161 protein-coding genes, 2 tRNA genes and 2 pseudogenes (1 of these 165 running past the window's edge) are annotated in these 230,686 nt (G+C 74.8%); 85 read left to right on the forward strand and 80 right to left on the reverse strand.

Annotation, left to right across the window (positions count from 1 at the left end):
• The first annotated feature begins 94 nt into the window (after positions 1-94).
• Entirely contained in the window at positions 95-1,819 is a 1,725-nt protein-coding gene (locus HWY08_RS11960; protein WP_176065403.1) for a hypothetical protein, read from the forward strand.
• Here HWY08_RS11960 and larC read toward each other — a convergent pair whose 3' ends face one another.
• From larC to HWY08_RS12055, 19 genes are all read right to left on the reverse strand, one after another.
• Positions 1,820-3,031, reverse strand: coding sequence for a nickel pincer cofactor biosynthesis protein LarC (gene larC, locus HWY08_RS11965; protein ID WP_176065405.1), 1,212 nt, complete (start codon positions 3,029-3,031; stop codon positions 1,820-1,822). It abuts the gene before it with no gap.
• 2 nt (positions 3,032-3,033) lie between these two features.
• Positions 3,034-3,777 carry a nickel pincer cofactor biosynthesis protein LarB gene (gene larB / locus HWY08_RS11970; RefSeq protein ID WP_176065408.1) on the reverse strand — a complete coding sequence of 248 codons (744 nt, stop codon included), beginning with the start codon at positions 3,775-3,777 and terminating at the stop codon, positions 3,034-3,036.
• A 12-nt stretch (positions 3,778-3,789) separates the two neighbouring features.
• Positions 3,790-4,401 carry a chemotaxis protein CheC gene (locus tag HWY08_RS11975; RefSeq protein WP_176065411.1) on the reverse strand — a complete coding sequence of 204 codons (612 nt, stop codon included), beginning with the start codon at positions 4,399-4,401 and terminating at the stop codon, positions 3,790-3,792.
• Positions 4,398-6,380, reverse strand: coding sequence for a chemotaxis protein CheA (locus tag HWY08_RS11980; RefSeq protein WP_176065413.1), 1,983 nt, complete (start codon positions 6,378-6,380; stop codon positions 4,398-4,400). Before HWY08_RS11980 ends, HWY08_RS11975 begins: the two co-directional genes overlap by 4 nt.
• A 32-nt stretch (positions 6,381-6,412) precedes the next feature.
• Complete coding sequence (locus HWY08_RS11985) at positions 6,413-6,781, reverse strand: response regulator (RefSeq protein WP_176065416.1); 369 nt, start codon at positions 6,779-6,781, stop codon at positions 6,413-6,415.
• A 59-nt stretch (positions 6,782-6,840) separates the two neighbouring features.
• Entirely contained in the window at positions 6,841-7,323 is a 483-nt protein-coding gene (locus tag HWY08_RS11990; protein WP_176065418.1) for a chemotaxis protein CheW, read from the reverse strand.
• Between the two features lie 3 nt (positions 7,324-7,326).
• On the reverse strand, positions 7,327-8,727 hold the full coding sequence (locus HWY08_RS11995; RefSeq protein ID WP_176065420.1) for a methyl-accepting chemotaxis protein: 1,401 nt from the start codon (positions 8,725-8,727) through the stop codon (positions 7,327-7,329).
• A gap of 124 nt (positions 8,728-8,851) precedes the next feature.
• A complete protein-coding gene (thiL, locus tag HWY08_RS12000) occupies positions 8,852-9,793 on the reverse strand; it encodes a thiamine-phosphate kinase (protein ID WP_176065423.1) in 942 nt (313 codons plus the stop codon).
• A gap of 22 nt (positions 9,794-9,815) precedes the next feature.
• On the reverse strand, positions 9,816-11,192 hold the full coding sequence (locus HWY08_RS12005; RefSeq protein WP_176065425.1) for an ATP-binding protein: 1,377 nt from the start codon (positions 11,190-11,192) through the stop codon (positions 9,816-9,818).
• A complete protein-coding gene (locus tag HWY08_RS12010) occupies positions 11,189-11,878 on the reverse strand; it encodes a GTP-binding protein (RefSeq protein WP_176065427.1) in 690 nt (229 codons plus the stop codon). Before HWY08_RS12010 ends, HWY08_RS12005 begins: the two co-directional genes overlap by 4 nt.
• Positions 11,879-11,959: 81 nt before the next feature.
• Positions 11,960-13,999: an ATP-dependent DNA helicase gene (locus HWY08_RS12015; RefSeq protein WP_503826543.1), complete on the reverse strand. Its 2,040-nt coding sequence runs from the start codon at positions 13,997-13,999 to the stop codon at positions 11,960-11,962.
• Positions 13,996-14,355, reverse strand: coding sequence for a hypothetical protein (locus HWY08_RS12020; protein WP_176065429.1), 360 nt, complete (start codon positions 14,353-14,355; stop codon positions 13,996-13,998). The genes HWY08_RS12015 and HWY08_RS12020 overlap by 4 nt, the downstream gene beginning before the upstream one ends.
• A 249-nt stretch (positions 14,356-14,604) precedes the next feature.
• Entirely contained in the window at positions 14,605-15,579 is a 975-nt protein-coding gene (locus tag HWY08_RS12025; protein ID WP_176065432.1) for a site-2 protease family protein, read from the reverse strand.
• A 38-nt stretch (positions 15,580-15,617) separates the two neighbouring features.
• The gene (locus tag HWY08_RS12030; RefSeq protein WP_176065434.1) at positions 15,618-17,654 is read right to left on the reverse strand and encodes a penicillin-binding protein activator; all 2,037 of its coding nucleotides are present in this window, start codon (positions 17,652-17,654) and stop codon (positions 15,618-15,620) included.
• A gap of 135 nt (positions 17,655-17,789) precedes the next feature.
• Entirely contained in the window at positions 17,790-18,914 is a 1,125-nt protein-coding gene (gene dnaJ, locus HWY08_RS12035; RefSeq protein WP_176065436.1) for a molecular chaperone DnaJ, read from the reverse strand.
• Positions 18,915-19,027: 113 nt separating this feature from the next.
• Positions 19,028-20,848: a molecular chaperone DnaK gene (dnaK, locus tag HWY08_RS12040; protein ID WP_176065438.1), complete on the reverse strand. Its 1,821-nt coding sequence runs from the start codon at positions 20,846-20,848 to the stop codon at positions 19,028-19,030.
• Positions 20,849-20,861: 13 nt separating this feature from the next.
• Positions 20,862-21,554, reverse strand: coding sequence for a nucleotide exchange factor GrpE (locus HWY08_RS12045; protein WP_176065440.1), 693 nt, complete (start codon positions 21,552-21,554; stop codon positions 20,862-20,864).
• 123 nt (positions 21,555-21,677) lie between these two features.
• Complete coding sequence (gene hrcA / locus HWY08_RS12050; protein ID WP_176065442.1) at positions 21,678-22,733, reverse strand: heat-inducible transcriptional repressor HrcA; 1,056 nt, start codon at positions 22,731-22,733, stop codon at positions 21,678-21,680.
• Positions 22,734-22,740: 7 nt separating this feature from the next.
• Entirely contained in the window at positions 22,741-23,430 is a 690-nt protein-coding gene (locus HWY08_RS12055) for a tetratricopeptide repeat protein (RefSeq protein ID WP_176065444.1), read from the reverse strand.
• Positions 23,431-23,823: 393 nt separating this feature from the next.
• Here HWY08_RS12055 and HWY08_RS12060 point away from each other — a divergent pair, with 393 nt between their 5' ends.
• The 5 genes from HWY08_RS12060 (at position 23,824) to pdxA (ending at position 32,109) form a co-directional block, all read left to right on the forward strand.
• Positions 23,824-27,633 carry a transcription-repair coupling factor gene (locus HWY08_RS12060; RefSeq protein ID WP_235969593.1) on the forward strand — a complete coding sequence of 1,270 codons (3,810 nt, stop codon included), beginning with the start codon at positions 23,824-23,826 and terminating at the stop codon, positions 27,631-27,633.
• A 185-nt stretch (positions 27,634-27,818) separates the two neighbouring features.
• Complete coding sequence (locus HWY08_RS12065) at positions 27,819-28,871, forward strand: peptidyl-prolyl cis-trans isomerase (protein WP_176065449.1); 1,053 nt, start codon at positions 27,819-27,821, stop codon at positions 28,869-28,871.
• Positions 28,872-28,895: 24 nt separating this feature from the next.
• Positions 28,896-29,846: a peptidylprolyl isomerase gene (locus tag HWY08_RS12070; protein ID WP_176065450.1), complete on the forward strand. Its 951-nt coding sequence runs from the start codon at positions 28,896-28,898 to the stop codon at positions 29,844-29,846.
• A 53-nt stretch (positions 29,847-29,899) separates the two neighbouring features.
• The gene (locus HWY08_RS12075) at positions 29,900-30,910 is read left to right on the forward strand and encodes a peptidylprolyl isomerase (RefSeq protein ID WP_176065452.1); all 1,011 of its coding nucleotides are present in this window, start codon (positions 29,900-29,902) and stop codon (positions 30,908-30,910) included.
• A 152-nt stretch (positions 30,911-31,062) separates the two neighbouring features.
• Positions 31,063-32,109, forward strand: coding sequence for a 4-hydroxythreonine-4-phosphate dehydrogenase PdxA (gene pdxA / locus HWY08_RS12080; RefSeq protein WP_176065454.1), 1,047 nt, complete (start codon positions 31,063-31,065; stop codon positions 32,107-32,109).
• Between the two features lie 7 nt (positions 32,110-32,116).
• On the opposite strand, the gene ychF is transcribed toward pdxA, so the two are convergent.
• The 15 genes from ychF to atpH all read right to left on the reverse strand — a co-directional run bounded on the left by ychF (position 32,117) and on the right by atpH (position 46,895).
• On the reverse strand, positions 32,117-33,229 hold the full coding sequence (gene ychF, locus HWY08_RS12085) for a redox-regulated ATPase YchF (RefSeq protein ID WP_176065456.1): 1,113 nt from the start codon (positions 33,227-33,229) through the stop codon (positions 32,117-32,119).
• A 124-nt stretch (positions 33,230-33,353) separates the two neighbouring features.
• Positions 33,354-33,881: a F0F1 ATP synthase subunit B gene (gene atpF, locus HWY08_RS12090; protein WP_176065458.1), complete on the reverse strand. Its 528-nt coding sequence runs from the start codon at positions 33,879-33,881 to the stop codon at positions 33,354-33,356.
• 47 nt (positions 33,882-33,928) lie between these two features.
• Positions 33,929-34,159, reverse strand: coding sequence for an ATP synthase F0 subunit C (atpE, locus tag HWY08_RS12095; RefSeq protein ID WP_176065460.1), 231 nt, complete (start codon positions 34,157-34,159; stop codon positions 33,929-33,931).
• A 74-nt stretch (positions 34,160-34,233) separates the two neighbouring features.
• Positions 34,234-35,361, reverse strand: a complete 1,128-nt coding sequence (gene atpB, locus HWY08_RS12100; RefSeq protein ID WP_176065462.1) for a F0F1 ATP synthase subunit A — start codon at positions 35,359-35,361, stop codon at positions 34,234-34,236.
• Entirely contained in the window at positions 35,358-35,732 is a 375-nt protein-coding gene (locus HWY08_RS12105; protein WP_176065464.1) for a hypothetical protein, read from the reverse strand. Before HWY08_RS12105 ends, atpB begins: the two co-directional genes overlap by 4 nt.
• A complete protein-coding gene (locus tag HWY08_RS12110) occupies positions 35,729-35,995 on the reverse strand; it encodes an AtpZ/AtpI family protein (protein ID WP_176065466.1) in 267 nt (88 codons plus the stop codon). The genes HWY08_RS12105 and HWY08_RS12110 overlap by 4 nt, the downstream gene beginning before the upstream one ends.
• A gap of 143 nt (positions 35,996-36,138) precedes the next feature.
• Positions 36,139-37,431: a glutamate-1-semialdehyde 2,1-aminomutase gene (gene hemL, locus HWY08_RS12115; protein ID WP_176065468.1), complete on the reverse strand. Its 1,293-nt coding sequence runs from the start codon at positions 37,429-37,431 to the stop codon at positions 36,139-36,141.
• A gap of 57 nt (positions 37,432-37,488) precedes the next feature.
• Positions 37,489-38,337 carry a tetratricopeptide repeat protein gene (locus HWY08_RS12120; protein WP_235969594.1) on the reverse strand — a complete coding sequence of 283 codons (849 nt, stop codon included), beginning with the start codon at positions 38,335-38,337 and terminating at the stop codon, positions 37,489-37,491.
• Positions 38,334-41,042 (reverse strand): DNA gyrase subunit A, encoded by a 2,709-nt coding sequence (gyrA, locus tag HWY08_RS12125; protein WP_176065470.1) that lies wholly within the window; start codon positions 41,040-41,042, stop codon positions 38,334-38,336. The genes HWY08_RS12120 and gyrA overlap by 4 nt, the downstream gene beginning before the upstream one ends.
• An 84-nt stretch (positions 41,043-41,126) precedes the next feature.
• A complete protein-coding gene (locus HWY08_RS12130) occupies positions 41,127-41,927 on the reverse strand; it encodes a hypothetical protein (RefSeq protein WP_176065472.1) in 801 nt (266 codons plus the stop codon).
• Between the two features lie 64 nt (positions 41,928-41,991).
• Positions 41,992-42,390 carry a F0F1 ATP synthase subunit epsilon gene (locus HWY08_RS12135; RefSeq protein ID WP_176065474.1) on the reverse strand — a complete coding sequence of 133 codons (399 nt, stop codon included), beginning with the start codon at positions 42,388-42,390 and terminating at the stop codon, positions 41,992-41,994.
• Between the two features lie 2 nt (positions 42,391-42,392).
• Complete coding sequence (atpD, locus tag HWY08_RS12140) at positions 42,393-43,841, reverse strand: F0F1 ATP synthase subunit beta (protein ID WP_176065476.1); 1,449 nt, start codon at positions 43,839-43,841, stop codon at positions 42,393-42,395.
• Between the two features lie 38 nt (positions 43,842-43,879).
• Complete coding sequence (atpG, locus tag HWY08_RS12145) at positions 43,880-44,752, reverse strand: ATP synthase F1 subunit gamma (RefSeq protein ID WP_176065478.1); 873 nt, start codon at positions 44,750-44,752, stop codon at positions 43,880-43,882.
• A gap of 21 nt (positions 44,753-44,773) precedes the next feature.
• Positions 44,774-46,309, reverse strand: coding sequence for a F0F1 ATP synthase subunit alpha (gene atpA / locus HWY08_RS12150; protein ID WP_176065480.1), 1,536 nt, complete (start codon positions 46,307-46,309; stop codon positions 44,774-44,776).
• Positions 46,310-46,355: 46 nt separating this feature from the next.
• Positions 46,356-46,895 carry an ATP synthase F1 subunit delta gene (atpH, locus tag HWY08_RS12155; protein ID WP_176065482.1) on the reverse strand — a complete coding sequence of 180 codons (540 nt, stop codon included), beginning with the start codon at positions 46,893-46,895 and terminating at the stop codon, positions 46,356-46,358.
• Positions 46,896-47,075: 180 nt separating this feature from the next.
• Here atpH and HWY08_RS12160 point away from each other — a divergent pair, with 180 nt between their 5' ends.
• Positions 47,076-47,513 (forward strand): Hsp20/alpha crystallin family protein, encoded by a 438-nt coding sequence (locus HWY08_RS12160; RefSeq protein WP_176065484.1) that lies wholly within the window; start codon positions 47,076-47,078, stop codon positions 47,511-47,513.
• A gap of 152 nt (positions 47,514-47,665) precedes the next feature.
• Here HWY08_RS12160 and HWY08_RS12165 read toward each other — a convergent pair whose 3' ends face one another.
• The 3 genes from HWY08_RS12165 to HWY08_RS12175 form a co-directional block, all read right to left on the reverse strand.
• The gene (locus HWY08_RS12165; protein ID WP_176065487.1) at positions 47,666-48,082 is read right to left on the reverse strand and encodes a bactofilin family protein; all 417 of its coding nucleotides are present in this window, start codon (positions 48,080-48,082) and stop codon (positions 47,666-47,668) included.
• Positions 48,083-48,249: 167 nt separating this feature from the next.
• On the reverse strand, positions 48,250-49,140 hold the full coding sequence (locus HWY08_RS12170) for a ParB/RepB/Spo0J family partition protein (protein ID WP_176065489.1): 891 nt from the start codon (positions 49,138-49,140) through the stop codon (positions 48,250-48,252).
• 2 nt (positions 49,141-49,142) lie between these two features.
• Positions 49,143-49,922: a ParA family protein gene (locus HWY08_RS12175; protein WP_176065491.1), complete on the reverse strand. Its 780-nt coding sequence runs from the start codon at positions 49,920-49,922 to the stop codon at positions 49,143-49,145.
• Positions 49,923-53,300: 3,378 nt separating this feature from the next.
• Between HWY08_RS12175 and HWY08_RS12180 the strand changes: the two genes are divergently transcribed.
• Entirely contained in the window at positions 53,301-53,729 is a 429-nt protein-coding gene (locus tag HWY08_RS12180; RefSeq protein WP_176065493.1) for a bactofilin family protein, read from the forward strand.
• Between the two features lie 9 nt (positions 53,730-53,738).
• Here the strand turns inward: HWY08_RS12180 and rsmG are convergent, their stop codons facing one another.
• Genes rsmG through rpmH form a run of 7 tightly spaced genes read right to left on the reverse strand, consistent with a single transcriptional unit; the run spans position 53,739 to position 57,524 of the window.
• Positions 53,739-54,395, reverse strand: coding sequence for a 16S rRNA (guanine(527)-N(7))-methyltransferase RsmG (rsmG, locus tag HWY08_RS12185; RefSeq protein WP_176065495.1), 657 nt, complete (start codon positions 54,393-54,395; stop codon positions 53,739-53,741).
• Between the two features lie 11 nt (positions 54,396-54,406).
• A complete protein-coding gene (locus HWY08_RS12190) occupies positions 54,407-54,628 on the reverse strand; it encodes a hypothetical protein (protein ID WP_176065497.1) in 222 nt (73 codons plus the stop codon).
• An 8-nt stretch (positions 54,629-54,636) separates the two neighbouring features.
• Positions 54,637-55,146: a Jag family protein gene (locus HWY08_RS12195; RefSeq protein WP_235969595.1), complete on the reverse strand. Its 510-nt coding sequence runs from the start codon at positions 55,144-55,146 to the stop codon at positions 54,637-54,639.
• Between the two features lie 23 nt (positions 55,147-55,169).
• Positions 55,170-56,798 carry a membrane protein insertase YidC gene (gene yidC / locus HWY08_RS12200; protein WP_176065500.1) on the reverse strand — a complete coding sequence of 543 codons (1,629 nt, stop codon included), beginning with the start codon at positions 56,796-56,798 and terminating at the stop codon, positions 55,170-55,172.
• 20 nt (positions 56,799-56,818) lie between these two features.
• Entirely contained in the window at positions 56,819-57,031 is a 213-nt protein-coding gene (yidD, locus tag HWY08_RS12205) for a membrane protein insertion efficiency factor YidD (protein WP_176065502.1), read from the reverse strand.
• Complete coding sequence (gene rnpA / locus HWY08_RS12210; protein WP_176065504.1) at positions 57,028-57,360, reverse strand: ribonuclease P protein component; 333 nt, start codon at positions 57,358-57,360, stop codon at positions 57,028-57,030. The genes yidD and rnpA overlap by 4 nt, the downstream gene beginning before the upstream one ends.
• Before the next feature lie 14 nt (positions 57,361-57,374).
• Positions 57,375-57,524 carry a 50S ribosomal protein L34 gene (rpmH, locus tag HWY08_RS12215; protein WP_176065506.1) on the reverse strand — a complete coding sequence of 50 codons (150 nt, stop codon included), beginning with the start codon at positions 57,522-57,524 and terminating at the stop codon, positions 57,375-57,377.
• A 339-nt stretch (positions 57,525-57,863) separates the two neighbouring features.
• On the opposite strand from rpmH, the gene dnaA reads away from it, so the two are divergent.
• From dnaA to HWY08_RS12255, 8 genes and pseudogenes are all read left to right on the forward strand, one after another.
• Positions 57,864-59,216 (forward strand): chromosomal replication initiator protein DnaA, encoded by a 1,353-nt coding sequence (dnaA, locus tag HWY08_RS12220; RefSeq protein WP_235969597.1) that lies wholly within the window; start codon positions 57,864-57,866, stop codon positions 59,214-59,216.
• A 351-nt stretch (positions 59,217-59,567) separates the two neighbouring features.
• Positions 59,568-60,698 (forward strand): DNA polymerase III subunit beta, encoded by a 1,131-nt coding sequence (dnaN, locus tag HWY08_RS12225; protein ID WP_176065510.1) that lies wholly within the window; start codon positions 59,568-59,570, stop codon positions 60,696-60,698.
• A 10-nt stretch (positions 60,699-60,708) separates the two neighbouring features.
• Positions 60,709-61,812: pseudogene (recF, locus tag HWY08_RS12230) on the forward strand (DNA replication/repair protein RecF); the annotation flags it as partial.
• Positions 61,813-61,965: 153 nt separating this feature from the next.
• Positions 61,966-64,401 carry a DNA topoisomerase (ATP-hydrolyzing) subunit B gene (gene gyrB, locus HWY08_RS12235; protein WP_176065808.1) on the forward strand — a complete coding sequence of 812 codons (2,436 nt, stop codon included), beginning with the start codon at positions 61,966-61,968 and terminating at the stop codon, positions 64,399-64,401.
• Positions 64,402-64,608: 207 nt separating this feature from the next.
• Positions 64,609-64,682, forward strand: a tRNA-Gln gene (locus tag HWY08_RS12240).
• 53 nt (positions 64,683-64,735) lie between these two features.
• Positions 64,736-65,266 (forward strand): archaemetzincin, encoded by a 531-nt coding sequence (locus tag HWY08_RS12245; RefSeq protein ID WP_176065513.1) that lies wholly within the window; start codon positions 64,736-64,738, stop codon positions 65,264-65,266.
• A 52-nt stretch (positions 65,267-65,318) separates the two neighbouring features.
• Positions 65,319-66,158, forward strand: a complete 840-nt coding sequence (locus tag HWY08_RS12250; protein ID WP_176065515.1) for a hypothetical protein — start codon at positions 65,319-65,321, stop codon at positions 66,156-66,158.
• 15 nt (positions 66,159-66,173) lie between these two features.
• On the forward strand, positions 66,174-66,641 hold the full coding sequence (locus tag HWY08_RS12255) for a cyclic nucleotide-binding domain-containing protein (RefSeq protein ID WP_176065517.1): 468 nt from the start codon (positions 66,174-66,176) through the stop codon (positions 66,639-66,641).
• Positions 66,642-66,668: 27 nt separating this feature from the next.
• Here HWY08_RS12255 and HWY08_RS12260 read toward each other — a convergent pair whose 3' ends face one another.
• Positions 66,669-68,759 (reverse strand): (Fe-S)-binding protein, encoded by a 2,091-nt coding sequence (locus HWY08_RS12260; RefSeq protein ID WP_176065519.1) that lies wholly within the window; start codon positions 68,757-68,759, stop codon positions 66,669-66,671.
• Positions 68,760-69,013: 254 nt separating this feature from the next.
• On the opposite strand from HWY08_RS12260, the gene HWY08_RS12265 reads away from it, so the two are divergent.
• Positions 69,014-71,971 carry a hypothetical protein gene (locus HWY08_RS12265; RefSeq protein WP_176065521.1) on the forward strand — a complete coding sequence of 986 codons (2,958 nt, stop codon included), beginning with the start codon at positions 69,014-69,016 and terminating at the stop codon, positions 71,969-71,971.
• Between the two features lie 12 nt (positions 71,972-71,983).
• Positions 71,984-73,231 carry an OmpP1/FadL family transporter gene (locus HWY08_RS12270; protein WP_176065523.1) on the forward strand — a complete coding sequence of 416 codons (1,248 nt, stop codon included), beginning with the start codon at positions 71,984-71,986 and terminating at the stop codon, positions 73,229-73,231.
• A 60-nt stretch (positions 73,232-73,291) separates the two neighbouring features.
• On the opposite strand, the gene HWY08_RS12275 is transcribed toward HWY08_RS12270, so the two are convergent.
• The 3 genes from HWY08_RS12275 to HWY08_RS12285 form a co-directional block, all read right to left on the reverse strand.
• Positions 73,292-74,359, reverse strand: a complete 1,068-nt coding sequence (locus HWY08_RS12275) for a hypothetical protein (RefSeq protein WP_176065104.1) — start codon at positions 74,357-74,359, stop codon at positions 73,292-73,294.
• 84 nt (positions 74,360-74,443) lie between these two features.
• On the reverse strand, positions 74,444-75,112 hold the full coding sequence (locus HWY08_RS12280; RefSeq protein WP_176065525.1) for a DsbA family oxidoreductase: 669 nt from the start codon (positions 75,110-75,112) through the stop codon (positions 74,444-74,446).
• An 80-nt stretch (positions 75,113-75,192) separates the two neighbouring features.
• Positions 75,193-76,188, reverse strand: coding sequence for a RimK family alpha-L-glutamate ligase (locus tag HWY08_RS12285; RefSeq protein WP_176065526.1), 996 nt, complete (start codon positions 76,186-76,188; stop codon positions 75,193-75,195).
• A 169-nt stretch (positions 76,189-76,357) separates the two neighbouring features.
• Between HWY08_RS12285 and HWY08_RS12290 the strand changes: the two genes are divergently transcribed.
• The 6 genes from HWY08_RS12290 (at position 76,358) to HWY08_RS12315 (ending at position 82,445) form a co-directional block, all read left to right on the forward strand.
• Positions 76,358-79,150, forward strand: coding sequence for an isoleucine--tRNA ligase (locus tag HWY08_RS12290; protein WP_371869335.1), 2,793 nt, complete (start codon positions 76,358-76,360; stop codon positions 79,148-79,150).
• Complete coding sequence (lspA, locus tag HWY08_RS12295; protein ID WP_176065530.1) at positions 79,147-79,776, forward strand: signal peptidase II; 630 nt, start codon at positions 79,147-79,149, stop codon at positions 79,774-79,776. The genes HWY08_RS12290 and lspA overlap by 4 nt, the downstream gene beginning before the upstream one ends.
• Positions 79,777-79,782: 6 nt before the next feature.
• Positions 79,783-80,871, forward strand: a complete 1,089-nt coding sequence (gene lgt / locus HWY08_RS12300; protein ID WP_176065532.1) for a prolipoprotein diacylglyceryl transferase — start codon at positions 79,783-79,785, stop codon at positions 80,869-80,871.
• Between the two features lie 58 nt (positions 80,872-80,929).
• Positions 80,930-81,664 (forward strand): MXAN_5187 C-terminal domain-containing protein, encoded by a 735-nt coding sequence (locus HWY08_RS12305; protein ID WP_176065535.1) that lies wholly within the window; start codon positions 80,930-80,932, stop codon positions 81,662-81,664.
• 226 nt (positions 81,665-81,890) lie between these two features.
• Complete coding sequence (locus tag HWY08_RS12310; protein ID WP_176065537.1) at positions 81,891-82,283, forward strand: hypothetical protein; 393 nt, start codon at positions 81,891-81,893, stop codon at positions 82,281-82,283.
• Positions 82,284-82,369: 86 nt separating this feature from the next.
• Positions 82,370-82,445, forward strand: a tRNA-Phe gene (locus HWY08_RS12315).
• Between the two features lie 165 nt (positions 82,446-82,610).
• Here HWY08_RS12315 and HWY08_RS12320 read toward each other — a convergent pair.
• Entirely contained in the window at positions 82,611-82,964 is a 354-nt protein-coding gene (locus HWY08_RS12320; RefSeq protein ID WP_209005148.1) for a ferritin-like domain-containing protein, read from the reverse strand.
• 359 nt (positions 82,965-83,323) lie between these two features.
• Between HWY08_RS12320 and HWY08_RS12325 the strand changes: the two genes are divergently transcribed.
• From HWY08_RS12325 to HWY08_RS12340, 4 genes are all read left to right on the forward strand, one after another.
• Positions 83,324-84,892 (forward strand): pyrroloquinoline quinone-dependent dehydrogenase, encoded by a 1,569-nt coding sequence (locus HWY08_RS12325; protein ID WP_176065539.1) that lies wholly within the window; start codon positions 83,324-83,326, stop codon positions 84,890-84,892.
• A gap of 126 nt (positions 84,893-85,018) precedes the next feature.
• Positions 85,019-87,112, forward strand: a complete 2,094-nt coding sequence (locus tag HWY08_RS12330; RefSeq protein WP_235969599.1) for a TonB-dependent receptor — start codon at positions 85,019-85,021, stop codon at positions 87,110-87,112.
• 46 nt (positions 87,113-87,158) lie between these two features.
• Entirely contained in the window at positions 87,159-88,847 is a 1,689-nt protein-coding gene (locus HWY08_RS12335; RefSeq protein ID WP_176065541.1) for an outer membrane protein assembly factor BamB family protein, read from the forward strand.
• 4 nt (positions 88,848-88,851) lie between these two features.
• A complete protein-coding gene (locus HWY08_RS12340; protein ID WP_176065543.1) occupies positions 88,852-91,068 on the forward strand; it encodes a TonB-dependent receptor in 2,217 nt (738 codons plus the stop codon).
• A gap of 105 nt (positions 91,069-91,173) precedes the next feature.
• Here the strand turns inward: HWY08_RS12340 and HWY08_RS12345 are convergent, their stop codons facing one another.
• Positions 91,174-92,823, reverse strand: coding sequence for a glycosyl hydrolase family 79 N-terminal domain-containing protein (locus HWY08_RS12345; RefSeq protein WP_209005149.1), 1,650 nt, complete (start codon positions 92,821-92,823; stop codon positions 91,174-91,176).
• Positions 92,824-93,215: 392 nt separating this feature from the next.
• On the opposite strand from HWY08_RS12345, the gene HWY08_RS12350 reads away from it, so the two are divergent.
• Positions 93,216-94,193: a hypothetical protein gene (locus tag HWY08_RS12350; RefSeq protein WP_176065546.1), complete on the forward strand. Its 978-nt coding sequence runs from the start codon at positions 93,216-93,218 to the stop codon at positions 94,191-94,193.
• 157 nt (positions 94,194-94,350) lie between these two features.
• Here HWY08_RS12350 and HWY08_RS12355 read toward each other — a convergent pair whose 3' ends face one another.
• The 4 genes from HWY08_RS12355 to HWY08_RS12370 are packed head-to-tail and all read right to left on the reverse strand — an operon-like array spanning position 94,351 to position 101,906.
• On the reverse strand, positions 94,351-95,202 hold the full coding sequence (locus tag HWY08_RS12355) for a glycoside hydrolase family protein (RefSeq protein ID WP_176065548.1): 852 nt from the start codon (positions 95,200-95,202) through the stop codon (positions 94,351-94,353).
• 5 nt (positions 95,203-95,207) lie between these two features.
• Positions 95,208-96,257, reverse strand: a complete 1,050-nt coding sequence (locus HWY08_RS12360; RefSeq protein ID WP_176065550.1) for a beta-1,3-glucanase family protein — start codon at positions 96,255-96,257, stop codon at positions 95,208-95,210.
• Positions 96,258-96,289: 32 nt separating this feature from the next.
• Positions 96,290-97,549 carry a DUF2403 domain-containing lipoprotein gene (locus HWY08_RS12365; RefSeq protein ID WP_371869336.1) on the reverse strand — a complete coding sequence of 420 codons (1,260 nt, stop codon included), beginning with the start codon at positions 97,547-97,549 and terminating at the stop codon, positions 96,290-96,292.
• A 34-nt stretch (positions 97,550-97,583) separates the two neighbouring features.
• Complete coding sequence (locus tag HWY08_RS12370) at positions 97,584-101,906, reverse strand: discoidin domain-containing protein (protein ID WP_176065814.1); 4,323 nt, start codon at positions 101,904-101,906, stop codon at positions 97,584-97,586.
• Between the two features lie 678 nt (positions 101,907-102,584).
• On the opposite strand from HWY08_RS12370, the gene fusA reads away from it, so the two are divergent.
• From fusA to HWY08_RS12385, 3 genes are read left to right on the forward strand one after another with little or no spacing between them, the layout of a single operon-like run.
• Positions 102,585-104,675, forward strand: a complete 2,091-nt coding sequence (fusA, locus tag HWY08_RS12375; RefSeq protein WP_176065554.1) for an elongation factor G — start codon at positions 102,585-102,587, stop codon at positions 104,673-104,675.
• 13 nt (positions 104,676-104,688) lie between these two features.
• The gene (locus HWY08_RS12380) at positions 104,689-105,963 is read left to right on the forward strand and encodes an AAA family ATPase (RefSeq protein WP_176065556.1); all 1,275 of its coding nucleotides are present in this window, start codon (positions 104,689-104,691) and stop codon (positions 105,961-105,963) included.
• Positions 105,964-106,010: 47 nt separating this feature from the next.
• The gene (locus HWY08_RS12385) at positions 106,011-106,157 is read left to right on the forward strand and encodes a HAMP domain-containing protein (protein ID WP_176065558.1); all 147 of its coding nucleotides are present in this window, start codon (positions 106,011-106,013) and stop codon (positions 106,155-106,157) included.
• A 51-nt stretch (positions 106,158-106,208) separates the two neighbouring features.
• Here HWY08_RS12385 and HWY08_RS12390 read toward each other — a convergent pair whose 3' ends face one another.
• The 3 genes from HWY08_RS12390 to HWY08_RS12400 all read right to left on the reverse strand — a co-directional run bounded on the left by HWY08_RS12390 (position 106,209) and on the right by HWY08_RS12400 (position 108,018).
• Positions 106,209-106,688 carry a VOC family protein gene (locus HWY08_RS12390; protein ID WP_176065560.1) on the reverse strand — a complete coding sequence of 160 codons (480 nt, stop codon included), beginning with the start codon at positions 106,686-106,688 and terminating at the stop codon, positions 106,209-106,211.
• 115 nt (positions 106,689-106,803) lie between these two features.
• A complete protein-coding gene (locus HWY08_RS12395; RefSeq protein ID WP_255499658.1) occupies positions 106,804-107,301 on the reverse strand; it encodes a Fur family transcriptional regulator in 498 nt (165 codons plus the stop codon).
• A gap of 72 nt (positions 107,302-107,373) precedes the next feature.
• Positions 107,374-108,018 (reverse strand): TetR/AcrR family transcriptional regulator, encoded by a 645-nt coding sequence (locus tag HWY08_RS12400; protein ID WP_176065564.1) that lies wholly within the window; start codon positions 108,016-108,018, stop codon positions 107,374-107,376.
• 81 nt (positions 108,019-108,099) lie between these two features.
• Between HWY08_RS12400 and HWY08_RS12405 the strand changes: the two genes are divergently transcribed.
• The 11 genes from HWY08_RS12405 to HWY08_RS12455 all read left to right on the forward strand — a co-directional run bounded on the left by HWY08_RS12405 (position 108,100) and on the right by HWY08_RS12455 (position 121,272).
• A complete protein-coding gene (locus tag HWY08_RS12405; protein ID WP_176065566.1) occupies positions 108,100-108,372 on the forward strand; it encodes a DUF4242 domain-containing protein in 273 nt (90 codons plus the stop codon).
• Positions 108,373-108,515: 143 nt separating this feature from the next.
• A complete protein-coding gene (locus HWY08_RS12410) occupies positions 108,516-109,904 on the forward strand; it encodes an FAD-binding oxidoreductase (RefSeq protein WP_176065568.1) in 1,389 nt (462 codons plus the stop codon).
• Positions 109,905-110,342: 438 nt separating this feature from the next.
• Complete coding sequence (locus HWY08_RS12415; protein ID WP_235969600.1) at positions 110,343-110,945, forward strand: RNA polymerase sigma factor; 603 nt, start codon at positions 110,343-110,345, stop codon at positions 110,943-110,945.
• Between the two features lie 2 nt (positions 110,946-110,947).
• Complete coding sequence (locus HWY08_RS12420) at positions 110,948-111,424, forward strand: anti-sigma factor family protein (protein WP_235969614.1); 477 nt, start codon at positions 110,948-110,950, stop codon at positions 111,422-111,424.
• Complete coding sequence (locus HWY08_RS12425) at positions 111,421-112,026, forward strand: periplasmic heavy metal sensor (RefSeq protein ID WP_176065575.1); 606 nt, start codon at positions 111,421-111,423, stop codon at positions 112,024-112,026. Before HWY08_RS12420 ends, HWY08_RS12425 begins: the two co-directional genes overlap by 4 nt.
• Positions 112,027-112,631: 605 nt before the next feature.
• The gene (locus tag HWY08_RS12430) at positions 112,632-112,943 is read left to right on the forward strand and encodes a hypothetical protein (RefSeq protein ID WP_176065576.1); all 312 of its coding nucleotides are present in this window, start codon (positions 112,632-112,634) and stop codon (positions 112,941-112,943) included.
• A gap of 57 nt (positions 112,944-113,000) precedes the next feature.
• Entirely contained in the window at positions 113,001-115,562 is a 2,562-nt protein-coding gene (locus HWY08_RS12435) for an InlB B-repeat-containing protein (protein ID WP_176065578.1), read from the forward strand.
• A gap of 181 nt (positions 115,563-115,743) precedes the next feature.
• Positions 115,744-117,063: a sigma 54-interacting transcriptional regulator gene (locus HWY08_RS12440; protein WP_176065581.1), complete on the forward strand. Its 1,320-nt coding sequence runs from the start codon at positions 115,744-115,746 to the stop codon at positions 117,061-117,063.
• A 170-nt stretch (positions 117,064-117,233) separates the two neighbouring features.
• Entirely contained in the window at positions 117,234-119,414 is a 2,181-nt protein-coding gene (locus HWY08_RS12445) for a cation:proton antiporter domain-containing protein (protein ID WP_176065583.1), read from the forward strand.
• Between the two features lie 125 nt (positions 119,415-119,539).
• Entirely contained in the window at positions 119,540-119,878 is a 339-nt protein-coding gene (gene yedF / locus HWY08_RS12450; RefSeq protein WP_176065585.1) for a sulfurtransferase-like selenium metabolism protein YedF, read from the forward strand.
• Between the two features lie 197 nt (positions 119,879-120,075).
• Positions 120,076-121,272, forward strand: a complete 1,197-nt coding sequence (locus tag HWY08_RS12455; protein ID WP_176065587.1) for an NnrS family protein — start codon at positions 120,076-120,078, stop codon at positions 121,270-121,272.
• A 31-nt stretch (positions 121,273-121,303) separates the two neighbouring features.
• Here HWY08_RS12455 and HWY08_RS12460 read toward each other — a convergent pair whose 3' ends face one another.
• A complete protein-coding gene (locus HWY08_RS12460) occupies positions 121,304-121,789 on the reverse strand; it encodes a hypothetical protein (protein ID WP_176065588.1) in 486 nt (161 codons plus the stop codon).
• Positions 121,790-122,039: 250 nt separating this feature from the next.
• On the opposite strand from HWY08_RS12460, the gene HWY08_RS12465 reads away from it, so the two are divergent.
• Together HWY08_RS12465 and HWY08_RS12470 are read left to right on the forward strand one after the other, a co-directional pair.
• Positions 122,040-122,465, forward strand: coding sequence for a VOC family protein (locus HWY08_RS12465; protein ID WP_176065590.1), 426 nt, complete (start codon positions 122,040-122,042; stop codon positions 122,463-122,465).
• A 163-nt stretch (positions 122,466-122,628) separates the two neighbouring features.
• On the forward strand, positions 122,629-123,168 hold the full coding sequence (locus tag HWY08_RS12470; RefSeq protein ID WP_176065592.1) for a YgjV family protein: 540 nt from the start codon (positions 122,629-122,631) through the stop codon (positions 123,166-123,168).
• Here HWY08_RS12470 and HWY08_RS12475 read toward each other — a convergent pair.
• From HWY08_RS12475 to HWY08_RS12485, 3 genes are all read right to left on the reverse strand, one after another.
• On the reverse strand, positions 123,140-124,057 hold the full coding sequence (locus HWY08_RS12475) for a GNAT family N-acetyltransferase (protein WP_176065594.1): 918 nt from the start codon (positions 124,055-124,057) through the stop codon (positions 123,140-123,142). The genes HWY08_RS12470 and HWY08_RS12475 overlap by 29 nt on opposite strands.
• A gap of 112 nt (positions 124,058-124,169) precedes the next feature.
• Positions 124,170-124,538, reverse strand: a complete 369-nt coding sequence (locus HWY08_RS12480; protein WP_176065596.1) for a response regulator — start codon at positions 124,536-124,538, stop codon at positions 124,170-124,172.
• Positions 124,539-124,670: 132 nt separating this feature from the next.
• Positions 124,671-125,822 (reverse strand): vitamin K epoxide reductase/DsbA family protein, encoded by a 1,152-nt coding sequence (locus tag HWY08_RS12485; protein WP_176065598.1) that lies wholly within the window; start codon positions 125,820-125,822, stop codon positions 124,671-124,673.
• A gap of 345 nt (positions 125,823-126,167) precedes the next feature.
• Between HWY08_RS12485 and HWY08_RS12490 the strand changes: the two genes are divergently transcribed.
• The 5 genes from HWY08_RS12490 (at position 126,168) to HWY08_RS12510 (ending at position 133,254) form a co-directional block, all read left to right on the forward strand.
• A complete protein-coding gene (locus HWY08_RS12490; RefSeq protein ID WP_235969601.1) occupies positions 126,168-126,593 on the forward strand; it encodes a cupredoxin domain-containing protein in 426 nt (141 codons plus the stop codon).
• Between the two features lie 101 nt (positions 126,594-126,694).
• The gene (locus HWY08_RS12495) at positions 126,695-128,095 is read left to right on the forward strand and encodes a TolC family protein (RefSeq protein ID WP_176065600.1); all 1,401 of its coding nucleotides are present in this window, start codon (positions 126,695-126,697) and stop codon (positions 128,093-128,095) included.
• Positions 128,096-128,108: 13 nt separating this feature from the next.
• On the forward strand, positions 128,109-129,560 hold the full coding sequence (locus tag HWY08_RS12500) for an efflux RND transporter periplasmic adaptor subunit (protein WP_176065602.1): 1,452 nt from the start codon (positions 128,109-128,111) through the stop codon (positions 129,558-129,560).
• A 2-nt stretch (positions 129,561-129,562) separates the two neighbouring features.
• Positions 129,563-132,868: an efflux RND transporter permease subunit gene (locus HWY08_RS12505; RefSeq protein WP_176065604.1), complete on the forward strand. Its 3,306-nt coding sequence runs from the start codon at positions 129,563-129,565 to the stop codon at positions 132,866-132,868.
• 221 nt (positions 132,869-133,089) lie between these two features.
• Complete coding sequence (locus HWY08_RS12510; RefSeq protein WP_176065606.1) at positions 133,090-133,254, forward strand: hypothetical protein; 165 nt, start codon at positions 133,090-133,092, stop codon at positions 133,252-133,254.
• Positions 133,255-133,331: 77 nt separating this feature from the next.
• Here the strand turns inward: HWY08_RS12510 and HWY08_RS12515 are convergent, their stop codons facing one another.
• Positions 133,332-134,021: a hypothetical protein gene (locus HWY08_RS12515; protein ID WP_176065608.1), complete on the reverse strand. Its 690-nt coding sequence runs from the start codon at positions 134,019-134,021 to the stop codon at positions 133,332-133,334.
• A 286-nt stretch (positions 134,022-134,307) separates the two neighbouring features.
• Between HWY08_RS12515 and HWY08_RS12520 the strand changes: the two genes are divergently transcribed.
• Positions 134,308-134,670 (forward strand): hypothetical protein, encoded by a 363-nt coding sequence (locus HWY08_RS12520; RefSeq protein WP_176065610.1) that lies wholly within the window; start codon positions 134,308-134,310, stop codon positions 134,668-134,670.
• A 75-nt stretch (positions 134,671-134,745) separates the two neighbouring features.
• Positions 134,746-135,186, forward strand: a complete 441-nt coding sequence (locus HWY08_RS12525) for a PAS domain-containing protein (protein WP_176065612.1) — start codon at positions 134,746-134,748, stop codon at positions 135,184-135,186.
• A gap of 25 nt (positions 135,187-135,211) precedes the next feature.
• Here the strand turns inward: HWY08_RS12525 and HWY08_RS12530 are convergent, their stop codons facing one another.
• The 4 genes from HWY08_RS12530 to HWY08_RS12545 form a co-directional block, all read right to left on the reverse strand.
• The gene (locus tag HWY08_RS12530) at positions 135,212-135,580 is read right to left on the reverse strand and encodes a DUF488 domain-containing protein (protein ID WP_176065614.1); all 369 of its coding nucleotides are present in this window, start codon (positions 135,578-135,580) and stop codon (positions 135,212-135,214) included.
• A gap of 205 nt (positions 135,581-135,785) precedes the next feature.
• The gene (locus tag HWY08_RS12535; protein WP_176065616.1) at positions 135,786-136,211 is read right to left on the reverse strand and encodes a hypothetical protein; all 426 of its coding nucleotides are present in this window, start codon (positions 136,209-136,211) and stop codon (positions 135,786-135,788) included.
• 67 nt (positions 136,212-136,278) lie between these two features.
• Positions 136,279-136,809, reverse strand: a complete 531-nt coding sequence (locus HWY08_RS12540) for a hypothetical protein (RefSeq protein WP_176065618.1) — start codon at positions 136,807-136,809, stop codon at positions 136,279-136,281.
• A gap of 76 nt (positions 136,810-136,885) precedes the next feature.
• A complete protein-coding gene (locus HWY08_RS12545) occupies positions 136,886-137,308 on the reverse strand; it encodes a hypothetical protein (protein ID WP_176065620.1) in 423 nt (140 codons plus the stop codon).
• 299 nt (positions 137,309-137,607) lie between these two features.
• On the opposite strand from HWY08_RS12545, the gene HWY08_RS12550 reads away from it, so the two are divergent.
• Positions 137,608-138,600, forward strand: coding sequence for a M4 family metallopeptidase (locus HWY08_RS12550; protein WP_176065622.1), 993 nt, complete (start codon positions 137,608-137,610; stop codon positions 138,598-138,600).
• Here the strand turns inward: HWY08_RS12550 and HWY08_RS12555 are convergent.
• The 3 genes from HWY08_RS12555 to HWY08_RS12565 form a co-directional block, all read right to left on the reverse strand.
• On the reverse strand, positions 138,597-141,926 hold the full coding sequence (locus HWY08_RS12555; RefSeq protein WP_176065624.1) for an FG-GAP-like repeat-containing protein: 3,330 nt from the start codon (positions 141,924-141,926) through the stop codon (positions 138,597-138,599). The genes HWY08_RS12550 and HWY08_RS12555 overlap by 4 nt on opposite strands.
• A 78-nt stretch (positions 141,927-142,004) precedes the next feature.
• Positions 142,005-143,801, reverse strand: coding sequence for an acyl-CoA dehydrogenase (locus HWY08_RS12560; RefSeq protein ID WP_176065626.1), 1,797 nt, complete (start codon positions 143,799-143,801; stop codon positions 142,005-142,007).
• 58 nt (positions 143,802-143,859) lie between these two features.
• Complete coding sequence (locus HWY08_RS12565; RefSeq protein WP_176065628.1) at positions 143,860-144,711, reverse strand: 3-hydroxybutyryl-CoA dehydrogenase; 852 nt, start codon at positions 144,709-144,711, stop codon at positions 143,860-143,862.
• A gap of 184 nt (positions 144,712-144,895) precedes the next feature.
• Between HWY08_RS12565 and HWY08_RS12570 the strand changes: the two genes are divergently transcribed.
• From HWY08_RS12570 to HWY08_RS12660, 19 genes and pseudogenes are all read left to right on the forward strand, one after another.
• A complete protein-coding gene (locus HWY08_RS12570) occupies positions 144,896-145,906 on the forward strand; it encodes an AraC family transcriptional regulator (protein ID WP_176065630.1) in 1,011 nt (336 codons plus the stop codon).
• 178 nt (positions 145,907-146,084) lie between these two features.
• On the forward strand, positions 146,085-146,567 hold the full coding sequence (locus HWY08_RS12575; RefSeq protein WP_176065633.1) for a CoA-binding protein: 483 nt from the start codon (positions 146,085-146,087) through the stop codon (positions 146,565-146,567).
• Between the two features lie 61 nt (positions 146,568-146,628).
• Complete coding sequence (locus HWY08_RS12580; RefSeq protein WP_176065635.1) at positions 146,629-148,299, forward strand: DEAD/DEAH box helicase; 1,671 nt, start codon at positions 146,629-146,631, stop codon at positions 148,297-148,299.
• A 389-nt stretch (positions 148,300-148,688) separates the two neighbouring features.
• Positions 148,689-152,015: a non-ribosomal peptide synthetase gene (locus tag HWY08_RS12585; protein WP_255499659.1), complete on the forward strand. Its 3,327-nt coding sequence runs from the start codon at positions 148,689-148,691 to the stop codon at positions 152,013-152,015.
• Between the two features lie 5 nt (positions 152,016-152,020).
• Positions 152,021-159,904, forward strand: a complete 7,884-nt coding sequence (locus HWY08_RS12590; protein ID WP_176065639.1) for a non-ribosomal peptide synthetase — start codon at positions 152,021-152,023, stop codon at positions 159,902-159,904.
• The gene (locus HWY08_RS12595) at positions 159,901-166,329 is read left to right on the forward strand and encodes a non-ribosomal peptide synthetase (RefSeq protein WP_176065641.1); all 6,429 of its coding nucleotides are present in this window, start codon (positions 159,901-159,903) and stop codon (positions 166,327-166,329) included. The genes HWY08_RS12590 and HWY08_RS12595 overlap by 4 nt, the downstream gene beginning before the upstream one ends.
• Positions 166,326-174,284: a non-ribosomal peptide synthetase gene (locus HWY08_RS12600; RefSeq protein ID WP_176065643.1), complete on the forward strand. Its 7,959-nt coding sequence runs from the start codon at positions 166,326-166,328 to the stop codon at positions 174,282-174,284. The genes HWY08_RS12595 and HWY08_RS12600 overlap by 4 nt, the downstream gene beginning before the upstream one ends.
• A pseudogene (locus HWY08_RS12605) lies at positions 174,281-182,046 on the forward strand (condensation domain-containing protein); the annotation flags it as partial. The gene HWY08_RS12600 and the pseudogene HWY08_RS12605, both read left to right, overlap by 4 nt.
• A gap of 132 nt (positions 182,047-182,178) precedes the next feature.
• The gene (locus tag HWY08_RS12610; protein ID WP_443092839.1) at positions 182,179-188,565 is read left to right on the forward strand and encodes a non-ribosomal peptide synthetase; all 6,387 of its coding nucleotides are present in this window, start codon (positions 182,179-182,181) and stop codon (positions 188,563-188,565) included.
• A 4-nt stretch (positions 188,566-188,569) separates the two neighbouring features.
• Positions 188,570-192,499, forward strand: coding sequence for a non-ribosomal peptide synthetase (locus tag HWY08_RS12615; protein WP_176065649.1), 3,930 nt, complete (start codon positions 188,570-188,572; stop codon positions 192,497-192,499).
• Positions 192,489-193,823, forward strand: coding sequence for an MFS transporter (locus tag HWY08_RS12620; protein ID WP_176065651.1), 1,335 nt, complete (start codon positions 192,489-192,491; stop codon positions 193,821-193,823). Before HWY08_RS12615 ends, HWY08_RS12620 begins: the two co-directional genes overlap by 11 nt.
• A complete protein-coding gene (locus HWY08_RS12625; RefSeq protein ID WP_176065653.1) occupies positions 193,820-194,611 on the forward strand; it encodes a thioesterase II family protein in 792 nt (263 codons plus the stop codon). Before HWY08_RS12620 ends, HWY08_RS12625 begins: the two co-directional genes overlap by 4 nt.
• On the forward strand, positions 194,608-195,381 hold the full coding sequence (locus HWY08_RS12630) for a 4'-phosphopantetheinyl transferase family protein (protein ID WP_176065655.1): 774 nt from the start codon (positions 194,608-194,610) through the stop codon (positions 195,379-195,381). The genes HWY08_RS12625 and HWY08_RS12630 overlap by 4 nt, the downstream gene beginning before the upstream one ends.
• Entirely contained in the window at positions 195,378-196,244 is an 867-nt protein-coding gene (locus HWY08_RS12635; RefSeq protein WP_176065657.1) for a hypothetical protein, read from the forward strand. Before HWY08_RS12630 ends, HWY08_RS12635 begins: the two co-directional genes overlap by 4 nt.
• A 31-nt stretch (positions 196,245-196,275) precedes the next feature.
• The gene (locus HWY08_RS12640) at positions 196,276-196,989 is read left to right on the forward strand and encodes an ABC transporter ATP-binding protein (protein ID WP_176065659.1); all 714 of its coding nucleotides are present in this window, start codon (positions 196,276-196,278) and stop codon (positions 196,987-196,989) included.
• A complete protein-coding gene (locus HWY08_RS12645) occupies positions 196,986-199,082 on the forward strand; it encodes an FtsX-like permease family protein (protein ID WP_176065661.1) in 2,097 nt (698 codons plus the stop codon). The genes HWY08_RS12640 and HWY08_RS12645 overlap by 4 nt, the downstream gene beginning before the upstream one ends.
• 1 nt (position 199,083) lies before the next feature.
• The gene (locus HWY08_RS12650) at positions 199,084-200,385 is read left to right on the forward strand and encodes an ABC transporter permease (RefSeq protein WP_176065663.1); all 1,302 of its coding nucleotides are present in this window, start codon (positions 199,084-199,086) and stop codon (positions 200,383-200,385) included.
• A 3-nt stretch (positions 200,386-200,388) separates the two neighbouring features.
• Entirely contained in the window at positions 200,389-201,162 is a 774-nt protein-coding gene (locus tag HWY08_RS12655; RefSeq protein ID WP_176065666.1) for an outer membrane lipoprotein-sorting protein, read from the forward strand.
• Positions 201,159-202,733: a hypothetical protein gene (locus HWY08_RS12660; protein WP_176065668.1), complete on the forward strand. Its 1,575-nt coding sequence runs from the start codon at positions 201,159-201,161 to the stop codon at positions 202,731-202,733. Before HWY08_RS12655 ends, HWY08_RS12660 begins: the two co-directional genes overlap by 4 nt.
• A 3-nt stretch (positions 202,734-202,736) precedes the next feature.
• On the opposite strand, the gene HWY08_RS12665 is transcribed toward HWY08_RS12660, so the two are convergent.
• Entirely contained in the window at positions 202,737-202,907 is a 171-nt protein-coding gene (locus HWY08_RS12665) for a hypothetical protein (RefSeq protein WP_176065670.1), read from the reverse strand.
• 63 nt (positions 202,908-202,970) lie between these two features.
• Here HWY08_RS12665 and HWY08_RS12670 point away from each other — a divergent pair, with 63 nt between their 5' ends.
• A complete protein-coding gene (locus HWY08_RS12670) occupies positions 202,971-204,254 on the forward strand; it encodes a lactate racemase domain-containing protein (protein ID WP_176065672.1) in 1,284 nt (427 codons plus the stop codon).
• 93 nt (positions 204,255-204,347) lie between these two features.
• Here HWY08_RS12670 and HWY08_RS12675 read toward each other — a convergent pair whose 3' ends face one another.
• Genes HWY08_RS12675 through HWY08_RS12690 form a run of 4 tightly spaced genes read right to left on the reverse strand, consistent with a single transcriptional unit; the run spans position 204,348 to position 208,379 of the window.
• On the reverse strand, positions 204,348-205,100 hold the full coding sequence (locus HWY08_RS12675) for an amino acid ABC transporter ATP-binding protein (protein WP_308469072.1): 753 nt from the start codon (positions 205,098-205,100) through the stop codon (positions 204,348-204,350).
• Positions 205,097-206,185 (reverse strand): amino acid ABC transporter permease, encoded by a 1,089-nt coding sequence (locus HWY08_RS12680; RefSeq protein ID WP_209005151.1) that lies wholly within the window; start codon positions 206,183-206,185, stop codon positions 205,097-205,099. The genes HWY08_RS12675 and HWY08_RS12680 overlap by 4 nt, the downstream gene beginning before the upstream one ends.
• Positions 206,182-207,342, reverse strand: coding sequence for an amino acid ABC transporter permease (locus HWY08_RS12685; protein WP_209005152.1), 1,161 nt, complete (start codon positions 207,340-207,342; stop codon positions 206,182-206,184). The genes HWY08_RS12680 and HWY08_RS12685 overlap by 4 nt, the downstream gene beginning before the upstream one ends.
• A gap of 5 nt (positions 207,343-207,347) precedes the next feature.
• The gene (locus HWY08_RS12690; RefSeq protein ID WP_176065675.1) at positions 207,348-208,379 is read right to left on the reverse strand and encodes an amino acid ABC transporter substrate-binding protein; all 1,032 of its coding nucleotides are present in this window, start codon (positions 208,377-208,379) and stop codon (positions 207,348-207,350) included.
• Positions 208,380-208,541: 162 nt separating this feature from the next.
• On the opposite strand from HWY08_RS12690, the gene HWY08_RS12695 reads away from it, so the two are divergent.
• The 5 genes from HWY08_RS12695 (at position 208,542) to HWY08_RS12715 (ending at position 216,648) form a co-directional block, all read left to right on the forward strand.
• The gene (locus tag HWY08_RS12695; protein WP_176065677.1) at positions 208,542-209,384 is read left to right on the forward strand and encodes an ATP-binding protein; all 843 of its coding nucleotides are present in this window, start codon (positions 208,542-208,544) and stop codon (positions 209,382-209,384) included.
• Between the two features lie 81 nt (positions 209,385-209,465).
• Positions 209,466-212,873, forward strand: a complete 3,408-nt coding sequence (locus HWY08_RS12700) for a glycosyl hydrolase family 8 (RefSeq protein WP_255499660.1) — start codon at positions 209,466-209,468, stop codon at positions 212,871-212,873.
• Between the two features lie 11 nt (positions 212,874-212,884).
• Positions 212,885-215,068 carry a tetratricopeptide repeat protein gene (locus HWY08_RS12705; RefSeq protein ID WP_176065679.1) on the forward strand — a complete coding sequence of 728 codons (2,184 nt, stop codon included), beginning with the start codon at positions 212,885-212,887 and terminating at the stop codon, positions 215,066-215,068.
• A 63-nt stretch (positions 215,069-215,131) separates the two neighbouring features.
• Entirely contained in the window at positions 215,132-215,632 is a 501-nt protein-coding gene (locus tag HWY08_RS12710) for a phosphate-starvation-inducible PsiE family protein (RefSeq protein WP_235969603.1), read from the forward strand.
• Between the two features lie 125 nt (positions 215,633-215,757).
• Entirely contained in the window at positions 215,758-216,648 is an 891-nt protein-coding gene (locus HWY08_RS12715) for an alpha/beta fold hydrolase (RefSeq protein WP_176065681.1), read from the forward strand.
• Between the two features lie 29 nt (positions 216,649-216,677).
• On the opposite strand, the gene HWY08_RS12720 is transcribed toward HWY08_RS12715, so the two are convergent.
• Positions 216,678-217,979: a serine/threonine-protein kinase gene (locus tag HWY08_RS12720; protein ID WP_176065683.1), complete on the reverse strand. Its 1,302-nt coding sequence runs from the start codon at positions 217,977-217,979 to the stop codon at positions 216,678-216,680.
• Between the two features lie 465 nt (positions 217,980-218,444).
• Between HWY08_RS12720 and HWY08_RS12725 the strand changes: the two genes are divergently transcribed.
• The gene (locus HWY08_RS12725; protein WP_176065685.1) at positions 218,445-218,927 is read left to right on the forward strand and encodes a hypothetical protein; all 483 of its coding nucleotides are present in this window, start codon (positions 218,445-218,447) and stop codon (positions 218,925-218,927) included.
• 49 nt (positions 218,928-218,976) lie between these two features.
• On the opposite strand, the gene HWY08_RS12730 is transcribed toward HWY08_RS12725, so the two are convergent.
• The 5 genes from HWY08_RS12730 to HWY08_RS12750 form a co-directional block, all read right to left on the reverse strand.
• Positions 218,977-220,614, reverse strand: a complete 1,638-nt coding sequence (locus tag HWY08_RS12730; protein ID WP_176065687.1) for an ABC-F family ATP-binding cassette domain-containing protein — start codon at positions 220,612-220,614, stop codon at positions 218,977-218,979.
• 115 nt (positions 220,615-220,729) lie between these two features.
• The gene (locus HWY08_RS12735) at positions 220,730-221,941 is read right to left on the reverse strand and encodes a GDSL-type esterase/lipase family protein (RefSeq protein WP_235969604.1); all 1,212 of its coding nucleotides are present in this window, start codon (positions 221,939-221,941) and stop codon (positions 220,730-220,732) included.
• A gap of 4 nt (positions 221,942-221,945) precedes the next feature.
• The gene (locus tag HWY08_RS12740) at positions 221,946-223,739 is read right to left on the reverse strand and encodes a cytochrome c biogenesis protein (protein WP_176065689.1); all 1,794 of its coding nucleotides are present in this window, start codon (positions 223,737-223,739) and stop codon (positions 221,946-221,948) included.
• Between the two features lies 1 nt (position 223,740).
• A complete protein-coding gene (locus HWY08_RS12745; protein WP_235969605.1) occupies positions 223,741-224,922 on the reverse strand; it encodes a cytochrome c biogenesis ResB family protein in 1,182 nt (393 codons plus the stop codon).
• Positions 224,906-225,523 (reverse strand): hypothetical protein, encoded by a 618-nt coding sequence (locus HWY08_RS12750; protein ID WP_176065691.1) that lies wholly within the window; start codon positions 225,521-225,523, stop codon positions 224,906-224,908. Before HWY08_RS12750 ends, HWY08_RS12745 begins: the two co-directional genes overlap by 17 nt.
• A 225-nt stretch (positions 225,524-225,748) precedes the next feature.
• On the opposite strand from HWY08_RS12750, the gene HWY08_RS12755 reads away from it, so the two are divergent.
• The 6 genes from HWY08_RS12755 to buk form a co-directional block, all read left to right on the forward strand.
• A complete protein-coding gene (locus HWY08_RS12755) occupies positions 225,749-226,693 on the forward strand; it encodes a DMT family transporter (RefSeq protein ID WP_176065693.1) in 945 nt (314 codons plus the stop codon).
• A 53-nt stretch (positions 226,694-226,746) separates the two neighbouring features.
• Positions 226,747-226,905 carry a hypothetical protein gene (locus HWY08_RS12760; protein ID WP_176065695.1) on the forward strand — a complete coding sequence of 53 codons (159 nt, stop codon included), beginning with the start codon at positions 226,747-226,749 and terminating at the stop codon, positions 226,903-226,905.
• A 300-nt stretch (positions 226,906-227,205) separates the two neighbouring features.
• Positions 227,206-228,822, forward strand: coding sequence for a ferredoxin family protein (locus tag HWY08_RS12765; protein ID WP_176065697.1), 1,617 nt, complete (start codon positions 227,206-227,208; stop codon positions 228,820-228,822).
• Positions 228,823-228,827: 5 nt separating this feature from the next.
• Positions 228,828-229,436, forward strand: a complete 609-nt coding sequence (locus tag HWY08_RS12770) for a 2-oxoacid:acceptor oxidoreductase family protein (RefSeq protein ID WP_235969616.1) — start codon at positions 228,828-228,830, stop codon at positions 229,434-229,436.
• A 49-nt stretch (positions 229,437-229,485) separates the two neighbouring features.
• A complete protein-coding gene (locus tag HWY08_RS12775; RefSeq protein ID WP_235969606.1) occupies positions 229,486-230,385 on the forward strand; it encodes a phosphate acyltransferase in 900 nt (299 codons plus the stop codon).
• Positions 230,382-230,686: the 5' portion of a butyrate kinase gene (gene buk, locus HWY08_RS12780; protein ID WP_176065701.1), read on the forward strand. The gene runs 778 nt beyond the window's last position; the window shows 305 of its 1,083 coding nt (coding positions 1-305); it begins with the start codon at positions 230,382-230,384; the stop codon falls past the right edge of the window. The genes HWY08_RS12775 and buk overlap by 4 nt, the downstream gene beginning before the upstream one ends.

The following is a 230,686-nucleotide window of genomic DNA, read 5'->3' on the forward strand; positions in this document are numbered from 1 at the left end:
GCGCGGCCCCGCACAGGATGGTTCTCACGGAGGACCCGGGTCGCAATTGCCCAAGGGGCGAGCGGCGTTGTACCGTGCGTCGCTCCCCGCCTCCATGGCCGTCCAGACCGCCTTCGCTCCCTACCGGCTCCCCGCGGGTGTCCTACCGCAGGAGGCCGCCCGGACCGCGCTCGCCGCCGCGGCCGAGCCCCTCGTGGTGCGCCTCGACGAGCCGCTGCCGGGCGGCATGGTCGCGCAGGCGCTCGCCGACGTCGCCGCCGGCCACGCCTTCGCGCCCGACGAGGCGTGTCGCGCCGCCGACGGCAGCCCCTCGGGGGCGCCCGGCCACCCGCGCGCCTGCCTCGTCTCCCCGCGCCACCGCGCCCGCGTCGAGCAGGCGGTGACCGCGGCCCTGGCGGCCGGCTTCGCGGGGGTGTGCCTCGACCGGCCCGACGCCCCCATGGCGCAGGGCATCCTCGGCTCGGGGTTCTGCCCGGACTGCCAGCGCGCCTTCTCGAAGGACCTGGCGCGCGAGTACGGCGACCACTTCATGCCGCTCGACTACCTGGCGATGGCGCGCGAGGCGCTCGCCAACGCCTCGGGCGCGGTCGGCCACGCGGCCCTCCCGTTCGGCCGCGAGTTCTGGCGCTTCCGCTCCGCCGCGCTCGACCGGGCGGTGCAGGCCTACGCGCGCGCCGCACGCGACGCGGCCCGGGCCGCCGGGCGCCCGTTCCAGGTGGTGGCCCAGCTCGCGGCGGTGGGGCCGGCGCAGCTCCTCGCCGCGCGCCACCTCGACGCCGCCATCTTCCCGGTGAAGGGCGACACCCAGACCACCGGCGCCGGGCTGTTCCGGCTCCTGCAGGCGGCCATGGGCCGGCGGCCGTGCGCGGCGGCGGTGCAGGGCGAGGCGCCGGCGGCGCTCGTGCTGCGGCTCGCCGGCGTGGCGGCGGCGTGCGGGGTGGAGCTCGTCACCCCCGCGGCGGCCGGCGCCGCCTCCCACGCGCGCGACGGTGCCGCGGGCGCGGCCACGCCGGCGCGGGAGCTCGAGGCGCTCGCCGCGCTGCGCCGCTTCGCGCGGCAGGTCGGCGCCGAGCGGCACGCGCCGGGCGCGGTGGAGCCGGTGGCCGAGTGCGCGCTCCTCTACTCGCCGGAGGCCGACCTCTGGACCGGCGGCGACCACCGGGCGCAGGTGGAGCGCGCCGGCGATGCCCTGGCCGCGCTCCACGTGCAGGCGCCGGTGGTGATGCGCCTCGCCGACGCGCCGCCCGGGGCGGCGCTGGTGCTGGCCGGCGCGGGGGCGCTGCCGGCGGCGGACGTCCAGGAGGTGAAGCGGCGCCTCGAGGCGGGCGGGAGCGCCCTCCTCCTCGGCGAGCTCGCGCCGGTGGACGGCGACGGCCGCCCGGGCGGCCCGTCCCTGCCGCCGGGGAAGGCGGCCGGCGCGAAGGTGGGGAAGGGCACGCTGGTGGCGCTCCCGGCGCTGCCCGCGCCGCGGGCGGGCGCGCTGCTCGAGCCAGCCCAGCTCGAGCCGCTGGCGCGCGCCCTCTCGGTGCTGCTGGGGAAGGGGCGCCGCGCCGCGAGCGTGGCCGGGCGCACCCCGCTCTTCGTGGCGCTCGCGCGCAACGCGGAGCGGCTCGACGCGCACCTCGTCTCGCTCGGACCGGCGCCGGCGCAGGGGGTGACGCTCTTCCTCGGCGCGCACGTGGCCGGCCCGGCGCGCCGCGCCCGCTTCCAGGCCGCGGACGGCCGCGACGAGCGGATCACGATGAACCCGTCCGGCTACTCGATCTCCACCGTGCTGCCGGCGTTCCAGGGGTACGCGACGCTGTCGATCGGGGGCTAGCTAGCTCCCGCGCGCCGCCCGCCAGGCGGCCAGCGCGTCCGCCATCACTTCCTTCACCGCCACCCCGTGCTCGCGGGCGCGCGCGGCGCAGTCCTCGTACTCCGGGTGCGCGCCCATGAGCTCGCCCCCGAGCCGGCCCACCTTGACCCGCACCGCGCCGTAGCGGGTCGCCACCTCGACGAGCTCCCGCGCGAGCTCGATCCGCTCCACCGGCCAGGAGCGCAGCCCGAGGCTGGTGGTCTCGGCGAGGAGCGCCCGCGCCACCGCCTCGCGCGCGGCGGCGGGGGCGAGCGCGCCCAGGACCAGACCGGGCCGGCCCTTCTTCATGGTGCAGGGCGCCGCCCAGACGTCGAGCGCGCCGGCGGCGAGCGCCGCCTCCAGGGCGCGCGCCACGAGCTGGCCGGGGCAGTCGTCGAGGTTGAGCTCGAGCTGGTAGATCGCGTCGCCGGGCGGCGGGGGATGAGCCCCCGCCCTACCGCCCTCGGCCGTGGTCAACGCGCCCAGCGTCAACCTGAGCACGTTCGGCCGATCCGGCCAGCGCTTCCGCCCGAGCCCGTAGCCGACGCGGGCGGGGGTGAAGGGCGGCGGGGCGACGCCCACCTCGCACAGGCCGGCGAGGAGGGCGGCGCCGGTGGGGGTGACCGCCTCGCCCACCGGGCCGCCGGGCTGGACGGGCACGCCGCGCAGGAGCTCCAGCACCGCGGGCGGCGGCACCGGCAAGAGCCCGTGCGCGGTCTTCACGAACCCCTGCCCCAGCTCCGGGGCGCGCGCCACCGCGCGCGGCCAGCCGAGCAGGTCCATCACCACCGCCGCGCCGCACACGTCCACGATCGAGTCGACCGCGCCCACCTCGTGGAAGTGGACCTGCTCGAGCGCGACGCCGTGCACCTTCGCCTCGGCGCGCCCGATCCGCTCGAAGAGCCCGAGCGCCGCCTCGCGCGCCCGCGGCGAGAGCCCGCTCGCGCGCACCAGCGCCTGGATGTCCGAGAGCGCGCGGTGGTGCGGCTGCGGGCCCTCCACCACCACCTCGACGTGCGCGCCGGCGATGCCGCTCGCCTCGGCGCGCGTCACCTCCAGCCGGAAGCCCGGCACGCCGAGCGTGGCGAGCGCCGCCTCGAGCGCCGCGCGCGGCACGCCCAGGTCGAGCGCGGCGGCGAGGAACATGTCCCCCGCGGCGCCGCCGACCGGCTCCACGTAGAGCAGCTCCGCCACGGTCACCCCCTGGCGATGAGGCCGGCCACGAACCCGGCCCCGAAGCCGTTGTCGATGTTCACCACCGTGACGTTGGGCGAGCAGGAGTTCAGCATGGCGAGCAGCGGCGTCAGCCCGGAGAAGGAGGCGCCGTAGCCGACGCTGGTGGGGAGGCCGATGACCGGCCGGCCGACGAGCCCGCCCACCACCGAGGGCAGCGCCCCCTCCATCCCGGCGGCCACGATCACGGCGCGGCAGCGGTCGAGGTCGCCGCGGCGCGCCAGCACCCGGTGGATGCCCGCCACGCCCACGTCGTAGACCTTCACCGCCTCGACGCCCATGACCTCCAGCGTGACCGCCGCCTCCTCGCACGCCGGGACGTCGCTCGTCCCGGCGCAGCACACCGCCACCGGGCCGCGGGTGGGCAGGGCCATCCGCCCCTTGCGCAGCGTGCGCGAGACCGGGTCGTAGATCGCGCCCTTCACCGCGCGGCGCGCCGGGGCGGCCTTGTCCGGGTCGAGCCGCGTCACGAGCAGCGGGCCGTGCCCGTCGAGCTTGCGGGCGATGGCCGCCACCTGGGCGGCCGTCTTGCCCTGGGCGAAGATCACCTCCGGCATGCCCACCCGCAGCGCGCGGTGGGTGTCCACGGTGGCGAACCCGCCCACCGCCTCGAAGGGCGCGCCCTTGAGCCGCGCCACCGCGTGCTCGACGGGCGCCTCGCCATCCCGCACGCGCGCGAGCAGCGCGCGCAGCTCCCTCTCGTCCATGGCGGTTGTCTACTACGCGCCGCGCAGCGACGCGAGCAGCGCCGGCAGCTGGGCCGGCTCGGGCATCACCAGGATGAGGCCCTCCAGCCCGGCCGGGCCGTCGGTGGTGAAGCGCGTCGCCAGCGCGACCCGCCCCGCCTCCCGGTCCACCAGCTGGTCGAGGCACGCCCTCCCGGCGCCGCGGGCGAGGACGGGCGGGCTCAGGAGGAGCCGCCCGCGCACCATCCGCGCGATGGCGGAGACGAAGGCGCTCCCCACGATGTTGCCCGACTCCATGAGCGCGCTCTCGGAGAGCGCGTCCCAGGCGCCGGACCGCGGCGTGGGCGACCCGAGCGCGGCGGCCAGCCGCTCGGCGTCGCGCTCGGGCAGCGCCAGCACCAGGTGCCCCGCCAGGAGCCCCTCCAGCCGGACCCCCACCGCCACCAGCTCCTGGCCCAGGTGGCCGAGGAAGTCGGCGATGGCGCCCGGGCGCTGGCCCACCCACGCCTCCGGCACGTCCATCTCGACGCGGCGCCGCAGGAGCGCGCCGAGCGCGGTCACCGCCTGGCCGCAGCCGATGGTCGCGATCTCCTGCAGGAGGTCGAGGTCGGGCGCGCCGAGCGCCGCCGGAGCGCCGGCGCTCACGCCGCCCCCAGCCGTGCCAGGTCGAGCACGAACACCGGGCGCCCGCTCGCGAGCACCGTCACCGCGGAGAGCCCGGGCACGCGGTCGAAGGGACGGGCGAGCGGCTTCAGCACCGCCTCCTGCTGCCCGAGGAGCTGGTCCACCGCCAGGCCCACCGGGCCGGCCTCGCCGTCCGCCACCACCACCGCGCAGGGCGCGGGCCGCGCGCCGCCGAAGCCGAGCAGCGCGCCGAGGTCGAGCACCGGCACCAGCGCGCCGTCGTACGGCAGCACCGGGGCGCCGCGGCTCTGGTCGAGCGCGGAGAGGGCCACCTCCGCCGCCCCATGGACCTTGGCGATGGGGAGCGCCAGCACCTCCTCCGCCACCCGCACCAGCAGCACCTGCTGCACCGCCACCGTGAGCGGCAGCCGGAGCACGAAGCGCGTCCCGCGGCCGCGCGCGCTGTCGATCTCGAGCGCGCCGCCCACCGCCTCCACGCTGCGCTTCACCGCGTCGAGCCCCACCCCGCGGCCGGAGAGATCGGTCACCTCGGCGGCGGTGGAGAGGCCCGGCAGGCAGGCGAGCTGCAGCGCGTCCTTGTCCGACAGCCGCTCGGCGGCGGCCGCGGGCAGCGCGCCCTTCGCCACCGCCGCCGCGCGCAGCCGCTCCGGGTCCATGCCCCGGCCGTCGTCGGCGAGCTCGAGCAGCACGCGGTCGCGCTCGCGGCGGGCGCTGACCGTCACGTGCCCGGTGGCGCCCTTCCCGGCCCGGAGCCGCTCGGGGGGCGACTCGAGCCCATGGTCCACCGCGTTGCGAAGCAGGTGCGTGAGCGGGTCGGCCAGCTCGTCCAGGAGCGCGCGGTCGATCTCGATCTCCGCCCCGCGGACCTCCACCTCGACCTGCTTGCCGAGGCGGCGCGCCAGGTCGCGCGCGGCGCGCGGCAGCCGCTCGGTGAGGAGCGAGAGGGGCGTCATGCGGACCGCCATGACCTTGTCGTGCAGGTCCTTCACCGTCGCGTGCAGCCGGTCCACGCCGTCCTCGAGCGGCGGGCGGTGCTCCTCCGGGACGGCGCGCCCGAGCGCGCGCAGCCGCGAGGTGGCGAGGATGAGCTCGCCCACGGCGTCGAGGAAGGAGTCGAGCAGCTCCACCCTCACCCGGACGGTGCGCTCGGCGCCCTCCGCCGGGGCCGCGGGCGCGGCGGCCAGGCGCGGCGCGGCGGCGGGCGCGGCGGGGGCGGGCCGGGCCTCGGCCTCCGCCACCGCCACGCGCGCGAGATCGGAGATCTGGGACAGCGCGCGCTCCACCTCGCCGAGCGGCGCGGGGGTCTCGAGGGTGGCGGTGAGGCGGTGGCCGGGGAGCCGGCCGGCGCGGAGGTCCTCCTCGGCCGGCGCGGTGCGCACCACCTGCCCGAGCCGGGCGAGCTTCTTCACCACCAGGAAGGCGCGGACGGCGGGGACGGGGCACGCCCCGGCCACCTCGACCTCGACCTCGACCCGGCGGTGGAGCGCCGCGGCGGGCGGCGGGGCGGGAGGCGCCACCCCGGGCGACTGCGGCTCGGCGAGCGGGGGCGCCGGGGCCTCGCGCTCGGGGGCCGCCTCTCCGCGCGCCCTCGCCGCCGCGGCCTCGACGCGCTCCAGGAGCGCCCGGTCCGCCTCCGGCTTCTCGCCCTGCGCGGCGCGCGCCACCAGCGCGCCGAGCCCGTCCACCGCCGCCAGCAGCACGTCCACGCTCTCGGCGTCCGGCGCCACCCCGCGGCGGCGGAACGGGTCCACCAGGTCCTCCGCCCGGTGCGCCAGGGCGGCGATGCCGTCGAGCTCCATCGAGGCCGACATGCCCTTCACGCTGTGCGCGTGGCGGAAGAGCCCGTCCACGAGCTCGCTCACCGCCGCGCCGTCGCGGCCAGCGGCCTCGAGGCGCACCAGCTCCGCCCCGAGCTGCGCCAGGTGCTCGCCCGCCTCGGACACGAACAGGCCGAGGTATTTGGAGATGTCGAGCGCCACGGTCCGCGCGGGTCCCCGGAGCCGGCCCGCCGTCAGGCGCCGCCGAGGACCTTCTTCACCACCGACAGCACGTCCTCGGCCTTGAAGGGCTTCACGATGAAGTCGCTCGCGCCCGCCTCGATCGCCTCCATGACGAGCGACTCCTGCCCGAGCGCGCTGCACATCACGATGACCGCCTTCGGGTCGCCCTTCACGATCTCGCGCGTGGCCTCGATGCCGCTCTTGAACGGCATGACGATGTCCATGGTGGTGAGGTCGGGCGTGAGCTCGCGGTAGCGCTCGACCGCCTCCAGGCCGTTGGCGGCCTCGCCCACGATCTCGAACCCGCCCCCGGCGAAGATGTCCTTGATCATGTTCCGCATGAAGATGGCGTCGTCGACGATGAGGACCCGCTTCGCCATGGCTCGCCGTCCTTCCCAAGGCGCGGCGCGGCGGCCGGCCCCACATCGAGTGTACTGCGTCAGGCGGACCTGAAGAGCGCGGCGGCGCGCGCCTCCAGCACGTCCGCGTCGAGCACCGTCACCGCCGCTCCGCGCACCTCGGCCACCCCGCGGTCGAGCCGGCCCGGCTCGAAGGCGCCCTCGCGCGGCGGCGCGAGCGGCTCCACCCCCAGCACCGAGGCCACCCACACGCCCAGCCCGCGCCGGTCGCGGTCGAGCACGAGCAGGTGACCCTGGCCCGGCCCGAGCGCGTCGGGCGGCAGCCCGACGAGCGGCGCCAGCTCCACCACCGCCACCACGCGCCCGCGCAGGTTCATGGCGCCCCGCACCGCCGCGGGCGCCCGCGGCACGCGCGCGTAGGGCGGCTGCGGCACCACCACCTCGCGCACCGCCTCGAGCGGCAGCGCGAAGCGCTCGCCGCCGGCGCGGAACACGACGTGCCGGGCGGCGGCGGGCGCCGCGCCCGGGGCGCGCTCGGCGGGGCCGGAGGCCGGCTCGGCCACGCCTCAGGCCTTCCCCAGCCGGAAGCGCGAGACGACGCTCTGCAGCTCGAGCGAGAGGTTCGACAGCTCCTGCGCCGCGCTCGCCATCTGCGCCACCGCGGCGGTCTGCTCGGCGGTGACCTTGCGCACCTGCTCGGTGGACTTCTGGTTCGAGGTGGCGACGTCCGAGATGTGGTCCATCGCCTGGACCATGTCGGCCGAGCCCTTGAGCTGGTCGCGCGCCGCCTGGCTGATGACGCCCACCTTGTCGGCGCCGCTGGCGGCGATCTGCGAGATGTCCTCCAGCCCCCGGATGATGGCGTTCAGGTCCTCGCGCCCCTCGCCCAGCACCGACACCGACTCCTTCATGGTGCTCACCACGGCGGTGGCGCGGCCGGAGATGTCGGCCGCGAGCGACGAGATCTGCTCGGCGGAGCGGCCGGCGCTCTCGGCCAGCTTCCGCACCTCGTCCGCGACCACCGCGAAGCCGCGCCCGTACTCGCCGGCGCGGGCGGCCTCGATGGTGGCGTTCAGGGCGAGCAGGTTCGTCTGCTGCGCGACCGAGGTGATGGCCTCCACGATCTTGGAGATGGCCTTGGTGCGCTCGCCGAAGGCGAACACCTGCTCGCTGGCCGCCTCGATGCGGGCGAACACCCGCTTCACCTTCTCGCCCGCCAGCCGGGCGGCCTCGCCGCCCGAGGCGGCGCCGCTGCTCGTCTCGGCCGAGGCGCGGGCGGCCTCCTCGGCGCTGCGGGCGGTGCGCTCGATGGAGGCGGCGATGTCGCCGATCACCTTGGAGGCGAGCTCGACCAGCGAGCTCTGCTCCTCGGCGCCGCTCGCGATCTTCTCCATCGAGCGCGCCACCTCGTCGGTGGAGGCGTTCACGTCCTCGGCCGAGGAGGAGAGCTCGTTGGCGCTCTCCGCCACCGACTGGGCGGTGCGCTGGATGCGCGAGACCAGGTCGCGCAGGTTCTCCTGCATGGTGCTGATGGAGAGGGTGAGGTCGTCGATCTCGTCGCGGACGTGCGGGCTGGCGTCGCTGGCGAGCGGCTTCGAGAGGTCGCCGCGGCTGATCTCGACCGCCGACTCCTTGAGCCGGGCGAGGCGGGTGACGCGGGCGAGCGCGGTGGTGAGCCCGAAGCCGATGGCGAGCGTCAGCGCCACGATGATCGTGCCGCCGAGCAGCCGGTTGGGCACGTGCTCGAACACGAGCGGCACGGCGAAGAGCAGCACCGCGCCCACCACGAGGTAGGAGAGCAGGATCTTCACCTGCAGCGAGACGGTGAGGCCGGCGGCCGGCGGGGCGGCGCGCTCGCCGCCCTCGGCGGCCCGGCCGCGCAGCGCCACCAGGTGCGGGGCGGCGTCGGTCCACCGCGCCGAGGGGCGCGTCGAGGCCGGCCGTTCTTCGCGTACGCTTCGCGCCACGTTCGCCTCTTCGCTCGGAGGAGTGTGCGCCGGGGCAGGCGCCCGCCGCGGCGAGCGCTCGAGCACCTCCGCGCAGCGCGAATCCTACGCGCCACCCGGAGCGAAGTCCAAGCGCCGGCGGGCGTCAGCGCAGGTGGTCGTGGCCGCGCGCGCGGGCGGTGTGGGTGCGCCCGCGCGCATCGAGCAGGCGCACCCCTCCACCGCCCACCAGGGCGCCGATGTGGGTCACGGCCACGCCCGCGCGCGCGGCCGCCGCGGCCACCGCGCCCGCGCGCCGGGGCGGCGCCGAGAAGAGGAGCTCGTAGTCCTCGCCGCCGCCGCAGGCGAGCGCGAGGGGGTCCTGGCCGGCGCGGGCGGCGGCGCGCGCGGGCGGCCCGGGCAGGCGCGCGAGCTCCACCCGCGCCCCCACGCCGGAGGCGGCGCAGAGGTGACCGAGGTCCTGCAGGAGGCCGTCCGACACGTCCAGGCAGGCGGTCGCGAGCCCGCGCAGCGCGAGCCCGAGCGCGAGGCGCGGCGCCGGCCGGCGCTGCCGGGCGCGGGCGGCGGCCGGCGCCTGGGGGGCGAGGCCGAGCGCCGCCTCCCCGAGCCGGCCGGAGACGAAGAGCAGGTCGCCCGGCCGCCCGCCGGCGCGGGTGAGGGCGGCGCCGCGCGGCACCGCCCCCGCCACGGTGACGGTGAGCGAGAGCTCGCGGGCGCGGGAGACGTTCCCCCCCACCAGCGCGACGCCGTGGGCGCGCGCGCAGGCGGCGAGGCCCCGCCCCACCCCCGCCAGGCGCGCCGGGCGCTCACCGCGGCGGGTCGTCAGCGCGCAGAGCGCCCACAGCGGGCGGGCGCCCATGGCCGCCAGGTCGGAGAGGTTCACCGCCAGCGCCTTCCACCCCACGTCGGCCGGGGCGAAGCGGGCGTCGAAGTGGACCCCCTCCACCACCGCGTCCACGGTGACCACCAGGTCCTCGCCGCGCGGCGGCCGCAGCACGGCCGCGTCGTCGCCGATGCCGAGCACGACCCCTTCCCCGGCGCGCGGCGCGGGGCGGGTGAAGCGGTCGATGAGCTCGAACTCGGTCACGGCGAGGGCGGTCGCCGGGAGTCTACCCCGCGTTCCGCACCGGCACCCGGGCGGCGCTGGCGGCGCGCTCGGGGAAGACGAGGGTGAAGGTGGAGCCGCGGCCGGGGGCCGAGACCGCCTGCACCTCGCCGCCGTGCGCCTCGACGAAGCTCTTCACGATGGCGAGGCCCAGGCCGGCGCCGCCGTACTCGCGGGTGGAGGACCCGTCCACCTGGTAGAAGACGTCCCACACCCGCGCCAGGTGCTCGGACGGGATGCCGATGCCGGTGTCCTGGACGTAGAGCGCCACCCGGTCGCCGCCGAGCGGGCGCGCGCCGACCGTGACCGTGCCGCCGGGCGGGGTGAACTTGACCGCGTTCGAGACCAGGTTGATGAGGCACTGCCGGACCTTCTCGCGGTCGCAGTGCACCTTGGGCAGGTTCGCGGCCGGCTCGGCGCAGAGCGTGAGGCCGCGCTTGCGCGCCTGGGGCGCGACGGTGGAGAGCGCGTCGCGGATGATCTGCCCGAGCTCGACGTCGCCCAGCACCAGCCGCACCCGCCCGGCCTCGATCTTGGTGATGTCGAGGATGGAGGTGATGAGCTGGAGCAGGTTCTCGCCCTTCTCCATGATGATGCCGACGTACTCGCGCTGCTCCTTGGTGAGCTCGCCGCCGAGCCCCTCCAGCATCATCTCCGAGTAGCCGATGACGCTGGTGAGCGGCGTGCGCAGCTCGTGGCTCATGGTGGCGATGAAGTTCGACTTGAGCCGGTCGAGCTCCTTGAGCTTGCCGAAGCTCTCCTCGAGCTGCCGGTTCTTCTCCTGCAGCTCGCGGTAGCTCTCCTGCACCGCCTCGATGTGGAGGCGGGCGGTGAGCAGGTTCTTGTGCCCGGTGAAGACGAGCACGTCGAGCAGCTCGGCGAAGTGCTTCAGGATCTTCTCGGCGGTGGCCTGCGGCACGCGCCGGATCTTCTGGAGGTAGGCGGTGGCGGCGCCGGCGTCGAAGTCGGGCGCGATGCCGGTCAGGGTGGAGGGCAGCTCCACCAGGTCGTCGGGCACGAACGGGCCGAAGACGATGCGGCCGAGGACGTCGCCCTCGTAGACCACCGGCTGCACCACGTAGCGGCAGCCGGAGAAGCAGTCGAAGGCGGTGGGCGTCGCCTCCTCCGCCACCGGCGCGCCCTTCACCTGCTGCACGGTGGCGATGCAGGCGGCCCGCCCGTCCGGCTGCTGCCAGATGTAGCCGCAGAAGTCGGCGTTGCCGACCTTGACGTCGACGAGCTTCTTGCCCTCGGCGTCGAAGACCTTGAGGCCCACCTTGTAGAGCGCGGCGAAGGAGTGGCAGACCTCGGTGAAGGACTTCACGTCGAGCAGATCGCCGAGGGCGGCGGGCTGCTGCAGCACGGAGGGCGGCAGGGTCACGGCGTGCCCCCCGCCGAGAGGCGCGTGCCGCGCAGGTCGACGTGGGAGAAGATCCGCGACAGGAACTCCTCCTCGCTGATGCGGGCGGTGCGCGCGAGCCCGATGCGCTCGTCGAGCGAGCGGTAGGTGAGCTCGAGCAGCGTGTGCAGCGTCTCGACCACGCCCTCGCCGCGGATGGCGACCGCCGGCACCACCACCGGCTTCACCACCTGCGAGAGGTCGCCGACCTCGTCCTCGCTCCGCACGTCCGGCAGGTCGCGCTTGTTGAGCTGGAGCACGATGGGCAGCTGGCGGGGATCGAGCCCGTTCGCCTCCAGGTTCTTCAGCATGTTGTTCCAGTAGGCGAGCGTGGCCGGCGCCTCGGAGCGGCGCGCGTCGGCGACGAAGGCGATGGCGTCCGTCCCCTGGAGCACGATGCGCCGGGTCGACTCGTGCATCACCTGTCCGGGGACGGTGTACAGCTTGACCTTGATCTTCATCCCGGACGAGGTCCGGAAGAAGACCGGCAGCATGTCGAAGAACAGGGTGCGATCGTCCTTGGTGTCGAGCGTCATGAGGCGCCCGCGCAGCTTGGGGTCGATCTTGTTGTGCAGCGCGTGGAGGTTGGTCGTCTTCCCGGACAGCGCGGGTCCGTAGTAGACGACCTTCAGCGCCACCTCGCGCGCCTGATTGTTGAAAGCGACCACCCGGCCTCCTGCGCGCGAGTCTAGCCCGCGGCCGTGGGGGTGATCCAGCGGGGGCGGGCCAGGCGGGCGAGCGCGCTGATGTCAGGCGCCCGCCCACCAGCGGCGGGCGGCCTCGACGCTGCGTAGCAGCGGCGCGGGCGGCAGGGTGGCCAGGAAGGCGCGGCCGTACCCTTTCGTGGTGAGCCGCCGATCCAGCACGGCCACCAGCCCCCGATCCCGCCGGGTGCGGATCAGGCGACCGAACCCCTGCTTGAGCGCCAGGGCGGCGGCCGGGACGGAGAGCTCGGAGAAGGCGTCGCGCCCCTCGGCGGCGAGCGCCTGGCCGCGCGCCGCCAGCACCGGGTCGGTCGGCGGGGCGAAGGGGAGCTTGTCGATCACCACCAGCGAGAGCGCCTCGCCCGGCACGTCCACGCCTTCCCAGAAGCTCTGGGTGGCGAAGAGCACTGACGGCTCCTCTCGGAAGGCGTCGAGCAGCTTCGCCTTGGGTCGCTCGCCCTGGAGGAGGAGCTGGTAGGGCAGGTCGGCCAGCGCCTCGCGCAGCGCGTTCATCCCGCGCATGCTGGTGGAGAGGACGAACGCGCGGCCGCCGGTCACGGCCACGAGCTCGCGCACCGCCGCCGCCGCGGCCGCGGTGAAGGCGGGGCTCGCCGGCTCGGGGAGACCGTCCGGCACCACCAGCGCCGCCTGCCGCGCGTAGTCGAAGGGCCCGGGGAAGATGGCCTCGTCCACGTCGAACTCGGGGGCGAGGCCCACCTCGCGCCGGAAGTAGTCGAGCCGGCCGCCGGCGGCGAGCGTCGCGCTCGTGAAGACGGCGGTGTCGACGCGGCGGTAGAGCCGCTCCACCAGCTCCTCCGCCACGTCGACCGGCACCGCGCGCAGGAACACCCCGCGGCCGCGCGCCTCGGCGAAGTGGACGCGCGAGGGCTCGGCGAGCGTGGTCACCGCGCGCAGCTCGACGCGCAGCTCGGCCGCGCGCCGCCCGATGGCGGCGAGCGCGGTCGCCTCCGCGTCGGCGAAGACCTCGCGCACGTCCTCCAGCGCGCCGTCGAGCCGCGCCTGGTCGGGCTCGAGCGGGCCGAGCAGGTCGTCGGAGAGCGCCACCTTGAGGTCGCCGCGGGCGGCGGGTCCCGCCCCCCTCGCCCCGCGCCACGGGGCGAGCGCAGGGGCAGCCGGAGGAGGCTGCCCCGGAGCGAGCGGGGAGTATGAGGGGGCGCGCCCCCTCATCTTGGATGAAGGGCTCGAGCCCATCCGCGCCGCCACCCCGGCGAAGAAGCGCTCGCCGGCCTTCTCGAGCTCGCCGGTGCGGTCCTTCACCAGCCGCATGAGGTCGGGGCGGTCCGCGACCGCCCGCACCGCGTCGCGGGCGAGGTCGTCCACCCGGTACGAGGAGACCGACAGGCCGAAGTAGTCGGTCGCCACCTCGGAGAGCGCGTGCGCCTCGTCGAAGATGACGGCGTCGTAGGGCGGCAGCACCTCCACCCCGGCGCGCGAGGTGCGCAGGACCAGGTCGGCGAAGAAGAGGTGGTGGTTCACGAGCACCACGTCGGCCTGGGCGGCGCGCGCCCGCGCCAGGGTGACGAAGCACTCGTCGTGGCGCTGGCACTCCTTGCCGAGGCAGGTCTCGCCCGAGGCGGAGAGCTCGCGCCAGGCGCCGTACTGGTCCGGCAGGTCGATCTCGCTCCGGTCGCCGGTGAGCGTCGCGCGCGCCCACTCCTGGATGCGCGGCCAGAGCGCCGCCTCGCCGCGGCTCTCGAAGGTGGGGCGCTCGGCGAACTTGGCCCCGCGCTCGAGGCAGTAGTAGTTGGCGCGGCCCTTGAGGTAGGCGGCCTCGACCTCCAGCCCCGCCCTCTCGGCGAGGAGCGGCAGGTCGCGCTGCCAGATCTGCTCCTGGAGCGTCTTGGTCGCGGTGGAGATGATCACCTTGCGGCCGGAGAGCGCGGCCGGGACGAGGTAGGCGAGCGTCTTGCCGGTGCCGGTGCCCGCCTCGGCCACGAGGTAGCGACGCTCGCCGAGCGCCCGCTCGACCGCGCGCGCCAGCTCGAGCTGGTCGTGCCGGTGCTCGTAGCCGGGGAGGCCCCGGGCGAGCGCGCCGGCGGGGCCGAGCACGTCCTCGAGCGTCACGGCGCTCCACCGGCGGCGCGGCTGAGGCGGAGGAAGGCCCAGGCGACCGCGGCGACGGTGCCGCTCGCCAGCGCGAGCATGAGCAGCCGGCGCAGGCCGGGCGAGACGCGGCGGGGCGGCTTCGTGCGCGGCAGCTGCGAGAGCGCGACCACTGTGGCGCGCCGCACGATCTCGTCGCGCCAGCGCGCGGCGACCGGGTCCGCCGGCGCCGCGTCGAGGGCCGCCTTGTAGCGCCGGCCCGCCTCGGCGAGGCCCTCGAGGTCCGGGTGCCGGTCGAGGAACGCCCGGTGCGCCGCCTCGTCCTCCCAGCGCGCGCGCACCTCCGCCCAGGCGGCGTCGACCTCCGTCGTGTCCATGGCAGCGGAGAGTCTAAGCGCAACGCCCGTTCAGAGCGAAACGGGTCTTCGTACGCAGCCCGGCTCCGAGCGGGGCGGCGGGGTGGCCCTCCGGCGGTGCTCGGCAAACGACCTGCCGGTGCAGCGCACCGTTCGTTGGGCGCGGCCTCCCGCAGGTCGGGCCTGCGCTCCGGCGAAGGGCCACCCCGCCACCCCCTGGCGATCGCGGCTGTCCGCGCGGACGTGCTGCATGCGTACGCAGCGTGACCGCTACAACGACACGGGTACCGGGATGAAGGTGCCCAGGAACAGGAGGATGGAGGCGACCGCGACGAGCTTCCGGCCCGGCGTGAGCGGCTCCTCGACCAGCGCGGGCGGGTGGTCGTAGCCGACGAAGAAGCGCGTCACCCCCCACCACAGGAACCAGTTCCAGGAGACGAGCAGGCCGGCGAGGAGGAGGCCGAAGGAGACGGCGCGAGAGAAGCGGCGCGCGCCCCGGCGGCCGAGGAGCGCGTAGGTGACGTGGCCGCCGTCGAGCTGGCCGAGGGGGATGAGGTTCAAGGTGGTGATGAAGAGGCCGATCCAGGCGGCGAAGGCGACCGGGTGCAGGAAGACGTCGTGGCCGGGCGGCAGCTTGCCCCAGACGAGCCGCTGCACGCCCCAGGTGATGAAGCTGTCGCCGTAGTGCTGCACGCCGGACGTCAGGAGCGCCTCGCCCTTCAGGTAGCCGGCGAGGAGCTGGACGAGCCCCATGCGCTGCCCCTCCAGCACCACGTCGCCGACCGGCTGGACCACCGAGTGCGCGAGGCCCCAGAAGAGGAGCGGCAGCGCCACCGCGAAGCCGGCGAGCGGCCCGGCCGCGCCGATGTCGAGCGTCGCCGTCCGGCTCGGCAGCGCCGAGCGGATCCGGATCACCGCGCCGAAGGTGCCGACCGGCCCGACCGGCACGGGGATGAAGAAGGGCAGGGTCGAGTCGACGCGCCAGGCGCGCGCGAGCAGGTAGTGCCCCATCTCGTGGCAGAAGAGGATGCCGATGAGCGCGGCGGCGAAGGGGAGGCCGGCCACCGCCACCGCGGCCGCCTGCGCGGCGGCCGTCGCGAGCCAGCCGCCGCCCGCCTCCGGCAGCCGCAGCGCCGTCCACTGGGCGCCGGCGAGCAGCGTCGTCACCACCGTGGCGGCGAAGAGCGCGAGGTTGAGGACGGGGACGCGGGCTTTGGCGCGCGCGGGCGCCAGGGCTTCGTGCATGTCGGCCGCGATCTAACGCCGGGGGCGGCGGCGGGCCGTCAGAACCCGCCCGAGCCGGGCGCGGCCAGCTCGGAGGGGGTGAGCTCGCGCACGGCGCCCTTGTCCACGGTGAGGAAGAAGAGCGGCTTCTCCACCTCGCGCCGGGCGTCGAAGGCGAGGTCGCCGGTCGCGCCCGGGTAGGCCTTCACCGCCGCCAGGGCGTCGCGCACCGCCTCGCGGTTCGCCGCCCCGCCCTCCACCGCCCGGCGCACGAGGCCCGCGGCGTCGAACGCGCTCGCCTCCAGGATCGAGGGCGGGTGGCCGTACTTCTGCTGGAAGGCGGTCACGAACGCCTTGGTGGCCGGCCGCTCCGAGGCGGCGAAGAAGCCGTCCACGAAGATGGCGCACTCGACGTACTTCCCCGCCCGCTCGACGAGCGACGGGTCGTCCCAGCCGTTCGCGCCCAGGAGCTGCACCGGCTTCAGGTCCTCGCGCCCGGTGGTCTTGCGGATGCGCTCCACCTCGCGCGGGTCGCAGGTCTGGGTGACGACGTCCTCCACCGCCAGCGCCGGCGCCACCAGCGCCACGTTCTTCGCGAAGTCCGGGATGAAGACCGCGTCGAAGTCGGTGATGGGCGGGAGCCGCTCGCGCAGCTTCTCGAGCGCCTTGCGCCGGCGGAACGGGTCCTTCTCCTGCTCGAGGAGCGCCTTCACCTGCTCCAGGTAGTCCTGGCGCTCGTCGAGCCAGAGCTTCCCCACCATCCCCTTCACGATGGGGGCGAAGGTGGTGCGGTCGTGCTCGTAGCTCTCCGCCGCCCGGACCTCGCCGCCGCGCGCGTCGACGTCGTCCCAGAACGCCTGGGCGAGCTCCTGGCCGTAGGCGATCTGCGGCCAGAGCAGGGCGAAGCGCCGCATCCCGCGCCGGCCCATGGCGAGGTCGGTGAGCGCCTTCGCCTGCGCCTCGGCGGTGAGCATGTTGCGGAAGACGTAGGGCCCGGCCTGGGTGACGCTCTCGGCGCGCGACAGCGACAGGAACGGAAGGCCCTCCTCCTGCGCCGCCTGCGCGGCCCGCGGCGCCTCGGCGCCGACCACGCCCCCCAGCGCCGCCACCGCGCCCTCCTGCGCCAGCTCGGCCACCGCCTGCTGCGCGCCGTCCGGCTCGCCGCGGGTGTCCTTCACCAGGATCTTGAACTGGTCGCCGAGCGCGAGCGAGACGCCTTGCAGCACCGCCTCGCCCCAGCCCTTCTGCTTGCCGGAGAGCGGCACCGCCACCCCCACCGTGCGCGGGTCGGCGTGGCCGCGCCGGGCGAGCCGGTCGACGAGCGCGCGCGCCTCGGCGGCGTAGGGCGAGCCGGGGTACCCCTGCGCCAGCTCCTGGGCCGCCCGCTGCGCCGCGGCGTCGTCGTGCAGGTGCAGCGCCACCTTGGCGAGCTTCATCTTCACCGCGGGCGCGAGCGGCGCGTCGCGCGGCAGCTCCGCGTCGAGCGCGCGCAGGTCCTCGAGCGGCAGCGCGTCGAGGTGGTCCACCGCGCGGGCGAGCGCCCGCGACCCCTCCTCGCCGGCGGTGACGCGCGCCACCTCGCCCCACCAGCGGGCCGCCTCCCGCGGGCTCCTCGCCGCCTCGGCGGCGCGGGCCGCCTCGCGCGCGGCGGCGGGCCGCTCGGCCTGCGGCAGGCGGTCGTAGAGCGAGGCGAGCGAGGTGAGGGCGTCCTTGGGCCGGCCGCCTTCCGCCTCCGCCAGCGCGAGCTGGTACTTGGCCTGGTCGGAGCGGGGCGAGAGCGGGAAGCGGGTGAGGAGCTGGCCCAGCGCCGCCTGGGCGCGGTCCGGCCGCTTCGCGGCGCGCCAGCGGACGCCGGCGTCGTAGAGCGCCTCCGCCGAGGCGGGGACCTCGCCGTAGCGGGCGGCGAGCGCCTCGAGCTTCTCGGCGGTGGCCGCCTGCGGCTCGTTGGGCGCGCCCGCCTCCACCCGCGCGAGCTCCGCCCGCGCCTGCGCCTCGGCGTCGGCGGCGCTCAGCTCCTGCCCGTTCACCACGACGCGCTTCGGGCAGGCGCAGAGTACGAAGAACGCGGTGAGGAGGAGCCGGGGCAGCGGGCGCATGGGGGAAGGTTCTACTGCGATGCGGAGCGGGGGGACAGCGCGCGGTGTCGGCCGCCTGCTCTCCCCGGCCCTGCCGGGTGGGTATCCCGCTCGCGCGGGGCGAGGGGCTGAGACTCACGGTCCGCGACGCGGGCCCTACGCCTTCCCGATGAGGTCCCCGACCTTGGCCCAGAAGCTGCGGGACTGCGGGTGCGTCTTCTCGCCGGAGAGCGCGGCGAACTGCTCCAGGAGCTCCTTCTGCTCCTTGGTGAGGTGCGTCGGCGTCTCGAGCACCACGCGCACGTGCTGGTCGCCGCGGGGGCCGCCGCCGAGGGTGGGGATGCCCTTGCCGCGCAGCCGGAAGACCTTCCCCGACTGCGTCCCGGCCGGGATCTTCATCGCCACCGGCCCGTCGAGCGTCGGCACCTGCACCTGCGCCCCCAGCGCCGCCTGCGCGAAGCTGATGGGCATCTCGCAGACGACCTCGGTCTCCTCGCGCCGGAAGATGGCGTGCTCGCGGACCTGCACCACCACGTAGAGGTCGCCCGGCGCGGCGCCCGGCTGCGGCGCCGGCTCGCCCTCGCCGCCGAGCTTGAGGCGCGTGCCGGTGTCCACGCCGGCCGGCACCTTCACCTCGACCTCGGCCTCCTCGCGCGTCATGCCGGCGCCGCCGCACCCCTCGCACTTCTCCACCAGGATGCGCCCGGCGCCGCTGCAGTGCGGGCAGGTGCGGGCGATGGCGAAGAAGCCCTGCTGCAGCCGCACCTCCCCGGCGCCGCCGCAGGTGGGGCAGGTGCGGGGCTGGGTGCCCGGCTTCGCGCCCGAGCCCTTGCAGACCTCGCAGCGGCGCGGGCGCGGGATGCGGATGCGGGAGGTGGTGCCGAAGGCCGCCTCCTCGAAGCCGATCTCGAGGTGGTAGCGCAGGTCGGCGCCGCGCGGGCGGCCACGGGCGCGGCGGCCGCCGGCCCCGAACATCTCGCCGAAGATGTCCCCGAAGATGTCGTTGATGCTCGCCCCGGCCGCCCCGCCGAAGGGGAAGCCGCCCTCGAACGGGTTCTGGCCGTTGGCGTGGCCGAAGCGGTCGTAGCGGGCGCGCTTCTCGACGTCGGAGAGGACCTCGTACGCCTCCGAGGCCTCCTTGAACCGGTCCTCGGCCTGCTTGTCGCCCGGGTTCTTGTCCGGATGGAACTGGTGGGCGAGCTTGCGGTAGGCGGTCTTCAGCTCCTGCTCGCTCGCCTCGCGGCCGACGCCGAGGACCTCGTAATAATCGCGCTTTTCCACGTCGTTCCGGTAGGTTGGAGGGCCGGGCGCGCTGGCGCCGGCCGCAATGTAACGCACGGGCGGACGCTGGCAATCCGCCCGGGCGCCCGCGCCCGCGGGAGCGCCCCCGGCCGCTAGCCCTGGCTCGACGCCGCGTAGATGGCGTCGGCGATGCGGTAGGCGGAGCCCTCCAGCCGGACGAGCGCGTCCTTGATGGCGACGGGATCGCTCGACGGGAGCGTCTGCTTGAGCGCCTCCAGGTCGGCCCGGATCTCCTCCAGGTCTTCCTTCTTCAGCGCGCTCGCGTACTCCTCGAGGCTCTTCTCGGTGGTGTAGATGAGCCCCTCGGCGTTGTTCTTGAGCTCCGCCAGATCCTTCTTCTTCTTGTCGTCGGTCTTGTTCGAGTCCGCGTCCTTGATCATCCGCTGGATCTCGGCCTCGTTGAGGCCGGAGCTGGCGGTGATGCGGATCTGCTGGCTCTTGCCGGTGCCGAGGTCCTTGGCCGAGACGTGGGCGATGCCGTTCGCGTCGATGTCGAAGGTGACCTCGATCTGCGGCACGCCGCGCGGCGCCGGGGGGATGCCCACCAGCTCGAAGCGGCCCAGCGTCTTGTCGTCGGCCGCCATGTCGCGCTCGCCCTGCAGCACGTGGACGGAGACGAGCGGCTGGTTGTCGACCGCGGTCGAGAAGACCTGCGACTTCTTGCAGGGGACGGTGGTGTTCTTCTCGATGATCTTGGTGAACACGCCGCCGGCGGTCTCGACGCCGAGCGAGAGCGGGGTCACGTCGAGGAGGAGGACGTCCTTCACCTCGCCCTTGAGGACGCCGCCCTGGATGGCCGCCCCGACCGCCACCACCTCGTCGGGGTTCACGCCCTTGTGCGGCTCCTTGCCGAAGAAGCGCTTCACCACCTCCTGCACCTTCGGCATGCGCGTCATGCCGCCGACCAGGATGACGGTGTCGAGCTGCTGGGCGGTGAGGCCGGCGTCGCGCAGCGCGATCTTGCACGGCTCGACCGTCTTCTCGATGAGGTCGCCGACGAGCTGCTCCAGCGTCTGCCGGTCGATGGTCTCGGCGAGGTGCTTCGGGCCGGTCGCGTCGGCGGTGATGAAGGGCAGGTTCACCTCCGTCTCGGTCGCGCTGGAGAGCTCGTGCTTGGCGCGCTCGGCCGCCTCCTTGAGGCGCTGCAGCGCCATCCGGTCCTTCTTGAGGTCGACCCCGGTCGCCTCCAGGAACCGCTTCGACAGCCAGTCGATGAGCCGCTGGTCGAAGTCCTCGCCGCCGAGGAAGGTGTCGCCGTTGGTGGCCTTCACCTCGAACACGCCCTGGTTGAGCTCGAGGATGGTGATGTCGAAGGTGCCGCCGCCGAGGTCGTAGACGGCCAGCTTCTCGGAGGCCTCCTGGCCCTTGTCCACGCCGTATGCCAGCGCGGCGGCGGTCGGCTCGTTGATGATGCGCAGCACCTCGAGCCCGGCGATGCGGCCGGCGTCCTTGGTGGCCTGGCGCTGGGCGTCGTTGAAGTAGGCGGGGCAGGTGACGATCGCCTCGGTCACCGGCTCGCCCAGGTAGTCCTCCGCCGTCTGCTTCATCTTGGCGAGGACCATGGCCGAGACCTCGGCCGGCGAGTACCGCTTCGCGCCCACCTCGACCCAGCCGTCGCCGTTCTCGTTCGGCACCACGCGGAACGGGACGAGCGAGGCGGTCCGCTTCACCTCGGCGTCCTCGAACTTCCGGCCGATGAGGCGCTTCACGACGTAGACGGTCGACTCGGGGTTGGTGATGGCCTGCCGCTTCGCGATCTGGCCGACCAGCCGCTCGCCGCCCTCGGTGAGCGCCACCATGGAGGGCGTGGTGCGCGAGCCCTCGGAGTTGGGGATGACCACCGCCTCGCCGCCCTCCATGACGGCGACGCAGGAGTTGGTCGTCCCGAGATCGATCCCGATCACCTTGCCCATGTGTTCCCCACGCTCAGGTCCCCTCGGAGGGTGACCCACGCGCCCCCGCGGGCGCCTCGGCCGCGCTCGCCCCGGCCGAGACGACCACCGCCGCCGGCCGGATGAGCCGGTCGTGCATCGTGTACCCGCGCTGCTGCTCCTCGATCACCTGCCCCGGCGCGACGTCCGCGGTCGCGACGGTCATGAGCGCCTCGTGCAGCCGCGGGTCGAACCGCTCGCCCTTGGCCGAGAAGCCCTTCACCCCGAAGCGCGACAGCGCGTCCTCGAACAGCCGCCGCGTCATCCCGACCCCGCTCGCCACCGGGTCGCCCTCGGGCGCGGCGGAGAGCGCGCGCTCCAGCGCGTCGAGCACCGGGAGGAGCTCCTTCACCAGCCGCTCGTTCCCGTAGCGCTGGACGTCGTCCTTCTCGCGCGCCGCCCGCTTCTTGTAGTTCTCCAGGTCGGCCGCGGTGCGCAGGAGCCGGTCGTGCTCGTCCTTGAGCTGCTCGAACACCTTGCGCGCGCGCTCCTGGGAGAGCTCCAGCTCGGCTCGGAGCCGCTCCACCTCGCCCGGCGCGGCGGCCGGCGCCGCCGCGGGCTCCACCTCCACCTCCAGCTCCGGCGCGAGGGCCGGCGCCGCGCGCCGCTCGACCGCCGCCAGCGCCTCCGCGACGGCATCCGCGGGGATGTCGGCCGAGAAGGCGCCTTGTTCCTTGCGATCGGGCATGGAGTACCGAGGACGGGTGGCCCGCGCGGGCGGGACGGCGTCCTCATTGTGACATACGCTCCGAGCGGGGAACAAGCCGCGCAACCCGGCGTCACCGCTCCGGATCCGCTCCGGCGGGGAGGGTCAGGGCTCCTCGCCCCCGGAGAGCGCCCGGGAGATCTCGCGCGCGGTGAGCGCGACGAGCGGGATCACGCGCTCGTACTTCATGCGGGTGGGGCCGATCACCGCCAGCGTCCCGAGCACCTGGTCGCCGCGGCCGTAGGGCGCCGCCACCACCGAGACGTCCGGCACGCTCGCGAGCTCGCTCTCGGCCCCGATGAAGATCTGCACCTCGCGGGCGCGGAGCACCTTGTCGAGCACGCGCAGGATGCGGTCCTTCTCGGCGAAGGCGCGGAGCAGCGCGCGCGCCTTCTGCACGTCGGCGAACTCGGGCGCGTCGAGGAAGCTCTCCTCGCCGTCCACCAGCACCTCGCCGCCGGCCAGCGAGGCCGCCCCGAAGCTCCGCTCGGCCAGCGCGAGCGCCTTGGCGACGAGGCCCTGCAGGGCGCCCTGGTCCTCGCGCATGTCGGCCAGGATGCGGTCGCGCAGGGTCGCGAGCGGCCCGTCGCGCAGCTTCTCGTTGAGGTAGTTCGCGGCGCGCTCGAGCTCGCCCGCCGCCGCCGGCGCGTCGAGCTGCATGAGCTTGTTCGTGACGAGGCCCGCCTCCGACACGAACACCACCAGCACCCGGCTCTCGCGCAGCCGCACGAACTCGACCTGCCGGATCGGGTCGTCCACCGGCCGCGGGGTCGTCACCACGCCGGCGTGGTGGGTGAGCGAGTGGAGCACCCGCGCCGTCGACTCGAGCAGCGTGTCCACCGCCGCGGGGTCGTGCGCCACCTTCTCGATCTGCTCGCGCTCGGCGAGCGGCGGCGGGCGGATCTTGAGCAGCGCGTCGACGTAGAGCCGGTAGCCGGCCTGGGTGGGGATGCGGCCGGAGGAGGCGTGGGGCTTGGTGAGGAAGCCGAGCGCCTCGAGGTCGGCCATCACGTTGCGCACCGTGGCCGGGGAGCAGTCGAGCTCGTGCCGCGCGAGGAGCGGCTGGCTCGCCACCGGCTCGCCGGTGTGGATGTAGTCCTGCACCAGGACGCGCAGGATCTCGCGCGCTCGCTGGGAGAGGCTCGACGTCTCCGAGGCCATCGGCGACCTAGGGCCCCTCGAGGTGCCGCGCCGCCGCCTGGGCGAGCGAGGTGAAGCGGCCGCGGGCGAGCTCGCGCCAGCGCGCCTGGGCGAGCGCCGCGTCGCCCGACGCCTCGGCCACGAGCGCGTCGAGGTGCTGGCGCGCCTCGGGGTAGAGGAAGACGAGCTCGCGGCGCGCGGCGCCGGAGCGGTCGGCGTCGAGCGCCGCCTGCAGCGCGGCCGCGGCGGCGATCCGGTCGCCGCGGGCGTCGGCGAGCAGCGCCAGCGCGTAGTGCGGCTCGGGGCGCGCCGGGTCGACGGCCCGCGCCGAGTCGAGGTGCGCCTGCGCCGCCGGCAGGTAGCCGTCGAGCGCGTAGAGCTCGGCCAGGTTCACGAGCGAGGCCTGCTGCTCGCGGGCTCCGCCGCGGGCGAGCGCCTCCTCGAACAGCTGCCGGGCGGCGTCGAACCGCTCCTGGGCGGCGTAGGTGACGGCGAGGTCGTTGAGCGCGCCGGGCGCCTCCGGGTCGCGCGCCAGCGAGGCCTCGAGCGCAGCCCGCGCCTCCTGCAGCCGGCCGCTCCGCAGCGCGGCGGAGGCGGAGGGGACCGCCACCGCCGCGGCGAGCGGCGTGCCCGCCGACGGGGGCGCGGGCGCGTCGAGCGCTCCGCCGCAGGCGGCCAAGACGAGGCCCAGGGCCGGGATGAGGCGCGCGGCGCGCATGCGGGGGGAGGCTGCTCCTCTCGCGGGCCCGGCCCGTCCGAGCCAGGCGCCGCCTTGCGTTGAGTCTAGCGACCGCTCTCCAGCCGATCAAGAAAGGGGGATGTCCGCGCACCACCGGGGCGGTGCTGCGGCGCGGTGCGGAATCCCCCGCCGGGTCGCCCGCGGTGCGACGGCACCGCCTGGCCCCACCCGGGACGGCGCCGGGGAGGGGGCGGGCGCGCTCCGCGCCCGGGCGTTAGAATGTGAGAGGCACCCGGACGCGGCGTGGATCGGCGCGGGCGCATCCTCGAAGTCCCACCGGACCTCGGCGACGCGGGCGCGGCGAAGGACGGCTCGCGACCGGGTGCTTTTTCGCGGCCGCCCGCCGGAACCTCACCTAAGATGCCGCCCCCCGTGGCCTTTCCCCAGAGCGACGCCGAGCGCGGCCCCGCCGCCGCGACGCCGAAGGACCTCCTCGAAGCGCTCGCCAGCCGCCGCGCGGCCGATGTGACCGGCCTCTCCGCCGCCGCGCGCGGCTGGGTGGCGAAGGAGCTCCTCGGCCGCTCGCGGGGCGCCGGCGCGAAGCTCCTCCTGGCGGTGACGCCCGGCGAGGACGAGGCGGACGAGCTGGCCCGGGACCTCGGCTTCTTCCTCGGGGGCGCGGCCGGCGATCCGCCGGCGGTGCTGCGCCTCCCGGCGGATCCGGTGCTGCCCTACGACGACCTGTCGCCGGACCGCGCCCTGGAGATGGACCGGCTGGCGGCGCTGGGGCGGCTCTTCCTCGCGCCCTCGTCGGTCAAGGCGGTGGTGGTCTCGGCGCGGGCGCTGGCGCGCCGGATGGTGCCGCGGGCGGTCTTCGAGCGCTACACCGAGCTCCTGGGGAAGGGCGTCAGCGTCGACCGCGAGGCGCTGGCCGCGAAGCTCGTCAGCATCGGGTACACGCGGGTGCCGCTGGTGGAGGACCCGGGCACCTTCGCCGTCCGCGGCGGCATCATCGACCTGTGGAGCCCGCTCGAGGAGAAGCCGGTCCGGCTCGAGCTGTTCGGCGACGAGATCGAGAGCGTCCGCGCCTTCGAGGCGGAGGGCCAGCGGACGCTGGGCGAGGTGGCCGAGGTCACGGTCGGCCCGGCGCGCGAGGCGCTCTTCACCGACGAGGCGCGCGAGGCCGCCAAGGCGGCGGTGCGCGAGGCGGCCGAGCAGGTGGACCGCCCCACCTCCCGCGTGCGCGAGGTGCTCGAGGCCATCGACGCCGGCACCCCCTTCTTCGGCCTGGAGGCGCTCCTCCCCGGCTTCCACCCCGGCGGCCTCGCCACCCTCTTCGACTACCTGCCGGCCGAGGTCGTGTGCTGGGTGGACGGCGCCGAGGCGGTGTCGGGCGCGCTCTCGGAGCTCGAGGCCGAGCTCGCCCGCGAGCACCAGGCGACGCTTGGGCGCGACGACCTCGCCCTGCCGCCGCGGGCGCACTTCCTGGCCGCGGCGGAGGCGGAGGCGGCGCTCGCCGCCCGGCCGGTGGTGCGGCGGCACGGCGTCTGGCTCGGCGCCGGGGAGCCGCTCCGCTTCGACTTCGGCGACACCGCCTCGCTGCGCGGCGAGATCCAGGGGGCGCACGGCGACGAGGGCGCGCTGGCGCCGCTCTCCCGCCGCCTCGAGGACTGGCGCAAGCGCGGCCTCGCCGCGGTGGTCGCCTGCTCCTCGCGCTCCGCCGCCGACCGGCTGAAGCGCCTGCTCGAGGACCGGCGCATGGCGGCGCGCTGGCACGACGGGCCGCTCGGCGACCCGGCCGCGCTCTACGACCCCGGCGTGCACGCGCACCTCCTCCTGGGCGAGGTGTCCGGCGGGTTCGTGGACCCGCCGGCGCGGCTGGCGCTCCTCTCCGACGAGGAGATCTTCGGCCGGCGGGTGAAGAAGCGCGCCCGCGCCACCAAGCTCGAGAACACCTTCGCCGCCGCCTTCCGCGAGCTCAACGAGGGCGACCTGGTCGTCCACGTCGAGCACGGCATCGCCCGCTACCAGGGCCTCACCAAGATGCAGATCCGCGGGGTGGAGGGCGACTTCCTCGTCCTCGCCTACGAGGGCGCCGACCGGCTCTACCTGCCGGTCTCGAAGCTGCGGCAGGTCCAGAAGTTCACCGGCGCCTCGCCCGAGGCGATGCGGCTCGACCGGCTGGGCGGCAGCTCCTTCGCGCTGCGCAAGGCGCGGGTGAAGGAGCAGCTCCTCAAGATGGCGGCCGAGCTGCTCGACCTGTACGCCGCCCGCTCCGCCCACCCCGGCTTCGGCTTCAAGGAGCCGGACGAGATCTACCGCGAGTTCGAGGCCGAGTTCCCGTACGAGCCCACCCCCGACCAGGCGAAGGCCATCGAGGACGTGCTGGCCGACATGACCGGCCGGCGAGCGCAGGGGCAGGCGGAGAAGCCTGGCCAGGAGCGAGCGGGGGGTCCGGGGGGGCTTCATCCCCCCGGTACGAAGCCTCCCATGGACCGCCTGGTCTGCGGCGACGTCGGCTACGGCAAGACCGAGGTGGCGATGCGCGCCGCCATGCTGGCGGTGCTCTCGAAGAAGCAGGTGGCGATCCTCGTCCCCACCACCGTCCTCGCCGCGCAGCACGAGCGCAACTTCCGCGAGCGCTTCAAGGGCTATCCGGTGCGCATCGAGGCGCTCTCCCGCATGAAGGAGGGGGACGAGATCCGCGCCGTGCTGAAGGACGTCGCGGCGGGCAAGGTGGACGTCGTCGTCGGCACGCACCGGCTGCTCGCCGCCGACGTCTCCTTCAAGGACCTCGGGCTCATCGTGGTGGACGAGGAGCAGCGCTTCGGCGTCGCGCACAAGGAGCGCCTCAAGAAGCTGCGCAAGCTCGTCGACGTGCTCACCCTCACCGCGACGCCCATCCCGCGCACCCTGCACATGAGCCTGGCCGGCGCGCGCGACCTCTCCATCATCGCCACCCCGCCGGAGGACCGGCGCGCCATCCGCACCTTCGTGATGAAGTTCGATCCGCTGGCGGTGAAGGAGGCGATCGAGCAGGAGCTGCGGCGCGGCGGGCAGGTCTACTTCGTCCACAACCGCGTCCGGTCGATCGCGGCCATGGAGAAGTTCCTGCACGACCTCGTGCCCAAGGCGCGCGTCGGGGTCGCGCACGGGCAGATGGGCCAGCACAAGCTCGAGCAGGTGATGGGCCGGTTCGTGGAGCGGGAGCTCGACGTGCTGCTCGCCACCTCGATCATCGAGAGCGGCCTCGACATCCCGGCGGCGAACACCATCATCGTGAACCGCGCCGACCACTTCGGCCTGGCGCAGCTCTACCAGATCCGCGGCCGCGTCGGCCGCAGCCGCGAGCGCGCCTACGCCTACCTGCTCGTGCCGGCGCGCCGGCCGGTGACGAAGGACGCGCAGAAGCGGCTCGAGGTGCTGCAGCGCTTCAGCGAGCTCGGGGCCGGGTTCAAGATCGCGAGCCACGACCTCGAGATCCGCGGCGCCGGCAACCTGCTCGGCAAGGATCAGTCCGGCCACATCGAGGCCATCGGCTTCGACCTCTACGCGCAGATGCTGGAGGAGGCGGTGCGGGAGCTCAAGGGCGAGGCGCCGCGGGAGGACATCGACCCCGACGTCCAGCTGCCGCTCCCCGCCTTCATCCCCGACCCCTACATGCCGGACGTGCACCAGCGCCTCTACTTCTACAAGCGCTTCGCACAGGCCGGCACCGACGAGGAGCTGGACGAGATCCGGGCCGAGATCGTGGACCGCTACGGCGACCCGCCGGACGAGGTGGACGCGCTGCAGGCGGTGATGCAGGTGAAGGTGCGGCTGCGCGCGCTGCGCATCCGGGGGCTCGAGGCGGGGCCGGGCCGGATCGTGTTCACGCTCGGCGACGCGGCCGCGCTCGACGCCTTCCAGCTCGCGAAGCGGGTCCAGGCGAGCCAGGGCGCGCTCCGGCTCACCCCGGACATGAAGCTCGTCGCCCACGTCGCGCCGGACGGCAAGCTCCGGGCGCCGGCGGCCGCGAAGGCGCCCGCCGCGACCACCGCGCCGCGCCCGACCGCGGCCGCCGCCAAGGCGGCGCGCGCCCAGGCGGTGCAGGCCGCCATGCAGAAGGCGATCGCGCAGGCGCGCCCGGCCCCAGCCGCCGCGCCGGCCGGCCTCACCCCGGCGCAGGAGGCGGCGCAGGGGCGTGAGCTCCTCCTCGGCGTGCGGACCGTCCTCGCCGAGCTGGCGAAGGTGGCGAGCTGACGCCGGGCCGGGGCGCGGAGCGCGGGCTCATGCCCGCCGCGGCCGCGCGCTTAGTTGATCCCTTGACCGGACTGTGCTTTTTGTTGCCGGCCCCGCCCCACCCGGGCCGGCCGCCGGAACAAGCCGGCCGGACCGCGCGTTTCAGGGGGTCGCCACTTCCTCACCCACCACAGGAGCATCGACCCATGTTCCGTAGAGCCTCTCTCGTCCTCGCGCTCGCGGCTGCGCTGGCCTGCTCGAAGGGCCCCGCCAAGAAGGGCCCGGTCGTCGCCTCGGGCGGCGGCGTCACCATCACCGCCGACGAGCTCAAGGCCCGCCTCGACGAGCAGTCGCCGATGATCCGCGCCAGCTTCCAGAGCGCCGACCGGAAGAAGCAGTTCCTCGACAACATGATCCGGTTCGAGCTGCTGGCGAAGGCGGCCGAGAAGGAGGGCCTCGCGAACGACCCGGACGTCCAGTTCACGCTGAAGAAGGTGATGGTGTCGAAGTACTACCAGCGCTTCTTCCAGCAGGACCCGGGCGCCGCCAAGGGCGTGCCCGACGCCGAGGTGCAGAAGTACTACGACGAGCACCCCGACGAGTATCACCGCCCGGCGCGCGTCCACCTGGCGCACGTGTTCTTCAAGGCCGAGCCGGGCAGCCCGGAGCGCGCCAAGAAGGCGGCCGAGGCGAAGAAGCTCCTCGCCAAGGTCCTCGTCGACGAGAAGAAGAACCCGACGGCGCTCTCGACCGCCGCGCGCGAGGCCTCCGAGGACGAGGCGACGAAGCAGGTGGGCGGCGACCTCGCCCTCAAGACCGAGGCCGAGCTCACGCAGGCCTACGGCAAGGCGTTCGCCGACGCGGCGCTCAAGCTGAAGGACAACGAGACCTCGCCGGTGGTGGTGGAGGGCGCGCACGGCCTGCACCTCGTCCGCGCGCTGGGCCGCCAGCCGGAGATGAACCGCACCTTCGAGGAGGTGAAGCCCCAGATCGCGGCCCGCCTCTCGAGCCAGAAGAAGACCAAGGACTTCGACGAGTTCGTGAAGAAGCTGCGCGAGGACGCCCACATCCAGGTGAACGACCAGGAGCTCGAGAAGGTCGCCGTCGCGGCCGCCCCCGCGGGCGGCGCCATGGGCGGGATGATGGGCGGCGCGATGATGGGCGGCCCCATGGGCGGCGCGCCGCACGGCGCGATGCCCCAGCGCCCGGGCGCGGCCACCGCGACCCCGGCGCCCGCCGCGCCGGCGCCGGCCCGGTAGGCGCGCGACGCCCGGAGGAGCGCGTTGCGCCCCGCAGCCCTCACCCTCGCCGCCCTCGCCGCAGCCGGCCTCGCCGCCGGCTGCGGACGCGGGGGCGACCGCTCCGCCGCCGCCGGTCCGAAGCCGGTGGCGACGGTGGACGGCGAGCCCATCTCGGCCGAGGCGCTGCGCCGGGAGCTCGACCACGCCCGCGCCCAGGGCGGCGAGGGCGGCTCGCCCGACGGCGTGCTGCGCCGGCGGCTGCTCGACGACGCGATCGACCGCGCGCTCCTCCTGCAGGAGGCGAAGGCGCGCTCGATCGCGATCGGACAGGACCAGGTCGAGCGGGCGCTCCTGCGCGTGCGCAGCGAGTACACCGGCTCGCACTTCGACGACCTGCTCGCCGAGGAGCGCACGAGCGAGGCCGAGCTCAAGGCGAAGCTGCGCGACCAGCTCACGGTGGAGCGGCTCTTCGCCGAGCAGGTCTTCCCGAAGGCGCAGGTGGACCCGGCGGAGGTCGCCCGCTACTACGCCGAGCACCCGCAGGAGTTCGAGCAGCCGCAGCAGGTGCGCGCCTCGCAGATCGTCGTCCGCACCCGCGAGGAGGCGCAGAAGCTCCGGGACGAGGTGCGCCGGCGCCCGCAGAGCTTCGCCGAGGTGGCGCGCCGCGCCTCGATGGGCCCGGAGGCGAAGGAGGGCGGCGACCTGGGCTGGTTCGGCAAGGCCTCGGGCATGCCCGAGGTCTTCGACACCTGCTTCGCCCTGCCGCTGCAGGCGGTCTCGCAGGTGACGCCGTCGCCGTACGGCTTCCACCTGTTCAAGGTCACCGCGCGCCGCCCGGCGCAGCGGCGCCCGCTCGACGAGGTGCGGCCGGCCATCCAGGAGCGGCTGGTGCGCGAGAAGCGCGCCCGCGCCCAGGAGGAGTACCTGGCCGCGCTGCGCGCCCGGGCGAAGATCCACGTCGACGAGCAGGCGCTGGGCGCGGTCGCGCCCTGAGCCGCCGACCTGCGCGCTGACGGCGCGGGCCCGCTCCGCGTACAATGCGCCTCATGATCCTCGCCCTCCTCCTCGCCGCGGCGGCGCCCGCGCCGGCCGCCGCCCCGCCGCCCGCGGCCGCGCCCGCGGCGCCGGCCGCGCCCGGCGTCGTCCTCGACCGCGTGGCCGCGGTGGTGAACGGCGACGTCATCACGCTGGGCGAGCTGGAGGAGCGGGCGGGCGCAGACCTGCGCCGCGCCGACGCCGAGCCGGCCGGCCCGGCCCGCGAGCGCGCCCGGGCGCGCGTCCTGCAGCAGGCCTTCGACAACCTGCTGGCCGAGAAGCTCTTCGGGGCCCAGGTGGCCGCGCTGGGCGTCGAGGTCAGCGAGGCCGAGGTGGATCAGGTCATCGACGACGTGAAGAAGCGCAACCACCTCGACGACGCCCGCCTGGAGGAGGCGCTCGCCACCCAGGGGATGGACCGCGCCGCCTACCGCAAGGCGGTGAAGCGCGACCTCGAGTCGATGCGGATCATCCAGCTCAAGATCAAGAACAAGGTGAAGGTCTCGGACGAGGACGTGCAGAACTACTGGCAGACGCACCCCCAGGAGTTCCGCTCCGACGAGGAGGTCCGCGTCCGCCACATCTTCCTCGCCCTGCCCGAGGGCGCCGGGCCGGCCGAGGTGGCGCGGGTGCGCGAGCGGGCGGAGAAGCTCGTGGCGCGGCTGCGGCGCGGCGAGGAGTTCGGGCTCCTGGCGCGGCAGGCCTCCGAGGGGCCGAGCGCGAGCGAGGGCGGCGAGCTCGGCTGGCTGCGCCGCGGCACGGTCCAGCCGGAGGTGGAGAAGGCCGCCTTCGGGATGCAGCAGGGCCAGATCTCCGACCCGGTGCGGACGCGCAGCGGCTACCAGATCCTCCAGGTCGAGGAGCGGCGCGGCGGCGGCCCGCGGCCGCTGGCCGAGGTGAAGGAGGAGATCCGGGACCGGCTCATGAACGAGCAGGCCGATCGCTACCGGAGCCAGTTCATCGCCGAGCTCAAGAAGGACGCGGTGCTCGACATCAAGCTGCCGGAGCTGAAGGCGGATTGATCGATCGGGGGCTGCGCCCCCGCCCCGCCGGCAAAGCCGTCGGGGCCCCACCCCAGCTCGGCGGGGCCCTTCGCGCTTCGCGCCGGCCTCCGCCGGCTCGCGAAGCGCCTCCCGCCGCGCGGCCCGACGGGCGCGTGCTACGCTCCGCCGCCATGGCCATCCGCATCGCGATCAGCATGGGCGATCCCTCCGGCATCGGCGCGGAGGTGACCGCGCGCGCGCTGGCGCGCCTGCGCGGCGCGCTCGTGCCGTACGTCTACGGCGACGCCGCCGTGTTCGCGGCGGCGGCCCGGCGCGCCCGGCTGGCGCTGCCCACCGTGGCGCTGGGCGAGGCGCTCCCGGCCGGCGGCGCGCTCGTCGAGGTGACCCGGCTCGCCCGCGCCGCGGCGCTCCCCGGGAAGCCGGCCCGCGCCGGCGGCCCGGCCCAGCTCGCCTACTTCGAGGCCGCCTACCAGGCGGTGGCGAGCGGCGCGGCCGACGCGCTCTGCACCGCGCCGGTCTCGAAGGCGCAGGTCCAGCTCGCCGACCGCCACTTCGTCGGCCACACCGAGTGGCTCGAGGCGCGCACCGGCGCCCCGCGCTCGGTGATGATGCTGGCCGGGCGCCGGCTGCGCGTGGCGCTCGTCACGAACCACCTGCAGCTCGCCCGGGTGCCGCGCGCGGTGAGCGCGGGGGGCCTCCTGCAGACGCTCACCGTGACCGCGGCGGCCATGCGCGGCGACTTCGGGATCGCGAAGCCGCGCCTCGCCGTCTGCGCCATGAACCCGCACGCCGGCGAGGGCGGGGCCTTCGGGGACGAGGAGCGGCGGCTGGTGGCGCCGGCGCTCGCCCGCGCCCGGCGCCTCGGCCTCGACGCGAGCGGCCCGTACCCCGCCGACAGCGTCTTCGGGCGGGCGGCGGCGGGCGAGTTCGACGCGGTGATCGCGCTCTACCACGACCAGGGGCTCATCCCGGTGAAGCTGCTCGACGCCGTGCTCTCGGACGCGGCGGTGAACGTGACGCTCGGGCTCCCCATCGTCCGCACCAGCCCGGATCACGGCGTCGCCTACGACCTCGCCGGGAAGTGGAAGGCGAGCGAGAAGAGCATGATGGCCGCGCTGGCGCTGGCGGCCCAGCTCGCGGCGCGGCGGCGGCGGGCGAGGCGGCACGCCGCCGCGACGGCACGCGCGGGAGGGTCAGCGGCGGGGCGGGGCCGGTAGCCCCCGTTCAGACATTGAACCTGAAGTGCATCACGTCGCCGTCCTGGACGACGTACTCCTTGCCCTCGACGCGCATGAGGCCCTTCTCGCGGACCGCGTGCTCGCTGCCGAGCGTGAGCAGGTCCTCCACCCGCATCACCTCGGCCTTGATGAAGCCGCGCTCGAAATCGGTGTGGATGACGCCGGCCGCCTGCGGGGCGCGGGCGCCCTCCTTCACGGTCCAGGCGCGGCACTCGTCCTCGCCGGCGGTGAGGAAGGTGATGAGGCCGAGCTCGCGGTAGCCGGCGTGCACCAGGAGGTTCAGCCCTGGAGAGGTGAGGCCCAGCTCGCGGAGGAACTCGATCCGCTCCGCCTCGGGCAGCTCGGCGATCTCGGCCTCGACCTTGCCGCACAGCACCACCGCCTCGTAGCCCTCCTCGGCCGCGAGCGCCTTCACCGCCTGCACCCGCGGGTCCTCGCCGGCGCGGGCGAGCTGCGCCTCGTCCACGTTGGCCACGTAGATGACCGGCTTGCTGGTGAGGAGGAACAGGTCGGCGATGGCGGCCCGGTCGTCCTCGGAGAGCTTCTGGGCGCGGACCGGCTTCCCCTGCTCCAGGCCCGCCTTGACCCGCTCCAGCGCCGCCAGCTCCGCCTTGGCGAGCTCGCCCGGCTTCCCGGGCGCCTTGGCGTTCTTCTGTGCCCGCTCGCGCCGCTTCTCGACCGACTCGAGGTCCTTCAGCATGAGCTCGGTCTCGACCACGTCGCGGTCGCCGCGCGGGTCGACCTTGCCCGCCACGTGCACCACGTCCGGATCGTCGAAGCAGCGCAGCACGTGGGCCACCGCGTCCACCTGCCGGATGTGCGACAGGAACTGGTTCCCGAGCCCCTCGCCCTTCGAGGCGCCGGCGACGAGGCCGGCGATGTCCACGAACTCGAGGGTGGTGGGGGTGGTCTTCTTCGGCTGGAAGAGCCGGGCCAGCTTCGCGAGCCGCTCGTCCGGCACCGGCACGACCCCGACGTTCGGGTCGATGGTGCAGAACGGGTAGTTGGCGGCCTGCGCCTTGGCCGAGCCGGAGAGCGCGTTGAAGAGGGTCGACTTCCCGACGTTGGGGAGGCCGACGATGCCGATGCCGAGCGCCATGGTGCGTTCCTTCTAACGAAAAAGGCCCCGGCGGGCGGGGCCTGCGTGCGAGCGCAGGGCTGGCCGGAGGAGGCCAGCCCGGAGCGAGCGGGGGGTATGGGGGGCCGGAACGGCCCCCCCATCTCTACGCCGCGCGCTCGGGGAGCTGCGCGATGTACTCCTCGACGAGCTTCCGCTGCGACTTCTCGTCGAGCGACGACTGGATGAGGCGGCGCGCGGCGTCGATGGCGAGGTCGGCCACCTGGCCGCGCAGCTCGGCCACCGCCTTGGCCTTCTCGTCCTGGATCTGCTGGCGCGCCTGGGCGACGAGGTCGTCCGCCTCCTTGCGGGCGCGGGCGGTGAGCTCCGTGCGGAGCGCCTCCACCTCGGCCTTCGAGCGCTGGGCCATGGCCTGCGCCTCACGCTGCGCCCCGGCCAGCGAGGCCTTCTGCTCGGCGAGCATCTTCTCCGCCTCGGCCCGCTCCTTCTTCGCCTGCTCGATGGCGTCGCGGATGGTCCGCTCGCGCTCATCCAGCATCTTGACGATGGGGCCCCAGGCGAACTTCCCCAGCACGACGATCAGGACCAGGAAGGTGATGGCGGTCCAGAGCGTGAGCCCCGGGTTCAGGTCCAAGATCCCCGCGGCGAGGACCGGCGTGATGACGGTGTTCATCTGAGAGCTCCGTGAGAGGTGCGGGTCGAGGCGGTGCGGGCGGCCGGCTACTTGTTGATGGCGAGGAGCAGGCAGACCACGATGGCGAACAGCGTGGCGCCTTCGATGAGGGCGGCCGCGATGATCATCGAGGTGCGGATGTCGGCGGCGGCGGTCGGCTGGCGGGCCGAGCCCTCCAGGGCGGCGGCGGCGAGCTTGCCGATGCCGAGGCCGACGCCGATGACGGACATGCCGGCGCCGAGGCCGGCGGCGAGGTAACCGAGTGCGAGGCTGGTCATTTCACTGACTCCGTGAGGCGTGGGGCGGGTTCTTGGACGGGCCGCCGTGGTCCCGTGGCGCGTACCGCGCTCGACTACCCGTGGGCGGGAGCCTTCCCGTCCGCGTGAGAAGCGTGATCCTGCGAGCCCATGCCGGGGCCCGCGTGGCCGTGCTCGCCGGCCTCGCCGTGCTCCTCGTTCCCGTGGTGCACGAGCCCGGCGCCGATGAAGAGCGCCGACAGCATGGTGAAGATGTAGGCCTGCACGAAGGCGACGAAGAGCTCGAGCATGAAGATGGCGAGCGCGAGCGCCACCGAGGCCGGGGCGACGAAGATCGAGATGGAGAAGATGAGGCCGAGCAGCGCCAGGATGACGAAGTGGCCCGCCACCATGTTGGCGAAGAGACGGACGGTGAGGGCGAAGGGCTTCGTGAAGAGCCCCAGGAACTCGACCGGGATCATGATGGGCCACAGCCAGGCGAGCGACTTCGGCACGCCGCCGGTGAGGTGGGCGAGGTAGCCGCCCACGCCCTGGGCGCGGATCGCCGCGTACTGGGTGACGAAGAAGGTGAAGAGCGCGAGGCCCACCGTCACCGAGACGTTGGCGGTGGCGGTCGCCAGGAACGGCACCAGGCCGAGCAGGTTCAGGACCAGGATGAAGAAGAAGGCCGAGCAGAGGTAGGGCACGAACCGGTCGGCGTCGCGCTTGCCGATGTTCGAGACGGCGATGTCGCGGACGAACTGCACCAGCAGCTCGAGGAAGTTGTAGAAGCCGCGCGGCACCAGCGCGCGCCGCCGCCCGGCGGTGCCGAAGACGAGCAGGAGCACGATCGCCCCCACCCACAGCATGACCACGTGCTTCGAGGGGGTCATGTCGACGGTGAGCCCGCCGAGGTGGAGCAGCCAGCCGCCGCCGGTGAGCTCGCGCAGGTTCACCTCGCAGTTCCACCGGAACTCGCCCTCGCAGACGCCGGGCAGCTCGAGCACCTCGCCGTTCGCGACGTGGTGCATCATCACCTCGGGCAGCGAGTGGCCGCCCTCGTGGCCGCCGGCGGCCGCGTGCTCGCCCGCGGCGCCGTGCTCGCCGGCGGGGGCGCCGTGCTCGGGCGCGGCCACCGTGCCGTGCTCGGCCGGCTCGCCCGGGCGGTCGGCGTGCGCGGCCGGCTCGGGCGCGGCCTGCGCGAGCGCCAGGGCGAGGGCGAAGGGGGCGAAGAGGCTCGTCATGCGGGGGTCCCGGAGCCGCGGCCGAGGCTGGCGACGTACCAGGCCTCGACGGCGGCGAAGAAGAAGTACGGCACGAAGAAGGCGACCACGAAGGCGACCACGCTGCCGCCGGTGCGGACCACGAGCACCGTGCCGAGCGCGACCACCAGGATGCGGAACAGGAAGGCGATCACCATGACGGCCAGCGCGGCCTTCACCGGGCTCCGCCCGCCGGCGAAGCGGCCCATGGCGAGGAGCGAGCCGAGCGCGGTGGCGCTGGCCGACGCGGCGCCGACCAGCGCGGCGCGGCGCGCGGCGTCCCCGCCGGCGACGGCGCAGAGCGCGAGGGCGAGACCGGCCGCGGCGGCCGCGACGGCGAGCTGGCGCGTCAAGGGTCCTTCTTCCCCAGCACGGTCTTGAAGAAGCTCACGAATCCCACCAGCATCCCGACGCCCGCGCCGACGAGCAGGAGCCACGGCGTCGTGTGGCCCAGCTTCTTGTCACCCCACCAGCCGAGCGCGGTCATGAGCCCCACCGACGCGACCAGCTGCGTCGAGGCGCCCATGTACGGCGCCGCCTTGCGGTAGGCGTCGGCGAGGTTCGACAGCCCCTCGTCTGGCGGACCCCGGCGATCCTTGTCGTCGCTGTCGGGCACGCTTCGCCTCCGATGGCCCGCCGCAGCTCCGCGGCGGGCCGCGCCCCCGGGCTCCCGCGTGCGGCCGGGGCCCGAATCCCTTGTGTTTCCGCGCTCCGGGAGGGCAGAGCCGTATAGCAGGCGCGACAAAACGCGTCAATGGCTCAGGCGCCCCGCACCGCCTCCTGGAAGGCCTCGCGCGCCGCCGCGATCGTGGTCCGGATGTCCTCCGGCGAGTGGGCCGCCGAGACGAAGGCCGCCTCGAACTGCGACGGCGGCAGGTAGACCCCGCGCTCCAGCATGGCGTGGAAGAAGCGGCCGAAGCGCTTCGCGTCGCACTTGCGGGCGCTCGCCGCGTCGAAGACCGGCTCGCCGGAGAAGAAGACCGTCAGCATCGACCCGACGCGGTTCACCTGCACCGCGGCGCCCGCCGCGGCGGCCGCCTCCGCCAGGCCCGCGGCCAGGTCGGCCGAGAGCTGCTCCAGCTTGCGGTAGGTCGCCTCGGAGAGCTCGGAGAGGGTGGCGGTCCCGGCCGCCATGGCGAGCGGGTTCCCGGAGAGCGTGCCCGCCTGGTAGACCGGGCCGGCCGGCGCGATCTTCTCCATCACGTCGGCGCGCCCGCCGAAGGCGCCCACCGGCAGGCCGCCGCCGATCACCTTCCCGAAGGTGACGAGGTCGGGCCGGAGGCCGTAGAGCCCGCAGGCGCCGCCCATCGCGAGCCTGAACCCGGTCATCACCTCGTCCACGATGAACAGCGCGCCGTGCGCCTTGCAGATCCGGGCCAGCCCCTCGAGGAAGCCGGGCTTCGGGACGAGCACGCCCATGTTGCCCACCACCGGCTCGGTGATGACGGCGGCGATGGTCTTCCCGGTCTTCTCGAAGAGCCGCTCCACCGCGGCGAGGTCGTTCCAGGGCAAGGTGAGCGTGTGCTTCGCGAGGTCCGCCGGCACGCCGGGCGAGTCGGGGAGGCCGAGCGTCTCGACGCCCGAGCCCGCCTTCACGAGCAGCGGGTCGCCCGCGCCGTGGTAGCAGCCGTCGAACTTGAGGAGGTCGTCGCGCCCGGTGAAGCCGCGCGCCAGCCGGATGGCGGCGGTGGTGGCCTCGGTGCCGGAGGAGCAGAAGCGCATCCGCTCGAGCCAAGGCATGCGCTGCCGCACCAGCTCGCCGAGCCGGATCTCGCGCGGGCTGGGGGCGCCGAAGCTCGAGCCCTCCTTCAGCGCGTCCTGCACCGCCTGCATCACGTCGGAGTGGCAGTGACCGAGGATGAGCGGCCCCCAGGAGCCGACGTAGTCGAGGTAGGCGTTCCCGTCCACGTCCCACATCCGCGAGCCGCGACCCTTGGCGATGAAGCGGGGCGTCCCGCCCACGCCCTTGAACGCGCGGACGGGGCTGTTGACGCCGCCGGGGAAGAGGTCCTTGGCCTTCGCGAACAGCTTGTCGCTGTAGTCGGTCTTCACGGTGGGTCCTTTCGCACTGGGGCTGCGCTCGCCGGGCTCGCGGGCCCGGGGAAGAGGTCACTCATGGCCAAAGGCGCTGGCGCGGTCGCCGGGGGCGGAGGTGCGCGAGCGCTCGCGCCGCGCCTTCACCTTGGCGAGCGCGAGCCGGAGGGTGTCGGGGCGGGGGTGGCCGTCGAGCGCCTGCTCGTAGAGCGCCAGCGCGCGGTCGAGCTTGCCGGCGTCGGCGGCGAGCCCGGCCTGCCCCTCCAGCGCGCGGGCCCGGAGCTCCGGACGCGGCCGGCGCTCGAGCAGCGCCTGGAAGGCGCGCTGCGCCTCGTCGCTGCGCTTCTCGAGCGCCCACGCCTGGGCGGTGAGGAGCTGCGCCTCGTCGGCGACGTCGGAGTCGGGCCAGCGCTCGCGCAGCAGCCGCGCCTCGGTGCGCGCTTGCTCGTAGTTGCGCAGGTCGAGGTAGGCGGTCGCCACCTTGAGCTGGTAGGCGGACGCCTCGGGGGCGTCGCCCTGGGCGATGTCGGCCCACTGGGCGATGGCGCCCATCGCGTCGCCGAAGCGCTGCAGGTAGATGTCGCCCGTCATGGCGCGCGCCTTCCAGGCCTCCTCGGTGCCGGGGTAGAGCGCCACCACACGGCGGTAGTACGAGACCGCCTGGGTGAAGTCGCCGAGCTCGAGGTAGGCCACGTCGCCCGCGCCGCGCAGCGCCTTGAGCCGGAGCGCCGCGTCGCCCTCCGGCAGCCGCCCCTCGCCCAGCTCGGCGAGCACCTCCTGGTAGCCGGCCAGCGCCTCGGCCGGCTTCCCGGCGCGCCGCGCCGCGTTCGCGCCGTCGAGCCGCCGCGCCGCCCCGCCGCAGGCGAGGAGCGCGGCCGCGAGCGCGACCAGGGCGCGCGCCCGGCTCGGCGGAGGCGCGATCACGCCCCGTCCCCGTCCCCGCCCTCGGGCTCGCCGCCGTCCGCGCCGCCGTCGGGCTCGCCCGGCTCCTCGCCGGCGGCCTCGCTCGCCGGGGCGCCGTCGGCGGGCGCCGCGCCCTCGACCTCGGGCTCGCCCTCCGCCACCCGCGCCACGCCCGCCACCTGCTCCTCGCGCGACTCGACGGTGATGAGCCGGACGCCCTGGGTGTTGCGGCCGATGAGGCTGATGCCGCGCGCCGGCATGCGGATGAGCATGCCCTTGTTCGTGATGAGCATCACCTCCTCGGTCTCGAGGACCGAGGTCGCCGCCACCACCGGACCGTTCCGCTCGGTGGTCTTGATGGTGATGATGCCCTTCCCGCCGCGCGTCTGGAGGCGGTACTCGCCGAGCTCGGTGCGCTTGCCGTAGCCGTTGGCGGTCACGGTGAGGATGGTGGGCGCGAGCTCGCCCTCGCGGGCGGGGGCCACCACCTCGGCCGACACCACCTCGTCGCCGTCGGCCAGGGTGATGCCCTTCACGCCGTAGGCGCCGCGCCCGGTGGCGCGCACGTCGGTCTCCTCGAAGCGGATGGCCATGCCCTGCGCGGTGGAGAGCAGGACGTGCGAGCGGCCGTCGGTGAGGCGAGCCGAGATGAGCGCGTCGCCCTCCTCGATGCCGACCGCGATGATGCCGGCCGTGCGCGGGCGGCTGAAGGCGTCGAGGCGCGTCTTCTTGATGCTGCCCTTCCTCGTGGCGAGGAAGACGAACTCCTGCTCGGCCGCCACCGCCTCCTTCTCGGCCGCCTCGGTGGCCGCCGCCACCTCCTGGTCCAGCACCTCGTCGGCGCCGGCCGGCGGCGCCGGGAGCTGGCGCACCGGCAGGATGGCGGCCACCTTCTCGCCGGGGGCGAGCTGGACCAGGTTCACGATGGGCTTGCCGCGCGCGGCGCGCGAGGCCTGCGGGATCTCGTGGACCTTGAGCCAGTAAACCTTCCCCTTGTCGGAGAAGACGAACAGGTAGCTGTGCGTCGAGGCGACGAAGAGGCTCTCGAGGAAGTCCTCCTCGCGCGCGCCGGCGCCGGTCTTGCCCCGGCCGCCGCGGTGCTGGGCGCGGTAGAGCGAGACCGGGTTCCGCTTCACGTACCCGAGGTGCGAGACGGTGACGACCATCTCCTCCTCGGCGATGAGGTCCTCGAGGTCGAGGTCGCCCGGGTCGCCCTGGATCTCGGTGCGGCGCTCGTCGGCGAAGAGCTGGCGCACCTCCTTGAGCTCGTCGACGATGACCTGGAGCAGCACCTTCTCCGAGGCCAGGATCTCCTTCAGGCGCGCGATGAGCTTCTGCACCTCGGCCAGCTCGTCGAGGATCTTCTGCCGCTCGAGGCCGGTGAGGCGCTGCAGCTGCAGCTCGAGGATGGCCTTGGCCTGGAGCTCGGAGAGCCCGAAGCGCGCCATCATCTGGTCGCGCGCCGCCTCGCGGTCGGCCGCCTTCTTGATGAGCTCGATGATCTCGTCGAGGTGGTCGAGCGCGATCTGGTAGCCGAGCAGGATGTGCTCGCGGGCGCGCGCCTGCTTCAGCTCGTAGCGGGTGCGGCGCGTGACGACGTCGCGCCGGTGCGCCACGAACCGCTCCAGCATCTCCTTCAGGTTGAGGATGCGCGGCTGCCCGCCGTCGATGGACAGCAGCGTCACCCCGAAGCCGGTCTGGAGCGCGGTGTGGGCGTAGAGGTTGTTGAGCACGACCTGCGCCACCGCGTCGCGCTTCAGCTCGATGACGACGCGCATGCCCTCGCGGGAGGACTCGTCGCGCAGGTCGCTGATGCCCTCGAGCTTCTTGTCGCGGACGAGGTCGGCGATGTGCTCGACGAGCTTCGCCTTGTTCACCTGGTACGGGATCTCGGTGACGACGATCGCCTCGCGCTCGGTCTTGGGGTGGACCTCGATCGCGGCGCGGGCGCGGACGGTGATGTTGCCGCGGCCGGTCTCGTACGCCTTCCGGATGCCGTCGCGGCCGAGGATGATGCCGGCGGTGGGGAAGTCGGGCCCGGGCACGAACCGCATGAGCTCGGGGATGGTCGCCTTCGGGTTCTGGACCAGGTGGATGGCCGCGTCCACCACCTCGCCCATGTTGTGGGGCGGGATGGAGGTGGCCATGCCGACCGCGATGCCGGAGCTGCCGTTGACGAGCAGGTTCGGGAAGCGCGCCGGCAGGACGAGCGGCTCCTGGGTGGAGTCGTCGAAGTTCGGGCCCCAGCCGACCGTGTCCTTGTCGATGTCGGCGAGGAGGAAGTCGGCCAGCTTCTCGAGGCGGCACTCGGTGTAGCGGTAGGCGGCGGCGGGGTCGCCGTCGACCGAGCCGAAGTTGCCCTGCCCGTCGACGAGCGGGTACCGCATGTTCCAGTCCTGCACGAGGCGGACGAGCGCGTCGTACACGGAGCTGTCGCCGTGCGGGTGGTACTTCTTCAGCACCTCGCCCACCACGCCGGCGCACTTGGAGTAGCGCTTGTTGTGGTGCAGCCCCTCGGTGTGCATCGCGTACAGGATGCGCCGGTGCACGGGCTTGAGGCCGTCGCGCACGTCGGGCAGGGCGCGCCCGATGATGACCGACATCGAGTAGTCGAGATACGACTTGCGCATCTCGTCTTCGATGTTGACCTGCGTGCGGTGCCCGTCGCCCGGCGGCGGCGCCGAGGCCGCGGGAGGCGGTGCGGGGGGGAGGGTCTCGTCGGGCATCGTGGGGGTCTTCGAGGCGTCCGGGCGGAGGCGATCCGGGGCGCGGCGGGGGAGGGCCTTTTATAGCCCTTGAGCCGCGGACTTTCAAGGGTTTTCGGGTTCGGATGGGGCCGCCAGCGCCCCCTGCCGCGCGCCGAACGGCAGGCCCGCCAGCGCGGCGTCCACGAGCCCCGCCACGGCGCCCGCGTCGCGCGGATCCACCCCGCCGCGGAGCGTGCGGTGCCACCGCACCGCGCCCGTCGCCGGGTCGACCAGCTCGGCCTGGAGCTCCACCTCGTCCCCGTCGAACCAGCCGCGCGAGGCGAGCCACGCCTCGGCCGGCGGGAGCCCGGCGTAGGGCGGCGGCGGGCCCGCCGGCACGGCCACGTTCAGCCCGACGAAGAAGCCGAACCCGACCGGCGCCGGGACGTAGGGCCGCGGGGCGAAGTAGACCGGCCGGGCGCCGGGGGCGAACGCCGGCGCCGGGCCGACCCCGCGCGCCCCGCCGCCCCGCGGCGAGCGCGAGCCGGAGCGGGAGAGCAGCACCGCCGACACGACGATCGCCACGACGACGAAGACGATCCCCACCGCCGACCAGAGCTGCGCGTCCTTGCGCTCGCCGGTGCGGGCGATCGCGCGCGCCCGAACCACCAGCAGCGCCTCCGGCGCGGTGGCGTCGAGCCCGCGGCCTTCGAGCGCGGCGGCGAGCGCGGTCCGGCTCTGCGCCAGCGCGCGCGCCTCCTCGCCGGGGTCGATGGCGTGGGTGCCCTCCATCCACAGCTCGAGCTCGGGCGCGGCGAGGGCCACGCGCGCCGGGAACGCCGGCGGCGCGTCCGAGCCTGACACCTGCTGGCGCGCGGTGGCGCACGCGAAGGCGAGGCAGGTGAGGAGGGCGACCAGGCGCATGCGGCCCCAGGGTTGTAGGGCGGCGGGCGCGCCGCCGCCCGGTCCGGCGCGCCGGCCGGGGGCGCTACCGCCCGGCGACGCCGAGGCGCGAGGTGGCGCGGCGGACGCGGGCCGACTCGAGGGCGTGGTTCTGGTCCTGCTCGGTCATGGTGCGGAGCCGCTCGGTGGCCTCGTGGAAGGCGCGCTCGGCACGCTCCACGTCGATCTCGTCGCGCCGCTCGGCCGAGTCGGCGAGCACCAGCACGCGATCCTGGTCCACCTGCAGGAAGCCGCCGCCGACCGCGAAGTGCTCCTCGCGGCCGCCGCTCACCACGGTGAGCCGGCCCGGCTCGAGGCCGGACATGAAGCTGGCGTGCCCCGGCCGGATGCCGAAGCCGCCCTGCGTGCCCGGCGCGCGGACCTCGTCGCAGGTGAGCTGAGCGACCCGGCGCTCGGGCGTGACGATCTCGAGGGAGAGCGGCATGGTTACCCCTGGACCAGCTTCTTCGCCTTCTCGACCGCCTCCTCGATGGTGCCGACCATGTAGAAGGCCTGCTCGGGGAGGTCGTCGTGCTTGCCCTCGACGATCTCCTTGAAGCCGCGGATCGTGTCGGCGAGCTTCACGTACTTGCCGGGGTTGCCGGTGAACTGCTCGGCGACGTGGAACGGCTGCGAGAGGAAGCGCTGGATCTTGCGGGCGCGCGCCACCGTCAGCTTGTCCTGCTCGGAGAGCTCGTCCATGCCGAGGATGGCGATGATGTCCTGGAGCTCCTTGTACGTCTGGAGCGTCTCCTGGACGTTGCGCGCCGTCTGGTAGTGCTCCTGGCCGAGCACGAGCGGATCGAGGATGCGGGAGGTCGAGTCGAGCGGGTCGACGGCCGGGTAGATGCCGATCTCGGTCAGCTTGCGGGAGAGCACCGTCGTCGCGTCGAGGTGGGCGAAGGCGGTGGCCGGGGCCGGGTCGGTGAGGTCGTCGGCCGGCACGTAGATGGCCTGCACCGAGGTGATGGCGCCCTTCTGCGTGGAGGTGATGCGCTCCTGCAGCTCGCCCATCTCGGTGGAGAGCGTCGGCTGGTAACCGACGGCGGAGGGGATGCGGCCGAGGAGCGCCGAGACCTCCGAGCCCGCCTGCGTGAAGCGGAAGATGTTGTCGATGAAGAGGAGCATGTCCCGGTTCTCCTCGTCGCGGAAGTACTCCGCGATGGCGAGGGCCGAGAGCGCGACGCGGGCGCGGGCGCCCGGCGGCTCGTTCATCTGGCCGTACACGAGGACGCACTGGCTCTTGGAGAGGTCGTCCTCCTTGATGACGCCCGACTCCATCATCTCGTGGTAGAGGTCGTTGCCCTCGCGGGTGCGCTCGCCGACGCCGGCGAACACCGAGAAGCCGCCGCGCGCCTTGGCCACGTTGTTGACGAGCTCCATGAGGAGCACCGTCTTGCCGACGCCGGCGCCGCCGAACAGGCCGATCTTGCCGCCGCGCAGGTACGGGGCGAGGAGGTCGATGACCTTGATGCCGGTCTCGAAGGCCTCCACCTTCACGTTCTGCTCGACCAGCGTCGGGGGCGCGCGGTGGATCGGCAGCCGCTTCTTCGCGTTGACCGGGCCGAGCTCGTCGACCGGCTCGCCGACGACGTTGAGGATGCGGCCCAGCACCGCGTCGCCGACCGGCATGGTGATGGGGGCGCCGGTGTTCTTCACCGGCATCCCGCGCACCAGGCCCTCGGTCGAGTCCATGGCGATGCAGCGGGCGGTGTTCTCGCCCAGGTGCTGCGCCACCTCGATGACGAGGTTGTCCTGGCGCTCGTCCACGCCGGGGTTCGTCACCGCCAGCGCGGTGTAGATCTCGGGCAGCGCGCCGGGCGGGAACTCCACGTCGACGACGGGGCCGATGACCTGGGTGATCTTGCCGTTCATGAGGTGCATCTCGGTGGCCATGTGATTCCTCGGAGCTCGGTGGGCGGGACGGGCCCGCGTTACTTCAAAGCCTCGGCGCCGCTCACGATCTCCATCAGCTCCTTCGTGACGTAAGCCTGGCGGGCGCGGTTGTACTGGAGCGTGAGCGCCGCGATCATGTCCTCGGCGTTCGTGGTGGCGGACTCCATCGCGGTCATGCGGGCGCCGTGCTCGCTGGCGGCGGAGTCGAGCAGCGCGCGCCACACCTGGATGGCGAGGTGCTTCGGGACGAGGTCCGCGAGCAGCTCGTTCCGCGACGGCTCGTACAGGAAATCGTAGCCCTGCGGCGCGGCGGCGGCGCCGGGGGTGACGATGGGGAGGAGCTGCTTCACCACCACCGTCTGCGCGATGGCGCTCTTGAACTCGTTGTAGCAGAGGAAGACCGCGTCGACCTCGCCGGAGAGGAAGCGCTGCGACAGCTCGGTGGCCAGCTCGGACGCCTTGGCGTAGGTGGCGAGCTGGTGCACGCCGCCGTAGTCCTTGCGGACGGGCATGTGGCGCGCGCGGAAGAAGTCGCGCGCCTTGCGGCCGAGGATCGCCACGTCGACGTGCTCGTACTGGTCGCTCGTCTCGGTGAGGAAGCGCTGGGCGCGCCGCACCACGTTCGAGTTGAACGCGCCCGCCAGGCCGCGGTCGCTCGTGAGGAGCACGAGCTCGGCGCGCTTCACCGGCCGCGCGGCCAGGAGCGGGTGCGACGGCTTCTCCTCGGCCGCGGCCCGCGACGCGATGCGCGCGAGGGCCTGCTCGAGCAGGGTGGCGTAGGGCCGGGCGCGGGTGATGGCGTCCTGGGCCCGGCGCAGCTTGGCCGCCGAGACCATCTTCATGGCCTTGGTGATCTGCCGGGTGTTCTTGACGGACCCGATGCGGGTCCGGATGTCGCGCAGGGAGGGCACGGGGCCTTCGCTCCTTCCGGCCTACGCCGCCTCGGCCTGGAAGACGCCGCGGAAGTCGGCCAGCGCCTTGTTGATCGAGGCCTTGATGCCGTCGTCGAGGGCCTTCTTCTCGGCGATGGTCTTCGCGATCTCCGGGTGCCGGGTGTCGAGGAACTCCATGAGCTCCTTCATGTACCGGCCGACCTGCTCCACCGGGACGTTGCGGATCCACCCCACCCCGGCCTCGTCGCGGTTGGTGGCGGCGTAGATCTGCAGCACCTGCTTCTCGACCGGCATCGGCTGGTACTGGCCCTGCTTCAGCACCTCGACCAGGCGCTCGCCGCGGGCCAGCGTCTCCTGGGTGGCCTTGTCGAGGTCGGAGCCGAACTGGGCGAAGGCGGCCAGCTCGCGGTACTGCGCGAGCTCGAGCTTGAGCGAGCCCGCCACCTGCTTCATGGCCTTGATCTGCGCCGAGCCGCCGACGCGCGACACCGAGATGCCGACGTTGATGGCCGGCCGGACGCCCTGGTTGAAGAGGTCGGTCTCGAGGAAGATCTGCCCGTCGGTGATGGAGATGACGTTGGTCGGGATGTAGGCCGAGACGTCGCCGGCCTGCGTCTCGATGATGGGGAGCGCGGTGATGGACCCGCCGCCCTCCTTGTCGGAGAGCTTGGCGGCGCGCTCGAGCAGGCGGCTGTGGAGGTAGAACACGTCGCCCGGGTACGCCTCGCGGCCCGGCGGGCGGCGGAGGAGCAGCGAGAGCTGGCGGTAGGCGACCGCGTGCTTCGAGAGGTCGTCGTACACGATGAGCGCGTGGCGCCCGGAGTCGCGGAAGTACTCGCCCATGGTCACGCCGGTGTACGGCGCGAGGTACTGGAGCGGGGCGGGGTCGGAGGCGTTGGCGGCGACGACGATGGTGTAGTCCATCGCGCCCGCCTGGCGCAGCCGGTCGACCACCCGCGCCACCGTCGACTGCTTCTGGCCGATGGCGACGTAGATGCAGACGAGGTTGTTGCCCTTGTTGTTGATGATGGTGTCGATCGCGACCGCGGTCTTGCCGGTCTGGCGGTCGCCCAGGATGAGCTCGCGCTGCCCGCGGCCGATCGGCACCAGCGCGTCGATCGCCTTGAGGCCGGTCTGCATCGGCTCGTGCACGCTCTTGCGCTTCACGATGCCGGGGGCCTTCACCTCGATCTTGCGCGACTGCTTCGCCGCGATGGCGCCGCGGCCGTCGATGGGCTGGCCGAGGCCGTCCACCACGCGCCCGAGCAGCTCCTCGCCCACCGGCACCTCGGCGATGCGGCCGGTCCGCTTGACGGGGTCGCCCTCGCGGATGTGCTCGTAGGGGCCCATGACCGCGGCGCCGACGTTGTCCTCCTCGAGGTTGAGGACGAGGCCGCGGACGCCGTGCGGGAACTCGAGCAGCTCGCCGGCGGCGGCGCCGCCGAGGCCGTAGATGCGGGCCACGCCGTCGGCCTGCGACAGCACGGTCCCGGTCTCGCTGACCTCGACCTTCTTCCCGTAGTCCTTGATCTGCTCGCGGATGATGCGGCTGATCTCGTCGGCGCGGATTTCCATGGCTTCGTTCGGCTCCGGTGCTGGGCGTTGAAGAGGAGAGGCGTCGCTACTGCTTCAGGGCGCGGCGCAGCTCCTCGAGCTGCGCGCGGACCGACCCGTCGTAAGTGAAGCTGCCCACCTGGGCGACGACGCCGCCGAGGAGGGCGGGGTCGACCGCGCGGTCGAGGATCACCTGGGCGCGGGTGGCGTGGGCGAGCTTGTCGGCGATCGCCTGGGCGGCGGTGGTCTCGAGCGGCACCGCCGACACCACCCGGGCGCGCAGGCGCCCGAGCTGCCGATCGGCGAGCTCGCGGAAGACGTCGACCACCGCGCCGAGGTAGGCGAGGCGGTTGCGGTCGCCCAGGAGGAAGAGGAGGTGCGAGGGCTCGGGGTCGAGGCGCAGGGCCGCCGCCAGCTTCCCGCCGACCGCACGCCGCTGCTCGCGCGTGTAGATCGGGTTCACGAGCACGTCGTTCAGCTCCGGAGACGCGCCGACAGCCTCCTGGAGGGCGGCCAGGCTCTGGGACCAGGCCTCGACCTTGCCCTGCTCGACCGCCAGGTCGAAGAGGGCCTTCGCGTATCGCCGCGCGATGGATCCAACGATCATAAGGGGCGGCCCAAGTAGCACGCCGGGACGGGTCGGTCAAGGGCGGCCTGCCGTTCATTCTCCTTGGACTCTCGGCAGTTACGGGGCCGGCGCGGCGGACTGTCGCGCCGTTTGACAGGGGTCAGGACCGCTTTACGTTGGCGTCACCCGGAGACGGGGAGAGAAAACGGAGGAAAGATCATGACGATGCTCACGAGGTGGGATCCCTGGAGGGATCTGCAGAGGCTGCAGGAGGAGATGAGCCGCGGGTTCGACGACCGGCTGCTGGCGCGGGGGGGCGAGTCGGTGGGCTGGACGCCCAAGGTGGACATCTTCGAGGACGAGGAGGGCGTCGCGCTCCGCTTCGAGCTGGCCGGCGTCGAGCCGAAGGACGTCGACATCCGCTTCGAGAACGGGGTGCTGACGCTGCGCGGCGAGCGGAAGATGGAGCAGGAGGAGAAGAAGGAGAACTACCACCGCGTGGAGCTCTCCTACGGCACCTTCACCCGCTCCTTCTCGCTGCCGGGCACCATCGACGCCGAGAAGATCCGCGCCGAGTCGAAGAACGGCGTGCTGACCGTGCACCTTCCGAAGAAGCCGGAGGCGAAGCCGAAGTCGATCCAGGTGAAGATCAACTGACCGCGCCTGGCGCTCGCCCCACCCCCTCACGCCGCCGATGGGCGGCAGCCGCCTCGCGGGCGGCACCCCGGGTGGACGGCGGACGCGGAAAGGGGCCCCGCGCGCGAGCGCCGGGCCCCTTTCTTCGGCGGACCGTAGTTACTGTAGGTGAATTAGCCCTTGACCGCGGCGATCGGCGTCGCCGCCGGCTTCCGGTCGGCCGAGAGGTTCTCCATCTTGGTCTGGCCCTCGAAGATGACGCCCTTCTCGACCATGAGCGAGGGGGTCTCGACGTTGCCGCGCATCTTGGCCGGGTGGTGCAGCTCCACCGCGTTCTTGGCGCGGACGTTCCCCGTCACCTCGCCGTGGATGATGATGGTCCCGCAGCTGATCTCGGCGGAGATCTTGGCGCCCTCACCGACGACGAGCACGTCGCCCGTGACGATGGTCCCGGTGAACTTCCCGTCGATGCGGACCGTCCCCTCGAAGGTCAGCTTGCCCTCGAACTCGGACCCGCGCCCCAGCAGGGCGTTGAGGTCGCTCGAGGCGGCGGGGGTGGAGGTGACGTCTTCACGCTTCAGCATGGCCATGGGCTGCGGCTCCTCGCGGTGTGGAGAGAGGGTGACGGGCTCGGCGCGCTCGGCGGGGCCGTGCGCGGGCGAGGGGCCGTCCTCTCGTGGCTTGTTCCAGAAAGGCATGTCGCCTCGGGTGCTTCGCTTCGCCGCAGGGCCGCGAGGCCCGGACGGCACGGACTTCATTACGCGCCAATCTTGCCGAGTATTCCGTCCAGCTCGTCGAGCGAGGTGTAGTCGAGCTCGAGCCGACCTGTCGAATCGGACTTGGGGACCACCCGACAGCGGCACCCCAGGCGGCGCTGCAGGCGCGCGATCACCGCGCGCACGGCCGCCGAGTCGCCGGTCGCGCCGGCGGTGGGACGCTTCTTCCCTCCGCCCGCCAGCTCGCGGACGAGCGCCTCGGTCGCTCGCACGGAGAGCTGCTCGCGGAGCACGCGCTGCGCCGCCCGGCGGATGGCCTCGGCCGCCTCCAGCCCGAGCAGCGCGCGCGCGTGGCCCATCTCCAGGCGGCCCTCGCGCACGGCGTCGCGGACGTCGCCGGGGAGCCGCAGCAGGCGGAGCGCGTTCGCCACCGTGGAGCGCTCCTTGCCCACCTTGTCGGCCACCTGCTCCTGGGTGAGCCCGTGCTCGTCCACCAGCGCCTGGTAGGCCTCGGCCTCCTCGATGGCGTTGAGGTCGGCGCGCTGGACGTTCTCGACCAGCGCGATCTGGAACGCCTGCGCGGGCGTCGCCTCGCGCACGATGGCGGGGATCTCCTTCAGCCCCGCGCGCTGCGCGGCGCGCCAGCGGCGCTCGCCGGCGACGATGCGGTACCGGGCGCCGTGGCGGCGGACCAGGATCGGCTCCACCACCCCGTGCTCGCGGATCGAGGCGGCGAGCTCCTCCAGCCGGTCCTCCTCGAAGCGCTTGCGCGGCTGCTCCGGGCTGCGCTCGATGGCCTCGACCGGCAGCGCGAGCAGCGCCTTGCCGGCGGCGGCGGCCGCGGCGCTGGTGGGCGCGGGGGCGGGGGCGTTCGAGAGGAGCGCGGCCATCCCGCGCCCGAGCGCGGGGCGCCGCTTGTCGGCGAGGCTCATCGTCAGGCCGCCTTCCCTAGCCGGTCGGCGCGCTTCACCACCTCGCGCGCCAGCTCGAGGTAGCTCTGGCACCCCTTCGACGCCACGTCGTAGAGCAGGATGGGCTTGCCGTGCGAGGGGCTCTCGGAGAGCCGCACGTTGCGCGGGATGACGGTCTTGAAGACCTCGCGCCGGAAGTGCTTGCGGATCTCGTCCTCCACCTGCTGCGCCAGGTTGTTCGCGGCGTGCATGGTGAGGACGATGCCGTCCACCAGCAGGCCGGGGTTCGCCTGCTCCTTCACGAGGTCGATGGTGCGGAGCACGTCGGCGAGGCCCTCGAGCGCGAAGTACTCGCACTGGAGCGGGATGATGACGCCCTGGGCGGCCACGAGGCCGTTCAGCGTCAGCAGGCCGAGCGAGGGCGGACAGTCGATGAGGACGTACTCGTACTCGGACGCGATGGCGGCCACGGCGTCGGCGAGCCGCCGCTCCCGGCCGGACACGTCGGCGAGCTCCAGCTCGGCGCCGACGAGGTGCCGGCTGGCGGGGGCGAGGTCCAGGAACTTGAGCTCGGTCTTGCGCACGACGTCGGCGAGGGGCACCCCGTCGAGGAGCGCCTCGTAGACGCTCGCCTCGACCTCGTCGCGGGCGATGCCCAGCGCCGACCCGGCGTTGCCCTGGGGGTCGACGTCGATGAGGAGCGTCCGCCGCTCGGCGGCCGCCAGCGACGCCGCCAGGTTGACGGCGGTGGTGGTCTTGCCGACGCCGCCCTTCTGGTTCGCGATGGTGATGATGCGCGGCATGAGCTCCTCTCGGCGGGCAGCCCTACCGCGCGGCGCGGGGCGGCGCAAGGACGCGACCGCGGCGGCGGGGAAGAGGGGGGTGGAGGCGGGGCTCGGCTGGGGGATCACGGGGCGGACCTCCGGGGACGGGGACGGCATTCTCGATCGCGGCCCTGACAGCGCCCGGAAGATCGCGGTGTTCCACGTGGAACAGGAACCGGGCCGCGGGCGGGGTTGTTCCACGTGGAACGGCACCGGCCTGTGGGTGGCGGCTCCTCTCCCTGCGGCGCGGGGAGTGTCGGGGAGAGGGGCCTCTCGAAGCCGCTCGCCGGGCCGACGGAGCTCGCCACCCGGAGCGGTCCGCACGCTTCGGGGCGACTGCCCCGCGAAGGCTCCACGGTGGGACGCTGCGGTCGCGGCGCGCGGCGCCGGCTGCGGGGTGGCCGCGGCCGCGGGGCTCCGGCCGCAGCTGGCTGTGCGCGCGTCGCGCGCACCTGCGGGGCGCTCGGCGCCGGCGCCATGCGGCGTGAGGCGGGGTCGCGCAGGATCGCAGGTGGTGCAGGCGCCGCCCGCGCGCCGGCGCACCACGGCGCCGGGGTCGCGCGGCCTCGTGACCCGCCAGGCGGCCTCCGCCAAGCGCGGCCGCGGCTCCCCCTCCGCCGGCACCTCTGGGATCGAGCCGCGGAACGCGGGCGCCCGGGACTGCCGCTCTGGCTCCAGGGATCCTGAACCCACGGCGCCCCGCGCGGCTCTGGAGCCTGGTCGCGCCAACGGCGACCCTCGTCCCGTTCCACGTGGAACAACCCGGGCGCCGACGCGGGGGCGTCGCCCACCCGGCGCTCGGGCCGCTCGCCGGCGCGCCCCGGACCTCCTCGATATGGTGGGCGCTGCGGGAGGTCCCCCAGCTGCGACGGCACCCACTTCCCCTCGCGCGCCGCCGGCTGCGGGGTAGCCGCGGCCGCGGGGCTCCGGCCGCAGCTGGCTGTGCGCGCGTCGCGCGCACCAGCGGGGCACGCGGCGCCGGCGCCATGCGGCGTGAGGCGGAGCCGCGCAGGATCGCAGGCGGTGCAGGCGCCGCCCGCGCGCCGGCGCACCACGGCGCCTGGGTCGCGCGGCCTCGTGGCCCGCCAGGCGCGGCCGCGGCTCCCCCTCCGCCGGCACCTCTGGGATCGAGCCGCGGAACATCGGCCCCGATCCTGTCGGTGGGTCCCGAGGTCGCGGCCCTCCACCGGCGCCCGGTGCGGCTCGCGCGCTCGGGCGCTCCGAGATGACCCTCGCCCGTTCCACGTGGAACACCCCGGGCGACGGCTGCGCGGGAACCGCGGCCGCACCCGAGCTGGCGCGGTACCCAGGGGCGCCGCCGGTCCGCGCCCGCCACGCGGGCGCGGCACCCCTTCGCCCCCCAACACCTGGGCGAGCTGGCGCCTCCGCCGCAATGTCCGCCCCTCGGAGTCACCTCCGGGCCGGTGGACCGGCGCCGCGACTCACTCCGGCTCGGTCGCGCTGCAGCGCTCCGCGGGCTCCGGGTCGGGCGGCGCGCGTGCGCCGAGGTGACCCGCCTGCGCTCCGCAAGCGAGCCATCGAGCAGGTGCAGGCGCTCTCATCATGTTCCACGTGGAACAGCGGGCCGCGGCCGGCGGGTCTCGCGCAGTGCCCTCCAGGAGCGGAGGCGGGGGCGGAGCCGGCGGTGAGCACGATCCCGCTGCGACCGGCAGCCTCCCTCCGGCTCACCGACGTCCCCGCGCCAGCGCCCTTCCTCGGCGCGGCGGCGCCTCCCGGACCCGGCGGCGGCTCGGCGGGTTCCGCCCAGCGTTGTGGCTCCACGTGGAGCCACCCCTTGCACGCGCCGACTCCCCGCCGGGCGCGAATCCGGCTCGAGACGCGGGCTGCGGAGCCGCCTCCCATCGCCACCGCGGGCAGCGCGGCGGTGGCGCGCCCCGCGCAACCCAGGCCACCCGCGGAAGAAGCCGTGAGCGGCCGGGGCGAGGGCCATCAGACCGGGCACGCCCGCCCGACATCGGCGGTTCTCCCTCGCGATGCGACATCCACCAGACCGGGCACATGGGTCACAGGCCGCCGGCCGGCGACCCTCCGCGGCGGCGAGACGCGGAGCCGGCGCTGGCGAGGCAGGAACGCGGTGGACGGGGGGCGGAGCCCGGTCGCGACGTTGCATCGTCGCGCCGCTGCACGGAGATCCGTCGCCGAGACGGAGGGCGCACGCGTCCTCCACGTTCCACGTGGAACGCACCTGCGCCGCCGCACTCCGGCGCCCCTCGGTCGTGGCGGCGGAGGGGGAGCCGCGCCCTCGCTTGGCGAAGGCCGCCTCGAGGCCCACGCGGCCGCGCGACGCCGGCGCCCAGGTGCGCCGGCGCGCGGGCGGCGTCTGCCGCGCCCGCGATCCCGCGCGGCTTCGCCTCACGCCGCATCGCGCCGGCGCCGCGCGCGCCACCGGTACGCGCGACGCACGGACACCCCCGACGCGGCCGGAGCCCCGCGGCCAGGGCTACCCCGCAGCCGGCGCGGCCCAGCGCATCCCGGTCGAGCGGGCGCCCGCCGATCCTCCGACTCGGCAAGCGGGTCTCGGCGCGGCCCTCCCTGGCCCTCCCGGCGGGGGAGCGGGTTCGTGAGCGAGGGCGACCCCCACATCGCGAGCACCGCGTTCCATTCCACGTGGAACCCGATGATGTGCAACTCGGCCCAGCCGCACACCTCGCGTCCCTCTGTACAGCGCCGCCGGCACGGCGCGCGCGCCTGCTCCTCGTGTGGAGCCGCTGCGGGTGGCCACCTCTCCTCGGGATCGCGCTGGCGGTGGCAGAGATGTGCGGCGCGCCCCACGAGCACGTCCTTCGCGCTGAGCGGGCTACGTAGGGCAGCTCGGTCGTGGCGGCGGAGGGGGAGCCGCGGCCGCGCTTGGCGAAGGCCGCCTCGAGGCCCACGCGGCCGCGCGACGCCGGCGCCCAGGTGCGCCGGCGCGCGGGCGGCGTCTGCCGCGCCCGCGATCCCGCGCGGCTTCGCCTCACGCCGCATTGCGCCGGCGCCGCGCGCGCCACCGGTACGCGCGAGGCACGGACACCCTCGACGCGGCCGGAGCCCCGCGGCCGCGGCTACCCCGCAGCCGGCGCGGCCCAGCGCATCCTGATCGAGCGGGCGCCCGCCGATCCTCCGACTCGGCAAGAAGGTCTCGCGGTGCGGCCCCCTCTCCCTGCCGTCTCCCCCGGCGGGGGAGAGGGTCTTTGACTGGCAGGCCACCCGCGCGCCCGAGCGCCACCAAGACTGACAGCCCTGCCGCCCCTTCTGGCGACCCCGAGCGAGCCGGTTGTCCCCGGGTCGTGGGTCGACAGCAGGGGCCCGAGTCCTTACCTCCTCGGTGACTCCCCCCATCCCGACCACGAGGACCCCATGGCCATGGCCAACCTGAAGCGCGACGAGCTGCCCCCCGCCCTCGGCGGGACGAGCGACCTCCTGCTCGGCGCCGGCGCCGAGTTCGAGGGGAAGCTCACCTTCAAGGGGACGGTGCGGATCGACGCCGTCTTCAAGGGGTCGATCATCACCGACGACGTGCTGGTGGTCGGCGAGCACGCCCGCATCGAGGCCGAGATCACCTGCGGCACGATCATCGTGCACGGTTCGGTGAAGGGGAACATCCGGGCCAAGAGCGCGGTCGAGCTGCACCACCCGGCCCAGGTCCGCGGAGACGTGCACACCCCCTCGCTCGCCGTGGAGAAGGGCGTCCTCCTCCACGGGATGGTGCACATGGAGAACCTCGACCGAGCGGCCCCGCCGCGCCCCGCCGCACCGCCGCCCGCGGCCCCCGCGGCCACCCCCTGAGCGGCGGGCTCAGCGCGCCCGGAAGCGCGCCACCGCCCGGGCGTGCCCGGAGCGGGGCAGCGTGAAGCGGTCGAGCGCCTCGAGCGCGAGCCCGTGCTCCGCGCCCAGCGCCGCCAGCTCCGCCTCGCCCCCCGCCTCGCGGCCCAGCATGGCGAAGAGCCGGCCCCCCGGCGCCAGGTAGCGGGCGCCGAGCGGCAGCCAGCGCGCCGGATCGGTGAAGGCGCGGCTCACCACCGCCTCGCAGCGCGGCAGCCCCTCCGCCTCCGGGTCGCCCGCCGCGCGCACCGCGCGGGCGCGCACCGGCAGGTCGAGCTCGGCGGTGACGGCCTTCAGGAAGGCGACCTTCTTCTGCACCACGTCGCAGCAGGTCACCTCGAGCCCCGGGCGCGCGCAGGCGAGCGCCACCCCGGGCAGCCCGGCGCCGCTCCCGACGTCGAGCAGGGTGGCGGCGCCGCCGAGGGTGCGCAGCAGGGCCAGGCTGTCCACGAGGTGCAGCTCCGCCACCTCGGCCGGGCCGGTGATGGCGGTGAGGTTCACCTTGCGGTTCCAGGCGAGGAGCCGCTCCGCGAAGGCGGCCAGCCGCGCGCGCGCGGCGGCGTCCACCTCGAGCCCCAGGGCGGCCAGGCCGCCCGCCAGCGCGTCGTCGAAGGCGGGTCCGAGCGGCACGGCGCGCGGCCTCAGCCCGCCTTCGGTCCGCGGCCGAGCGCGGCCTCGACCTCGCGGCCGTGCGCCGCGAGGTAGGCGTCGACCTCGCTCGCCTCGAGCCCCAGGTCGCGCAGCACGCCCTCGTACACGAAGCGGAACTGCGCGCGGTGCTCGTCGCCGCGCAGCTCGAAGGAGCGCCGCAGCACCGCCGCCGAGAAGAGCTTGTCCTCCTTCGTCTTCGGGCGCGGCGCCACGGTGCTCGCTACTCCCGCCCGCCCGCCCGCTCGGGGACGACGAGCAGGGTGCGGAACAGCCCCTCGCCCTCGCTGCGGGTCGAGACGCCCTCGGCGTCGACGAGCGCCAGGTGGATCTGGCGCCGCTCGCGCGCGGTGATGGGCGCGATGGCGATCACCTTCCCGGTGCGGCGCGCGGTGGCGGCGAGCCGCGCCGCCATCGCCTTCACCACCGGGTCCTCCGCGTCGCTGAACCCGCCCACGTCGAGGTTCACCCACTTGCGCCCCTCGGCGCGCGGGTTCACGACGCGGTTCACGAGGTACTGCAGCGCCTCCACCAGCGCCGAGCCGAGCTCGATGGCGTTGCCCGGCTGCGGGCGCAGCGCCACCGCGATCGCCTCCGGCGACTCCTTCACCTCGACCGTCACCGCCGCGCCCATGCGGGCGAGGAGGCCCTCGCAGAACTCGCGGGCGGCCGCCACCTTCTCGGGCGCCTCGGCGGGGGGCGGGGACTCCGGGCGCTCTCGCTCTTCGGACACGGCGGTGCTCCTTTCCTGGTTCGTCACGCCTTCGCCGGGGCGGGGGCGGGCTGCTGCCGCTTCATGAGCCACTGCTGCTGGGCGATGGAGAGGACGTTGTTCACGAGGATGTACAGGGTGAGCCCCGACGGCAGCCGCAGCATGATGAAGGTGAAGAAGATGGGCATGAAGTACAGCAGCATCTTCGCCTGCGCGTTGTCGGCCGGCTGCGGCGAGAGCCGCTGCATGAGGAAGCTCGAGACCCCCATCGCGAGCGGCAGCACGTAGAACGGGTCGAACTGGGTCAGGTCCTTGAGCCAGAGGAACGGCTCCCGGTAGAGCTCGACCGAGGTCTGCAGCGTGGCGTAGAGCGCGAACCAGATCGGCATCTGGATGAGCATGGGGAGGCAGCCGCCGAGCGGGTTCACCTTGTGCTGCTGGTACAGCTGCATCACCGCCTGGTTGAGCTTCTCCTTGTCCTCGCCGTGCTTCGCCTTGAGCTTCTCGATCTCGGGCTGCAGCCGCCGCATCTCGTTCATCGACTGCATCGACTTGGCGGTGAGCGGGTAGAGGAGCGCCTTCACCAGCACGGTGAGGAGGATGATGGCGACGCCCCAGTTGCCGACGAACCGCTCCAGGGTGCGCATCACGTAGAGGAGGATGCGGGCGAAGAAGGCGAACAGGTTCGTCACCGCGCCGTAGTCGACCGCCGTCTCGAGGTCGCGCCCGTAGACGCGGAGCAGGTCGAGCTGCTTGGGCCCGGTGTAGAGCGCGAACTTGACGTGGAGCTGGCCGTCCACCGGCAGCCGCAGCGCGGTGCCGCTCGCCCCGGCGGCCGGGCCGCGGAAGAAGACGCACTCGCCCATCTCCGGGGTGGGGACGAGCACCGAGACGAAGTAGTGCTGGTCGAGGCCCGCCCAGGCCACCGCGCCCGGCACCGCCTCCCGCGCCTCCTTGCCGCCGAAGCGGGCGGTCTTGCCGGCCGCGCGGCAGAGCGGCGTCAGGGTCTCGGCCACCTGCCCGCCCGAGAAGAAGCCCGGCTTGGGCGCGTCGGGCGACACGTACGCAGGGTAGAGGAGGGCCAAGTCGCCCTTCCGGTCGCTCTGGGCCGAGAGCTCGAGGCCCAGCTCGTAGGCCCGCTCGCCCACGAAGAAGCGCTTGCGCACCTGCGCCGCGCCGACGGTCCCCTCGAAGGTGACGCTGCGGGCGTCCTTCTCGACGAGCCGCATGCTGGCGCGCGCGGCCGGGTCGTCGGCCAGGCTGCCGGTGCCGCCCAGCTCCGGCGACGCCACCATCGCCAGCGGCCAGGGCTGGCCGGCGGTGACGTGCACGAGGTCCACCGGCGCGGGGTTGTCCTTCTGCTGGCGGCGGAACTTCTCGCCCTTGAGCTCGAGGCTCTTGAGGGCGCCGCCCAGCGTGCTGAAGGTGGCCTTGAGCTCCGGGGTCTCGAGGACCGCGGTCTCCTCCGGGGCGGCCGGCACCGGCGCGACCGCCGGGGCGGGGGCCGGCGCGGCCGGGGCCGGCTGCGCGGGCGAGGCCGCCGCGGGCGCGCCGGCGTCGGCGCCCGCGGGGGCGCGGCGCGCGCCGGTCTTGGTCTGGAACGCCATGAAGCCGAACAGGATGGCCGCCGACAGGGCGGTCGCGAGCAGGATGCGGCGGTTCTCGGAACCCACGGGTTCTCCTTGACTGCGAGTCACGGCACCGGATCGATGCCGCCCTCGCACAGCGGGTGGCAGCGCGCCAGCCGCTTCACGGTGAGATAGGTGCCACGGAGCGCGCCGTGCCGGCGCACCGCCTCCGCCGCGTAGGCGGAGCAGGTCGGGTAGAAGCGGCAGGCCGGCGGCAGGAGCGGCGAGAGGAGCCGCCGGTACAGGCCGATGAGGCCGAGCAGGAGCGCGCGCATCACCGGGTGGCCCCGCCGGCGAGCGCGGCGAGCGCGCGCCGCGCCGCCTCCAGCCCGGCGCCCGGGGCGCTCGAGCGGGCGATCACCACCAGGTCGACGGGGGGCAGCCGCGCCGCGGTGGCGCGGAACGCCTCGCGCACCCAGCGCTTCACCCGGTTGCGCGTGACCGCGTCGCCGACGCGCGACGACACCGTCACGCCCAGCCTCGGCTGGCCGCGATCGTTGTCGAGGGTGAGGAGGAGGTACGCGCCGGCGGGATGCTTCCTGCCGCGCTCCTGCACCGCGAGGAACTCGCGGCGCAGGCGGAGGCGTGCCGCCTTGCCGAGCCGCACGCCCGGGCAGCCGCCTACTTCTTGGGAGCGCTGGGCGTGAGGCGCGCGCGCCCCTTCGCCCGGCGGCGCTTCAGGACGTTCCGGCCGCCCGGGGTCCGCGATCGCTTCAGGAAGCCGTGCGTGCGGTTCCGCTTGGCCTTCTTCGGTTGGTAGGTCCTCTTCATGGCGCGGCAACCTCCCCGATCGGCCGCAGGCTGTCAAGGATCGGCACGCGATCGGGGCTCCGATCGCGCCCGCTCCCATCCACCGCCCTCGGGCCGTGCGCAAAACGTCGGTCATTCTCGCGGGCTCGGCGACGCCTCTTGATCCCCTCCGCCGGCCGGCGCTAAGTTCCGCGCCCGCTGCCCACGCCGCCGGATCCGGGCTCTTCGAGAGAGCCCGTCCTTTGTAACAACGAGCCTCATCTGCCGCTGGATCGAACGATCCATCGGCCGAGGCCGAATTGCGTCGATCGTACGTTGGGGGGACCTCGCATGCCCGCCGCGAGCCCGAGGGGAACACCGATGGCTGCCGAGGAGCACTGGTCGCGGATCGAGGCGCACCTGCGCTCGCGCCTGCGCCCCGATCTCTTCGAGCGCTGGTTCGCGCCGCTGCGGCCCGGGCGGCTGGAGGGCGATCGGCTGGAGGTCTCGGCGCCGGACAAGTTCCACCGCGACTTCGTGGACGACAACTACCGCTCCTTCTTCGAGGAGTTCGTGCCGGACCTCGTCGGCCGGCGCGTGGTCATCACCTTCGTGGTGGACGACGCCCCCGCCCGCCGGGCCGAGGGCGCCGCGCCCACCCCCGCCCCGCGGCCGGCGCTGACGCCGGCGCCCGGGGACGGCCCGCGCGACGGCCGCCCGAACCCGCGCTACACCTTCGACACCTTCGTGGTGGGCGAGTCGAACCGCTTCGCCTTCGCCGCCGCCCAGGCGGTCGCCGCCAAGCCCGGCCAGAACTACAACCCGCTCTTCTTCCACGGCGACTCCGGCCTCGGGAAGACGCACCTGCTCCACGCCATCGCGCACGACATCCTGCGCTCGAAGCCGGGCGCGCGGGTCGCCATCGTCTCCTCGGAGCGGTACACGAACGAGTTCGTCGAGGCGCTCTCGCGCGGCGCCGGCGCCATGACCGACTTCCGCCGGAAGTACCGCGAGTGCGGCGCGCTGCTCGTGGACGACGTCCAGTTCCTGGCCGGCCGCGACAAGACCGCCGAGGAGTTCTTCCACACCTTCAACGCGCTCCACGATCACGAGGTGCAGATCGTCCTCTCGAGCGACCGCAGCCCCAAGGAGCTGAAGGGCCTGGAGGAGCGGCTCTGCTCCCGCTTCGAGTGGGGCATGCGGGTCCAGATCGACGTCCCCGAGTTCGAGACCCGCGCCGCCATCCTCCGCAAGAAGGCGGAGGTGGAGCGCATCGAGCTCTCCGAGCCGGTGGCCTCGCTGCTCGCCACCCACATCAAGTCCAACGTGCGCGAGCTCGAGGGGGCGCTCATGCGCGTGGCGGCCTTCGCCTCGCTCAAGAGCGAGCCCATCAGCGAGAGCCTGGCCCGCGACGTGCTCGGCGACGTCATCCCCCCGCCGGGCTACAAGCCGTCCATCGAGCGCATCCAGGAGGAGGTCGCGAAGTTCTACGACCTCACCGTGGCCAAGCTCACCAGCCCGAACCGCGAGCAGAAGATCGCCCTGCCGCGCCAGGTGGCGATGTACCTCTGCCGGACCCTGGCGGGCGAGACGCTCCAGCAGATCGCCGACAAGTTCAACAAGAAGGACCACACCACGGTCATGGCCGCCGAGAAGCGCATCCGCGAGCTGCTCGAGGCGGACGGCAAGGTCAAGGCCGAGGTGGAGACGCTCGCGGCCCGCCTGGCGCCCTGAGCCCCTCCCAGCCCCGCCTCACCACCTCCGTCCGGCCTCGCCGGCGACGAGGGCCGCGGCGCGTCCGGGGGCTGCCGGGCCCGGGCCGGCCGCCGCGCAAGGCCTGCGCTCGCTTCACCATGAGCGTACGTGAGCGAGTGCGTGGACAGCGGCCGGGAGAGCGTGCGGACTCGCTGTCGTGGCTTTGTTGACGGGCCGGTCGGCAGCGCGCTACACAACTTGTTCCGATCGGGATCCCACAGGCCGTCCCGATCGCTTTCCTTCGTGGTCGCGCGGCCTCAGGCTCGTTCTCCACATCTTCGCGTCGCCTACGTCTACGACGAAGAGAAGAAGAAAAGAGGATCTCTTCTCATGGAACTGAAGATCGGCGTCCAGGAGCTCTCCCGCGCGCTCTCCCGCTCGCAGGGCATCGTCGAGAAGAAGAGCACGATGCCCATCCTCTCGCACGTGCTGCTCGAGGCGACGAAGGGCGGCCAGCTCTCGGTCTCGGCCACCGACCTCGACATCTCGGTCTCGTCCGAGCACGCCTGCGAGGTCCTGAAGGAGGGCCGCGCCTGCGTGCCGGCCAAGCAGCTCTACGAGATCGTGAAGGCGCTCCCGGAGAAGGACGTCCTCCTCAAGCGCGCCGCCAACAACTGGCTCGAGGTGAAGAGCGGCTCGGCCGAGTTCCGCATCGTCGGGCTCGCGGCCGAGGACTTCCCGGCGCTACCCCGCTTCGAGAAGGTCCAGCTCGTCACGGTGCAGCCGCGGCAGCTGCTCGAGCTCATCGAGCTCACCTCCTTCGCCGCCTCCTCCGACGAGACCCGCTACAACCTGAACGGCGTCTTCTTCGAGCCGGCCGACGGGTCGCTGCGGGCGGTCGCCACCGACGGCCACCGCCTGTCTCTCGCCGAGCGGCCGCTACCGGGCGACTTCCACGTCAAGAAGGGCGTCATCCTGCCGCGCAAGGGCCTCACCGAGATGAAGAAGCTCCTCCTCGACACGGTCGAGGGCGAGACCAAGCTCGGCTTCATCGAGAGCTCGGCGGTGCTGCGCCGGCCCGGGGTGAGCCTCGCCATGCGCCTCATCGACGGCGCCTTCCCCGACTACCGCCAGGTCATCCCCAAGGCGGGAGAGAAGCGCTTCACGGTGGGCCGGGAGCGGTTCCTCGACACCCTGCGCCGCATCTCGCTGCTCTCCTCGGACAAGGCGCACGCGGTCAAGCTCGAGCTCGAGGCAGGCCGCCTGCGGGTCCTCTCCCAGAACCCCGACCTGGGCGAGGGGCGCGAGGAGGTGCCGGTCGAGTACCAGGGCGAGCCGCTCAAGATCGGCTTCAACGCCCGCTACCTCATGGACGTCCTCGGCGCGATGGTGAACCTCGAGCCGGTGGCGGTGCAGGACGTGGCGATGGAGCTCGCGGACGACCTCTCCCCCGGCGTGGTGAAGCCGGCCGGCGAGAGCGCCACCGCCTTCACCGCCGTCGTCATGCCCATGCGCATCTGAGGGCGGTACGCGGCTCCTCACCGTCGAGGTCCAGGACTTCCGGAACGTCGCGGAGGCGCGGCTCGCGCCGTCGCCGCGGGCGACCGTGCTCCTGGGCGAGAACGGGCAGGGGAAGACGAACCTCCTCGAGGCCGTCTACTTCGCCTGCACGCTGAAGCCGCTGCGCGCCGCACGCCTGGCCGAGCTGGTGCGCTTCGGCGCCGAGCGCGCGCTCGTGGCGGCCGACGTGGAGGGGCCCGGCGGGGCGCGCCGGGTGGCGGTCGAGGTCGCGGCCGGCGTCCGCACCGCCTCCCTGGACGGGAAGCCCCAGGAGCGGCTCGACGCCTACTTCGAGGGCCTGGCGGCGGTCTGCTTCGCCCCGGACGACCTCCTGCTCGTGAAGGGCGGCCCCGACGCGCGGCGGCGCTTCCTCGACCGCGCCGCCTTCAACCGCTGGCCGGCGGTGCTGGCCGAGGCGCGCGACTACGTCCGGGCGCTCCGGGCCCGCAACGCCGCCCTCCGCGCCTCGGCGCCGGAGGTCGAGGTGAGCTTCCGCGGGCCGCTCGTCCGCACCGGCGCGCGGCTCCTCCGCCGCCGGCTCGAGCTCCTCGGCGAGCTCGCCCCCCGCGTCGCGGGCGCCTACGCCGAGATCTCGGGCCCAGGTGCGCCCTCCGCCCACCTCGGCTACCGCGCCGCCGCCGGCGTGGACGCGCAGGGCGACGAGGCGGCGCTCGCGGAGCAGCTCGCCGCCGCCCTGGAGGCGCGCGCCGGACGCGATCGCGAGCGGGGCTACACCTCGGCCGGCCCGCACATGGACGACCTCACCCTGGCCCTCGACGCGCGCGGCGCCCGCGCCTTCGCCAGCCAGGGCCAGCAGCGCGCGCTCGTGCTCGCCCTCAAGGTGGCCGAGATCGAGAACTTGCGGGCGGTGCTGGGGCGGCCGCCCTTGCTCCTCCTCGACGACGTCTCCTCCGAGCTCGATCCGCAGAAGAACCGCTTCCTGCTCGACTACCTGGGGCGCCTCCCGGGGCAGGCGTTCCTCACCACCACCGACCGCCGTCTCCTCGAGCCGGCGGCGGGTCCGGACACCGCCTTCTACCGGGTGGTGGCGGGCGCCTTCACGCGCGAGGATTGAGCTGTCATTCCGGGCTGTTGCAGCCTGGGCCGGCGAGGGCTTCCGCCTTGCTGGAGCACCGCCGCTCTGCTATAAATAACCGCTCCTAAGCCCCCACAAAAGCTCAGGAAACGCGAGGATCCCCTGGATACCGCCGAGAATACCGCAACCCCGCTGCCGAACGGCGCCGGGGCCGACGCCTACGGCACCGGCGACATCAAGGTGCTGGAGGGGCTCGAGGCCGTCCGCAAGCGGCCGCACATGTACATCGGCGACGTCGGCGAGCGCGGCCTGCACCACCTCGTCTACGAGGTAGTCGACAACTCCGTCGACGAGGCGATGGCGGGGCGCGCCGACCGCATCGACGTCGTCATCCACTCGAACAACTCCGTCACCGTGGTCGACAACGGCTCCGGCATCCCGGTCGGCCCGCACCCGACGGTGAAGGGGATGGACACGCTCGACGTGGTGATGACGAAGCTCCACGCCGGCGGCAAGTTCGAGTCGAACGCCTACAAGGTCTCGGGCGGCCTGCACGGCGTGGGCGTCACCTGCGTCAACGCGCTCTCCGAGTGGATGAAGGTGGAGGTCTACCGCGAGGGCAAGGTGTGGGCGCAGCGGTACGAGAAGGGCAACCCCACCGGCAAGGTCACCGCCGTCGGCGAGACCGAGCGCCACGGCACCAAGGTCACCTTCCGGCCCGACTTCGGGATCTTCGAGGCGAAGGAGTACAGCTTCGAGACCCTCTCCGGCCGCCTGCGCGAGCTCGCCTTCCTGAACGCCGGCCTCTTCATCAGCGTCGAGGACGAGCGCAGCGGCAAGAAGCACGAGTTCCACTTCAAGGACGGCATCCGCGAGTTCGCCCGCTACCTCAACAAGAGCCGCGAGGTGCTGTTCGATCCGCCCATCCACCTGCGCCAGGAGGTGGAGACGGAGCGCGGCGCCGCCACGGTCGAGATCGCGCTGCAGTGGAACGACGGCTACGACGAGAAGGTCTTCGCCTTCGCGAACAACATCCACAACCACGAGGGCGGCACCCACCTCATCGGCTTCAAGACCGCGCTCACCCGCACCATCAACACCTACGGGACGAAGAACAACCTCTTCAAGGATCTGAAGGAGGAGGTCCCGTCGGGCGACGACATGCGCGAGGGGCTCGCCGCCGTCATCGCGCTGCGCCTGCCGGGCGCGAGCTTCGAGGGGCAGACCAAGACCAAGCTCTCGAACTCGGAAGCGAAGACGATGGTCGAGACGATGCTGAACGACCGGCTCGGCGCCTGGCTGGAGGAGAACCCGCAGCTCGCGAAGCGCATTTGCGCCAAGGTGGCCGAGGCGGCCCGCGCCCGCATCGCCGCCCGCAAGGCGCGCGAGACGGTGCGCCGCAAGGGCGCGCTCGACGGCGCCTCCCTGCCGGGCAAGCTCGCCGACTGCCAGTCGCGCGATCCCTCCGAGAGCGAGATCTACATCGTGGAGGGCGACTCCGCCGGCGGCTCCGCCAAGCAGGGCCGCGACCGGCGCACGCAGGCCATCCTCCCCCTGCGCGGCAAGATCCTGAACGTCGAGAAGGCGCGCTTCGACAAGATGCTCGGCTCGGCCGAGATCGCGACCATGATCACGGCGCTCGGCACCGGCATCGGGCCGGAGGAGTTCGACGTCGAGAAGATCCGCTACCACAAGATCGTGATCATGACGGACGCCGACGTGGACGGGTCGCACATCCGGACCCTGCTCCTCACCTTCTTCTTCCGGCAGATGCCGTCGGTGGTGGAGAAGGGCTACCTCTACATCGCGCAGCCGCCGCTCTACCGGATCCAGAAGGGCAAGAAGGAGCAGTACCTGAAGGACGAAGCGGCCATGGACGAGTGGCTGCTCGCCCACGGCACCGAGAAGGCGAAGCTCGTCTCGGGCGAGACGGTGCTCGCCGGCGAGGACCTGAAGCGGCTCGCGCTCGACGCGCTCGCCTACCGCGCGCTCCTCGAGCGCGCCGACAAGCGGCGCGACAAGCGCATCATCGACGCCGCCATCCAGGTGGGCGACCTCGACCTCGCGCTCCTCAAGGACCACGCGCGCCTGAAGGAGCAGCCGGAGAAGATCTTCCAGCGGGCGCAGAAGCTCCACCCCGAGCTGGACGTGAAGTCGGCGCGCATCGAGCGCGACGTCGAGCACGACTGCGACGCGCTGGTGTTCGACACGCACGTGGCCGGCGCGCCGCGCCAGACGCGGCTCGACTTCGACTACCTGTCGGGCGCGGAGTGGGCGGAGCTCACCGAGCACCACGCCAACCTGGCCCAGATCGGCCCCGGCCCCTACAAGCTCGAGCTGGAGTCGGGCGAGGAGGAGGTGGGCGACGCCTTCCAGGCGGTGGAGGCGCTGAAGCGCGCCGCCAGCGCCGGCCAGACCATCCAGCGCTACAAGGGCCTCGGCGAGATGAACCCGGAGCAGCTCTGGGAGACCACCATGGACCCGGAGAAGCGCACCTTCCTCCAGGTGCGGGTGGACGACACCGTGGCCGCGGACGAGATCTTCAGCGTGCTCATGGGCGACGCGGTGGAGCAGCGGCGCGAGTTCATCGAGAAGAACGCGCTGGACGCTCAGAACCTGGACATCTGAGCGGGGCCCCGCCCGACACCGGGCGTGACCTTGGCGATCCGCAGGCGCGCTGCTACGCTCCGGAGTTAAGGCAGGCCTGACGGCCGCGAGGCCGGTGCGGGTGCCCGCGGCGGGCGCCCGGGAGCGGAGCACGAGCGTGTCTCGCAAAGAGGGTGAGCCGCCGTCGGCCAGCCAGGGCGCGCGCGCCCCGCACGGTCCAACTCTTGATGAGGCGTCGTCTAACGGCAGGACCGCGGACTTTGGATCCGCTCATGAAGGTTCGAATCCTTCCGCCTCAGCCAAGCCCGCGTCGGCCCGCCCCACCAACCAGCGCGCCGAGCTGCGCCCGCTGACCATGCCGGCGCGGGTGACGGTGCTGGCGGTCGGCAGCGTCCAGCGCCCGCTGCTGGCCGAGGTCGGGGCCACGCTCACCCACACCTTCGGCCCGGCCAGCCACCTCGGTCCGTCGCAGGCGACGCCGGTCTACGCCTTCAACAAGGACCGGCAGCAGTACCACTCGACGGCGGTGCTGCGACGGCTGGCGCAGCTCTCCCAGGCGGCGCTCGGGCCGGTGGTGGCGGTCACCGACGTCGACCTGTTCGTGCCGGACGCGCCGTTCGTCTTCGGCGAGGCGGACCGCGACGCGCGCACCGCCATCGTCTCGCTGTTCCGGCTCGGCCACGGCCCCGACGGCCGGCCCGCCGAGCCGGAGCGGCTCCGCCGCCGGCTGCAGGCCGAGTCGATCCACGAGCTCGGGCACCTGCTCGGCCTGTCGCACTGCCAGGACGCGCGCTGCGCCATGTTCCTCTCCCACAAGCCGTCCGACTCGGACCGCAAGCAGGCCGGCCTGTGCGCCGCGTGCCGGTCCGCGCTCGGGATGGGGTGAGGCGCGCGATGGCCTCCGTAGGGCGGGGGCTCGTCCCCCACCGCGGCTCGACATGAACCCGCTCTGCCAGCGCGGCCAGGCGAGCTGCGGCGCCTGCTGCGGGCTGTACAACCGCGCCGACCTCTCGCGCGAGGCCGCCGCCGCGCTGCTCGACCGGCGCACCGAGGCGCTCGCCGGGGTGCCGCGCACCGTCGAGGCCTTCCGCGCCGCCGCGGCGCGCCTCGGCGAGGACGAGGAGGCGCCGCTCTTCCCCTCCGTCCGCGTCTGCCCGCTCCTCGGCTGGCTCGACGCCGCGCGGACGCGCGCCGGCTGCCTCGCCCACCCGCTCGCCACCGGCGGCGCCGACCTGCGCGACTGCGGGGTCTACGACGCGCGCATCTGCGACAGCTTCCTCTGCCCCTCGCACAGCTGGCTCTCGGAGGAGGAGGCGGAGCTCGCCGCGGAGGCGTGCGCCGGCGATCCCTACCTCTACGGGCTCGTGGTGACCGACGTGCCGTTCCTGCGCGCCGCGCTCGAGGGGGTGGCCGCGCTCGCCGGCGCCCGGGTCGAGCGCCGCCACCTGCAGGACCCGCGCTTCCTCGCCGCGCTGCGGGCGCTGTTCGCGCTGAAGGAGGAGCTGGCGCCCGGGTCGGAGGGGCTCTTCGGCGCGTTCCGGGCCGGGCCGGACGGCGAGCCCTTGCCGCGCGCCATCGACTACGCCGCGCTCGGCCGGCCGGCGCCCTCGCCGCACGACGCCCTCCTCACCTGCGTCGGCGCCGATCCCCGCTCGGGGAACGACCTCGACGCGCTGGAGGGCGAGGTGCGGGCGCGGCTCGAGGCGTGCGCGGCGGCACTCGAGGCGGCGGGCGCTCGGGACCGGAGGCCCGCCCTACAAATCCGGACCGATCCGTGATTCCATCCCCGGCCCATGGCGGCAGACGACGTCAAGGCCCGGGCCGAGCTGCTCGACGCCACGCGCTGGGCGAACGAGTTCGCCTGGGCGGAGATCGAGAGCCTGGCGGTGCACCTGCGCGTCGAGCGGCGCCGCAAGGGCGAGGTGGTGTGCCGCGAGGGCGCCGCCGAGCCGTCGCTCTTCGTCATCGCCACCGGGTCGGTGTCGATCCTGAAGCAGGACACCGGGGAGCAGCCGAAGTTGCTGGCGCGCCTCGGGCCCGGGCAGACCATCGGCGAGATGGCGCTCCTCGACGGCCAGCCGCGCTCGGCCACCGTCGCCGCCGCCGAGGACCTGGTGCTGCTCGTGCTCGACCGGGCGGCCCTGGAGCGGCTCGTGGACGAGAAGCCGCGGCTGGGCGTGAAGCTGCTCTGGAAGCTGGCCCGCTTCCTGTCGCAGCGGCTGCGCCAGACGAGCGGCAACCTGGCCGACAAGCTGAAGTAGGGCGGGGGCTCGTCCCCCGCCGCGGGGTCACTCCCGCTCGGGCGCCGCCTGCGCCGCGGGCGCCGTGGCGCCGCCGCCGGCGGGCCTGCCGAGCTGCACCAGCCCCGACGCCACGATCTCCGCCACGTCGAGCACCTGGAGCTTCTCCTCGCGCCCGGTCTCGTTCACGCCGTCGCGGAGCATGGTCATGCAGAACGGGCACCCGACGGCGACCACGCCGCCCGAGTCGCCCAGGGTGGCCGCGGCCTCGTCCACCCGGTGCTGGTTCACGCGGGTGCCGAGCTTCTCCTCCAGCCACATCCGCCCGCCGCCGGCCCCGCAGCAGAAGCCCTGCCGCCGGTTGCGCGGCATCTCCTGCACCGCGACGCCCACGCTCTCGAGCGCCGCGCGGGGCGCCTCGTACACGCCGTTGTGGCGCGCCAGGTAGCACGGGTCGTGGAAGGTGACCGGCTGGCCGGCGAGCCCCGGGGCGCGGCCGGGCGCGAGCCGCCCGTCGGCGACGAGGCGCGCGATGAGCTCGGTGTGGTGCACCACCTCGAAGCGCCCCCCGAACTGCGGGAACTCGTTCTTGAGGGTGTTGAGGCAGTGCGGGCACTGCACCAGGATCTTCTTCACCCCGTAGCCGTTCAGGAGGTCGACGTTGGCCTGCGCCTGCATCTGGAACAGGTACTCGTTCCCGAGCCGGCGGGCCGCCTCGCCGTTGCAGGTCTCCTCCTCGCCCAGGATGGCGAACGACACCTTCGCCTCGCGCAGGATCTGGACGATGGCGCGGGAGACCTTCTTCTGGCGGTCGTCGAAGGCGCCGGCGCAGCCGACGAAGAACAGGTACTCGAACTCCTTCGTCTCGCTGGCGCGCGGCAGCGCCAGGTCCTCGCACCACTCGGTGCGCCGGTTCGAGCCGATGCCCCAGGGGTTCCCCTGGGTCTCGATGTTCTTGAAGACGCGCGCCGCCTCCTCCGGGAAGTCGGAGTCGACGAGCACCTTCTGGCGCCGCAGGTCGACGAGGCGCGGGATGTTCTCGATGAAGACCGGGCAGGCCGTCTCGCACCAGCCACAGGTGGTGCAGGCCCAGAAGGTGGCGGGCGGCACCACCTCGGAGAGGGGCGGGAGCGCGGCGGCGGCGGCCTCCTTCGCCGCCGGGTCCTTCGCGCGCCACAGCGCCGCCAGCTCGGGCGCCTTCTCGATGAGGTGGTGCTTCACGGCCCGGTTCACCTCCTTGTGGCTGAGGGGCTTCCCGGTGACGTAGGTCGGGCAGTGGGTCTGGCACCGGCCGCACTCGGTGCAGCTGTAGACGTCGAGCCCCTCCTTCCAGGAGAGGTCCTTCACGGTGGCGGCGCCGAAGGAGGCGTCCTCGCGCTCGAGGTCGAGCTTGCGCAGCGCCGAGGAGGCGGGCGGCAGCGCGCGCAGGTAGACGTTCGGGAGGCCGGTGATGATGTGGAAGTGCTTCCCGTACGGGAGGAAGTTGCCGAAGGTGAGGATGATGGCGAGGTGCAGCCAGAAGCCCGCCAGGCCGACCGCGCGCACCGCCCCCGCCGAGAGGCCGAGGCCGCGGTAGAGCTCGGCCGCGAGCGAGCCCGCCGGAGCCCAGAAGCTCGCCGCCTCGCCGGTCGCGATCATTCCGGCGCCGTCGAACATCATGTCGGTGACCATGAGCCCGGCGATGAAGCCGAGGATGAGGTTCCCCTCCCAGGAGAGCGTGATGCGGTCGGGCTTCGTGACGAGCCGCCGCCACAGGAACCCGAGCGCGGCCACGAGCGCCAGGAGCACCATCACGTCCTTCACGAACGCGTAGCCGCGGCCGAAGGGCGAGTCGGGGGCGAGGAGCGGCAGGTGGAAGCCCTCGGAGAACCCCATCCCGAAGAGCGTCACGGTCCGGAGGGCCAGCACCAGGAAGGCCGCGAAGATGACGACGTGCATGGCCCCCGGGCGGAACTCCTCCGGGTCGACCATGCGCCGCTGCCCGAAGCCGAAGCGCAGCAGCCCCTCGAGGCGCTCGCCGGCCCGATCGAGGCGGTCGACGCGCCTGAGCGCGAGGAGCGGCACGACGCGCCGCACCATCGTCCAGACGAAGAAGCTGCCTCCGGCGAGGAGCAGCAGGGTGGTGAGGAGCGGGCTCATGGCGGCGACGGTAGCCCTGCGGAAAGCGGTGCCGCAAGGGTTTAGGCGGGCCCCTGACGCGGTGCGCTGTGAGCTGGGACGCCGGGGGGGCCTCCGCGGATGACGCGCCGCGTGGTTTGCCATGCGTAAACCCCCGGTTGAATCCGACACATCTGGGGAGTCGATTCGGATATCAACAAGCGGCTAAACGGTTGCTCTCACCTTCGTCTGCCGTCCGCCGACACGCATCCGCTCCAACGTCGAGGAGACACCCCATGCATCGTCGCCGCCTCCTGACCGTGGCGTCCGCCGCGGCCGCCCTCGCGGCCTGCGCGCCGTCGATCGACAAGCACACCAACCCGGCGAGCACGGACTACGTGCTCTTCGACCCCTCGGTCTCGGAGATCCCGCTCCCGAACGACCTGGCGCTGCAGCCCACCTCGATCGCGGCCACCACCGGCGCGCAGCAGGAGCTGCTCCAGTCGTTCGCGGCGCAAGGCGGGTTCCCGAACGACCAGGAGGCGCCGATCACGATCGACGTGCAGCGCGACACGTACAGCGGGAACACCATCACGAAGGGCCCGCCGCCCGACGGGGTGGACCTCGCGACGGTGAAGCTCGTCGGGGCGGTGCCCTCGGGCGCGAACGTGGCCCTGTTCGAGAAGAAGGCGGGGGCGACGACGCCCGCGCCGGTGCCGCCCAACACCTACGCGGTGACCTACGTCCAGTCGGCCGACCGCGGGACGATCACCATCCGCAACAACCTGCACGACGTCACGCTCAGCCCCGGCGAGACGATCAAGAGCCAGCGCTGGAACGCGGGCTCGCAGTACATCGTCCTCGTCCGCGGCGGCGCGAGCGGCGTGAAGCTGAAGGGCGGCGGCGAGCTGGTGGCCCAGCCGACGATGTACCTCCTCACGCGCGGCGTGGACCTCTCGCTCGCCGAGAACGAGTACCTCCTGCCCGGCAGCGGCCGGGTGGGACGCGCCGCCACCGGCGCGCAGCTCGAGGCGCTCCGCCAGCAGTACCTGCCGCTCTTCGGCCTCGCCGAGCAGGCGTTCGGCGCCGGCGCCTCGAAGGACCTGGTCTCGGTGCAGACCTTCCAGATCGCGCCCGCCAAGGCGGGCGCGGCGGTGGTCACCGACGCCAGCGCCGGGGTGGTGCCGCTGCCCTCCGACCTGCTCCTCGACCCGGCCACCGGGGGCAAGACCATCGTCAACAACCCGGCCTTCGGCGCGCTGGCGAGCGGGATCGCGACGCTCGACGGGTTCAGCACGACGGCGATGGAGCTCACCCAGACGAGCGCGCCGGTGGTGGCCTCGACCGTCAGCGCGAGCAGCGTGTTCCTCTACGACCTCTCGAACCCGGCCGCGCCCGTGCGCCTGAAGGAGGTCAAGGAGACGATCTCGGCGGGCGGGGCGGGAGCGGCCTTCGTGGCCGAGCCGTACCAGATGACGGTGAAGCCGACCGGCGCGACCACCACGGCCGCCTGCGGGCCGACGGACGACCCCGCGGGCTGCTTCTCGCCGGCGATCGGGCTGCAGCCGGCGGTGCCGGTGCCGCTGGGGGCGACGGGTCCGTACCTGGCGCTGCCGCCGCTCAAGGAGGGCACCGAGTACGCGGTGCTCATCACGGATGGCGTGCTGAGCGCCCCCGCGACCGTCGGCGGGGCGAAGCCGCCCCTGCAGGGCTCGACGCTCTCGCGCATCCTCCTCTTCGACAGCCCGCTCGTCGACAAGGACGGCAAGTCGCAGGTGCCGGGGCAGAGCGACGCCACCGCGGCCGGGCTGGAGCAGATCCGGCAGGGCGTGGGCGCGGCGGCGAAGGCGCTCCAGGCCGAGAAGGGGATCGCGAAGTCGCACGTCGTGCTCGGGTACACCTTCCGCACGCAGACCATCACCGACGCCTCGCTGAGGCTCGCGGCCTACCCGTACTCGGCGGCCTCGAAGTTCGTGCCTGGGGCGAAGGTGGACGTCACGGCCACCTTGAAGGGCGCGGCGACCGCCAAGGGCATCCCGACCACCGGCGTCCAGGCGTTCTGGACGGTGCCCTTCTTCACCAAGAACCCCATCGACGTCGCCACCGGCGCGCTCAACCCCGACAACAGCAAGTGGACCGACGCCTCGCTCACGGCGCTGGTGGTGGTGCCGAACGGGCCGAAGCAGGGCGCCCCGCTGGTCGTCTTCCAGCACGGCCTCACGGGCGACAAGGGGAACGTGCTCGCCATCGCCAGCACGCTCGCCTCGGCCGGGTTCGTGACGGCCGCCATCGACGCGCCGCTGCACGGTGATCGGGCCTACTGCAAGGCGGACGCCGAGTGCGTGTGCGCCGCCGGCGGGACCGGCTGCAACCCGAAGTGCAACCTCTTCCCGGCCGGCGCGCAGGGCGACACGGCCTCCGGCGTGTGCTCGGCCGGCGCCGTGCCTTGCAGCGGCACCCTGGTCTCGGCGGGCGCGTGCACCACCTCGGTCTCCGGCAACTTCTTCGTCAGCGGGAACCTCTTCCGCACCCGCGACGCGCTGCGCGAGTCGATCCTCGACACCTCCGCGCTCGTCCTGGCGCTCGCTCCGCCGAGCACGCCGAGCGGCACCTTCGCCACGGACCTCGCGGCGGCCGGCGTCACCATCGACCCGAGCAAGGTCTACTGGGTCGGCCAGTCGCTCGGCGGCATCCTCGGCACGCTCAACACCGCCGCCAACCCGCGCATCAGCAAGGCGGTCCTGAACGTGCCCGGCGGGACGCTGACCGACGTCTTCACCCAGTCGCCGACCTTCGCCCCGCAGCTCACCCCGATCCTGACCTCGCTCGGCATCACGGTCGGCACGCCGCAGTACCTGCAGTTCCTCCAGGTCGCGAAGCTCGCGCTGGACGGCGGCGACCCGGTGAACTTCGGGGGCCACCTCACGGGAGACACCGCGCACCCCACCCTGAAGGACCTCCTCGCCTCGAAGCCCAACCAGTCGGCGAAGAGCGTCTTCGGCCAGGTCGCGACGGGTGACACGGTGATCCCGAACCCGTTCAACTACGAGCTCCTCGGGAACGTGTTCACCTCACCGCAGCCCGACCTGACGAAGAGCGCGAGCAACGTCTCGACCTACTCGAGCGGTGGCGGCGCGGCGACGCACGGCTTCCTGCTCGACTTCACGAACCCGACGCTGACGCTCACCGCCCAGGGCGACGCGGCCGCCTTCCTCACCGCCGGCACCCTCCCTCCCGCCGCTCAGAACAAGTAGAGGACGACACCCATGCGCACCTACGCACTCGCTGCCGCCCTCCTCCTCGCCCCGGCCGTCGCCCTCGCCGGCGGCTACGCCGTCCCCAACGTCAGCCCGCGCGACCTCTCCATGGCGGGCTCGCTCCACGCCGCCCAGGTGGACGCCGGCGCGGCCTTCGTGAACCCGGCCGCGCTGGCCAACCTCGACGGCCTGTCGCTGTCGCTCGGGGCCGGGCTCATCGACAACCGCAGCACCTGGACCGGCGTCGGCCCGGAGGCCGGCAAGAGCGCGAGCCAGTACGTGAAGCCGGCCTTCCCGCCCGCGGTCTACGCGGCGTATGGCCTGCCGCTCTCCGGCGACATGCGGCTCGGCGTCGGCGTGGGCATGACGGTGCCCTTCGGCGGCAACGTCAACTGGCCGGCCGGCTGGCCGGGCCGCTTCGACATCCTCACCGTCAACCGGCGCATCTACGGCACCTACTTCACGGCGGGCCTCCAGCTCGCGAAGTGGGTGCGCGTCGGCGGCGGGCTCATCTGGTACCGCGGGACGGAGAAGCTCACCCAGAACGTGAACTTCTACCCGGAGACCGAGGCGCAGCTGTCGGCCTCGGGCAACAAGCTCTCCTACGACGTCTCGCTCGAGCTGCAGCCCATCGAGCCGCTCAAGCTCGCCTTCGACTACAAGCACAAGGCGGACATGTCGCTCACCGGCGACGCCACGTTCGGCGGGGCGCCGGCGCAGTTCGCCTCCCGCGCGCTCGATCAGGGCGTCACCCACGACCTGACCATGCCGAACTACCTGGCGTTCGCGGCCGCGTACCAGGTGATGCCGGAGCTGCTCGTGACCGGCGCCTTCACCTGGGACCGCTTCATCGTCTACGACAAGGACGCGTTCATCGGCACCGCCGGCGCGGCGATCGTCGTGCCCCGCCACTACCACAACGGCTACACCTTCCGGCTCGGGGCCGAGCTCGCGCCCATGGAGAAGCTCAAGGTCCGCGCGGGCGTGCTGCGCGACATCACGCCGACGCCGGCGGAGTGGCTGTCGCCCACCATCCCCGACTCGGACGTGTGGGGCGCCTCGATCGGCGTCGGCTACACGGTCTCGCCCGGCCTCGACGTGAACCTGGCCTACTTCCACGCCTGGTTCGACGCGGTCACCACGCCGCCGGGGGCCGGCGGTCAGTACAACGTGCTCCCGGGCCGGTACACGCCCTTCGCGAACATCGCCAGCGTGGGCGTGAGCTGGGCGCCCGAGAAGACGTTCGGGAAGCTCTAGGTACCGCTCGCGGTGAAACGGGACCTCGCCCGCCTCGGCGCGGGCGAGGTCCTCTGCTGTTCAGCGGTCGTCGCGGGCGCGCTTGGCCGCGTCGCGGATTTCGTGCTTCTCGCCCGGCTCCTTCGAGCGGCCGCCGCCGTTGTCCTTCTTGGCCTGGCCGGGCGGCGTGCCGCCGTGGCCCGGCGGCGTGGCCGGCTGGCCCGCGGGCGCGAGGCTGCGGCCCGGGCCGGCGACGGTCTGCGCCGGGGGGGCGTAGGTCTGGCCGGGAGGCGTTCCACCGCGGCCCGGGGGCGTGAAGGCCTGGCCCGGCGGTGTGCCGCCGTGGCCGGGCGGCGTGAAGGCCTGCCCCGGCGGCGTCCCACCCTGCCCGGGCGGCGTCCCGCCCTGGCCCGGCGGTGGGTTGGGGCGGACGGTGGCGCCCCAACCGTTCGGCTGCGCCGGCCGCGGGGGGTAGGCGGGCTGCGGCTGCGCGTAGGGCTGCGGCGCCGGGCGCGGCGCGTAGGCCGGCGCGGGGGCCGGCGCGGGGGCCGGAGCCGGAGCCGGGGCGTAAGCGGGCGCCGGCGCCGGGCGGGGGGCGTAGCCAGGGGCCGGAGCCGGCGCGCGGTAGGCGGGCGCCGGCGCGGGCGCCTGGCGCGGGTCGTAGAAGCGCGCCGGCGCGGGCCGCACCCAGTAGCTGCGCGGCGGCTGCTGCGCGGCGCTGTACGGGCCGCGGTAGAGGTAGCCGCGGCCGGGGTGGAACGCCCAGTACGCGTCGCGCGGCGGCGCGTAGTCGTGGACGTGGGGGCCGCTGAGGTAGCACCACCCGCCGCCCGGGAGCGGGTGGCCGGCGTAGTAGGTCACCGCGACCGGCGCGCGCCAGGCGTAGTAGCCGTTCTCGACCACGAAGAGGTCGGCGCGCTCCGGGTAGTAGTCGTGCTCGTGCGGGCCGTCGAGGTAGCACCAGCCGCCGCCCGGGATGGCGTGCTCGCCGTAGTAGGCGACGCGCAGCGGCGGGGCCGGCGCCGGCGCGGGCTCCGCGTACACCGGCATGGGCTCGGGGGGCGGCCCGGCCGGCACGGTCGTGACCGTGCGGACGACGCAGCCGCCGAGGAGGGACGCGAAGACGGGGAGGAGCAGGAGACGGCGCATGGGCACCCTCGCTGGTGGACGACCCGTTCTAGGACGTTCGCGGTCGAGCGTCCATTCACGGGCCCCGCCGCGCGATGTGCGCGCTCAGTGCACGGTGTGCTCGACGGTGGTCCCGGCGCGCTTCGCCAGGTACCGCTTCAGCACGGTGCGGTACTCGCGCAGGGAGCGCACCCCGGCCACCAGCCAGTCCTCGCCCACCACCAGCGAGGGGCCGAGCTCGACCCCGCGATCGCACGCGTCCTCGATGGAGGCGCGCACCGCGCGATCGGTGCCGGGCGCCTGGAACGCCGGGACGAAGCGGGCCATGTCGAGGCCGCAGCGGGAGGCGAGCTCCAGCACCACGTCGCTGCGCGACACGTCGAGCCCGCAGACCAGCGCGGCGGTGCGGAGCGCCTCGCGCAGGCTGGCGGCGGCGGCGGGGCCCTGCATGCGCGCGGCGGCCACCGCGAGGAGCGGCGGTGCCGAGGTGTGCGGGCCGCGCCCGTCCTCCCACAGCTCGGTGGAGAAGGGCGGCGCGTCGGCCTCGCGCGCGGCGCGCTCGAGCTCGCGCACGCGCTGGCGGCGCTCGGCCGCGGTGGGCGCGCGCGGGTCCCACCGCCGCGGCCAGGGCGCGCTGGCGAGCGGCGCGAAGCGGCCGTGCAGCTCGTCGGCGGCGGTGGTGATCCGCTGCTCGGCGAGCCAGGCCCAGGGGTCGAGCAGGTCGCCGTGGAGGACGAGGGAGATGAGGCCGGAGGTCGAGGTGCGGGGAGCCACGCGCGGGCACTATCCGACGAGTGGGGCCCGTGGAGAAGAGCCGGGCGAGCGAGCCGAGCTGACCCACCCCCTCCGCCGGACTAGATCAACCGGGCCTTCGACCAGCCGGCCGCGTGGGCGCGGGCGAGCTCCACCGCGTGCTCGACGTAGAGGCCCGCGATGTCCTGGCCGGTGACCTGCTCCAGCCCCTCGAAGCCGGGCGAGCTGTTCACCTCCATGATCTTCGGCCCCTCCTTCGACTCCAGCATGTCGACGCCCGCCACCTCCAGGCCGATGACCCGCGCCGCCTTCACCGCCGCCTCGGCGTAGGCGGGCGGCAGCTCGATCGCCTGCCCCTCGCCGCCCCGGTGGATGTTGGAGCGGAACTCGCCCTCGCGCGCGGTGCGGCGCATGGCCGCCACCACCCGGTCGCCGATGACGAGCGCCCGCACGTCCTTGCCGCGCGACTCGGCGATGAGCTCCTGGATGAGGATCTCCTGGCCGAGGTGCCAGAGCGTGTCGAGCATCCCCTCGACCTCGGTCATGGTGCTCGCGAGGAGCACGCCCACCCCCTGCGTGCCCTGGATGAGCTTCATGATGCAGGGCAGCCCGCCCACCTGCTCCACCGCGAGCGGCACCTCCTCGCGGTAGCGGCACATCACCGTGCGCGGGATGTCGATGCCGAAGCGCGAGAGGAGCTGCAGCGCGCGGAGCTTGTCGCGCGAGCGGGCGATGGGCACCGAGTTGTTGAGGGTGGGGACCCCCATCATGTCGAACTGGTTCACCACCGAGAGCCCGTACCCGGTGATGGAGGCGCCGATGCGCGGGATGACCACGTCGATCCGCCCCACCTCCGCCCCGCGGTAGAAGACGCGCGGCGCGTCGCGGGCGAGCACGAGCTGGCAGCGCAGGGTGTCGAGCACCTTCACCGCGTGGCCGCGCTGCTTCGCCGCCTCGACCAGGCGCCGGGTCGAGTAGAGCTTCTTGTTGCGGGAGAGGACGGCGAGCCGCAGCCGCCCGTCGGCGCGGCGCCGGGACGGGCCGCGCGCCGGCTTCACGCGGGGTGCGCCTCGGGGGTCGGGGGCTCGGGCCGGCATCGAAGGCGGGGAGCTTAGGCCCCGCGGCGCCGGTCCCGCAACCGCCGTCCCGCGGCGCCGCGTTCGTTGCTCCCCCCTCGCGCCGCTGCTACAAAACGTGTTTTCCACGAGGGTCCACTTGGCTGCCGACTACAAGGACACGGTCCACCTCCCGAAGACGGACTTCCCGATGAAGGCCAACCTGCCCCAGCGGGAGCCGGAGATCCTGCGGGCCTGGGAGGAGGAGGGCGTCTTCGAGAAGCTCGTCGCGCGCGCCGCGGCGCGGCCGGGCGCGCGCCGCTTCGTGCTCCACGACGGCCCGCCCTACGCCAACGGCGACATCCACATCGGCCACGCCCTCAACAAGATCCTGAAGGACGTGATCGTGAAGTACCACGCCATGCTGGGCGAGGTGGCGGACTACGTGCCGGGCTGGGACTGCCACGGGCTGCCCATCGAGCTCAAGGTGGACAAGGAGCTCGGGCCGAAGAAGCGCGAGATGGGGCGGGCGGACGTCATCCTGGCCTGCCGCCGCTACGCGCTCAAGTGGATCGAGAAGCAGCGCGACGCCTTCAAGCGGCTCGGCGTCTTCGGCCGCTGGGGCGAGCCGTACCTCACCATGGCGCGCGGCTACGAGGCGGACACCGTCCGCGTGCTGGCGCGCGCCGCCGAGCAGGGCTTCCTCTACCGGGGCAAGAAGCCGGTCTACTGGTGCATCACCGACCGCACCGCCCTGGCCGAGGCCGAGGTCGAGTACGCCGACCACGCCTCGCCCTCCATCCACGTCGCCTTCGACCTCGTCTCGCCGCTGCCCGGCGGGAAGCTCGCCGGCCGGAAGGCGCGGCTCGTCATCTGGACCACCACGCCCTGGACGCTCCCCGCCAACCTGGCGGTGGCCGCGCACCCCGAGCTCGTCTACGTGGCGTACGACCTCGCCGGCACGGTGGTGGTGGTGGCGAAGGACCTCCTCGCGAGCTTCCTCGCCGCGGTCGCGCCGGGCGAGCTCGTCCCGACCGCGCCCCCCGCGCACGCGCCCCAGGCGCACGAGGCGATGACGAGCGGCGGCGGCACTGGCGCGGCGCTCGCCCACCCCGAGCGCGTCCTCGCCACCTTCCAGGGCAAGGAGCTCGAGGGGCTCGTCTACCGGCACCCCTTCATGGACCGCGAGGGCACGGTCATCCTGGGCGAGCACGTGACGCTCGAGGCCGGCACCGGCCTCGTCCACACCGCGCCCGGCCACGGCCAGGAGGACTACCAGGTGGGGCAGCAGTACGGCCTCGCCATCCTGAACCCGGTGGACGGGGCGGGCCGCTTCACCGCCGAGGCGGGCCCGTACGCCGGCCAGAAGATCTTCGAGGCGAACCCGAAGATCGTGGCCGACCTGGCCGCCTCGGGGCACCTCCTCTCCGATCCCAAGGCGCAGCTCCGGCACAGCTACCCGCACTGCTGGCGCTGCCACAACCCGGTCGTCTTCCGGGCCACCGACCAGTGGTTCCTCTCCATGGAGCACGCCGAGCTCCGGAAGCGCACGCTGGAGGAGATCCGGCGGGTGCAGTGGATCCCGAGCTGGGGCGAGGAGCGCATCTCGAACATGATCGAGAACCGCCCGGACTGGTGCCTGTCGCGCCAGCGCACCTGGGGCGTGCCCATCCCGGTCTTCTACTGCGAGCAGTGCGACGAGCCGCTCGTCTCGCCCGCGGTGATGCGGCGGGTGGCGGACGCCTTCGAGGAGGAGGGCATCGAGGCCTGGTACACGCGCGACGCCGCGCAGCTCGCCGGCGACGCGAAGTGCGGGAAGTGCGGCGGTCAGGCCTGGCGCCGCGAGCAGGACATCCTCGACGTGTGGTGGGACTCGGGCAGCTCCTGGGCGGCGGTGGCCGAGCGGCGCGGGATGGGCGTGCCGGTGGACCTGTACCTCGAGGGCTCCGACCAGCACCGCGGCTGGTTCCACAGCTCGCTCCTCACCTCGATGGCGGTGCGCGGGAGCGCGCCCTACAAGGCGGTCCTCACCCACGGCTTCGTCCTCGACGCGCAGGGCAAGGCCATGTCGAAGAGCGTCGGCAACACGGTGGCGCCGGAGGAGGTGCTGAAGAAGTACGGCGCCGACGTGCTCCGGCTGTGGGTGGCCTCCACCGACTACCGCGAGGACGTGCGGCTCGGCGACGAGATCCTGGCCGGCCTGGCCGAGGGGTACCGCAAGATCCGCAACACCGTGCGCTGGGCGCTCGGGAACCTCGACGGCTTCGACCCGGCCACCCAGAGCGTGCCGGTGGAGGAGCTGGAGGACATCGACCGCTGGGCGGTGTCTCGGCTCGTGGAGTGGGAGGCGAAGGTGAAGCAGGCCTACGCCGACTACGAGTTCCACCTCGCCTACCACGCGACCGTGCAGCTCTGCGCGGTGGAGCTCTCGGCGCAGTACTTCGACATCATCAAGGACCGGCTCTACACGGCGAAGAAGGACGGGAAGGCGCGGCGGAGCGCCCAGACCGCGCTCCACCTCATCGCCGGCGACCTCCTGCGGCTGCTCGCCCCCATCCTCTCCTTCACCGCCGAGGAGGCGTGGGGCTTCCTCCCCGAGCCGCCGGCGGAGGACTCGGTGTTCTACGCCGGGTTCCCGGAGCGGACACGGCCGGCCGATGCGGCCGCGCTGGAGGCGCGCTACGGGCGGCTCTTCGCCGTGCGCGCGGTGGTGCAGAAGGCGCTCGAGGAGGCGCGGCGCGCGAAGCTCATCGGCTCCGGCCTGGAGGCGCAGGTCACGGTCCGCGCCGAGGGCGAGGAGCTGGCGCTGCTCGAGGCTTACCGGGCCGAGCTGCCGGTGCTCTTCATCGTCTCGAAGGTGCTGCTCGAGAAGGGCCCGCTCGCGGCCGAGGTGGCCAAGGCGCCCGGCGCGAAGTGCCCGCGCTGCTGGGGCGTCCACGAGGACATCGGCCAGGACGCGCGGCACCCCGAGCTGTGCGGCAAGTGCGCGGCGGCGCTCGCGTGAGCGCCCGCGGCCCGGACAAGTGGAAGCTCCTCGCCGCGCTGGCGGCGCTGGGGATCGCGCTCGACCAGTGGACGAAGTACCTGGCGGTGGAGCGGCTCACCAGCGCCTTCGCGCGGGTCGGCGCGCACGGGCTCGAGGCGCGGCTGGCGGCCTTCTTCCGGCTGCGCTACCTCGAGCCGCTCGCCACCGAGCCGTACTACGTGTTCAGGCCCTTCTGGCGCATGAACTACGTGGAGAACCCGGCCGCGGCGTTCAGCATGTTCTCGTTCGTGCCGCCCGACCTGCGCTACCGGCTGTTCCTGCTGGTGTCGGTGGCGGCGATCGGGTTCGTCTTCTACTACTACCGCCGCCTCGCGACCTCGCAGCGCTTCCTGCAGGTGGCGCTCGCCTTCGTGCTGGCGGGCACGGTGGGGAACCTCGTCGACCGGCTCGCCCGCCGGTACGTCATCGACTTCGTCGAGTGGTACTGGTGGAACCGGCCCGACCTGCGCTGGCCCACCTTCAACGTGGCCGACTCGCTGCTCGTGGTGGGGATCGCCATGCTGCTCGTGCACCCCGCCCCGAAGGCGGCGCCGGGCAGCCTCGACCTCGGGCCCGGGAACAAGCGGACCGCCTCGCGGGTCTAGTCTCCCGTGCTCCCCATCCTCTTCACCCTGACCGTCCCGGCGGGGCTGGCGCTGCCGCTGGCCGCGCTCGCCGTGGCCGTCACCGCCGCGCTGCGGGCGTGGGCGCTCCGCCGCCGGCTCGCGGCCGAGGGCGAGGCGCTCGGCTGGGGTGCGGCGCTGTGGGACGACCGCGGCACGATCGGCCTGCTCCTCGCCGCGCTCGCCGCCGCCGGCTGGCTCGGGCTCCTCGACGGCCCGGTCGCCCTGCCGCTCCACACCTACGGGCTCATGATCGCCGCCGGCTTCGTGGCGGGCGTCGCGCTCGCGCAGCGCGAGGCGAAGCGGCGAGGGCTCGACGGCGAGCGGGTGGGCGACCTCGCCTTCTACGTGCTGCTCGCCGCGCTCGTCGGGAGCCGGCTCTACTTCATCGGCGTGAACTGGCGCGACTACGTGGGCGAGAGCGCCTTCATGTCCTTCCACGGCCTGCGCCTGCCGCGCGCGCTCGCGCTGTGGGAGGGCGGGCTCGTCTTCTACGGCGGCTTCATCGCCGCCGCGCTCGCCGCCTGGGCGTACCTGCGGCGCCACCGGATGGCGTTCTTGCCGTACGCCGACGCGCTCATCCCGTCGCTCGCGCTCGGCCACTTCTTCGGGCGGCTGGGGTGCTTCTCCGCCGGCTGCTGCTGGGGGAGCGTGTCGCACGCGCACCTGCCCTGGCTGGTGCGCTTCCCCCCCGAGTCGCTCGCCTACCAGACCTTCGCCGGCCGCGCGGACGGCGCCGCGCTGCTGGCGGCCGACCGGCTGACCACGCTGCCGGTGCACCCCACCCAGCTCTACGAGGCCTTCGGCGAGCTCGGGCTCTTCGCCTGGCTCGCGCTGTGGGTCGGGCCGCGGCGGCGCTTCGACGGCCAGGTGCTGGCCGCCTGGCTCATGGCCTACGCGGTGCTGCGGACGGTGGTGGAGGTGTTCCGCGGGGACGTCGAGCGCGGGGTGGTGGCCGGGCTCGGGGTCGGCCAGTGGACGTCGCTCGTGATCTTCGCCCTCGGCGCCGGCGTGTGGGCGATCGGGCGCCGCCTGCGCACCCGCGCGGCGGCGGCGGGCCCGGCGCTGGCGGCCTAGGCGACCCCCGGGCGCGCGCCCTTCATCGGCCGCCGCGTTCCCGCTAGAGTGACGGCGCGTGGCGCGACCGCCCCAGAAGCCGGCGCTCGGCAACAAGCTCTCCGCTCAGGCGTCGCAGGATCCGCGCGCCCAGGAGGAGTCGGCGCGGCAGGACCGGCACCGGACCGACGACCTCGCCGAGACCTGCGGGCGGATCGAGGAGGACCTCGAGGCGCTGAAGGCGCGCTACGAGATGTACTTCCTCGGCATCGAGCGGCGCGAGCCCGCGCGCGAGCGCGACGAGATGAAGCGCCGCGTGGCACGCCTCCAGGGCGAGTTCATCCGCAACACCGGCCTGCGCTTCCGGGTGCAGACGCTGCACGCGCGCTTCCTGTCGTACGAGCGGATGTGGATGCGGAGCACGCGCGAGCGGGAGGAGGGCACCTACCAGCGCGACCTCAAGAAGCTGCGCCGCCGGGGGCCCGCCGAACCGGCCGCCGCCCAGCTCGCGGCGCCGGGTGCGCCAGCCGCGCCCACGCCCGCCGTGCCAGGACCCGCCGTCAAGCCGGCCGCGCCGCCTCCGCCGCCGGTCCCCGGGGCCTCCGAGGCGAAGCTGCGCGCCCTCTACGCGGAGTACCTCGCCGCGAAGCGGCAGTGCGGCGAGGACGTGTCGCGCTTTACCTACGAGGCGCTCGCCCGCACGGTCGCGAAGCAGGTGCCCGAGCTGATCCAGAAGTACAAGGCGAAGACGGTCGACTTCCGCGTCGAGGTGAAGGGCGGCCGCGCCGTGCTGAAGGTGCTGCCGCGGGTGTGATGGCCCCACCCCGCGGTCTCGATCCGTAGGGCGGGGGCTCGTCCCCCGCCGCGGCGCACCTGGTTCGACCCCCAGCAAAAGCCAGCGACAGCCCAGGAAGGGAGCGCTCGACCCTCGGTCGGGGGAAGAGGCGCCCCATCGGCCCGCGCCGCGCTGACCCCTGCCAGGCCGCGTTGCTCTCCGCGGGGCGGTGACGGTGGGTAGGGGTGTGGCTACCGTTCCGGTCGTGACCCTGGTCGGCCTGCGGAAGGGGGCGCGCGTGAGCCACACCGGAGTCGTCGTCGCCGCCGTCATGCTCCTCGCGGGGTGCCGCGCCGCCTGCGGCGAGCCGCGCGCCCTGGTGGAGGCGCGGGCCCGCTGGAACGCCGAGCGCCGCGCCCTGGACGAGCGGCTCGACGCGCTCGAGGAGCGGCTGCTCGCGGATCAGGCGCGGGTGCGCTTCTGGGGCGAGATGCGGGAGCGGCACGGGAACGTGGCGGCGGTCGCCTGCAGCAGCCTGGCCCACCACGCCGAGAGCGTCGCCGCCTACGAGGAGCAGCAGCGGGCCAAGATGAGCGAGCTCACCCGCCGCAGCCGCGTGGCCGCCCGCTTCGTCCCCGCCGCCGACGCGATCCGCTAGCGCCCACCTTTTCGATTTGCCTTCTCCCGCCGCCGATCGTAAAAAAGGCGCCCCGCGCGGCCGCCTCGGCGATCGCGCGACAGGACGCCTGGGTAGCTCAGTCGGTAGAGCAGGGGACTGAAAATCCCCGTGTCGCTGGTTCGATTCCGGCCCCAGGCACCACACCTTCCGAGCACGAACATCTTGGTCCGGCAAGCGCGAACCGCTTGCTGGACCTTCTGCTTTTGCCGCGTGCCGCATCAGCGGGATCGCCAGCCCGATGCCCAGGTGCGGGGTTGCGCCAGGACGCCGTTACCCCGCCACCACCCCAGGCATCGTCGAAGTACGTCATATCCAGATCAGGAGGCGACGATGCCGTGGGCTGAAGAACGCTGGCCGGGAGACCTCGGTGAAGATGTCGGCGCTGTCCTGATCCTCCGCGCCGGAGGCGGCGGCGATCGCCTGGCGGACCATCTTGCCGAAGGCGGCGAGGGCGTCCGCGACCGCGGGGACGTGCTGCGCGGCGTTGCCGGACCCGGAGTACTCGTCGAGCTCGCTCCGCTCGGCGACCTGGCGCGCCGTCCCGTCGGCGGTCCCGCCGAGCTGGACGGCGCGCTCGGCGATGAGGTCCACGTATTCGTCCACGCTGGCCGCCACGTCGTCGAAGAGCTTGTGCAGCGCGATGAACTCGGGGCCCTTCACGTTCCAGTGGGCACCTTCACCTGGGTCCTGAGGTCGATGGCATCCGCCAACCGGGCGTTGAGGAGCTTCACCATCTTCATCCGTACGTCCTGTGGCAGGTCGTTGCGGGTCTGCGCCCGAGGTCACCCCAGATCCTCGACGTGGGATCCCGCGTGATCGCGCGCGAGAGCACCTGAGGGCACGACGCGACTCCGGGCGATCGCACAGGTACCCGCGCCTGAGGGGCCCCATGTGTCCACCTCGACACCTGAGTCGTAGAACGCCGCGCTCGGTAGCCTCTGCGGGCCTGACACTGTGGCCAGGTCGAAGGGGGAGCCATGACGAGGTCATCGCAACGAGCCACCGCTACCGCCTGGTGGGTGGCCCTCGCGCTCGCAGCCGTGGTCTGGGGACCCGCCGCCGCGGAGGCGCAGACGCAGCAGGAGCTGGACGCTGCGGCCTCGTCCGACGACGACTGGTTGCTCACGAACAAGGACTACGCCGGCCGACGCTTCACCAATCTCCGCCAGATCGACAGGCGCAACGTGGCCAAGTTGAAGCCCGTCTGCACCTGGCAATCGAACGTCGAGGCGCCCTCGCAGACGAGCCCGATCGTCTACAAGGGGATCATGTACGTGACGGTTGGCTACCTGACGGCCGCCGTCGACGGCGCGAGCTGCAAGGAGCTCTGGCGGCATGTCTGGACGCCCACGGCCAAGGAGCTCTCCAACCCGAACCGCGGTGCGGCCCTGAAGGACGGCAAGCTGCTCCGCGGGACTCCGGACGGCAACCTCATCGCCCTCGACACCGCGACCGGCAAGGTCCTCTGGAGCAAGCAGATCGCCAGCCCCAAGGACAACCACTACCTGAGCCAGCAGCCGGTCGTCGTGGACGACCTCGTGATCATCGGCACCGCCGGCGCCGACTTCGGCTCGAGGGGGTGGCTGGGCGCGTTCAAGCTCGAGAACGGCGACGAGGTCTGGAAGTTCTACGTGGTCCCGCAGGCCGGCGAGCCCGGCGCCGAGACCTGGTCGGATCCGAAGGTCCTGCCGCACGGGGGCGGGAGCTTCTGGACCCCGCTGTCGCTGGACCGGGAGAAGGGAGTCCTGTACGCGCCGGCCGGCAACCCGGCGCCCGACTTCTACGGCGAGGTTCGCGAGGGTCCCAACCTCTACACGAACGCGGCCGTGGCGCTCGACGTCAAGACCGGAAAGGTGCTCTGGCGGCAGCAGTTCGTGCCGCACGACGTGCACGACTGGGACCTCACGCAGGTCAGCCCCCTCCTGACCGTCGAGGCGAAGGGCAAGAAGCGGGACATCGTGATCGTCAGCGGCAAGGACGCCCTGCTGCGCGGCGTCGACCGCGACACGCACGAGCAGCTGTACGAGGTGGCGATCTCCACCCGGAAGAACACGGCGACGCCGCTCACGGTGAAGGGCGTCCACGTCTGCCCGGGGCTGCTCGGGGGCCAGGAGTGGAGCACCGCCGGCTACAGCCCGGCACTCGGCCTGATCTTCACGCCCTCGGTCGAGTGGTGCGGCAGGGCCGCGAAGCTGGAGAAGCCGCCGGCGTACCAGGTGGGAGAGCACTACCGCGGCGGCTCGTTCACCCAGGATCCTCCCGCGAAGGCCAAGGGCTGGTTGACGGCCATCGATCCTGCCAGCGGCAAGGTCCGCTGGAAGTACAACTCCAAGTCGCCGATGCTCGCCAACGTCACCGCCACCGCAGGCGACCTCGTGCTCACCGGGACGATGCGCGGGGAGTTCGTGGCGCTCGACGCCAGGTCTGGGAAGCTGCTCTACCGCCACCCGGTGGGCGGCGCCGCCACCGGCGGTGTCGTGACCTATGCCGTCAAGGGGAAGCAATACGTCGCGGTGGAGGCTGGCAGGGTCTCCGTCTTCTTCGGCGGAGCCGGCCCGGCCACCTTCACCGTGTTCGCGTTGCCCTAGCCGGGACGCGGTGGAGTGTCCTCGGGCAGGCTCGACGATCGCCCCGCGCCCGCCTGCCAGGCGGTGAGCGCGCGGTCGCGACGTGGCTGGGGATCGCGGCCGAGCGCCGCGGGCTGGGCGCTGCGCGTGGCCTTGTCCCTGCTCGCCCAGGCCGCCGTGCCGCGGATGGCGCTGGCCGACACCGCGCCGCCTCCCGCCGATCGGGCGGAGCGCGGCGCCGCGCCGCCGGAACGTCCCCCGGAGCCCATCTACGAGACCGTGGTGTCCGGACTGCGCCTCCCGCGGCCGCAGCCCGACACGCCGCCCGTCACCACGGTCATCGCGAGAGAGGAGATCGCGCAGAGCCCGGCCACCACCGCCGACGAGCTGGTCCGCGCCGTCCCGTCGGTCGCGGTGTTCCGGAGGAGCGCGAGCCTCGTCGCCGACCCCAGCTCGCAGACCCTCAACCTGCGCGGCGTCGCCCCGACCGGCGTCTCGCGCGCGCTGGTGCTGCAGGACGGGGTGCCGCTCAACGATCCTTTCGGCGGGTGGATCTCCTGGCGCGCCCTGCCGCTGCTCGGGATCGGGCGCGTCGAGATCGTGCCGAGCGGAGCCTCGGCGCTCTACGGCAATTTGGCGCTGGGAGGTGTGGCGCAGGTCTTTTCGCGCCCCATCGGGGGCACCGGGGTGGAGACCCAGCTCGCGGGGGGCTCCTTCCGCACGGGCGAGGCCTCGCTCCGCCTGACCGGCGCCTCCAGCGCCGCCGGCGGAGAGCTGCTCGCCGACGTCCTCACGAGCGACGGCTACTCGCCCATCGCCCCGGCCCAGCGCGGACCGATCGACGGTCCTGCGCCGAGCACCGACTACAACGTGAGCGCTCGGGTCGAGGCGCGGGCCGGCCCTTCGCTCAGCTTGCGGGGGTTCGGCCGCTTCTTCCACGAGACGCTCGAGGCCGGCACGCTCTTCACCTCGGCTGCGGCCCGGGCCGCGACCTACGGAGTCGGGGCGAGGCTGGAGCTGGGCGGCAGCGGCACCCTCGATGCGGTCATCTTCGCGGGCAACCGACGCTTCGAGCAGCAGCGGGCCCGCGTCTCGCCGGACCGCAGCTCGGCCAGCCCCGCCTTCACCCAGCACGTCCCGTCCGACAACCAGGGCGCCTCGGTCACCTGGACGCTCCCGCGCCACCAGCTCGGCGTCGAGCACGTCCTCCTTTTCGGGATCGACGCGCAGCGCGTCGCCGGGACGTCGACCGAGGACCAGGCCAGCTCGAACCCAACCGCGGCGTCGATCGCCAGCCGGTCCGCGGGCGGCGAGCAGCAGTTCGCCGGCGTCTTCGCGCAGGACGCCGTGCGCGTCGGGCGGGTCGAGGCGAGCGCGGCCGTCCGCCTCGACGGTTACCGCGATCTGTCCGGCGCGACGACGACCCGCCACGTGGGAGGGGCGGTCGAGCGCGTCCCGCACCCCGACCGGTCGAACTTGCAGGTCAGCCCGCGCCTGGGCGTGCTCGTCCACGTCACCGACGTCCTGGCGCTGCGGGGCTCGGTGTACCGGGCCTTCCGGGCCCCCACGCTCGACGAGCTCTACCGTCCGTTCCAGGTCGGGACCATCCTCACCGACGGCAACGCGGCGCTCGAGCCCGAGACGCTGTGGGGCGGAGAGGCCGGCGCGGAAGCGATCGCGGGTGGACTGACGGCGCGCGCCACCGGATTCTGGAACCAGCTCCAGCACCCGATCAACAACGTGACCCTCGCCACGCCGGCGCCGGACGGCGCGACCCGGCAGCGGCAGAACCTGGGCGAGGCGCGCATCCGGGGCGTGGAGCTCGAGGTGGGCTGGCGCCCGACCCGGCGCTGGAAGGCCCTCGCCGCATATACGTTCGTCGACCCCGTCACCACCTCGGCGCCCGGCCACCCGGAGCTCGTGGGCAAGCAGTTCCCGCAGGACCCGCGGCACCGCGCGTCCTTCGCCCTGACCTTCGACGCGCGGGAGCTCGCCACGCTCACCGGGGAGGTGCGCGCGGTGGCCGCGCAGTACGAGGACGACCGGAACACCCTGCCCATGGGCGCGTACGCCGTGGTGAACCTCGCGGCGGCCCGCGAGCTCGCGCGCGGCGTGGCGCTCTTCGCCACGGCGGCCAACGTCTTCGACGCGAGCTACCTGGTCGGGCGCGCCGGGGTGGACACCGTCGGCCAGCCGCGGACGCTCCTGGTCGGGATGCGCTTCGCCTCGGGGGGCGAGTGAGCTTCTTCACGGGATGCCCGCAATCTCGCGGGATGGGAGGTGGCACATGAAGCGTGAACCACGGCGCTGGCGAACTGGCAGGCACTCCGTCGAGCTTCTCGGCCTCGCGCTCCTGCTCCTGAGCGCCTGCGCGACCACCTCCGGCCGGGGACCTGCACCGGCCGGGGCGAAGGCCGTGGCCGCCGGGGGTGACTGGCCGACCTACAACGGCTCGTACGCCGGCGATCGGTTCTCTCCGCTCGCCGAGATCACTTCCGCGAACGTCTCCGGCCTGAAGCCGATCTGCACCTTCGACACCGGGGACAAGGGAGCCTTCCAGGTCGGCCCGGTCGTCGTCGGCGGCGTGATGTACCTGACCACCGACACGGAGACCTTCGCGATCGACGCGGCGACCTGCGCGCAGCGCTGGAAGCACGTGCACGAGTATCAGCCGCGCTCCTGGCTCGGCAACAACCACGGCGTCGCGTACCTCGACGGCCGCCTGTTCCGTGGCTCGGGCGACGGCCACTTCTACGCCCTCGACGCGGCGACGGGCCGTGCGCTGTGGGAGGTGGTCGTCGCCGACACGAAGGCCGGCGAGTCCCTCCCCATGGCGCCCATCGCGTGGAACGGGATGGTCTTCGTCGGAAACGCCGGCGGAGACAACTTCGGGGTGACCGGGCACGTGAACGCGCTCAGCGTGGAGGACGGCCACACCCTGTGGCGGATGAACGTCGTCCCCGAGGCGGGGCCGGTGCGCGCCACCTGGACCAAGGAGTCGCCCACCAACCCGCCCACGGGCGGTGGGACCTGGACGTCCTACTCGCTCGACACCGCGGCCGGGCTCCTCTACGTCCCCACCGGCAACGTGGCGCCCGATTTCGTCGGCGCGCTGCACCCCGGTCCGAGCCTCTACGCGACCTCGGTCCTCGCCGTCGACGCGCGCACGGGGTTCGTCGCCGGGTACGTCCAGCCGGTCAAGAGCGACTCGCACGACCACGACGTCGCCTCGCCTCCGGCCCTGGTGACCACCCGGGGCGGCAAGCAGATGGCGCTGACCGCCGCCAAGGACGGCCTCCTCTACGGCATCGAGCGCAGCGGGGTCCGGCGCGAGGACGCAGTGGCCACCGACGCCGCCATCGCCCCCGAGACCCTGGTCGTGCGCTACCGCTCGCCGACCACCACCCGTGACAACCTGGACGAGCCGCTCACGACCGACCGCTACGTGCGCTTCTGCCCGGGGTCGCAGGGGGGGACCGAGTGGAACGGGCCGGCGTTCGACCCCGGGAGCAACACCGTCCTCGTGGCCGCGACCGACTGGTGCACGAGCGTGAAGCTGTCCGATCCGGCGACCTTGGTGGGGAAGACCGGGGGGGCTTGGACCGGCGTGACCGACCAGAAGGAGGCGTTCGGCAAGCAGGATGCGCAGTGGGGGGGCGGGTGGCTCAGCGCCTTCGACGCCGACACCGGCGAGCTGCGCTGGAAGTACCACGCCTCCGCCCCGATCCTGGCCGCGGTGACCGTGACGGCCGGCGGGCTCGTCTTGACGGGCGACCTCGACGGCAACTCCATCGCCTTCGAGGCTGCCACCGGGAAGGAGCTGTGGAAGGGAACGGTCGGCCAGCCCGCCGCGGCCGGCGTCGTGTCCTACTCGGCGGGCGGGCGCCAGCTCATCGCTGTGGGCGGCGGGGCCGCCTCTCCGCTCTGGCCCCTGAAGAGCGACACCTCGCGGATCGTCGTCTTCGGCCTGCGCTAGCGCGATGACCTGGGGGCCGGGGGCGGTGGTGGCGCTCGTGCTGGCCGGGGGCGCCGCCCCGGAGCTCGCCACCCGAGCGGACGAGGGCGCTCCCCAGCCCGTCGCTCCGGCCCCCGAGGATGGCGGCGCGACGCCCGCACCGAACCCGGCCTACGAGGCGGTGGTGCGGGCCCCCGACCGGCTCCTCGACCCGTGGTCCGTGCCCGCCGACGCGACCGTGGTCGTGCTCGACGCCCCCGCGCTGGCCGCCTCGGGCGCCCGCACGCTGCAGGACGCGCTCGCGCGCCTACCGGGGGCGGGGCTCTCGGACGAGCAGGGCAACGCCCTCCAGCAGAGCCTCTCGCTGCGGGGGTTCAGCGCGGGGCCCGTGACCGGCTCGACCCAAGGGCTGAGCGTCTTCCTGGACGGGGTCCGGATCAACGAGCCAGCCGTGGAGGAGGTCAACTTCGAGCTCATCCCGCTGGAGGACGTGGAGCGGGTGGAGGTCGTGCACGGGCCGACCGCGGTCTTCGGGCGCAACACGCTCGGGGGGGCGATCCACGTCGTCACGCGACGCGGCGGGCCGGGCGCCGCGGGCGGCGCCTCGGCGGAGGCTGGGTCGTTCGAGTACCAGCGCCTCCGCGCCTGGGTGCAGGGCGGCGCGGGCGCGCTCGACGGGTACCTCTCGGCCCAGGAGACGACGGAGCGCGGCTGGCGCGCCGGCGGCGCCACCCGCAGCGCCCGCCTGTTCGGGAAGCTGGGGCTGCGCGCGCGCGGCACCGATCTCAGCCTCTCCTATCAGCTCCAGGGCGATCGCGCGCAGGAGCCCGGCTCGCTGCCGCCGGCGATGCTCGCGGCCGACCCGCGCCAGAACTACACCCGGGGCGACTTCTTCCAGCCCACCCTCCACCTCGTCACCTTCAACGGTCGGCAGGAGCTGACCCCGGGCCTGGCGCTGGCCGTGAACGGGTTCCTCCGGCTCCTGCACGCCGGGCAGTTCAACGCGAACTGGCTCGGGCCGGACACCCGGCTCCTCGACGAGACGACCAGCGTCGGCGGGGCGGTGCAGCTGACCCACGCGCTGCGGGCCGGCGTCCTCCGGGGCCACGGCTCGCTGGGCTTGGAGGTCACCCGCAGCGCGGTGCACGTCCCCGTCCACCGGGAGCCGAACGCGCGCTTCCTGGTAGACGAGGGCGGCGCGGCCCTCCCGCGGCTCGCCTCGGACGTCTCCGACGCGCAGCTCGCCGCCGGCGCGTTCGGCCAGGCGCAGGTCGCCATCGCGAGCGGACCGCTGCGCGGGCTCGGCGCGACGGCGGCGCTCCGAGCGGACACCCTGTCGCACGACATCGTCGATCGCTCTCCGGATGATCCCGGGAAGGCCTCGGGGCGGGCCACCTACACCCGACTGGTGCCCTCCGTCGGGTTGCACTGGGTCTTCGGACCGGCGCTCACGGCCTGGGCCTCTTACAGCGAGGGCTTTCGCGCACCGGCCTTCCTGGAGCTGACCTGCGCGGACCCCGCTGCACCCTGCGTTGGCCTCCAGTCCGGCGTCGCCCCCGACACCAGCTTCCGGCGGCTCGCGCCGGTCCGAGCGCGCACGCTCGAGGTCACGGCGCGGGTCGCGCCCGCCCCCTGGTGCAGCGCGACGGTGGGCGCCTACCGCACCGACCTCCGCGACGACATCTACTCGGTGACGGCGCCCGGGGCGACCAGCGTCTTCTTCCAGAACGTGGGCGACACGCGCCGGCAGGGCGTGGAGCTCGGGGCGCACGCCGAGCGGGGCGCCGTGGAGGTCGACCTCACCTATGGTTACCAGCGCGCCACCTTCGAGGACGAGCTCGCGCTCGCGTCGCCGCGCACGCCGGGGGGGACCGAGCAGGTGCGGCGCGGAGCTCGCATCCCGCTCGTCCCTGACCACCGGCTCAGCCTGGACGTCCGCGTCCGCCCGGCGGAGTGGCTGGTGCTGGCGGCCGGCTCGAGCTGGACAAGCACGCAGTACCTCCGCGGCGACGAGGCCAACGCGGAGCGGCCGCTCCCGTCCTACGTGCTCGTCCACGCCGGCGCGGAGCTCCGCCTCGGCCGGTGGACGGCGACGCTCAGGGGCACGAACCTCCTCGACGCGCGCCACGAGACGTCCGGGAGCTTCGCGCCCGACGGCAGAGCGCCGGGCCAGCCGGTCGTGCGGTTCCTGACGCCGGGCCCTCCCCTGCGGCTCGTGGCCGGGCTGGGATTGGAACTCTGAGCGCCGCGCGACGGTGGCAGGTTTCGGGAGTCCACGCGTAAGCGAGGAAATCAGAGGACCTCCCCATCTGATCTCTGCTCCAGCGCTCGCCAAACCGCGATACGGTCACCGGCAGGCGTCGTTGCCAGCATCTGGAACGGCCAGGAAGGTGATGCTCGCTGCCGGCAGCGTGAGGAGCCCGGCGGGTGTCGCGATGCCGTCCAGGTGCGGAACGTCGCCTGCGGCGCTCACCCTCAGCTCTTCGCCATCGAGTCGCACCGCTGCGTCGAGGAGGTCGGTGGCCGTGAGCGCCCAACGGCTGGACGGCACCGAGACAGCGACATCGTGCGCCGCGCCGCGATCGAGGTTGATCGCGAGGATCGCCACGCCGCCGCGATGACCTCGCAGGCAGTGCGAATAGAGGTGGACGCTCGCGTGTGGCGACGGGCCGGGGGCCAGGACCGTCGAGCCCATGAGCTTCGCCCACAGGAGGGCCGCCCAGAAGTTGGGACGCGGCGCCAGCGTCCCGGGATCGAGCAGGCCGTAGTCGCTCGAGGCGAGCGTGTTGTGGGTGATGACCTGGACGCCCCGCTGCGCGAGCCGCCCGTGCGAGTCGAGGTAACGGAACGTGTCGAGGAAGGTCGACGCCCATGGATTCCCGCCGCACGCCGAATCGGCCGTCTCGGTGATCCAGAGCGGCTTCCCGGGCTCGAAGCGATCCCGCAGCGCCGCGTAGAAGGAGGTGATCGCGTCAGCGCGGGAGAGCCAATCCTCGGACAGCGCGGCGTCGGCGGTCGTCTGCATCGCCGGCCCCGTGCTGGCGCAGCGCTTCGAGACCGCGCCGTAGAGGTGATAGGAGAAGGCGTCGAAGGCGGGCCCGGTGGCCGCGAGCAGGTCCGGCGTCTTCAGCACGCCCGGGCCCATCGCCATGGACGACGGCCCGCCCTCGCCCACCGAGCCGGGGCCGAGAAACACCAGGTCCGGCAGCGCTTCCTTGATGAACCGGCGGAACCGGCCGATGTCGCGCCCGAACATCGCCGCGTCGTAGCCCTTGGGCGCGCCTCCCATCGCCGCGTAGGTCGGCTCATTCATGAGTTCGGCAGCCGCGATCGCGCCGCCGATCGACTTCGTGTACCCGACCAACCGCTTCGCCTGCCCGGGCGTCCAGACGCCGGCGGCATCACGGGTTCCGGGGCTCGTCGCGAACGACGTGACGATCTTCGCTTCGACCGCGCGGGAGAAATCCACGACGCCCCTCCACTGCTGCCGCGTCAGCACGCCACCGAAGCCCGCGGGCGGCTCGGGCGGCGCGGGCTCGTCGCTGTCGTGGAAGAAGACGGAGTTCGCCCAGGTGCCGCTGACGCGCACGTAGGCTGGGCCCAGGGCCGCGGCCAGCTTCCGCAGGCGAGGGTTTGCGAGGTCGATGGGCGGGCGCCACTCGTAGAGCCTCGGGTCCATTCCGGCGGGGATCGCGCCGCCCCCCGCCGGTCCGGTGTGCCTTGCGTCCGAGGCGCTCTGACCGTACGGCTTCCAGAACCAGCCGCCGATCACCTCGACCATCTCGACGTTGTATGACTGGAAACGCTCGTCGACGGCGCCGACGCGACGCAAGCTCGACGGAGCGATGGCCGACGGCGTGTGCTGGGTCGGAGCGGGTGCCGCTCCGGCGCACGCGAGCATCGTCACCCACGCCAGCCGCGCCGGCGCCGGCGCGAGCTTGGCGAGGCTACCGGCGAGCGCCAGCAGCGCGGCTTTCTTCGTCGTCCCATGTGCCATTCGCGAGCTTCTCGTCGGTGGGAAGGTCCGCTCGGCTACTCTTGATGGACGGGCGGCTACTGCAGGTTATCGAGCGGGCCGTGGCGATAGACCCGGCCGGCCTTCATGACGAAGTCCACTGTTCCGGTCACGGCGATATCCTTGAAAGGGTCCCCTTTCATGGCCACCACGTCGGCCTGCTTGCCTGGCCGTTGGCCGGCTTTCAGGAGCGCCTAGTCCTCTCGCTCGCCGCCTCAATCGGAATCGCACTCGGACGCGGGTTCGAGTCCGCAGGTCCGCTCATTCTCGTCGGCGGTCCGAATCGGCTTATCCGCAGAACCTAGCCGTTCCGCGCGGGATCACTTACTGCGCGCCTGATAGGCTGTCGCGATGTACGGCTTCACCGCGGCCGCGTGGCGGCTGTCACGGCGCATCGTCCTGGTGATCGTCTCCGCGTCCACGGTGCTGGTGGCGTGCGCGTCCATCAGGCGCCTGCCGATCGACGACCAGCGCGACTACGCGCGCAGCTCGGGGCCCGCATCGAGGTGGAGTTAGTCCGGAGCTGGGAACACTCGGACGGGTCGAGCGGCCTCGCCGGCGCGCTCGCGGCGCTGGTCGCGCTCGACGACGCGGCCGACGTCGACCGTGTCGTCGGGTTCGTCTCGTCCATGCCGACCCTGCCGGCGGTCCTGGAGCAGCTCGGGATCGCGCTCGCACCGGGCCGGCACCTCATCGTGAGAGGCTCTGAATCCGCGGAAGAGGCGGTGCAGCTCCGGCGGGTGCTGCACCTCCTCCCGGACGACGAGATCGAAGCACTCCTGCGCGAACGCCGGGTTCACCGCGAGACCCTGCTGCTCTTGCACGAATGGGCGCACACGATGGGGGCTTCGCACGATCCGGCTGAAGGCTTCATCCTCTCGCCGCGGTACGACCTGGGCTGCGCCGGCTTCTCGGACGCATCGCGGGCCTTGCTGCGCGCGGCGCTCGCGGCGGGGGATCCCGGCGCCGCGCCTCGCGTGGTGCCCGCTTCCACGCCGGCCCGCGAGCCCCCCGCTCGCCCGGTCGAGCCGGTGACGCCCGCGAAGCCGCCCTCGCGCGAGAGGACGGTCGCGGCGAACCTGAACGACGTCGTGCGGCTCTTCGAGCGGACCGGTGACGCCGAGCGCGCGTGGGCGCTGCTCGCGCCGCTCGCCGCGCGCGAGCCCACCGATGCGCGGGTCCAGCACTGGTCGTGCTATCTCGCGTTCGTGAGGGCGCAGAGCGCGACGGCGACGCAGACCGCGTGCGAGGCGGCCGCGCATCTGCCGGGCGCCTTGCCCGAGGTCCACCTCATGCTCGGAGACCTGGCTGCAGCACCGGCAGCCCCGCCGCGCCCTGGAGGCGCTCCGTGAAGGCGAGGCGTTGCTGGTCCGGATGCCCGACGAGGCGTCATGGGCCTACCTGGCGCGTCTCGCGGCGGACCGGTGCGCGGGCGGGAGGTGATCGGGGCTAGCGAGCGCGTCAAGCTCGAGGGGAACGCAGGCAAGGCGAGCACCGCATGGACCGTCCTCACCGTGCCGCGCCGGCCGCGGCGTACGTCCTGCCGAGGGCAGTCAAGGCTCCGTCCGCGGTGAGGGCCACGTTCGGCACGGCGCGCCCGTCGGCGAACCAGGCGTACCGGAAGACGCGGGGGTCCGCCTCGAGCGCGGCGACCGCGGCGGTCATGTACGCCTCCTGGCCGGCGAGCGACGTCTGCTGGGCGTCCCCGTCCCCGCAGGCGAACTCGGTGAGCCAGATCGGCTTCCCGAACGCCGCCGCCTGGTCGAGGTACCAGGCGAGCGCGCTGGAGTCGCAGGCGTACCAGTGAACCGCGACGTGATCCACGCGGCAGCCCGGGCAGGCGGCGAAGAAGTCCCGCAGGTACTGGAAGGGGTCGGTCCCGTTGCAGGCGCTGCTCGGCCCGCAGTAGTTGACGGCGGGTGACACGATCGCGAGGCCGCGGGCGTCCGCGATCTGCTCGATCGCGGGCCACAGCGCGGCCGCCTGCGCGGCGGTGAGGTTCGCCTGCGACTTGAAGTTCGGCTCGTTGAAGGCGAGGAGGTACTTCGCGCCCTGCGGGATGTCCCGGATGACCTGGTCGACGTCGAACTGCCCGCCCCACACCATCGGGACGAACTCGGCGTCGGCGTCGCCCGCCATGGGCGCGTCGGGGTGGGTGGACCAGTCGTACCACCAGGTCACCTGCGGGGTGAGCGCGCGGAGCTCGGCGGGCGACTGGAAGCCGTACGCGACGCCGCGCTTCGTGCCCGGCGCCGGGCGCGGGAGCTGGGCGCCGTCGCCCGCGCCGCCGCAGGCCAGGGACGCGGCGGCGGCCAGCAGGGCGACGGCGCGTAGGGCGGGGTGCGCGATGCGATGGGCCATGGCGCTCACCAGCCGATCGCGACGAGCAGGTACTGCGGATGGTCGCACGACAGGTACGTCGAGTAGCCCCCGACGTCGTCGTACGGGAAGCCGTACGCCCTCCCCCCCAGCGCGTTGTCGTGCCAGAACCTGGCGTAGTAGTCCGCCGGCGCTTGCGCGTAGAAGGTCGTCGGGTCGCTCCACAGCTTCGCGTCGAGCAGCTTGCCGCTCGCGTCGAACGTGCCCGGGGCGGCGCCCACGTGGCGGTAGATCGCCGCCGACAGGTCGGGGTAGCTGCCCAGCCCGTCGCCGTTCGGGCCGGGTCGCGGGACCGTGAGGCCGTTCGCGGTCCACAGCGCGTCGACGAACGCGTCGTAGTAGTGCTGGTAGGGCCCGCCAGCGTTGAACCCGCCGGCACCGGGCTCCACGATCCGGTAGGGCGCGCCGGCGGGGTTGGCGCGCACGAGGCCCTGGAACTCGACCGGGACCGCGCCCAGGTATCGCTGGAAGGTCGCGGAGCGATCCTCCTGGAACATGGCGTAGCTCTCGCCCACCGCCTGGTCGAGCCCGGGGCACACGAGCCGCATCGCGATCTTGAGCCCGAACGCGTCCACCCGCGTCGTGTTGCCGTGGAAGGCGTACGGGTTCGACCCGATGGTGAACTCGATGAAGTCGAAGTAGCCGCTCTTCTCCGGGGCGCTGGCGCAGCCGCCGTCGTAGCCGTTCTCCTTCCCGCACAGGAAGAAGTACATGCGCTCGGAGGGATACGCGGGCATGTCGAACGTCGGGCGCTCGGCGATCGCGTGGAGCACCTTCTGGCCCTCGTGCTCGAACCGCCAGTAGATCTCGCGATCCTCGAACTTCCCCTGGGTGCGGTTCAGGAACACGAAGGTCAGCGCGTTCGCAGCCTGCGGGATGCTCGCCGCGTCCCAGAAGCCCGCCGGCGCGCTCGGATCGGACACCGGCGGCGGCGCGGGCCAGCTGGCGGTCGGCGCCGACGACGACGAGCAGCCTGCGGCGCACAGCACCGCGGTGGGAAGGAGGGCCAGGAGGCGGCCGCGAGAAGGCAGGGGCATGGGGGATCCTCGACGAGGGCTGGGCCGTGGACTCACTGCGGCAAGCGGAGGTTCAGGAGATCCTGCAGGGCGGCGTGCGGGACCGTGGCCGGCAGGGCCGGAAGGATCCCTGCAGCGGCGGCCGGGACGGCGTTCGGGTGAACCACCCCGAGCTGGACCGTCCGCGAGTCGACGTCCAGCAGGATGAGGAAGTAGCGGTAGCCGCGGTCCGGCCGGCGGAACGCCGCGCCCGGGCCCTGCGTCGGGCTGGCGAGGGCGCCGTGCGCTGCGCCGGTGTCGGTGGCCTTGGCGATCAGGTCGACGTCGGGCGGGAGCTTGGACACGTCGCACTGCGGCCCGCACGGCCCTTCCCCGACGTAGCCCGCGTAGTCGACGAGGTCGGTGCTGAGGACGCCCAGGTTCCGGTACGCGTTGTTGTCGTTCACCACCTCGAACGCGTTGAACTGGCCGCAGCCGTCCGCCTTGGCGCCGTAGTTGCTCGTGTCCTTCGCGTAGCACTGGCAGGGGGAGAACGATCCCGCGCGCACGAGCTCCGCGGCGCTGAGCCCGATCCACGGAGCGTCGTACCAGCCGCCGGCCGTCCCCGTGGAGCAAGCCTGCCCGGGCCCCGCCGCGCCGGCGTGCGGCATCTCGGCGAGGAGCACGAACAGCTTCGAGCCGCTCCAGCCCCGGCGCTGCGAGCCGGAGGAGGCGGGGCAGTACGGCGCGCTGCCCGCGCCGCACGCGAACGCGAGGTCGGTCGCGACGTTCACCAGGCACTCGGTGCCGATGGCGCCGGTGAAGCCGGCGGTCTCCGTGCCGTTCCCCGCGAACGCGAGCCCCTGCGGGCCGGCCGGGGCGCGGCTGTCCCACGCCGACACGAGCCGCCACCCGACCACGCCGGCCGGGTCCGGCTGGTAGACGGCGAGCTGCTTCACGAGCATCGGCCCGCGCAGCGTCAGGATGAGCTCCTCGTCCCAGGGCGTGAGCCGGTCGCCGGGCACGGTGTGCGTGTTCCGGCAGCACGCGCTCGTGCTCGTGACGTCGCAGGGGCCGACGGCGGGGTCGGCCACCCTCGGATACCAGCCGGCGGCGCCGATCTGCTGGAAGGTGATGGTGCCGCCGAGCGACGCCGCGTCGAGCTCGCCACCGGCGAAGCGCGCCGGGCCGATACCCTCTGCCAGCCCACCGGGCGGCAGCCCGGGGTCGGTCGGCTCGCTCGGCGCGTGCGGCGCGCGGCGGCTGCAGCCCGCGCCGGCGGCGAGGACCGCGAGCGCGACGAGCGAGGCGCGGCGGGCCGAGTCGGTGAACATCCGGAGGACTCCCCTCATGACATCGGCGGCCGCCCTACGGGCCGCTGACGCACAGCGCCCAGCCCGGGGCGTTCACGGCGATCTGCGACGAGGACACGCCGGCGGACGACACGAAGTAGGCGCGCCCGTCCTCGCCCGGGACGGGCGTCGTGGTCCAGGTGGTCCACGGGAATGGGAAGGCGCAGGACGCGTAGTTGCTTCCCGCGATCGCGAGGGCCTCCGCCTGCGACGGCAGCCGCATCCCGAGCGAAGCGCAGTACTGCTCGGCGATGGGCTGCGTGAACTGCGCGCCCTGCTGCGGGAAGGTGGTGACGTACTGCTGCCAGGTGAGCCGGGTGACGTTGTCCACGACGGTCGGGACGAACGGGCCCGAGGGCAGCCCGGGGATGGTCGACGGGTACGTGCCTGGCGCCGCGGCCCGGGTGGTGTACCGCTCGGTCGCGCCACCGCAGCGCGGCACGGCGTAGACCTCGAGATCGTAGAGGGAGTAGCCGTAGGCGGTGGCGCGCTGGGTGCCGACCAGGCGCAAGTAGCGCGCGGTGGCGCTGGCGAAGTCCAGCGTCTCCGCGCCGCCGTGGCCGGCGGCCTGCGTGAACACCGGCGCCCAGCCCGCGCCGTCGCTCGAGATCTGGAGCTGGTACGCCGAGCCGTAGGCGTTCTCCCACCGCAGCACGACGCGGTCGAACGTCTGCGGCGAGCCCAGGTCGACCGTGAGCCAGGACGGGTCCACGCCCGCCTTCGAGGACCAGCGGGTCGTCCGGTCGCCGTCGCACGCGAAGCGCGCCGCGAGCCCGGCGTCCTGCTCGGTGCTCGCGGAGCAGGCCTTGCCGAGGGCCAGGTTCGGGCCGTTGCTGCCGCTCACCGTGAGCACGGCCGGGCCGCTCGTCACGCTCCCGGCGGCGTTCGAGACCGTCACCGTGTACGTCCCCGCGTCGCCGTCCTGGGCGGAGCCGATCAGGTAGCTGTCGGTGTCACCGCCGATCGGCGTTCCGTCCAGGGCCCACTGGTAGTGCATGGGCGCGGACCCGGTGGCGACCACCGTGAGCGCCACGGTCTGGCCGGCCGCGACCGAGAGGCTCCTCGGCGGCGCGACGATGCTCGGCACGGTCGCCGCCGCGACCGTCAGCCGCACGTCCACCGAGGTGGCCCGACCGGCGCTGTTGGCGACGATGACCCGGAACGTGCTGCCGTCGTCGCCGTTCGCGAGGGCCGGCGTGTTGTAGACGGGCGCGGTGGCGCCCGCGATGTCCCGGCCGTTTCTCTGCCACTGGTAGCTGAGGAGGGGCGAGCCCGAGGCGACCACGCGGAAGCGCGCCTGCTGCCCTGCGACCGCGGTCTGGGCGAGCGGCGGGTTCACGATGGCCGGGGCGGACGCCGCGACCACCGTGAGCGTGGCCGCCTTCGAGGTCACGCTGGCGGCGCCGTTCGAGACGGTCACGCCGTAGGTGGAGCCGTCGTCGGCCGGGGTGGTCGGGCCAGTCGTATAGCTGCTCCCGGTCGCGCCGGGGATGGCCACGCCGTTCCTCGTCCACTGGAACGAGAGCGGGCCCGCGCCGGCGGTGAGGACGCTGAAGGTGGCGCCGTAGCCGGCCGTCGCCGTCTGGCTCACGGGCGACGCGACGATGGCGAGCGCGTCGGCGGCTCGTGCCGGGATGGCGAGCGACGCGCCCTGCATGCCGGGCCCGCTCGTCGGCCGGACCTCGAACGTGGCGCTCCCGGCGCGCAGCCCCGGAGCCGTGGCCGTGACGGTGACCGTGCCGGGCGTGAACTGGGTGCGCACCGCGATCTTGGCGAGGCCGCCCTCGGCCGAGAGGCTGGGGTCGCGCGGCGCGTGGTAGCCCTGCGGCTGCCCGGGCGTGACGCCGTGGTCCGCGCCGCCGCGGTAGGTGCCGGGACCGCTCACCGCGAAGGTGATGACGGGGGCGGCGTCGGGCACGAGGTGGCCGTCGGCGTCGACCACGGCGGCCTGGACGAACGCGGCGTCGGTGCCGTTGGCGGTGATCTGGAACGACGTGCCGTCCGGGCGCGCCAGGGGCGGCTCGACGGTGAGCTGGAGGTGGTCGGCCGCGCCGGCCGTCACGAGCTGATCGGCGACGGCGTGGCCCTGCCCGTCCACCACCGCCTGGCCGCTCCCGTCCAGGCAGAGCGCGGTCAAGGTGCCGGCGGCCCAGGCGACCTTCCAGTGTGCCTGGCCCGGCAGGAGCGTCGTGGTCTGGTTCAGGTCGGCGCTGGGATCGCTGGTCGGCGGGTTCGGGATCTGATCGGCCCCCTGCGGCTGGCCGTCGAGGAGCAGCCGCACCGCGGGGCAATTGCTGAAGGCGTTGACGGTGACGTCGCCGGCGCGGTTCCAGTGATGGGCCAGCTTCACGACCGGCCGGATCGCGTACGGCGTCCAGACGGACTGGTAGGCGTAGTACAGCAGCCGCGGGATGCGATTGGCGTCCATCATCGAGGCGCCGTTGCCGCGGACGAGCTCGGGCGCAGTCCCGTCCGTCTGCGTGTTGATCTCCCCCGGCGTGTCCGCCAGGTACCAGTGCGCGATCCCGAACGACTTCCCGCGCACGCTGGCCGACCAGTTCTTCAGGTACGGCGCGGCGAAGGCGAGCTCGTGGTCGTAGAGCGCGCGGCCGACGCCGTCGCCCCAGTACTCGGAGCCCCAGGCGGGCGAGTTCGGGTAGGTGCGCTTCACCCCGATGTCGCAGCCGTCGCCGCTGCAGCCGAGGAGGTCGCCGTTGGCCGGGTCGGGTGTGCGGTCGGCCTGCGCGCGCGTGAGCACCGGGTCCCAGATCCGGGACAGCGCCTGGAGGCTCCGCGCGAACGCCGTGTCGGTGCTGCCGTTGTCGGCTTCCCACGCCAGGACCGAGGGGTGGTTCCGGTCGTGGACGATCATGTCCCGGTGGGTCTCCTTCTTCAGCTCCACGTCGTTGGTGGACGCGTTGCAGCCGTTGCGGTCGGTGCCCGGGCAGAGGGTCGCGAACCCGTTCTCCCCGTCGCCGCTGGGCTGCACCACCATGACGCCGTAGGCGTCGGCCGCCGCGAGGAACTCGGGGCCCTGGCTCGAGTGGCCGGGTCGGTAGAGGCTGCCGCCGGCGGCCGCGAGGAGGCCGAGGTCGCGCCACTGCTGCTCCTCCGGCACCGCCGAGCCGAGGGCGGGGTAGTCGTAGCGGCCGGAGGCGCCCCAGAGGTAGTGCGGGTGGCCGTTGATGATCGGGAAGTTCTGGTCCCAGGCGATGGTCCGGACGCCGAGCGGCGTCTGGGTCGCGTCCACCACCGCGCCGTCGACGCTCACCGTGTGGATCACCGTGTACAGGTACGGGCGACCGTGAACGCTGTCGTTCGGATACCAGAGCGTCGGCTTGTCCACCGTGAGCGTCTGGTCGAAGGTGGCCGGCGGCGGCGCGGCGTCGGCGGCGAGCTTGGCCGGCGTCCTCGGCAGGGGCTGCGGCGCCAGGCTCTTCGTCTCCTGCGCTACGGCCACGACGTTCCCGCTCGCGTCGACGATCTGGGTCGACAGCGTGACGGAGCGATCTCCGGCGTACTCGTTTCGGACGTTCGTCTGCACCCGCACCACGGCGGCGTCGTCGCTCGCGCTGAGCGTCGAGACGTAGGTCCCCCACGTGTTCAGCACGGCCCAGGTGTTCTGCGGGATGTAGACGCGGTCCTTCACGTACATCCACACCGGCCGGAACAGCCCGCTCCCGGCCTGGCCGAAGCGGAACGCGCCGGAGAAGTTGGGCGAGTCGAAGAACTTGTCGCCGCGGGCGACCTTGACGGCGAGGACGTTGTCCGAGCCGTCGCACTTCACGTAGGGCGTGAGGTCCACGATGAACGGGACGAACCCGACCACGTGGGTCGCCTGCGGGTTGATGAGGCTGTTGCCCGGGAGGAACGTCCCGTTGACGAAGACCTGGGCGCCCATGTGCGCGCCCTCGAACTCCACGAAGATCTTCCGGTCCCGGTACGACGCGTCGAGCGTGAAGTGCTTCCGGTACCACAGGATGTTGCCCGTCAGCTGGCCCTGACCCCCGCCCGACGGGAGGTTCAGGAAGGTGTCGTCGTCGCTCGGGCTCTGCGGGACCCCCACCGACGACCACGCCTCGCGCGTGTTCGCGGCGGTGTCGTCGTAGTCCGGGTTCATGGCGTCGGCCGGGTCGCGGTCCTTGAGGTAACGCCACGGCGTCTCCCCGAGGTTGATGGCGACCCGGTTCGAAGGCGGCACGGTCGCGGTTCCGAGCGCGCCGTCGGTCGGGACGCTGCCGCCTCTGCCGACGATGCTGCTGCTCGACCCCGGCTGGCGGCCGCAGGCGAGCAGGATCCCCAGGCCGGCCAGGACCAAGGACTTGGCGCTGCAGTGCATCCCCGTCACCGTCACCTCCGCGCGGCGAGCCGCTCCTGCCGCGGGGCACCTCTTGTCACCTCGTCGCGCGACGCGTCAACGCGAATGTCGACGGTGGGTGTAACTGCGCCGTGGTGGTCGCGACGGCGCCATGCGCCCGGTCTCCACGCTGGCGCTCCCCTCCATCCGCCCGTGAGCGCCGGGAACTCGGGGAGAAAACGGCGCCGGCCCTCGAGCGCCCGGAGCCTTCGCGCCCGCCGGTGCTCGCGCGCATTCACCGCAGGCCCGCCGCGCGTTCACGCGCCGCGACACCTCGACGCACGCCGCAAACCGACTTGTCGAGTCAGGCGACGGAGCTGGCCGACCTGATCGCTCTGCTCCAGCTCGACTCCGCGACCGCGTCCGTCGGCCGTGGCGCGACCGGGGCCGGGCGACAGGAACCCGGCCGCATCCAGCGCGGCTGGCACGGATCCGTCACCGTCCTGCCGCGTCCCGTGAACTAGCACCGAGCGGCCATGCAGGCGGGCGCTCGGCGGCGGGGACCGCCCGGGTTGCAATGCGACCCTCGATTGTTCTAGGTTGCGCGCGCGCGACGCGGGGACGGCGTGAACGGCGCGTGATCTTCGCACCGATCGTCCCTCCGCGCATCGGTTCACTCGAGCGTCGTCAGCATCCCGCGCTCCGCGGGTGGAGGCAAGCGTGTACACGGATTTCTCGAAGCTCCGGAACATCGGGATCTCGGCCCACATCGACAGCGGGAAGACCACGCTGACCGAGCGCATCCTGTTCTACACGAACCGGATCCACGCCATCCACGAGGTGAAGGGCAAGGACGGCGTCGGCGCCACGATGGACTCGATGGATCTCGAGCGCGAGCGCGGCATCACCATCGCCTCGGCGGCGACCCACTGCGAGTGGAAGGGCCTCCACCTCAACATCATCGACACCCCCGGACACGTCGACTTCACGATCGAGGTCGAGCGGTCGCTGCGCGTGCTCGACGGGGCGATCCTCGTCCTCTGCTCCGTCGCTGGCGTCCAGAGCCAGTCGCTCACCGTCGACCGGCAGATGCGCCGCTACAAGGTCCCGCGCCTCGCCTTCGTGAACAAGTGCGACCGCTCGGGCGCGAACCCGCTCCGGGTGAAGGACCAGCTGCGCGAGAAGCTGCAGCACAACCCGGTCCTCATGCAGCTCCCGATCGGCCTCGAGGACAAGTTCGAGGGCGTGGTCGACCTCGTCACCATGAAGGCGGTGCGCTTCGGCGGGAGCGACGGCGAGGTCATCACCGAGTCCGAGATCCCGGAGTCGATGAAGGCCGAGGCCGCCAAGGCGCGCGAGGAGATGCTCGACGCCGCCTCGATGTTCTCCGACGAGCTCACCGAGGCGATCCTGGAGGACCGCGTCACCGAGGACCTCGTCAAGGCCGCCATCCGCAAGGGCACCATCGAGCTGAAGCTCACCCCGGTGTTCATGGGCTCCGCCTACAAGAACAAGGCGGTCCAGAAGCTCCTCGACGGCGTCGTCGACTACCTCCCGGATCCCACCGAGGTTGTGAACGAGGCGCACGACCTCACGAAGGACGAGGAGAAGGTCGTGCTGTCGATCGACAACGACAAGCCGACCGTCGCGCTCGCGTTCAAGCTCGAGGACGGCCGGTACGGTCAGCTCACGTACCTGCGCATCTACCAGGGCACGCTCTCGCGCGACATGTTCATCACGAACATGCGCACCAAGAAGGACCACCGCATCGGGCGGCTCGTGCGCATGCACGCCGACCAGATGGAGGACATCGACGCCGCCGGGTCGGGCGACATCGTCGCGATGTTCGGGGTCGAGTGCAACACGGGCGACACCTTCACGGACGGCAAGGTCAAGTTCAACATGACCTCGATGCACGTGCCGGAGCCGGTGATCTCCCTCTCCATCAAGCCGGCCGACTCGAAGAGCGAGGCCAACATGGGGAAGGCGCTCCGGCGCTTCACCCGCGAGGACCCGACCTTCCGCGCCGGCGTGGACGAGGAGAGCGCCGAGACCATCATCCGCGGCATGGGCGAGCTGCACCTCGAGGTCTACATCGAGCGCATGAAGCGCGAGTACAACGCGGTGGTGGTGGCCTCGCCGCCGCAGGTCGCGTACCGCGAGACCGTGAGCCAGCGCGCCGACTTCGCCTACACGCACAAGAAGCAGACCGGCGGGTCGGGCCAGTTCGGCCGGGTCTGTGGTTACATCGAGCCGTGCGAGGCGGTGTTCGAGTTCGTCGACGACGTGGTCGGCGGCGCGATCCCCCGCGAGTTCATCTCGTCGGTCGAGAAGGGGTTCCGCTCGATGCTCGGCAAGGGGCGGCTCCTCGGCTTCCCGGTGGTGAACGCCCGCGTCGTCATCAACGACGGCGCGAGCCACGCGGTCGACTCCTCGGACATCGCCTTCCAGGAGGCCGCCCGCGGCGCCTGGCGCGAGGCGTTCGACCGCGCGAAGCCGCGGCTGCTCGAGCCGATCATGAAGGTCGTCGTCGAGACGCCCTCCGAGTTCTCGGGCGGGGTCCTCGGCGGGCTCATGCAGCGCCGCGCGACCATCATCGGCTCGCAGGAGGACGGGCTCCTCTCGCGGATCGAGGCCGAGGTCCCGCTGGCCGAGATGTTCGGCTACTCGACCAACCTCCGCTCCTCCACGCAGGGGAAGGCCGAGTTCACGATGGAGTTCTCGCGCTACCTGCCGGTCCCGACGGCGATGGCCGAGGAGCTCATGGCCAAGGCCGCCGGCAAGAAGGCGGCCGAGGCCGGGAAGAAGTAGAACTGCCGGTGCCATGCACCGGAAGGAAGTGAACCTCCAGAGCCCGCTCCGGATCCTCGATCGGTGGATCCGCGGCGGGCTCGGGAAGGGCCGCCTCGGCGTCATCGCCGCGCCGCCGGGCGTGGGGAAGTCCGCGTGCCTCGCGCAGCTCGGGCTCGACGCCCTGCTGCGCGACCGGGCGGTGCTGCACGTGTCGCTCGGGCAGTCGGTGGAGCACGTCGCGGCGCGGTACGACGCCCTGTTCGACGAGCTCGCCCGGCGCCTGGACCTCGGCGACCGCGGCGGCGTGCAGGAGTCCATGGCGCGCCGCCGGCTGATCTGGGCGGTCGGGGAGGGCGGCTTCGGCGGCCGCGCGCTCGACGAGGCGCTCGCCGCCTTCCGGCGCCTCCTCGGAGCCTCGCCCGCGGACGTCCTCGTGGACGGCTTCGACTGGGAGTCGCCGGCCGCCGCCGCGGCCGTCGCCGAGCTGAAGGCGAGCGCGGCGCGCGCCGGCGCCGAGCTGTGGATGACCGCGCGCGCCCGCGGCGAGCCGGGCGCGCCCGCGGACGCCGGGGCCCTGCCGGGCGGTGCGCTCGTGGACGTGGGGCTCGTCCTCGCGCCTTGCGCGCGGCACGCGCGGCTCACGCTGGTGAAGGACTTCGACCGGACCCCGGCCCCGGACGCCTCGCTGGTGCTCGAGGCGCGCACGCTGCGGCTCCTCTCCCCGGACGAGGCCGCGGGCTCCGCCGAGCTCGACCCCGGCGACTTCACGCTCGTCGCGACCGGCTCCGCCGGCGTCGAGGAGGAGTTCGGCCGCTGCGCCGAGCGCTGGGGCGTCGCCGAGGTCCACTTCACGTTCGCGGGGAGGGGCGAGCTCGCGCGGACGCGCGGGGTCGTGGTGCTCTCCGAGGACGAGCTCCGGCTGGGCGAGGTGAGCGCCGCCTACGTGAAGGCGCACCTCCACCGCACCTTCCACGACCCGGCGGCCCGCGTGCTCCGGGCGATCTGGCACCAGGCGAACACGGCGGACGAGGTGTTCTCCGTCGGGTCGATCCACGCCGACCAGACCGCCCACGGCGGGACGGGGTGGGCGGTCGAGCTCGCCCGCCACTGGGGCAAGCCCGTCCACGTCTTCGACGAGGAGCGGAACGGCTGGTTCCGCTGGCGCGGAGGGGCGTGGATCCCGGAGGAGCCGCCCGCCATCACGCGGCCGCGCTTCGCGGGCGCGGGCACGCGTACCTTGTCGGACGGCGGGCGCGCCGCGATCCGCGCGCTCTTCGAGCGGAGCTTCGGCGCGCCCCCGGCCTGACGGCTTCGCGCGTAGTGACGAGGCCTTGGCCGGCGCCGTTCCGCGGCATGAGGGACCCCGCGCCCGGGGACGGCCTCGGAGAGCTCGACGAGCCCATCGCCTCGTCCCGCAACGACGAGCTCGGGCAGCTCGCGCGATCCCTGGAGCGGCTGCGGAAGAGCATGAAGGCCGCCCTCCGCCGGCTGACCGGGTAGGGGGCCGGACGCGCCTCGCCGCGGAGCGCGACCACGCGGTCGCGGCGGCGCTCAGCGGCCGCCGCGCACCGCCGCCTCGATCGCGGCCACGTCGATCTTCTGCATCCCCATCATCGCCTCGAAGGCGCGCTTGGCCACGGCGCCGCCCCTGGCCATGGCCTCCGTCAGGACGCGCGGCGTGATCTGCCACGACAGGCCCCACCGGTCCTTGCACCAGCCGCAAGCGCTCGCGGCGCCGCCGTGGCCGACGATGGCGTCCCAGTAGCGATCGGTCTCGGCCTGGTCGTCGGTGGCGATCTGGAAGGAGAACGCCTCGCTGGGCTTGAACGCGTCGCCGCCGTTGAGGCCCAGGCACGGTACGCCGCACACCGTGAACTCGACCGTCAGGACGTCGCCCGCCTTGCCGCCAGGAAAGTCGGACGGCGCCCGGTGCACCGCGCCGACGGCGCTGTCGGGGAAGGTCTGGGCGTAGAAGCGCGCGGCCGCTTCTGCGTCGTGGTCGTACCACAGGCAGATGGTGTTCTTCGCCATGTCGAAGCGCTCCTCCCCACCTGGTTACGGGCGGGAGGGGCCTCCGGCTACGGCAAACAGGGTCTCGCGAGCGAGCGCCTCGAGCCAGCCCACAGGACGGTGGAGGACCCGGGGGTCACCGCGCGGCGTGCGCGCGGCAGCTCGGACACCGGCCGTAGAGCTCCAGCCGGTGAGCGGTCACCTCGAACCCGAGGCTCGACGCGACGCGAGCCTGGATGGCCTCCAGCGCGTCGTCCTCGAACTCGATGACGCGGCCGCAGGCGACGCAGACGGCGTGATCGTGGTGGGGCGTGTCCGCCGGCTCGAAGAGCGTGTGCGCGCCGCCGAAGTCGCGCTCGGCGGCGAAGCCGTGCTCGACGAGGACCTTCAGCGTCCGGTACACGGTCGAGAGCCCGGTCTCCGGTGCGCGCTTGCGAACGCGGTCCAGCAGCGCCTCGACCGACATGTGCTGCGCCGCCGCGAAGAACTCCTCGACCACGATGTCCCTCACCCGGGAGCGTCTGAGGCCGGCGTCCCTGAGGCTCGCCGCCACCGTGGCCGCGCGCTGCCCGGCGTGAGCGCGGGGCGCCGGCGGGGGCGCGACTCGGGTCCTGGGGCGAGAGCGGGGCGGCATCGGTCGAGGGCTCCGTCGCCCCGAGTTCTACCACGGCGCGCGGCCGTTCCGGCGCGTCCGCGCCCGCCCGGCTCAGCCCCTCTGACCGGCGGCGGGGCGGCCCACCCAGAAGCCCGCCAGGAGCCGCTCGATCGTCTCGAGCACGCTCCGGCGCGCGGCGGCCTTGTCGGCGGCGTCGGCGACCACGCGGGCGCCGGTGTTGAGCGCGCCGAGCAGCAGCTGCGCCGCCGTCTCGACCGACCTCGTCTCGAGGAGCCCGGCGTCGCGGGCCTTCCCCAGGAGCCCCTCGAACACGCCCAGGCCGTAGCGCTTGTCGATCTCGCACCACCCGCGCCAGGTGAGGAACGGCGGCGCGTCGAGGACGATGATGCGCTGCACCTCGGGTCGCAGGCAGGCGTCGAGGTACGCCTCGCACGCGGCGCGCAGCTGCTCCCACGGCCCCCCCGGCCCCTCTCCCTGGCGACGGACCTCGTCGGTCAGCTCGCGCTCGACCGCCTCGACGACGGCGCGGAAGAGCTCCCGCTTGTCCTCGAAGTGGTGGTAGAGCGCGCCGCGCGTCACCCGGGTCCCCTCGGTGATGTCGTCGATGGACACGTCCGCGTAGCCGCGCGCCGCGAACAGCGATCGCGCCGTGCTGACGAGCGCCGCGCGCGTCTCCTCGGCCCCCTGCTCGCGCCGGCTCCGACGCCCTCGGTGGGGGCTGCCCTTGACGTCCATACTGACGGTATCTTAGATACCTACTGTCGGTATGTCAAGTTGGGCGCGGGTTGAGGCCGGTCACGAGCAGGAGGCGACCACATGCGTAAGTACCTGATCGAGCGGGAGATCCCCGGTGTGGCTCGAATGTCGCCCGCGGAGCTGCGGGCGGTGGCGCAGAAGTCGAACGGGATCCTGCGGGACCTCGGTCCCAGCATCCAGTGGGTCCAGAGCTTCGTCACCGCGGACAAGTTCTACTGCCTCTACTACGCGGCCACGCCGGAGCTGATCGAGGAGCACGCCCGGTGCACGGGCATCCCCGCAGACCGGATCTCGGAGGTCGTCGGGGTCATCGATCCGACGGACGGCGCGTAGCGGGGCCGCCTCCGTCTCGAGCTGTCGTGCAGCACAGGTAGTGAAACGCGGGCCCTGCGGCCCGCGGAAGGACGGGCCTTGCCGAAGGGCCGTGGAGACCCCTCGCTCGCCCGGGCGCAGTGTCACGTGGGAAGGAGCGCGTCATGACGGTCGGTGTCGAGAAGGCGGTGGTGGATGGCTTCCGGAGCAGCCTGCGCGGCGAGGTGCTCGCGCCCGGAGCGTGCGGTTACGAGGAGGCGCGGCAGCTCTACAACGCCGCGTTCGACAAGCACCCGGCCCTGATCGCGCGCTGCTCGGACGCGGAGGACGTGAGCCAGGCGGTGAAGCTCGGCCGCGCACGAGGCCTCGACATCGCCGTCCGGGGCGGAGGGCACAACGGCGCGGGGCTCGCCAGCGTGGAGGGGGGGCTCGTCATCGACCTCCGGGCCATGAAGGCGATCCGCGTGGACCCGGCCCAGCGCACGGTCACGGTCGAGGGCGGCGCGCTGCTGCGCGACCTCGACCAGGCCACCCACGCGTTCGGGCTCGCGACGCCGGCCGGGATCATCTCGACCACCGGCGTGGGCGGGCTGACGCTCGGCGGCGGGCACGGGTACCTGACCCGCAAGCACGGGCTCACGATCGACAACCTCGTCTCCGCGGACGTCGTGCTGGCGGACGGGAGCTTCGTCACCGCCAGCGAGGACGAGCACGAGGACCTGTTCTGGGCGCTCCGCGGCGGCGGCGGCAACTTCGGCGTGGTGACCTCGTTCACCCTCCGGCTCCACCCGGTCACGACCGTGGTGGGCGGGCCCACGCTGTGGCCGCTCGCCGCGGCCCGGGACGTCCTCGCCTGGTACCGCGAGTTCCTGCCCGCGGCGCCGGAGGACGTGTTCGGCTTCTTCGCGTTCCTGACGGTGCCGCCGGTGGCGCCGTTCCCGGCGGAGCTCCACCTGCAGAAGATGTGCGGGATCGTGTGGTGCTACACCGGACCGAAGGCGGAGGCGGCCGGCGCCCTCGCGCCCGCCCTGCGCGTCGCGAAGCCCGCGCTCCACGGGCCGCACGAGCTGCCCTACCCGGCGCTGCAGGGCGCCTTCGACGGGCTCTATCCGCCGGGAGACCAGTGGTACTGGCGGGGCGACTTCGTGAAGGAGATCCCCGACGAGGCGATCGCGCGCCACGTCGAGTTCGCGGCGCGCCTGCCGACGATGCAGTCGACGATGCACCTCTACCCCATCGACGGCGCCGCGCACCGGGTCGGGAAGGAGGACACGGCGTTCAGCCATCGCGACGCGAACTGGTCGCAGGTGATCGTCGGCGTGGACCACGACCCCGCCCGCGCCGGCGCGGCGCGCTCGTGGGCGGTCGAGTACTGGGAGGCCATCCACCCGTACTCGGCCGGCGGCGCCTACGTGAACTTCATGATGGAGGAGGGGCAGGACCGCATCCGGGCCGCGTACCGCGACAACTACGCGCGGCTCGCCCGTGTCAAGGCCGACTACGACCCCGACAACCTCTTCCACGTGAACCAGAACATCCGCCCGGCGCGGTGAGCTTCTCTCCCAGCAACGGCTCCCGGGCGGCGGTACGGTGATGCCGCCCGCGCCCCCGCGCCCGTCCCGCTGCGGGCCCATCGCGACGGCGGTGGCGAGGCGGCGCGGCCCGCGTTGCTCATCTTCCTCAACGTGCCGTTCGCCGCGACCGGAGGCGTGCTCGCCCTCGCGCGATATACGGTTGGTTCGCGAGGTCGCGTCCGGGAGAAGCCCCTGGCGCCGAAGCAGGGCTGGGGAGCGAGACGGTGAGGCCGGGGTGACCGAGAAGGCCCTCGCTCGGAGCTCGCGGCCAGGCGCGGGGACCCGGGCGAGAACCGGGCGCTGCAGCGGTGGCTCTGACGCGGGGGAGACCCCCCATCGCGGGCTCGACGGGCGCGCGAGCCTTAACCTTCCGGCTCCGCCGGGGTCTCGGATGGCATGGCCCCGGAGGCGCTCGGCGTGGATCGATCCTCGCGCACCGGCGAGCTCGCGGCCGGGCCCTCGGGACCGGCGAGCGACGCGGCGCTGCTGCAGCGGTTCGCGGGCGGCGAGGAGGGCGCGCTCGCCGAGCTGTTCCGGAGGCACGAGCGCCTGGTGCTCGACCTCGTCCGGCGATACGCGCGGACCCCGGACGACGCCCGCGACCTCGCGCAGCGGACGTTCGTGCGCGCGCTGCAGGCCGCCCGCGGCCGGCGGCTCGGCGGACGCGAGTTCCCGTTCCGGCGCTGGCTCGTGCGGGTCGCGGTCAACCTCGCGAAGAACCACGTCCGCGACCGGGCGCGGCTCGCCCGCGCGTCCGTCGCGCTGCTGGCGACGGCGGAGCCGGCGGGCCCCGCGGCGATCGAGGCGCTGGAGCAGGCGGAGCGCGCCCGGGCCGTGCGGGGCGCGGTCCTGCGGCTGCCGCGGCGGCAGCGCGAGGTGCTGACGCTGCGGGTCGACGCGGAGCTCCCGTTCGCGGAGATCGCCGCCGCGCTGGGGATCAGCGAGAACGCGGCCAAGGTCCACTTCCATCACGCGACGCGGGCCCTTCGGGCGTCGGTCGCCCCTCGGGAGGAGCCGTGACGATGACCTGCCGCGAGCTGGAGGCGACCCTCAGCCTGCGCGCCGTGGGGGCGCTCTCCCCGGAGGAGGCGGCGGCCGTCGAGGCGCACCTCGCCCGCTGTCCGGGGTGCCGCGCCGAGGCGGAGGCGGCGACGGAGGTGCTCCAGCTCGCCCGGCTGCCGCCGGCCTCGGCGGCCGAGCTGGGCGCGGTGAGCAGCGCGGGCCAGACCCTCGGCCGCGCGGTGCGCCGCGCCCGCGGACGCAGGCGCGCCGGCCGCTGGGCGGCGGGGATCGCCGTCGCGGCCTCGCTCGCGGCGGCGACGCAGCTCCCGCGCCGCGGCCCGGCGCCGGTCGGAGGCGAGCCGCGGGCGCCCTGGGAGCCGCCTTCGATGGAGGAGCTGTGGAGCGCGAGCGCGGTGCTCGAGCTGAGGGACGAGGAGCCGGTGGTCGAAGTGGACGACGTGCTGGCCGGGATCGATCCCGGCCTGGAGGAACCATGAAGAGGATTCGCGAGGCGGTCGCGGTGCTGGCGGTCATGCTCCCGCTCGGCGCGCTGGCGCAGGGGGGCCCGGGGGGGCCCGGGCCGATGCGCGGCGGCGGCGGGCCCGGTGACGGGACGAGGATCGCGGGGCAGCGGATGCGGATGGCGCGGACGCTGGGGCTTGCCGAGGCGCTCGGGCTCGACGAGGCGCAGGCGCTCGCGCTCCGGCAGCGGACGATGAAGCTCGACGACCGGCGCGCGGCCGCGCTGGACCGGATGCGCGAGGCGCACGCGACGCTGCGCCGGGCGGCGTCGGGCGAGAAGGTCGCGGCCGCCGACGTCGACAAGGCGATCGCCTCCGACCTGGACGCGCGCGCCGAGCTCTCGGCCCTCGACCGCGAGCTGGTCGGCGCCGTCACGAAGGATCTCCCGCCGGAGAAGCGCGCGCGCGCCGCGCTGTTCCTGGCCCGGTTCGACGATCGCTTCGGCCCCGGAGGCGGGGGAGCGCGTGGCATGGGCGGGCGGGGCATGGGGATGCGGGGCGGCATGGGCCCCGCCGCGATGCAGCGCGGCGCAGGCTGCCCGAATCCCGAGTGCCCGATGCGCGGGAGCGACATGTAGCGGGACGGCGCGGGCCTGGCGCGGCCGGGAGCTCCGTCTCGCGGCAGGCCAGGCCCGCCAACCGCTCCATCCCGAGCGCCCCTGCCCGGCGCCGCGGCGCCGACGGTGCTGCCCCAGCCGAGCGCCCGCGCGGTGAACGGCGTGAACGTTCACGGGCGCGGCGCGACGGACCGAGGGTGGACTCACGCAGCGTGAAAGGCGCGCCTGGGCTTCGATGGGGCACTCCACCCCGGGCTGGGCGAAAGCGCGCAGCGGCCCGCTCTCCAGCGTCAAACGGTCTCACCTCGACGGGCGGGTTCCCTCCTCTTCCGGGCGCGCCGGCCCGAAGCTCGCGTTGACTCACGGTGCAAGGCACGCACGGTGCTTCTCTCGTGCACGCCCGGAGCGCGTCGCGTCGCTCGATCCGCGCTCCGGCTGGCGAAGGGGGAAGCACCCAGCGGACGTGAACGGCGTGAACGGCACGCCGTGAACGGTCCGCCGGAACGAGTCAGACGACGCCGCGCCGCGTAGCCGGCGCGGGAGGGGACGACCAAGTGACAGGGAGAGAGACGACGCGCGGGCGAGTGCCGCTGGCACTCCTCCTCGCGGCCGCCGGGGTGGCCTGCATGTCTGCGGCCAGCAAGCAGCCGGCCCCGGCCAACAAGCAGGCCTCGGGCGCGCTCACGACGCACCACACCACCGACGCGACCGGCGCCATCACGCTGCGCGACGAGACGGGCGCCGCGATCCTCGCGGGCTCGACGGTGCCCTACAGCCCGGAGAAGACGTGCGGCGGCTGCCACGACGTGGACGTGATCACGCGCGGCTACCATTTCCAGCAGGGCCGCACCGACGCGACCAACCAGATCGTGGTCTCGGACAGCTTCAACCCCACCAAGCCGTGGCTCCTTTCGAAGGGCATGTACGGCAAGACTTGACCCCCGTCGTCCGACGCGAGCCAGTTGGCCCGCAAGAGCAACACGACCTCCACGGCGATGGACAAGACCTCCTACTTCTTCACCTTCCAGTGCGGCATCTGCCACCCGGGCGGCGGCCCCACGCAGTACGACCGTGACGGCCAGCTGTACTGGAACGGCACGCAGTTCGGGTACGGCGGCGGCGTGGCGGCGCTGCCCGACGCCGCGAAGCTCGACGGCGACTACGGCTTCATCGCCCCGAAGAACGTCATGTCCGCCGACGGCCTCACGGTCGTGACCCCCGCCGGCACGCCCATCCCCGCCGCCGGCTGGAAGAAGAACGGCGTCCTCCAGGCCGACTGCCTGATGTGCCACCTCGCCGGCTACAGCTGGAAGAACCGCGCCGCTACCCTGGCCGGAGGCGCTGGGCTGCCCGGCGTGGCCGCGTTCAAGGTCGCGCCGACCATGGGCGCCGGGTGGGGCACGGTGACCATCGCTGCCGCTCCGGCGTTCCCGCCCACCGCCTCCGCGGTCGGTCCGGTGGACTACGCGCTGGGCGTCACCGGCGGCACGCTGGTGGTCGACGCGCAGAACCAGCTGGTCATCCCGCTCGGCAAGATCGGTCCGACGCCGCAGGCGAACTGCCGCGGCTGCCACGCCATCCCCGACACGAAGAAGTCGGGCCGCACGCTCGCCGCGACCAACGACGTCCACACGGCGGCCGCGATCGGTTGCACCGCCTGCCACCCGAACGCCGCCGGCGTCCCGGGGGGCCGGCTCGAGCACCAGATCGGCAAGGGCGACATCACCATCGGGTCCGTCCGCGACGACCTCGACAACACCGGCCTGAGCTGCGCCGACTGCCACCTGGGCGGCAAGGCGCCGGCGGGGCTCTTCGCGCCGGATCCGACCCGGGCGCACGCGTCGATCGCGCCGCTGCACTTCGCCGCGCTCGCGTGCCAGGCCTGCCACGTCCGCTACATGGAGGACGATCCGTCCACCACCAGCGTGGACGTCCCCGAGCTGGTCTACGAGATGAGCACCACCGGCTCGCAGAAGGTCTCGACCTGGGATCGCTACTTCGCCTCGGTCGGCCCCGCCGGCGCGCCCTTCCGGTGGTACCCGGCGGTCCGCTCGTGGAAGGGCAAGCTCACCACCGTGAAGCCGCTCCTCACGGCGTACTACGGCGACTGGCTGAGCGGGACGGGGGACGGCGCGATCATCCGCCCGCTTCCGCTGCGCCTCGTCCGCAAGGTGCTCACCGGCGCTTACCCGCCCGGTGGCGCGCGCCTCGGCGCGCTGCCGCTGACGGGCGGCGGGCCGGATGCCGCCAACCCCGTCCAGTACCGGCGGTCCGACATCCAGGCGTCGCTCACCGCGCTCGCGGCGGAGGTCGACACGGCCAACGACGACCCGGCCGCGGACAAGACCATCGCGGTGCGGCCCGTGCTGATCCGCGCCGGGAAGGTCTACTACCTGGACGACGCCGGCAAGGTGGAGTTCTTCGACAGCGCGGTGGCGGAGAGCCATGACTTCGCGATCAATCACAACGTGGTCCCGAAGCGGGATCCGGCCGACCCGTCGCTCAAGCCCGGTCCGTACGGCGCGGGCGGCTGCACCGACTGCCACTCCGCCGGCTCGACGTTCTTCTTCGGCAAGCAGCTGATCGAGCCCGCGGAGGACGAGTTCCTCGACGCGGCCGGGACGGTCCCGAACCCCAACGCCGGCCAGCCGAGGTTCATCGCGCGCTGGGAGGCGATGGGCTACTCGGAGTTCAGGGTGGCGTCGCTCACCGGCGAGCGCGTCCCGGTCGCCGTCCGGATGCTGGGCAGCGGCCCGGGCAGCACCGTCACCGGCGGCGGGATCGACTGCCGGTTCGCGGGCGGCCTCTGCACCACCACCGTGGCGCAAGGCAGCGCGCTCGTCCTCACCGCCAACCCCGGCGTCGGGGCCGCGATCTCCTCGTGGGCCGGCTGCACCTCCGTGTCGGCCGACGAGCTCACCTGCACGCTGTCCGTGGCGGGCGGCGCCACCGGCCTCAACACCGGCAAGGTGGTCACGGCGACGTTCGGCGCCCCGGCGCAGACGACCCCGGTGACCGGCTCCGGCCTCAACCTGAGCGTGGTCGGCACTGGCTGGGGCACGGTGAGCGGTGGCGGGTTCAACTGCAACCTCGGCACCCAGGGCGCCTGCAACGGCGCGCTCGCCGACGGCACGCTCGTGACCCTCACCGCGACGCCCGGCCCGAACACGGCGCTGGTGAGCTGGCAGGGCTGCACGCCCTCGGCGGGCGCGCCGGCCCAGTGCACCGTCACGGTCGCCGGGACCACCGCGGTCACCGCCCTGTTCAGCAACGGCTCCGGCGGCGGCCCGTACTCGCCGACGCAGGCGCTGGTGGTGACCGTGGGCTCGCTCGTGGCGCACAACACGATCACCGGCGGCGGCATCGCCTGCGCGAGCGGCACGGGCGGCACCTGCCGCATCGACCCGGCCACCGGCTCCACCATCACCCTGACGGCGGCGCCGGCCGCCGGCTCGGCGTTCCTGCGGTTCGAGGGCTGCACCTCGACGCCCACGCCGACCACCTGCACGGTGACGATGACCCAACCGACGCACGTGACCGGGTACTTCAGCCCGTGACCGGCGCAGCGTAGCGCCGGGGGCTCGCCCGAACGGGGCCCCCCGAGGACGAGAGCCCGGCCAACCCTCCGCGGTGGCCGGGCTCTCCTCGTCCTGGGCAACAGCGGCAATTTGGCGCAGGCCCCGGACGAAACGATGGTCCTGGAATTTGGCTCAAACCGGGCGGGTGAGCGGACCTGGCTTGGCACCTCCCGACATCGCGGCGCTGCCCTTCCTCGGCCTCGGCAGCGAGGGCGCGGTGCGCCAGCTCGCGGATGCGCTGCCGCACGGGCTGTTCACGACCGACGTCACGGGCCGCATCACCTACTGGAACCGCGCCGCCGAGCGCGTCACCGGCTACACGCGCGACGAGGCGGTGGGGGGGTACTGCTCGCTGCTCGCCGGCGACGCGGTCCGGGGCTGCGCCTGCGGGCTCGGGCCGATCAAGTGCGGGATGGTCGAGCAGCAGCGCGTCACGAAGACCTGCACCGTCCGGACGAAGGACGGCCGGCTGCTGCTCATCGTGAAGAGCGCGGTCGCGCTGTTCGCGCCTGGAGGGGAGCCGGTCGGAGCGCTGGAGACCTTCACGCAGGCGGCGGTCGAGCCCCCCGGCCGTCGCGCCGCGGCCGGGGAGGAGCCGAAGGCGCTCCTCGGCGGGGCCTCCGCGATGGAGGAGCTCCACCGGATGGTCGGGCTGGTCGCCGGGTCGGGCGCGACCGTGCTGATCCTCGGCGAGAGCGGCACGGGGAAGGAGCGGGTGGCGGAGGCGATCCACGCCGCCAGCCCCTGGGCCAGCGGTCCGTTCCTGCGGGTGAGCTGCTCGGGGCTCGAGGACGTCGCGGCCGAGGCGGAGCTGATGGCGAACCTGCGCGCCTCGGCCTCGACCGGCGGCGACGATCGCGGGACCTTGCTCCTCGACGAGATCGCCGACCTGTCGCCGCTCGTCCAGCTCCGGCTGCTGCGCGCGCTCGAGGAGCGGGAGCGGAGGAGCGAGGGGGCGCCGGCGGGGCGGCGGCTGCGCCTGCTCTGCACCTCGAACCGCGAGGTCAAGGGGCTGGTCGACGCCGGGCGCTTCCGGGCCGACCTCTACTTCCGGTTGGCCGTCTTCCCGCTGCGCGTGCCGCCGCTCCGGGAGCGCGCCGCCGACCTCCGGCTCATCGGCGAGGCCTTCCTGGAGCGCCGCGTCCCCGCCCCGGAGGGCCGCCACCGGCGGATCCGGCCCGAGGCGCTGGCGGCGCTGGAGGCCTACCCGTGGCCGGGGAACGTGCGGGAGCTGCAGAATGTGCTCGAGTTCGCCGCGCTCCAGGCCGGGCCGGCTGACATCGAGCTCCGCCACCTCCCGGCCGACGTGCGCGCGCTCGCGCCGGCCAGCGCGGGCGGTCCGCGCGCCGCCATGCCCGGGCCGGCGGAGATCCGGACGGCGCTCGCGGCCTGCGGCGGGAACCGCGCGGCCGCGGCGCGACGGCTGGGCATCTCGCGGGTGACGCTCTGGAAGAGGCTCAAGGGCGAGGGGCAGGGCTGACGGCCTCGGACGGAGGCGCGCCGTCGAGCGCCCTGGCCGCCGGGCCCGTGACCTGAGGGCGGCCGCCGCCCCGGCACGGCCCTTCGCGGCCGGCCGTGGCGCCCTCGCGCGCCGCGACGCATGTTGTCCGTGCGCCAGCCGTGGCGGCGCGCTCGAGGCACGCCGACGGCATGCACGGCCTCTCCGACCGCCAGTTCCTCGTCTTCCTCCTACAGTTCACGGTCCTCCTCGCCGCCGCGCGCGCCCTGGGAGGGCTCGCCCGGCGGCTCGGGCAGCCGAGCGTCATGGGCGAGGTCATCGCCGGCGTGGTGCTCGGGCCCACGGTGCTCGGGCACGTCCTGCCGGGCGTGGAGGGGTTCGTCTTCCCGAAGGATCCGCGGCAGGGTGGCCTCCTCGAGCTCCTGAGCTGGATCGGGATGATCCTGCTCATGCTGCGGACCGGCATCGACACCGACGTGTCCCGGTGGCGGACGCTGAAGGGCCCGGCGCTGCTCGCCAGCCTGTGCGGGATCGCCGTGCCGTTCGCGGTGGGCGTCGGCACCGGGCTCGTCGTCCCCCTCGACCTGGTCGGGCGCGGCGGGCGCCCCCTCTTCGCCGCCTTCCTGGCGACCGCGATGTCCATCTCCGCGGTGAAGGTCATCGCCAAGATCCTGCTCGACCTGAACCTCACCCGGCGCGACGTCGGGATCGTGATCATCGGCGCGTCGGTCCTCGACGACACGGTCGGGTGGGTGCTGCTCGCCATCGTCATCCGCGTCGCCAAGACCGGCGCGGTCGCCTTCGGGAGCGTCGCCGGGACGCTCGCGGCGACGGCCGGGTTCGGGGTCTTCGCGCTGCTGGTGATCCGGCCGCTCGCCGGGAGGGCCATCCGGTGGCTCGAGCGTGAGGGCCGCCTCGAGCACGGGACCACGAGCGCCGTCCTCGTGCTGACGCTCGCGTGCGCCTCGCTCACCCAGGCGCTCGGGATCCACGCCATCTTCGGCGCCTTCGTGGCCGGGCTCATCGTCGGCCAGTCGCCGCGCATCAAGGAGGGCACGCTCGGCTCGATCGACAGCATGGTCATGGGCGTGTTCGCGCCGGTGTTCTTCGCGTACTCGGGGCTGAACGTGGAGGTGCTCGCCCTGCCGGCCTGGCCGGTCACGGCGCTGGTCCTCGGCGGCGCCATCGTGGGCAAGATCCTCGGGGCCGGGCTGGGGGCGCGCCTCGGCGGCATGCGGCCGCGGGAGGCGCTGGCGGTGGGCGTGGGGGTCTCGGCGCGCGGCTCGACCGAGCTCGTCGTGGCGCGCATCGGGATGGACCTCGGCGTGCTCGCCGCGCCGATGTACGCGCTCATCGTCCTCGTCCCCATCGTCACGAGCCTCGCGACGCCCATCCTGCTGCGCTGGGCGCTCCGCGGCGTGCCGCTCGGGGCCGACGAGGCGCAGCGCTTCGCGGAAGAGGCCGCCGAGCGCCGGTCGGTCATCCGGCGGCGCGGGACGAAGATCCTCGTGCCCACCTCGGGCGAGCCGCACGCGCTGCAGGCGCTCCGGTTGGCGGCGCCGCTCGGGCTCCAGCCGGGCGCGACCCTGGTGGGACTCGTGGTGACGGGCCCCGGCGGCGCGGCGCCGCGGCGCGGCAGCCCGCCGGCGGAGGAGATCGCGGCCCAGGCGGAGGCGGTCGCGCGCGCGCTCGAGGTGCCCGACTTCCACGCGTCGGTGGTGGCCGCGCCGTCGGTCGACGAGGCGGTCACCGCCGAGGCGGCGCGGGACTACGATCTCGTCTTCCTGGGCCTGAACCGGCGGCGCGCCCTCTCGCACCGCCTCCTGCGCGCGCTGCTCGCCTCGGGCTCCTGCGACGTGGTGGTGGTCCGGGCCGGGGCCACCCCGGAGACGTTTCGCCGGATCGTGCTCCCGGTGACGGGCATCGCCCCCTCCCGCGCCGCCGCGGAGCTGGCGTTCGCCTACGCCCGCCAGACGCGCGCGCGCCTGCACCTGCTCCACGTCGTCGAGGCGGAGGCCTCGTCGGGCGGCCGCGTCCGCACGGAGCTGCGGCTGCTCGGCGCGCGCATGCTCGAGCAGCTCGTCGCCCGCGGGCGTCGGGAGGGCGTGGACGTGCGCTGCCGGCTCGCGTCGTCGCGCTTCCCGGGCCGGGTCATCCTGGACGAGGCGGTCGAGGAGCGCGCCGACCTCATCCTGCTGGGGGCCACCCCGCGCTTCGTGGCCGGGCGCGCCTTCCTGGGGGCGATGACGGACTCCATCCTGGCCCGCGCGCCCTGCGCGGTCGCGATCTACACCGGCGGCGTGCGGCCCGAGGCGCTGCGCGCCACCGCCCCCGAGCCCGAGCCCGAGGGCGATCGCGAGACGGCGAGCTAGCGCCAGGTCGAGGCGCGCGCGGCCGCGCCGGGCCGCTCGCGGCGGCCGGCAGCCGTGTCCCTCGCGGGAACAAGCGCGTGCGCGCCCCGGCGGGTCGTGCTACTCGGACCCGAGGAGGAGACGGCATGGGCGGCACGGTGGTGGTGATGCACGCGGCGGAGCTGGGGCGCGGGGACGAGGTGCTCGGCGCGAAGCTCGCGGGGAGCTTCCTGCGGACGCTCGCCGCGGTGGAGCCGAAGCCCGAGGCGATCGTCTTCTACAACGCAGCCGTGAAGCTCCTCGCGCCGGAGTCGGCCGCCCTCGAGGCGCTGCGCCAGCTCGAGGACGCGGGCGTCGAGCTCCTGGCGTGCGTCACCTGCCTCGAGCACTTCGAGCTCACGGAGCGCCTCGCCCTGGGAGAGGTGTCCAACATGCGCGACATCGTCCAGCGGCTGAACGCCGCCGCGAAGGTCCTGACCGTGTAGCGGTCGCTCGGAGCCGAGGTCGCGCGGCCGGCCTCTTGCAGTCACCTGGCCGGCGCGCGCACCTGTCCGCCGGCGAGCGCGGCGCGCATGATTGGGGCTCCAATGAAACGCTGGTCCAACCAGGATTGGGTGCGCGCGCACCGCGGGGTGGGTGACGCACCGGCATTTGGGTTGCGGCCGAGCTCGAGGAGGGGCCGATGAGCGCGGCGCCCGATCCTCGCGAAGCGGGCGAGCGCACTGCGCTCGTGCAGCCGGACCCGCTCTGGCGCCGTGAGCCCTGGCGCCTGCTCTTCCCGGAGGCGATGCTCGCCGCCCTGGCCGGCGTGGGCGCGTGGCTGACGTACGGCCTCGGCGCGAACGTCGGCTATCCCTCCGACTTCCACGCCGTGGCCCAGATCGAGGGCTTCCTCGCCTGCATCGCGGCCGGCTTCCTCTTCACGTTCCTCCCCCGCCGCGTCGGCGCGCCCCCGGCGACGCCGCTCCAGGTGGCGCTGGCGGTGCTCGCCCCGGCGGTGGCGGTCGTGGCGGCGGCGCTCGGCGCGGAGGTCGCGTCGCAGGCGGCCTGGCTCGTGCTCGTGGGCGTGCTCCTCGCGTTCGCCGCGCCCCGGCTGGCGGCGGCGGGTGCCACGCTGAAGCTGCCGAACGCCATCGTCTGGGTGCCGGCGGGGCTGCTCTTCGGAGCGGCCGGCGCGGTGCTGCGCGTCTGGGCTGGCGCCGCGGAGGACGTGCCGCTCCGCCTCGCGGGCCAGGGCCTCCTCACCCAGGGCATGCTCACCGCGCTCGTCGTGGGCGTGGGCGCGACCCTGCTGCCGGTGCTCACGCGCGGCGTGCCGCACGCCGAGACGGCGGGCACGGCGCGCGACGCGGCCGCGAAGGCGCTGCACCTCGCCGGCGCCGCGGCGCTGGCGGCGAGCTTCTTCGTCGAGGCGGAGGCCTCGCCCCGGCTCGGCTGCGCGGTCCGCGCGGCGGTGGCGCTGGTCACCCTGCTCGCCGCTGCCCGGATCGATCGCCTCCCGACCGTCCCGGGGCTGCACCGGCGGTTGGTCTGGCTCTCCGCCTGGCTCTTGCCGCTCGGCTACGCGCTGGCGGCGGTGACGCCGCGGTACGAGGAGGCGGGGCTGCACGTCGTGTACATCGGCGGGTTCGCCCTGATGGCGCTGTCGGTCGGCCACCACGTCGCGCAGGCGCACGGGGGGACGCCCCGGGTGCTCGCCGGGCGCCCGCGGCGCCTGGTCGCGCTGGCCGCCCTCGTCCTCGGCGCGCTCGTGCTGCGCGGGATCGTCGATCTCGACCGCCCCCATGAGCGCGTGTGGCTCGCCCTCGCGTCCCTCGCGTTCCTCGGCGCGACGGCCTGCTGGGCGTCGCTGGTGCTGCCGAGGCTGCGGGGGGTCTAGCGCGCCTGAGGGGTTCCGTGCGGCCGGACGGTCACTTCCTCGCGATGAACGCCTCGCGATCGGTCGCCCGCCACGTCACGAGATGGTCGCCGAACTGGAGCTCGTAGGCGTGACCGGTCGTCGAATAGCGCAGGATCGTCCCGCGCAGCGGACGGAGGCACATGCGGCCCTGCGCGACAGCCTGCTCGAGCGTTGCTGGGTAGTGGCCCTCCCGCTCCATGTACCGTCGAAGTCCGCCACGGATCGCCTCACCGTGCTCGACGCACTCGTTGTAAGCCCGCGTCCTGCTCCGGCTCCCGACCAGGAACCCGACCCCGGCGACGGCCACCAATGCCAGCGCGGCGAGGAACCGGACGGAGCGGCGCTGCCGCTTCGTGAGCCGCAGCACGGCGCCCGCGGCCAGGGCCGAGTCGAGCGCGATCCACGCCAGGCTGCCCATGGGGTCCGAAACATCCTCGCCGAGGTAGACGGCACCGACCAGCACCCCCGCGAGCACGAGCGCGTTCGAGGCGATCATCTTCGAGGACGGGATACCCGTGCCGAGCTCAGGGCGGATCCGGCTCGAGGACGGCCGAGCACGACGAGCGCCAGGAGGGCGGGGAGGGTCGGCATCCGGGGATGACAACACGTCGCGTGGCGTGCCGTAAACCCTCAGCCCGCCGTCCGGCGCGGAGCGCCAGCCCGCGTGCGGCCCCGGGCCGCGTGCGCATCTTCTCCTCTCACGGGGAGGACGGACCTTCCCGTCGAACGCGCCTCAGGGAGCGACCATGATCGAGCACGTCAGCCTGCGCTGCAGCGATTCGAAGGCGAGCCGGCGCTTCTACGAGCGCGCGCTGAAGCCGCTCGGGTACCGCTGCGACATGAAGTATGGCGACTCGTTCGGGTTCAAGGACGAGGCGGGGCGACACGACTTCTGGGTCACCGCCGGGAAGGTGGGGACGCCGACGCACGTCGCCTTCCTCGCTCCGTCGAAGGCCGCCATCGACGCGTTCCACGCCGCGGCGCTGAAGGAGGGCGGGAAGGACAACGGCGAGCCCGGTCCGCGCGAGGGGTACGCGGCCTACGCGGCGTTCGCCTTCGACCTCGACGGGAACAACGTCGAGGCGGTGCTCTGGGAGAGCGCGCCGGCGGCCTCGGGCCGGAAGCGGCCCGCCGCGGCCGGGAAGCGGAAGAAGAAGGTCGCACGGCGCTGATCCCGCGGCCGAGCGCTCCACCCCGGCGCTCCCTTCACCGCGGCGCGCGGGGCGCGCTTTGCGCCGCTCCCGGCCGAGTGGCAGGATGACCCCGGGTCGGCTGCCGCGGCGCCCGGAGGCGGAGCCCGCGCGCGCCGCTCCCCGGCCCCAGGAGCTTCACGACATGCATCCGTTCTCCCCGGCCCAGGTGGTCGGGTACGTGGCCCTCGCCCTGGGGGTCACCGGGTTCCTCCAGCGCGACGACGGCCGGCTCAAGTTCTTCGTCGCCTTGGAGTCCTTCGTCTACGTCCTCCACTTCGCGCTGCTCGGGCGCCCGCCAGCCGCCTCGAGCGCGGCGGTCTCCGGCGTGCGCACGCTGCTCTCGAGGTGGTTCCGCTCGGCCTGGCTGGCGGCGGCGAGCGTCGCCGTCAACCTCGCCCTGGCCGTGGCGCTCGCGACGCACGGCGCGGGCTGGCTCCCCGTCGCCGCGTCCTGCCTCGGCGCGGTGGCGGTCTTCACGCTGGAGGGGATCCCGATGCGCGTCGCGCTGCTCGGGAGCACCTCGCTCTGGCTCGCGAACAACGTCCTCAGCCGCTCCATCGGCGGCACGGTGCTCGAGTCGCTCATCGCCGTCGCGAGCCTCTCGACCATCGCCCGGATGGCCTTCGCGCAGCGCGCCGCGGAGCGGGAGGCGGTCAGGCCGGCGACACGGGCCGCGACATGACCGTGCTGCCGCCGGGCACGAAGGCGGTGTACTCCTCCGAGGCCTGCAGCGCGGCGGGCACCGCCTCCGGCGCGACCTTCCGGAAGCCGTGGCCGGCGAAGAAGTCCTCGGCCGTGGAGGTGACGACGTAGAGCGTCCGGACGCCGGCCAGCACCGCCTCGAAGAGGAGCCGCTCGTGGAGCCTGCTCCCCAGGCCGGCGTTGCGGCGCGTCCAGTGGACCGCCATCGAGCGGACGAGGCCGTCCTGCCCGGCCACCTGGAGCCCGGCGCAGCCGATGACCCGGCCGCCCTCGCTGGCGGCGAGGAAGCGCTGGTGCGCTCCGCCGACGTCCCGCAGCGGGAGCAGCGAGGCCGCCAGCAGCTGCTGGATGGCGCCGAGATCGCCGCCCGAGGCTGGTCCGATCGCGATGGTGGCGGCCCCGGTCGCGGCGGGCGCCGCCAGCTCCCGCGCGAACACGCGGATGAGCCGGCGCCGCAGCTCGTTGCGGACGGCGCGGTAGCGCGCGAGCTTCTCCTCGCCGGTGCCCCCTCCGTCGGCCGGCTCGGGGAGCGGCCAGTGGACCTTGAGGACGCCGCGGAGCGCGGGCGGGGTCGGGTCTTCCTCCGACAGGACCACGATCGCCTGCACGTCGGCGGTGTCCACCTCGTCGAGCGCCCGCGGGGGCTCGTCGGCGACGCCCACCGAGAGCTCGGCGAGCACGCGCTGCGCGAGGGGATCGACGCGCCCGCGGCCCGGGGCGGCGGAGGAGATGCGGATCTGCCGCGGCGCCAGGGCCCGCGCCATCCCCTGCGCGAGCTGGCCCAGGGCCGAGTGGGTCCGCGACAGGATGAGCGCGTGCCGCGCGCCGCTGGAGTTCAGGAGGTCCGCGTCCGCTTCCCAGCTCGACATGGCCACACCTCGCGTCCGGGCCGAGGCTCCCGCGCGGACCGGCCCCATACCCATAGCACGGGCCGTCGCCGCCGCGCCCCGGCGACGGCGGCTCCGACGGCCGCGAAGCCCTTCAGTGCACCGTCGCGCCGCCGGGGGCGAGGCGCGAGACCACGTCGAGGAGCGCCTGGAGCTCGAACGGCTTCGCGACGCGGCCCTCGGCCCGGACCTCTCCGTCGTCCGACGCGGACATGACCACCACCGGGATGCGAGCCAGCCGCGGATCCTCGAGCTGCTCGGCCCGGAACTGTCGGCCGTCCATCACCGGCATCATGAGGTCCAGCAGGATGAGCGCGGGCTGGATGAGCCCTTGGCGAAGGTGCTGGAGGGCCTCCTGTCCGTTCCGGGCGCCCACGGCGGTGAACCCGCCCGCCCCCAGGATCTCCATCACCAGCTCGCGCACGCACACGTCGTCCTCGACCACCATCACCGTACCCGCCATGCCCGCGCCTCCGTCCCCACTCCCGGTGCAGACGGTAGCGCGCGACTCCGACACGTCGAGATTTCGGCGCGGGCACCCGCACGGGTCGTGAACGTGAACGGACGGTGCGCGGCGGGTGGGACCCGCGCGGGGTCAGCGGGGCGGTCCGAGGACCGCCGCGGGCACCGCCCCCACGTACAGCGCCCGACCCACGACGTACGTCGGGGTCGCGTTGACGCCGGCCCGGAGCCCGGCGGCGATCTCCTCGTCGAGGCGCCGCGCGGTCTCGGGGGCGTCCTGGCAGCGCCGGAGCGCGGCGACGTCGAGGCCCACCTCCGCCGCCAGCTCCTCGACGGGGCGCCCCGCGGTCTGGTTCGCGAACAGCGCGTCGTTGAGCTCCCAGAACCGGCCCTGCTCTCCGGCGCACAGCGCGGCCCGCGCCAGGGCGCAGGCCTTGCGGTGGAAGGGGCGCGTCACCGCCGGGTTGCACGCCTGATCGAGCGGGAAGTTGCGGTGCTCCAGGCGGATCGCCGGCCGGCTCTTCAGGGCGGCGCGGAGCTCGGCGTGCGCGCGGGCGCAGTGGGGGCACTCGTAGTCGCTGAACTCGAAGATCGTGACGCCGGCTGGCCCGGAGCCCGCCTCGGCCGGAGGCGGAGGCGGGGGCGGCGCGCTCGCCGTGGGGGCGGGACGCGCGGCGGCGCTCGCCGCGACCGCGCTGGCGTAAGCCGCGAGCGCGGCGGCGAGCAGCGCGCCCGCGGCGGCGGAGACGGCCAGCGAACGCCAGGGGCGCTGCGCGAGGAGGCGGAGGTCCTGGGCCACGGCCTGGGCTGGGCCTCCGGCCGCGCGCGCGCCCCGCAGCGCCGTCGCGAACAGCGCCCAGTCGATCGCCCACGTCGCCGCGCAGAGCAGGCACAAGCTCCGCAGCAGGAAGGCGCTCGCGAAGGCGAGCGGGACGGTGAGCGCGGCGGCGGCGCCGGCGAGCAGCAGGGAGAGCCCGGCGGGCCAGGACGACGGGCCGCGGCGGCGCAGGCCCGCGAGCGCGAGCAGCAGCATGACCGCGTACGCGAAGGCGCCCCACAGGGCGATCGGGACGCCGAGGACCACGGAGTAGGGGCTCAGCGCGACCCGGTCGCAGTTCACCGTCTCGCCGAGCGAGCAGAAGCTCGGCGCGGCGCCGGCCACGGCTTGCGCGTGGACGCGCGCCAGCAGGAGCGCGAGCGCGAGGCCCGCGGCCGCGAGGCAGGCGTAGAGCAGGCCGCCGGCGCGGCGCGAGGGTCGGGTGGGCGGTGGCTTCGATCGCTTCATCGCGGGGAGACCTACCATGTCGGGTCGCGGGAGTGGTCGCTCCGGGCCCCGTGCTTCTCGAGGAGGCGACGAAGGCCTCGCGCTCCAGCTCGGCGCGCTCGACGGCCTTCGTCGCGGTGCCCCCTCGTACGCAGTGAGCGGGCAAAAATGACGGGGAGCGAGGCCTGCGGGGGCAAGGAGGGGTGTAACAGCAGCCATCACGGTGTAATCGAGCCGTCCGGAAGCTGAGGGCGGGCAGGCAATGGGAAAACCCTGGAAATCTGCGGAGTCCCAGGCCCACGGCCGCGAGCGGTGCTCGGCACGGGACGTGCTCTTCCAGCAGGAAACCCTCACCGGAGACTTCCCTTGAACCTGACCGCTCTGATCCTGGCCCCTGCCGTACTCCTCGGCGCTTCGTCCGCCGCGCCCGCCCGCGCCTGTGACTGCGAGGCCGAGCACGCGAGCCCCGCCGCCGCCACCGCGGCTGGCCACCACCTCGTCGCGGCGGCGACCCCGGCCACCAAGGGCGCCCAGACGGTCGAGCTCGCCGTGACGAGCGAGGGCTTCGTCCCCGCCGAGGTCACCGTGAAGCACGGGAAGCCCGTGAAGCTCGTCGTGACGCGCAAGGTGGAGCGCACCTGCGCCACCGAGATCGTGATGAAGGACTTCGGCGTGAACCAGCCGCTGCCGCTCAACCAGCCCGTGACCGTGACGGTCACGCCGAAGAAGGCGGGCGAATATCGCTTCGCGTGCGGCATGGACATGATCGCGGGTGTGCTCAAGGCGAACTGACCGGGCCTGAGCCTGGCTGCGACGCGGGGGGGCGCCCGCCTGGTCCGGCGGCCGCCCCCCTCGCGCGCGTTGCGCACCCCTCGTTCGAGGAGGTTCCGACGGTGAAGGTCATCAGCTCGCTCATCGCCCTCGCGTGGGCCCTCGCCGCCGCGGCCGAGCCGGCCGCGGTGACGGCCGATCCCGTGCGCGACGCGATCGTCGCCGAGGCGCTGGAGAAGAGCCCGGAGTACGCCCGCGCTCGGTCGACGGTGGAGGCCGACCGCCAGCGCGAGCCGCAGGTCTCGGCGCTCCCGGATCCGACGCTCTCGCTGGGGATCCAGAACGACGGCTTCCAGGCCATCCAGATCGGGACCATGGAGACCTCCTACTGGCAGGTCATGGTGACGCAGCCGTTCCCGTGGCCGGGCAAGCGCGGCGCGCGCGAGCGCGCGGCCCGCGCCCAGACCAGCGTCGTCGAGGCGCAGCTCGACCGCATCCGGCTGTCGGTCACCGCCGAGGTGGAGCGCGCCTACGTCGATCTCCTGCTGGTGCGCGAGCAGCTCGCCCTCCAGCAGCGGCTCGAGGCGCTGTGGAGGGAGGCCGAGGCGATCGCCCGGACGCGCTACGAGGTGGGCGGCGGGGCGCAGTCCGACCTCGTCCGCGCGCAGCTCGAGCGCTCCAGGTTGCAGCAGCGCCGGATCGCGCTCGAGACGAACGAGCGCACGGCGATCCAGGGCCTGAACCGCCTGCGCGTCCACCCGCTGGACGAGCCCATCCCCACGGCGCGCAGGCTCGCCGACCTGGGGGTGCCTCCGCCGATGACCGGCGAGGAGGCCGCGGACGACGCCGAGCGCCGCAGCCCCGACCTCGCCCAGTCGCGGCGCGCCACGGCCGCCGCCGAGCGTCGCGTGGAGGTCGCGCAGCGCGACCGGTGGCCGGATCTCTCCGTCACCGCCGGCGTCATGCCGCGCGGCTCGCTCGATCCGATGTGGCTCGCGAGCGTCGGCATCACCCTCCCCATCTTCTCGGGGAGCAAGCAGTCGCGGGCGGTGGACGAGGCGGCGAGCCGGCGCGCCTCCGAGGCGAGCGGCGAGGAGGCGACCCGGCAGGTGGTCCGCCTGCGCGCGCAGGAGCGGCAGGCGGTGCTCGCGGCGCTGGCGCGCACGAACCAGCTCTACCGCGACGCGGTGCTGGTCCAGTCGGACGCGGCCGTCAGCTCGACCCTGGCGCAGTACAAGGTGGGCAAGGTCACCTTCGCGTCGGTGCTGGAGGTGCTGCGCGGGCTGGTGGCGGACGAGGCGGGATACGTCGAGAGCCTGGCCCAGGCCGAGCGCGTGGCGATCGCCCAGCGCGAGGTCAGCCTCGACGCGCCCCCGGGCCTGGCCGGCGGGGTCTCCTCGGGCGCGGTCCCCGGCGCCGGCTCGATGGGCCGCCGGGGCGGCGGCGCGAAGGGCGCGGCCGCCGGCAGCGAGGAACAGGCTCCGGCCGCGGCCGGCGCCGGTGGAATGTCTTCAGGGATGTAGCTCGGAGATCGACATGGAATACGGCACCCCCCCCGCCTCGACCTCGAAGCGCCGCTTCGGCCCCGGGGCCCTCGCCCTCGTCCTCGTCCTGGGGCTCGCCGCCGGCGGTGGGGCCGCGGTGCTCGCGACGCGCGGGCACGGCGACCACGGCCACGCGACCTCCGCCGGGCCGGCCGAGCAGGGCGCCCAGCCCGCCGAGCAGAAGCCGCTCTACGTCTGCCCGATGCACCCGACGATCACCTCGGATCACCCGGCCGACTGCCCGATCTGCGGCATGAAGCTCGTCAAGACGGCGGCGCAGCCTGGCGGCGTCGCCGCCAAGGGGCCGCGCAAGGTCGCCTTCTACCGCTCGCCGATGGACGCCAGGCAGACCTCCCCGACGCCGCGCAAGGACGAGATGGGGATGGACTACCTGCCCGTCTACGAGGACGAGGCGAAGGGCGGCGCGCCGGTGGAGGGGCTCGCCACGGTGGACATCGACCCCCAGCGGCAGCAGCTCATCGGCCTGCGGACCGCGGCCGTCGAGCGCGGGACGGTGGGCGCGACCTGGCGGACGGTGGGGAAGGTCGCGGTGGACGAGACGCGGGTGCACCACGTCAACATCAAGGTCTCCGGGTTCGCGGAGCAGGTGTTCGCGGACTACGTCGGGAAGCCGGTCCGCCGCGGCGAGCCGCTCTTCACCATCTACAGCCCCGACCTCCTGAGCGTGCAGCAGGAGTACCTGCTCGCGCTCCGCACGCGGAAGGCGCTCGCCGGCAGCGGCCAGGGGGAGGCCTCGGGCGACGAGCTGGTCGAGGCCGCGCGCCAGCGGCTGCGCCTGTGGGACATCCCCGAGGGCGAGATCGCGCGGCTGGAGCGGACCGGGACCCCCACCAAGACGCTCACCATCCTCTCGCCCATGTCCGGCGTGGTGACGAAGAAGGACCTCGTCATGGGCCACCGCCTGAACGAGGGCGACATGCCCTACGAGATCACCGACCTCTCCTCGGTGTGGGTGCTCGCGGACGCCTACGAGTCCGACCTGTCGCGCCTCAAGCTCGGGATGACCGCGACGCTGTCCCTCCAGGCCTTCCCCGACCGCGCGTTCAAGGGGCGGGTCATCTTCATCGACCCCGTCCTCGACGCCAAGAGCCGGACCGCCAAGGTGCGGCTCGAGTTCCCGAACCCGACCGGCGAGCTGCGCCCGGAGATGTTCGGCGAGGTCACGCTGCAGGCGGCGGCGCGCCAGGGCCTGCGCGTGCCGGCCGACGCGGTCATCGACTCCGGCACGAGCAAGGTGGTGTTCGTGGCGCTCGGGGAGGGCAAGTTCCAGCCGCGCGAGGTGAAGCTGGGCGTGGTCTCGGGCGACGCGGTCGAGGTGCTGTCGGGGCTGAAGCAGGGTGAGCAGGTGGTGACGCGCGCCAACTTCCTCATCGACTCGGAGTCGCGGCTGCGCGCCTCCCTCTCGGCCATGGGCGGGAAGTAGCGATGATCAAGCGACTCATCCGGTTCTCCGCGGAGAACAGGTACCTCGTCATCGCGGGGGTGATCGTCGTCCTGGCGCTGTCGGTCTGGACGATGAAGAACATCCCGCTCGACGCGCTGCCCGACCTCTCCGACACGCAGGTCATCGTCTACTCGCGCTGGGACCGGAGCCCCGACATCCTCGAGGACCAGGTCACCTACCCCATCACGACCGCGCTGCTCGGCGCGCCGCGCGTGAAGGCCATCCGCGGGTTCTCGGACTTCGGCTTCAGCTACGTCTACGTGATCTTCGAGGACGGGACGGACCCGTACTGGGCGCGCACGCGCGTGCTCGAGTACCTCTCCAAGATCACGCCGCAGCTGCCGCAGGGCGTGAAGACCGAGCTCGGGCCGGACGCGACCAGCGTCGGATGGACCTTCCAGTACGCGCTGGTGGACCGCTCGGGGAAGCACAGCTCCGACGAGCTGCGCTCGTTCCAGGACTGGTTCCTGCGCTACGCGGTGCAGGCGGTGCCGGGCGTCTCCGAGGTGGCGACGGTCGGAGGACAGGTCCGCCAGTACCAGATCACGGTGAACCCCACCGCGCTCGCCGGCTACAAGCTGCCGCTGCAGTCGGTCATCGACGCGGTCCGGCGCGGCAACAACGACGTCGGCGGGCGGCTGGTCGAGCTCTCCGGCCGCGAGTACATGGTCCGCGGCCGCGGCTACGTGAAGTCGCTCCACGACCTGGAGCAGCTCGTCCTCAAGACCGAGGGCGGGACGCCCATCACCGTGAAGGACGTGGCGCAGGTGACGCTCGGCCCGGAGATGCGCCGCGGCGTGGCCGACCTCGACGGCCAGGGCGACGTGGTGGGCGGCATCGTGGTCATGCGGCAGGGCGAGAACGCGCTCAACGTCATCGAGCGGGTCAAGGCGAAGCTGGCCGAGCTCAGGCCGTCCCTGCCGGCGGGCGTCGAGGTGGTGACGACCTACGACCGCTCCGAGCTCATCGACCGGGCCATCGACACGGTGAAGCACAAGCTGGTGGAGGAGATCATCATCGTCTCCCTCATCATCCTCGTCTTCCTGTGGCACGTGCCGTCCGCCATCGTGCCCATCGTCACCATCCCGGTCTCGGTCGCCATCGCCTTCATCCCCATGTACCTCATGGGCCTGAACGCCAACCTCATGTCGCTGGCCGGCATCGCCATCTCGATCGGCGTGCTGGTGGACGGGGCGATCGTCGAGGTGGAGAACGCCTACAACAAGATCCACCACTGGCAGGAGGGCGGGTCGAAGGGCGACTTCCACCAGGTGCGCCTCGAGGCGCTGCTCGAGGTGGGGCCGAGCGTCTTCTTCTCCCTGCTCGTCATCGCGGTCGCCTTCATGCCGGTGTTCACGCTGGTCGACCAGGAGGGGCGGCTGTTCCGGCCGCTCGCCTACTCGAAGAACCTGGCCATGGCCATCGCCGCCCTGCTGGCGGTCACGCTCGACCCGGCCATGCGGATGCTGTTCGCCCGCATCGAGCCCTTCCGCTTCCGGCCGAAGGCGCTGGCGTGGCTCGCCACGCAGGCCTTCGTCGGCAAGTACTACTCGGAGGAGCGCCACCCCATCAGCCGGCTCCTGCACCGCGTCTACGAGCGGCCGTGCCGCTTCGTGCTGCGCCACGCGCGCGCCACCATCGCGGCGAGCGTGCTGCTCGTGGCGCTGACGGTGCCGCTGTACCTGAAGCTCGGCTCCGAGTTCATGCCGCCCTTGAACGAGGGCACGATCCTCTACATGCCGAGCGCGGTGCAGCCCGGGATGTCGGTGGCGGAGGCGCAGAGCGCGCTGCAGCTGCAGGACAAGATCCTGCGCACCTTCCCCGAGGTCGAGCGTGTCTTCGGCAAGGCGGGGCGGGCCAACACCTCCACCGACCCGGCGCCGTTCTCGATGATGGAGACGACGGTGGTGCTGAAGCCGGAGCTCGCCTGGCGCGAGAAGCCGCGCTGGTACTCGCCCTGGGCGCCGGAGTGGCTGAAGCGCACCCTCCGGCCGTTCTGGAACGACCGCATCACCGAGGACGAGCTCAAGAACGAGATGGACGCGGCGCTGCAGCTGCCGGGCATCTCGAACGCGTGGACCATGCCGATCAAGGGGCGGCTCGACATGCTCTCGACCGGCATCCGCACCCCCATCGGCATCAAGATCTCCGGCGCCAAGCTGGAGGAGATCGAGCGGGTGGCGCTGGCGACCGAGGCGGCCCTGCAGAAGATGCCGGGGACCCGCAGCGCCTACGCCGAGCGCGTGGCCGGCGGCTACTTCCTCGACTTCGTGCTGAAGCGCGACCAGCTCGCGCGCTACGGGCTCACCGTCGAGGACGCCAACTCGGCGGTGATGACCGCCGTCGGCGGCGACGAGCAGGGCACGACCATCGAGGGCCGCGAGCGCTACAGCATCAACGTGCGGTACGCGCGCGACTACCGCGACGACCTGCCGGCGCTCCGGCGGGTGCTCCTGCCGCTGCCCGGCGACGGCCAGATCCCGATGGAGGAGATCGCCGAGGTGAAGCTGGTCCAGGGCCCGTCCATGATCCGCAACGAGAACGGGTTGCTCGCCGGGTACGTGTACGTCGACTTCGACACCTCGAAGATCGACATCGGCTCCTACGTGGACGAGGCGAAGAAGGCGGTGGCGGCGGCGGTGAAGGTGCCGACCGGCTACTCCATGAGCTGGAGCGGGCAGTACGAGAACATGCTGCGGGTCCGGGAGCGGCTCAAGCTCATCCTGCCCATCACGCTCGTGCTCATCTTCGGCCTGCTCTACATGAACACCAAGTCCTCGGTGAAGGCGGGCATCGTCATGCTGGCGGTGCCGTTCTCCGCGGTCGGCGCCGTCTGGCTCATGTGGGCCCTCGGCTACAACGTGTCGATCGCCGCGTGGGTGGGGATGATCGCGCTCATGGGCCTCGACGCCGAGACGGGCGTGTTCATGCTGCTCTTCCTCGACCTGGCGCACGACGAGGCGCGGGGGCGCGGCCTCATGAACACGACCGGCGACCTGCGGGAGGCCATCGTCCACGGCGCGGTGAAGCGGGTGCGGCCGAAGGCCATGACCGTGTTCGCGGCGTTCATGGGCCTCCTGCCCATCATGTGGTCCACCGGCACCGGCGCGGACGTCATGAAGCGCATCGCCGCCCCGATGGTGGGCGGCCTCGTCACCTCGTTCGCGCTCGAGCTGCTCGTCTACCCCGCGGTGTACTTCCTGTGGAAGCGCCGGGAGGTCAGGGACGGGCCGGCGACCGCGCAGCCGGCGCCCGTGCCGGTGGTCCCGCAGGCCGCGCAGGCGTGACGGGAGCGATCACGGTGTGAGGACCGAGGTCACCACGCGACGAGCGGCGGTGACCTCTCCTCTCTCGGTTTCCTGGGATCTCCACCGCCGCCGCCGTGGCACGGCCGATGCTTTTGATGGCCGTCGTACTGCGGGGCGCTGTGAAGCTCCGAGTCCACGGCGCGGGCATGCGGAGTCGGGCTGCCGCTGCGCGCCTCAACCCGAGCCCGAGGAGACACACCATGATGAAGAGGATGATCCTGGCCGGACTGCTGGCGGCGACCGCGCTCCCCGCGCTGGCTTCGGACGCGAGCTACGACAAGGCAGCGGCGGCGCCGGCCGCGGTGGGCGCGAAGGCGGACAGCGCTCCCAGGCCCGCCTGTGGCTGCCAGAAGCACCAGTCCTGACGCCGCGTGGCCGGCGGCGCGGGCGCGGGCCGGGCGGCAGGGTGTCCTGCCGTCCGGCGCCCGGGCCGCGGGGCGGCTCAGCGGGTGAGGGATCCCATCATCCCCCCGTCCGACATGCCGCCGTCCATCATCCCGCCGTCCGACATTCCACCGTCGGTCATTCCTCCATCCATCATCCCGCCGTCCATCAGGTAGCCGCCGTCCGGGCCCTGGAAGCAGGCGCCCATCGAGCCGCCGTCGGGAGCGGTCCAGCCGCCGTCCGAGCCCATCATCGCCCCCGCGTCCATCATGCCCGCGACGCCCATGGCGGAGCCGAGCTGGGCCGCCCGGGCGCGCTGGTGGTCGATGAGCTCGTCCATCGCGTCCGCGTGGTGGCTCGCCTCCGCGCGGTCGACGGCCAGGTCTTGCGAAGCGCAGGCGACCGCGTGGTGGCGCCCGACCTCGGCCTGGAGCGCCTGGAAGCCGCAGGTGACGTCCGCGTCGTCCGGATGGCCCATCCCCTTCATCGCGCCGTCCATCGGGCTGGTGAGCGGGTTCATCTGGTCGAGCATCGACGCCATCTGACCGTGGTAGCTGTCTTCGGCGCCCTGGCAGGCCTGGAGCGTCGAGAGGGTCGACGCGGACGCGCGGTAGGCCTCGACCGCGGTGCTCATGCTCTGCCCGAGCGCGTCGAGCCGCGTCACCTGCGCGGCGGTCGCCGTGCTGGAGGTGCTGCCTCCGCTGCACGCCACGAGGGCCGCCGTCCCGAGAATCGCGAGCCTCTTCATGCCGTCTCCTGTCCGGGAGGGGACTCCCGCCCACGTGAGAGCCTGCGGGGTGCGCCCGCGCTTCGGGCGCATCCGGGGCGGAAGCGAGCCCCCGCGCGCCCGACCGGGCGTCCGCGCCGCGCCCAAGGTAACACCCGGAGCCACGCTGTGTCGGCGCCGGGGGTCACGCTCATGGCGAAGCCCCCGCGGCGGCGCGGAAAGGCGCGGCCCGCGGCGCGGGAGCGCGCGAGCGGGCTGGCACGCGCGATGCTGAACCGGGGGCGAACCCTCACAGGAGAAACCCCCCATGAAGCAGCTCGTCCCTGGCCTCGCCGTGTCCCTCCTCGCCCTCGCCGCGGGGCCCGCGTTCGCGTCGAACGATCGGCCGCCGGACGCGGACGACGCCCAGCCGCGCGCGACCTGGACCTTCGATCAGCTCGCGGAGCAGCCCGTGCCGAACGACGACACGACCTACGCGGTGGCGGCTCACGAGGCGGCGCCCGCGCAGCCGGGCTTCAGCGCCTTCCTGGTCGCGCTCCCGGTCGGCGACGGCGGGCCCGGCGAGGAGCTGCGCGGCGGGGAGGCGCGCGCCGCGGCGCCGGAGCGCCCGGCGCAGGCCGCCGCGCAGGGCCCCGCGACGGGCCCGTCGACGCCCGCGTGCGGCTGCTGAAGACGCGCGGACCGTGAAGTTCCGGATGGGGACCCGGGTTGCTCGTACGCGCCGAGTCACGTACGTCTGGTCGCGATGACCGCCCTTCCCCAGGATCTCCCGCAGCGCCTCCTGGACGGCTCGCCCGACGCGGTCCTGATCTCGGATCCCGCGGGCGTCGTCCGGTACTGGAACGCCGCGGCGGAGCGCATCTTCGGCTTCTCCGTCGGCGAGGCCCTCGGGGCGTCGATGGACTTCATCATCCCCGAGCGGCTCCGCGGCCGGCACTGGGGAGGCTGGGAAGCGGTCATGCAGTCCGGCGTGACGCGCTATGGGCAGGGCCAGCTCCTCGCCGTCCCGGCGCTCCACAAGGACGGCCGCCAGCTCTCGATCGAGTTCTCGATCCAGCTGCTGAAGGACGCCGGCGGCCGCATCGAGTGGGTGATCGCGGTCCTGCGGGACGTGACGGAGCGGTTCGCGCGGGAGAAGGCGCTCCGCGCGCAGCTCAGGGCGCTCGAGGCGAGGGTGGGCGCCTGAGCGCGCGGGCCGCTCCGGGCCTGCTTCAGCCGGCGTGCGGCCGGACGTCCTCGACGAGCGCGTCGCGCAGCACCACCGCGCCGTTGTGCTCCTCGTCGCGCGCGCCGTGGACGAGCGTCACGTGGCCGCGCGCGGCGCGCCGGGCGAGCTCCTGGAGGAGCGCCGGCGCCGGGCCGCGGCGCAGCTCGGCGGCGTAGCGGCGGGCGAACTCCCGGAAGCGCGCGGGGTCGTGGCCGAACCAGCGCCGGAGGGCCGGGCTCGGCGCGAGGTCCTTGGCCCAGAGGTCGAGCCGCAGCGCCTCCTTCTTCACGCCTCGTGGCCAGAGCCGGTCGACGAGCACCCGGTAGCCGTCGTCGGCGGCCGCGTCCTCGTACGCGCGCTTGATCCGCACCATCGCGCCCCTCCCTCGCACCTGCCTCCTCGATAATCGCCGGCTGCCGCGCGGGCCAACGGTCTTCGACGCGATGGGGTTCCGCCTCCGACCACCTTCCGTGCTGCGGGGCTCTCATCGCCCGCCCGGCTCCCGCGCCGAGCCGGCGGCTCGCGCGAGGGCGTCCGCGAGGGCGAGCGGGCCCGAGGCGACGTCCTCAGGGGCGGGGTCACCCCGGGGGCGGCGGCGGGGGCGGGGCCGCCGGCGGCGGGCCCGGGGGCGTCGCCGGGGCGGGCTCGGCCTCGGGCTCGGGCTCGGGGATGGCGCCGGGTGCGGTGCCGGGCGGCGGCGGTGGCGGCGCGAGCTCACCGCGGGCGCCGCTGAGCCGGGCCGCGATCACCCGCCCCGAGTACCCGTCGACGGTCACCGCCGCCCGGTCGCGCCCGCCGGCGCCGCCCAGGAGCACGTGCCAGCGGGCGCGCCGGTCGAGGCGCGCCCGGTAGGTCGTGTCGACGACGAGCCCGTGCGAGCGCGCGTACTGCGCCGCGATGGCGACGGCCTCGGGCGGCGGGAGGAGCCGGGGTGGCGGGCGCGGATGCGCCTCGACGGCGCAGGCGCAGGCGAGCAGGAGCAGGGCGGCGATACGAGAGCTCATCGTCCCCATCGCAACACCAGCGGGCCGCGCCGGTTGCGCGGCCCTGCCAGGCCTCCAGGGAGGCCGCTCAGGGCGCGAGCAGGCAGTTGAACGAGCCCTGCGTGCCGCTCGCGCGCGAGCCGTCGGGCTTCTTCTGGTAGGTGGTGACGTCCGCCCCGTCGAAGGTCAGCGCCAGCGTGTCGTAGGCGGCGCCGGCGTCGAAGGTGGTGCTCTGCTGCACCAGCACCGCGTTCCGGAGGATGGCCTGGTAGAGCGGCAGCGTGTCGAGCGGGCCGACGCGCTCGAGCCGCACCGTCCCGAGGGACCCGCCCACGAGCTGCGCGACGGCGGCGCCGGCCGTGCCCAGCTGCGTCCGGATCGTGGCCTGGCAGCGCGAGACGACGGCCTTCCGGTCCGGGTCGTACAGCCCGGGCATGAGCACCACCTGGTGCTGACCCACCTCGAACCAGCCGGTGTAGCGGGTGCCGGTGGACGGGCCCGTGATCCCGGGGAGCTGGAGGTAGGTCGCGTCGGCCGCGGCCGGGCTCGCCGCGAGCAGCGCCGCGGCCGCGACGCCCAGCCGCAGCTGCCGGGAGCACGCGGTGGAACGGGGGCGCACACGAGCAGCGTAGTGGCGTATCAAACCACCTTCAACCCGCCCGGCGGGTGGCGCGCGGGCGACCCGACCCGCGCGTTCACGGGCTCGGGACGAGCTCCTGGACCGTCCGCCAGACGCGCAGCACGCGCGCGGCCGGCGCGTCCGCGCCGCCGGCCAGGGCGGCCTCGTCCTCGGGGGCCGCGCCGGCGGGAAGCGCGAGCGTCGTCTCCGCGCCGCCGTACCGGACCCGGAGCCGCCGCGGGTTGGCGGTGGCGGGCGCGGCGGCGATCCGCTCGGGAGGCCTCGGCTCCAGCTCCGCGGCCAGCGTGCGCGCGAGCCGGTCGACGGCCTCGGGCGAGAGGTGCCCGGTGCGCTTCGGCGGCGAGACCTGGTCCCGGACGAAGTCCGCCACGCTGAAGGTCCCGTCCGGCTCGACGGTGGTGATGGTCCCCGCCTCGCCGACGAAGCCCTGCTGACCGTCGACGACGACGACGCGAGACGAGAGGTGGGCTGGGGTCATCGAGGCTCCCGAGGGCGACGTCCGGGCGTGCCCGGAGCAGGCCGCCACGAGGGCGGCCGCCAGGCACGCCCACGGCGGGCGCGGGCTCCGCAGCGCAGTCGCACGGTCGGTCGTGAACATGGCCCTGCCCGGAGAGGCCCTCGACGTCCGCACCAAGATTCTACATGGGACGCGCGGGCGCCAGGCCGCCGCGGGTCTCCCCCGGACGAGCCGCGGCCCCGCGGCGGAGCGTCACATCCGCCGGGTCCGGCGCACCCCCGTGCAAGAGGGCGCGGGACCGAGTCCCGCGAGGAGGCGACATGGCCGACGATCGCTGCTGCTCCGCTCATGCGTGCTTCATCGTGCCACCGAAGCTGCTCCGGAAGCTCGGCGACCTGGACACGGCGCTGCTCTCCGAGCGGCTCCGCGGCCAGCGGCTCGCGTTCAAGGAGATGGGCTTCGCGGCGGTGGGCGTCCCCGCCGGCGGCGAGCGCCGGACCATCTACGACGCCGGCCACGCGACGCGGCTCCCCGGTGCGCTCGTGCGCGGGGAGGGCGGCCCCAGGTCGAAGGACGAGGTCGTGAACCAGGCCTACGACAGCTCGGGCGACACCTACGACTTCTACTGGAAGACATTCAAGCGCAACTCGGTCGACGGCCGCGGGATGCGGCTCGACTCCACCGTCCACTACGGGACCAGGTTCAACAACGCCTTCTGGAACGGGCGGCAGATGGTGTACGGCGACGGCGACGGCCAGCTCTTCACCGGGTTCGCGAGCGCCATCGACGTGGTCGGGCACGAGCTGACGCACGGGGTCACCCAGTACACGGTCCCGGGGGGGCTCACCTACGACGGCCAGAGCGGCGCGCTCAACGAGTCCATCTCCGACGTGTTCGGGACGCTGGTGAAGCAGTGGAAGCTCGGCCAGGACGTGAACGCGGCGAGCTGGCTCATCGGCGAGGGGATCATGGGCGCGAAGTACGGCAAGGCGCTCCGGTCCATGAAGGCGCCGGGCACCGCCTGGACCGGCGACGACCAGCCCGGCGACATGGGCGGGTACGTCCAGGACGGCGACGTCCACACCAACTCCGGCATCCCGAACCACGCCTTCTTCCTCGCGGCCATGGCGCTCGGCGGCCACGCCTGGGAGAAGGCCGGGCCGATCTGGTACCGCACCCTGCCGATGCTGCACCCCGACGCGACCTTCGCGGAGGCGGCGCGCGCGACCATCGACGCCGCCGGGCTGCTGTACGGAGCGGGGGCGGAGCAGGCTGCGGTGCAGGCCGCGTGGAAGGGCGTGAAGGTCCTCTAGCGCGTCAGGTACATGCCGTAGGTGGTGCCGAACGCGAGCTCCCGTCGCCCGTCGCCGTTCACGTCCACGTAGCTCAGGCTGTGGTTGGGGACCGTCCCCCAGAGCGTGGGCGAGCGCCAGATCTCGGCGCCGGTGAGGGGGTCGAGGGCGACGAGCCTGGGCCGCGTCGTCGTGGTCGGGTACGCGCCGGGGCTCCCCACGCTCACGACGAGGTTCTTCCGGCCGTAGCCGAGGTCCTCGAGGTGGAGGCTCTGCACCGGGGCGTCGAGCGAGAGGCTCCCCAGCGCGACCAGCGCGGCGCTGAACCGGAGGACGGTGGCGCCGCCGTACGTGCTCTGGAGGACGTAGATCTCCGGCGTCCCGTCGCCGTCGGCGTCCCCGACGAGGAGGGCCGCGCCGCCCGTCACCGCCTGCGACGCCGCCTCGATCCAGGCCACGGTGCCGGCCGTCCGGCGGTAGACGACGACACGTCCGCTCGCGAGCGCGACGATCTCCGGGCTCCCGTCCGCGTCGAGGTCCGCGACCGCGACGTCGACGCCGTTCGAGCCGAGGCCGGTGCTCGTCCACAGCAGCGCCTGGTGCTTCACGTCGTGCGCGCGCACGTAGCCGTCGCCGGTGACGGCCACGAGATCGGCGTACCCGTCGCCGTTCAGATCGGCGTGCGTCACCGCGGCGACCGCGACGTTGGTGAGCTTCGCCGAGGTCCACTCCGCCGCGCCGGCCGAGAAGTCGAAGGCGGTGAAGTAGCCGTCGTAGAGGGCGGAGGTGCCGAGGAGCACCTCGTCCACGCCGTCGCCGTCGTAGTCCGCGACGTCCAGGGCGGCGCGCCGGTTCCAGTTCGTGCCGAGCTCCTGGCTCACCTGGAAGAGGCCGGTGGCGGGGTCGAGCGCGATCACCCGCGTGCCGTCGTAGCTGCTGTTGGTGGACGCGACCGCGAAGAGCAGCCGGTCGGCGCCGGCCCCGAGGTGGGCGGGTCGAGCCCCCACGAACGGCCCGTCGAGCTCGTTCGGGTTCGTGTTGGTCCACTCCACCGCGATGGTCGGGTCGAGGCCGGCGATGACGAACGAGTCCTCGCCGGAGCTCGTCGCCCCGGAGCCCCACACGAACTCGTTCGCGCCGTCCCCGTCCACGTCGCCCACCCCGAGGCTCGTGACCCCGTGGTTCTGGGAGTTGATCTGGAAGAGGGTGGAGAGCGCGTTCGAGCTCCGGTCGTAGCGGTAGGCGGTGACGTTGCCCCACTGGCCGTCGCCGATCAGGATCTCCGCCCTCCCGTCGCCGTCGAGGTCGGCGACGAGCAGCGCGTCGAAGTCGAAGCCGGTCCCCTCCTTGAGGGGCGACTTCAGCACCGCGCTGAAGATGTCGAAGGCGTTCCAGTCCTGCATCCCGACGATCTCCGCCACCCCGTCGCCGTCGAGATCCCCCACGCCCACCGCCCGGCCGAACCCGGGCCCGTAGGCCCACTCGTTCTGCTGGGTGATCCCGTCGAACACGTACCCGCCGGAGGTGACGATCTCGAGCGCGGCGTCGCCGTCCACGTCCCCGACGGCCAGGGTCCCGCCGATCGAGGAGAGGCTCGCCGTCTGCCACCGCACGGCGAGGGTCTTGGCGTCGAACACCACCACCTTCCCGGCGGTCTCGTAGGCGTACGTCGAGGCGGCGCCGAGGCAGACCAGCTCCACGGCGCCGTCGCGGTCGACGTCCGCCAGCTCGAGGTCGCGGCAGGCGAAGGCGCCGCCGCTCTCGTACCGCCCCACCTCGCGCCGGCTCGCGCCGTCGAGCTCCACCACCAGATCGCCGGTGGAGAAGAAGATCTCCGGCTTGCCGTCGCCGTCGAGGTCGCGCACCGCGACGGCCTGCACGGTGTCCGTGTCGCCCGGCGAGAAGGGGTAGGCCCACCGCTGGGCGTAGCCGCTGCCCGAGCGCGCCAGCTCGTAGAGGCCGCTGCCGCTCGCGACCAGCATCTCGGCGCGCCCGTCGCCGTCGAGGTCGGCCACGCGCAGGCCCGAGTGCCAGACCGGGATCTCGATCCCGGTCCGGTAGAGCGGCGGCTGGCGTGCCGGATCGACGACCTGGAGGGTCCCGGTGAAGCGGCTCGTCGGCGAGCCGGCCAGGGTGACGGCGTAGTGGACGTCGAGCGATCGGTCGAACATCGGCAGCGAGGCCGGCCAGCTGACGAGGCCCGCCGGGCTCACGGTCATGCCGGCGGGGCCGTACTCGAGCGCGAAGGCGCCCGGCTGCGAGCCGTCCACGCTGCTGGCGGTGAGCTGGAAGCTCACGCCCTGGCCGGCCGCGATCTGCGCGGGCGGCGACCCCAGGAGGATGAACGGGGGCAGCGTCACGCTGGCGGTGGCCGTCGTCGAGGCCACCCCGTCCGAGGCCGTGACCACCACGGTGACGAGGTCCCCCACGGCGGCGTGGCCGCCGGGCAGGGTCGCGCCGGTCTCGCCCGCGACGAGGGTGCCGGCCACCTTCCACGCGTAGGAGAGCGTGAGCGGGTCGCCGTCGGGATCGCTCGCGGTCACCTGGGCGGTGAGGACGTCGCTGGGCCGCGGGTTCGCCGGGCTGAGCGCGACGCTGACGGCCGGCGGCCGGTTGAAGCTCGAGCCCGGGATGTAGACGCTCGCCGTCGCGAAGGCGGTGCTGGCGCCGTCCGAGGCGGTGACCTGCACCGTGACGTAGTCCCCGGGCCGGGTGGAGGCCGCCGGCAGGGTCGCGCCGGTCTGGTCCGGGATCGCGACGCCGTTGCGCTCCCAGGCGTAGGAGAGGGTGACCGGGTCGCCGTCGGGATCGTGGGCGGTCACCACGGCGATGAGGTCGTCGGTGTCCAGCGGCGCCGCCGGCGAGATCGTGACGCTGACCACGGGGGGTGGATCGTAGCGCTGGCCGGTGAACCTCAGGGTGAGCGGGATGGAGGCCCCGCAGCCGCTTTCGTTGGCGTCGATGGCGAAGGTGAGCGTCTTCCCGGTGGCATCCAGCGACCCGTAGCCGCGCTGGACCGAGATCACGACCCCGGCGCAGCTCCCGGCCGCGATCGAGGGGCACCGGTACGAGCCGATCTGGAACTGCGAGGGCGTCGTCACGCTCGCCGACGGGCCCGAGAGGTCCGGGCAGAAGTCGGTCAGCTCGAGCGCGTTCAGCCCCTGCGCCTTCAGGCCGAAGGCGGCGGTGTACGACTGCGAGAAGCCGTCGGCCGACACGACCAGCGTGCCGGACCAGTCCCCGGCGAAGGCCGGCGCGTAGTCGGTGGCGGGCCCCGACTTGCCGGCACCGCAACCCCACACGAACGCAGCGCACACGAACCCTGCGAACCACGCGAACTTGGTCAAGGCTGCCCCCCCTTGCGGGGCATCGTCCCGCGGGGGCCGGCTCGGCGCCTTGACCTACGTCACGCTGGGTGACGACCGTCAGAGCTGGTCGTCCTCGATGGCCAGCGCCCCCTCGGCCCCCTCCACCACGGTGAGCGCCAGCCCGGGCGCGCGCGCCAGGACGTGATCGGCGTAGAAGCGCGCGGTGGCGAGCTTGGCGCGGTAGAAGCCCGCCTCGCCCGCGCCCTCGCCCAGGCGCTGGTGCGCGACCAGCGCGGCGCGGGCCATCTGCCACCCGCCGGCGACGGTTCCGAGCAGGTCGAGGAAGGGGACCGCGCCCACCGACGGCCGCCGGACGTCGGGGCCGTAGGTCCCTACCACGAACTCGGTCGCGCGCTCGAGCGCCGCGAGCCCCTCGTGCAGCCGCGCCCCGATGGCGGCGAGGAGGGCGCTGTCCCGGCGCCCGAGCTGCCCCTCCACCTCGCGCACCTCGCGGATGAGCGCGGCCGCCGCCGCCCCGCGGTCGCGCGCGATCTTGCGCCCGATGAGGTCGGCGGCCTGGATGCCGGTGGTCCCCTCGTAGATGGGCGTGATGCGCGCGTCGCGCAGGTGCTGCGCCGCGCCGGTCTCCTCGACGTAGCCCATGCCGCCGTGGATCTGCACGCCGAGCGAGGCGTTCTCGACCGCCATCTCGGTGGCCCAGCCCTTCACCACCGGGATCATGAGGTCGACGAACGCCTGGCGCTCCTGCCGGCGCGCGGCGTCGGGGTGCCGGCGCGCGGTGTCGGTCGCCGCCGCCACCGCGCAGGCGAGCGCGCGCATGGCCTCGGTGCGCGACTTCATGAGCATGAGCATCCGGCGCACGTCGGGGTGGCGGACGATGGCGACCCGCTCGCGGCTGCGCGCGCCGAGCTCGGTGCCCTGGAGCCGCTCGCGGGCGTAGTCGAGCGCGCGCTGGTAGGCGCGCTCGGAGATCCCGATGCCCTCCAGCCCGACCGCGAAGCGGGCGGCGTTCATCATGATGAACATGTACTCGAGCCCGCGGTGCTCCTCGCCCACGAGCCAGCCCACCGCGCCGCCCTGGTCCCCGAACGCCAGCACCGCGGTCGGGCTGCCGTGGATGCCGAGCTTGTGCTCGATCGAAACGCAGCGGACGTCGTTGCGCGCGCCGAGGCCGCCGCCCTCCTTCGGCAGGAACTTCGGCACGACGAAGAGCGAGATGCCCTTCACGCCCTCGGGCGCGTCCGGGGTGCGCGCCAGCACCAGGTGGACGATGTTCTCGGCCAGGTCGTGCTCGCCGTAGGTGATGAAGATCTTCTGGCCCTCGAGCTTGTAGGTCCCGTCGCCCTGGGGGACGGCGCGGGTGCGCACGCTCGCGAGGTCCGAGCCGGCCTGCGGCTCGGTGAGCACCATGGTGCCGGTCCACTCCCCGCTCACCAGCTTCGGCAGGTAGGTGCGCCGGAGCGCCTCCGAGCCGCGGAGCTCGATGGCCTCGATGGCGCCGCGGGTGAGCATCGGGCAGAGCGCGAAGGCGACGTTGGCGCCGTTCCACATCTCGTCGACGAGCGCCGAGACGAGCCGCGGCAGCCCCTGGCCGCCGTGCTCCGGATCGCACGAGAGCGCGTTCCACCCGGCCTCGACGAACTGCCGGTACGCGTCGCGCCAGCCGGGGGCGGTGGTCACCTCGCCGTCGCGCCAGCGCGCGCCCTCGCGGTCGCCGACGCGGTTGAGCGGCGACAGCACGCCCGAGGCGAACTTGCCCGCCTCGGTGAGGATGGCCTCGGTCACCTCCCGGGTGGCGTCCTCGCAGCCGGGCAGGCGGGCGACCTCCTCGAGCGGGGTGAGCTCGCGCAGCACGAAGTGCATGTCGCGGAGGGGAGCGGTGTACTCCTTCATGTGAGCCTCCAGGGCCGCGCGGCGGCGGCGGTGAGACCTCGGTCGAGGCGCCGGCGCTTCACTCGTACGCGAAGAAGCCGCGCTTCGTCTTCCGGCCCAGCCGGCCGGCGGCCACGAGCTCCTTGAGCAGCGGGGCCGGGCGGTACTTCGGGTCGTTGAAGCCCTCGTAGAAGACTTGCATCACGGCCAGCAGCGTGTCGAGGCCCACCAGGTCGGCCAGCGCCAGGGGGCCGATGGGGTGGTTGCACCCGAGCTTCATGCCGGTGTCGATGTCCTCGGCGGAGGCCATCCCCTCCTGCAGCGCGAAGATGGCCTCGTTGATCATCGGGCACAGGATGCGGTTCACCGCGAACCCCGGGCCGTTCTTCACGGTGATGGGGGTCTTGCCGATGTCCTGCGCGAAGGCGAGCGCCCGGGCGTGCGTCTCGTCGGAGGTCTGCAGGCCGCGGATCACCTCGACGAGCGCCATCATCGGCACGGGGTTGAAGAAGTGGAGCCCCACGAAGCGCTCCGGCCTCCGCCCCACCGCCGCGAGCTGCGTGATGGAGAGGGAGGAGGTGTTGGTGGCGACGATCGCGTCCGGCGAGACGAGCTCGTCGAGCTGGCGCAGGATGCGGAGCTTCACCTCGAGGTTCTCGGTGGCGGCCTCGATCACCAGCCCGGCGCCGCCGAGCGCCCCGTAGTCGGTCGTGCCCGCGACGCGCGCCACGGTCGCCTCCTTCGCGGCCGGGGTGAGCGCCCCCTTCTTGATGAGGCGGTCGAGGCTGCCGCGCAGGGTCGCGAGGCCGCGCTGCACGGCGGCCTCCGAGACGTCGACCATGGTCACCTGGAGCCCGGCGGCGGCGCACACCTGCGCGATGCCGTTGCCCATGGTCCCGGCGCCCACCACCCCGATGCTCTTCGCGTCCATGTCCTTGCCCGTCCTCTCCGCGCGGCGCCTCGGCCCGCCCCGCGGGCGCGGCGGGCGGTCCGCGCCGCTCCCGGACTGTAGGCGCCTGGAGCCGCGGCGGGCGATGCCCGATCCGCCCGCGCCGGCTGGCGCTTTTTGCCACCCCGCGAACGGCCGCGCTACACTCCGGGCGAGCCCCGCCGCCATGGAGAAGGACACCGTCTCGATGCACTTCGTCGACGCCGCGGTCGCCCGGCTGGGCCCCGAGGCGCGGGCGCGGGTGCTGGCGGCGGCGGGGGTCCCCCCGGAGCTCCTCGGGGTGGCCCACGCGCGGGTCCCGGCCGCGGTCTTCTCCGCCCTCTGGCTGGCGGTGGCGCGGGAGCTCGACGACGAGTTCTTCGGGCTCGACCGGCGCAGGCTGAAGCGCGGGAGCTTCGCCTTCCTCTGCCTCGCGGCGCTGCACGGCCCCGAGCTGGGCGCGGCGCTGCGGCGGCTCCTCCGGGGGTTCTCGCTCCTCCTGGACGACGTCGAGGCGGAGCTGGTCGTGGACGGGCCGCGGGCGAGCGTCCGGGTGACGAGCCGGATCGCCGACGCGGAGGCGCGCCGCTTCGCCGACGAGACTCTGCTCGTGGCGGTGCACGGGACGATGTGCTGGCTGGCCGGCCGGCGCATCCCGCTCGCGCTGGCGGAGTTCGCGCACCCGCGGCCGTCCTGGGCGGCGGAGTACGCGGTGATGTACTCGCGGCACCTGCGCTTCGACGCGCCGCGGACCGCCGTGCACTTCGACGCGGCGCACCTCGCGGCCCCGGTGGTCCAGGACGCCGCCGCCCTGAAGAAGTTCCTGCGCACCGCGCCGCAGTCGATCTTCCTCAAGTACAAGAACGAGGAGAGCTTCACGGTGCGCGTGCGACGGCGCCTGCGCGGCAGCATCGCCACCGCGGAGTGGCCGCTGCTGGCGGACGTCGCCCGGGAGCTCCACGTCGCGCCCACCACCCTGCGCCGTCGGCTCGAGGGGGAGGGCACGAGCTACCAGGGCGTGAAGGACGAGCTGCGCCGGGACGCCGCCATCCACCACCTGTGCGCGAGCCGCCTCAGCATCGCCGAGATCGCGAGCCGGCTCGGGTTCCAGGAGACGAGCGCCTTCCACCGCGCCTTCAAGCGGTGGAGCGGCGTCCGGCCGGGCGAGTACCGCCGCCAGGCGCTCGACGCGAGGTGAGGCCTGCCCCGAGGGCGCGACCCGGTGGACCTACCCCCGCGCGAGCCCCCTCGAAGCGCCGAGGCGCGCGCCGGAGAGGCCTGCGACCGCGGAGCAGATGGACAGGGCCTGCGCCCGGCGCTCTCCTCGGGAGGGGCGAGCCGCGCACCGCGCTCTGGCCGCCCCGGGGGGAGCCGCCATGGACGAAGAGAACCTCTCCCGCGCTCGCGCCGTGCTCGCCTGCCGCCGCCTGGCGCTGGTGGGCGCCTCGCGCGACCCGCGGAGCTTCAGCCGGGCAGTGCAGCGGGAGCTCACGGCGCGCTGCTACGACGTCGTCCCGGTGAACCCGGCCGCGGGCGAGATCGGCGGCGCGCCCGCGGTCGCCCGCGTCCAGGACGCCGCGCCGGCGCCGGAGGCGGCGCTGATCATGACCCCGCCGAGCCTCGCCGCCGCCGCGGCGCGCGACTGCCTGGCGGCCGGCGTCCGGCGCGTGTGGTTCCACCGCGGCGCCGGTCGCGGCTGCGCCAGCGAGGAGGCGGTGGCGCTCTGCCGGGCGCAAGGGGTGGAGCCGGTGGTCGACCTGTGTCCGTTCATGGTGCTCGACCGCGCGGGCTTCGTGCACCGCCTCCACGCGGTCCTGCGCCGCCGCGCCCGCCCCCGCCGCGCCGCGGCGCCGGCCTGACGCGCCGGCGAGAGCGCGATCCGCGCTCGCCGGCGGGCCGCCGCCCGGCTACAAGGCTCCCGTGACCTTCGCCGACCTGGACGCCCACGCCGCCCTCCGCGCCGCCCTCGCCGCCCACGGCTACGCCGAGCCGACCCCCGTGCAGGCGGCGGTGCTCGGCCCGGAGCTGGCCGGGCGCGACCTGCTCGTGTCCTCGCGCACCGGCTCCGGGAAGACGGTCGCCTTCGGGCTCGTCCTGGCGCAGACGCTCCTCGGGGAGGCGCCGTCGTTCCCGCCCGCCCGCCCGCGCGCGCCGCTCGGGCTCGTCATCGCCCCCACCCGCGAGCTGGCGGTGCAGGTGCAGCGCGAGCTCTCCTGGCTCTTCGCCGAGTCCGGCGGCCGGGTCGGCGCGTGCGTCGGGGGGATGGACCCCCGGCGCGAGGCGCGGGCGCTGACCCAGGGGCTCCACCTGGTGGTGGGCACGCCGGGCCGGCTCCGCGATCACCTCGACCGCAAGAACCTCGACCTCGGCGGCGCGGGGGCGCTGGTGCTCGACGAGGCGGACGAGATGCTCGACATGGGCTTCCGCGAGGAGCTGGAGGCCATCCTGGGCGCCGCGCCCGAGGGGCGCCGCACCATCCTCTTCTCGGCCACCCTGCCGAAGCCCATCCTGGAGCTGGCGCGTCGCTACACCCGCGAGCCGGTGCGGGTGGCCGCCACGCCGCCGGGCGAGGCGCACGCCGACATCGGCTACCGCGCGCACCTCGTGGCGCCGCGCGAGCGCGAGCTGGCGCTCGTGAACGTGCTGCGACGGCTCGACCCGGCGAGCGCGCTCGTCTTCCGGGCGCTGCGCGAGACGGTGCACCACACCGCCGCCAGCCTGGGCGAGCGCGGCTTCGAGGCGGTGGCGCTCTCCGGCGAGCTCACCCAGGTGGAGCGGACGAAGGCGCTGAAGGCGCTCCGCGACGGGCGGGCGCGGGTGCTGGTGGCGACCGACGTGGCCGCGCGCGGCCTCGACCTGCCGAACGTCGACCTCGTCCTGCACGCCGACCTGCCGCGCGACGCGGCGTCCCTGCAGCACCGCAGCGGCCGCACCGGCCGGGCCGGGCGGAAGGGCCAGGCGGTGCTGCTGGCCGCGCCGGCGGAGCGCTTCCGGCTCGACCGGATGCTGCGCGAGGCGGGGGTGGCGGCCGAGTGGGCGCCGGTGCCCACCGCCGAGGAGATCCGCGCGCGCGACGAGGAGCGGCTGGCGGCCTCGGTGGCCGCGCAGGCGGGCGAGGCGACCGAGGAGGAGCTGGCGGTGGCGCGGCGGCTCCTCGAGGAGCGGGCGCCGCTCCTGGTGGCGGCGGCGCTCGTCCGCCGCGAGCGGGCGCGGCTGCCCGAGCCGGAGGACCTGCCGGACACGGCGCGGGTGGGGCGCGAGGCGCCGGTGAAGGCGGCCGAGCGCGCGCCGCGGCGGGAGCGGCCCGCCGCCCGGGAGGGCGGGGTGTGGTTCCGCGTCACCGTCGGGCGCGAGAAGAACGCCGACCCGCGCTGGCTCCTCCCGCTCATCTGCCGCCGCGGCGGGGTGACCCGCGACGAGGTGGGGAAGATCGTGGTGCTGCCGCGGGAGACGCGCTTCGAGGTGGCGAAGGACCGCGCCGACGAGTTCGCGCGCGCCGCCCGGCGGCCGGACCCGCGCATGCCGGCCGTGCGCTTCGACCGCGCCGACCCGCCGGCCGAGGCGCGCCGGGCGCCGGCGCGTCGGAGCTGACGGCACCGCGCCTTCACGAAGTGTGACCCATGTCAACACGCACGGTGCGTGAGCGGTACACCTACGGTGGCAACACATCAGGACCGAGGGGCCGGTGCCCTCCGGAACGCGGGATGGGGTCCTGACAGTCGGTCGCATGCCTGGCGCCGGGGCGCGGACCGGGAAGTGAGCGGATTCTCGGCGCCAAAACGCCGGATTACGCCGACCCGGGCGCGGTCCGGTCGGAGCCAAGCGCGAAGGGCACATGCGGACGGGCGAACTCGAACACGGGTGATCGCGCCGACACACTCCTTTGGCCTCTACCCCCCCCTCACCAGCTGTGGTGAGGTGTGCGCATTCAGGCGACATCGACTGGCAGTGGCGGTCGAGATCGCGACGGGGCGGGGGCCATGTTCGAGAGCGGATCAGCTGCCGGTGCGGCCGGCCTGGATACCCTTTTGTCTCGAGGGCAGCGGGCACTGTGGTTCCTGCAGCGCCTGGCGCCGTTGAGCCCCGCCTACAACTCCGTCCACCTCGTCCGGCTGGGGCAAGCGACCGACCTCGACGCGCTCCGCCGGGCCATGGACGGCCTGGTCGAGCGCCACGAGGCGCTCCGCACGAGTTTCCCCGCCGTGGACGGCCGCCCGGCGCGCCGGGTCGCGCCGTCCGGCGCGATGCCCTTCGCGGTGGAGGACGCGGGCGGCGCCGGTCTCGGCGCGCTGCGCGAGCAGATCGCGCGCGACGTCTACGCGCCGTTCGAGTTGGCGGCGGGGCCGCTCGCCCGGTGCCGCGTCTACCGGAACTCGGCGGCGGGCGACCTCGTGCTCATGGCCATCCACCACGCCGTCGTCGATCTCTGGTCGTGGGCGCTCTTCCTCCACGACCTGGGGGCGCTCTACGCCGCGGCGCGCGCCGGCGTCGCCCCGGCGCTCGCCCCCCCCCTCTACGGCTGGGCCGATCACGTCCGCGCGGAGGAGGCGCTGCTGGCGAGCGCCGACGGCGAGCGGCTGTGGGCGTCGTGGCAGCGCGCGCTCGCGGGGTGCGACCTCGCGCCGGTGGCGCTTCCGCTCGACCGGGCGCGGCCGGCCAGCCCGTCCTTCCGCGGCGGCAGCCGCGGGCGCCGCCTCGGCCTGGAGCTGTCCCGCCGGTTCCGCGCGCTCGGGCGCGCGCACGGCGCGACGCCGTTCATGACCCTGCTGGCCGCCTTCGCCGTGCTGCTCCACCGCTACACGGGGCAGGAGGACCTCCTCGTCGGGACGCCGGCCGCGAACCGCACCCGCGAGAACGCCGGCCTGTTCGGCTACGTGGTGAACCTCCTCCCGATGCGCGTCGACCTGTCGGGCGCGCCCTCCTTCGCGACGCTCCTCGGCCGGGTCCGCGACACCGTCCGGCGCGGCCTCGAAGCGGCGCGCTTCCCGCACGCGCTCGTCGTCGAGCGGCTCCACCCGGCCCGCGGCGCGGGCGGCGCGCCGCTCGTCAACGTGGCGCTCACCTACCAGAAGACGGCGCAGCTCGTGGACGCCGCAGCCCTCGCCTCCTTCGCGCTCGGCGAGGAGGGCGGGCGGCTCGAGCTGGGCGGGCTCGCGCTCGGGTCCCTGCCGCTCCACGAGCAGCCGTCGCCCTTCGACCTCACCGCCATCGTGGCCGAGGCGGGCGAGGAGCTCGTCCTCAGCCTCGAGTACCAGCGCGACCTCTTCGACGAAGCCTCCATCGACTCGATGCTGGCGCAGTTCGCGACCCTGCTGGACGGGATCGTCGAGGACCCGGCGCGCGCGATCGCGGACCTGCCGCTCGCCACCGGCGGCGAACGGCGCGCGCTCCTCGCGGCGGCGCTTCCGCCGGAGCCCGGGCCCGCGCCGGAGCCGGTCCACGAGGCGTTCGCGCGCCAGGTGGCGGCTACGCCGGAAGCGGTGGCGGTGGAGCAGGGCGAGGTGGCGCTCACCTACGCCGAGCTGGCGCGGCGCGCCGCGCGGCTCTCGCGCCGCCTGCGCGGCATGGGCGTGGCGCCGGAGGCGCCGGTGGGAGTGCTCGTCGAGCGCTCGCCCGAGCTGGTGACGGCGCTCTGGGGGGTGCTGGGAGCCGGCGCGGCCTGGCTGCCGCTCGACCCGGCGGCGCCCGACGCGCGCAACGCCTTCATCCTGGAGGACGCCGGCGCCGGCGTCGTCCTCACCACCCGCGACCGGGCGGTGCGGCTGGCCGGACTCGGCGCGGCGGTGGTGGTGCTCGACGACGTCGACGTCGACGCGTCCGAGGCGGCCGGCCCGGCGGCGCCAGCGCCGGTCGGGCCCGACTCGCTCGCCTACGTCATCTACACCTCCGGCACCACCGGTCGGCCGAAGGGCGTGCTGGTCGACCACGAGGCGTTCGCCACGCACTGCCGCGAGGTGGTGCGCCACTACCAGCTCGACCCCGCCGACCGGGTCCTGCAGTTCGCCTCGCCCGCCTTCGACGCCTCGCTGGAGCAGATCGTGCCGCCGCTGCTGGCGGGGGCGACCGTCGTCCTGCGCGACGACGACGTCCCCGGGGGGGGGCCGTTCCACCGCTTCGCGGCGCGGGCGCGCCTCTCGGTGGTGAACGTGCCGCCCGCCTGGTGGGCGGAGTGGGCCCGCGCTTGCGCCGGCGCGGCGGCGCCCGAGCCGGTGCCGGCGCTGCGCCTCGTCATCGTCGGCGGCGACGCCATGCCGGGCGAGCCGCTCGCCGCCTGGCGGCGGTCGCCCATGGCGGGCGCGCGGCTCCTCAACGCGTACGGGCCGACCGAGGCGACCATCACCGCCACCCTCCACGAGGTGGCGCTGCCGTCCGAGGGCGAGGCGGCCCCCGCGACGCTCCCCATCGGCCGGCCGCTGCCGGGCCGGAGCGCCTACGTGGTGGAGCGCGGCGGTGAGCTCGCGCCCGACGGCGTGCCCGGCGAGCTCCTCCTGGGCGGCCGCTGCATCGCCCGCGGCTACCTGCGCCGTCCGGATCTGACCGAGGCGCGCTTCACCGCCGACCCCTTCGACCATCGCGCCGGGGCCCGCGCCTACCGCACGGGGGACCTGGTGCGACGCCGGCACGACGGGGCGATCGAGTTCCTGGGCCGGGTGGACGGCCAGGTGAAGCTGCGCGGGTTCCGCATCGAGCTGGGCGAGATCGAGGCGCTCCTCGCCGAGCACCCGGCCGTGCGCGAGGCGGCGGTCGACCTCGTCCAGGCAGGACCGGCCGACCGGCGCCTCGCGGCGTGGGTCGCCCTCGCGCCCGGCGTCGAGGCCGGGCCGTCCGAGCTGAAGCGCCACCTCCGGGCGCGGCTGCCCGAGTACATGGTGCCAGCGGCCTTCGCCTTCGTGGCGGCGCTGCCGCGGACGGCCGGCGGCAAGCTCGACCGCACCGCCCTCCCGGCGCTCGCCGCCGGCGCCGTGGACCGCGCGCCCTTCGTGGCGCCGCGCGACGAGGTCGAGGCGGGCCTCGCCACCCTGTGGGCCGAGCTTCTCGGGCTGGAGCGGGTCGGGGCGCAGGACGACTTCTTCGACCTGGGCGGGCACTCGCTGCTGGCGGCGCAGCTCGTGGCGCGGGTCCAGCGCGCCTTCGGCGTGGAGCTGCCGCTCAGGACGGTGTTCGAGGCGCGGACGGTCGAAGCGCTGGCGCTGGCGGTGCTGGACGGCCTCGCGGCACGCATCGCGCCGGAGGAGCTGGACGAGGTGCTGGACCGGGTCGAGGCGGGGGAGGCGGCCCCGCCCGCCGCAGAGCCGGCTGGGGGATGACGGGCGTGGCGGGACGCGAGGACAGGATCAGCCGGCTCTCGTCGGAGCAGCGGGGCCGGCTCGTGCGCGAGCTGGCGCGGCGCGGCCGCCGCGGCGCGGCCACCCTGCCGCGCGGCGACGACGGCGCCCCGCGGGCGCTCTCGTTCGCGCAGCAGCGGCTGTGGTTCCTCGACCGGCTCGACCCCGGCAGCACGGCCTACCTCGTCCCGGCGGCGCTGCGCCTCGAGGGCCGCCTCGACCCGGCCGTCCTGGAGCGCGCCCTCTCCGAGATCGTCCGGCGCCACCACGTCCTGCGGACCGCCTTCGTCGAGGTGGACGGCGTGGCCCAGGCGCGGGTCGCCGCGGCGGCGCCGGTGGCGATCGCCCAGGACGACCTGCGCTCCCTGCGCGAGGCCGAGCGGGAGGCGGAGGTGCGGCGCCAGGCGTTGGCGGAGGCGGCGCGGCCGTTCGACCTCGGCGCGCCGCCGCTCCTGCGGGCGCGGCTGCTCCGGCTCTCCGACGCGGAGCACGTCCTGCTCCTCACGCTGCACCACATCGCCTGCGACGCCTGGTCGAGCGGCGTGCTGCTGCGCGAGCTGGCGGCGCTCCACCCGGCCCTCGCGTGCGGCGCCCCGTCGCCGCTCCCCGAGCTGGCGATCCAGTACGCCGACTTCGCCGACTGGCAGCGCGCGGCGCTCGCCGCCGGGGGCGGCGAGGTGGACCTCGCCTACTGGCGGCGGCGGCTCGCGGGCGCGGTGCCCGCGCTCGACCTGTGTGCGGATCGTCCACGCCCGTCGGCGCGCTCCGGGCGCGGCGCGCACCACGCCTTCAGCCTCCCGGCCGAGCGGTGGCGCCCCTTCGCCGAGCTCGCCCGCGCGGAGCAGGCGACCCCGTACATGGCGCTGCTGGCCGCGCTCGACGCGTTCCTCTTCCGGGCCACCGGGCAGGAGGACCTGCTCGTCGGCACCCCGGTGGCCGGGCGCGAGCGGGCCGAGACCGACGGGCTCATCGGGTTCTTCGTCAACACGGTCGTGCTCCGTACCGACCTCTCCGGCGATCCCAGCTTCCGGGAGCTCCTCCGGCGCGCCCGGGAGACGGCGCTCCAGGCCTTCGCGCACCAGGCGCTCCCCTTCGACCTCGTGGTGGACGCCGTGCGGCCCAGGCGCGAGGGGGGGTCGAACCCGCTCTTCCAGGTCATGCTCGACCTCGAGACCGCAGGGCCGGCACGGCTCGCGCTGCCCGGGCTGGTGGTGACGCGCCTCGACCTGGAGCGCGGCACCTCCAAGCTCGACCTGCTCCTCTCTTGCCGCGAGGCGGACGGAGGGCTCGAAGGTTCCCTCGAGTACGACACCGACCTCTTCGACGAGGCGACCGCCGCCCGGTTCACGCGCCAGCTCGGGCTGCTGGTGGAGGCGGCGGTCGGCGCGCCCGACCGGCCCGTCTCGGCGCTGCCGATCCTGTCGGAGGCGGAGCGGCGGCGGGTGGTGGTGGCCTGGAACGACACCGCCTGCCGCTTCCCGCACGAGAAGGGGATCCACCAGCTGTTCCAGGCGCAGGCGGCGCGGACCCCGGAGGCGCTGGCGGTGGAGGGTGCGGACCGGTCGTTCACCTACCGCGAGCTCGACGCGCGGGCGAGCCGCATCGCACGCCACCTGCGGCGGCTCGGCTTCGGCCGCGGGCGGCTGGCCGGCCTGCTCGCGCTGCGCGTGCCGGACACGATCGCGGCGCTCCTCGGCGTCCTCGAGGCGGGCGGCGCCTGGGTGCCGCTCGATCCGGCCGCGCCGCGCCGGCGCCTCGCCGAGACCATCGCCGACGCGGAGCTGGGCGTGGTCCTCGCCGCGGGGCCGCTCCCGGACGGCTTTGCGCCGCCGCCCGGGGTGGAGGTGGTCCGCCTCGACGACCCCTCGCGCGCCGCCCGCGTCGGGGCCGAGCCGGCCCGGCACCTCCAGCCCATCGCCGGGAGCGAGGACACCGCCTACGTCATCTACACCTCCGGCTCCACCGGGAAGCCGAAGGGCGTCCGCATCTCCCACCGCTCCGCGGTGAACCTGTGGGCCGGGCTCGCGCGCACGGCCTACGCCGGGCGCGCGGGCCCGCTCCGCGTGAACCTCAACGCCCCGCTCGTCTTCGACGCCTCGGTGCAGCAGCTCCTGGCGCTCCTCGCAGGCCACGCGCTCGTGCTCGTGCCGGCGGAGGTGCGAGCCGACGCCGCGGCGATGGTGGAGTTCCTTCGCGCGCGGCGGGTCGACGTGCTCGACTGCGTGCCCTCGCACCTCAAGGCCCTGCTCGCGGCGGGGCTCCTCGACCCGGCCCACCCGCGCCCGCGGCTCATCCTCGTCGGCGGCGAGCCGCTCGACCTCGCCACCTGGCGGACGCTCGCCGCCGCGGAGGGGATCGACAGCTGGAACGTCTACGGCCCCACCGAGTGCGCCGTGGACGCGACCGCCTGCCGGGTGGGCGCGGCCCCTGGCGGCCCGAGCATCGGCAGGCCGCTCGCCAACGTCCGGGCGTACGTGCTCGACGCCCATGGCGCGCCGCTGCCGCCAGGCCTCCCCGGCGAGCTCTGCCTGGGGGGCGAGGGCGTGGGCCAGGGGTACCTGGGACGTCCCGCCCTCACCGCCGAGCGGTTCGTGGAGGACCCGTTCGCGCCGGGCGGACGCATGTACCGGACCGGCGACCGCGCGCGCTGGCGCGAGGATGGGCAGCTGGAGCTGCTCGGTCGCCTCGACGCGCAGGTGAAGGTGCGCGGCCACCGCATCGAGCTGGGCGAGATCGAGGCGGCGCTGGTGCAGCACCCCGCCGTCGCGGCGGCGGCGGCCGCGGTGCAGCTGGGTCCGGACGGCGAGCGGGCGCTCGTCGCCTACGTGGTCGGCCGCGGGAGCCCCGCCCCCGGCGCGGCGCCGCTCCGCCAGCACCTGCGCGAGCGGCTGCCCGAGTCGATGGTGCCGGCCGCCTTCGTGGCCCTCCAGGCCCTGCCTCACACGCCGAGCGGGAAGCTCGACCGGCGCGCGCTGCCGGCGCCGCGCTGGGAGGCCGCCCCCGGCCCGGGCGACGACCGCCCGGCCACGCCGCTCGAGGAGCTCGTGCGCGGCGCCTTCGCCGAGGTGCTCGGGGTCGAGCGGGTCGGACTCGAAGACGGCTTCTTCGAGCTGGGCGGCCACTCGCTGCTCGCGACACGGCTCACGGCGCGGGTGCGAGCGCTCGCCGGGGTGGAGCTGCCGCTCCGCGCGCTCTTCGAGCACCCGACGCCGGCCGCCCTGGCGCGGCTCGTGGACGAGCGGCGGCGGGGCGACGCGGGCGGCGCGCCCATCGCGCCGAGGCCCGATCCCTCGCTGCGCCCGCTCTCCTCCGCGCAGGAGCGGATGTGGTTCCTCGACCAGCTCGAGCCCGGGAGCGCGCTCTACCACATCGCCGCCGCGGTCCGGCTCCGCGGCGCGCTCGATCCGGCCGCGCTCGGGCGGGCCCTGTCCGAGGTCGTCCGCCGGCACGAGGTGCTCCGCACGCGCCTCGGCGCCGAGCGAGGCCGGCCGGTGGCGATCCTCGACCCCCCCGCGCCGGTGCCGCTCGAGGAGACGGACCTCACCCAGCTCCCGGCGGACGAGCGGGAGCGCGCCGCGCGCGCGCTCGCCACCGCCGAGGCGCGCCGCCCGCTCGACCCCGCCCGCGGCCCGCTCCTGCGCGCGCGCCTCCTGCGCCTCGGCGAGGCAGAGCGATGGCTCGTGCTCGTCGTCCACCACGCCGTCTCGGACGGCGCCTCGACGGGAGTCCTCGTTCGCGAGGTCACGGCGCTCTACGCCTCCGAGGTGGGCGGGGGCGGCGCCGCGCTCGCCGCGCTGCCACTCCAGTACGCGGACTTCGCCGCCTGGCAGGCGACCTCGCTCGCCCGCGGCGAGCGCGAGGCCCAGCTCGCCTGGTGGCGGGAGCGGCTCGCCGGCGCGCCGGGCGCGCTCGAGCTGCCGTTCGACCGGCCGCGCCGCGCGCTCGCCTCGGCAGCCGGGGAGCGCCGGCCCCTCGCGCTCCCGGCACCGCTCTCGCGCGGGCTCGCCCTGCTCGCCCGCCGCGAGGGCGCGACGCTCTTCATGGCAGTGGTGGCCGCCCTCGACGCGCTCCTCGCCCGCGTCACCGGCGAGACCGACCTGTGCGTCGGCACGCCCGTCTCCGGCCGCGACCGCGCCGAGCTGGAGGGGCTCGTCGGGCTGTTCGTCAACACCCTGGTCCTGCGGGTGGACCTCGCCGGCGACCCGAGCTTCCGCGAGCTGTTGCGGCGCGTCCGCGAGGCGACGCTCGACGCCCACGCGCACGCGGCCGTGCCGTTCGACGAGGTGGTGGACGCCGTCCAGCCGGCGCGAAGCCTGACGCACACCCCGCTCTTCCAGGTCATGGCCTCGGTCGAGGACGAGCCGGGAGCGCCGAGGCTCCCCGGCGTCGAGGCGTGCTTCCTGCCACTCGACACCGGCACCGCGAAGTTCGACCTGACGCTCGAGCTGCGCCGGGGCGGGGAGGGCCTCGCGGGTGACCTCGAGTACCGCCGGGACCTCTTCGACCCCGCCACGGTGGACCGGCTCGCCGCCAGCTTCGAGCGGCTCCTCGCCGCGGCGGTCGAGGACCCCGACCTGCGCCTGTCGGAGCTGCCGCTGCAGGGGCCGGAGGAGCGGCAGCGGGTGCTCGCGCTCGGGCAGGGCGAGCCCGCCGGCGAGGTGGGGGAGCTCGTCCCTGCGAAGCTGGCCGCGCTCGCGGCGCGCGGCCAGGACGCGCCGGCGATCTTCGCCGCCGGCGAGGTGTGGAGCCGCGGCGCGCTCGACCGCCGGGCGCGCCAGATCGCCCACCGGCTGCGCGCGGCGGGCGTGACGGCCGGCGCGCGGGTGGGGCACCTCCTGCAAAGGACGCCCGACGCGATCGCGGCGCTGCTCGGGATCTGGAGGGTGGGCGCCGTCCACCTGCCGCTCGATCCGCAGAGCCCCCCGGCGCGAACGGCCGCCCTGCTCGCCGACGCGGGCGCGACGCACGCCCTCACCACCTCGGCGCTGGCGCCGGCGCTCGCGGGCGCGGCCACCCCGCCGGTCCTGCTGGACGGGGTCGAAGGCGAGCCGGCGGACGGGGCGGCGGCGCCGCTCGACCCCGCGGCGGCGGCCTACGTCATCTACACCTCCGGCTCCACCGGGAGGCCGAAGGGCGTGGTGGTGAGCCACCGCGCGCTGGCGGAGCACTGCCGGTCCTCTTGCGGTCACTACCGGTTCGCGCCGGGCGACCGCGCGCTGCAGTTCGCCGCCTTCTCCTTCGACGCCTCGCTGGAGCAGATCCTGGCCCCGCTCTCCGGAGGAGCCGCCCTGGTCCTGCGCGGCGACGAGCTGCAGGAGCCGCGCGCGTTCGCCGAGGCCATCGCGCGGGACGGCGTCACCTTCATGGACCTGCCGCCCGCCTATCTCGACGGCCTCGTGCGCTCCTGGGAGGCGGACCCCGGCCGGGCCGCCTGGCCGGCCTGCCCCGCGCTGCGGCTCCTCATGGTGAGCGCCGACGTGGTGCGGCCCGAGACGCTGGCCCTGTGCCGCCGCTCACCGTGGGGCCGGGCCGGGCTCGTCAACAACTACGGCCCGACCGAGGCGACCATCAGCTGCGCCGACTACGACGTCCCGGCCGACGTGGGCGACCTCGTCGCGCGCGGCCGGGTGCCGATCGGGCGGCCGCTGCCGGGCCGCAGGGCGTACGTCCTCGACGCGCGGGGCGAGCCGGTGCCGGTGGGCGTGCCGGGCGAGCTCCACCTCGGAGGCGAGGGGCTCGCCGATGGCTACCTGGGGCGGCCGGAGCTCACGGCGGAGCGGTTCCTGCCCGACCCCTTCGACGGTGAGCCCGGGGCGCGGATGTACCGCACCGGCGACCGGGCGCGCTGGCTCGCCGGGGGAGAGCTCGAGCTCCTCGGCCGGGTGGACGAACAAGTGAAGCTGCGCGGCTTCCGCCTCGAGCTGGGCGAGGTCGAGGCGGCCCTGCGCGCCTGCCCGGGCGTGAGGGCCGCGGCGGCGGCGGTGAAGGAGGAAGGGGCGACCCGGCGGCTGGTGGGGTACGTCGTGCCCGCTGACGGCGCCGCGCCGGCGGCCGAGGCGCTCGCGGAGCGGCTCGGCCAAGTGCTGCCGCCCTACATGGTGCCGTCCGCCTTCGTGGCGATCGCGGCGCTGCCCCTCACCGCGGGCGGCAAGGTGAACCGGCGGGCCCTCCCGCCCCCACCCGCGGCGGCCGAGGCGGGCTACCTCGCGCCGCGGACGGCGGCCGAGGAGCGGCTGGCGGCCATCTGGGCGGAGGTGCTGGGGGCGAAGCGGGTCGGCGTCCACGACGACTTCTTCGCGCTGGGCGGCGACTCGATCCTGTCGATCCAGATCGTGGCGCGCGCGCGCGAAGCGGGGCTCGTGCTCACGCCGCGGCAGGTGTTCGAGACGCCCACGGTGGCGGGCCTGGCCGCCGCGGCCGGAACGGCGGCGGTGGCCGTCGCGGAGCAGGGCCCGGTGGCGGGGCCGGTGGCGCTCGCGCCCATCCAGCGCTGGTTCCTCGAGCGCGCCCCCCAGGAGCCGCACCACTTCAACCAGTCGCTCCTGCTGGAGGTCTTGGTGCCGCTCGCCCGCGAGCCCCTCGCGGCGGCGCTCCGCGACGTCGCCTGGCACCACGACGCGCTGCGGCTGCGCTTCGAGCAGACCGGCGAGGGCTGGCAACAGTGCTGCGCGCCGCCGGGCGAGCACGACGCGCCGCTCGCGTGGGAGGACCTGTCGACGCTCGCCGGAGAGGCGGTGGGTCCTGCGCTCGAGCGCCGCTGCGCCGGGCTGCAGCGCGCGCTCGACCTCGGGGCGGGGCCGCTCGTGCGAGCGGCATACTTCGACCTCGGCCGGGCGCGGCCGGGGCGGCTCCTCCTCGTCGCGCATCACCTGGCGGTGGACGGCGTGTCGTGGCGGATCCTGCTCGAGGACCTCGAGCGCGCGTACGCCGCGCGGGCGGCGGGCGAGGCGCCCCGCCTGCCGCCCAAGTCGAGCGCGTACCGGGAGTGGACGGCGGCCCTCACCCGGTTCGCCGCGTCGCAGGAGCTCGGGGACGAGCTCGCGTACTGGGAGGGTTTGCCGCCAGGCGCGCCGCTCCCGGTCGCGCCGCTCACGGGCGACGACCTCGAGCAGGACGAGCAGGCGGTCGAGGTGGAGCTGCCGGCGCCGGCGACCCGGGCGCTGCTCACGGACGCGGCGGCGGCGCTCCACGCCGAGCCGAACGACCTGCTCCTCGCCGCGCTCTTCCCGGCGCTGGCCCGCTGGACGGCTTCGCCGGTGGTCCGGATCGACCTCGAGGGGCACGGCCGCGAGGAGCTGCCCGAGCCGCTCGACCTCTCCCGGACCGTCGGCTGGTTCACCTCCGTCTTCCCCGTCGCGGTCGATCTGCGCGGCGCGGCCGACGCGCGCGAGGCGCTCGGCCCGGTGAAGGAGGCGCAGCGCCGCGTCCCGCGCCGAGGGGTGGGGTACGGCGTCCTGCGCCACCTCGCGCCCGACCCGGCGGTCCGGGCGCGCCTCGCCGCCGCCGAGCCGGGGCAGGTGTCGTTCAACTACCTCGGCCAGCTCGACCTGGCGCTGGCGGGCGGGCGCTTCCGGCCGGCGGCCGAGGATCGCGGCCCGGAGCGGAGCCCACGCCAGCGCCGGAGCCACCTCCTCGGCGTGGACGCGGCCGTGGTAGGCGGCCGGCTGCGGGCGCGCTTCGCCTTCGGCCGGGCCGTCCCACGCGACGCCGTCCAGGCGGTGGCCGCGTGGTTCGAGGAGGGGCTGCGCCTGCTCGCCGGCGCGGCGGCCGAGGCGGGCGCGGCTGACCGGTACGCGCCGGCCGAGTTCCCGGAGGCGGGGCTCTCGCCGCGCGAGCTCGCCGCACTGCTGCGCGAGGTGGGGGGAGCATGAGCACCACCGACGCCATCGAGGCCATCTTCCCGCTCGCTCCCATGCAGGAGGGCATGGTCTTCCACGCCCTCCAGTCGCCTGGCACGGCGCTCTACCACGAGCAGCTCTCGGTCCCGCTGGAGGGCGACCTCGACCCGGGCGCCTTCGCGCGCGCCTGGAGCTGGCTGGCGGAGCGGCACGCGGTCCTCCGCACGGCCTTCGCCTGGAAGAGCCCGCGGCAGATGCTGCAGGTGGTGCAGCGGCGCGCCGCGCTGGTGCCGCGCTGCGAGGACTGGCGCGCGCTCCACCCCCCCGCGCAGGAGGAGCGCCTCGCCGCCTTCCTCGAGGCGGATCGGCGAGAGGGCTTCGACCTCGCCCGCGCGCCGCTCACCCGCGTCGCGCTCCTGCGCACTGGCGAGCGCAGCTGGCAGCTCGTGTGGAGCATCCACCACGCGCTGGTGGACGGCTGGTCGTCGGCGCTCCTCCTCGCCGAGCTGCTCGAGGCCTACCAGGCGCTCCGGACCGGCCGCACGCCCGAGCTGCCGCCGGTCCGGCCGTTCCGCGACTTCGTCTCCTGGCTGCAGCGGCGAGACGCGTCGGGCGACGAGGCCTTCTGGCGCGCCGCCCTGGCTGGGTTTGCCGAGCCGACGCCGCTCGTCATGGCGCGCGCGGCCGGCCGCCCCGGCGCGCCGCACGCGACCGAGTCGCTGCGCCTCTCCAGTGAGGCGACGGCCGCGCTGCAGCGGCTGGCGCGCGAGGAGCGCCTCACCCCCGCCACGCTGGTGCAGGGCGCCTTCGCCCTCCTGCTCGCGCGCTACGCCGGCCAGGACGACGTGCTCTTCGGCGCCACCGTCTCCGGCCGCCCGGCCGAGCTCCAGGGCGTGGAGCGGATGGTCGGGCTCTTCATCAACACCATCCCGGTGCGTGCGCGCCTGGAGCGCGCCGCCCCCGCCGCCGCCTGGCTGCGCGGCCTCCAGGAGGCGCAGCTCTCGGCGCGGCAGCACGAGCACGCGCCGCTGGTGCGCATCCGCGGCTGGGCCGAGGTGCCGGCGCGCTCGCCCCTGTTCGAGAGCCTGCTCGTCTTCGAGAACTACCCGTTCGCGAGCGGCCTCCGGCGGCCGGGGGGCCCGCTCCGCTTCGGCTCCCCCCGGACCCACAGCCGGACGAACTACCCGCTGACCGTGACGGCCGCGCTCGACCCCGAGCTCGTGCTCGGCGCCCTCCACGACACGAGCCGCCTCGACGGCGCCGCCGTCCGCCGCATGCTCCGCCACCTCGCGAACCTCCTCGAGGCCCTGGCGGCGCAGCCCGGGGCGCCGCTCGGCGCGCTGCCGCTCCTCTCCGGGGGCGAGCGCCGCGCCATCGAGGGCTGGAGCCGGGGCGCGCCGGCCGCACCGGGCCTGTCCTCGGCGCCGCAGCTCCTCGCCGCCCGCGCCGCCGAGCGGCCCGACGCGCTCGCCGCGGAGACGCCTGCGGAGCGCCTCACCTACCGCGAGCTCTCCGCGCGGGCGCACCGGCTGGCGCGCCACCTCGCCGCCCGTGGGCTCCGCCCCGGCGAGCCGGTTGGGCTGTGCCTCGAGCCCGGCGCGAACCTGGTGGTCGCCATGGCCGGCGTCCTGGAGGCGGGAGGCGCCTTCCTGCCGCTCGACCCGGCCTCGCCCCCGCAGCGGCTCGCCTTCATCCTGGCCGAGGCGCGCCCGGCGCTCGTGCTGGCCGAGCGCGCCACCCTCGGCCGGCTGCCGGCGTCGGACGCGGCGGCGATCGTGATCGACGGCGAGGACGCTGCCGCGCTTGCCCGCGAGGAGGCCGTGCCGCTCGGCCGCGCCATCGCCCCCGGCGACCCGGCCTACGTCATCTACACCTCCGGCTCCACCGGCGAGCCGAAGGGCGCCGTGCTGCACCACGGCGGCCTCTGCAACTTCGCGGCGGCGTTCGTCGGGGCCGCGGCGCTCGGGCCGAACGACCGCGTCCTCCAGTTCGCCTCGCCCTCCTTCGACGCCTCGGTGGCCGAGGTGTGGAGCACCTTCGCGGCCGGCGCGGCGCTGGTCGTCCCGCCGCGCGAGGTGCGGGCCTCGCCCCGCGACCTCGAGCGCTTCCTCGTCGAGGCCCGGATCACGAGCGCCACCTTCCCGCCGTCGCTCCTGGCGGTGCTCTCGCCGGAGGCTGTCCCGGGGCTGAGGTCGGTCGTCACCGCCGGCGAGGCGTGCCCGGTCGAGGTGGCGCGGCGGTGGTCGCGCGGCCGGCGGCTCGTCAACTTCTACGGTCCGACGGAGACCTCCATCGGCGCGGCCTGGCACCTCGTCGGCGAGCTGCCGGCGGATGCGGCCGGAGTCCCCATCGGCCGGCCGGTCGCCGGCGGGACCTGCTGGGTGCTCGGCCCGGACCTGGCACCGGTGCCGGCCGGCGTCCCGGGCGAGCTGTGCGTGGGCGGCGCCGGCGTCGGGCTCGGCTACCTGGGCCGGCCGGCGCTCACCGCCGAGCGCTTCGTCCGGGATCCGTTCGAGCCTGGGCGGCGCCTCTATCGCACCGGCGACCGCGCCCGCTGGAGCGCCGAAGGCGCGCTGGAGTTCCTGGGCCGCCTCGATGACCAGCTGAAGGTGCGTGGGTTCCGCATCGAGCCGGGCGAGGTCGAGGCGGCGCTCACCCAGCACCCGGCGCTGGCGGCCGCGGCGGTGGCGGCGCGGGCCGACGGACAGGGCGAGGCGCAGCTGGTGGCCTGGGTGCTGCCCCGTGCCGGCGCAACCGCGCCCGGGGCGGCGGAGCTCCGGCGCCACCTCCGCGGGCGGCTGCCGGAGTGGATGGTGCCGGCGCGCTTCGTCGCGGTCAGCGAGCTGCCGGTCAACGCGAGCGGGAAGGTGGACCGCCGCCGCCTGCCCGACCCCGACGCCCGTTCCGCCCGTCACGTCGCGCCGCGCACGCCGGTGGAGGAGGTGCTGTGCGCGCTCTTCGCCCACGTCCTGGGCGTGGAGCGGGTCGGCGTCGAGGACGACTTCTTCGCGCTGGGCGGCCACTCGCTCAAGGCGACCCAGCTCGCCGCGCGCGTCCGCGACGCGCTCGGGGCCGAGCTGCCGCTGCAGGCGATCTTCGAGACCCCCACCGTCGCCGCGCTGGCGTCGGTCGCCGGCGAGAAGCGGCCGGTGGCCGCCCCGCCGATCCTGCCGCGGCCCGCGGGCGAGCCGCGGGTGGCCTCCTTCGCTCAGCAGCGGCTGTGGTTCCTGGAGGAGCTCGCCCCCGGCACGCCCCGCCACAACATCCCGGCGGCGGTGCGGCTCGCGGGCTCGCTCGCCCCGGCCGCCCTGGCGCGGGCGCTCGCCGCGCTGGTCCGGCGCCACGAGGTGCTGCGGACGCGGCTCGCGCCGTCCGGCGGCCTCCCGGTGCCGGTGGTGGACGAGGACGCGGAGGCGCCGCTCCCGGTCGAGGACCTCTCGTGTCTGGAGGAGCCGGCGCGCGAGGCGCGGCTGCGGGAGCGGCTGGCGGAGCTGGCGCGCGAGCCGCTCGATCTGGCGGCCGGGCCGGTCCTGCGCGCCCGGCTGCTCCGGCTGTCGCCGGAGGAGCACGTCCTCTCGCTCGTGGTGCACCACGCCGCCACCGACGGCTGGTCGATGGGCGTCGCCGTCCGCGAGCTCGGCGCGCTGTACCAGGCCGCGGTGGCGGGGCGGCCGGCGGAGCTCGCGCCGCTGCCGCTCCAGTATGCGGACTACGCGCGGTGGCAGCGGGCGTGGCTCCAGGGCGACGCGCTCGAGGAGCAGCTCGGTTACTGGCGCGAGCGGCTCCGCGGGGCGCCGCCGCTGCTGGCGCTCCCCACCGACCGGCCGCGCCCGCCGGTCGCGACCGACCGCGGCGGGCACGTCCGCTTCCTCCTGCCGGAGGCGCTGCTCCGGCCCCTCTGGCGCGTAGGGCGCGCCGAGGGCGCGACGCCGTTCATGACCCTCCTGGCGGCGTTCCAGGTCCTGCTCGGCCGGCTCGCTGGCCAGGAGGACGTCTCGGTCGGCACCCCCATCGCGAACCGCACCCGCGCCGAGCTGGAGGGTCTCGTCGGCTTCTTCGCCAACACGCTCGTGCTGCGCGGCGACCTCGGCGGCGACCCGACCTTCCGTGACCTCGTGGCGCGCACCCGCGCCGCGGCGCTCGGCGCCTACGCCCACCAGGACGTGCCGTTCGAGATGGTGGTCGAGGCGCTGCAGCCGAGGCGGGCCCTGTCGCACAGCCCGCTCTTCCAGGTCATGTTCGTCCTCGACGACACCCCGCGCGAGCCGCTCCGGCTGCCGGGGCTCACCCTCGCCCCGCTCGAGGCGGAGACGGGGAGCGCCGCCTTCGACCTGACGCTGGCGCTGGCGGCCGCCGAGGGCGGGCTCGACGCGACGCTCGAGTACAACGCCGACCTGTTCGACGCCGCCACAGCGGAGCGGATCGCGGCGCAGCTCCGGACGCTCCTCGCCGGCATCGCCGCCGATCCCGACCGGCGCATCTCTGCGCTGCCGCTCCTCGGCGACGACGAGCGGCGCAGACTCACCTCGGAGTGGGCGGCGGCGCCGGCGCCCGAGCCGGCGGATCGATCCTTCGCGGCGCGCTTCGCGCGGCAGGCGGCGGCCGCGCCGGACGCCGTCGCGCTCACGTTCCAGGGGCGGGCGGTGAGCTACGGCGAGCTCGACCGGCGCGCGGAGCACCTTGCGCGGCGGCTCGCGCGACGGGGCGCGGGCCCGGGCGCGCTCGTCGGCGTCTCCGCCGAGCGCTCGGTCGAGGCGGTGGTGGCGGCGCTGGGGGTGATGAAGGCGGGCGGCTGCTACCTTCCGCTCGACCCGGCCTATCCGGCCCAGCGGCTCGCCTTCATGGTCGAGGACTCGCGGGTCGCGCTGCTCGTCACGCAACCGCACCTCGCCGCGCGCCTGCCCGGCATCGCCTCGGTGGTGCTGGTGGACGACCCCGCGGCGGAGGAGGCCGGCGGCACGGCCGAGGCGCTGCTCGCGGCCCGCGCGCCCGGGCCGGAGGACGTGGCGTACGCGATCTACACGTCGGGGTCGACGGGGAAGCCGAAGGCGGCGCTGCTGAAGCACCGGGGCCTCGTGAACCTGTCGGAGGCGCAGCGGGAGGCGTTCGGGGTGGGTCCTGGGAGCCGGGTGCTGCAGTTCTCGCCGTTCTCGTTCGACGCGTCGGTGTGGGAGCTGGCGATGGCGCTCGGCAACGGGGCGACGCTGTGCCTCGCGCCGCAGGAGGTGCTGGCGTCGTCGATCGAGCTGACGGCGCTGCTGCGGGAGCAGCGGATCACGCACGTGACGCTCCCGCCTTCGGTGCTGGCGGTGCTGGCGCCGGAGGAGCTGCCGGAGCTCGGGACGGTGATCTCGGCGGGGGAGGCGTGCACGCGGAAGCTGGTGGAGCGATGGGCGCCAGGGCGGCGGTTCTGGAACGCGTACGGGCCGACGGAGACGACGGTGTGCGCGACGATGGGGCCGTGCAGCGCGGAGGACGCGCGGCCGCCGAGCATCGGGAAGCCGATCGCGAACGCGCGGGCGTACGTGCTGGACGCGCGGCCGCCGAGCATCGGGAAGCCGATCGCGAACGCGCGGGCGTACGTGCTGGACGCGCGGCAGCGGCCCGTCCCGGTGGGCGTGCCGGGCGAGCTGTGCATCGGCGGGGTGGGGGTGGCGCGGGGCTACCTGCACCGGCCGGAGCTGACGGTGGAGCGGTTCTTGCCCGATCCGTTCCAGCCGGGGGGGAGGCTGTACCGGACGGGCGACCTGGCGCGGTGGCGCGCGGACGGGACGATCGAGTTCCTGGGGCGGATCGACCAGCAGGTGAAGGTGCGCGGCTTCCGGATCGAGCCGGCCGAGGTGGAGGCGGCGCTGCGGAGGCACCCGGCGGTGCGGGAGTGCGTGGTCCTGGCGCGGGAGGACCGGCCGGGGGAGGCACGCCTGGTCGCCTACGTCGAGCACGGGGACGCCCCGGCGCCGAGCGCGGCGGAGCTGAAGGCGGCGGTGAGGGCAGAGCTGCCGGAGCACATGCTGCCGACGGGGTACGTGTGCCTGGCGAAGCTGCCGCTCTCGCCGAGCGGGAAGGTAGACCGGGCGGCGCTGCCGGCGCCCGAGGCGAGGTCGGAGCGGGCCTATGTGGCACCGCGCACCGAGGTGGAGGAGAAGCTGGCGGAGCTGTGCGCCGGGCTGCTCGGCGTGGAGCGGGTGGGGGTGGAGGACGACTTCTTCGAGCTGGGCGGGCACTCCCTGCTCGCCACCCAGCTCCTCTCGCGGGTCCGCGACGCCTTCGACGTCGAGCTGCCCCTCCGGGTCCTGTTCGAGGGCCCGTCGATCGCCCAGCTGGCGCAAGCGGTCGAGACCGCGCGGGCGGGGCGCCTCGACGCCGCCGAGCTGGCGGCGCTGGTGGACGAGGTCGAGGCGCTGCCGGAGGAGCCCGCCGCGGCCCAGGGTGCCGGCGAGGCGGGGGAGCGGCCATGAGCGTCGCCGGCCAGGAGCTACGGAGCGTGCTCGAGCGCGTGGCGGCGCTCTCGGTGGAGAAGCGCGCGCAGCTCGAGGCGCTGCTGCGCCAGCGAGGCGCGGCGCTGCCGCGCCCGGCCATCCCGCGCCGCGCGCCTGGGGTCGTCGAGCTGCCGCTCTCGTACGCGCAGCAGCGGCTCTGGTTCGTCGAGCAGCTGGAGCCGGGCAGCGCGCAGTACCACCTCCCCACCGCCGTCCGGCTGCGCGGCCGGCTCGACGCGGTGGCGCTCGAGCAGGCCCTCGACGCCATCGTGTGCAGGCACGAGGCGCTCCGCGCCACCTTCCACCAGGCGGGCGGGGCGCCCGTGCAGCGCATCGCGCCGGAGGCGGCGGTGCCGCTTCCCGTGGAGGACCTCGCGCCGCTGCCGCAGGCCGAGCGGGAGACGCGCCTCGCCGCGCGGCTGGCCGAGGAGGCGCGGCGCCCCTTCGACCTCGCCGCCGGGCCGTTGCTCCGGGCCTTCCTGTTCCGGCTGGGCGAGCGCGAGCACGTCGTGCTGCTCACGATGCACCACATCGCCTCGGACGGCTGGTCGGCCGGGGTGCTGGTGCGCGAGGCGACGGCGCTTTACCGGGCCTTCGCCGCCGGGCGGCCGTCGCCGCTCGCGCCGCTGCCCATTCAGTACCCCGACTTCGCCCTCTGGCAGCGCGGGTGGCTCTCTGGCGGCGCGCTGCGCGACCCCCTCGCCTGGTGGCAGCGGCAGCTCGCTGGCGCGCCCGCCGCGCTCGACCTCCCCACCGATGGGCCGCGAGGCACCGGCGCCGGGCAGGGCGGGTCGCGCCTGTTCGCGTTGCCGGCGCCGCTGGCGGGCGCGGTGGCGAAGCTGGCGAAGGAGCGGGGCGCGACGCCGTTCATGGCCCTCCTCGCCGCCTTCGGCGCGGTGCTCCAGCGGTGGACCGGCGAGGAGGACCTGTGCGTCGGCACGCCCATCGCCAACCGGACCCAGGCCGAGGTGGAGGCGCTCATCGGGTTCTTCGTCAACACGCTCGTGCTGCGCGCCGACCTCTCCGGCGAGCCGGACGCGCGCGCGCTGATCGGCCGGATGCGCGAGGTGGCGCTCGGCGCCTATGCGCACCAGGACGTGCCGTTCGAGATGGTGGTGGAGGTCGCGAGGCCCGAGCGGAGCCTCGCCCGCACCCCGCTCTTCCAGGTGATGCTCGTCCTCCAGAACGCACCCCCCGTCGCGTTCGAAGTGGGCGAGCTCACCTGGATCCCCGAGCCGGTCGAGACGGGCGCCGCCAGCTTCGACCTCACCCTGGCGCTGAAGGAGGGCCCGGGCGGGATCGAGGGCGCGGTCGAGTACGACGCCGGGCTGTTCGACGCGGCCACCGTCGACCGGTTCTGCGGCCACTTTCGACGCGTGCTGGAGGGGATGGTGGCGCACCCGGAGCGGCCGGTCTCGGCGCTGCCGCTGCTGGGCGAGGAGGAGCGGTCGCGGGTGGCGGGTTTCGCCGCCGGCGCCGCCATCGAGGACCCGGCCCCGCTCCTGCCCGGCGCCGTCGCCGCGCGCGCCGGCGAGCGCCCGGACGCGACCGCGCTCCTCCTCGGCGAGCAGCGCTGGAGCTACCGCGCCCTCAGGCTGCGCGCCGGTGAGCTCGCCCGGGCGCTGGTGGCGGCCGGGGTGAGGCCCGGCGCCGCCGTGGCGCACCTGCTGCCGCGCTCGCTGGACGCCGTGGCGGCGCTGCTCGCCATCTGGGAGGCGGGCGCGGTCTACGTGCCGCTCGATCCGCAGAGCCCCGCGCCCCGGCTGGCGGCGCTGCGGGCGGACGCGGGCGCGGCGGCGGTGATGACGACCCGCGAGCTCCGGGCGCGCGCCGGCGACCTCGGCGCGCCGGCCGTGCTGGTGGACGAGGTGGGCCCACGCGAAGGGGAGGAGGCGCCGCCGGTCCCGGTCGCGGCCGACGCGCTCGCCTACCTCATCTACACCTCCGGCTCGACCGGGACGCCCAAGGGGGTGGCGGTCACGCACCGGTCGCTGGCGCAGCACTGCCGCACCATCCGCCGGCACTACGGGATCGGCCCCGACGACTGCGTCCTCCAGTTCGCCGCCTTCTCCTTCGACGCCTCGCTGGAGCAGCTCCTGCCGGCGCTCTCGGCTGGCGCGACGGTGGCCCTGCGCGGCGAGGGGCTGCCGGAGCCGCGGCGGTTCGCGGAGGAGCTGGCGCGCGCTGGCGTTACCTTCATGGACCTGCCGCCGGCCTGCCTCGACGCGTTCGTGCGGGCCTGGGAGACGAGCACCGACCGCGAGCGGTGGCCGCGCTGCGAGCGGCTGCGGACGGTGATGGTGAGCGCGGACGTGGTGCGCCCCGACACGCTGGCGGCGTGGCGCCGCTCGCCGTGGGGCGAGGTGCGGCTCGTCAACAACTACGGCCCCACCGAGGCCACCATCGGCTGCACCGACTTCGAGGTCCCACGCGAGGTGGCCGGCCTGGTCGCTCGCGGCCGCGTCCCCATCGGACGCCCCCTCCCCGGGCGCCGCGCCTACGTGGTCGACGCGCGCGGCGAGCTGGCGCCCATCGGCCTCCCGGGCGAGCTGTGGATCGGCGGCGAGGGGATCGCGGTCGGATACCTGCACGGCCCCGCGCTCACGGCGGAGCGCTTCCTCCCCGACCCCTTCGCCGCTGGGGTGGCGGGGGCGCGCGTCTACCGCACCGGCGACCGGGTGCGGTGGTTGCCCGACGGCCAGCTCGACTTCCTCGGACGCCTGGACGACCAGGTGAAGCTGCGCGGCTTCCGGATCGAGCTGGGCGAGATCGAGGCGGCGCTGCGAGCCCACCCTGGCGTGAAGGCGGCCGCGGCGGCGTTGAAGGGGGAAGGCGGCGAGCGGCGGCTCGTCGGCTACGTGGTGCCGCTCGAGGGCGGCCCGCCCGGCGCGGACGCGCTGGCGGCCCACCTCGCGGCGCGGCTGCCCGCCTACATGGTCCCGGGCGCCTTCGTCGTGCTGCCTGAGCTGCCGCTCACCACGGCCGGCAAGGTGAACCGCAGGGCGCTCCCGGAGCCCGCGGCGAGCGAGCCGGCGGGCGAGGCGCACCTCCCGCCGCGCACGCCGGTGGAGCAGGTGCTGGCCGGCCTGTGGACCGAGGTGCTCGGGGAGAAGCGGGTCGGGCGGGCGGACGACTTCTTCGCGCTGGGCGGCCACTCGCTGCTCGCCATGCAGGTGGTGGCGCGGGTGCGCGACGCGTTCGGGGTGGAGCTCCCGGTGCGCGCGCTCTTCGAGGCGCCCTCGCTCGGCGCCCTGGCACGACGGATCGAGGAGGCGCGCGGCGCCGGCCGGCTCGCCGCCGCCACGCCGCCCATCGCCCCGGTACCGCGCGACGGTCCGCTGCCGCTCTCGTTCGCCCAGCAGCGCCTCTGGTTCCTCGACCAGCTCGAGCCAGGCAGCCCGCGCTACAACGTCCCCGCCGCGCTCCGCGTGCGCGGCCCCCTCGACGTGGCCGCGCTGCGGGCGAGCCTCGACGCGCTGGTGATGCGCCACGAGGTGCTCCGCACGACCTACCCGACGGTCGACGGCAAGGCGGTCCAGGTGATCGCGCCCGAGGCCCGGGCGGCGTTCGAGGTCGAGGACCTGTCGGCGGTCGCCGAGGAGGCGCGCGAGGAGCGCGCCCGCGCGGTTGCGGCGGAGGAGGCGCGCCGGCCGTTCCAGCTCGCCGCGGGTCCGCTCCTCCGGGCGCGGGTGCTGCGCCTCGGGAGCGAGGACCACGTCGTCCTCCTCACCCTGCACCACATCGTCTCGGACGGCTGGTCGAGCGCCATCCTCGTCCGCGAGATCGCGCGGCTGTACCAGGCGCTCGCCGCCGGGCGGCCTTCCCCGCTGCCGCCCCTCGCCATCCAGTACGCCGACTTCGCCGCGTGGCAGCGCGCCGCGCTCGGCGACGAGGCGCTGGCGGGCGAGCTCGCCTGGTGGACGCAACGGCTCGCCGGCGCCCCGCCCTCCCTGGAGCTCCCGACCGATCGTCCGCGCGCGCCCGAGCAGCGCCGGCCCGCGGGCGCGCACGTCTGCTCGATTCCTCGCCCCACCACCGACGCGCTCGCGGCGCTCGCGCGGCGCGAGGGGGCGACCCTCTTCATGGTGCTCCTGGCCGCCTTCGAGGCGCTGCTGCACCGCCTGACCGGCGAGGAGGACTTCTGCATCGGCACCCCGGTGGCGAACCGCGGCCGGGCCGAGCTGGAGCCGCTGGTCGGATTCTTCGTGAACACGCTCGTGCTCCGGGCCGATCTCTCCGGAGATCCCAGCTTCCGCGAGCTGGTGCGGCGCGCCCGGGACGCGGCGCTCGCCGCCTATGCCCATCAGGACGTGCCGTTCGAGAAGGTGGTGGACGCCGTCCAGCCGGAGCGCTCGGCGGGGAGCACGCCGCTCTTCCAGGTCATGTTCGCGCTGCAGAACGCCCCCACCGCCGAGCTCGAGGTGGCGGGCCTGCGCTGGAGCGCCATGCACCAGGAGACCGGCGTCGCGCTGTTCGACCTCACGCTCAACGTCGAGGAGGGACCGGAAGGATTGGCGGCGGCGCTCGAGTACGACCGCGACCTGTTCGACGCCGCCACCGTGGCGCGGATGGCGGACCAGCTCCGCACGCTCCTCGCCGGGTTCCTGGCCGACCCGGATCGACCCGCCGCCGCGGTCCCGCTGGCGAGCTCGGAGGAGCGGCGCTGGCTGCTCGAGCTCGCCGCCGGGACGGCGCCCGGGCCGGTCGGGCCCACCGTGCCGGCGCTGTTCGAGGCCCAGGCGGCCGCCGGCGCCGATCGCCCGGCGCTGATCGCGGCCGGGGCAGCCGTCGGGTACGGGGCGCTGGAGCGGCGCGCCAGCCGCATCGCCCGCGCGCTCCGCGCGGCCGGCGTCGCTCCCGGCCAGGCGGTGGCCGTGCTCCACCCGCGCACGCCCGACGCCGTCGCGTCCCTGCTCGCCATCTGGAAGGTGGGGGGCGTCTACCTGCCGCTCGACGCCGACCACCCCGACGAGCGGCTGGCCGCGGTCCTGGCCGACGCGGACGCCCGCGCCGCGATTGCGCCCCGTCCCCTCGCGCCGCGCCTGGCGCGCGCCGGCGTCGCGCTGGTCGCGCCGGAGGAGCTGCCGGACGACGGCGGTCCGCCGGTCGTGGCCCCGGACGCGCCGGACGCGCCCGCCTACCTCATCACCACCTCCGGCTCGACCGGGAAGCCGAAGTGCGTGGTGGTGGCGCACCGCGCGCTGGCCGAGCACTGCCGGACCATCCGCCAGCACTACCAGGTCGGCCCCGACGACCGCGTGCTGCAGTTCGCGTCCTTCTCCTTCGACGCCTCGCTGGAGCAGCTCCTGCCCGCGCTGTGCGCGGGGGCGGCGGTGGTCCTGCGCGGCGACGGGCTCCCCGACCCGGCGCGGTTCGCGGACGAGATCGCGCGCGCCGGCGTGACCTTCATGGACCTGCCGCCGGCGTGGCTCGACGGGCTGCTCCGCGCCTGGGAGGCGAGCCCGGACCGCGAGCGCTGGCCGCGCTGCGACCGCCTGAGGACGCTCATGGTGAGCGCCGACGCGGTGCGCCCCGAGACGCTGGCGCTCTGCCGCCGCTCGCCCTGGGGGACCGCCCGGCTCGTCAACAACTACGGGCCCACCGAGGCGACCATCAGCTGCACCGACTACGCCATCCCGGCCGACCTCTCCGGGCTGGCCGCCCGCGGCCGGGTCCCCATCGGCCGCCCGCTGCCCGGCCGCCGCGCCTACGTCCTCGACGCCCGCCGCGAGCCGGTGCCGGTCGGGGTACCCGGCGAGCTGTACGTCGGCGGCGAGGGGCTGGCGGACGGCTACCTGGGCCGGCCGGACCTGACCGCGGAGCGCTTCCTCCCCGACCCCTTCGCGCCGGCGCCGGGCGCCCGCATGTACCGCACAGGTGACCGGGTGCGCTGGCTGCCCGACGGGGAGCTCGAGTTCCTGGGCCGCGCCGACGAGCAGGTGAAGCTGCGCGGCTTCCGCATCGAGCTGGGGGAGATCGAAGCGGCGCTGCGCGCGCACCCGGCCGTCCGCGCGGCCGCGGCGGCGGTGAAGGAGGACGGCGCGACCCGGCGCCTGGTCGGCTACGTCGTGCCGGCCGACGGGGTGGCGCCCGCCCCGCAGGCGCTCGCGGAGCACCTCGCCGCGCTCCTGCCGCCGTACATGATCCCCTCCGCCTTCGTCAGCGTCGCGGCGCTGCCGCTCACCGCCGGCGGGAAGGTGAGCCGGAAGGCGCTGCCGCCGCCCCCGGCCGAGGACGCCGCGGCCGGGTTCGTCGCGCCGCGCACCTCGGTCGAGGAGAAGCTGGCCGCCATCTGGGTGGAGGTGCTGGGAGCGACGCGGGTCGGCGTCCACGACGACTTCTTCGCGCTGGGGGGCGACTCCATCTTGTCCATCCAGATCGTGGCGCGGGCCCGCGCCGCCGGGCTCGAGCTGAGCCCCCGCCAGATCTTCGAGGCGCCCACGGTGGCCGGGCTGGCGCTCCTGGCCGGCGCCGCCCGGGAGGGCGCGGCGGAGCAGGGCGAGGTGGTGGGACCGGCGCCGCTCACGCCCGTCCAGGCCTGGTGCCTGGAGCAGGCGCAGCCCGCGCCGCACCACGAGAACCAGTCGGTCCTCCTCGAGGTGCCGGGGCCTGTCGACCGCTGCGCGCTCGCCGGCGCACTGCGCGCGCTCTCCCGCCACCACGACGCGCTCCGCCTGCGGTTCGAGCGCACGCCCGAGGGGTGGCGACAGGTCTTTGCCCCCGTCGCTGCGGCCGAGGTGCCGCTCGCCTTCGTCGATCTCTCCGGTGCGCCGCCCGCGGCGCGTCGCGCGGAGCTGGAGCGGCTCGGCGCGGCGGAGCAGGCCGGCCTCGACCTCGCCCGCGGGCCGCTCTTCCGCGCCGCCTGGTTCGACCTCGGCCCCGACCGACCTGGGCGGCTCCTGCTCGTCGCCCACCACCTCGCCGTCGACGCCGTCTCCTGGCGCATCCTGCTCGAGGACCTCGCCGCGGCCTACCAGGCGCTCGCCGCCGGGCGCGCCCCGGCGCTGCCGCAGAAGACCACCTCCTACCGCGCGTGGGCCGAGGCGCTCGGCCGGCTCGCGCTGGCGCCCGAGGTCGAGGCGGAGCTGGGGTACTGGCGCGCCGAGCCGCCCGAAGGTCCGTTCCGGCTCCCGCGCGACCTGGAGGGCGGCGCGAACGCCGAGGGTTCGGCGGCGACGATCGCCTTCGAGCTGGGCGAGGCGGAGACCCACGCGCTGCTGCACGACCTCCCGGCGGGGCACCGCGGCGAGCTCTCCGACGCGCTCCTCACCGCGGTCGCCCAGGCGCTCGCCCGCTGGACGGGCCGCAGCTCCGTGCGCCTCCTCCTCGAGGGACACGGCCGCGAGGAGACCGAGGAGGGCATCGACCCGTCGCGGACGGTGGGGTGGTTCACGGCGCTCTACCCCGTGTGGCTCGACCTCGCCGACGCGGCAGGGCCAGGCGAGGCGCTGCGGGCGGTGCGCGAGCAGCTCCGCCGCGTGCCGCGGCACGGCCTCGGGCATGGGCTGTTGAAGTACCTCGGCCCGGCCGCCGCGCGCTCGGCGCTCGCCGCAGCGCCGGACGAGGTGTGCGTGAACTACCTGGGCCGGCAGCTCGACCGCGGCGCCGCCGCAGGGTCCTTCGCGGTCGCCGGCGAGGAACGCGGGCCGGAGCGGAGCCCGGCGAACCAGCGCCCGCACCTGCTCGAGATCGACGCGGCGGTGGCGGGCGCCCGCCTCGGGGTGCGCTTCACCTACGGGCCGGAGGTGCACCGCCCCGAGACGATCCGCGCGCTGGCGGAGTGGTGCGGGGAGGCGCTGCGCGAGCTGGCGGCGCTGGCCCGCTTGCAGGAGGCCCCTGCGCCGACGCCGTCGGACTTCGCGCTGGCCGGGATCGACGAGCGGACGCTGGCGCGCCTGCTGTCGCAGGGAGCCGTACGACGGGGGACGCGATGAACCACGAGGTCGAGGACCTGTACCCGCTCTCGCCCATGCAGCAGGGGATGCTCTTCCACACCCTGCGCGACCCCGGGTCCGGCGTGTACGTCGAGCAGCTCGCGTTCGAGCTCGAGGGCGCGCTCGACGCCGACGCCTTCGCGCGCGCCTGGCAGCTCGTGCTCGCGCGCCACCCCATCCTGCGCACCGGCTTCGTGTGGGAGGGCGTGGACGAGCCGCTCCAGCTCGTGCACCGCGGGGTCGAGCTCCCGCTCGAGCGGGAGGACTGGCGCGGCCTCGGCGCGGAGGCGCAGGCGGCGCGGCTCGAGGAGCGCTTCCGCCAGGAGCGGGCGCGCGGGTTCGACCTGGCGGTGCCGCCGCTGCTCCGGCTCGGGCTCGCCCGCACCGGCGACGCGGTCCACCTGTTCACCTTCTCGCACCACCACCTGCTGCTCGACGGGTGGTCGGTGCCGCTGGTGCTGAAGGACGTCCTCGCCGCGTACGAAGCGCTGCGCCGCGGGGAGGCGCCGCGCCTCCCGCCCGTCCGGCCGTACCGCGACTTCATCGCCTGGCTGCAGCGGCGCGACCCCGCCCGCAGCGAGGACTTCTGGCGCCGCGCCCTGGCGGGGGTGCGCCAGCCCACGCCGCTCGGGATCGACCACCCGGCCGCCGCGGCCGCGGAGGACGCGCCCCCGGCGCTCCAGCACGAGCTGGTGCTCGGGCCGGCCGAGCTGGCGTCGATCCTGGCGCTGGCACGGCGGCTCCACCTGACGCCGAGCACGGTCGTCCTCGGCGCCTGGGCCCTCCTGCTCTCGCGCTACTCCGGCGAGGAGGACGTCGTCTTCGGGGCGACCGTCTCCGGCCGCCCGGCCGACCTGCCCGGCGCCGAGTCGACGGTGGGGCTCTTCATCAACACGCTGCCGGTGCGCGTGCGGGTGGACCCCGACGCGACGGCGGCGGTCTGGCTCGAGGCGGTCCAGGCCCAGCAGGTCGAGCTGCGCCAGCACGAGCACACCCCCCTCGTCCGCGTGCGCCAGTGGAGCGAGGTCCCCTCGCCCCAGCCGCTCTTCGAGAGCCTGTTCGTCTTCGAGAACTACCCGGTGGACGCGTCGCTCCGCGAGAGCGGCGGCCCGCTCCGGGTCCGGTGCGCCGGTTCGGCCTCCCGGGTCAGCTTCCCGCTCGTGATCTCGGCCGCCGCCGGCACCGAGCTCACCCTGACCGCCTCGGCCGACCCGGCGCGGCTCGACGCCGGCGCGGTGGAGGGGGCGCTGGCGCACCTGCGCGAGGTGCTGCTCGCCATGGCGGCACGCCCCGAGACGCGCCTCGCTCGCCTGCCGCTCGTCGGCACCGAGGAGCGCCGCCGGCTGCTCGCGGCGGGCGCGGGGGCTCGCGGCGGCGAGCCCGCGCTCGACTTCCCGTCCACGGTGGCGCGGCGCGCCGCCGTGGCGCCGGACGCGCCGGCGCTGGTGGCCGGCGACGTCCGCTGGAGCTACGCCGAGCTGGAGCGGCGGGCGTGCCAGGTGGCCCACCGGCTACGCGCCGCCGGGGCCGCGCCGGGCGCGCGCGTGGCGCACCTCCTCCCGCGCAACGCCGACGCGCTGGCGGCGCTGCTCGGCATCTGGAAGGTGGGCGCGATCTACGTCCCGCTCGACCCGCAGAGCCCCCCCGCGCGGAGCGCCGGCATCCTGGCCGCCGCCGGCGCCCGCCTCGTCCTCACCCACCGCGGCGCGGCCGCGGCTCTGTCGGCGCCGCACGTCACGCCGGTGTTCCTCGACGGACTCGACGACGAGCCGCTCGTGGCCGCCGCGGCGCCGCTCGCCCCGGAGACGCTCGCCTACGTCATCTACACCTCCGGCTCCACCGGCGCGCCCAAGGGGGTGGCGGTGACGCACGGGGCGCTGGCGCGGCACGACCGCGCGCTGCGCGACCGCTACGGCCTCGGCGCCGAGGATCGCGTCCTGGAGTTCTTCTCGTTCGCGTTCGACGCCTCGCTGGAGCAGCTGCTCCTGGCCTGGGGCGCCGGGGGCACGCTGGTCCTGCGCGGGGACGAGCTGTGGGAGCCACGGCGCTTCGCCGAGGAGCTCGCCCGGCACCGCCTGACCGTCGCCACCGTGGCGCCGGCCTACCTGGACACCGTCGTGCGCGCCTGGGAGGCGAGCGGCGAGCGCGGGGGCTGGCCCGAGCCGCAGGTGCGGCGCCTGCTGGTGGGCGGCGAGCCGCTGCGGCCCGACACGGTGGTGCGTCTCCGGCGGACGCCGCTCGGGCGGGCGCAGCTGGTGAACGTCTACGGTCCGACCGAGGCCACCATCAGCTGCGCGAGCTGCGATGTGCCCTCGGACCTGGGTCCGATCCTGGCGCGCGGGCGCGTCCCCATCGGGCGACCGCTGCAGGGCTGCCGCGCCTACGTCCTCGACCCGGGCGGCGAGCTCGCTCCGGCCGGCGTGCCGGGCGAGCTCTATGTCGGAGGCGACGCGCTCGCCGCCGGCTACCTCGACCGGCCCGAGCTGACCGCGGAGCGGTTCCTCCCCGACCCGTTCCACCCGCGGGAGCGGGTGTACCGGACCGGCGACCGCGTCCGCTGGACGCCCGACGGTGAGCTCGAGTTCCTGGGGCGCGCCGACGAGCAGGTGAAGGTCCGCGGCTTCCGGGTCGAGCCGGCCGAGATCGAGGCGGCGCTGGCCACCCACCCGGCGGTCGCCGCCGCGGCGGTGGCAGCGCGCGCCGACGCGACCGGCGAGCTGCGCCTGGTCGGCTACGTCGTCGCGCAGGCGGGGGCCACCGCGGGCGCGGCCGAGCTGCGGCGGTACCTGCTCGAGCGGCTCCCCGACTACATGGTCCCGTCCGCCTTCGTGGCCCTCGACGCGCTGCCCCGCACCGCCGGCGACAAGATCGATCGCCGCCGTCTCCCGGCCCCGGCGGTCGAGGCGGCGGCGGCGGGGCGCGATGCGCCGCGCACGCCGGCCGAGGAGGTCCTCTGCGGGCTCTTCGCGCACGTGCTGGGCGTGGAGCGCGTCGGCCTGGACGACGATTTCTTCGCCCTGGGAGGACACTCGCTCCGTGCGACGCAGCTCGCCGCGCGGATCCGCGACGCGTTCGACGTCGACCTGCCCCTCAAGGCGATCTTCGAGGCGCCCACCGTCGCCGCCCTCATGGCGCGGGTGGCCCGCGGGCGGCCGGCCACGGCGAGCGCCCCGCCGGTGTCGCGCCAGCCCGAGGGCGAGCCGCGGCGCGCCTCCTTCGCCCAGCAGCGCCTGTGGTTCCTCGACCGGCTCGCGCCGGGCAGCACGCGCTACAACGTCCCGGTGGCGGCGCGCCTCGATGGGCCGCTCGACGTCGCGGCCCTGGGGCGCGCCCTGGCGGAGCTGGTGCGGCGGCACGAGGTGCTGCGCACCTGCTTCGCCGAGGCGGACGGCAGCCCGAGCCCCATCGTCCTCGAGGCCGGCCCCGTCCCGCTCCCGCTCGAGGACCTCTCCTCGCTCCCGGCGGGGGAGCGGGAAGCGGCGGCGCGGCGCCGCGCGACGGACGAGGCGCAGCGGCCCTTCGACCTCGCGCGGGGGCCGGTGTTCCGGGCGCACCTCTTCCGGCTCGATCCGCTGGCCCACCTGCTGCTCGTGACCGTCCACCACGTCGCCTCCGACGGCTGGTCGGCGGGCGTCATGACGCGCGAGCTGGGAGAGCTCTACCGCGCCTTCGCGGCCGGCCGGCCCTCGCCGCTCCCGGAGCTTCCGCTGCAGTACGCCGACTACGCGCGGTGGCAACGGGCGTGGCTCACGGGCGAGGCGCTCGAGGCGCAGCTCGGCTACTGGCGCGAGCGGCTGGCGGGCGCGCCGGCGCTCCTGGCGCTCCCCACCGACCGCCCCAGGCCGCCGGTCGCGAGCGACCGCGGCGGGCACGTGCGCTTCCAGGTGCCGACGGCGCTCGCCCAGGCCGTCCTCCGCGTCGGCCGGGCCGAGGGTGCGACGCCGTTCATGACCTTGCTGGCGGCGTTCCAGGTCCTGCTGGGGAAGCTGGCCGGACAGGAGGACGTCTGCGTCGGGACCCCCATCGCGAACCGCACCCGCGCCGAGCTGGAGGGGTTGGTCGGGTTCTTCGTCAACACGCTCGTGCTGCGCGGTGACCTCTCCGGCGATCCGAGCTTCCGCGACCTGCTGGTGCGGACCCGGGACGCGGCGCTCGCCGCCTACGCGCACCAGGACGTGCCCTTCGAGATGGTGGTGGAGGCGCTGCAGCCCCGGCGGGCGCTCTCGCACAGCCCGCTCTTCCAGGCCATGTTCGCGCTCGACGACACGCCGCGCGCGCCACTGTCGCTGGACGGCCTCACCCTGACCCCGGCGCAGCCCGAGGGCGGCGCGGCCGCGTTCGACCTGACGCTCTCGCTGGCCGGCGGGGCCGACGGCCTGGAGGGGGACCTCGAGTACAACGCCGACCTGTTCGACGACGAGACCGCGCGGCGCATGCTGCGGCAGCTCCAGACGCTGCTCGCCGCCATCGCCGCGGCGCCCGACCGGCGCCTCTCGTCCCTGCCCTGCATGGACGAGGCGGAGCGCCACCGGCTGGTGCGGACGTGGAGCCGCAACGACGCGCCGGCCCCCCTCGACCCGAGCTTCGCCGCCCGCTGCGAGGGGTGGGCGCGCCGCTCGCCGGGGGCGTGCGCCGTCAGCTTCGGCGGCGAGGCGCTCACCTACCGCGAGCTGAACGCCCGGGCCAGCGCGCTCTCGCGGCGGCTGCGCACCCACGGCGTCCGCCGCGGCGTGCGGGTGGGGATCTGCGCCGAGCGCTCGACCGAGATGGTCGTGGCGGTGCTGGCGGTGATGAAGGCGGGCGGCGCCTACGTGCCGCTCGACCCGACCTACCCGGCCCAGCGGCTCGCCTTCATGCTGGAGGACGCCGGCCTCGGGCTGCTGCTCGCCCAGCCGCACCTGCGGGCCCGGCTCGGCTCGACCACCGTCCAGGCCATGGCGCTCGACGGGAGCGCCATGGCGGGCGGCGAGCCCACCGCCGACGAGGACGGGCCCGGTCCGGAGGACGTGGCGTACGCGATCTACACGTCGGGGTCCACGGGGAGGCCGAAGGCGGCGCTGCTGAAGCACCGGGGCCTCGTGAACCTGTCGGAGGCGCAGCGGGTGGCGTTCGGGCTGGGCCCTGGGAGCCGGGTGCTGCAGTTCTCGCCGTTCTCGTTCGACGCGTCGGTGTGGGAGCTGGCCATGGCGCTCGGCAACGGGGCGACGCTGTGCCTCGCGCCGCAGGAGGTGCTGGGGTCGGCGACCGAGCTGACGGCGCTGATGAAGGAGCAGCGGATCACGCACGTGACGCTCCCGCCTTCGGTGCTGGCGGTGCTGGCGCCGGAGGAGCTGCCGGAGCTCGCGACGGTGATCTCGGCGGGGGAGGCGTGCACGCGGGAGCTGGTGGAGCGATGGGCGCCGGGCCGGCGGATGTGGAACGCGTACGGGCCGACGGAGACGACGGTGTGCGCGACGATGGGGCCGTGCAGCGCGGAGGACGCGCGGCCGCCGAGCATCGGGAAGCCGATCGCGAACGCGCGGGCGTACGTGCTGGATGCGCGGCAGCGGCCCGTCCCGGTGGGCGTGCCGGGCGAGCTGTGCATCGGCGGGGTGGGGGTGGCGCAGGGCTACCTGCACCGGCCGGAGCTGACGGCGGAGCGGTTCTTGCCCGATCCGTTCGAGCCTGGTGGGCGGATCTACCGGACGGGCGACCTGGCGCGGTGGCGCGCGGACGGGACGATCGAGTTCCTGGGGCGGATCGACCAGCAGGTGAAGGTGCGCGGCTTCCGGATCGAGCCGGCCGAGGTGGAGGCGGCGCTGCGGAGGCACCCGGCGGTGCGGGAGTGCCTGGTCCTGGCGCGGGAGGACCGGCCCGGGGACGCGCGGCTGGTGGCGTACGTGGGGCACGGGGAGGGGGCGGCGCCGAGCGCGGCGGAGCTGAAGGCGGCGGTGAGGGCAGAGCTGCCGGAGCACATGCTGCCGACGGCGTACGTGTGCCTCGCGAAGCTGCCGCTGTCGCCGAGCGGGAAGGTAGACCGGGCGGCGCTGCCGGCGCCGGAGGCGAGGTCGGAGCGGGCGTACGTGGCGCCGCGGACGGAGGTGGAGGAGAAGCTGGCCGGGCTGTGCGCGGGGCTGCTGAACGTGGAGCGGGTGGGGGTGGAGGACGACTTCTTCGAGCTGGGCGGGCACTCCCTGCTCGCGACCCAGCTCCTCTCCCGCGTCCGCGAGGCCTTCCAGGTCGAGCTGCCCCTCCGGACCCTGTTCGAGCGGCCGACGGTGGCCGATCTCGCCTCCGCGGTGGAGCAGGCGCGCGCCGGTGCCCCGGCGGCCGAGGCGCCGGCCATCGTGGCCGTGCCTCGCGGGGACCATCGCAGGAAGCGCAGCGCGGTGGTGGCGGAGCCCCGGCCCGAGCAAGCGGCCGCCGGGGCGCAGGGTGGAGGTGAGCCGTGATCGGCTCCGGCAAGGAGGCGCAGGTCGGCCTGCCGTGCGCGGAGGACGAGGTCCTGGTCTTCCCGGCCTCGTTCGCACAGCGGCGGCTGTGGTTCCTCGACCGGCTCTCGCCCGGGGAGTCCACCTACAACCTGCCGCTCGTCGTGCGCCTGTCCGGCCCGCTCGACCTCGCCGCCCTCCGCCGGTCGCTCGACGAGGTGGTGCGCCGGCACGAGGTGCTGCGGACCACGTTCGCCGAGGAGAACGGCGAGCCGGTGCAGGTGATCGCGCCGCCCGCGCCGGTCCCCTTGCCGCTGCACGACCTCTCGGGGATGGCCGCCGCCGTGCGCGAGGCGGAGCTGTGGGCGCGCGCCAACGCCGAGGCACACACCCCGTTCGACCTCGCCCGGGGCCCGCTGCTGCGCGGGCAGCTCCTGCGGCTCGCGGGCGAGGATCACGTCGCGTTCCTCACCATGCACCACGTCGTCTCGGACGGGTGGTCGATGGGCGTCCTGCTCACGGAGCTGGCCGCGCTCTACCCCGCGTTCACGCGCGGCGCGCCCTCGCCGCTCCCCGAGCCGGCGCTCCAGTACGCCGACTACGCGGAGTGGCAGCGCGGCTGGCTCACCGGCGAGGTGCTCGAGACCCAGCTGCAGTACTGGCGGGAACGGCTCCGCGGCGAGCCGCCGCCGCTGGAGCTCCCCACCGATCGGCCCCGCACCGCCGACGCCTCGCGGGGCGCGCTGCGCTCGCTCCGCCTCGACGCGACGGTGGTGGCGGCCGTCCACGCGCTGGCGCGCGAGGAGCGCGCGACGCCGTTCATGGCCTGGCTGGCCGCGTTCCAGACGCTGCTCCACCGGTACAGCGGGCAGGAGGACCTGTGCGTCGGCACGCCGGTCGCGAACCGTAACCGCAAGGAGACCGAGAGCCTGATCGGCTTCTTCGTGAACACGCTGGTCCTGCGCGCCGACCTCTCCGGCGCGCCCACCTTCCGCGAGGTGCTGGGCCGCGCGCGCGAGGCGATGCTCGGGGCGCAGGCCCACCAGGACGTCCCGTTCGACCAGGTCGTCGCCGCCGTGCAGCCAGGCCGCGACCGGTCGGCGAACCCGCTCTTCCAGGTCATGTTCACCTGCCAGACCGGGCGCCCCGACGCGCTGCACCTCGGCGAGCTGACGCTCAAGGTCCTCGAGCCGGAGGTCCGCAGCGCCGCCTTCGACCTCACGCTCTCGGTCACCGAGCAGGAGGAGGGCGCGGAGGTCAGCATCGAGTACGCGACCGGGCTCTTCGACGCCGCCACCATCGACCGGATGCTGGTCCACTTCAGGAACCTGACCCGGAGCATCGCGCACGACCCCGACCGGTCCGCCGGGACGCTGACGCTGCTCGACGAGGCGGAGCGGCGCCGCATCCTGGTGGAGTGGAACGCCACGGCGCGCGCCGACCCGCGCGACGGCTGGACCTTCTGCGAGCTGTTCGAGGCGCAGGTGGCGCGGGCGCCCGAGGCGGTGGCGGTGGTGGCCCCGGAGCGGGGCGACCCCGACGCACCGACGGAGCGGCTCGCCTACGCCGCGCTCGACGCGCGCGCGAACCGGCTCGCCCACCACCTGCGCCGGCGCGGCGTGCGAGCCGGCGAGGTGGTCGCGGTCTGCCTGCCGCGCGGCGCGGAGCTGGTGGTGGCGGTGCTGGCGGCGCTCAAGGCTGGCGCCGCCTACCTCCCGGTCGACCCGACCGTGCCGCGCGAGCGGCTCGGGCACGTGCTCGGCGACGCGCGCGCCGCGCTGGTGGTGACGGACGCCGCCACCGCCGGCCGGCTCCCCGGCGGCGCGCCGCGGCTGCTCGTCGACGCCGAGGCGGAGGAGATCGCGCGCCAGCCGGCCGGTGCCCCCGGGCGCGCCACCGCGCCGGAGGACGTCGCTTACCTCGTCTACACCTCGGGGTCGACCGGCAAGCCGAAGGGGACGGTGGTGCGCCACCGGAACCTCGTGAACGCCTACCTCGGGTGGGAGCAGGCGTACCGCCTCCCCGAGCTGACCGCGCACCTCCAGATGGCGAGCTGCGGCTTCGACGTCTTCACCGGCGACCTGGCGCGCGCGCTCGGCTCCGGCGCAAAGCTCGTCCTCTGCCCCCGCGAGCACCTGCTCGACCCCGCGCGCCTGGTGGCGCTCCTGCGCGCCGAGGCCATCGACGCGGCCGAGTTCGTCCCGGCCGTGCTGCGGAGCGTGATGCAGCACCTGGCCGCCGCCGGCGAGCGCCTCGCTGGCCTCAAGCTCGTCGTGTGCGGCTCCGACGTCTGGCAGGTGGGCGAGTACAGGGCGCTGGCGCGCCTGTGCGATCCCGGCGCGCGCGTCGTGAACTCGTTCGGCCTCACCGAGACCACCATCGACAGCTCGTGGTTCGAAGACCGCGACGTCGCGCTCCCCGACGAGCGCACCGTCCCCATCGGCCGCCCGTTCGCCAACACGCGCCTCTACGTGCTCGACCCTGCCATGGAGCCGGTGCCGGTCGGCGTCGCGGGCGAGCTGTACGTGGGAGGCGCGGGCGTCGCCGCCGGGTACCTCCACCGGCCGGAGCTGACCGCGGAGCGCTTCCTCCCGGACCCCTTCGCCGCCGAGTCTGACGCGCGCCTCTACCGCACCGGGGACCGCGCGCGCTTCCTGCCCTCGGGCGACGTCGAGTTCCTGGGCCGGCTCGACCAGCAGGTGAAGATCCGCGGCGCCCGGGTCGAGCTGGGCGAAGTGGAGGCGGTGCTGCGCCAGCACCCCGCCCTGCGCGACGCGATCGTCGTGGCCGCCGTGCCGCCCGGCGCGTCGCGAGGCCAGCCGGTGCTCGCCGCCTACGTGGTGGCCGACGCCGGCGGCCCGGGCGTCGCAGCGCTGCGTGCCTTCCTTCAGGAGCGGCTCCCCGACGTCATGATCCCGGCCGCCTTCGTGGCGCTGCCGGCCCTGCCGCTCACGCCGAGCGGGAAGCTCGACCGCCGCGGACTGCCGCCGCCGGACTGGGCCTCGGCCGAGCTGCGCGGCCGCTACGAGCCGCCGCGCACGCCGGCCGAGCAGCTGCTGGCGTCCATCTGGTCGGAGCTGCTGGGCGTCGAGCGGGTCGGGCGCAACGACGGGTTCTTCGACGTGGGCGGCCACTCGCTGCTCGCCACGCAGCTCGTGTCGCGGGTGCGGCGCGCGCTGGGGGTCGAGCTGCCGCTGCGGGCCGTCTTCGAGACGCCGGGCCTCGCCGACCTGGCCGAGGCGATCGACCGCCTGCGGCGCGCCGCCGGCGGCGTGCCGGTCGAGCCCATCCCGGTCGTGCCGCGGGCCGGCCCGCTGCCGCTCTCGTTCGCCCAGCAGCGCCTGTGGTTCCTGGAGCAGCTCAACCCCGGCGGCGCCGCCTACCACATTCCCGAGGTGACCCGCGTCCGCGGCGTGCTCGAGCTGGCGCTCCTCGCGCAGAGCGTGGCCGCGGTGATCGCGCGGCACGAGGCGCTGCGCACCGTGTTCCCGGCCGAGGGCGGCGAGCCGCGGCAGGTGATCCTGCCGTCCCTCGAGGTCCCCGTGCCCGTGGTCGACCTGCGCGCGCGGCCCGCCGAGGAGCGCGAGCGCGAGGCGCGGCGCCTGGCCGAGGAGGCGGTGCGCCGCCCGTTCGACCTCGCGCACGGCCCGCTCCTGCGCGCGCTGGTGGTGCGCCTCGCCGACGACGACCAGCTGCTCGTGCTGTGCACGCACCACATCGTGGGCGACGAGTGGTCGGGCCGCGTGGTCGGGCGCGAGCTCATCGCGGTGTACGAGGCGCTCCAGGCGGGTCGCGCGCCGGAGCTGCCGCCCGTCCCCTTGCAGTACGCAGACTACGCCGCCTGGCAGCGCGGCTGGCTCAGGGGCGAGGTGCTCGAGGCCCAGCTCGGCTGGTGGAAGCGGGCGCTCTCCCCGGCGCCGCCGGCGCTGGAGCTCCCCGGCGACCGGCCGCGGCCGGCGGTGCAGGGCTTCCGGGGCGGGTGCGTCCCGTTCGCGCTCCCCGCCGACGTCAGCGAGCGGCTCCGCGCGCTCGGCGCCCGCGAGGGGGCGACGCCGTTCATGGCGGCGCTGGCCGCCTTCGCCGTCCTGCTCCACCGCTGGTCGGGCCAGGAGGACGTCTGCGTCGGGACGCCCATCGCGAACCGGGGCCGCGCCGAGCTGGAGGGGCTGGTGGGGCTGCTCGTCAACACGCTCGCGCTGCGCGCCGACCTCTCCGGCGAGCCCAGCTTCCGCGAGGTGCTGCGCCGCGTCCGCGAGGCGGCGCTCGGGGCCTACGCGCACCAGGACGTGCCGTTCGAGATGGTGGTCGATGCGGTGCGGCCCGGTCGCAGCCTGGGCCACAGCCCGCTCTTCCAGGTCATGTTCGTGTTCCAGAGCGCGCGCGAGCGCGCCGGGGCCGCCGGTGGCCTCGACTGCTCCGCGCTCGACGTCCACACCGGGAGCGCCAAGTTCGACCTGACCCTCTTCGCCGTCGACGAACCCGACGGGCTGAAGGGGATGTTCGAGTACGACAGCGACCTGTTCGACGCCGCCACGGTGGCGCGGATGGCGGAGCACCTGCAGGTCCTCACCGCCGCGCTGGTGGCGGATCCCGACGCGCCGGTGGGGCGCGCCGCGCTCGTCCCCGAGGCGGAGCGGCGCCAGGTGGTCGAAGGGTGGAACGCCACGGCGGCGCCGTACCCGCGCGACGCCTGCGCCCAGGCGCTCGTCGAGCGGCACGCCGCCGCGGCCCCGGACGCGATCGCCGTGCGCGGCAGCGCCGCCACCCTCACCTACGGCGAGCTCGACCGCCGCGCCGACCAGCTCGCGCGCCGGCTGCAGCGCCAGGGCGTCGGGCCTGGGCAGCTCGTCGGCGTGTGCATGGAGCGCGCGCCGGAGCTCTTGGTGGCGCTGCTCGGGGTGTGGAAGGCGGGCGGCGCGTACGTCCCGCTCGACCCCGGATACCCGCGCGAGCGGCTCGCCTACATGCTCGAGGACGCCGCCGCGCCGGTCGTCCTCACCCAGGGCCGGCTCGCGGCGCGCGTCGCAGGCGCCGGGCGGACGGTGCTGTGCCTCGACGACGAGGCGGCGGCGCTCGCGGCCGAGCCCACCGGGCGGCCGGCCTGCGCGGCCGTCCCCGAGGATCCCGCGTACGTGATCTACACCTCGGGCTCGACCGGGCGGCCGAAGGGTGCGGTGATCCCGCACCGCGCGCTCGTCAACTACCTCGTCCACTGCCTGCGGTGCTACCCGCTCGAGGGCGGGGAGGGCGCGCCGGTGCAGTCGTCCATCTCGTTCGACCTGACGGTGACCAGCCTCTTCGGCCCGCTGGCGGCGGGCCGGACCGTGCACCTCGTGCCGGAGGCGGAGGGGATCGGGGCGCTCGCGGACGTGCTGGTCCAGGGGCGCGACCTCTCGCTCGTCAAGATCACCCCGGCCCACCTGGCGGTCCTCGCCGAGCAGGTGGGCGCGAACCGCGCCGCGGGCCGGACGCGCGCCTTCATCATCGGCGGCGAGAACCTCCTGCCGGAGCACGTCGCCTTCTGGCGCCGGCACGCCCCGGACACGGCGCTCGTCAACGAGTACGGGCCCACCGAGACGACGGTGGGGTGCGCCGTGTACTGGACTCCTTCGGCGGGCGAGCTCCCGCCTCGGCCCGTCCCCATCGGCAAGCCGATCCAGAACACGCGGCTGTACGTCCTCGACCGGCACCTCCAGCCGGCCCCCATCGGCGTGCCCGGCGAGCTGTTCATCGCCGGCGCCGGTGTGGGCCTCGGCTACTGGCGCCGGCCGGAGCTCACCGCCGAGCGGTTCCTCCCCGATCCTTTCCACCCGGGCGAGCGGATGTACCGGAGCGGCGACCGCGCGAGGTGGCTCCCGGACGGGAACCTGGAGTGTCTCGGGCGCCTGGACGACCAGGTGAAGCTGCGCGGGTTCCGCGTCGAGCTGGGCGACGTGGAGGCGGCGCTGGCGGAGCACGCCTCGGTGCGCAGCGCCGTGGCGGCGGTGAAGGAGGACGGCGCAGCGAGGCGGCTCGTCGCCTACGTCGTCCCGGCGCAGGGCGCCGAGCTCGACGAGGCCGCGCTGCGGGCGCACCTCGCGGCCCGCCTGCCGCCCTACATGATCCCGGCCGCGTTCGTGCGGCTCGCGGAGCTCCCGCTCAGCGCGAACGGCAAGGTGGACCGCACGGCGTTGCCCGCGCCGGCCGCCGCGCCGGCCCGGCGAGGCCGCGCGCCGGCGACGCCGGCGGAGGTGGCGCTGGCCCGCATCTGGGCCGAGGTGCTGAACGTCCCCGAGATCGGCGTCGACGACGACTTCTTCGCGCTGGGCGGCGACTCGATCCTGTCGATCCAGATCGTGGCGCGCGCCCGCGAGGCCGGGCTCCACCTCACCCCGCGGCAGGTCTTCGAGACGCCGACCGTGGCGGGACTGGCCGCGACAGCCGGCACGGCGGCGGTGCCCGCCGCGGAGCAGGGACCGGTGGTCGGGCCGATCGCCCTGGGCCCCATCCAGCGGTGGTTCCTGGAGCGCGAGCCGGACGAGCCGCACCACTTCAACCAGTCGCTGCTGTTCGAGTCCGCGGTGCCGCTGGCGCGCGCGCCGCTGGCCGCGGCGCTGCGGGACCTCGCCGAGCACCACGACGCCCTGCGGCTGCGCCTCGAGCGCACCGCCGACGGGTGGCGGCAGCGCTGCGCGCCGCCCGGCGAGGACGACGCGCCGCTGCGATGGGAGGACCTCTCGGCGCTCGCCGAGGCGGAAGTGCGCCCGGCGATCGAGCGGATCAGCGCCGAGGTGCAGCGCTCGCTGGACCTGGCGCGGGGCCCGATCGTCCGCGCCACCTACCTCGACCTCGGCCCGGCGCGGCCGGGCCGGTTGCTGCTCGTGGTGCACCACCTGGCCGTCGACGGCGTGTCGTGGCGGTTCCTGCTCGAGGACCTCGAGCGCGCCTACCAGGCGCGGGCGGCGGGCGAGGTGCCGCACCTTCCGCGGAAGACGAGCGCCTACCGCGACTGGACCGCGGCGCTGGGGCGCCTCGCAGCCTCGGGCGCCCTGGACGGCGAGCTCGCGTACTGGGAGGCGCTCCCCCCCGGTGCGCCGCTCCCGGTCGACCTCGGCGGCGGCACCGCCACCGAGGAGGACGCTGCCAGCGTGGAGGTCGAGCTCACCCCCGACGAGACCCGTGCGCTGCTGCAGGAGGCGCCCGCCGCGCTCGGCGCCGGCGTCGAGGAGCTGCTCCTCGCCGCGGTCGCGCACGCGCTCGCCGGCTGGACGGGCTCGCCGGTGGTCCGGCTCGACCTCGAGGGGCACGGTCGGGAGGAGCTGCCGGAGCCGCTCGACCCGTCCCGCACCGTGGGCTGGTTCACCGCGCTCTACCCGGTCGCCTTCGACCTGTCCGCGGCCGGCGACGTGCGCCAGGCGCTCGGCCTCGTCCAGGCGGCGCTGCGGCGGGTGCCAGGGCACGGGGTGGGGTTCGGCGTGCTGCGATACCTCGCGCCTGACCCGGCGGTCCGCGCCCGGCTCGCCGCTGCCGGTCCGGCGCAGGTCGCGGTCGACTACCTCGGGCAGGTCGACGGCGCGCTCACGGGCGGCCCGCTCCGTCCGGCCGCGGAGGACCGCGGACCGGAGCGGAGCCCGCGGACGCGGCGCCTGCACCTCGTCGAGGTGGACGCGGCGGTGAGCGGCGGCGCGCTGCGCGTGGCCTGGAGCTACGCGCCGAGCACGCACCGCGGGGAGACCATCGCCGCCGTCGCCGCGGCCTTCCTGCGCGCGCTCCGCGACCTCGCCGCCGCCGCGCGCGCGGCGCCGGGTCGCCCCGACGGCTCCGCCTTCGGGTGGAGCCCGGCGGAGGTGGACCGGATCCTGGGCGAGCTGGCCGAGGCGGAGGAGGGGTAGGCGCATGGATCGCAGCCAGATCGAGGACCTCTACCCGCTCACGCCGATGCAGGCGGGCATGCTGTTCCACGGGCGGCTCGCGCCCGACGCCGGGCTCTACGTCGAGCAGCTCTCCTGCCTGCTCGAGGGCGACCTCGACGTGGGCGCGCTGGGGCGAGCCTGGGCCGCTGCGCTGGCGCGCCACCCCGTCCTCCGCACCGGCTTCGCCGGCGACGGTCTGCGCGAGCCGCTCCAGGTGGTGCAGCGCACGGTGGACCTCCCGCTCGCGGTGCTGGACTGGAGCGGGCTCTCCCCGGCCGAGCAGGAGGCGCGGCTCTCGACGCTCGCCGCCGAGGAGCGGCGGCGCGGGTTCGACGTCGCGACGCCACCGCTCATGCGGCTGCACCTCGCCCGCACCGGGCCGCGCGCGCACCGGCTGGTCTGGACCTATCACCACGTGCTGCTCGACGGCTGGTCGGTGCCGCTCCTGCTCAAGGAGGTCCTCGCCGGCTACGAGGCCGCCCGGCGGGGCGCCGCGCCCGTGCTGGCGCCCGCCCGGCCCTTCCGCGACTACGTCGCCTGGCTACGCCAGCAGGATCGCGCGCAGGCCGAGCGCTTCTGGCGGCGCGCCCTCGAAGGCGTGGAGGGCCCGACGCCGCTGGCGGTCGAGCGGCCGCCGGCGCCTGCGCCCGGGGCGGCGCAGGAGCAGACGCTCCGGCTCTCGCCGGAGGCGACCGATCGCCTGCAGCGGCTCGCCCGTGGCGCGCGGGTGACGCTCGGGACCGTGATGCAAGGCGCGTGGGCGCTGCTCCTCGGGCGCTACGGCGGGCTGGAAGACGTGGTGTTCGGCGCGACCGTGTCGGGCCGGCCGCCCGAGCTGCCCGGCGTGGAGGAGATGCTCGGGCTCTTCATCAACACCCTGCCGGTGCGGGTGAGGCTCCCGCCCGACGCGCCGGTCGTCCGTTGGCTCTCGGCCCTCCAGGCGGAGCAGCTGGAGGCGCGCCAGTACGCCTACGCGCCGCTGGTCGACGTGCAGGGCTGGAGCGCCGTACCGCGCGGCACCCCGCTGTTCGAGACGCTGCTCGTCTTCCAGAACTACCCCGAGGAGGGCGCGGGCGGCGCGGGGACCCTGACCGTCGCCGACGTGCGGACGGCGGACGCGAACCCCTACCCGGTGACGCTGGTGGCCGGCGTCGACCGCGTGCTGGTGCTGCGGCTCCTGCACGACGTGGATCGCCTGGACGGCGCGTCGGCGTCCCGGCTCCTCTCCCAGCTCGCCACGCTGCTCGAGGCGCTCGCCGCGAACCCGGAGCGGCCGCTCGGGCAGGTCCCGCTCGCCTCCGAGGCGGAGCGACGGCTCGTGCTCGAGACCTGGAACGCCACCCGCATGCCCGCGCCGTGGGAGGGAGGGGCGCACCGCCCGTTCGAGGCCGCGGTCGCGGCGCGCCCGCAGGCTGTCGCGCTCGACACCGGCGCCGAGCGCCTGAGCTACGCCGAGCTCGACCGACGCGCGGCCCGCGCGGCCCTGCGCCTGGCCGAGCTGGGGGTGGGCGCCGAGGCGCTCGTCGCGCTCGCGCTCGACGACGGCGCCGCCATGGTGGCCGCGCTCCTGGCCGTGCTGAAGGCGGGCGGGGCCTGGCTGCCCCTCGACCCGGCCTACCCCCGCGAGCGGATCGAGCTCACGCTGGCCGACTCCGGCGCCCGCGTCCTCGTCGCGGCGCCCGAGCTGACGCGGTCGCTGGCGGTCTCGCCCGGCGTGCGCTGCGTCGATCCGGCCGCGCTGTTCTCCTCCGGCATGGAGCTCCGGCCGAGCCGCGAGGCTTCGCCCGACCAGCTCGCGTACGCCATCTACACCTCCGGCTCGACGGGCCGGCCCAAGGGGGCGCTCCTCCACCACCGCGGCCTCTGCAACGTGGCGCGCGCCTACGCCCAGGTGGCCGGCCTCGGTCCGGAGGCGCGGGTGCTGCAGTTCTTCTCCTTCGGGTTCGACGCCTCGGTGCTGGAAATCTTCGCGACCTTCGCGGGCCAGGCGGAGCTCCACGTCGCGTCGCGCAACGAGAGGGCGTCGATCGCCGGGCTGAGGCGGCTCCTCGCCGACCGCGCGATCGCGATCACCACGCTCCCGCCCGCGGTCTTGGCGCTGCTGCCCTCCGAGGGGTTGCCCGCGCTGCGCACCGTCGTCTCCGGCGGCGAGGCGTGCCCGGTCGAGGTGGCGGCCCGCTGGGCGGCCGGGCGGCAATTCCTCAACGCCTATGGACCTACCGAGACCTCCGTCGCCGCCGCCTGGCACCGCGTCGATCCCGCTGCGCCGCCCGGCACGCGCGTCCCGATCGGTAGGCCGATCGCGAACGTCCGCGCCTACGTGCTCGACCGGCAGGGGCAGCTCCAGCCGCCGGGCGTGCCGGGCGAGCTGTGCGTCGGCGGCGCCGGCGTCGGGCGCGGTTACCTGAACCGCCCCGAGCTCACCTCCGAGCGGTTCGTCCACGATCCGTTCGCGCCCGACCCGGGCGTCCGCATGTACCGCACCGGCGACGTCGCGCTGTGGCGGCCGGACGGGGCGCTCGACCTGGTCGGGCGGCTCGACGACCAGGTCAAGATCCGCGGCTTCCGCGTCGAGCCGGGCGAGATCGAGGCCGCGCTGCGCCGCGCGCGGGGCGTGCGGAGCGCGGCGGTGGTGGCGTGCGCCGCCGCGTCGGGCGGCCTCCGGCTGGTCGCGTACGTCGTCCCCGCGACCGGCGAGACGATCGACCCGGCGCGGCTGCGCGAGGCGCTGGCGCGGACCTTGCCCGAGCACATGATCCCCTCCGCCTTCGTCGCGCTCGACGCGCTGCCCCTCACGCCGAGCGGAAAGGTCGATCGGCGGGCGCTGCCCGCGCCGGACGCCGGGGCGCGGGCCCGCGGCGAGCCGCCGCTCGAGCCCCGCGACCTCCTCGAGGCCGAGCTGCGCCAGATCTGGGAGGAGGTGCTGGAGGTCCACCCGGTCGGCGTGCGCGACCGCTTCTTCGAGCTGGGGGGCCACTCGCTGCTCGCGGTGCGCGCGCTGGCGCTCATCGAGCAGCGGCTCGGGCGTGGCCTGTCGCTGGCCGCGTTCTTCTCCGAGCCCACCATCGAGGAGCTGGCGCGCGTGCTCCGCGCGCTGGCGGGCGGGGAGCCCCCGTCGGCGGTGGTGCCGCTCCAGCCGAGAGGAGACCGGCGGCCGCTCTGGTTCGTGCACCCGTCGGGCGGGAGCGTCCACTGGTACGCGCGCCTGGCGCGCGCCATGGGGAAGGAGCGGCCGTTCCTGGGGCTGCAGGCGCCCGACATCGAGGGTGAAGGTCCGTTCGACACCACCATCGAGGCGATGGCGGCCCGGTACCTGGCGGCGATCCGCGCGCGCCAGCCGTCGGGGCCGTATCTCCTCGGCGGCTGGTCGATGGGCGTGGCGGTCGCCTTCGAGCTGGCGCAACGGCTGCGCGCCGCGCGCGAGGAGGTGGCTTGCCTCGCGCTGCTCGACCAGGGGCCGCGCGTCCCGGGCGACGTCCCGCTCGACGACGCCGCCTACCTCGTCGACACCTTCGGGCAGCACGTGCCGCTGGTGGCGGAGCACCTCCGGCGGCTCGACCCGGGGTCCCAGGTCGCCCACGTGTACGCCGAGGCGCGACGGATCGGCTGGTTGTTGCCCGAGGTGACGGAGGCGCAGTTCGCCCGCTTCGTGCGCGTGCTGCGGGCCCACACCGACGCGTTCCGCCGCTACCGACCTGCCCCCTACCCGGGACGGATCACCGTCGTGCGCACCGCGGCTGCGCGCGGAACCGGCGGCCTCGGCTGGGAGGCGCTCGCCGCCGGCGGCGTCGACGTCATCGAGGTCCCCGGCGACCACCTGACCATGCTCGACAAACCGCACGTCCGCGCCCTCGCCGCGGCGCTCGCGCTCGCCCTCGAGGCGGCGGAAGGGAGCTCTCGCCATGTCCGCTGACGCGCCGGCCCGCCCCACGCGGCTGTTCAACAAGAACTTCGTCCTGCTATGGCAAGGCCAGCTCGTGAGCGCGCTCGGCAACCACGCCTTCGTGCTCGCGACCTCGTGGTGGGTGAAGGAGGCGACCGGCTCGGCGACGCTGCTCGGGCTCTACCTCGTCCTCTCCAGCGTCCCGTCGCTGCTGCTCGAGCCCATCGGCGGGACGTACGCCGACCGCCACTCGCGGCGGAACGTGCTCATCACCACCGACGCGCTGAGCGGGGTGGCGCTGCTCCTCGCCGGGACGTGGATGTACGTGGCGCGGCCCGGCGCGACGGCCGGGTTCATCGGGCTCGCCGTCCTGACCGTTCTCCTCGACGCCGCGAGTGCCTTCTTCAACCCCGCCATCTCGGCCGCCATCCCCGACCTCGTCCCGCGCCAGCGGATCGGCGGCGCCAACTCGGCGATCGAGGTGGTCGCGCAGCTCTCCACCTTCGCGGGGCAGGGGCTCGGCGGAATCCTCTTCACCGCCGTCGGGGCGCCCATCATGCTGCTCATCGACGGCGTCTCGTTCCTCTTCTCCGCCGGGACCGAGGCCTTCATCCAGATCCCGCAGCGGCTCCCGGCGCGGCGGACGAACGGGCGGCGCGCCGCGCTGGAGTTCCTGGCCGAGCTCGGGCGCGGGTTCCGCTACATCTGGGCCGCGCGGGGCCTGCGCTCGCTGGTGCTCGCCTCGGCCGCCCTCAACTTCTTCGCCGTCCCGATCATCGTCCTCATGCCGTTCTTCGTGGAGGACACGCTCGGCGCGGACGCGCGCTGGTACGGCTTCATCGCCGCGGCGTACGGGGTGGGCTCGCTCGCCGGCTCGGTCGCGGCCGGGATCGGGCGTCCGTCGGGCGGCGCGCGGCGGGCCCGGATGCTGGCGCTCTTCGCGCTCCAGGCGGGCACCTGCCTCGCCCTGGCGCTGGTAAGGCACCCGCTGCCGGCGCTGGCGGTGGCGGCGCTCGGCGGCGCGTTCGGCGGTGCCCTCACCATCTACGTCGTCACCATCGTCCAGGTCACGACGCCGGAGGACATGCGCGGTCGGGTCTTCGGCCTCCTCGGTACCATCGCCGGCAGCATCTCGCCGATCGCCATGATGCTCGCCGGCCTGGCCGCCGACTGGACGGGGCGGAAGGTCCCCGCCATCTACGCGGGCTGCGGCGCCGCCATGCTGGTCGTGGCGGCGGTGGCCGCGTCGCGCCGCACCTTCCGCACCTTCATCGCCCTCGACCTGACGGAGCCGACGCCGGAGGCGCCCGCCGGGTCCGGCCGCGCCCTCGCCGCCCCGGAGGTGGTGCCGTGAGCGCGCCCGAGCCGCTCGCGTTCACGGCCTCGCCGCCGGCGTCGCCGTGGCTGCCCTACCCGCCCCGCCCGGCGGGCGGGCGGCTGCGCCTGTTCTGCTTCCCGCACTCGGGCGCGGGCGCCTCCGCCTACGCCTGCTGGCGCCGCGCGCTCGCGAGCGCCGAGGTCTGCCCGGTGGAGCTGCCCGGGCACGGGCGGCGACTCGGCGAGCCCCGGCTCTGCCGGATGGAGTCGCTCGTGCGCGGGGCCGTGGGGGCGCTGCTCCCGTTCCTCCGGCCCCCCTTCGCGCTCTTCGGCCACAGCCTGGGCGCGCTGGTGGCGTTCGAGGTGGCGCGGACCCTGGAGCGCGAGCACCAACTCTCCCCGGCGGTGCTCATCGCCTCCGGGCACGGCGCTCCGCAGCTGGCGCGGCCGCGGGAATCCTTGCACGCGCTGTCCGAGCCGGAGCTGGTGGCCCGCATCGAGCGGATGGGCGGGACGCCGGCCGGCGTGCTGACCCACCCCGAGCTGCGGGCGCTCTTCGTCCCGGTGCTACGGGCCGACCTCGAGCTGGGCGAGACCTACGCCTACCGACCGGGCCCGCCGCTCGCGTGCCCGGTCTCCGCGCTGGGCGGGCTCGACGACGACGAGGTGGGCTGGACCGAGCTCGAGGGATGGCGCGAGCAGACGCGCGGCGGCTGGAAGCTGCGGATGCTGCCTGGAGGCCACTTCTTCCCCTTCGCGCACGGCTCGGGTGCGCTGGCGGCGCTCGCCGAGGACCTCGGCGGCCTGGCCCGAGGCGTCACGTGACGCCCTTCACCCGACCGCCCCCGGACCCCGTGCTGGACGCAGGTACCGTCCACGCCTGGCGCGCCCGGCTCACGCTCCCCGCGCCGGAGCTGCGGGCGCTGGCGGCCTCGCTCTCCGACGACGAGCTGCGCCGCGCCGCGCGCTTCCGCTTCGCCGTTCACCGGGACCGGTTCATCGCGGCGCGCGGGCAGCTGCGGCTCCTCCTCGCCCGCTACCTGGGTCTCGCGCCGAGCGCCGTCGCCTTCGAGCGAGGTCCCTTCGGCAAGCCGCGCCTCGCGGGCGGGGGCCCGCGCTTCAGCGCCTCGCACTCCGAGGAGCTGGCGCTGTACGCGGTGGCGGCGGACCGGGAGGTGGGGATCGACGTGGAGCGCGTCCGGCCCATGGCCGCCCTGGCGGCCGTGGCCGACCAGTTCTTCGCGCCGGGCGAGGCGCGGGCGCTCCGCGCGCTCGCGGGCGAGGCGCGGGCGCGGGCCTTCTTCGCCTGCTGGACGCGAAAGGAGGCCCTGCTCAAGGCGGCCGGCGTCGGGCTCACCGCAGCGCTCGAGGCCGTCGAGGTGGGGTTCGGTCCCGATCCGGCGGTGCTGCGCCGAGCGTTCTCAGCGGGCGAGGAGCCTGCGTGCTCGACGGTGGTCACGCTCCGGCCGGCGCCCGGCTACGCCGGCGCGCTGGCGGCGAATGGGCTGGAGCTGGAGGTGCGGTGCTGGACCTTCGCCGAGGAGGGCTCGGCGGCGGAGACGGACGAGCAGTCCGAGAGGGAGATCGAGGCATGACGAGAGCAGCGTGGATCACGGCGGCGTGCACGACGGCGGCGGCGCTCACCTTGGCGTGCGGGAGCGGAAACGGTGGGAAGGGCACGCCGGCCGACCAGGGCTCGAACGGCGGGCCGAGCGGTGGAGGTGGCAGCGGCGCCGGCGGTGGGGGGACGGGCGGTACCGGGGGGAGCGGCGGGAGCACCGCCCTGGCCGCGGGCCCGGCGGCCATCGGGAACGCAGCCGCCGGCGTGCTGATGCTGACGGACGGCGCGACTTCGATGCTGCGGGTGCAGGACGCGTCGGGGTGGCAGAGCCCGCCCGCCGCGGGGAAGTGCGTGGACGTGAAGGCCGATCACGGCCTATCCGGGACATGGTGCACCGACTCCAGCACCCAGAGCCACTTCACGGGCGCCGGCGACGTCGTCCGGCGCGGCGTCACCTGGCACGAGACGGTCCAGCTCGTCGTGACGCGCGGCGCCGGGGCGAACCTCCTGGTCGTGAGCTGGTCGGGGAAGCTCACCGGCCCGGGTGGGGCGGTGGTGACGGCGGCCGCGAACGGCACGGCCACGGTCGACCTCGGCACGTTTCACGTCGCGTACCGCGACGCCGGCACGGCGCAGCTCAGGTCGCCGGCCACGGTCGACGTCGACGCGACCTTCAAGATCGCGGCGGACTGGGGTGAAGGCGGCCTCACCGGCGACATCCCGCTCGTCTTCACCGCCAAGGACGGCGCGCACGGCGCGCTCACCTACGATCTCGCCAGCCTGACCGGCACCGGCAGCGTGGCGGACGCCGGCGACAAGGCGCTGGCGGCGCTCGCGGTGGCGAACGACACCACCGTCACCGTCACGTACCAGGACGGCCACGTCGAGACCCTGTAGCGGCGGCGACGCGACCGGCGGAGGCGGACCGATGCGCGAGGCGATCGTCTCGGTGCAGGAGGTGAGCAAGGTCTACCGGCTCGGCAAGACCGAGGTCCGGGCGCTGTCCGGCGTCTCGCTCGAGATCGAGCAGGGCGAGTTCCTGGCCATCGCGGGACCCTCGGGGAGCGGCAAGACCACGCTCCTCAACCTGGTCGGCTGCATGGACACCCCCACGGCCGGTTCCGTGTCGGTGGCCGGGCAGCCGACCGCCTCCCTCGGCGAGCGCGCGCTGACGGAGCTCCGGCTCCGGCGCATCGGCTTCGTCTTCCAGACGTTCAACCTGGTGGCGGTGCTGTCGGTGGAGCAGAACGTGGAGCTGCCGTTGCTCCTGCAGGGCGGGCGCGCGCGCCGCGAGCGGCGGGCGCGGGTGGCGGAGCTGCTCGCCCGGGTGGGCCTCGACGCCCATGCCCGCCACCGCCCGAGCGAGCTCTCCGGCGGCCAGCGACAGCGCGTGGCCATCGCGCGCGCTCTCGTCGGAGGCCCGGCGCTCGTCCTCGCCGACGAGCCCACCGCCAACCTCGACTCGCGCACCGGCGGCGAGGTGGTGGACCTCATGAAGGAGTTGAACCAGCGGGACGGCACCACCTTCGTCTTCTCGACCCACGACCCGCGCGTCATGGGGCACGCCTCGCGGCTCGTCGAGATCGCGGACGGGCGCCTGGTCGCGCCGGCCGAGCCGCGGGCGCTGGGGGGCGGCGCATGATCGGCCGCCCCGCCGCCGCCGGGATCCTGCTGCGGATCGCGCTCCGCGACCTCGTGGCGAGCCGCGCCAAGACCGCGGTGGTCGGGGGGATCGTCCTCTTCGCGGCCGCGCTGGCGGTGGCGGGCGGGGCGGTGGTGGAGGCGATGGACCGGGGCATGGCGGCCGCGGTCCAGGGCAGCCTCTCCGGGCAGCTCCAGCTCCAGGACGCGCGGTCGCGCGACGTGGTGGCGCTCTACGGCGGCACGCTCGGGGAGCCCGACCTCCTGCCGTTCGAGGACTTCGCCCGGGTGAAGGCGGCGGTGACGGCGGTGCCTGGCGTGAAGGCGGTGGTGCCCATGGGCGTGGGCGAGGCTTCGCTCCTCGTGCCGAGCGCCTTCGACGTGGCGCTGGAGGAGCTGCGCGCCGACGTCCGGGCCCGCGAGGTGGGTGGAGGCCCGGAGCTCGCGGCGCGCGAGACGGCCCACCGCGCGCGCGCCCGCCGCATGGTGGCCCTCCTCCAGGCGGAGCGCGCCGGGCCCGGCGGGCTCGACGGGGCGGCGGCGGAGGATCCGGACCAGGTCGCGGCGCTCGCCCAGGCGGCCTCGGACCCGTTCTGGAAGGGCTACCCGCGCGACCCGCTCGGCGCGCTCGAGCTGCTCGAGAACCGCGTCGCGCCCCTCGCGGCGAGCAGCGCGGCGCTGCCGGTGCGGTACGTCGGGACCGATCTCGAGGCGTTCCGGCGCGCCTTCGAGCGGCTGGAGGTGGTGGAGGGACAGCTCGTGCCGCCGGGTGCGCGCGGGCTCCTGGTGGGAAAGCGGTACGCGGAGGAGTGGCTGAAGCTCAAGACGGCGCGGCGCCTCGACCAGATCCACGACGCGCTCCAGCGGCACCGCCGCCTCGCCGGCGACCCCGAGCTGGCGCGCGCCGCCGCCGACGCGCGGCGGCAGGCGCGCGAGATCCTGCTGCAGCTCGACCCGCTCCAGGCGGAGGAGGCGGGCCGGCGGCTGCGGCGCGCGCTCGGCTCGGCCGAGCCCGATCTGACGCGCCTCCTCGACGCGCTCCTCACGGTGGACGACGCGACCTTCGAGGCCCGCTACCGGATCTTCTACGGCGAGCTCGCGCCGCTCCTGCGGCTGTATGCGGTGCGGCCGGGCGACACGGTCACCCTCCAGGCCGCCAGCCGGTCCGGCTACACGCGCGCGGTCAACGTGAAGGTGTGGGGCTTCGTCCAGTTCCGGGGCCTCGAGAGCTCCACCTTCGCCGCCGCCGCGAGCCTGCTCGACCTCCTGTCCTTCCGCGAGCTGTACGGCTGGCTCACGCCGGAGCGCGCGGCCGAGATCCACGCGCTGCAGGAGGCGTCCGGGACCGGCGGCCTCTCGCGCGAGGAGGCGGAGGCGGCGCTCTTCGGCCCGGGCAGCGCCGTGGTCGAGGAGGGGAGGAGCGCTCGCATCGCCGAGCCCGCCCCGCCGCCGCGCCACGTCGCGCGCCCGGCCGCGCCGGCGACGCAGGAGGAGCTCGACCGCGGCGTCGCGCCGCACGCGGCCGTGATCCTGGACGACCCCTCCCGCTCCGCCGAGGCCGCCCTCGCCATCGAGGCCGCCGGGCGCCGGGCGGGGCTGTCGCTCCGGGCCGTCTCCTGGCAGGAGGCCTCGGGCGCGGTGGGCGAGTTCGTGGCCGTGGCCCGGCTCGTGCTCTGGGCGGCGGTCGCGGTCGTGCTGGCGGTGGCGCTCGTCATCGTCAGCAACGCGCTCGTCATCGCCACCCTGCAGCGCGTGAGCGAGATCGGCACGCTGCGCGCCATCGGCGCGCAGCGCGGGTTCGTCCGCGCGCTCGTGGTCGGCGAGGCGCTGGCGGTGGGGCTGGTCTTCGGCGGCGCCGGGGCGGGGCTCGGGGCGCTCCTGGTGGCGGCGGTGCGGGCGATGGGGGGCATCCCGGCCGCGAGCGACGAGCTGGCCTTCGTCTTCTCCGGGCCCGCGCTCGTGCCGGTGCTCTCGCGCGGCTCGGTGGCGGTGGCGCTCCTGGCCGTGCTGACCGTGACCGCCGGGGCGGCGCTCTACCCGGCGCTCCTCGCGACGCGGGTGAGCCCGCTCGCCGCCATGCAGACGGACGACTGACATGTGGGCCACGCTCCTCATCGCCGCCCGCAACCTCGTCCAGCACCGCCGCCGGTCGCTCCTGCTCGGCGGGGCGCTGGCTGCGGTCACCGCGCTCCTGCTGCTCCTCGGCGCGATCGCCACCGGGGCACGCGCCGCCATGCTCCAGTCGGCCACCACGCTCCTCACCGGCCACGTTAACGTGGGAGGCTTCTACAAGCCGCGCGCCGGCGCCGCCTCGCCCGTCCTGGGCCGCGCGCCGGAGGTGCTGGCGGAGGTGCGGCGCCTCGTGCCGGAGCTGACCTTCGCCGCCGAGCGTGGGCGCGGCTTCGGGAAGGCCATCTCCGACCGCGCCGCCCTCGACGTGGTGCTGGCCGGTGTGGACGTCTCGGCCGAGACCTCCTTCGGCCGGCGCCTGCAGATGGTCACGGGTGACGCCGCGGGACTCGCCCACCCCGGCACGCTCCTGCTCTTCGAGGACCAGGCGCGCCGGCTGGGGGTCGGCGTGGGGGACGCGGTGACGCTGTCGGCGCAGACGCCGCGCGGGGTGCGCAACACCGTCGACCTGCGGGTGGTGGCGGTGGCGAGAAGCGCGGGCGCGCTCTCCTCGTTCGTGGCGTTCCTGCCCGGCGAGGACCTGCGGCGCCTCCAGCAACTCGGCCCCGGCACGACCGGCGCCCTCCACCTGTTCCTGCGGGATCCGGCCGAGGCGCCGGCGGTGGCAGCGCGGCTCCGGGCCGGGCTGGCGCGCGTCGGCTGGCCACTCGTGGACGCCGATCCGCAGCCCTACTGGCAGAAGCTGGAGGGCCTCGAGGCGGAGCCCTGGACCGGGCAGCGCCTCGACGTGAGCACCTGGGAGGACGAGCTGTCCTTCCTCGGCTGGGTGTTCTCGGCGCTCCGGGGCCTCACCGGCGTGCTGGGGGTGGTGCTGATGGGGATCGTGGTGGTGGGCATCACGAACACGCTCTGGATCGCGATCCGCGAGCGGACGCGCGAGATCGGGACGCTGCGCGCCATCGGGATGGGGCGCGGCCAGGTGCTGCGGCTGTTCCTCGCCGAGGCCGCGCTGCTGGCCCTGGCCGGCGCGGCGGCCGGCGCCCTCGCCGCGGCCGGGCTGGCGGCGGGGCTCGATCGGCTGCAGCTCCCGCTGCCGGACGCGCTGCAGATCCTGCTCGTCGAGCGCCACCTCGCGCTGGCCGTCGAGCCGCTGGCCGCGCTGCGCGGGGCGGCCGTGGTGGTCGCGGTGACGACGCTCGCCGCCCTCTACCCGGCGCTCCGGGCGGCGCGCCTCTCACCGGTGAGCGCCATGCAGCACCTGGGGTGAACCATGCGCGGGCCTCTCGCAGCCTGCTGGATCGTTGCCGCCCTCGCCGCGTCCCCGGCGCGGGGCCTCTCGCCGGTGGAGACGGAGCAGGTGGTCCGGGGCGTCGACGCGCGGCAGGCGAGCCTCGGCGACTACAAGGCCGACTGCTACATGGAGCAGAAGGAGCAGGGCAAGACCGACCTCGTCTACGAGCTGGTGGTCTACCGCCGCGACGCCGACGAGAAGCTGATGCTCCTCTTCACCGCGCCCCGCACCGAGCAGGGGAAGGGCTACCTCCGGGCCGACAAGAACCTGTGGTTCTACGACCCGACGGTGGGGCGCTGGGAGCGGCGCACCGAGCGCGAGCGGATCGGCGGGACCGACGCGCGGCGGAACGACTTCGACGAGTCGCGCCTCGACGAGGAGTACCACGCGGTCTGGGAGAAGGACGGGACCCTCGGCGTGTACGAGGTCCACCAGCTCCTGCTCACGGTCAAGCCCGGCGTGGACGTCGCCTACCCGCAGGTGCGGTTGTGGGTCGACGGCGCGAGCGGCAACGTGCTGAAGCGGCAGGACCTGGCCGCCTCGGGCAAGCTGCTGCGGACCAGCCTCTACCCGCGGTGGAAGAAGGTCTGGTCGGAGTCGAAGCGCGGCGAGCTCTGGTACCCGGAGGAGATCCGCGTCTACGACGAGCTGGAGCGAGGCAGCTCGACCCGTATCGTGGTGCGCGCCGTGGACCTCCGGCCGCTCGAGACGAACCTGTTCACGAAGGCGTTCCTGGAAGGGAAGAGCCGATGAGCGGCCTGCTCCTCGCCTGGTGCCTGCTCGCGGCGGCCGGTGTCGCGCCGGCGGAGGATCTCCCCGAGCGCCCCTCCGACGACGAGGTGTTCGGCGCCGCGCCCGGCGCGCCGGCGCCTGCCGATCCGGCGCTCCCCTCCGGCGCCGACGCTGGCCCGGCGACGGTGACCCCTCCGGCGCCGCCGAGCGGAGCCGTCGACGGGATGACCGCGGCCGAACGCGCCGAGCTCGCGGCGGCCCGGGCCGAGGCGGCGGCGGTGCGGGCGGAGGCGGCCGGCGCGGCGGGGGCGGGCGTGGTGCAGGCCGCGGCGCGCGTCCCGGCAGCGCCGCCGCCCGCCCTCGCGCCACCGCTCTCGTCGCGCTCGGAGACCCTGCAGGTCGGGGGCCTGTCCTACCTGCAGGCCGTCGTGAGCGGGCGGCAGGGACAACCGCCCGGCCAGTACGCGTTGTCCGCGCCATTTCTCACCGACGCCTATCTCGACGCGCGGCCCAACGACCGCGTCCGCGCCTACGTGGTCGGGCGCTTCCTCTACGATCCCACCGTCTCGGCCATCGCGCCCAACACGATCGTGGCAGCCAGGACGCAGCACGAGCAGGTGCTGCTCGACCAGGCCTGGATCAACTTCGACATCGAGCGTGCGGTGTTCGTCACGATCGGCAAGCAGCACGTCAAGTGGGGTGTGGGGCACTTCTGGAACCCGACCGACTACCTCCACAGCCAGCACCTCGATCCGCTCGCCCTCTACGACGCGCGGACGGGGACGAGCATGGTGAAGCTGAACGTGCCCTGGGAGAAGACCGGCTGGAACTTCTACGCGATGGGGGTCCTGGAGGGCGATCAGGCGGCTGAACAGGTGCAGAAGGTCGGGGGGGCCGCCCGGGCGGAGCTCGTCCTCGGCCGGGCGGAGCTGGGCCTCGACGGCATCGTCGAGAAGGGCTTCGATCCCCGCTTCGGGGTGGACCTCTCGGTCGGCCTCGGCGAGCTCGACGTCTACGCCGAGGCGGCGCTCCGCTGGGGGTCCTTGAACCCGCGCTACACCTACGGCCCGAACTTCTCCGCCGACCCGCTCTCGGTGGTGAAGTCCCAGCCGTCGGGGTTCAGGCCGGCGGTCACCGGCGGCGTGAGCTGGGAGCACCGGTGGACGGACCGCACCGTCACCACCTTCGGCGTCGAGTACGCCTACGACGCGAACGGCTACGACGACCCGGCGCTCTACCCCGGCCTGCTGGCGAACGCCGCCTTCACGCCGTTCTACGTCGGTCGCCACTACGCCGGCGCGTACCTGGCGGTGCCCCGCCTCGGCGCGTGGCGCGACGCGGGCCTCACCCTCTCCACGGTCGGCAACCTGTCCCGCAGGTCGGCCATCGTCCGGCTCGACTTCTCCCTGCTCATGCTGACGCACCTCCGGATGGAGGCTTGGGTGGCGGGTCACGCCGGACCGCCCGACGGGGAGTTCCGGCTCGGCCTCGACGTGCCGCCGCACCCGGTCGGCGATGGGACCTTCACGCCCGCTTTTCGGCAGGGCCCGCAGGTCGTCGACCTGGGCCTCGCCTTCCGCGTGGCGCTGTAGTGGCTAGCGCAGGCGGCGGCGGGAGCTGACGAGGTTCGTCGCGATCACCATCCGCCCGGGCGCGACGTCCGCCATCCGGCGCACCTTGCCGGCGCGGGAGCGCCAGAGGGCCCAGCCGAGGGCGCCGCTGAAGAGGACAGGAACGAGGAGTCCGCCGAGGAGGGTGCTGGTCATCGTCCCCTCCGAACATGGGGCCGCCGGAGGAAATGCCCGCGGCGCGGCGCTATCATCCGGGCCATGGACCTCGAGCTCCTGTACGGCCGCGGCACGCTCCCGCTGCGCCTCCCCGACGAGCTGTCCGTCACCGTCATCCGCAAGCCCGCGATGCCGGTGCTCCCGTCCGCCGAGGAGGGCGTGCGGGCGGCGCTGGCGGCGCCGGTGGCGGCGCGCCCGCTGCGCGAGGAGGCGGCCGGGAAGGCGAGCGCCTGCATCCTCATCTGCGACATCACGCGGCCGGTGCCGAACCGGCTCCTCCTCGGGCCGCTGGTGCGCGAGCTGCTCGAGGCGGGCGTGCCGCGGGCCGGGATCACGGTGCTGGTCGCGACCGGGCTCCACCGGCCGAACCAGGGCGCGGAGCTGGCCGAGCTGGTCGGGGATCCGTGGGTGCTCGCGACCGTGAAGGTCGAGAACCACGACGCGCGCGACGACGCGGCCCACCTCGACCTGGGCCGCACCGCCGCCGGCACCCCGGTGAAGCTCGACCGCCGCTTCGCCGGCGCGGAGCTGAAGCTCGTCACCGGCCTCGTCGAGCCGCACTTCATGGCCGGCTACTCGGGCGGCCGGAAGGTCATCGCCCCCGGCGTCGCCCACAAGGAGACCATCACCACCTTCCACAGCTCGCGCTTCATGGCCCATCCGAAGGCGGACAACTGCGTGCTGGCCGGGAACCCGCTGCACGAGGAGCAGCTCGCCATCGCCGCCATGCTGGGGCGGGTGCTGTGCGTGAACACCGTCCTCGACGAGGAGCGGCGGCTCTCCTTCGTGAACTACGGCGAGGTGGTGGCGAGCCACGCCGAGGCGGTCCGCTTCGTCGAGCGGTACGCCATCGTGCGGGTGCCGCGCCGCTTCCGCACGGTGGTGACGAGCGCCGCAGGCTACCCGCTCGACAAGACCTACTACCAGACGGTGAAGGGCATGGTGTCGCCGAAGGACATCCTCGCCCCCGGCGCGAACCTCGTCATCGCCTCCGAGTGCTCGGAGGGCATGGGCTCGAAGGAGTACGTCGCGGCGCAGGAGCGGCTCCTCGCGCTCGGGGAGGACGGCTTCCTGGCCGCTATCGCGGAGAAGCGCTTCGCCGACGTGGACGAGTGGCAGACCCAGATGCAGGTGAAGCCGATGAAGCTGGCCCGGGTGCACCTCTACACCCGCGGCCTCCGCCCGGGCGACCGCGCCCTCACCGGCGTGCACCTCGTCGACTCGGTGGAGGAGGCGGTGCTGGCGAGCGTGCGCGCCAGCGGCGACCCCGCGGTGGCGGTCATCCCGGAGGGCCCGTACGTCCTGCCGGTGTACGCGGAGGCGTAGCCAGGACCGGCGGCCGGCGGAGGCTCGCCCTCCGCCGCCGCGCGGCGGTCCGCGATCGCGACCGCAGGGCGGGGGCTCGTCCCCCGCCGCGGCTCACCGCGGCAACACCTTGGCCAGGAAGTCGCGCGTGCGCTCGTGCTTCGGCGCAGCGAAGAACTCCGCCGGCGGCGCCTGCTCCACGATGCGGCCGGCGTCCATGAAGAGCACCCGGTCGGCCACCGAGCGGGCGAAGCCCATCTCGTGGGTGACCACCACCATGGTCATGCCGCCGCGCGCCAGCTCCAGCATGACGTCCAGCACCTCCTTCACCATCTCCGGGTCGAGCGCGCTGGTGGGCTCGTCGAAGAGCATGATGCGCGGCTGCATGCAGAGCGCGCGGGCGATGGCGACGCGCTGCTGCTGGCCGCCCGAGAGCTGGCCGGGGTGCTTGGCCGCCTGATCGCCGATCCGCACCCGCTCGAGCTGCTGCATGGCGCGCGCCTCGGCCTCGGCGAGCGGCAGCTTCAGCACGGTGTGCGGCGCGAGCGCCACGTTCTCGAGCACGGTGAGGTGGGGGAAGAGGTTGAACTGCTGGAAGACCATCCCCACCTCGCGGCGGATGCGCTCGATGGCGCGCAGGTCCTCGCTGAGCTCGACGCCGTCCACCACGACCGTCCCGGCGTCGTGCTCCTCCAGCCGGTTGATGCAGCGGATGAGGGTGGACTTGCCCGAGCCGGAGGGCCCGCAGATGACGATGCGCTCGCCGCGGCCGACGTCGAGGTCCACCCCGCGCAGCGCCTGGAACTTGCCGAAGGCCTTCGCGACGCCGCGCAGCTGGATGATGGGGTCCGCCCCGGAGCCGCTCACGCCCGCGCCTCCCGCGGGCGCCGGGCCCAGCCCCCGAGCCGCCGCTCCAGCCACTGGCTGTAGCGCGACAGCGCCAGGCACGCGACGAAGTAGACGGCGGCCACGAACAGGTACCCCTCCAGGAAGAAGCTGCGCCAGCGCGGGTCGCCGAGCGCGAGCCGCAGCGAGCCGGTGAGATCGTACATGCTGACCACGGTGACGAGCGAGGTGTCCATGAACATCGAGAGCAGGCTGTTCACGAAGCTGGGGATGACGAGCACCAGCGCCTGCGGGAGGATGACGCGGCGCTGCGTCTGCCAGTAGCCGAGCCCGAGCGACGCGGCCGCCTCGTGCTGGCCGCGCGGGAGCGCCTGGAGCCCGCCCCGGACCACCTCGGCCAGGTAGGCGGCCTGGAAGAGCGTCATGGCGATGCAGACGCGGCCGAGCGCGCCGAGGCCGAGCCCTTGCGGCAGCACCAGCGGGAAGACGAACGAGGCGACGAAGAGCACGGTGATGAGCGGCACCCCGCGCACCAGCTCGACGTACCCCGAGGCGAGGGTGCGGGCGAGCGGCAGCGGCGAGCGGCGCGCCAGCGCCAGCAGCACGCCGAGCGGGATGGAGGCGGTCATGGCCACCGCGGTGAGGAGCACGGTGAGCGGCAGCCCGCCCCACTCGCCGGTCTCGACGCGGCGCAGCCCGAGCGCGCCGCCGCCCATGAGGAAGAGGAAGGCGGCCATGACGAGCGCCCAGGCCGAGACGATCCAGCGCCGCCACAGCCGCGGCCAGGCGGTGGCGAGCAGCATGGCGAGGACGAGCGCGGTGGCGGCGAGCGGCCGCCACTGCTCGGCGTACGGGTAGCGGCCGAACAGGATGAGCCGGTGCTTCTCGGCCACGAAGCCCCAGCAGGCGGCGCGGTGGTCGAGCGCGAGGCAGGCGGCCTCGTCGGCCCGGAACACGGCACCGCCGACGGCCCAGTGGAACGCGCGGGCAGCCGCCCAGACCCCGAAGGCGCCGAGCAGCACCGTGCCGAACGCGCTCAGCGGCGTGGCGAACAGGTTCCGGCGCAGCCAGCCGGCGCGCGCGGGCGCGGCGAGGGGGTCGTTCACCGCTCCACCAGCGCCACCCGGCGGTTGTAGACGCCCATGCCGAGCGCGGTCAGGAGGTTCACGAAGAGGTAGACGGCCATGATGAGGACGATGCACTCCAGCGCCTGACCGTTCTGGTTGATGGCGGTGTTGGCGATCGAGACGAGGTCGGGGTAACCGATGACGACCGCCAGCGAGGAGTTCTTGGTGAGGTTCAGGAACTGGCTCGTGAGCGGCGGGACGATGACCCGCAGCGCCTGCGGCAGGAGCACCAGCCGGAGCGCCTGGCGCCGGGTGAGCCCGAGCGCCGCCGCCGCCTCGGTCTGGCCGTGCGGCACGGCCAGCACCCCGGAGCGGACGATCTCGGCGATGTAGGCGGCGGTGAAGCCGACGAGGCCGAGGAGCAGCGAGAGGAACTCCGGGGTGACGCCGCCGCCGCCCGCCACGTTGAAGGCGGTCACCTCGGGGACGTCGAGCGCGCGCGGCGCGCCGCCCAGCGCCCAGCCGGCGGCGGGGAGCGCCACGAGGAGCAGCAGCGCCGCCCAGCGCACCTGCGGCGTGTGGCCGGTCCGCTCGCGCCGGGCGCGCGCCCAGCGCAGGAGCGCCCAGGCCGCGCCGAGGCCCAGCGGGAGCGCGCCGAGCGCCAGGGCCCAGCCCCGCGCCCAGACCGGCGTCGGGTAGGCGAGGCCGCTCTTGGACAGGTAGACGTGCGGCGCGAGCTGGAGCGGGCTCGCCGCGTCGGGCAACAGCTCGGTGATGGAGACGTACCAGGCGAGGAGCTGCACCACGAGGGGGACGTTCCGCAGCACCTCCACGTAGGCGGTGGAGAGCCAGCGGGCGAGCGCGTTGCGCGAGAGGCGGCCCAGGCCGACCACCGTGCCGAGCAGGGTGGCGAGGACGATCCCGACCGCCGCCACCCGCAGCGTGTTGCCGAGGCCGGCCAGGAACGCCCACAGGTAGCTGTCCTGGGGCGTGAAGGGGACGGGCCCCTCGCCGATGTCGAAGCCGGCCGGCTCGGCGAGGAACCCGAACCCCGAGCGGATCTGCCGCGCCGCGAGGTTCTCGCGGGTGGTGACCGCCGCGCCCGCGGCGAGCGCCACCAGCGCCGCCGCGAGCGCGAGCTGGTACAGGCGCGCCCGGCCGGAGCGCGTCCTGAACGAGAGCGATGCGACCTTCACCGCGGCTATCGAACGGGCGGCGCGTACATGAGGCCGCCCTGCGTCCACAGCTTGTTCACGCCGCGCGGCAGGCCGACCGGCGTCTTCGGGCCGAGGTTGCGCTCGAAGCTGTCGCCGTAGGTGCCGACCTGCTTCACGATCCGGTACGACCACTCCTTGTCGAGGCCGAGCAGCTTGCCCGTGTCCTCGCCCACGCCCAGCATGCGCTGCACGTCGGGCGACTTGCTCGAGGTCCGGAGCTGGTCGGCGGTGGCCTGGGTGATGCCGTCCTCCTCCGCCTCGATCATCGCGAAGAGCGTCCAGCGGACGATCTGGAACCACTCGTCGTCGCCGCGGCGCACCGCCGGGCCGAGCGGCTCCTTCGAGATGACCTCCGGCAGCACCACCCAGTCGGACGGGTTCTGGGCGTGGGTGCGCGCGCCGGCGAGGTCGGACATGTCGGTGGTGTAGGCCTGGCAGCGGCCGGAGAAGAAGGCGGCCTGGATGGCCTCGGCGTTGTCGAACACCACCGACTTGTACTTGAGCCCGTGCGCGGCGAACCACTCGGCGACGTTCTTCTCGCTGGTGGTGCCCGCCTGCACGCACAGCTGCGCGCCGCCGAGCTTCTTGGCGCTGTCCACCTTGAGCTTCTTCGGCACCATGAAGCCCTGGCCGTCGAAGTAGTTGATGCCGGTGAAGACGATGCCGAGGGAGGCGTCGCGGGTGAGCGACCAGGTGGTGTTGCGGGAGAGGACGTCCACCTCGCCCGACTGCAGCGCGGTGAAGCGCTGCTGCGAGTTGAGCGGCACGAAGCGCACCTTGTTCGCGTCCTTCAGCACCGCGGCCGCGACCGCCCGGCACATGTCCACGTCGAGGCCGGTCCAGCGGCCCTGGCTGTCGGTGCCGGAGAAGCCGGCGCCGGAGGTGTTGACGCCGCACACCACCTCGCCGCGGTGGCGGACCGCGTCGAGGGTCTTGCCGGCGCGGGCGAGGCCCGGGGCGGTGGTGAGCGCCGCGGCCAGCGCGGCGAGGGTGACGGTCCTGCGCGAGAGCTCCATGGTCGTCTCCGTGAGCGTGCGCGCGCCAGGCTGCTCGCCTGGAGGGCGTGCGAGGAAGGGGTGCCGGGAGTCTATGTCACGGGCGTCCCGGTTGCGCCACCTCTCGACGGCGGGTCGACACCCCGCTGCGCGCGTGCTCTCCTCCCGGCGCGGAGGGGCGCCATGTGCCAGTTCTGCGTGCAGCACGGCGACGGCAAGCGGTGGTACCGCAACGCGCGGAACTACGCCCTGGACCTCGAGTCGGACCTCCAGCGGCGCGGCTACGTGGTCTCGTTCGTGCGCGACTTCGAGCGCACCCGCCGGACCGCGCTGGCCGGGCTCGGCGCGCTCCGGTACCTGCCGCGCCCGCTGCGCGAGGCCGCGAAGGAGCGCGTGTCGCTGCGGCAGCAGGAGGTGCACTTCGGGCAACCGGTGCCGCTCGAGCAGTGCGAGGAGATGCTGAAGCTCGCCACCCACATCACCCGGCTCCCCTGCGTCTGCCGCGGGGCGCTGCGGCCCGGCTCGGACGCGCCGTCGTGCTGCATCGTCGCGACGGTCACGCCCCACGACCAGCTCCTCGCCGACTGCTTCGCCGGCTACGCGGGCGGGCCGGCCTCCGAGGGGTTCGAGCGGCTCGACCTCGCGTGCGCCATGGCCTACCTGCGCCAGGCCGAGGAGCGCGGGCTCGCGCACACCGCCTGGACCTTCGGCACGCCCTTCATCGCCGCCCTCTGCAACTGCGACCTCCCGAGCGGCTGCCTCGCCCTGCGCATGCAGCTCCGCGAGGGCCTGCGGGTCATGTGGCGCGGCGAGGACGTGGCGCGCCTCGACCGCGAGCGCTGCAGCGGGTGCGGCCTGTGCGTCGAGCGCTGCCCGTTCGGCGCGCTGCGCCGGGTGGCCAAGGCGGAGGTCGCGCTCGACCGCGCCGCCTGCTGGGGCTGCGGCACCTGCCGCGCCGCCTGCCACCGCGGCGCGCTCGCGCTCGAGTCGCGCTCGGCGAGCGGGGACGTGGCGCGGCTCTGGTGAGCGGGGCCTCCCCCTCAGGGTGGCGGCCCCGTCGCAGGGGCTTGCTCGCCCGGCCGCCGGTGCACAATCCGTACGGGTCGCATGCTCCGGCCCGCCCTCCTCCTCGCCCTCGTCGCGACGCTCCTCGCCTGCGCGGGCGCCGGCCCCTCGCGGGGGCGCGCCGCGCGCGCCCGCGACGCGGACGAGCTGTCGGCGCTCTGGAGCTACTACCGGTTCGCGTTCGTCGAGGCGGGGCGGGTGGCGGCGCGCGACGAGGGGGACATCACCACCTCGGAGGGGCAGAGCTACGCGCTCCTGCGCGCGGTCTGGGCCGGCGACCGCGCCACCTTCGGCGAGGTGTGGCGCTGGACCCGCGAGCACCTCCAGGTCCGCCGCGGCGATCGGCTCCTCGCCTGGAAGTGGAAGGGCACCGTCGTCGACGAGAACGCCGCCACCGACGCCGACGTCGACGTGGCGCTCGCCCTGGTGCTCGCCGCGCGCCGCTTCTCCGACCCCGCTTACCAGCGCGAGGCGCTGGCGCTCCTGGACGACGTGTGGCGGCTCGAGACGGTGGAGGCCGGCGGCCGGCGCTGGCCCACCGCCGGGAACTGGGCGGCCGCCGAGCGCGTCCCCACGCTGCACGTCGGGTACCTCGCGCCCCACGCCTATCAGGTGTTCGCCGCGGTCGATCCGCGCCACCCGTGGAAGGACCTCGTGGCGAGCGCCTACGACGTCCTCCACTTCATCTACCTGGAGCAGGGCCTGGCCCTGCCGCCGGAGAAGCTCTGGCTCGATCGCGCCACCGGCCGGCTCCTCCTCGAGCACCCGCGCACGCACGAGCGCGCGGCCTTCGGCTACGACGCCGTGCCGCTCTTCTGGCGCGTCGCGGTGGACGCGGCCTGGTGGCACCGCGGCGAGGAGGCGCTCCGGGAGAAGATGCTGGAGCCCTTCGCCGCCGCCTGGCGGCGCGACCGGCGCATCGCCGATCGGTACGCGGTGGATGGCCGGCCGCTCTCGCAGCTCGAGGGGCTCCCGCAGCTCGCCTCGGTGCACGCGCTGGCGCTGGTCGAGGACGGGGCGCTCGCCGCGGAGCTGCGCCAGGAGAAGCTCGATCCGCTCTTCGCCCGGGCGCTGGCCGGGGAGGCGACGCCCTACTACCTGCACAACTGGCTCTGGTTCGACCGCGCCTTCGAGCTGGGGTCGGTGCGCCACTTCGACGAGGTGCTCGGCTTCCTGCGGCCGTTCGACTGGGAGGGGTTCCGCGACGCCTTCCCCGCCGTGCCGTTCACGCTCGTCCTCGCCCTCTACCCGCTGGCGCGGCGCTCCCGGCTGGCGCGGGCGCTCTTCGTGGCCGGGGCGCTCGCGCTCTGCGCGCGCTACCTCGCCTGGCGCGCCACGAGCACCCTCAACTTCGTCGAGCCGCTCGGCCTGGCGGTGAGCGGGAGCCTCCTCCTCGCCGAGCTGTACAGCTTCTCGACGGTGGTGCTCCTCCTCGTCCAGGTCGGCCTCTCGGGCGGCCGCTCGCGGCGGCCGCCGGCGCCCCCGCTCGGCGAGGGGGAGCCGCACCCCACCGTCGACGTGTTCGTCCCCATCTACTCCGAGTCGCTCGACATCCTCGACCGCACGCTCGCCGCCGCGACCGCGATGCGCTACCCGGCCTTCACCGTCCACGTCTGCGACGACAGCCACCGCGAGGAGGTGGCCGCCCTCGCGCGCGAGCACGGCGCGCGCTACCACCGGGGCCCGAAGCAGCACGCCAAGGCGGGGAACCTCAACGCCGCGCTGGCCGCGACCGAAGGGGAGCTGGTGGTGGTCTTCGACACCGACCACATCCCCACCGAGAGCTTCCTGGCGCGGACGGTGCCGCTCTTCCGCGACCCGCGGCTGGGCGCCGTCCAGACGCCGCACCACTTCTACAACGCCGACATCTTCCAGCGCGCCTTCGGGGGCGCCGCGCCCAACGAGCAGGACCTCTTCAACCACGGGATCCAGGCCGGGCGCGACGGCTGGGGCGGCGCCTTCTTCGTGGGGAGCGGCGCCGTGTTCCGGCGTTCCGCGCTCGCCTCGGTGGGCAACTTCAACCTCCTCAGCATCACCGAGGACATCCACACCAGCCAGAAGCTGCACGCGAAGGGGTGGCGCTCGGCGTTCGTGGACGAGGACCTGGCGGTGGGGCTCTCCGCCGAGAACCTGCAGAGCTACCTCGTGCAGCGGCGGCGCTGGATGCTGGGCTGCCTCCAGATCATGCTCCGCGACAACCCGCTCCTCCAGCGCGGGCTCACGCTCCGCCAGCGGCTCGGCTACTTCGCCTCGCTCTACTACTTCCTCTTCCCGCTGGCGCGGGTCGCGTTCTGGGCCACCCCGGCCTGGTTCCTGCTCTTCCACCTCCACCCGCTCTTCGCCGACCTCTCCGACCTGCTCGGCCACCTGCTGCCGGCGATGGTGCTCCTGCCGCTCGCCTCCACCGCCCTCCTGCCGGGCTGGCCGCGGCTCCTGTGGGGGGTCGTCTACGAGTACCTGGTGTGCTTCCCGCTCCTGCGCGCCACCTTCGACCTCGTCCTCCCCAGGCGGCTCGGCTTCAAGGTGACGCCGAAGGGGATCGTCTCCGGCCGGCGGGCCTTCGACCTCGGGTCCTCGAGGCTCACCCTGGCCGCGGCGGCGGTGATGCTCCTGGCCATCGGCAAGGGCTTCGCCGAGCTCGCCTGGTTCGGCATCGAGAAGGACGCCTACTTCTTCAACCTCTCGTGGGCGATCGCGAACCTGGTCGCGCTCGGCGCCGCGCTGCTCGTCGCCTGGGAGCGGCCGCAGCGCCGCGCCGAGGAGCGGGTCGCCCTGCGCCAGCAGGCCACCCTGCACGCGGCGGGGGTCGCGCTGCCGGTGACCCTCACCGACCTCGGCCTCGGCGGCGCGGCGGTGGAACTGCCCGCCGAGGCGCGCTGGCCGGAGCGAAGCGAGCTCGCCGTGGCCGTGCACGGGCGCGCTTTCCGGTTCCCGGCGCGCCTCGTCCGGTGCGAGGCGCGGGGGCGGGTGGCCCGGGCCGGACTCGCCTTCGACGCCCTCGCCGCCGGGGAGCGGCGGGCGCTGGTGCGCGCGCTCTTCGGCCGCGCCGAGACCTGGGCCCACGCCCACGACGCGCGGCCGCGCACGAGCGCCGGCATGGCGCTCGGGCTCCTCGGCGGGCTCGGCCGCTGCTTCGTCCCCTGGCGCGAGCGGCGGCGCCGCTCCTCGCGCCGGCGGGCGCTGGCGCTCCTCGACCTCGTCTTCGAGGGGGGCGCGGCCCGCGCGCTGGCGGTCGATCGCGGGCCGGGCGGGCTGGGCCTCCTCGTCCTGGCGCGCCAGCTGCCGGAGCTCGGCGAGCTGCCGCTGCTCGGGGAGGGGCCCGCGCCGCGCGCGCTGCGCGTCGTGCACCGCCGCCGCCTCGCGCCGTTCCTGTGGCGGCTCGGCCTCGCCGCCGCGCCCGCGCCCGCCGCGGCCCCCGCCGCTCACCTCACCGCCTACCTCGCCGCCTAGAGCCCGCCGCCATGCCCGCCCGCCTCGCCGCTGCCGCCGCCACCCTCCTCCTCGCCGCCGCCCCGCTCACGGCCTCGGCCGGCGTGAGCGAGCAGTGGTACCTGCTCCGGGGCCGCTCCAACATGAAGATCCAGAACTACCGGGCCGCCATCGAGGCGTTCCAGAAGGCGTACGAGCTCGACCCCGCCAGCCGCGAGGCCTCGCGCGGCCTGGCGCTCGCCTACGAGAAGAACGGGGAGACCGACCGCGCCATCGCCCAGCTCGATCGGTACCTGGCCCGCTTCGACGACGACCCCGAGCTGGCGTTCAAGCAGGCGCGGTGGCTGGGCTGGTCGCGCTACGGCTACCGGCGCGGCGACGCCATCCGGTACTACCGGATGGGCCTCGCGCGGCAGGACGATCCGGCGCGGCGCCGCGAGCTGGCGCGCCTGCTCGGGCGCGACCGCGCCACCCTCGACGAGGCGCTCGCCGCCTACCGCACGCTGCTCGCCGCGGCGCCGGGCGACGCGGCGCTCCGCGCCGAGTACCAGAAGCTGCTCCTGTGGGACCCGCGCCACCGGCCGGAGGCGATCGCGGAGCTCGGGCGCGACGCCGACGCCCACCCGGAGGACCCCGCGCGCGAGCTCCGGGTGGCCCGCCTCCTGGCCGAGGAGCCCGGCCGCGAGGTCGAGGCGGTCGACCGCTTCCGCCGCGCGCTGGCGCTCCGGGAGGACGCGCGGGCCGAGCTCGGGCTGGCGCGGGCGCTGGCGCGGGCCCACCGGCGCGGCGAGGCGCTCGACGCGTACGCGCGCGCGGTGGAGCTCGAGCCGCGCGACGCCAGCCTGCGGCTCGAGCGCGCCCGGGTGCTGGCGGGCGAGCGCGGGCGCCGCGCCGAGGCGCTGGCCGAGTACCGCCGCGTGCTCGAGGGGCGGCCCGGTGACAAGGCGCTCCGCCTGGAGTACGCGCGGCTCCTCGCCGCCGACGAGGGCGGGCGCGAGGCGGCGCTGGCGGAGACGCGGCGGCTCGCGGCCGAGGAGCCGCAGTCGCGCGAGGTGCGCCTCACCTACGCCCGGCTCCTCGGCGCGCGGCGCGAGACGAGCGAGGCGGCCATCGTCCAGTACGAGCGCGAGGCCTCGGCGCGACCGGAGAGCGTCGAGGCGCACGCGGGGCTCGCCCGCGCGTACGCCTGGAACGGCGACCCGGACCGCGCCCTCTGGCACGCCGACCGGGCGCTCGCGCGCGACCCGGAGCAGCCGGACCTGACCCGGCTCCGCGCCGAGCTGGGTCGGGGGCGGGAGAGCTGGCTGGGCGGCGCGGCGCGGGCGCTCTCCTCGCAGGCCGGCGGCAAGGAGCTGGCGGGCGTGCAGGGCGGGCTGCGCGGGTCGCGCGAGCTCACCCCGTTCGCCCGCGCCACGCTCGAGGGCGGCGGCGAGAGCTACGCCGGCGAGGGGCGCAGCGCCGCCGGGAGCCGGTTCGCGCTGGCGATGGAGGGGCGGCCGTCGACCGAGGCGCGCCTCGAGGGCGCGATCGCCTACGACGGGGTGCGCGCCGGCGCGGCGGCGGTGACCGGCCGCGTCGCCTTCGCCCGCGGCAGCGCCGCCGAGGGCTTCGGCCTCTTCGCCGAGCGGCGCGCGCGCCTCGACTCCTTCACCGCGTTCGCCGGCGCGCCCACCGGGCTCTGGGGCCTCGCCACCGAGAACGTCGCCGGCGCCTCGGTCGCCTTCCTGGCCGGGTCGCTGCAGGTGGAGCTGCGGCCGGAGGCGGGCGCGGTCACCCACGCGCGAAGCCCGGCCAACGGCTACCTCGGCGGCACCGCCACCGCCGCCCTGCCCCTCGCCGCCGGGGGGAGCTGGCGGCTCGCCGCCGCCCTCGAGGCGCGGGGCGCCCACTACGGCGAGGACCGCTCGGCGGTGGCGGGCGACGCGCTCCCCTCCGACGGCTACTTCAGCCCGTCGCTCTTCCTGGGCGAGACGGCGCGGGCGGTCCTCGTGGCCGAGGCGCCGCTCCGCTGGCGGTTCGAGCTCGCCCTCGGGCCGGCGCTCCAGCTCGTCCAGGGCGCGCCGGGCGAGGGGGTCCACCTGGGCGGCGACGCGCGGCTCGCGCTCTGGTGGCGCGCCGGCGACCGCCTGTGGTGGAGCGTCGCGGCGAGCGGCGAGCAGGTGGGGGCGTCGTACACGAGGATCGGCGGCGAGGCGGCGCTGGCGGCCTACTTCTGAGCGGCGGCGGCGCCCCCTCCGAGACGGGTGGTGGGGCGCCTCCGGCGCGAAAGGGAACGTGGCGTGGCCGAGCCCCTGACCGAGACCGCGAGCGAGCGCGGCGTCCGCAAGGCCGTCTCGACCGGCTTCTCCGCCGTGCAGGACTTCGTCTACGTGGCGCTGGGCGTCCTCCTGTCGGTGGCGGCCGGGCTGCTGCTCGTGCAGGCCGCGGTGGCGATCCTGGCCGCGGCGCAGGCGCGGGACGTCCGCGCGGTCGTGAACGTGCTCGACCGCGTGCTCTTGGCGCTCATGATCGCGGAGCTGCTCTACACCGTGCAGGTGTCCTTCCGGGAGCACGCGCTCATGCCGCAGCCGTTCCTGCTCGTGGCGCTCATCGCGGCGGTGCGGCGCATCCTGGTCGTCACCGCCGAGTTCAGCGCGCAGACGCGCCTGCAGGACGAGGCGTTCCGGCAGGTCATGTGGGAGCTCATGCTGCTCACGGCGCTCATCGTGGTGCTGGTCGGCGCCCTCGTCATCCTGCAGCGGAGCGCGCCGGAGCGGGCGGCGCGGTCGCATCACGGGTGAGCGTGGGTCCGCTCGCGGGTCCGCGTCGGCCGCGCCGCGGGAGCACGCGGCGGGGATGCGAGCCTGGGCGCCGGGCTCGACGCGTCGTGACGCAGCGTGCAACATGGACGTGAAGGAGCCACGACATGCGCCTCCGCCTCGATCCGACCCTGGCCGCCCTTCTCGCCATGGCCTGCTCACACCCCGGTCCTTCCCTGGCCCCGGCCGCTCGCTCCGTGGCTGGAGAGCGCCTCTCCTTCGTGGAGGGCACCGCGGGCTCGCTGCGCGTCTCGGACGGCGGGCAGGGCGACCCGGCGGTCGTCTTCCTCCACGGGCTCGGCTCCGACCTCGAGGTCTGGCGCCCGCAGCTCGATCACCTGCGGGCGAGCCGCCGCGTCGTCGCGTACGACCAGCGCGGTCACGGCGCGTCCGGGAAGCCCCGCGACGGCGTCTACACGCTCGAGGCGCTGGCGGCGGATCTCGAGGCGGTGCGGCGCGCGCTCGGCCTGGAGCGGTTCGTCCTCGTCGGTCACAGCCTGTCGGGCGCGGTCGTGACGACCTACCTGGGCGCCCACCCGGAGGTGGTCGTCGGGGCCGTCTACGTGGACGCGGCCGGCGACTTCCACGGCGTCGCCCGCGAGCGGCTCCAGGAGGTCGTCGACCGCGAGGCATCGCCGTCGTTCGGGGCGAGCGCGCGGCGGGCCGACTTCGCCGAGGCGCTGGGCCCGCGGGCGCGGCCCGCCACGCGTCAGACGGTCCTGGCCTCGCTCGAGCGGATGGACCCCGCGGCCTTCGCGCCGCTGCGGCGCGCGCTGTTCGAGCTCCGCGACGCGCGCGCCCGCTTCGCGAGCCATCGAGGGCCGGCGCTGGCGATCGAGGCGGCGGAGAACCCCTACGCCTCGACGATGGCGGGTGCCGTGCTCGGGCTGCCGCGCGTCGAGGTCCGCGGCGTCTCGCACTGGCTGCAGCTCGACGACCCGGACGCCGTGAACCGCGCGCTCGACGCCTTCCTGGCGCGCCTCGCGAGCACGCCCTGAGCTCGGGCGGCGGTTCCCTCTCCCCAGCCTCACCGGACCGCGACGCGGGCCTGCCGCGTGGCGCGCAGGGCCTCCTCGACCGCCGGGCCGGTGCAGCGCCACTCGCTCCAGCTCGCGCGCGCGGCCGCCTGGGCCCGGGTGAGCTCGGGGAGGAGGCGGGGTTCGCGGAGGGCGGCGAGCCGCTCGGCGGCCGCGCGGCGCGTGTCGCAGCTGCCGGCGTGGAGCAGGTCGAGGGCGTAGACGCGGGCGAAGTCGATCCGGTCGCGCGCGCCGCGCGCCTCCAGCGCCCGCACCGCGTTCCAGCGCGGCCAGTACCGTGGGCTCCGCGTCAGCTCCGCGAGCGCGTCATCGAGGCCGGGGAGCCGCGCCAGCACCGCCGCCAGCGCGCGGCGGTCGTCGCCGCGCGCGGCGAGCGCGAGGGCGTTCTCGCGGAGCCGGGGGTCGCGGCCGAGCGCCGGTCGCGCCGCGAGCGCCGCCTCGTACCGCCGCAGGCACTCGCCGTAGGCGCGTCCCGCGCAGGCGACGTCGCCGCGCAGCTTCTCGGCGACGGGGCCGGCGCCGCCGCGGCGCTCGGCCTCGCGGAGCAGTCGGCGCGCCCCGTCGAGGTCGCGCGCCTCGAGCCGCGCGGCCACCGCCCGCTCCAGGGCGCCGGGGCGGCGCGCCAGCGCCAGGGCTCCGCCGGCCACGAGCGCCACCGCCGCGGCGGCGGCCAGGGCGCGCCGCCGGGTGGCGAGGCGGCGCAGCGCGAGCGCGCCCCAGGTGCGCGGCGCCGGCGCCGGGACCTCGACCGGTCGCGCGGGGCGAGCGGGCTCCGGGGCGCGGGCCTGGGGCGCGAGCAGGGGAGAGGAGCGCGCCCCCTGGGGTCGCCGGCTCGCCTCGCCGAGCGCCCGCGCCAGCGCCGCGGCGCTCGGGCGCCAGCGCGCGCGCCGCGAGCTGGCGCGGCGGAGCAGCCGCGCGACCCGCGGCGGCACCGCTGCGCCCAGCGCGAGCGCCGGGCGGTGCAGGCCGGCGTGCACCGCCTCCTCCACGCTCGCCGGCGTCTCCCGCGGGCGCCCCGCGAGGAGCTCCGCGACCACCAGCGCCAGCGCGTGGACGTCGGAGGCGCGGGTGGCGCCGCGCCCGCGCAGGAGCTCCGGCGCCGCGCAGGCGAGCGCGTCGAGGTCGGCCTCCGGCGCGGGCAGGGTGCCGGTCGGCGCAGGCACCTCCCGCAGCGCCAGCCTGCCACCCTCGCGGAGGACATTCCCGCGGTGGATCCGCCCGTGGACCCGACCCTCGCGGTGCAACGCCGCCAACGCCGCCGCGAGCTCGGCGGCGGCGGCGAGCGGATCCACGGGTGGCTCGGTCCAGAGCGGGCCCGCGCCATGGCTGAGCAGCGTGCCCCCCACGCCGCGAAGCTAGGCGCTCGCCGCCCGCCCTGCATGCGACCGGGCGGGGGCTCGCTCGGAGTGGCTGCGCCCGATGGGGCGTCCCGGCGGGAGCTGGAGCTCCAGGGCCTCGCTGCGCGAGAGAGGCCCAGCGCGGGGATCACGCAGCGTGAATGCCCGGGAGCTGGTGCGGCGGCCGAGCGGTGCGAGGCGCTCGACGTCGCTGCCCGGCGGCAACGGACGGCGATCGCCTCTCTGCCGCGGCGCCGTTCGCGCGCTCGGAGCGCGCGCCTGGCGTGAGCGCCGCCGTACGTGCCCGCGCCGATCGACCCGGCCGCCGCGCGTCTTGGTGAGCGCATCCCTACGCTACGCCGTCGGCGCGGGCCGGCGGCCCGCGGCCGCGAAGGAGGTACGCACATGAGGTCGCTTCCGATGGGTAGGGCCGTCGCGCTGTGCGGGCTGTTCACGCTCGCGAACCCAGGCCGCGCCGCCGGCGCCCGCGAACCGAGCGCTGCCGGCGCGGCGCAGGGCGCCGGGGCGGAGCAGGAGGTGAAGGGGCCGGTGCAGCTCCTCGATCCCGCCACCCGCACGCTGCACCTCAAGAACAGCAGGCTCACGCTGCACCTCGACGGCGACACCCAGGTCACGCGGGACGGCCGGGTGGCGACCCTCGCCGAGGTGAACGAGGGGGACGAGGTGCGCGCCAGCTGCTCGGGCGCGGGCGACGACGTGAGCGTGAGCCGGCTCGAGCTCGGCAGCCCGGGGGCGGCGCCGCCGCTCGCCGGCGGACCATCGCGCGGCGAGGACCGCTCGGGCGCGAGGAGCGAGGTCGATCCGAAGCTCTCGGCGCCGAGCGGCTCGGTGTCCGGGCAGAGCGGCCGCCAGACCATGCCGGTGCAGGTGAAGCAGCGCTGATCGCCGGGCCGGGCCGCGGGGGACCGCGGGCGTCGCGCGCAGCGACCCCTCAGCGCGCGACGGCGGCGGCGCGCAGCCCCGGCGCCTCGCGCCCGGTGCTCGCCACGTACTCGGAGTAGCCGCCGCCCCAGGCGCGCGCGCCCTCCGGCCCGAGCTCGAGGACGCGGTTCGAGAGCGCGGCCAGGAAGCGCCGGTCGTGCGAGACGAACAGCATCGTCCCCTGATAGCCGGCGAGCGCCTGGACCAGCATCTCCTTCGTGCCGACGTCGAGGTGGTTGGTCGGCTCGTCGAGGACGAGGAAGTTGGGCGGGTCGTAGAGCAGGTGGGCGAGGACGAGCCGCGCCTTCTCGCCGCCGGAGAGCACCCGGCAGCGCTTCTCGATCTCGTCGCCGGAGAAGCCGAAGCAGCCGGCCAGCGAGCGGAGCGAGCCCACCGAGGCGCGCGGGAAGGCCTCCTGCAGGCTGTCCCAGACGGTCTGGTCGGGGGAGAGCAGCTCCATCGCGTGCTGGGCGAAGTAGCCCATCTTGACGCTCGCGCCGACCGCCACCGCGCCGGCGTCCGGCTCGACGGCGCCGGCGACGAGCTTGAGGAGGGTGGACTTGCCGGCGCCGTTCGCGCCCAGCACGCACCAGCGCTCGCCGCGCCGGACGAGCAGGTCGAGCCCGTCGTGCACCTTGCGGCTGCCGTACTGCTTGGAGACGCCGGCGATCTTGACCACGTCGTCGCCCGAGCGCGGCGCGGGCCGGAACTCGAAGACGGTGGTCTTGCGCGTCTTGGGCGGCTCGACCTTCTCGATCTTGTCGAGCTTCTTCACCCGCGACTGCACCTGCGCCGCGTGCGAGGCGCGCGCCTTGAAGCGCTCGATGAAGGCGAGCTCCTTCTTGAGCATCGCCTGCTGCCGGTCGAACTGCGCCTGCTGGTGGCGCTCGGCGATGGCGCGCTCGCGCTCGTAGAAGTCGTAGTCGCCCTGGTAGCTCGTGAGCTCGCCGGCGTCGATCTCGACGATGCGCGAGACCACCCGGTTCATGAACTCGCGGTCGTGCGAGGTCATGAGGATGGCGCCCTGGAACGCCTTCAGGAACTCCTCCAGCCAGATGATCGACTCGAGGTCGAGGTGGTTGGAGGGCTCGTCGAGCAGCATCACGTCGGGCCGCATGAGGAGGATGCGCGCCAGCGCGACCCGCATCTTCCAGCCGCCGGAGAGCGCGCCCACGTCGCCGTCCATCATCTCGGGCGAGAAGCCCAGGCCGGCCAGGATCTCGCGGGCGCGCGCCTCGAGCGCGTAGCCGCCCAGCTCGTCGAAGCGCGCCTGCACGTGCCCGAAGCGCTCGACCAGCGCCTCCAGCTCGTCCGCCCGCTCCGGATCGGCGAGCGCCAGCTCGAGGTCGTGGAGCTCCTTCGCCACCTGCGACACCGGCCCGGCGCCGTCCATCGTCTCCGCCACCGCGGTGCGGCCGGCCATCTCGCCCACGTCCTGGCTGAAGTGGCCGATGGTGACGCCGCGGTCGATCGAGACCTGCCCCTCGTCCGGCTGCTCCTCGCGCGTGATGAGGCGGAAGAGGGTGGACTTGCCGGCGCCGTTCGGGCCGACCAGGCCGACCTTCTCGCCGCGCTGGAGCGTGGCCGAGGCCTCGAGGAAGAGGATCTGCTGCCCGTGCTGCTTCGCGATGGCGTCGAGGCGGATCAAGGGCGCGCCATGTAGCACGCCGCGGCGGGCGGGGCCAGCCCGCGGGGGCGCCTACCGCGACGCCACCAGGCAGGCGGGCGGGCGCTGCCCCGGGGCGGCCGCCGCCGGCGGCGGGCTACCGCGCCGCCACCGCGCCGGCCGGCGGGTAGAGCGGCGCCACCGCCTCCGCCCACAGCCGGCTCATCTCGACCGCGCCGCGGTCGTCCGGGTGGAGGCCGTCCGCGAGCTGCTCGGGGTGGTCCCGGAACCAGGCGTAGAGGTCGGGGCCAGGGAGGAGGCCGAGCGTGGCGGTCACCTCGTCCACCACCGCGTTGAGCCGGGCCGGGTAGTCGACCGGCGAGCCGGGGCGGAACGGGATGCGCGGGACGATCGCGATCCGGCCGGCGGCGCGCACGCGGCGGATGGCCTCCACGAGGTCGGCCCGGAAGGCGGCCGGGTCGCCGTCGTTCGAGCCGAAGCCGAGCACCACCACCCGCGCCTCCGGCAGGAGCGCCAGCACCTCGTCCACCAGGCGCGGCGCGTCGCGGTGGTGCAGGCTGCCCTGGCCGGCGGAGACCATGGCCGGGAAGTAGCCGGGGTGCCGCGCCGCCACCGCCTCCGCGAAGCTGGGCTGGTGCGCCGGGGCGCGGTCGAACACGGTCGAGGTGATGCTGTCGCCGAGGAAGACCCAGCCGTCGGTGCCGCCCCGCGACAGGTCGTGCACGTCGATCTCGTCGAGGAAGAGGCCCCAGGGGTTCATGGGCTCGGGGAGGCGCGTCACCACCAGCCGGACCCAGCGTTGATGGTGGAAGTCCAGCGCGTGGGCGCGGGCGCGCACCGGGTTGCCGGTCACCGACACGGCGGTGCGCCAGTGGCCGTCCGCGCCGTCGCGCGAGTCGGCCGAGGTCTCGATGCGGTAGTCGGCGGGCGCGCCGTTCACCTGGTCGCGCCAGTCGTGGTTGCCGGAGGAGGTGAAGGAGAGGAGCAGCCGGTCGTGGCCGCCGCCCACCTCGATCGCCACCCACGCCGGGGCCGCCGGCGTGGGGTGCCCGCCGCACCAGACGGCGGAGGTGCGGTAGCGGCCGTCCACCAGCACCTCGCCGCCCGGCGGGCGCGAGGCGACGCGGCGGCCGCGCGAGACGAGCGGCGCCGGCGCGAGCGGCCCGCCGAAGCGATCCGGCGGGGGCGGCGGGGCGTAGGGGGGGAGCCGGCCCGCCCAGGCCCCGACCGCCGCCGCGAGCGCGAGGCCCAGCGCGAGCGCGGCGAGGGACCGCGCGCGCCGCGGCGCGGCGGGCGGCCGCGGGCGGAGCACCTGCCCGCCGCGGCCGGTCGAGAGCGCCGGGCGCACCCCGCTAGGCCGGCTTCACCGCGCCGGGCCGGCCCTGCACCGCCGCCGCCCAGAAGCGCCGCGGCGCGAGGCAGAGCGCCATGAGCACGAGCTGCGTCCCGATGAAGGCGGCCAGCGCCCAGAACGCCTTGTCCATGAAGCCGTAGGAGTGCAGGCCGACGCCGAGCATGTTCACGCCGAACCAGGAGAGGCTGGTGATGACGTTGCCGAAGATCGCCATCGCCATGATCCCGCGCTCGCGCACGTAGCCGCCCCAGCGCGCGTGCAGGATGATGGCGTTCCACAGCACGATGAGCAGCGCGCCGTTCTCCTTGGGGTCCCAGCCCCAGAACCGGCCCCAGGACTGGTCGGCCCAGATCCCGCCCAGCACGGTGCCGATGAAGCTGAAGAAGAGCGCGAAGCAGATGATGCCGTAGGCCATGGCGACGAGCGTCTTCGAGGTGGCCGGCTCGACGCGCGGCGCGAGGTGCTGGCGCAGCGTGTAGAAGATGGCGATGGCGCCGGCGAGGAAGGTGCCGCTGTAGCCGATGGTGATGGTCACGACGTGGGTGGCGAGCCAGAAGTTCGAGTCGAGCACCGCCCGCATCATCTCCATCGTGTCGCCGTCGCCGGAGAGGTGGTGCGCCACGATGAGCGAGGCGAAGCCGCTCGCCGCCGCCACCGCGGTGCCGAAGCCCTTGCGGTACATCCGCTCCAGGACGACGCCCAGCACCACCGCCCCCCAGCCCACGAACACGGCCGAGGAGTAGAGGTTCGTCACCGGCGGGCGGCCCTGCAGGATGACGCGCGAGACGAGGCCGAGCGTGTGGACGAGCGCCCCGGCCACGAGCAGCCCGAAGGCGGCGCGCTGGAAGAAGGCCGGCTTCCACAGCCAGGAGACGAAGACCGCCAGCAGCGCCAGCACGTAGATGACCATGCCCACGTAGAAGGGCTGGGCGCGGTTGAAGATCACCTCGTGGCCGGTGAGGCGGAGCGCCTCCGGCTGCGCCGAGGAGACGAGCGCGGTGAGCTCGGTCACGGCGCCGTTGAAGGTGGGCGCGTCCTGCCGCGCCCAGGCCTCCCCGAGCCGCCCCCAGGCGGCGAGCTGCGGGTCGACCGCCGGGGCGGCGGCCCCGGTGCGGAGCGCGTCGCCGACGCTGCGCCACACCTCGGCGCGCGCCCCCGCCGCCGGCAGGATGGGCCGGAAGAAGGCCACCTCCGCGAGCTCCTGCTGCCGGGCGGCCGCGCCCGGCGAGGCGCGCCCGGCGATCTCGGCGGTGAGGCCGGGGGTGCCGGCGAGCTGCATGGTGTTGCGCAGCTTCCAGTACAGGAAGACGCGGTCGAACAGGTTCACCACCGCCGACTGGAAGCGCGTGCGCTGCTTCGCGTCGATGGCGTGGGCCGCCTGGGCCTGGCGCTGGATCTCCTCCAGGTGCGGGGCGATGACGGCGAAGGAATAGTACCGCTCCGCGGTCTGCTGCAGGCCGAGCAGGCCCAGCACCTCCGGGTCGTTGATGACGAAGGAGGGCATCCGGTCCGCCTCCTGCGGCCGGAACATGAGGTCGAGCAGCCACTCGTCGGCGGAGACGGTGCGCCCCTCGAAGCGGAAGCTCTGCTGGCTCCGGATCATGAGGAGCGAGTTGCGCGCCACCGAGTCCACCGGCTTGAGCCGGCCGCCTTCCAGCACCGGCAGGCGCGAGAACCCGTCCTGATCGGTCCCGGCCACGCGCCCGGGGGGCGCGACCACCACCAGCGCCGCCGCGAGCGCGAGGCCGCCCGCCACCCAGGGCGCGAGCTTCACGAGGTCGAGCTTCTTCATGTCACGCCCCCTGCGCGGCGGCGCCGCGCCGCCTCATGGACCGCCTGAGCGCGATCCCGAAGTGCACCACCAGCCCGGCCGCCACCAGCACGCACGCGATGTACGGGATGAGCCAGCCGGGGTTGTCCACCACCTGCAGGATCGACAGGGTGTCGCCCTTGCCGAAGCTCGCCTGGTAGAAGGCCTTCCCGTCGTAGCGCAGCGGCTGGTTCATGTAGATGAGGACGTCGCGCTCCTCGCCGCGCCGCGGGTTCGACAGGTGCACCAGCGAGGAGAAGTTCTTGGGGATGTCGGTCCCCGGGTAGACGTCGTGGCTGAACTTCTTGAGCGTGATGGCGTAGGGCAGGTACTGGCGCTGCTGCCGGAGCTGCAGCCGGTAGGTGCGCCCCTCGTGGATGAAGGCCTGCGGGGCGCCGAGCACGTTCGACACGAGCCAGGTGCCGTAGCTGCGCCCGCCCGCCACCGGCTCCACGTAGGCGGCCGAGCGGTTCATGTCGTCGTCGCTGGTGACGGGCGGCATCTCCCGCACCGCCACCCCCACCCCGACCCCGGCGGTGGCGGGCGTGGGCGGGTCGGCCGGGCCGCGGTTCACGAGCTCCGCGTTCTGGTACCAGCCCTTCACCCGCAGGGTGAGCGGCGTGCCCGGCACGGCCACGTCGCCGCCGCGCGCGAGCAGCGCCTCCGGGACGCCGTAGACGTCGTCGTGCGCCGGGTCGGTCACGTCCACCACCGCCAGCTCGAGGCCGCGCTGCCGCTCGACGAAGTTGAGGGTCTGCCCCTGCTCGATGGCGAGCCGCGACTCGACCTGGAAGGCGCTGGTCGCGAACTCGCCGGCGAAGAGCAGGATGAGCCCGGCGTGGACGATCCAGAGCCCCGCCTTCCTCCACGACAGCTCGAGCCGCCGGCCCTGGGCGACGATGAGGTTCGCCGCCAGGACGAGCCCCACCAGCGCGCCGCCGGGGAAGACCGCCACCGACCAGCCGGTGCCCGGCACCTCGGCCCAGACGAGGAAGCTGCGGATGTACTGGTTCACCGCGCCGTAGGTGCCGAGGCTCACCTGCGCCAGCGTGCAGGCCACCACCAGCACCATGAGCGCCGCCAGGCACACGATGGTGAGCTTCAGCGAGGTGAGGACGTCGAGCAGCGTCCTCGCCACCGACTTCAGGCTAGCTTGCGTCGTCAAGGCGGAGGCTCTCCAGCAGGCGGAGGAACTGGGCGCGGGCGGCCGACACCGGCTGCTCGTCGCCCGTCATCTTGAGGAACCAGGTGCTGCCGCCGGCCTCGGCCAGGCCGGCCACGACGCGGCTCTTCTGCTGGCCGTCGCTGGTGAAGTCGTAGACGGCGAGCGGCCCGGCCTTGGTCGAGACCGTCCGGCGCGCCTTCGCCATCGCGGCCTCGTCGAGCGGCGGCAGGCCGATCTGGTTGCGCCAGCGGTTCACGTTGGCGAGCTCGCCGCCGGCCGGGCCGGGCAGCACCACCACCGAGACGTCGAGCTTGCCCGTGACCGGGGTCTTGAGGGTGGCGTAGCGCATCCCGCCGGTGAGCGACTGCGTCCAGCCGGACGGCAGGGTCCAGGTGAGCCGCGCCGCGCCCGACGGCGGCGGCGGGGGCGGCACGTCGCCCGCCATGCCGGGCGGCGCGGAGGTGACCGCGGCCGAGGTGAGGCCGGCCGGCGCCTCCTCCTTCTCCTTGGGTACGCGGTAGTGGGTGACCTCGTCCCTGCGGCACCCTCCGGCGAGGAGGAGCGCGAGCGCGGCGGCGGAGCTGGCGGCTTTGACGTTCATCAAACCTCAACAACGTGGGAAGGCCTTGGTTTCTTCACGCGTCGCCGCGGGCCGCCCCGGCGCTGAGGCGGCGGCGGCCGAGCGTGGGCTTTCTAGTCCGGACAGGTCGATGATGCTGGTACGCCTTTGTACCTGGTTTGGGCCGCCGAAGGCCAGCGGTGGGCGCGCCTGTCGGATGCCCCGGGTCGGGTGCGCGTGTCGGCGCCGGGCAGTGAACGTGCGAAGATGCTGGACTCGCCCGTGAACCAGGCCAACGCTCGCCCGCTCCCCGCACCGCCCGCCGGTGCCTCGGACTCCCATCCGGGGCCTCCGCGCGGCCGCGCGCTCGGCATCGTCTACGTGGTCGCCTCGGGGCTCTGCTTCGGCAGCATGCCGCTCTTCGCGCGCCTCGCGGCGCGGGACGGCGTGGACACGCCCACGCTCCTCCTCCTGCGCTTCTCCGCCGCGGCGGCGGTCATGTGGGCGCTCGCCGCCTGGAAGCGCGCCGCGATCCCGCGCGGCCGCGCCCTCGCCACCCTCGTGGCCATGGGCGCGGTGGGCTACGCCGGGCAGGCGTTCTGCTACTTCACCGCGCTCGAGCTCGCCTCCGCCGGGCTGGTGGCGCTGCTCCTCTACCTCTACCCGGCGCTGGTGGCGCTGCTCGCCCGCGCCGTCTTCCACCACCCGCTCACGAAGGCGCAGCTCGGCGCGGTGGCGCTGGCGCTCGCGGGCAGCGTCCTCACCGTGGGGCGGCCGGGGCCGGGCACCTCCCTCGGGGTCGCCTTCGGCCTCGCCGCGGCCTTCATCTACTCCGGGTACATCCTGGCCGGGAGCCGCCTGCCGCGCTCGGTGACGCCCACCGCCTCGACCGCGGTGGTGACCACCGCCGCCGCGATGGTCTACGGCGCGGCGGTGGCGACGCGCGGCGCGCACCTTCCGGCCACGTCCGCGGGCTGGGTGGGGGTGGCCGGCATCGCGCTCGTGGGGACGGTGCTCGCCATCGGCTTCTTCCTGGCCGGGCTGGAGCGGGTGGGGCCGGTGCGCGCGTCGGTGTACTCGGCGGTCGAGCCGGTCTTCACGCTGCTGCTCGCCGCCGCCTTCCTGGGCGAGGCGGCCACCGCGCTCCGGCTCGCGGGGGGTGCGCTCATCGTCGGCGCGGTGGTGCTCCTGGCGCGCGCCGACGGGCGGTAGCCCCCCCGTCGCGCGTCGACGGCGGCGGCCGGCTCGGCTATCATGCCGCGCGCATGCGCCTGCTCCGCCGCCTCGATATCGCCGCCCAGCTCCCTCCCCCGGGGCCCGCTCGCGCGGCCGTGATCGGCTCGCTCGTCCTCGGCGCCATCGCGGCCACGGCGCTCACGACGCTCATCGCGATCTTCCTCGTCACCGCCTTCGGCTCCCGATAGCGCTCCGGCGCGCGAGCTCCCCGCGCCGTCACCGCTGCGCCACATGACCCGCTCCGCCGCGCGCGCGGCGTGAGTTGACCCACCCCCGCGACCCGGAGCGCCCGCCCGCACGGCGTCGCCGGCGCGTAACTGCCCGTACCTGGCCGCCGCCGACCCATGCGCGGCTCCGCGCACGCCTGGCATCGTAATCGCACCTCCTGCGCCAGCCAGGTTTCGGGATGCGGCGGGTTGGGGGTCGCCCCGGTGAAGAGGCTGTCGACAGGCGCGGAGGCGATCGGTCGGGGCGCGGCCGAGGGGGGCGTGTCGCTCGTCTCGGGCCGGCCGTGCTCCCCGCCGCTCGCGGCGGTGCTGGCGGCCGCGGCCTGCGAGGGCGTCCGCACCGAGCGCGCCCCCTCCGAGCGCGCCGCCGCGGTGGCGGCGCTGGGCGCCAGCCTCGCCGGCGCCCGGGCGCTGGCGGTCCTCTCCGGGCTGGAGGGCGCGGCCGATGCCCTCCACGCCGCCGCGCTGGCGGGGGCGGCCGGCGGCCTGGTGGTGCTGGCGATGGACGACCCCGGGCTGGCGCTCGGCCCGGTGCGCAGCGACAGCCGCGCGCTGGCGCGCGCGCTGGAGCTGCCCTGCCTCGAGCCGTCCGACGCGCGCGAGTGCCTCGCGCAGCTCGCCGCCGCCCTCGAGCTCTCGGAGCGCTGGGCGACCCCGGTGGTGCTGCGCGTCACCGCGCGCCTCCTGCTCGAGGCGCGGCCGATCGAGCTCGGCGCGCCCGCGCCGCGCCCCGCGGCCGGGCTGCGGCGCGACCGCGCCCGCCGCGTGCTCGTCGCCGAGCACGGCGGCACGCTCGCCGCACGGCTGGAGGAGCGGCTCGGGCAGCTCGCCGCCGAGGGGGTGGACAGCGCGCTCAACCGGGTCGAGCTCCGCTCGCGGGCGCTGGGGGTCGTGACGAGCGGCCCGACCTACCAGTACGTGCGCGAGGCGCTGCCCGAGGCCTCCACCCTGAAGCTGGGCCTCTCCTTTCCCCTGCCGAGCGAGCTCGTGCGCGACTTCGCGCGCGCGGTGGACCGGGTTGCGGTGGTGGAGGAGATGGAGCCCGTCCTCGAGTCCGAGGTGCGCGCCGCCGGCATCCCCTGCCGCGGGAAGGACGGCCTGCCGCGTCTGGGCGAGCTCTCGCCCGAGCTCGTCGGCTGGGCGCTCTCCGGCGTCGCGCGGCCGGCGCGCCCCGAGCCGCCGGCCCCGCCGCGCCCCCGCGAGGCGTGCCCGGGCTGCCCGCGGCGCGCGCTCTTCCAGGCGCTGAAGCGCGCCCGCGCCGGCGTCGTGGCCGACCTCGCCTGCTCCGCCCCCGGCGTCTTCCCGCCGCTGGCGGTGGTGGACGCGGCGCTCGCGCCCGGCGCCGCGCCCGCGCTGGCCCACGGCGCGGCGGCGGTCCTCGGCCCGCGCGTGCGGGGGCGGCTCGTGGCGCTCACCTCCGAGGAGAGCTTCCTCCACTCCGGCGCCCTCGCCCTGGCGCAGGCGGCCGAGGACGGCCACGGGGCGGTGGTGGTGCTGGAGGACGGCGCGGCGCCGCCGGGCGAGCGCCGCGCGGACCTGGCGCAGCTCGCGCGCGCCCTGGGCGCCGCGCGGGTGCGCGAGGTGCAGGTGGGCGAGCTCGCCGCCTGCGAGGCGGCGCTGCGGGAGGAGCTGGCGGCCTCCGGGCTCTCGGTGCTGGTGGCGCGCGGGCGCTGCCCCGCCGGCGCGCGGAGCGGCGCGCCGTTCCGCGTCGCGCCCGAGCGGTGCAACCGGTGCGGCGCCTGCCTCCGCCTCGGGTGCCCGGCCCTGGCGGAGGGGACGGCGGCCATGGCCATCGACGGGCCGCGCTGCGCCGGCTGCGGGCTCTGCGCCCAGGTCTGCCGGGCGGGCGCCATCGCGCGCGGGGAGGCGCGGGCGTGACCGCCATGGCCGTCATCCTGTGCGGGGTGACCGGCCAGCCGGTGGTGGAGACGTCGCGGCTCCTGGCCGAGGCGGCGCTCGTGGCCGGGCTCGACGTGAGCCTCTCCGAGGCCCCGGCCCCCGCCTGCGGGCAGGGCGGGGTGCTGGTACACGTCCGCATGGGCGACGAGGTCCGCTCGGCGGTGGCGCCGGAGGGCAGCGCCGAGGTCCTCGTCGGCTTCGAGCCGCTCGAGGCGCTGCGGGCGGCGGCGCTCCTGGCGCCGGGCGCCTTCGTGGCGCTGAACGAGCACCCCGCGCCCACCTGGCGCATGCGGGCCGGCCTCGAGCCCCCGCCGCGCGACGCCGCGGCGCGGCTCGAGGCGCGGCCGGCGCGGGTGGTGGGGGTGCGGGCCGAGGCGCTGGTGCGGCGGGTGGACGGGGCGCCGCTCTACGGGCTCGCGCTCCTCGGGCTCGCGTCCCCGCTCCTGCCGGTGCCGCGCGCCGCCTTCGAGGCCGCGCTCGCCCGGGGCGGGCCGCCGGACCTCGAGGCGCGGCGCCACGCGTTCGCGCGCGGCGTCCGGCTCTTCGAGGCGCTGCCGCGCCGGCTCGCGGCGCGCGACGGGGCGGTGCGGTAGAACGAGGAGCCGCCCCGGCCCCGGAGGACACCTGGTTCCCATCCGCTCCATGCGCGAGCTCGTCGAGCGGGCCATCCAGGCCGGCCCGGGCCGCGTGGTCGTGCCCGGCGCCGAGGCGGAGAGCGCGCTCGACGCCGCGGTCGAGGCGCGCCGGCGCGGGCTGGCCGAGCCGCTCCTCCTCGGCGCCGCCGCCGCCATCCGCGCGGGGCTCGCCGCCGCGGGCGAGGCCCCGGACGCCTGGGCCATCGAGGACGTGCGGGATCCGGCCCAGGCGGCGCGCCGCGCCGTCGAGCGGGTCCGCGCCGGCGAGGCGGAGATCATCCTCAAGGGCGGGCTCTCGACCGGCGAGCTCATGCGCGCGGTGCTGGACCGGGAGCGGGGGCTCCGCGCCGGGCGCCTCGTCTCCGACGTGCTCGTCACCCAGGCCGGGGTGGGCGAGCCGAGGCTGCTCGGGGTGACGGACGGCGGCGTGAACGTGGCGCCGACCCTGGCCGAGAAGCGCGCCATCCTGGAGAACGCGGTGGAGGTGTTCCACCGGCTCGGGGTGGCGCGCCCCCGGGTGGCGGCGCTGTGCGCGCTCGAGACGGTCTCGCCCGCCATGCCCCACACCGCCGAGGCGGCGGAGCTGGCTGCGCTCTCCGCCCGCGGCGAGCTCCCGGGGTGCGAGGTCTTCGGGCCGGTGGCGCTCGACGGCGCGCTCTCGGTGGAGGCGGCGCGGCACAAGGGGCTCACGCACCCCGCCGCCGGGCAGGCGGACCTGCTGCTCGTGCCGGCCATCGAGGTCGGGAACGCGCTCGGGAAGGCGTTCACCTGGCTCGCCGCCCGCCCGGTGGCGCACGTGGTCTGGGGGGCGCTGGCGCCGGTGCTCATCCCGTCGAGGGCGGAGGGCGCGATGGACAAGCTGTGCTCGATGGCGCTCGGGGTGCTGGTGGCGCGGGGGGGCCGGTGAGCGCGCCCGCCGCGGAGCCGCTCGTCCTCGCCGTGAACCCGGGCGCCGGCTCGACCAAGCTCGCCCTCTTCCGCGGCGAGCACGAGCTGGTGGAGACGACGCTGCGCCACGCCGAGGAGGAGCTGCGGCGCTTCGCCCGCGTGGGCGACGAGCTCCCCTGGCGGCTCGCGGCGGCGCGCGGGTGGCTCGCCGGCCAGGCGCTCCGGCCCGGCGCGCTCGCGGCGGTGGTGGGGCGGGGCGGCCTCTTCAAGCCGGTCGCGAGCGGCACCTACCTCGTGGACGAGGCCATGCTGGCCGAGGC

Origin of the sequence: Anaeromyxobacter diazotrophicus (genome assembly GCF_013340205.1) — a bacterium.
GTDB lineage: Bacteria > Myxococcota > Myxococcia > Myxococcales > Anaeromyxobacteraceae > Anaeromyxobacter_A > Anaeromyxobacter_A diazotrophicus.

Bases quoted from the DNA above. Each gene is read 5' to 3' on its own strand.
- HWY08_RS11960 (WP_176065403.1), top strand. From the start codon at position 95: ATGGCCGTCCAGACCGCCTTCGCTCCCTACCGGCTCCCCGCGGGTGTC.
- larB (WP_176065408.1), bottom strand. From the start codon at position 3,777: ATGGACGAGAGGGAGCTGCGCGCGCTGCTCGCGCGCGTGCGGGATGGC.
- HWY08_RS11985 (WP_176065416.1), bottom strand. From the start codon at position 6,781: ATGGCGAAGCGGGTCCTCATCGTCGACGACGCCATCTTCATGCGGAAC.
- HWY08_RS12020 (WP_176065429.1), bottom strand. From the start codon at position 14,355: ATGGACACGACGGAGGTCGACGCCGCCTGGGCGGAGGTGCGCGCGCGC.
- HWY08_RS12025 (WP_176065432.1), bottom strand. From the start codon at position 15,579: ATGCACGAAGCCCTGGCGCCCGCGCGCGCCAAAGCCCGCGTCCCCGTC.
- HWY08_RS12030 (WP_176065434.1), bottom strand. From the start codon at position 17,654: ATGCGCCCGCTGCCCCGGCTCCTCCTCACCGCGTTCTTCGTACTCTGC.
- dnaK (WP_176065438.1), bottom strand. From the start codon at position 20,848: ATGGGCAAGGTGATCGGGATCGATCTCGGGACGACCAACTCCTGCGTC.
- HWY08_RS12045 (WP_176065440.1), bottom strand. From the start codon at position 21,554: ATGCCCGATCGCAAGGAACAAGGCGCCTTCTCGGCCGACATCCCCGCG.
- hrcA (WP_176065442.1), bottom strand. From the start codon at position 22,733: ATGGCCTCGGAGACGTCGAGCCTCTCCCAGCGAGCGCGCGAGATCCTG.
- HWY08_RS12055 (WP_176065444.1), bottom strand. From the start codon at position 23,430: ATGCGCGCCGCGCGCCTCATCCCGGCCCTGGGCCTCGTCTTGGCCGCC.
- HWY08_RS12065 (WP_176065449.1), top strand. From the start codon at position 27,819: ATGTTCCGTAGAGCCTCTCTCGTCCTCGCGCTCGCGGCTGCGCTGGCC.
- HWY08_RS12075 (WP_176065452.1), top strand. From the start codon at position 29,900: ATGATCCTCGCCCTCCTCCTCGCCGCGGCGGCGCCCGCGCCGGCCGCC.
- pdxA (WP_176065454.1), top strand. From the start codon at position 31,063: ATGGCCATCCGCATCGCGATCAGCATGGGCGATCCCTCCGGCATCGGC.
- ychF (WP_176065456.1), bottom strand. From the start codon at position 33,229: ATGGCGCTCGGCATCGGCATCGTCGGCCTCCCCAACGTCGGGAAGTCG.
- atpF (WP_176065458.1), bottom strand. From the start codon at position 33,881: ATGAACACCGTCATCACGCCGGTCCTCGCCGCGGGGATCTTGGACCTG.
- atpE (WP_176065460.1), bottom strand. From the start codon at position 34,159: ATGACCAGCCTCGCACTCGGTTACCTCGCCGCCGGCCTCGGCGCCGGC.
- atpB (WP_176065462.1), bottom strand. From the start codon at position 35,361: ATGACGAGCCTCTTCGCCCCCTTCGCCCTCGCCCTGGCGCTCGCGCAG.
- gyrA (WP_176065470.1), bottom strand. From the start codon at position 41,042: ATGCCCGACGAGACCCTCCCCCCCGCACCGCCTCCCGCGGCCTCGGCG.
- HWY08_RS12130 (WP_176065472.1), bottom strand. From the start codon at position 41,927: ATGCGCCTGGTCGCCCTCCTCACCTGCCTCGCCTTCGCGTGCGCCACC.
- HWY08_RS12135 (WP_176065474.1), bottom strand. From the start codon at position 42,390: ATGCCGCTCTCCCTCGAGATCGTCACGCCCGAGCGCCGGGTCGCTCAG.
- atpD (WP_176065476.1), bottom strand. From the start codon at position 43,841: ATGGCCACCGAGATGCACCTCATGAACGGCAAGATCACCCAGGTCATC.
- atpA (WP_176065480.1), bottom strand. From the start codon at position 46,309: ATGGAAATCCGCGCCGACGAGATCAGCCGCATCATCCGCGAGCAGATC.
- atpH (WP_176065482.1), bottom strand. From the start codon at position 46,895: ATGATCGTTGGATCCATCGCGCGGCGATACGCGAAGGCCCTCTTCGAC.
- HWY08_RS12160 (WP_176065484.1), top strand. From the start codon at position 47,076: ATGACGATGCTCACGAGGTGGGATCCCTGGAGGGATCTGCAGAGGCTG.
- HWY08_RS12165 (WP_176065487.1), bottom strand. From the start codon at position 48,082: ATGGCCATGCTGAAGCGTGAAGACGTCACCTCCACCCCCGCCGCCTCG.
- HWY08_RS12170 (WP_176065489.1), bottom strand. From the start codon at position 49,140: ATGAGCCTCGCCGACAAGCGGCGCCCCGCGCTCGGGCGCGGGATGGCC.
- HWY08_RS12175 (WP_176065491.1), bottom strand. From the start codon at position 49,922: ATGCCGCGCATCATCACCATCGCGAACCAGAAGGGCGGCGTCGGCAAG.
- HWY08_RS12180 (WP_176065493.1), top strand. From the start codon at position 53,301: ATGGCCATGGCCAACCTGAAGCGCGACGAGCTGCCCCCCGCCCTCGGC.
- rpmH (WP_176065506.1), bottom strand. From the start codon at position 57,524: ATGAAGAGGACCTACCAACCGAAGAAGGCCAAGCGGAACCGCACGCAC.
- dnaA (WP_235969597.1), top strand. From the start codon at position 57,864: ATGGCTGCCGAGGAGCACTGGTCGCGGATCGAGGCGCACCTGCGCTCG.
- dnaN (WP_176065510.1), top strand. From the start codon at position 59,568: ATGGAACTGAAGATCGGCGTCCAGGAGCTCTCCCGCGCGCTCTCCCGC.
- HWY08_RS12245 (WP_176065513.1), top strand. From the start codon at position 64,736: ATGCCGGCGCGGGTGACGGTGCTGGCGGTCGGCAGCGTCCAGCGCCCG.
- HWY08_RS12250 (WP_176065515.1), top strand. From the start codon at position 65,319: ATGAACCCGCTCTGCCAGCGCGGCCAGGCGAGCTGCGGCGCCTGCTGC.
- HWY08_RS12255 (WP_176065517.1), top strand. From the start codon at position 66,174: ATGGCGGCAGACGACGTCAAGGCCCGGGCCGAGCTGCTCGACGCCACG.
- HWY08_RS12260 (WP_176065519.1), bottom strand. From the start codon at position 68,759: ATGAGCCCGCTCCTCACCACCCTGCTGCTCCTCGCCGGAGGCAGCTTC.
- HWY08_RS12265 (WP_176065521.1), top strand. From the start codon at position 69,014: ATGCATCGTCGCCGCCTCCTGACCGTGGCGTCCGCCGCGGCCGCCCTC.
- HWY08_RS12270 (WP_176065523.1), top strand. From the start codon at position 71,984: ATGCGCACCTACGCACTCGCTGCCGCCCTCCTCCTCGCCCCGGCCGTC.
- HWY08_RS12275 (WP_176065104.1), bottom strand. From the start codon at position 74,359: ATGCGCCGTCTCCTGCTCCTCCCCGTCTTCGCGTCCCTCCTCGGCGGC.
- HWY08_RS12285 (WP_176065526.1), bottom strand. From the start codon at position 76,188: ATGCCGGCCCGAGCCCCCGACCCCCGAGGCGCACCCCGCGTGAAGCCG.
- HWY08_RS12290 (WP_371869335.1), top strand. From the start codon at position 76,358: ATGAAGGCCAACCTGCCCCAGCGGGAGCCGGAGATCCTGCGGGCCTGG.
- HWY08_RS12335 (WP_176065541.1), top strand. From the start codon at position 87,159: ATGAAGCGTGAACCACGGCGCTGGCGAACTGGCAGGCACTCCGTCGAG.
- HWY08_RS12340 (WP_176065543.1), top strand. From the start codon at position 88,852: ATGACCTGGGGGCCGGGGGCGGTGGTGGCGCTCGTGCTGGCCGGGGGC.
- HWY08_RS12345 (WP_209005149.1), bottom strand. From the start codon at position 92,823: ATGGCACATGGGACGACGAAGAAAGCCGCGCTGCTGGCGCTCGCCGGT.
- HWY08_RS12355 (WP_176065548.1), bottom strand. From the start codon at position 95,202: ATGGCCCATCGCATCGCGCACCCCGCCCTACGCGCCGTCGCCCTGCTG.
- HWY08_RS12360 (WP_176065550.1), bottom strand. From the start codon at position 96,257: ATGCCCCTGCCTTCTCGCGGCCGCCTCCTGGCCCTCCTTCCCACCGCG.
- HWY08_RS12365 (WP_371869336.1), bottom strand. From the start codon at position 97,549: ATGTTCACCGACTCGGCCCGCCGCGCCTCGCTCGTCGCGCTCGCGGTC.
- HWY08_RS12370 (WP_176065814.1), bottom strand. From the start codon at position 101,906: ATGCACTGCAGCGCCAAGTCCTTGGTCCTGGCCGGCCTGGGGATCCTG.
- HWY08_RS12380 (WP_176065556.1), top strand. From the start codon at position 104,689: ATGCACCGGAAGGAAGTGAACCTCCAGAGCCCGCTCCGGATCCTCGAT.
- HWY08_RS12385 (WP_176065558.1), top strand. From the start codon at position 106,011: ATGAGGGACCCCGCGCCCGGGGACGGCCTCGGAGAGCTCGACGAGCCC.
- HWY08_RS12390 (WP_176065560.1), bottom strand. From the start codon at position 106,688: ATGGCGAAGAACACCATCTGCCTGTGGTACGACCACGACGCAGAAGCG.
- HWY08_RS12395 (WP_255499658.1), bottom strand. From the start codon at position 107,301: ATGCCGCCCCGCTCTCGCCCCAGGACCCGAGTCGCGCCCCCGCCGGCG.
- HWY08_RS12400 (WP_176065564.1), bottom strand. From the start codon at position 108,018: ATGGACGTCAAGGGCAGCCCCCACCGAGGGCGTCGGAGCCGGCGCGAG.
- HWY08_RS12405 (WP_176065566.1), top strand. From the start codon at position 108,100: ATGCGTAAGTACCTGATCGAGCGGGAGATCCCCGGTGTGGCTCGAATG.
- HWY08_RS12410 (WP_176065568.1), top strand. From the start codon at position 108,516: ATGACGGTCGGTGTCGAGAAGGCGGTGGTGGATGGCTTCCGGAGCAGC.
- HWY08_RS12420 (WP_235969614.1), top strand. From the start codon at position 110,948: ATGACCTGCCGCGAGCTGGAGGCGACCCTCAGCCTGCGCGCCGTGGGG.
- HWY08_RS12425 (WP_176065575.1), top strand. From the start codon at position 111,421: ATGAAGAGGATTCGCGAGGCGGTCGCGGTGCTGGCGGTCATGCTCCCG.
- HWY08_RS12430 (WP_176065576.1), top strand. From the start codon at position 112,632: ATGTCTGCGGCCAGCAAGCAGCCGGCCCCGGCCAACAAGCAGGCCTCG.
- HWY08_RS12435 (WP_176065578.1), top strand. From the start codon at position 113,001: ATGGACAAGACCTCCTACTTCTTCACCTTCCAGTGCGGCATCTGCCAC.
- HWY08_RS12445 (WP_176065583.1), top strand. From the start codon at position 117,234: ATGCACGGCCTCTCCGACCGCCAGTTCCTCGTCTTCCTCCTACAGTTC.
- yedF (WP_176065585.1), top strand. From the start codon at position 119,540: ATGGGCGGCACGGTGGTGGTGATGCACGCGGCGGAGCTGGGGCGCGGG.
- HWY08_RS12455 (WP_176065587.1), top strand. From the start codon at position 120,076: ATGAGCGCGGCGCCCGATCCTCGCGAAGCGGGCGAGCGCACTGCGCTC.
- HWY08_RS12460 (WP_176065588.1), bottom strand. From the start codon at position 121,789: ATGATCGCCTCGAACGCGCTCGTGCTCGCGGGGGTGCTGGTCGGTGCC.
- HWY08_RS12465 (WP_176065590.1), top strand. From the start codon at position 122,040: ATGATCGAGCACGTCAGCCTGCGCTGCAGCGATTCGAAGGCGAGCCGG.
- HWY08_RS12470 (WP_176065592.1), top strand. From the start codon at position 122,629: ATGCATCCGTTCTCCCCGGCCCAGGTGGTCGGGTACGTGGCCCTCGCC.
- HWY08_RS12475 (WP_176065594.1), bottom strand. From the start codon at position 124,057: ATGTCGAGCTGGGAAGCGGACGCGGACCTCCTGAACTCCAGCGGCGCG.
- HWY08_RS12480 (WP_176065596.1), bottom strand. From the start codon at position 124,538: ATGGCGGGTACGGTGATGGTGGTCGAGGACGACGTGTGCGTGCGCGAG.
- HWY08_RS12485 (WP_176065598.1), bottom strand. From the start codon at position 125,822: ATGAAGCGATCGAAGCCACCGCCCACCCGACCCTCGCGCCGCGCCGGC.
- HWY08_RS12500 (WP_176065602.1), top strand. From the start codon at position 128,109: ATGGAATACGGCACCCCCCCCGCCTCGACCTCGAAGCGCCGCTTCGGC.
- HWY08_RS12505 (WP_176065604.1), top strand. From the start codon at position 129,563: ATGATCAAGCGACTCATCCGGTTCTCCGCGGAGAACAGGTACCTCGTC.
- HWY08_RS12510 (WP_176065606.1), top strand. From the start codon at position 133,090: ATGATGAAGAGGATGATCCTGGCCGGACTGCTGGCGGCGACCGCGCTC.
- HWY08_RS12515 (WP_176065608.1), bottom strand. From the start codon at position 134,021: ATGAAGAGGCTCGCGATTCTCGGGACGGCGGCCCTCGTGGCGTGCAGC.
- HWY08_RS12520 (WP_176065610.1), top strand. From the start codon at position 134,308: ATGAAGCAGCTCGTCCCTGGCCTCGCCGTGTCCCTCCTCGCCCTCGCC.
- HWY08_RS12525 (WP_176065612.1), top strand. From the start codon at position 134,746: ATGACCGCCCTTCCCCAGGATCTCCCGCAGCGCCTCCTGGACGGCTCG.
- HWY08_RS12530 (WP_176065614.1), bottom strand. From the start codon at position 135,580: ATGGTGCGGATCAAGCGCGCGTACGAGGACGCGGCCGCCGACGACGGC.
- HWY08_RS12535 (WP_176065616.1), bottom strand. From the start codon at position 136,211: ATGAGCTCTCGTATCGCCGCCCTGCTCCTGCTCGCCTGCGCCTGCGCC.
- HWY08_RS12545 (WP_176065620.1), bottom strand. From the start codon at position 137,308: ATGACCCCAGCCCACCTCTCGTCTCGCGTCGTCGTCGTCGACGGTCAG.
- HWY08_RS12550 (WP_176065622.1), top strand. From the start codon at position 137,608: ATGGCCGACGATCGCTGCTGCTCCGCTCATGCGTGCTTCATCGTGCCA.
- HWY08_RS12560 (WP_176065626.1), bottom strand. From the start codon at position 143,801: ATGAAGGAGTACACCGCTCCCCTCCGCGACATGCACTTCGTGCTGCGC.
- HWY08_RS12565 (WP_176065628.1), bottom strand. From the start codon at position 144,711: ATGGACGCGAAGAGCATCGGGGTGGTGGGCGCCGGGACCATGGGCAAC.
- HWY08_RS12570 (WP_176065630.1), top strand. From the start codon at position 144,896: ATGGAGAAGGACACCGTCTCGATGCACTTCGTCGACGCCGCGGTCGCC.
- HWY08_RS12575 (WP_176065633.1), top strand. From the start codon at position 146,085: ATGGACGAAGAGAACCTCTCCCGCGCTCGCGCCGTGCTCGCCTGCCGC.
- HWY08_RS12585 (WP_255499659.1), top strand. From the start codon at position 148,689: ATGTTCGAGAGCGGATCAGCTGCCGGTGCGGCCGGCCTGGATACCCTT.
- HWY08_RS12595 (WP_176065641.1), top strand. From the start codon at position 159,901: ATGAGCACCACCGACGCCATCGAGGCCATCTTCCCGCTCGCTCCCATG.
- HWY08_RS12600 (WP_176065643.1), top strand. From the start codon at position 166,326: ATGAGCGTCGCCGGCCAGGAGCTACGGAGCGTGCTCGAGCGCGTGGCG.
- HWY08_RS12615 (WP_176065649.1), top strand. From the start codon at position 188,570: ATGGATCGCAGCCAGATCGAGGACCTCTACCCGCTCACGCCGATGCAG.
- HWY08_RS12620 (WP_176065651.1), top strand. From the start codon at position 192,489: ATGTCCGCTGACGCGCCGGCCCGCCCCACGCGGCTGTTCAACAAGAAC.
- HWY08_RS12635 (WP_176065657.1), top strand. From the start codon at position 195,378: ATGACGAGAGCAGCGTGGATCACGGCGGCGTGCACGACGGCGGCGGCG.
- HWY08_RS12640 (WP_176065659.1), top strand. From the start codon at position 196,276: ATGCGCGAGGCGATCGTCTCGGTGCAGGAGGTGAGCAAGGTCTACCGG.
- HWY08_RS12645 (WP_176065661.1), top strand. From the start codon at position 196,986: ATGATCGGCCGCCCCGCCGCCGCCGGGATCCTGCTGCGGATCGCGCTC.
- HWY08_RS12650 (WP_176065663.1), top strand. From the start codon at position 199,084: ATGTGGGCCACGCTCCTCATCGCCGCCCGCAACCTCGTCCAGCACCGC.
- HWY08_RS12655 (WP_176065666.1), top strand. From the start codon at position 200,389: ATGCGCGGGCCTCTCGCAGCCTGCTGGATCGTTGCCGCCCTCGCCGCG.
- HWY08_RS12660 (WP_176065668.1), top strand. From the start codon at position 201,159: ATGAGCGGCCTGCTCCTCGCCTGGTGCCTGCTCGCGGCGGCCGGTGTC.
- HWY08_RS12665 (WP_176065670.1), bottom strand. From the start codon at position 202,907: ATGACCAGCACCCTCCTCGGCGGACTCCTCGTTCCTGTCCTCTTCAGC.
- HWY08_RS12670 (WP_176065672.1), top strand. From the start codon at position 202,971: ATGGACCTCGAGCTCCTGTACGGCCGCGGCACGCTCCCGCTGCGCCTC.
- HWY08_RS12690 (WP_176065675.1), bottom strand. From the start codon at position 208,379: ATGGAGCTCTCGCGCAGGACCGTCACCCTCGCCGCGCTGGCCGCGGCG.
- HWY08_RS12695 (WP_176065677.1), top strand. From the start codon at position 208,542: ATGTGCCAGTTCTGCGTGCAGCACGGCGACGGCAAGCGGTGGTACCGC.
- HWY08_RS12700 (WP_255499660.1), top strand. From the start codon at position 209,466: ATGCTCCGGCCCGCCCTCCTCCTCGCCCTCGTCGCGACGCTCCTCGCC.
- HWY08_RS12705 (WP_176065679.1), top strand. From the start codon at position 212,885: ATGCCCGCCCGCCTCGCCGCTGCCGCCGCCACCCTCCTCCTCGCCGCC.
- HWY08_RS12715 (WP_176065681.1), top strand. From the start codon at position 215,758: ATGCGCCTCCGCCTCGATCCGACCCTGGCCGCCCTTCTCGCCATGGCC.
- HWY08_RS12725 (WP_176065685.1), top strand. From the start codon at position 218,445: ATGGGTAGGGCCGTCGCGCTGTGCGGGCTGTTCACGCTCGCGAACCCA.
- HWY08_RS12740 (WP_176065689.1), bottom strand. From the start codon at position 223,739: ATGAAGAAGCTCGACCTCGTGAAGCTCGCGCCCTGGGTGGCGGGCGGC.
- HWY08_RS12750 (WP_176065691.1), bottom strand. From the start codon at position 225,523: ATGAACGTCAAAGCCGCCAGCTCCGCCGCCGCGCTCGCGCTCCTCCTC.
- HWY08_RS12755 (WP_176065693.1), top strand. From the start codon at position 225,749: ATGCTGGACTCGCCCGTGAACCAGGCCAACGCTCGCCCGCTCCCCGCA.
- HWY08_RS12760 (WP_176065695.1), top strand. From the start codon at position 226,747: ATGCGCCTGCTCCGCCGCCTCGATATCGCCGCCCAGCTCCCTCCCCCG.
- HWY08_RS12770 (WP_235969616.1), top strand. From the start codon at position 228,828: ATGGCCGTCATCCTGTGCGGGGTGACCGGCCAGCCGGTGGTGGAGACG.
- HWY08_RS12775 (WP_235969606.1), top strand. From the start codon at position 229,486: ATGCGCGAGCTCGTCGAGCGGGCCATCCAGGCCGGCCCGGGCCGCGTG.